The organism is Oceanicella sp. SM1341, from assembly GCF_003448965.1.
Taxonomy (GTDB): domain Bacteria; phylum Pseudomonadota; class Alphaproteobacteria; order Rhodobacterales; family Rhodobacteraceae; genus Paroceanicella.
The window spans coordinates 1-181,489 of sequence record NZ_QRGC01000009.1; the positions used below are offsets into that span (position 1 = coordinate 1).

160 protein-coding genes are annotated in these 181,489 nt (G+C 72.0%); 84 read left to right on the forward strand and 76 right to left on the reverse strand.

Going from position 1 to position 181,489, the window contains the following annotated elements; genetic code table 11:
* The first annotated feature begins 609 nt into the window (after nucleotides 1-609).
* The 3 genes from dctP (D3P35_RS10165) (at nucleotide 610) to D3P35_RS10175 (ending at nucleotide 3,485) form a co-directional block, all read left to right on the forward strand.
* Nucleotides 610-1,563: a TRAP transporter substrate-binding protein DctP gene (gene dctP / locus D3P35_RS10165; RefSeq protein ID WP_118134618.1), complete on the forward strand. Its 954-nt coding sequence runs from the start codon at nucleotides 610-612 to the stop codon at nucleotides 1,561-1,563.
* A gap of 70 nt (nucleotides 1,564-1,633) precedes the next feature.
* A complete protein-coding gene (locus tag D3P35_RS10170; RefSeq protein ID WP_118134619.1) occupies nucleotides 1,634-2,167 on the forward strand; it encodes a TRAP transporter small permease subunit in 534 nt (177 codons plus the stop codon).
* 1 nt (nucleotide 2,168) lies between these two features.
* A complete protein-coding gene (locus D3P35_RS10175; protein ID WP_118134620.1) occupies nucleotides 2,169-3,485 on the forward strand; it encodes a TRAP transporter large permease in 1,317 nt (438 codons plus the stop codon).
* A gap of 73 nt (nucleotides 3,486-3,558) precedes the next feature.
* Here D3P35_RS10175 and D3P35_RS10180 read toward each other — a convergent pair whose 3' ends face one another.
* The 12 genes from D3P35_RS10180 to D3P35_RS10235 form a co-directional block, all read right to left on the reverse strand.
* Entirely contained in the window at nucleotides 3,559-4,188 is a 630-nt protein-coding gene (locus tag D3P35_RS10180; protein WP_118134621.1) for a LysE family translocator, read from the reverse strand.
* A 190-nt stretch (nucleotides 4,189-4,378) separates the two neighbouring features.
* Nucleotides 4,379-5,362 (reverse strand): asparaginase, encoded by a 984-nt coding sequence (locus D3P35_RS10185; RefSeq protein WP_198670552.1) that lies wholly within the window; start codon nucleotides 5,360-5,362, stop codon nucleotides 4,379-4,381.
* Nucleotides 5,359-5,691: a non-heme iron oxygenase ferredoxin subunit gene (locus tag D3P35_RS10190; RefSeq protein WP_118134623.1), complete on the reverse strand. Its 333-nt coding sequence runs from the start codon at nucleotides 5,689-5,691 to the stop codon at nucleotides 5,359-5,361. Before D3P35_RS10190 ends, D3P35_RS10185 begins: the two co-directional genes overlap by 4 nt.
* On the reverse strand, nucleotides 5,688-6,641 hold the full coding sequence (locus tag D3P35_RS10195) for a dihydroorotate dehydrogenase (protein ID WP_118134624.1): 954 nt from the start codon (nucleotides 6,639-6,641) through the stop codon (nucleotides 5,688-5,690). The genes D3P35_RS10190 and D3P35_RS10195 overlap by 4 nt, the downstream gene beginning before the upstream one ends.
* Nucleotides 6,635-7,480, reverse strand: a complete 846-nt coding sequence (locus D3P35_RS10200; RefSeq protein WP_118134625.1) for a dihydroorotate dehydrogenase electron transfer subunit — start codon at nucleotides 7,478-7,480, stop codon at nucleotides 6,635-6,637. Before D3P35_RS10200 ends, D3P35_RS10195 begins: the two co-directional genes overlap by 7 nt.
* Nucleotides 7,480-7,995 carry a nuclear transport factor 2 family protein gene (locus tag D3P35_RS10205; RefSeq protein ID WP_118134626.1) on the reverse strand — a complete coding sequence of 172 codons (516 nt, stop codon included), beginning with the start codon at nucleotides 7,993-7,995 and terminating at the stop codon, nucleotides 7,480-7,482. Before D3P35_RS10205 ends, D3P35_RS10200 begins: the two co-directional genes overlap by 1 nt.
* Nucleotides 7,992-8,270, reverse strand: a complete 279-nt coding sequence (locus D3P35_RS10210; RefSeq protein ID WP_118134627.1) for a hypothetical protein — start codon at nucleotides 8,268-8,270, stop codon at nucleotides 7,992-7,994. The genes D3P35_RS10205 and D3P35_RS10210 overlap by 4 nt, the downstream gene beginning before the upstream one ends.
* Nucleotides 8,267-8,680, reverse strand: coding sequence for a cupin domain-containing protein (locus D3P35_RS10215; protein WP_118134628.1), 414 nt, complete (start codon nucleotides 8,678-8,680; stop codon nucleotides 8,267-8,269). Before D3P35_RS10215 ends, D3P35_RS10210 begins: the two co-directional genes overlap by 4 nt.
* A gap of 10 nt (nucleotides 8,681-8,690) precedes the next feature.
* Complete coding sequence (locus tag D3P35_RS10220; protein WP_118134629.1) at nucleotides 8,691-9,047, reverse strand: hypothetical protein; 357 nt, start codon at nucleotides 9,045-9,047, stop codon at nucleotides 8,691-8,693.
* Entirely contained in the window at nucleotides 9,047-10,375 is a 1,329-nt protein-coding gene (locus D3P35_RS10225) for an SRPBCC family protein (RefSeq protein ID WP_118134630.1), read from the reverse strand. Before D3P35_RS10225 ends, D3P35_RS10220 begins: the two co-directional genes overlap by 1 nt.
* Before the next feature lie 71 nt (nucleotides 10,376-10,446).
* Nucleotides 10,447-12,810 carry a xanthine dehydrogenase family protein molybdopterin-binding subunit gene (locus D3P35_RS10230; RefSeq protein ID WP_118134631.1) on the reverse strand — a complete coding sequence of 788 codons (2,364 nt, stop codon included), beginning with the start codon at nucleotides 12,808-12,810 and terminating at the stop codon, nucleotides 10,447-10,449.
* Nucleotides 12,800-13,294, reverse strand: a complete 495-nt coding sequence (locus D3P35_RS10235) for a (2Fe-2S)-binding protein (RefSeq protein ID WP_118134632.1) — start codon at nucleotides 13,292-13,294, stop codon at nucleotides 12,800-12,802. The genes D3P35_RS10230 and D3P35_RS10235 overlap by 11 nt, the downstream gene beginning before the upstream one ends.
* 125 nt (nucleotides 13,295-13,419) lie before the next feature.
* Here D3P35_RS10235 and D3P35_RS10240 point away from each other — a divergent pair, with 125 nt between their 5' ends.
* Nucleotides 13,420-14,082 carry a GntR family transcriptional regulator gene (locus D3P35_RS10240; protein ID WP_118134633.1) on the forward strand — a complete coding sequence of 221 codons (663 nt, stop codon included), beginning with the start codon at nucleotides 13,420-13,422 and terminating at the stop codon, nucleotides 14,080-14,082.
* A 78-nt stretch (nucleotides 14,083-14,160) separates the two neighbouring features.
* Here D3P35_RS10240 and dctP (D3P35_RS10245) read toward each other — a convergent pair whose 3' ends face one another.
* The gene (gene dctP, locus D3P35_RS10245; protein WP_118134634.1) at nucleotides 14,161-15,126 is read right to left on the reverse strand and encodes a TRAP transporter substrate-binding protein DctP; all 966 of its coding nucleotides are present in this window, start codon (nucleotides 15,124-15,126) and stop codon (nucleotides 14,161-14,163) included.
* Complete coding sequence (locus D3P35_RS10250; RefSeq protein ID WP_198670553.1) at nucleotides 15,123-16,010, reverse strand: xanthine dehydrogenase family protein subunit M; 888 nt, start codon at nucleotides 16,008-16,010, stop codon at nucleotides 15,123-15,125. The genes dctP (D3P35_RS10245) and D3P35_RS10250 overlap by 4 nt, the downstream gene beginning before the upstream one ends.
* 124 nt (nucleotides 16,011-16,134) lie before the next feature.
* Between D3P35_RS10250 and D3P35_RS10255 the strand changes: the two genes are divergently transcribed.
* The 3 genes from D3P35_RS10255 to D3P35_RS10265 all read left to right on the forward strand — a co-directional run bounded on the left by D3P35_RS10255 (nucleotide 16,135) and on the right by D3P35_RS10265 (nucleotide 19,074).
* Nucleotides 16,135-17,406, forward strand: coding sequence for an NAD(P)/FAD-dependent oxidoreductase (locus D3P35_RS10255; protein ID WP_118134636.1), 1,272 nt, complete (start codon nucleotides 16,135-16,137; stop codon nucleotides 17,404-17,406).
* A gap of 23 nt (nucleotides 17,407-17,429) precedes the next feature.
* Nucleotides 17,430-18,125, forward strand: a complete 696-nt coding sequence (locus D3P35_RS10260) for a hypothetical protein (RefSeq protein WP_118134637.1) — start codon at nucleotides 17,430-17,432, stop codon at nucleotides 18,123-18,125.
* A gap of 79 nt (nucleotides 18,126-18,204) precedes the next feature.
* Nucleotides 18,205-19,074: an alpha/beta hydrolase gene (locus D3P35_RS10265; RefSeq protein WP_118134638.1), complete on the forward strand. Its 870-nt coding sequence runs from the start codon at nucleotides 18,205-18,207 to the stop codon at nucleotides 19,072-19,074.
* On the opposite strand, the gene D3P35_RS10270 is transcribed toward D3P35_RS10265, so the two are convergent.
* The 6 genes from D3P35_RS10270 to D3P35_RS10295 all read right to left on the reverse strand — a co-directional run bounded on the left by D3P35_RS10270 (nucleotide 19,064) and on the right by D3P35_RS10295 (nucleotide 27,044).
* Nucleotides 19,064-19,873: an ABC transporter permease gene (locus tag D3P35_RS10270; RefSeq protein WP_118134639.1), complete on the reverse strand. Its 810-nt coding sequence runs from the start codon at nucleotides 19,871-19,873 to the stop codon at nucleotides 19,064-19,066. The genes D3P35_RS10265 and D3P35_RS10270 overlap by 11 nt on opposite strands.
* Nucleotides 19,874-19,875: 2 nt before the next feature.
* Nucleotides 19,876-20,733: an ABC transporter permease gene (locus tag D3P35_RS10275; RefSeq protein WP_118134640.1), complete on the reverse strand. Its 858-nt coding sequence runs from the start codon at nucleotides 20,731-20,733 to the stop codon at nucleotides 19,876-19,878.
* Nucleotides 20,734-20,797: 64 nt separating this feature from the next.
* Nucleotides 20,798-21,847, reverse strand: a complete 1,050-nt coding sequence (locus D3P35_RS10280; protein ID WP_118134641.1) for an extracellular solute-binding protein — start codon at nucleotides 21,845-21,847, stop codon at nucleotides 20,798-20,800.
* A gap of 50 nt (nucleotides 21,848-21,897) precedes the next feature.
* A complete protein-coding gene (locus D3P35_RS10285; protein WP_118134642.1) occupies nucleotides 21,898-23,820 on the reverse strand; it encodes a hydantoinase B/oxoprolinase family protein in 1,923 nt (640 codons plus the stop codon).
* A complete protein-coding gene (locus D3P35_RS10290) occupies nucleotides 23,817-25,874 on the reverse strand; it encodes a hydantoinase/oxoprolinase family protein (RefSeq protein ID WP_118134643.1) in 2,058 nt (685 codons plus the stop codon). The genes D3P35_RS10285 and D3P35_RS10290 overlap by 4 nt, the downstream gene beginning before the upstream one ends.
* Before the next feature lie 78 nt (nucleotides 25,875-25,952).
* Nucleotides 25,953-27,044 carry an ABC transporter ATP-binding protein gene (locus D3P35_RS10295; protein WP_118134644.1) on the reverse strand — a complete coding sequence of 364 codons (1,092 nt, stop codon included), beginning with the start codon at nucleotides 27,042-27,044 and terminating at the stop codon, nucleotides 25,953-25,955.
* Between the two features lie 195 nt (nucleotides 27,045-27,239).
* Between D3P35_RS10295 and D3P35_RS10300 the strand changes: the two genes are divergently transcribed.
* The 6 genes from D3P35_RS10300 (at nucleotide 27,240) to D3P35_RS10325 (ending at nucleotide 34,242) form a co-directional block, all read left to right on the forward strand.
* The gene (locus D3P35_RS10300) at nucleotides 27,240-28,268 is read left to right on the forward strand and encodes a LacI family DNA-binding transcriptional regulator (protein WP_118134645.1); all 1,029 of its coding nucleotides are present in this window, start codon (nucleotides 27,240-27,242) and stop codon (nucleotides 28,266-28,268) included.
* Between the two features lie 116 nt (nucleotides 28,269-28,384).
* Complete coding sequence (locus tag D3P35_RS10305) at nucleotides 28,385-29,395, forward strand: TAXI family TRAP transporter solute-binding subunit (RefSeq protein WP_118134646.1); 1,011 nt, start codon at nucleotides 28,385-28,387, stop codon at nucleotides 29,393-29,395.
* Nucleotides 29,396-29,486: 91 nt separating this feature from the next.
* The gene (locus D3P35_RS10310; protein WP_118134647.1) at nucleotides 29,487-31,583 is read left to right on the forward strand and encodes a TRAP transporter permease; all 2,097 of its coding nucleotides are present in this window, start codon (nucleotides 29,487-29,489) and stop codon (nucleotides 31,581-31,583) included.
* Between the two features lie 122 nt (nucleotides 31,584-31,705).
* The gene (locus D3P35_RS10315; RefSeq protein WP_118134648.1) at nucleotides 31,706-31,957 is read left to right on the forward strand and encodes a helix-turn-helix transcriptional regulator; all 252 of its coding nucleotides are present in this window, start codon (nucleotides 31,706-31,708) and stop codon (nucleotides 31,955-31,957) included.
* Between the two features lies 1 nt (nucleotide 31,958).
* Nucleotides 31,959-33,272: a type II toxin-antitoxin system HipA family toxin gene (locus D3P35_RS10320; RefSeq protein WP_118134649.1), complete on the forward strand. Its 1,314-nt coding sequence runs from the start codon at nucleotides 31,959-31,961 to the stop codon at nucleotides 33,270-33,272.
* 94 nt (nucleotides 33,273-33,366) lie between these two features.
* On the forward strand, nucleotides 33,367-34,242 hold the full coding sequence (locus D3P35_RS10325) for a M48 family metallopeptidase (protein WP_118134650.1): 876 nt from the start codon (nucleotides 33,367-33,369) through the stop codon (nucleotides 34,240-34,242).
* On the opposite strand, the gene D3P35_RS10330 is transcribed toward D3P35_RS10325, so the two are convergent.
* The 7 genes from D3P35_RS10330 to D3P35_RS10365 form a co-directional block, all read right to left on the reverse strand.
* Nucleotides 34,233-35,645, reverse strand: coding sequence for an AcvB/VirJ family lysyl-phosphatidylglycerol hydrolase (locus D3P35_RS10330; RefSeq protein WP_157982095.1), 1,413 nt, complete (start codon nucleotides 35,643-35,645; stop codon nucleotides 34,233-34,235). The genes D3P35_RS10325 and D3P35_RS10330 overlap by 10 nt on opposite strands.
* On the reverse strand, nucleotides 35,638-38,322 hold the full coding sequence (mprF, locus tag D3P35_RS10335; RefSeq protein WP_157982096.1) for a bifunctional lysylphosphatidylglycerol flippase/synthetase MprF: 2,685 nt from the start codon (nucleotides 38,320-38,322) through the stop codon (nucleotides 35,638-35,640). The genes D3P35_RS10330 and mprF overlap by 8 nt, the downstream gene beginning before the upstream one ends.
* A 282-nt stretch (nucleotides 38,323-38,604) precedes the next feature.
* Nucleotides 38,605-39,894: a hypothetical protein gene (locus D3P35_RS10340; protein WP_118134653.1), complete on the reverse strand. Its 1,290-nt coding sequence runs from the start codon at nucleotides 39,892-39,894 to the stop codon at nucleotides 38,605-38,607.
* Nucleotides 39,891-40,358: a VOC family protein gene (locus D3P35_RS10345; RefSeq protein ID WP_118134654.1), complete on the reverse strand. Its 468-nt coding sequence runs from the start codon at nucleotides 40,356-40,358 to the stop codon at nucleotides 39,891-39,893. The genes D3P35_RS10340 and D3P35_RS10345 overlap by 4 nt, the downstream gene beginning before the upstream one ends.
* Nucleotides 40,355-41,323, reverse strand: a complete 969-nt coding sequence (locus D3P35_RS26105; RefSeq protein ID WP_157982097.1) for a bifunctional 2-polyprenyl-6-hydroxyphenol methylase/3-demethylubiquinol 3-O-methyltransferase UbiG — start codon at nucleotides 41,321-41,323, stop codon at nucleotides 40,355-40,357. The genes D3P35_RS10345 and D3P35_RS26105 overlap by 4 nt, the downstream gene beginning before the upstream one ends.
* 61 nt (nucleotides 41,324-41,384) lie before the next feature.
* Nucleotides 41,385-43,337, reverse strand: coding sequence for an HAD family hydrolase (locus D3P35_RS10360; RefSeq protein WP_118134657.1), 1,953 nt, complete (start codon nucleotides 43,335-43,337; stop codon nucleotides 41,385-41,387).
* A complete protein-coding gene (locus D3P35_RS10365) occupies nucleotides 43,334-43,585 on the reverse strand; it encodes an acyl carrier protein (protein ID WP_198670554.1) in 252 nt (83 codons plus the stop codon). Before D3P35_RS10365 ends, D3P35_RS10360 begins: the two co-directional genes overlap by 4 nt.
* A gap of 172 nt (nucleotides 43,586-43,757) precedes the next feature.
* On the opposite strand from D3P35_RS10365, the gene D3P35_RS10370 reads away from it, so the two are divergent.
* The 9 genes from D3P35_RS10370 (at nucleotide 43,758) to D3P35_RS10410 (ending at nucleotide 53,348) form a co-directional block, all read left to right on the forward strand.
* Nucleotides 43,758-44,912: an epoxide hydrolase family protein gene (locus D3P35_RS10370; RefSeq protein WP_118134658.1), complete on the forward strand. Its 1,155-nt coding sequence runs from the start codon at nucleotides 43,758-43,760 to the stop codon at nucleotides 44,910-44,912.
* A 198-nt stretch (nucleotides 44,913-45,110) separates the two neighbouring features.
* The gene (locus tag D3P35_RS10375) at nucleotides 45,111-46,130 is read left to right on the forward strand and encodes a TRAP transporter substrate-binding protein (RefSeq protein WP_232830454.1); all 1,020 of its coding nucleotides are present in this window, start codon (nucleotides 45,111-45,113) and stop codon (nucleotides 46,128-46,130) included.
* A 78-nt stretch (nucleotides 46,131-46,208) separates the two neighbouring features.
* A complete protein-coding gene (locus tag D3P35_RS10380) occupies nucleotides 46,209-46,727 on the forward strand; it encodes a TRAP transporter small permease (RefSeq protein ID WP_118134660.1) in 519 nt (172 codons plus the stop codon).
* Nucleotides 46,724-48,007 (forward strand): TRAP transporter large permease, encoded by a 1,284-nt coding sequence (locus D3P35_RS10385; RefSeq protein ID WP_118134661.1) that lies wholly within the window; start codon nucleotides 46,724-46,726, stop codon nucleotides 48,005-48,007. Before D3P35_RS10380 ends, D3P35_RS10385 begins: the two co-directional genes overlap by 4 nt.
* Before the next feature lie 108 nt (nucleotides 48,008-48,115).
* Nucleotides 48,116-48,892 (forward strand): DeoR/GlpR family DNA-binding transcription regulator, encoded by a 777-nt coding sequence (locus D3P35_RS10390; RefSeq protein ID WP_118134662.1) that lies wholly within the window; start codon nucleotides 48,116-48,118, stop codon nucleotides 48,890-48,892.
* The gene (locus D3P35_RS10395; RefSeq protein ID WP_118134663.1) at nucleotides 48,889-49,968 is read left to right on the forward strand and encodes an ABC transporter ATP-binding protein; all 1,080 of its coding nucleotides are present in this window, start codon (nucleotides 48,889-48,891) and stop codon (nucleotides 49,966-49,968) included. The genes D3P35_RS10390 and D3P35_RS10395 overlap by 4 nt, the downstream gene beginning before the upstream one ends.
* A gap of 17 nt (nucleotides 49,969-49,985) precedes the next feature.
* Complete coding sequence (locus tag D3P35_RS10400) at nucleotides 49,986-51,251, forward strand: ABC transporter substrate-binding protein (RefSeq protein ID WP_118134664.1); 1,266 nt, start codon at nucleotides 49,986-49,988, stop codon at nucleotides 51,249-51,251.
* Nucleotides 51,252-51,615: 364 nt separating this feature from the next.
* Nucleotides 51,616-52,521 (forward strand): carbohydrate ABC transporter permease, encoded by a 906-nt coding sequence (locus tag D3P35_RS10405; protein WP_118134665.1) that lies wholly within the window; start codon nucleotides 51,616-51,618, stop codon nucleotides 52,519-52,521.
* Nucleotides 52,518-53,348, forward strand: coding sequence for a carbohydrate ABC transporter permease (locus D3P35_RS10410; RefSeq protein WP_118134666.1), 831 nt, complete (start codon nucleotides 52,518-52,520; stop codon nucleotides 53,346-53,348). Before D3P35_RS10405 ends, D3P35_RS10410 begins: the two co-directional genes overlap by 4 nt.
* Before the next feature lie 25 nt (nucleotides 53,349-53,373).
* On the opposite strand, the gene D3P35_RS10415 is transcribed toward D3P35_RS10410, so the two are convergent.
* From D3P35_RS10415 to D3P35_RS10430, 4 genes are read right to left on the reverse strand one after another with little or no spacing between them, the layout of a single operon-like run.
* Nucleotides 53,374-54,369 carry a ketopantoate reductase family protein gene (locus tag D3P35_RS10415; RefSeq protein ID WP_118134667.1) on the reverse strand — a complete coding sequence of 332 codons (996 nt, stop codon included), beginning with the start codon at nucleotides 54,367-54,369 and terminating at the stop codon, nucleotides 53,374-53,376.
* Between the two features lie 60 nt (nucleotides 54,370-54,429).
* Complete coding sequence (locus D3P35_RS10420) at nucleotides 54,430-55,398, reverse strand: 2-hydroxyacid dehydrogenase (RefSeq protein WP_118134668.1); 969 nt, start codon at nucleotides 55,396-55,398, stop codon at nucleotides 54,430-54,432.
* Between the two features lie 39 nt (nucleotides 55,399-55,437).
* On the reverse strand, nucleotides 55,438-56,205 hold the full coding sequence (locus D3P35_RS10425; RefSeq protein WP_118134669.1) for an SDR family oxidoreductase: 768 nt from the start codon (nucleotides 56,203-56,205) through the stop codon (nucleotides 55,438-55,440).
* A gap of 10 nt (nucleotides 56,206-56,215) precedes the next feature.
* Nucleotides 56,216-57,415, reverse strand: a complete 1,200-nt coding sequence (locus tag D3P35_RS10430) for a mandelate racemase/muconate lactonizing enzyme family protein (protein ID WP_118134670.1) — start codon at nucleotides 57,413-57,415, stop codon at nucleotides 56,216-56,218.
* Between the two features lie 230 nt (nucleotides 57,416-57,645).
* On the opposite strand from D3P35_RS10430, the gene D3P35_RS10435 reads away from it, so the two are divergent.
* The 5 genes from D3P35_RS10435 to D3P35_RS10460 all read left to right on the forward strand — a co-directional run bounded on the left by D3P35_RS10435 (nucleotide 57,646) and on the right by D3P35_RS10460 (nucleotide 61,623).
* Nucleotides 57,646-58,413, forward strand: a complete 768-nt coding sequence (locus D3P35_RS10435) for a GntR family transcriptional regulator (protein WP_198670555.1) — start codon at nucleotides 57,646-57,648, stop codon at nucleotides 58,411-58,413.
* A gap of 607 nt (nucleotides 58,414-59,020) precedes the next feature.
* Nucleotides 59,021-59,389, forward strand: a complete 369-nt coding sequence (locus D3P35_RS10445; protein WP_118134673.1) for a hypothetical protein — start codon at nucleotides 59,021-59,023, stop codon at nucleotides 59,387-59,389.
* Nucleotides 59,390-59,464: 75 nt separating this feature from the next.
* A complete protein-coding gene (locus tag D3P35_RS10450) occupies nucleotides 59,465-59,920 on the forward strand; it encodes a copper chaperone PCu(A)C (RefSeq protein WP_118134674.1) in 456 nt (151 codons plus the stop codon).
* The gene (locus D3P35_RS10455) at nucleotides 59,920-60,504 is read left to right on the forward strand and encodes an SCO family protein (protein WP_118134675.1); all 585 of its coding nucleotides are present in this window, start codon (nucleotides 59,920-59,922) and stop codon (nucleotides 60,502-60,504) included. The genes D3P35_RS10450 and D3P35_RS10455 overlap by 1 nt, the downstream gene beginning before the upstream one ends.
* Nucleotides 60,505-60,690: 186 nt before the next feature.
* Nucleotides 60,691-61,623 carry a glyoxylate/hydroxypyruvate reductase A gene (locus tag D3P35_RS10460; protein WP_118134676.1) on the forward strand — a complete coding sequence of 311 codons (933 nt, stop codon included), beginning with the start codon at nucleotides 60,691-60,693 and terminating at the stop codon, nucleotides 61,621-61,623.
* A 7-nt stretch (nucleotides 61,624-61,630) separates the two neighbouring features.
* Here the strand turns inward: D3P35_RS10460 and D3P35_RS10465 are convergent, their stop codons facing one another.
* From D3P35_RS10465 to D3P35_RS10485, 5 genes are all read right to left on the reverse strand, one after another.
* Entirely contained in the window at nucleotides 61,631-62,401 is a 771-nt protein-coding gene (locus D3P35_RS10465) for an ABC transporter permease (RefSeq protein ID WP_157982098.1), read from the reverse strand.
* Nucleotides 62,394-63,194 carry an ABC transporter permease gene (locus D3P35_RS10470; RefSeq protein WP_118134678.1) on the reverse strand — a complete coding sequence of 267 codons (801 nt, stop codon included), beginning with the start codon at nucleotides 63,192-63,194 and terminating at the stop codon, nucleotides 62,394-62,396. Before D3P35_RS10470 ends, D3P35_RS10465 begins: the two co-directional genes overlap by 8 nt.
* 3 nt (nucleotides 63,195-63,197) lie before the next feature.
* The gene (locus tag D3P35_RS10475; protein WP_118134679.1) at nucleotides 63,198-64,184 is read right to left on the reverse strand and encodes an ABC transporter substrate-binding protein; all 987 of its coding nucleotides are present in this window, start codon (nucleotides 64,182-64,184) and stop codon (nucleotides 63,198-63,200) included.
* Between the two features lie 18 nt (nucleotides 64,185-64,202).
* Nucleotides 64,203-64,979 (reverse strand): ABC transporter ATP-binding protein, encoded by a 777-nt coding sequence (locus tag D3P35_RS10480; RefSeq protein WP_157982099.1) that lies wholly within the window; start codon nucleotides 64,977-64,979, stop codon nucleotides 64,203-64,205.
* Nucleotides 64,980-65,172: 193 nt separating this feature from the next.
* Nucleotides 65,173-66,144 carry a LysR substrate-binding domain-containing protein gene (locus tag D3P35_RS10485; protein WP_118134681.1) on the reverse strand — a complete coding sequence of 324 codons (972 nt, stop codon included), beginning with the start codon at nucleotides 66,142-66,144 and terminating at the stop codon, nucleotides 65,173-65,175.
* 105 nt (nucleotides 66,145-66,249) lie between these two features.
* Between D3P35_RS10485 and D3P35_RS10490 the strand changes: the two genes are divergently transcribed.
* Together D3P35_RS10490 and D3P35_RS10495 are read left to right on the forward strand one after the other, a co-directional pair.
* The gene (locus tag D3P35_RS10490; RefSeq protein ID WP_118134682.1) at nucleotides 66,250-67,710 is read left to right on the forward strand and encodes a carboxylesterase/lipase family protein; all 1,461 of its coding nucleotides are present in this window, start codon (nucleotides 66,250-66,252) and stop codon (nucleotides 67,708-67,710) included.
* Nucleotides 67,711-67,721: 11 nt separating this feature from the next.
* Nucleotides 67,722-69,326, forward strand: coding sequence for an amidohydrolase (locus D3P35_RS10495; RefSeq protein ID WP_118134683.1), 1,605 nt, complete (start codon nucleotides 67,722-67,724; stop codon nucleotides 69,324-69,326).
* A gap of 414 nt (nucleotides 69,327-69,740) precedes the next feature.
* On the opposite strand, the gene D3P35_RS10500 is transcribed toward D3P35_RS10495, so the two are convergent.
* From D3P35_RS10500 to D3P35_RS10520, 5 genes are all read right to left on the reverse strand, one after another.
* Complete coding sequence (locus tag D3P35_RS10500; RefSeq protein ID WP_118134684.1) at nucleotides 69,741-70,514, reverse strand: aldolase/citrate lyase family protein; 774 nt, start codon at nucleotides 70,512-70,514, stop codon at nucleotides 69,741-69,743.
* A gap of 244 nt (nucleotides 70,515-70,758) precedes the next feature.
* Nucleotides 70,759-71,817 carry a Gfo/Idh/MocA family protein gene (locus D3P35_RS10505; protein ID WP_118134685.1) on the reverse strand — a complete coding sequence of 353 codons (1,059 nt, stop codon included), beginning with the start codon at nucleotides 71,815-71,817 and terminating at the stop codon, nucleotides 70,759-70,761.
* 618 nt (nucleotides 71,818-72,435) lie between these two features.
* Nucleotides 72,436-72,870 (reverse strand): type II 3-dehydroquinate dehydratase, encoded by a 435-nt coding sequence (gene aroQ, locus D3P35_RS10510; protein ID WP_118134686.1) that lies wholly within the window; start codon nucleotides 72,868-72,870, stop codon nucleotides 72,436-72,438.
* A gap of 709 nt (nucleotides 72,871-73,579) precedes the next feature.
* Nucleotides 73,580-74,455: an alpha/beta hydrolase gene (locus tag D3P35_RS10515; protein WP_118134687.1), complete on the reverse strand. Its 876-nt coding sequence runs from the start codon at nucleotides 74,453-74,455 to the stop codon at nucleotides 73,580-73,582.
* Nucleotides 74,455-76,596: a TonB-dependent siderophore receptor gene (locus tag D3P35_RS10520; RefSeq protein ID WP_157982100.1), complete on the reverse strand. Its 2,142-nt coding sequence runs from the start codon at nucleotides 76,594-76,596 to the stop codon at nucleotides 74,455-74,457. The genes D3P35_RS10515 and D3P35_RS10520 overlap by 1 nt, the downstream gene beginning before the upstream one ends.
* 179 nt (nucleotides 76,597-76,775) lie before the next feature.
* Here D3P35_RS10520 and D3P35_RS10525 point away from each other — a divergent pair, with 179 nt between their 5' ends.
* Entirely contained in the window at nucleotides 76,776-77,744 is a 969-nt protein-coding gene (locus tag D3P35_RS10525; RefSeq protein ID WP_118134689.1) for an AraC family transcriptional regulator, read from the forward strand.
* 485 nt (nucleotides 77,745-78,229) lie between these two features.
* Here the strand turns inward: D3P35_RS10525 and D3P35_RS10530 are convergent, their stop codons facing one another.
* The 3 genes from D3P35_RS10530 to D3P35_RS10540 are packed head-to-tail and all read right to left on the reverse strand — an operon-like array spanning nucleotide 78,230 to nucleotide 81,074.
* Nucleotides 78,230-78,742, reverse strand: a complete 513-nt coding sequence (locus D3P35_RS10530) for a MarR family winged helix-turn-helix transcriptional regulator (protein ID WP_118134690.1) — start codon at nucleotides 78,740-78,742, stop codon at nucleotides 78,230-78,232.
* 32 nt (nucleotides 78,743-78,774) lie between these two features.
* The gene (locus D3P35_RS10535; protein WP_118134691.1) at nucleotides 78,775-79,899 is read right to left on the reverse strand and encodes an alpha-hydroxy acid oxidase; all 1,125 of its coding nucleotides are present in this window, start codon (nucleotides 79,897-79,899) and stop codon (nucleotides 78,775-78,777) included.
* The gene (locus D3P35_RS10540; protein ID WP_118134692.1) at nucleotides 79,896-81,074 is read right to left on the reverse strand and encodes a mandelate racemase/muconate lactonizing enzyme family protein; all 1,179 of its coding nucleotides are present in this window, start codon (nucleotides 81,072-81,074) and stop codon (nucleotides 79,896-79,898) included. Before D3P35_RS10540 ends, D3P35_RS10535 begins: the two co-directional genes overlap by 4 nt.
* Before the next feature lie 153 nt (nucleotides 81,075-81,227).
* Here D3P35_RS10540 and D3P35_RS10545 point away from each other — a divergent pair, with 153 nt between their 5' ends.
* The 5 genes from D3P35_RS10545 to D3P35_RS10565 are packed head-to-tail and all read left to right on the forward strand — an operon-like array spanning nucleotide 81,228 to nucleotide 87,462.
* Entirely contained in the window at nucleotides 81,228-82,190 is a 963-nt protein-coding gene (locus tag D3P35_RS10545; RefSeq protein WP_118134693.1) for a tripartite tricarboxylate transporter substrate binding protein, read from the forward strand.
* Between the two features lie 4 nt (nucleotides 82,191-82,194).
* The gene (locus D3P35_RS10550) at nucleotides 82,195-82,701 is read left to right on the forward strand and encodes a tripartite tricarboxylate transporter TctB family protein (RefSeq protein WP_118134694.1); all 507 of its coding nucleotides are present in this window, start codon (nucleotides 82,195-82,197) and stop codon (nucleotides 82,699-82,701) included.
* Nucleotides 82,702-82,728: 27 nt separating this feature from the next.
* Nucleotides 82,729-84,246, forward strand: coding sequence for a tripartite tricarboxylate transporter permease (locus tag D3P35_RS10555; RefSeq protein ID WP_118134695.1), 1,518 nt, complete (start codon nucleotides 82,729-82,731; stop codon nucleotides 84,244-84,246).
* A 37-nt stretch (nucleotides 84,247-84,283) separates the two neighbouring features.
* A complete protein-coding gene (locus tag D3P35_RS10560; RefSeq protein ID WP_118134696.1) occupies nucleotides 84,284-85,729 on the forward strand; it encodes an aldehyde dehydrogenase in 1,446 nt (481 codons plus the stop codon).
* Between the two features lie 8 nt (nucleotides 85,730-85,737).
* Complete coding sequence (locus tag D3P35_RS10565; RefSeq protein WP_118134697.1) at nucleotides 85,738-87,462, forward strand: thiamine pyrophosphate-requiring protein; 1,725 nt, start codon at nucleotides 85,738-85,740, stop codon at nucleotides 87,460-87,462.
* 62 nt (nucleotides 87,463-87,524) lie between these two features.
* Here D3P35_RS10565 and D3P35_RS10570 read toward each other — a convergent pair whose 3' ends face one another.
* The 4 genes from D3P35_RS10570 to D3P35_RS26735 form a co-directional block, all read right to left on the reverse strand.
* Nucleotides 87,525-88,502, reverse strand: coding sequence for a transporter substrate-binding domain-containing protein (locus tag D3P35_RS10570; protein WP_118134698.1), 978 nt, complete (start codon nucleotides 88,500-88,502; stop codon nucleotides 87,525-87,527).
* A 4-nt stretch (nucleotides 88,503-88,506) separates the two neighbouring features.
* On the reverse strand, nucleotides 88,507-90,096 hold the full coding sequence (locus tag D3P35_RS10575; protein ID WP_118134699.1) for a hypothetical protein: 1,590 nt from the start codon (nucleotides 90,094-90,096) through the stop codon (nucleotides 88,507-88,509).
* Between the two features lie 45 nt (nucleotides 90,097-90,141).
* Nucleotides 90,142-90,288, reverse strand: coding sequence for a hypothetical protein (locus tag D3P35_RS26110; protein WP_157982101.1), 147 nt, complete (start codon nucleotides 90,286-90,288; stop codon nucleotides 90,142-90,144).
* A 149-nt stretch (nucleotides 90,289-90,437) separates the two neighbouring features.
* Entirely contained in the window at nucleotides 90,438-92,234 is a 1,797-nt protein-coding gene (locus D3P35_RS26735) for a peptidoglycan-binding protein (RefSeq protein ID WP_232830455.1), read from the reverse strand.
* A gap of 288 nt (nucleotides 92,235-92,522) precedes the next feature.
* On the opposite strand from D3P35_RS26735, the gene D3P35_RS10585 reads away from it, so the two are divergent.
* The 4 genes from D3P35_RS10585 to D3P35_RS10600 are packed head-to-tail and all read left to right on the forward strand — an operon-like array spanning nucleotide 92,523 to nucleotide 97,823.
* Nucleotides 92,523-93,686 (forward strand): patatin-like phospholipase family protein, encoded by a 1,164-nt coding sequence (locus tag D3P35_RS10585; protein WP_118134700.1) that lies wholly within the window; start codon nucleotides 92,523-92,525, stop codon nucleotides 93,684-93,686.
* Nucleotides 93,687-93,703: 17 nt separating this feature from the next.
* The gene (locus tag D3P35_RS10590; RefSeq protein ID WP_118134701.1) at nucleotides 93,704-94,510 is read left to right on the forward strand and encodes a hypothetical protein; all 807 of its coding nucleotides are present in this window, start codon (nucleotides 93,704-93,706) and stop codon (nucleotides 94,508-94,510) included.
* An 18-nt stretch (nucleotides 94,511-94,528) separates the two neighbouring features.
* Nucleotides 94,529-96,667: a S8 family peptidase gene (locus D3P35_RS10595; protein WP_118134702.1), complete on the forward strand. Its 2,139-nt coding sequence runs from the start codon at nucleotides 94,529-94,531 to the stop codon at nucleotides 96,665-96,667.
* A gap of 10 nt (nucleotides 96,668-96,677) precedes the next feature.
* The gene (locus tag D3P35_RS10600) at nucleotides 96,678-97,823 is read left to right on the forward strand and encodes a ComEC/Rec2 family competence protein (RefSeq protein ID WP_118134703.1); all 1,146 of its coding nucleotides are present in this window, start codon (nucleotides 96,678-96,680) and stop codon (nucleotides 97,821-97,823) included.
* Nucleotides 97,824-97,906: 83 nt separating this feature from the next.
* Here D3P35_RS10600 and D3P35_RS10605 read toward each other — a convergent pair whose 3' ends face one another.
* Both D3P35_RS10605 and D3P35_RS10610 read right to left on the reverse strand, forming a co-directional pair.
* Entirely contained in the window at nucleotides 97,907-99,004 is a 1,098-nt protein-coding gene (locus tag D3P35_RS10605; RefSeq protein ID WP_118134704.1) for a ParB N-terminal domain-containing protein, read from the reverse strand.
* Nucleotides 98,991-100,388 carry an AAA family ATPase gene (locus D3P35_RS10610; RefSeq protein WP_118134705.1) on the reverse strand — a complete coding sequence of 466 codons (1,398 nt, stop codon included), beginning with the start codon at nucleotides 100,386-100,388 and terminating at the stop codon, nucleotides 98,991-98,993. The genes D3P35_RS10605 and D3P35_RS10610 overlap by 14 nt, the downstream gene beginning before the upstream one ends.
* A 646-nt stretch (nucleotides 100,389-101,034) precedes the next feature.
* On the opposite strand from D3P35_RS10610, the gene D3P35_RS10615 reads away from it, so the two are divergent.
* Nucleotides 101,035-102,306, forward strand: a complete 1,272-nt coding sequence (locus D3P35_RS10615) for a replication initiation protein (protein WP_118134706.1) — start codon at nucleotides 101,035-101,037, stop codon at nucleotides 102,304-102,306.
* Between the two features lie 14 nt (nucleotides 102,307-102,320).
* Here the strand turns inward: D3P35_RS10615 and D3P35_RS10620 are convergent, their stop codons facing one another.
* Entirely contained in the window at nucleotides 102,321-103,328 is a 1,008-nt protein-coding gene (locus tag D3P35_RS10620; RefSeq protein WP_118134707.1) for a serine hydrolase, read from the reverse strand.
* 123 nt (nucleotides 103,329-103,451) lie between these two features.
* Here D3P35_RS10620 and D3P35_RS10625 point away from each other — a divergent pair, with 123 nt between their 5' ends.
* Together D3P35_RS10625 and D3P35_RS10630 are read left to right on the forward strand one after the other, a co-directional pair.
* A complete protein-coding gene (locus D3P35_RS10625) occupies nucleotides 103,452-103,814 on the forward strand; it encodes a hypothetical protein (protein WP_118134708.1) in 363 nt (120 codons plus the stop codon).
* A gap of 51 nt (nucleotides 103,815-103,865) precedes the next feature.
* The gene (locus tag D3P35_RS10630) at nucleotides 103,866-104,921 is read left to right on the forward strand and encodes a GlxA family transcriptional regulator (RefSeq protein WP_118134770.1); all 1,056 of its coding nucleotides are present in this window, start codon (nucleotides 103,866-103,868) and stop codon (nucleotides 104,919-104,921) included.
* Here the strand turns inward: D3P35_RS10630 and D3P35_RS10635 are convergent.
* From D3P35_RS10635 to D3P35_RS10645, 3 genes are all read right to left on the reverse strand, one after another.
* Nucleotides 104,905-105,510 carry a GNAT family N-acetyltransferase gene (locus tag D3P35_RS10635; RefSeq protein WP_157982102.1) on the reverse strand — a complete coding sequence of 202 codons (606 nt, stop codon included), beginning with the start codon at nucleotides 105,508-105,510 and terminating at the stop codon, nucleotides 104,905-104,907. The genes D3P35_RS10630 and D3P35_RS10635 overlap by 17 nt on opposite strands.
* Before the next feature lie 124 nt (nucleotides 105,511-105,634).
* Nucleotides 105,635-106,516: a DMT family transporter gene (locus tag D3P35_RS10640; RefSeq protein ID WP_198670556.1), complete on the reverse strand. Its 882-nt coding sequence runs from the start codon at nucleotides 106,514-106,516 to the stop codon at nucleotides 105,635-105,637.
* Between the two features lie 106 nt (nucleotides 106,517-106,622).
* Entirely contained in the window at nucleotides 106,623-107,357 is a 735-nt protein-coding gene (locus D3P35_RS10645; RefSeq protein WP_118134710.1) for an SDR family oxidoreductase, read from the reverse strand.
* 328 nt (nucleotides 107,358-107,685) lie between these two features.
* Here D3P35_RS10645 and D3P35_RS10650 point away from each other — a divergent pair, with 328 nt between their 5' ends.
* From D3P35_RS10650 to D3P35_RS10725, 16 genes are all read left to right on the forward strand, one after another.
* Nucleotides 107,686-109,281: an ABC transporter substrate-binding protein gene (locus tag D3P35_RS10650; protein ID WP_118134711.1), complete on the forward strand. Its 1,596-nt coding sequence runs from the start codon at nucleotides 107,686-107,688 to the stop codon at nucleotides 109,279-109,281.
* 56 nt (nucleotides 109,282-109,337) lie between these two features.
* Nucleotides 109,338-110,345, forward strand: a complete 1,008-nt coding sequence (locus D3P35_RS10655; protein ID WP_118134712.1) for an ABC transporter permease subunit — start codon at nucleotides 109,338-109,340, stop codon at nucleotides 110,343-110,345.
* 7 nt (nucleotides 110,346-110,352) lie between these two features.
* On the forward strand, nucleotides 110,353-111,261 hold the full coding sequence (locus D3P35_RS10660) for an ABC transporter permease subunit (RefSeq protein ID WP_118134713.1): 909 nt from the start codon (nucleotides 110,353-110,355) through the stop codon (nucleotides 111,259-111,261).
* 3 nt (nucleotides 111,262-111,264) lie between these two features.
* Nucleotides 111,265-112,110: an ABC transporter ATP-binding protein gene (locus D3P35_RS10665; RefSeq protein WP_118134714.1), complete on the forward strand. Its 846-nt coding sequence runs from the start codon at nucleotides 111,265-111,267 to the stop codon at nucleotides 112,108-112,110.
* Nucleotides 112,107-112,961, forward strand: a complete 855-nt coding sequence (locus tag D3P35_RS10670; RefSeq protein WP_118134715.1) for an ABC transporter ATP-binding protein — start codon at nucleotides 112,107-112,109, stop codon at nucleotides 112,959-112,961. Before D3P35_RS10665 ends, D3P35_RS10670 begins: the two co-directional genes overlap by 4 nt.
* A 236-nt stretch (nucleotides 112,962-113,197) precedes the next feature.
* A complete protein-coding gene (locus D3P35_RS10675; RefSeq protein WP_118134716.1) occupies nucleotides 113,198-114,364 on the forward strand; it encodes an ABC transporter substrate-binding protein in 1,167 nt (388 codons plus the stop codon).
* A gap of 131 nt (nucleotides 114,365-114,495) precedes the next feature.
* Nucleotides 114,496-116,136 (forward strand): amidohydrolase, encoded by a 1,641-nt coding sequence (locus D3P35_RS10680; protein ID WP_118134717.1) that lies wholly within the window; start codon nucleotides 114,496-114,498, stop codon nucleotides 116,134-116,136.
* Between the two features lie 58 nt (nucleotides 116,137-116,194).
* The gene (locus tag D3P35_RS10685; protein ID WP_118134718.1) at nucleotides 116,195-117,310 is read left to right on the forward strand and encodes an ABC transporter ATP-binding protein; all 1,116 of its coding nucleotides are present in this window, start codon (nucleotides 116,195-116,197) and stop codon (nucleotides 117,308-117,310) included.
* Nucleotides 117,307-118,182, forward strand: a complete 876-nt coding sequence (locus D3P35_RS10690) for an ABC transporter permease (protein WP_198670557.1) — start codon at nucleotides 117,307-117,309, stop codon at nucleotides 118,180-118,182. Before D3P35_RS10685 ends, D3P35_RS10690 begins: the two co-directional genes overlap by 4 nt.
* Nucleotides 118,179-119,000: an ABC transporter permease gene (locus D3P35_RS10695; RefSeq protein ID WP_198670558.1), complete on the forward strand. Its 822-nt coding sequence runs from the start codon at nucleotides 118,179-118,181 to the stop codon at nucleotides 118,998-119,000. Before D3P35_RS10690 ends, D3P35_RS10695 begins: the two co-directional genes overlap by 4 nt.
* Nucleotides 118,997-120,421, forward strand: coding sequence for an amidohydrolase family protein (locus D3P35_RS10700; RefSeq protein WP_118134720.1), 1,425 nt, complete (start codon nucleotides 118,997-118,999; stop codon nucleotides 120,419-120,421). Before D3P35_RS10695 ends, D3P35_RS10700 begins: the two co-directional genes overlap by 4 nt.
* Nucleotides 120,418-121,092 carry a GntR family transcriptional regulator gene (locus tag D3P35_RS10705; RefSeq protein WP_118134721.1) on the forward strand — a complete coding sequence of 225 codons (675 nt, stop codon included), beginning with the start codon at nucleotides 120,418-120,420 and terminating at the stop codon, nucleotides 121,090-121,092. The genes D3P35_RS10700 and D3P35_RS10705 overlap by 4 nt, the downstream gene beginning before the upstream one ends.
* A 30-nt stretch (nucleotides 121,093-121,122) precedes the next feature.
* Complete coding sequence (locus D3P35_RS10710; RefSeq protein ID WP_118134722.1) at nucleotides 121,123-122,613, forward strand: amidohydrolase family protein; 1,491 nt, start codon at nucleotides 121,123-121,125, stop codon at nucleotides 122,611-122,613.
* Nucleotides 122,610-124,694, forward strand: coding sequence for a hydantoinase/oxoprolinase family protein (locus D3P35_RS10715; protein ID WP_118134723.1), 2,085 nt, complete (start codon nucleotides 122,610-122,612; stop codon nucleotides 124,692-124,694). The genes D3P35_RS10710 and D3P35_RS10715 overlap by 4 nt, the downstream gene beginning before the upstream one ends.
* Nucleotides 124,695-124,697: 3 nt before the next feature.
* Nucleotides 124,698-126,449, forward strand: coding sequence for a hydantoinase B/oxoprolinase family protein (locus D3P35_RS10720; protein WP_118134724.1), 1,752 nt, complete (start codon nucleotides 124,698-124,700; stop codon nucleotides 126,447-126,449).
* A gap of 253 nt (nucleotides 126,450-126,702) precedes the next feature.
* Complete coding sequence (locus tag D3P35_RS10725; protein ID WP_198670559.1) at nucleotides 126,703-127,923, forward strand: PLP-dependent aminotransferase family protein; 1,221 nt, start codon at nucleotides 126,703-126,705, stop codon at nucleotides 127,921-127,923.
* A gap of 70 nt (nucleotides 127,924-127,993) precedes the next feature.
* On the opposite strand, the gene paoA is transcribed toward D3P35_RS10725, so the two are convergent.
* The 5 genes from paoA to D3P35_RS10750 form a co-directional block, all read right to left on the reverse strand.
* Nucleotides 127,994-128,536: an aldehyde dehydrogenase iron-sulfur subunit PaoA gene (gene paoA / locus D3P35_RS10730; protein ID WP_118134726.1), complete on the reverse strand. Its 543-nt coding sequence runs from the start codon at nucleotides 128,534-128,536 to the stop codon at nucleotides 127,994-127,996.
* Between the two features lie 393 nt (nucleotides 128,537-128,929).
* Nucleotides 128,930-129,892: an NAD(P)-dependent oxidoreductase gene (locus D3P35_RS10735; protein ID WP_118134727.1), complete on the reverse strand. Its 963-nt coding sequence runs from the start codon at nucleotides 129,890-129,892 to the stop codon at nucleotides 128,930-128,932.
* 40 nt (nucleotides 129,893-129,932) lie between these two features.
* A complete protein-coding gene (locus D3P35_RS10740; RefSeq protein WP_118134728.1) occupies nucleotides 129,933-131,225 on the reverse strand; it encodes a TRAP transporter large permease in 1,293 nt (430 codons plus the stop codon).
* Nucleotides 131,226-131,227: 2 nt separating this feature from the next.
* A complete protein-coding gene (locus D3P35_RS10745) occupies nucleotides 131,228-131,749 on the reverse strand; it encodes a TRAP transporter small permease (RefSeq protein ID WP_118134729.1) in 522 nt (173 codons plus the stop codon).
* A 288-nt stretch (nucleotides 131,750-132,037) separates the two neighbouring features.
* On the reverse strand, nucleotides 132,038-133,009 hold the full coding sequence (locus D3P35_RS10750) for a TRAP transporter substrate-binding protein (protein ID WP_118134730.1): 972 nt from the start codon (nucleotides 133,007-133,009) through the stop codon (nucleotides 132,038-132,040).
* Nucleotides 133,010-133,260: 251 nt separating this feature from the next.
* On the opposite strand from D3P35_RS10750, the gene D3P35_RS10755 reads away from it, so the two are divergent.
* From D3P35_RS10755 to D3P35_RS10770, 4 genes are all read left to right on the forward strand, one after another.
* Entirely contained in the window at nucleotides 133,261-133,980 is a 720-nt protein-coding gene (locus D3P35_RS10755; RefSeq protein ID WP_118134731.1) for an FCD domain-containing protein, read from the forward strand.
* 63 nt (nucleotides 133,981-134,043) lie between these two features.
* Nucleotides 134,044-135,288, forward strand: a complete 1,245-nt coding sequence (otnK, locus tag D3P35_RS10760; protein WP_118134732.1) for a 3-oxo-tetronate kinase — start codon at nucleotides 134,044-134,046, stop codon at nucleotides 135,286-135,288.
* A complete protein-coding gene (locus D3P35_RS10765; protein ID WP_118134733.1) occupies nucleotides 135,285-135,932 on the forward strand; it encodes an aldolase in 648 nt (215 codons plus the stop codon). Before otnK ends, D3P35_RS10765 begins: the two co-directional genes overlap by 4 nt.
* A 194-nt stretch (nucleotides 135,933-136,126) precedes the next feature.
* Nucleotides 136,127-138,229 carry a methyl-accepting chemotaxis protein gene (locus D3P35_RS10770; protein ID WP_118134734.1) on the forward strand — a complete coding sequence of 701 codons (2,103 nt, stop codon included), beginning with the start codon at nucleotides 136,127-136,129 and terminating at the stop codon, nucleotides 138,227-138,229.
* A gap of 20 nt (nucleotides 138,230-138,249) precedes the next feature.
* On the opposite strand, the gene D3P35_RS10775 is transcribed toward D3P35_RS10770, so the two are convergent.
* The 3 genes from D3P35_RS10775 to D3P35_RS10785 form a co-directional block, all read right to left on the reverse strand.
* A complete protein-coding gene (locus D3P35_RS10775; protein ID WP_118134735.1) occupies nucleotides 138,250-138,903 on the reverse strand; it encodes a GntR family transcriptional regulator in 654 nt (217 codons plus the stop codon).
* Nucleotides 138,904-139,000: 97 nt separating this feature from the next.
* Entirely contained in the window at nucleotides 139,001-139,927 is a 927-nt protein-coding gene (locus tag D3P35_RS10780; RefSeq protein ID WP_118134736.1) for an AEC family transporter, read from the reverse strand.
* A 132-nt stretch (nucleotides 139,928-140,059) separates the two neighbouring features.
* Nucleotides 140,060-140,926 carry a LysR family transcriptional regulator gene (locus D3P35_RS10785; protein ID WP_118134737.1) on the reverse strand — a complete coding sequence of 289 codons (867 nt, stop codon included), beginning with the start codon at nucleotides 140,924-140,926 and terminating at the stop codon, nucleotides 140,060-140,062.
* Between the two features lie 153 nt (nucleotides 140,927-141,079).
* Between D3P35_RS10785 and D3P35_RS10790 the strand changes: the two genes are divergently transcribed.
* The 11 genes from D3P35_RS10790 to D3P35_RS10840 all read left to right on the forward strand — a co-directional run bounded on the left by D3P35_RS10790 (nucleotide 141,080) and on the right by D3P35_RS10840 (nucleotide 152,704).
* Nucleotides 141,080-142,093 carry a tripartite tricarboxylate transporter substrate binding protein gene (locus D3P35_RS10790; RefSeq protein WP_118134738.1) on the forward strand — a complete coding sequence of 338 codons (1,014 nt, stop codon included), beginning with the start codon at nucleotides 141,080-141,082 and terminating at the stop codon, nucleotides 142,091-142,093.
* Between the two features lie 71 nt (nucleotides 142,094-142,164).
* Nucleotides 142,165-142,656 carry a tripartite tricarboxylate transporter TctB family protein gene (locus D3P35_RS10795; protein ID WP_118134739.1) on the forward strand — a complete coding sequence of 164 codons (492 nt, stop codon included), beginning with the start codon at nucleotides 142,165-142,167 and terminating at the stop codon, nucleotides 142,654-142,656.
* Nucleotides 142,656-144,197, forward strand: coding sequence for a tripartite tricarboxylate transporter permease (locus tag D3P35_RS10800; protein ID WP_118134740.1), 1,542 nt, complete (start codon nucleotides 142,656-142,658; stop codon nucleotides 144,195-144,197). Before D3P35_RS10795 ends, D3P35_RS10800 begins: the two co-directional genes overlap by 1 nt.
* Nucleotides 144,194-144,877, forward strand: a complete 684-nt coding sequence (locus tag D3P35_RS10805) for a TetR family transcriptional regulator (RefSeq protein ID WP_118134741.1) — start codon at nucleotides 144,194-144,196, stop codon at nucleotides 144,875-144,877. The genes D3P35_RS10800 and D3P35_RS10805 overlap by 4 nt, the downstream gene beginning before the upstream one ends.
* Complete coding sequence (locus D3P35_RS10810) at nucleotides 144,870-145,703, forward strand: sugar phosphate isomerase/epimerase (protein ID WP_157982103.1); 834 nt, start codon at nucleotides 144,870-144,872, stop codon at nucleotides 145,701-145,703. The genes D3P35_RS10805 and D3P35_RS10810 overlap by 8 nt, the downstream gene beginning before the upstream one ends.
* Nucleotides 145,700-147,097, forward strand: a complete 1,398-nt coding sequence (locus D3P35_RS10815) for an enolase C-terminal domain-like protein (RefSeq protein ID WP_118134743.1) — start codon at nucleotides 145,700-145,702, stop codon at nucleotides 147,095-147,097. Before D3P35_RS10810 ends, D3P35_RS10815 begins: the two co-directional genes overlap by 4 nt.
* On the forward strand, nucleotides 147,094-148,245 hold the full coding sequence (locus D3P35_RS10820) for a Gfo/Idh/MocA family protein (RefSeq protein WP_118134744.1): 1,152 nt from the start codon (nucleotides 147,094-147,096) through the stop codon (nucleotides 148,243-148,245). The genes D3P35_RS10815 and D3P35_RS10820 overlap by 4 nt, the downstream gene beginning before the upstream one ends.
* 3 nt (nucleotides 148,246-148,248) lie before the next feature.
* Nucleotides 148,249-149,427 carry a dihydrodipicolinate synthase family protein gene (locus D3P35_RS10825; protein ID WP_118134745.1) on the forward strand — a complete coding sequence of 393 codons (1,179 nt, stop codon included), beginning with the start codon at nucleotides 148,249-148,251 and terminating at the stop codon, nucleotides 149,425-149,427.
* Nucleotide 149,428: 1 nt separating this feature from the next.
* Nucleotides 149,429-150,250 carry a sugar phosphate isomerase/epimerase gene (locus D3P35_RS10830; RefSeq protein ID WP_118134746.1) on the forward strand — a complete coding sequence of 274 codons (822 nt, stop codon included), beginning with the start codon at nucleotides 149,429-149,431 and terminating at the stop codon, nucleotides 150,248-150,250.
* 237 nt (nucleotides 150,251-150,487) lie between these two features.
* On the forward strand, nucleotides 150,488-150,889 hold the full coding sequence (locus D3P35_RS10835) for a GAF domain-containing protein (RefSeq protein ID WP_118134747.1): 402 nt from the start codon (nucleotides 150,488-150,490) through the stop codon (nucleotides 150,887-150,889).
* 30 nt (nucleotides 150,890-150,919) lie between these two features.
* Nucleotides 150,920-152,704 carry a bifunctional diguanylate cyclase/phosphodiesterase gene (locus D3P35_RS10840; protein ID WP_118134748.1) on the forward strand — a complete coding sequence of 595 codons (1,785 nt, stop codon included), beginning with the start codon at nucleotides 150,920-150,922 and terminating at the stop codon, nucleotides 152,702-152,704.
* Between the two features lie 102 nt (nucleotides 152,705-152,806).
* Here the strand turns inward: D3P35_RS10840 and D3P35_RS10845 are convergent, their stop codons facing one another.
* The 3 genes from D3P35_RS10845 to D3P35_RS10855 form a co-directional block, all read right to left on the reverse strand.
* Nucleotides 152,807-152,959, reverse strand: a complete 153-nt coding sequence (locus tag D3P35_RS10845) for an entericidin A/B family lipoprotein (protein WP_118134749.1) — start codon at nucleotides 152,957-152,959, stop codon at nucleotides 152,807-152,809.
* Between the two features lie 89 nt (nucleotides 152,960-153,048).
* Nucleotides 153,049-153,207 carry a DUF3309 family protein gene (locus D3P35_RS10850; RefSeq protein WP_118134750.1) on the reverse strand — a complete coding sequence of 53 codons (159 nt, stop codon included), beginning with the start codon at nucleotides 153,205-153,207 and terminating at the stop codon, nucleotides 153,049-153,051.
* A 129-nt stretch (nucleotides 153,208-153,336) separates the two neighbouring features.
* Entirely contained in the window at nucleotides 153,337-154,359 is a 1,023-nt protein-coding gene (locus D3P35_RS10855; protein WP_198670560.1) for a LysR substrate-binding domain-containing protein, read from the reverse strand.
* A gap of 180 nt (nucleotides 154,360-154,539) precedes the next feature.
* Here D3P35_RS10855 and D3P35_RS10860 point away from each other — a divergent pair, with 180 nt between their 5' ends.
* Nucleotides 154,540-154,815 (forward strand): hypothetical protein, encoded by a 276-nt coding sequence (locus D3P35_RS10860; protein WP_118134751.1) that lies wholly within the window; start codon nucleotides 154,540-154,542, stop codon nucleotides 154,813-154,815.
* Nucleotides 154,816-154,860: 45 nt separating this feature from the next.
* Here the strand turns inward: D3P35_RS10860 and D3P35_RS10865 are convergent, their stop codons facing one another.
* Together D3P35_RS10865 and D3P35_RS10870 are read right to left on the reverse strand one after the other, a co-directional pair.
* Nucleotides 154,861-157,314: a bifunctional diguanylate cyclase/phosphodiesterase gene (locus tag D3P35_RS10865; protein ID WP_198670561.1), complete on the reverse strand. Its 2,454-nt coding sequence runs from the start codon at nucleotides 157,312-157,314 to the stop codon at nucleotides 154,861-154,863.
* 6 nt (nucleotides 157,315-157,320) lie between these two features.
* A complete protein-coding gene (locus D3P35_RS10870) occupies nucleotides 157,321-157,848 on the reverse strand; it encodes an oxidoreductase (RefSeq protein ID WP_118134752.1) in 528 nt (175 codons plus the stop codon).
* Between the two features lie 255 nt (nucleotides 157,849-158,103).
* On the opposite strand from D3P35_RS10870, the gene D3P35_RS10875 reads away from it, so the two are divergent.
* The 8 genes from D3P35_RS10875 (at nucleotide 158,104) to nhaA (ending at nucleotide 166,705) form a co-directional block, all read left to right on the forward strand.
* Entirely contained in the window at nucleotides 158,104-158,460 is a 357-nt protein-coding gene (locus D3P35_RS10875; RefSeq protein ID WP_198670562.1) for a 6-carboxytetrahydropterin synthase, read from the forward strand.
* 191 nt (nucleotides 158,461-158,651) lie between these two features.
* Nucleotides 158,652-159,419, forward strand: a complete 768-nt coding sequence (locus D3P35_RS10880; protein WP_118134776.1) for an SDR family NAD(P)-dependent oxidoreductase — start codon at nucleotides 158,652-158,654, stop codon at nucleotides 159,417-159,419.
* Between the two features lie 21 nt (nucleotides 159,420-159,440).
* Complete coding sequence (locus D3P35_RS10885) at nucleotides 159,441-160,643, forward strand: acyl-CoA dehydrogenase family protein (protein ID WP_118134753.1); 1,203 nt, start codon at nucleotides 159,441-159,443, stop codon at nucleotides 160,641-160,643.
* Complete coding sequence (locus tag D3P35_RS10890) at nucleotides 160,643-161,674, forward strand: phosphotransferase family protein (RefSeq protein ID WP_198670563.1); 1,032 nt, start codon at nucleotides 160,643-160,645, stop codon at nucleotides 161,672-161,674. The genes D3P35_RS10885 and D3P35_RS10890 overlap by 1 nt, the downstream gene beginning before the upstream one ends.
* Nucleotides 161,667-162,026, forward strand: a complete 360-nt coding sequence (locus D3P35_RS10895; RefSeq protein ID WP_118134754.1) for a DUF6285 domain-containing protein — start codon at nucleotides 161,667-161,669, stop codon at nucleotides 162,024-162,026. Before D3P35_RS10890 ends, D3P35_RS10895 begins: the two co-directional genes overlap by 8 nt.
* Nucleotides 162,027-162,269: 243 nt before the next feature.
* Nucleotides 162,270-163,217 carry a nitronate monooxygenase family protein gene (locus D3P35_RS10900; protein WP_118134755.1) on the forward strand — a complete coding sequence of 316 codons (948 nt, stop codon included), beginning with the start codon at nucleotides 162,270-162,272 and terminating at the stop codon, nucleotides 163,215-163,217.
* Between the two features lie 112 nt (nucleotides 163,218-163,329).
* Nucleotides 163,330-164,721 (forward strand): GntP family permease, encoded by a 1,392-nt coding sequence (locus D3P35_RS10905; RefSeq protein ID WP_232830456.1) that lies wholly within the window; start codon nucleotides 163,330-163,332, stop codon nucleotides 164,719-164,721.
* Nucleotides 164,722-164,896: 175 nt separating this feature from the next.
* Nucleotides 164,897-166,705 carry a Na+/H+ antiporter NhaA gene (gene nhaA, locus D3P35_RS10910; RefSeq protein WP_118134756.1) on the forward strand — a complete coding sequence of 603 codons (1,809 nt, stop codon included), beginning with the start codon at nucleotides 164,897-164,899 and terminating at the stop codon, nucleotides 166,703-166,705.
* A gap of 88 nt (nucleotides 166,706-166,793) precedes the next feature.
* Here the strand turns inward: nhaA and D3P35_RS10915 are convergent, their stop codons facing one another.
* The 3 genes from D3P35_RS10915 to D3P35_RS10925 are packed head-to-tail and all read right to left on the reverse strand — an operon-like array spanning nucleotide 166,794 to nucleotide 169,332.
* Entirely contained in the window at nucleotides 166,794-167,576 is a 783-nt protein-coding gene (locus D3P35_RS10915) for a MetQ/NlpA family ABC transporter substrate-binding protein (RefSeq protein ID WP_118134757.1), read from the reverse strand.
* A gap of 21 nt (nucleotides 167,577-167,597) precedes the next feature.
* Nucleotides 167,598-168,272 carry a methionine ABC transporter permease gene (locus tag D3P35_RS10920; RefSeq protein WP_118134758.1) on the reverse strand — a complete coding sequence of 225 codons (675 nt, stop codon included), beginning with the start codon at nucleotides 168,270-168,272 and terminating at the stop codon, nucleotides 167,598-167,600.
* Entirely contained in the window at nucleotides 168,262-169,332 is a 1,071-nt protein-coding gene (locus D3P35_RS10925) for a methionine ABC transporter ATP-binding protein (protein WP_370030957.1), read from the reverse strand. The genes D3P35_RS10920 and D3P35_RS10925 overlap by 11 nt, the downstream gene beginning before the upstream one ends.
* Before the next feature lie 816 nt (nucleotides 169,333-170,148).
* On the opposite strand from D3P35_RS10925, the gene D3P35_RS10930 reads away from it, so the two are divergent.
* Complete coding sequence (locus D3P35_RS10930) at nucleotides 170,149-171,348, forward strand: MFS transporter (protein ID WP_118134760.1); 1,200 nt, start codon at nucleotides 170,149-170,151, stop codon at nucleotides 171,346-171,348.
* 6 nt (nucleotides 171,349-171,354) lie between these two features.
* On the opposite strand, the gene D3P35_RS10935 is transcribed toward D3P35_RS10930, so the two are convergent.
* The 6 genes from D3P35_RS10935 to D3P35_RS26115 all read right to left on the reverse strand — a co-directional run bounded on the left by D3P35_RS10935 (nucleotide 171,355) and on the right by D3P35_RS26115 (nucleotide 179,456).
* Nucleotides 171,355-173,028 (reverse strand): dihydroxyacetone kinase family protein, encoded by a 1,674-nt coding sequence (locus D3P35_RS10935; RefSeq protein WP_118134761.1) that lies wholly within the window; start codon nucleotides 173,026-173,028, stop codon nucleotides 171,355-171,357.
* 378 nt (nucleotides 173,029-173,406) lie between these two features.
* On the reverse strand, nucleotides 173,407-174,465 hold the full coding sequence (locus D3P35_RS10940; protein ID WP_118134762.1) for an ABC transporter ATP-binding protein: 1,059 nt from the start codon (nucleotides 174,463-174,465) through the stop codon (nucleotides 173,407-173,409).
* A gap of 4 nt (nucleotides 174,466-174,469) precedes the next feature.
* Nucleotides 174,470-175,723 (reverse strand): carbohydrate ABC transporter permease, encoded by a 1,254-nt coding sequence (locus D3P35_RS10945; RefSeq protein ID WP_232830457.1) that lies wholly within the window; start codon nucleotides 175,721-175,723, stop codon nucleotides 174,470-174,472.
* Nucleotide 175,724: 1 nt separating this feature from the next.
* Nucleotides 175,725-177,014 carry a carbohydrate ABC transporter permease gene (locus D3P35_RS10950; protein ID WP_118134764.1) on the reverse strand — a complete coding sequence of 430 codons (1,290 nt, stop codon included), beginning with the start codon at nucleotides 177,012-177,014 and terminating at the stop codon, nucleotides 175,725-175,727.
* A gap of 11 nt (nucleotides 177,015-177,025) precedes the next feature.
* Nucleotides 177,026-178,372 carry an extracellular solute-binding protein gene (locus tag D3P35_RS10955; RefSeq protein ID WP_118134765.1) on the reverse strand — a complete coding sequence of 449 codons (1,347 nt, stop codon included), beginning with the start codon at nucleotides 178,370-178,372 and terminating at the stop codon, nucleotides 177,026-177,028.
* A gap of 34 nt (nucleotides 178,373-178,406) precedes the next feature.
* Entirely contained in the window at nucleotides 178,407-179,456 is a 1,050-nt protein-coding gene (locus D3P35_RS26115; protein WP_198670564.1) for a LacI family DNA-binding transcriptional regulator, read from the reverse strand.
* A gap of 172 nt (nucleotides 179,457-179,628) precedes the next feature.
* Here D3P35_RS26115 and D3P35_RS10970 point away from each other — a divergent pair, with 172 nt between their 5' ends.
* Nucleotides 179,629-181,386, forward strand: coding sequence for an alpha-amylase family glycosyl hydrolase (locus D3P35_RS10970; protein WP_198670565.1), 1,758 nt, complete (start codon nucleotides 179,629-179,631; stop codon nucleotides 181,384-181,386).
* The last annotated feature ends 103 nt before the right edge of the window (nucleotides 181,387-181,489 follow it).

Genomic DNA, 181,489 nt, shown 5'->3' on the forward strand with positions numbered 1-181,489 from the left:
GCGGCGAACCACCGGGCAATGCTCCTCCCGAGGGGCGCCTCCGCGCTCCGCCGGGCCTGACCCGCCTGCCGGGCCGGCGCCTTGCCGGCATGCGCCCCGCAGGGGGGGCAGCCCTGAACGCCAGTCGCCACGCAGCCCTGCCCGCAGCGCGTGCACGGGCCGGCCGCCCGCGCGCACCGCGCCCCGCAGGGGCGCGGCCCGGCCCAACGCGGAGCGGTTCTCCGCGCAAGCGGAGACCGGCGGAGAGGCGGGAGGGCTCCCGGCCGGCCCTGCGCGCCGGAGCGGTGTGCCGCGGGGCGGAGAGGGCGTGCCGTGGCGGTAGCCCTCCCGCCCGCTCTGGTCGGCAGCCTGCGGCGGCCTCCCGCGCCGTTGGGCCGGGCCGGGGGCTGTGCCCCCGGCGCGCACGCCATCCGTCACGAGCGCCGGAGGGCGTGCTGTCCGCATCGTCCCGGCTGTCCTCTCTTCGCCGCCCGGGCTGCGTGGCGGCGGCGCAAGAGCGTTGACTGGCCGCGATTTTCGAATACCGTATACGCAACCATTTAGAAGGCAGTCGCGAGTCGCTGCCTCCATTCTGAGCAGATACGCCACCTTGGAAAGGGCAGCCCGCACATGAAATTCACATTCGCCACCACCGTCTCGGCCCTTGTGCTGGGCGCCGCCGTGAGCGCCAGCGCCGAGGAGGTGACATTGCGCGCCGCGGTCTTCACCGCGACCAACACCACCTGGGGCGCGCCCTTCAAGATCTTCGCCGACCACGTGAACGAGGTGGGCGCGGGCGAGGTGAAGATCGACATCGTCGGCCCCGAGGCGCTGCCCGCCACCGAGCAGCCCAACGCCCTGCGCGACGGGCTGATCGACATCGCCGTCACCGTGCCGGGCCATTACAAGCAGATCGTGCCGGAAGCGAATGCCCAGGACCTCTCGGACATGACGCTCGAGGAGCAGCGCGCCTCCGGCGGCTACGCCCTGCTGCAGGACGTGATCCGCGACAATCTCGGCGCCGAGCTGCTCACCTCCTACGGGCCGGGGGTGAAGTTCCACCTCTACCTCACCGAGGAGATCTCCGACGCCTCCCAGCTCGACGGCATGCGCATCCGCAGCCAGCCGCTGTTCAACCCCTTCCTCGACTCGCTGGGCGTGAGCCAGATGACCCTGCCGATCCCCGACGTCTACACCGCGCTCGAGCGCGGCGTGGTGCAGGGCTACGCCTTCCCCGCCTGGGGCATCCAGGACCTCGGCTGGGACAAGATGACAAAGGTGCGGCTGGAGCCGGGCTTCTACAACGTGGTGGTGAACGTGCTGATGAACGAGGACCGCTGGCAGGGCCTCACCGAGGCGCAGCGCCAGGTGCTGAGCGACTCCGTCGCCTGGTTCGAGACCACCATGCAGGGCTACATGGCCGACCTCTCCGAGCAGAACGCCGCGGCGCAGGACGCGGCCGGCATCACGCCGGTCGACCTCGGGCCGGAGTTCGCCGAGCAGGCCAGCAACGTCTACTGGGACGAGCTGGAGCAGGTGAGCCCCGAGGCCATCCCCGCGCTGCGCGCCAAGCTGATGAAGTGAGCGTGATGGGCCCCGACCACGCCGCCGAACCGAACGCACCGGCCCCCGGCCGGTGCGCAGGACGCCTGTCATGAAGGCGCTCTCGCATGGCTATTCCCTCTTCGTCGCCGGCCTTGCCTGGGTGGCAGGAGGGCTCATCTGCTTCCTCGTGGTCGCCATCGGCGCCGAGGCCATCCTGCGCAGCCTCGGGCTGGGGGTGATCCGCGGCGTGGTCGACCTCTCGGAGCACGCGATGTTCAACATCGCCGTGCTCGCCGCGCCCTGGATCCTGCGCCACAACCTGCACATCCGGGTCGACGTGGTGGTGACCCACCTGCCGAAGCGGCCGGCGGAGGTGGCGGAGCTGCTCACCAGCCTCGCCGGCCTCGTCACCTGCGCGGTGATCACCTGGTACGGGGTGCGTGTCTTCGCCACCTCCTGGAGCCGGGGCGAGCTGATCTTCAGCGAGCTGATCATCCCCGACTGGTGGCTGCAGTGGCAGATCCCGCTCGCAGGCGCCCTGCTGGTGGTGGAATTCGCGCGGCGCGTGGCCGAGGCCGCCCGCCCCCTGCGCAGCGGCGCCCCGGCGGAGCCCTCCGCCCCGCGCATCGAGGACGGGATCTGACATGGTCGAATGGCAATTCGCGCTGCTGGTGATGTTCGGCGGGGTGGTGGGGTTCCTGCTGCTCGGCCTGCCGGTGGTGTTCTCCTTCCTCACCGTCAACATCATCGGCGCGCTGATCTTCCTCGGCGGAGACCTGGGCCTGCTGCAGATGGTGCGCAACATGCGCTCGGCGGTGGCGCAGTACTCGCTGGTGCCCATCCCGCTCTTCGTGCTGATGGGCGAGGTGATGCTGCACACCGGCATGGCCGCGCGCTCGATCAACGCGATCGACCGGGTGATCTCCCGCGTGCCGGGCCGCCTCTCCATGGTGGCGGTGATCGGGGGGACGATCTTCTCCTCGCTCTCGGGCTCGACGCTCGCCAATGCCGCGGTGCTGGGCAAGACCCTGCTGCCGGAGATGCGCTCGCGCGGCTATGCCGCGACCATCGCCATCGGCCCCATCCTCGCGGTGGGCGGCGTCGCGATGCTGATCCCGCCCTCCGGCCTCGCGGTGATGCTGGGCTCGCTCGCGCGCATCTCGATCAACGACCTGCTGCTCACCGCCATCGTGCCGGGCATCCTGATGGCGGTGGCCTTCTTCGCCTATATCGCCATCCGCTGCCGGATGAACCCCGCGCTCGCCCCCGCCTACGACGTGGAGGAGCTCTCCTTCGCCGAGCGCTTCATGCCGCTGGTGAAATACGTGCTGCCGCTGGTGGGGATCTTCATCGTCGTGGTGGGCTCGATGATGACCGGCATCGCGACCCCGACCGAATCCGCCGCGCTCGGCGTGATCGCCTCGGTGATCGCGGGGGCCTGCTACCGCTCGGTCACGCTCGCCAACATGAAGGAGGCGGTGATCGAGACGCTGAAGTTCTCGGCCATGATCCTGTTCGTGATCTGCGCCTCGGGCACCTTCAGCCAGATCCTCGCCTTCTCCGGCGCCACCCAGGCGGTGGCCGACATCGTCACCTCCTCGGGCCTCGCGCCGCTGGCGATGACGGTGGCGATGCTGGGCGTGCTGGTGCTGCTGGGCTGCTTCATGGACCAGGTGTCGATGATGATGCTCACCCTGCCGGTGTTCATGCCGATCATCGCCGCCACGGGCATCGACCCGCTGTGGTTCGGGGTGCTGATGCTGATCGCGCTGGAGATCAGCCTGTGCACGCCGCCCTTCGGCCTGCTGCTCTTCGTGATGCAGGGCGTGGCGGGGCGGCAGACGCCGATCTCGACCATCTACGCGGCGGTGATCCCGTTCCTCATCCTCGAGTTCGCGGTGATGGCGCTCCTCGTCGTCTTCCCCGGGCTCGTGCAATGGCTCCCGGACCTGCTCCGCTGAGCGGTGTCTCCCGGGGACGGGAGCTCACTTCCCCCCGCAGGCAGTCCCGGCGGGGGGTTTTTCATGTCCCGCGTCAGGGCGCGGCCCCCTGCCGCCCGATCCGGGCGAGCGCGAGCCCGATCGCCGCGCCGGCGTAGAACGCGCCGCTGAGCCGGTGGCGCAGGCCCCCGAGCCGGGCGAGGAGGGGGCGCGCGCGCTCGGCGCCGGCCGCCCAGGCCATGTCGCCGGCCAGCAGCACCGCGAGATGCAGGCCCGCCGCCAGCACGATCCCGGCCGGCCCGGCCTCCGGGCGCACGAACTGCGGCAGGAAGGCGGCGGAGAACAGCAGCGTCTTGGGGTTCACGCAGGCGAGCAGCGCGCCGCGGGCGAAGAGCCGGGCCGTGGGGCGCGGCGCCGGGGCGGACGGCAGCTCCGCGGCGCCTCCGCGCGCCCAGGCCCGCCAGCCCAGCCAGAGCAGGAAGCCGACCCCGAGCCAGCGCGCCCAGGCGAAGGCCGCCGCCGCATGGTCCATCAGTGCCGCGAGCCCGAGTGCCACGAGGCCGAGCTGCAGCGCCACCCCCAGCGTGGTGCCGAGCACGGTGGCGCAGCCGGCGCGCCAGCCGCGCTCCAGCGTGGTGGCGACGATGAGCGCCACGTTCGGCCCCGGGATGGCGACGAGCAGCGCCGTTGCCAGCACCAGGGCGAGTACGGAGTGAAGATCCATCGGCCAGCCTCCCCTCGTTGGCAGGAGCATGGCACCGAAGCGGCCCGCCCGCCAGCAGCGAAGGGTGGCGCGGCTGTTGTTCGGGGGCGGGAGCGCTGCGCCTCACCCGGAGCCCTTGCCCTCGGGGGCATCGAGCCCCGTCGGGCAAGCGCCGGCTGCGCCGGCGGGCGCGGGGGCCCGGGCGGGGGGCTCAGAAGGCGAGCAGGGCGTCCTGGACCTGCTGCGGGGAGAGGCCCTCGGCGAGGGCCAGCATCAGCAGGATGCGCAGCTTGTTGGGCGCGAGCGCCCCGCCGGAGAGGATGCCGTCGGCGGTGTTGTAGGCCTGCAGCGGCACGCGGCCGCGCGCGGCGCGGGAGCCCTGCACCACGGTGACCCCGGCGGCGACGGCGCGCTTGAGGGCCGCGCGCTCGCCCGGGGCGCAGCGGCCCGGCGGCATGCCCGCGCTGACGATGCCGCGGGCACCGGCGGCGGTGAAGGCGTCGATCGCGGTGCCGTCGGCCCCGGCATGGGAGAAGGCGATGTCGACCCGGGGCAGCGCGCCGTCGGGGAGGGCGAAGCGGCGGGGCAGGGGCGGCGACTGGCGGGCGAGGCGCAGGGTGCCGTCGGGCTCGACGAGGCCGAGGGGGCCGAACTCGGGCGCCTCGAAGGCGTCGAGGGCGAAGTTTGCGGTCTTGCTCACGTCCGTGGCGGCGAAGAGCGTGGCGTTCATGCTCAGATAGGTGCCGGGCGCGAGCCCGGGGCTCGCCGCCGCGGCGATGGCGGCGCGCAGGTTGGGGCCGGCGTCGGAGCCCTCGGTGTTGGGCGGGCGCTGCGCGCCGGTGAAGACCACGGGCAGGGGGGCCGCGCAAGTGAGGGCGGTGAAGAAGGCCGTCTCCTCCATCGAGGCGGTGCCGTGGGTGACCACGATGCCCGCAAGGCCCGGCTCGGCGGCGCGGGCGGCGATCCCGGCGCCAAGCGCGCACCAGTCGGCCACCGTGATGCCGGTGGAGGGCAGGATGCGGAAGGAGTACGGCACCGGCTCGATGCCGGGCAGGCCGGGGGCGAGATCGGCCAGCACCTCCTCCACGGGGCGGATGATGCCGGTGTCGCCGTAATCCACCCAGTCACGCGGGTGGGCGCCCATCATCGCGAAAGTGCCGCCCGCGCCGATGACCGCGACGCGCCGGGCGCTCACGCCGGCGCCCCGGCGAGGGCCACCAGCACCGCGTCGCCCTCGACGCGCACGGCATAGGTGGGGGCGTCCTTCTCGGCCGGATCGCCCGCGGGCTTGCCGTCGCGGTAGTCGAAGAGACCGCCGTGGAGCGGGCATTCGATGACGCAATCCTCGGTGTCGCAATAGCCCTCGGAGAGCCAAGCCTGGCCATGGGTGCACAGGTCGTCGAGCACGTAGAACTGCGCGCCGTCATTGATGACGCAGAGCCGCTTGCCGGCGGCGGTGAAGCTGCGGGCCTCGCCCTCCGGCACGTCGCCGGTGGCGCAGAGGCGGGTCCAGTCGTCGGTCATACGGTCTCCGTCGGGGCTGTGGCGGGGGCGTGGAGCGGGCGCAGCGCGCCGGTGATCTCGCGCGCGGCGGAAAGGCCGTGGCGGGTGCAGTAGTCGGCGATCCAGTCCACCGCCTCGGTCATCGTGTGGGGGCGGATGAAATTCGCCGTGCCCACCTGCACGGCCGTGGCCCCGGCGAGCATGTACTCGACCGCGTCCTCGCCGCCGGTGATGCCGCCGCAGCCGATGACCGGGATCTGCACCGCCTTCGCACACTGGTGGACCATGCGCAGCAGGATGGGCTTTACCGCCGGGCCGGTGAGCCCGCCCATCACGTTGCCGAGGCGCGGGCGCATGGCCTCGGCGTCGACCGCCATGCCGAGGATGGCGTTGCCGACAATGACCGCCTCGCAGCCCGCCTCCTCCGCCACCCGGGCGAAGACGGTGATGTCGCCCACGTTGGGCGTGAGCTTGGCCCAGACCGGTATGCGGGTGGCCGCCACCATGCGCTCGAGCACCTCGCGCGTCGCCTCCGGGTCCATGCCGAAGGCGCGGCCGTCGGCCTTGAGGTTGGGGCAGGAGATGTTGGCCTCGATCGCCGCGATGCGCGGGTCGGAGATATAGGCGGCGAGCTTGCCGAAATCCTCCGCCGTGTCGGCCGAGACCGAGGCGACCAGCGGCGCGTCGCAGGCCGCGTAGGCCGGCAGCGTGTGCTCTAGCAGGTAGTCGGGGCCCTTCGAGGGGATGCCGATTGAGAACAGCGTCGCGTCGCGATACTCCGCCACCCGCGGCGGCAGGGTGCCCTGGCGCAGGTCGGGCGTGATGGTCTTGAGCACGATGGCGCCGAGCCGGCCCATGTCGATCACCTGCGTCATGCCCTCGGCGATGGTGCCGGAGGCGGGCATGACCGGGTTCTTCAGCGTGAGCGAGCCGATGCGGACCGAGAGGTCCGGTGCGCTGTTGGTTACCATCCCTTGGCCTCCTCGAGGGTGAAGACCGGGCCGTCCCAGCAGACCCGGCGATATTCCTCGCCCCCACCGGGCAGCGCCACGGGGATGACGCAGGCGTAGCACATGCCCAGCCCGCAGCCCATGTGCTGCTCGAGGGCGATCTCGCCGGGAATGCCCCAGGAGCGGGCGAGCCCGCGGGCGAGGCGGAACAGCCGGTTGGAGCCGCAGGTGGCGATGTAGTCGAAGGCGCGCTCGGCATGCAGGGCCGCGAGGCGGGGCTCCATCTCCTCAGGCGCCGAGGAGCCGTCGGTGTCGACCACCTCGATGACACGGGCGCCGGCGGCCTCGAGCTCTCCGCGCGACATCACCAGCTCCGGGCTGCGGGCGCTGAGCACGGCGGTGACCGCAGCACCGCTCTCGGCCGCAAGGCGGGCGAGCGGCGCCATGGTCGCGAGGCCCACGCCCCGGCCGAGGATCATCACGTGGCGCGTGTCCGCGGGCAGGGTGAAGCCGCGGCCGAGCGGGCCGAGGGCGTTGAGCATCTCGCCCGGGCGCAGGGTGGCGAGGCCGCGGGTGCCCTTGCCGGTGACCTTGTAGAGAAAGCCGATCTCGCCGCGGGCGGGGTCGATTCGGTAGATGCTCATCGGGCGGCGCAGGAAGGGCTGGCCGGCCTCGGTGGCGGGGCAGAGCAGGTGGAAGAACTGCCCGGCCCGGGCGCGCAGCGCGGCCTCCGGGGCGCGGGCGATCATCAGCCGGTACTCGGCATTCACCGCGTCATTGGAGACGATCTCGCAGAGCGCCTCCTCGATGGGAAAGCCGGCGCACGCCTCGGGGGCGGGGCTCAGGGCGGTGTCGGGCATCAGAAGGACTCTCCGGCAGGGATGAGGCAGCGCAGCGCCTCGGGCGTGTCGGCAAGGGATACGGCGTGCAGGCTGTCGAAACGCATGGTGGCGATGCGCCAGCCCTCGGGCAGGGCGGCCCAGCTCTGCGACACCCGGCCGACGAGCAGCAGCACCCGGCCGTCGCCCTCGCGCAGGCCGAGCTCGAACATGCGCCAGCGCGCGGTGGCGGTCTCGCCGGCGATCTCGATGAGCGGCTGGCCGTAGTGATGGGCGGTGAACAGCCAGGGGCTGGTGCGGAAGAAGGCCTCGATGGCGGCGCGGCCCTGCCTGTCACCGCCGAAATCGCCGCCCTGCCAGGTGGCATCGGGGGCGAAACAGGCGGCCTGATCGGCGGCGGCAGCGTCGAACTCCGCCTGCCCGCGCTTGGCGCGCAGGGCGGTGTATTTCGCGTCCGCCGCGGCGGCGTAGCGCTCCATCACGGCCAGGATGGCCTCGCGGGCTTCCAGCCGCGCGAGCCGCTCTTCCAGCGTCATCCGGCCGCCCTCACCCGGTAGAGGAGCGCGCGGCCCTGCGGCGCGAGCGCCCGGCGGGCCCCGGCGGCGATCAGCGCGCCCTGTCCGGCGGAAAGCGCGTGGTGCTCGCCGTCGCAGGTGAGCGTCACGGCGCCTTCGAGCACGGCGAGCATCTCCTCGGGGCCGGCGGTCTCCGGCGCCTCGGCCTCGAGCCAGGCGAGATCGACCGAGAGCTCGGCACCGTTCGCGTGGTAGGGCGCGGCGCCGAGGCCGGACTGCTCGACGCGCGGGCTCATGGCTTCCCTCCCATCGGGTAGAACACCTGCGAGGCGCCCTTGGCGCCGTATTCGGCGCGCGGCGGGGTCACCACGTTGAGGCGCAGGCACATGCCCTCGGCATCGAAACTGTTCACCCCGGAATGCGGCGCATCGGCGGGCATGATCATCACCGAGCCTTCCTCCAGCGCCACGGTGCTCTCGGGCGCCGCACCGTCCGGCCCGAGGCCCACGGTGCAGCCGCCGCGCAGCTGCAGGGTGGCTTCCTCGCCATGCGCGTGCGACTTGGGCGGGATGTCCGAGCCCTTCGCGGCGCGGAAGTTCACCACGCCCACCGAGAGCGCGTCACCGACGACGGACTGCATGTAGAGCCCGTCCTCGACCACTTCGCGCAGGCCTTCGGTGAAGGAGAAGATCTGACAGCTTGCCATCCCGCCCCCCTCAGAGCGCCGGGCGCAGGCGATGCGCCTCGTCGGGCGCGAAGCGCTTGGACTCGTAGCCGTCGATCACGGTGGCCTGCGGGTCGTAGGACTCGATTGCGGGCGCCACCTCGGCCAGCGACATGAGCATGTAGAAGAGGTTCTTCGTGGGGGCGTCCATCGCCTCCGGATCGGGGAAGCCGTTCGCGTCGATATGCGCGGTCATCGCCTCGACATGCGGCAGCACCGCCTCGGCGAAGGCCTTGATATCGGGGAAGGGCGAGGTGACCCGGCGCAGGTTGCGCAGGGTCTCGGTGGCAAGGCACCAGTCGGACCAGGGCTCGAGATCGGCGAAGGCGGGGGGCAGGATGGCGGTCATCAGTTGTTACCTCCGGCAAGGGCGGTCTGGCGGGCGATGTCGGGGTCGAGCCCGTCCTTCTCGAGGCCGGCGCGGATCATCCGCTCCACCACCACGGCCTGGTGGCGGACCATGATCTCGTAGTCCTGCAGCACCATTTCCTTCTTGGCGCGGGTCTCGGCGGCGGCCTGGGTGATCTCCAGCGTCGAGAGGTCCTCCAGCAGCACGTCGCGCAGGGCGACCTTCATGTATTCCTGGTAGAATCGCCCGCCGGAGGTCTTCATCTCCGGGTAGTAGACGCGGGCCTCGAAGATGGTCTTGTTGTGCGCGATCGGCCGGAAATTGTAGGCCTGGAAGTAATTCGGCCGGCAGGAGAGGTAGAAGTCCGGGAAGATCACGTTGATGTCGAAGGCCCAGTTCGGGTGGCCGGTCCAGTTCAGCGCCTTGGGCAGCTTCAGGTCGGAGAAGTCGAGCTTCGTACCGTCTTTTGCCACTTTCAGCGCCTTGCCGGCGATGGCGCGCGCGGTGCCGGAGCCGGAGATCGAGTCTTCCGCGCCCGCGCCGCCGGTGGCGGCCTTGGGATTGCCGTAGACCGATTTGGGGTTGCCCGCGATGGAGAGGCGGCGGTGATGGGCGCCGCAGACACCGTCGATCGGGTGGAGGTTGCCCTCCTCGTCCTTGTCGAGCGCGTCGGCGATGGAGCGGGCGTGCACGTAGCCCACGTGGTAGGTTTCCTGGAAGGCGTCGAGCGCGGTCTTCCAGTTGCAGTCGAAGACGGTGTTCCACGAGTAGCAGGCGGTGAATTTCTCGAACGGATAGCCGTCGAGCTCGCCATACATCGGCTCGAGGAAGTCCTTCAGCGAGATTTCCGGCTCGGGGTCGAGGCAGATGAAGATGAACCCATGCCAGGTGTCGACGCTCACCGGGGTGAGGCCGTATTTCGACTTGTCGAGGTCGAAGAAGGACTTCTCGTCCGGCACGCCGGTGAGGCTGCCGTCGAGGTCATAGGCCCAGCCGTGGAACTTGCAGAAGAACTTCCGCGTCGTGCCGCAGGGCTCGTAGGCCACGCGGTTGAGCCGGTGCGAACACACGTTGTGGAAGGCGCGGACCTGCTTCTTGCGGTCCCGCGTCACGATGATCGAGGAATCGAGCACCGGCATGTCGCGCACGAAATAGTCGCCGGTCTTCGCGATCTCCTCCACCCGGCCGACATGCAGCCAGGTCTTCTTGAAGAGATATTTCTTCTCCAGCTCGTACCACGCCTCGTCGACGTAAGGCCCCACGGGAAGGTTGTCGCGGCCGAGCTCCGGGTAGCGGTCATGGAGGCTGGGCTTGGATTGCTGATTCATGGCATCACCTCGTGTTTGAGTATACCGTATACGTTATTCAGAGCTTTGCAAGCCCCGGAACGGCCCTGTTTTCAATCGAATTCCTCCTCCAGCCCGTGCAGGCGCGAGAGCACGTGCTCGGGCGTGAAGGGCTGGCGGCGGACGGTGGTGCCCAGCGGCGCCAGCGCGTCGTTCACCGCGCACCACATGGCGCCGAGCGCGCCCACGGTGCCGGCCTCGCCCACGCCCTTGGCGCCGAGCGCGGACTGGTGGGTGGGGGTCTCGATGTGGCGCACCACGATGTCGGGCATGTCGGCGGCCATGGGCACCCGGTAGTCGACCAGGCTGCCGTTGAGCAGCTGGCCATCGGCCGAGTAGCGGCATTCCTCGAAGAGGGCGGCGCCGATGCCCTGCACCACGCCGCCGCGGATCTGCCCGTCGACCAGCATCGGGTTCACGATGCGCCCGCAATCATCCACCGCCCAGAAGCCCAGCACCCGGGTGAGGCCGGTGTCGGGGCTCACCTCGACATGGGCGGCGAGCACGCCGTTGGTGGCGAGGTAGGGCAGGTCGGGCGGCAGGAAGCTCTCGGTCACCTCCAGCGCGGGCGCGGTGCCGCCGGGCAGCAGGTAGGGGCGGAAGGCCACGGTCTCGGCGATCTCGCGGAAGCTGAGGCGGGCGCCGCCGGGGCCCTCCACCCCCGAGTCGGAGAAGGAAAGCGCCGCCTCCTCGCATTGCAGCAGGGGCGCGGCCACGGCGCGCAGCCGGGCGGCGAGCCCGCGGGAGGCGCGCAGTGCCGCCTCGCCCCCCAGCGCCATGCCGCGCGAGGCCCAGGCCCCGCCGCCCACCGGGGTGGCGGCGGTATCGCCCGCGATCATCTCCACCGCGTGGGGCGCCACGCCGAGGGTTTCGGCCACGATCTGCGCGAGGCCGCCCAGCGTGCCCTGGCCCTGGTCGGTCACCGAGGTGCGGCAGGTGAGGGTGCCGTCGGGCTCGAGGCTGAGCCGGCAGGTTTCCTGTGCGGCCACGCGCACCTGCTGCGGGCCGTAGAGCTGCGCGCCCACCCCGGTGAGCTCGACGAAACTGGTGAGGCCGATGCCCCGGTACACGCCCTTCGCCCGCAGCGCGGCCTGCTCGGCGCGCAGCCCGGCATAGTCCATCTCCGCGAGCAGGGTGTCGAGGCAGGCGCGGGTGGTGAAGCTTTCCAGCACCACGCCGGTCTCGGTGGGGCCGGGGGTGTCCGGCGCCTCGCGGTAGTTGCGGCGGCGGATCTCGGCGGGGTCCAGCCCGCAGGCGGCGGCGGCGAGGTCGAGCATCTGCTCCATCAGCGCGAAGGCGATGGGCTGACCCACGCCGCGATAGGCCCCCACCGGCGCCTTGTTCTGGAACCAGGCGCGGGCGCGGCCGGCGTAGCTCGGCACCCGGTAGGCGGCGGGGGCGAGCTGGATGGCCTGCAGCGCATCGCCCACCGAGCCGCGCGGGTAGATCGAGTAGGCCCCCAGCCCGGCGGCGAAGTCGATCTCCATCCCGAGGATGCGGCCGTCGTCGTCCACCCCCAGCCGCGCCTCGGCCTGGGCCTCGCGGGCATGGGCGTCGGCGAGGAAGCTCTCCAGCCGGTCGGCGGTGAACTTCACCGTGCGGCCGGTGAGCACGGCGAGCGCCACGGCGGCGATCTCGTCCGGAAAGGCGTGGAGCTTGCCGCCGAAGGCGCCGCCCACGTCGGGCGCTGCCACCTGCACCCGGCCCAGCGGCAGGCCGAAGAGCTCGGCGTAGATCTGCTGCATCTGGAACGGCGCCTGGTGCGACTGCTGCACGCTCAGCCGCCCGCTGCGCCGGTCATACTCCGCGCGCACCGCCCGGCCCTCCAGGCTCACCGCGGTCTGGCGGCCGAAGGCGAAGCGGTGGCGCACCACATGGGCAGCCCCCTCCAGCGCCGCACCGGCATCGCCATGCGCGATCTGCCGGTCGAGCGCGAGCTGCGGCGCCCAGGCGGCGGCGTCAAACCCCTGCGCGGGCTCGAAGATATCGGCCGGCAGGATGGCGGGCTCGAGGTCCTCGAAATCGACGAAGGCAAGCTCCAGCGCGCTCTCGGCGGCGCGGCGGCTCGTGGCCAGCACGGCAACCACCGGCTCGCCCTGGTAGCGCACGATGTCCCCCGCCAGCGCCTGCTGCGGCGGCGAGACATGGGCGGGCAGGGCGGCGAGCCGGGTCTGCCAGGGCGCGCAGACGGCGGCGAGATCCGCCGCGGTGTAGACCCCGATCACCCCCGGCGCGGCCCGGGCCTCGTCGAGCTCCATGCCGAGCACGCGGGCATGGGCATGCGGGCTGCGCAGGAAGGCGACATGGGCCACGCCGGCGGCGTCGAGATCGTCGGTGTAGCGGCCCAGCCCCTCCACCGTGCGGCGGGCGGCGGCGCGAGGAACGGACCGGCCGATGAGCGTGCTGTCAGCGGGCATCGCGGCCTCCGATCACGTCGAGCGCTGCGTCCACGATGGCCTCGTAGCCGGTGCAGCGGCAGAAATTGCCGGAGAGGGCGGCGCGCACCGCCGCGCGCTCGGGCACCAGCCCGGCGCCGATCGCCTCGCGCAGGGTGGCGAGCATGCCCGGCGTGCAGAAGCCGCATTGCAGGGCGTTGCGGGCCACGAAGGCCTCGCGCAGGGCGCGGCCCAGCGGGTCGTCCAGCCCCTCCACGGTGGTCACCTCGGCGCCGTCGGCCTGCACGGCGAGCATCAGGCAGCCGCGCACCGCCGCGCCGTCGACCATCAGCGTGCAGGCGCCGCACACCCCGTGCTCGCAGCCCAGGTGCGTTCCGGTGAGGCCCAGCTCGCCGCGCAGGAAATCTGCAAGATTGGTGCAGGCGGGAATTTCAGCATTGACGGGACGGCCGTTCACCGCCATCTGCACGCGCACCGTTCCGGCGGCTTCGGGATCAGGGGTCATTTCGCCACATTCCATTAGTCAGTCCGACGTATTCCGTATACTGAGAACACAACGCCGGGCAGGAGCGAAGCCGGAGAACCGGCCGACCGGGCGTTGTCGGGAGGGGAGGAAGCAAGAGGAAGCTGATGAAGAAATCGATCATTCGCGTCGCCGACCTTCGGCAGCAGGTCTACGAGAACCTGAAGGACCGCATCACCCGCGGCGAGTTCCCGATGGACCACAAGTTCCAGGAGATCAGCCTGGCGGAGGAGCTCGGCGTGTCCCGCACGCCGGTGCGCGAGGCGCTGGCCCTGCTGGTGCGCGACCGCATCCTGGTGCAGGCGGTCCGCGGTTTCCGCTTCCCCGAGTTCGGGCCCGAGGAGATCGTCGAGATCACCGAGATCCGCCTCAGGCTGGAGCCTTACGCCATGCGCTGCGCCGTGGAGGCGATGAGCCCGGAGAAGCGCGCGGCGCTCGCCGGCACCATCCGCGCCGAGATCGCGAAACACGGCGACAGCGACGCCTGGGTGAGCGCGCACCGGCGGATCCGGGCGGCGCTGTTCAGCGCCTTGCGCAACAAGCGCCTGATCGAGTCGATAGCCCATTACGAGGACACCATTCACTTCATGCGCATCAACACGCTGCAGGATGCGCGCTGGCGGGTGCAGTCGGTCGACGGCTCCGCGAAACTGGCCGACGCCATCGAGGCCGGCGATGCGGAGGCCGCCGAGGCGGCGCAGGCGGCCCTGCTCGGGCTGGCGCGGGATTCCTTCCTCGCCTGGAGCGCCGAGAACGCCGAACCCGCCTGAGCCGGCAGGCACCGGGGCCACGAGAGGCCCCGGCCGGGTTGGCAGCCGGGGCCGTGCGGGCCCCGGCGCCGGCAGCGCTCAGTCTTCCGAGAGCAGGGCGCGCAGCTTCGCGATCGGCTCGGGGCTGGCCTCGGCCAGCTCCTCCCAGTAGCGGTCGGCGGCCATCTGGCGGAACTCGGGGCCGAAATCGACCGAGGTTATGCCCGCATCGGCCTGCGCCTTGAGGTTTTCCTCGGTCTTGTCCTGCGACCAGCTCTCCATGTCCTTCTCGAACCAGGCGGCGGCCTCGGTGAGCACCTGCTGCTGCTCGTCGGTCAGGCTCTCGTATTTCGCCTTGTTCATCAGCACGTTGACGATGACGGAGTAAAAGCCGGGGTCGACCCGCATCCTGGTCATCTTGTCCCAGCCGAAGTCCTGGATGCCCCAGACCGGCCAGCCGTAGCCGTCGATCACGCCGCGCTCGAGAGCGGTGAAGACCTCCGTCGGCGCGATGGTCATCGATTCGATCCCGAGGGCGCGGAACAGCGCGCCGTAGTTGGGCTGGGCGCGGATGCGCATGCCCTCGAGGTCCTCCGGCGAGGTGATCTCCTTCGTGGTGTAGATGTGGAAGGGCACGTTCACGCCGTAGGTGGTGAGGTAGGTGGCGCCGAAACGCTCGCCCGCCAGCTCGTCGAGATAGGCGTATGCACCGGAGGCGCGCTGCTCGGCCAGCGTCATGTCGGTGAGCAGCTGCGCATCGCCCTCCACCATCTGGCCCTTGTAATAGGCCGGCGGGATGGAGGCGATGTCGAGCACCCCGGAGGAGACGGCATTCGCCTGCTCGGAGGGCGGGATCGCCTCCGGCCCGCCGACGACGCGGATCTGCAGCACGCCCTTGCCGGTTTCGTTCACGTGGTCGACGAAGCGCTTGAACGGCTCGCCGTAGGTGGTGGGCAGCGGCACGAAGACGCCGGCGCGCAGGGTGACTTCCTCGGCCGCGGCGAGCGTGGCCGAGCCGATGACCGCGGCAAGGGCCGCGGCGCAGAGGCGTGCAGTGGGGGTCATGCTGGGATTCCCTGTTGGTGATTGTTGGTATTGTTTGCCGGCGGGCCGTCGGCCAGCCGGGGAAGGGCTCGGCGCAGCAGCGCCGCCGCCTGGATGCGGCGCACGGCGGCATGGGCCATCGGCTCCATCTCCGCGCACACCGCCTCGGTGATCTCTGCGATGCAGGCAGCGTCGAAGGGCCGGCCGAGGGCGATCTCGCGCGCCGCTTCCGAGGGGCGCGGGCAGGGCTCGGAGCCGAAGACCACGAGGTCGAGCGAGGTGGTGCGCCCGCCCTCCGTGCGCAGGCGGGCGGCGAGGCCCACTTCCGGGAAATCGCCGTGGCGACGGGCGATCTCGTCGAAGACGAAACGCTCGCCCGGGGCCGCCACCGGCAGCGAGACGGCGGTGAGCAACTCGTCCTCGCCAAGGTCGGTCTCGAACAGGCCCTGGTAGAAGGCGCCCGCCGGCACCCGGCGCGGGCCCTCCGGCCCCTCCAGCATGAGCTCGGCGCCGAGGGCCACGGCGCAGGCCGGCATCTCGGCGGCGGGGTCGGCATTGGCGAGGCTGCCGCAGGTGGTGCCGCGGTTGCGGATCGCGGCATGGGCCACGTGCGGCATGGCGGCGGCGATGAGCGGGCAGCACTCCGCCACCAGCGCGGAGGCGGCGGTCTGCGCATGGCGGACGAGCGCGCCGATCACCAGCCTGTCGCCCTCGCGGCGGATCTCGCCGAGGCCGGGGATGCGGTTGATGTCGATGACCAGCTCCGGCGCGTTCAGCCGCATCTGCAGCGTCGCCACCAGGCTCTGCCCCCCGGCGAGGATCTTGGCCCCCGGATGCGCCGCCAGAAGCCCGACGGCCTCGGCCACCGTCGCGGGGCGCGCGTAGGAAAAGGGGGAAGCCTTCATCCGGTCTCCTGCCGTGGAATAACTCCCGCGCGGCGGGAGGGGGGTGGGAGATTGGCCTTGCCGGCCGTGCGCTTCGAATATACCGTATACGAAATACGTTTCAACAGGAATTGCGGAGGCCGCCATGTCCGAGACCGTCACGCCAAGCGCCACGGAGGGCGAAGCCGGCACGGTGGTTATCGTGGGGGCGGGGCACGCGGGCGGGCGCGCGGCGTTGCAGCTGCGCCGCCGCGGCCATGCCGGCCGGGTGGTGATGATCGGCGCCGAGGCGGAGCTGCCCTACGAGCGCCCGCCGCTCTCCAAGGGCTACCTGAAGGGCACGGAAAGCGCCGGGGACATGGCCCTGCGCCCGGCGGAGGACTGGGCGACGGAGCGAATCGAGCACATCGCCGGCGCCACCGTGACCGCCATTGACCCCGCGGCGCGCGCGGTGGAGCTGGCCGACGGCCGGCGCATCGGCTTCGACCACGCGATCTGTGCCACGGGTGGCCGCGCCCGCGCCCTGCCGGTGCCGGGGGCGGATGCGCTGCTCGGCCTGCGCGACCTTGCCGATGCCGCCGCCCTGCGCGCCCGGCTCGCCGGGGCGCGCCGGCTCGTGGTGGTGGGCGGCGGGGTGATCGGGCTCGAGGTGGCTGCCACCGCCTGCGCCCTCGGCTGCGCCGTGACCGTGCTCGAGGCCGGCCCGCGGGTGATGGCCCGCATCCTGCCGCCCGAGGCCTCGGACTGGCTCGCCGGCCGTCATGCCGCCGCGGGGGTCGAGATCCGCACCGGGGTGCACATCTCGCAGGTGGTGCCGCTGGGCGACGGCAGCATCGTGGTGGAGACCGGCGCGGGCCCCGTGGCGGCCGACCTCGGCCTCTACGCCATCGGCATCGTGCCGGAGGCGGGGCTGGTGCGCGGGGCACGGGTCGGCGCCTCGGGGGGGCTCGCCACCGACGCCTTCTGCCGGGTGGAGGGCACGGAGGGCCGGGTGTTTGCCATCGGCGACATCGCCGAGACGCCCAACCCCGTGCTCGGCCGCCCCGCCCGGCTGGAGACCTGGCGCAACGCCGAGACCCAGGCTGCTGCCGTGGCCGCAACCCTGTGCGGCACGCCCACGCAGGCGCAGGAGACGCCCTGGATGTGGACCGACCAGCTCGGGCACAACATCCAGGTGGTGGGCGCCTGGGAGGGCCGGGGCGAGACCCTGTGGCGCGGCGCGCCCGGCGCCCCCGGCTCGGTGCTGTTCTGGCTCGAAGGCGCCCGGGTGCGCGGCGCCGTGCTCATCGACGCGGGGCGCGAGAAGCGCTTCGTCGAGGGGCTCGTGGCCGCCGGAACTCCGGTCGACCCCGCCGCCCTCGCCGACCCCGCGCAGCGGCTGAAAGCGCTTCTGCAGGCCCCGGCCGCCGCCGGCTGACCCCGATACCCCGGAGAGAATACATGCGTTTCACCCTGATCGCCCAGGTGACCACCCCCGACCCCGCCGCGCGGATCTCCGACGCGGATCTGGCGCACACCCGCGCGGTGCTGGCCGCCACGCCCGGCGCCACCCGCGTGCGGCTCTACACGCCGGCGGCGGCGCGCGACCTCTACACCGATGACGGCCCCTCGCCCGCACTCGCCTTCCAGCTCTACTTCGACGAGCTCACCGCGCTGGAGGCGGCAGCAGGCGCGGGCGGCCACCTGCAGGCCCTCGCCCCCGGCTGGCCCAGCCTGCCCGGCGCCGGGGTGGCTCATCAGGCCATGCTGGTGCGCCCCTTCCCGGTGCCCGAGCCCAAGCCCGAGGGCACGCCGGAGGCCTGTTCCTACCTCGTGCACTACCCCGGCACGGCGGAAAACCTGAACGCCTGGCTGGCCTATTACATCGCCCATCACCCGCAGATCATGGCCACCTTCCCCGGCATCCGCGAGATCGAGATCCTCTCGCGCGTCGACTGGTGCGACACGCTGCCCTGGACCCGGGTGGAATTCATGCAGCGCAACCGGCTGATGTTCGACAGCCCGGCAGCCCTCGAGGCCGCGCTGCAATCGCCGGTGCGCCACGCCATGCGGGCGGATTTCGAGAATTTCCCGCCCTTCGAGGGCAGCAACCTGCATTACCCGATGTTCGCCGAGACCCTCGCGCTCACCGCCTGACGGGGTGGTTGACCGGGAAACCCGGGCGAACTAGTCCGGCAGCCTCAGCCCCCGCGGGGGGCGCAGGAAAGGCCGAGACATGCTCCCTCCCGGACAGCCCGCGCGGCTTGCGCGCACCGAGTGTCACGACATCCGCGGCGCTGACGGGCGGCTGCGCCGGGTCTTCCTGCATGTGCCGGAGGGGCCGGCGCCGGAGGGTGGCTGGCCCTCGCTGTGGATGACCGACGGCAATGCCGTGGTCGGCACCGCGGTGGAGGCGCTGCGGGTACGCGCGCTCTGGCCCGAGGGCAGCAACGTGGGGCCCGGCGTGCTGGTGGCGCTCGGCTACCCGGTGGAGGCGCCCTACGACCACCTGCTGCGCGCCCGGGACCTCTCGCCGCCGCCGGGCCGCCTCTATCCGCCCTTCACCGAGGGCGGGCCGGAAGTGCGCACCGGCGGGGCGGACGCCTTCGCGGAGTTCATCGAGGCGCAGGTGATGCCCTTCGTCGCCGCCCGCGTGCCGCTCGACCGCGCGCGGCGCACGCTCTTCGGCCATTCCTTCGGCGGGCTGTTCGCGCTCCACACCCTGTTCACCCGGCCGCATGCCTTCCGCAATTGGGTGGCGGCGAGCCCGTCGATCTTCTGGGAGGAGGGCGCGCTGCTCACCGCCTTCGAGCGCTTTCGCGCCGCCCCTCCGCCGGGGCTCGACGCGGTGGTGCATCTCTCGGCCGGGGAATGGGAGGGGGCGGAGCTGGCCCCCTTCCGCCGGGCCGCAGCGGATGCGGAAGCCCGCCGGGCCGAGCAGGCCCGGGCCCGCACGCTCGAGGCCGCGCGCGAGATGGCCGGGGCGCTCGCCGCCACCCCCGGCCTCGCGCCCCGGTTCGAGGTGTTCGCCGGCGAGACCCACATGTCGGTGCTGCCCGTGGCGGTGGGCCGGGCTGTGGACCTCGCCTTCGCCCTCAGCCGGTGACGGTCATCTTGTCGATGCCGTAGAGCCGGTCCACCACCAGCAGCGCCACCACGGCCAGCAGCAGCTGCAGCGTGCTCAGCGCGGCGATGGAGGGGTCGAACTGGTGCTCCATGTAGCTCAGCATCACCACCGGCAGGGTGTTGGTGTCCGCCGAGCCGAAGAAGTAGCTCACCGGCAGATTGTCGAACGAGGTGAGGAAGGAGAACAGCGAGCCCGCCATGATGCCCGGCCGGATGAGCGGCAGGGTGACATGGCGGAACACCGCGAGCGGGTTGGCCCCGAGGATGGCCGCCGCCTCCTCGTAGGCGCGGGGCACCGAGCGGTACACCCCCGCCACCGTGCGCACCACGTAGGGCAGGCAGACCACGGTGTGGGTGACCAGCAGCGCGGTGAAGGAAATGCCGATCCCCACCCAGGAGAGGAAGAACAGCCCGGCGAAGCCGATCACGATCATCGGCATGGAGAGCGGCGAGAGCAGGAAGGTCATCACCGCGCTCGCCCAGCCCGCCCGCGAGCGGGCGAGGAACAGGCAGGCCGGGATGCCGATGAGGCAGGAGAGCACCGTGGCGCCCACCGCCACCTCGAAACTCACGATCAGCGAGTCGATGAAGGGCTCGTACTCGAAGATGTGCCAGAACCATTTCAGCGACCAGCCCGGCACCGGGAAGGCCACGTAGGAGGCGGAGGTGAAGGAGACCACCACCACCACGAGGATGGGTGCCAGCATGAACACGAAGAAGGCCACCACGAAGGCGAGCAGCCCGAGGGAGGCCCAGTCCGGGCGGGTGACGCGGGCCATTCTCAGCCTCCCTGCCGGCGCACGAGCCGGAGCTGCAGCCACAGGCAGACGAGGGCGATCACCAGCAGGATGGTGCTCATCGCGCTGGCCATGCCGAAGTCGCGCGTGGTGTTGAACTGCTGGTAGATCAGCAGCGGCAGCGTCTGCAGCCCGCCACCCAGCAGCACGAGGGTGACGAAACTGCCGTTCGCGATCATGAACACCAGGATCGCCCCGGTGCCCACCCCGTCGAGCGACAGCGGCAGGGTGACCTCGAAGAAGGTGCGCACCCGCCCCGCGCCCAGCATCTGGGCCGATTCCTCCAGCCGCCGGTCCACCCCCTGCAGCACCGAGGCGATGGAGAGCACCATGAAGGGCACCAGCACGTGGACGAGGGCGGCGATGGCGATCTCGGGCGTGTTGAGCAGGCGCAGAGGGCGGTCGAGCAGGCCGATCTGGTCGACCAGCAGGTTGTTCACCAGCCCGCGCCGCGCGAACAGCACCTGCCAGCCGAAGGTGCGCATGATGATGGAGGTGAGCAGCGGCGCGATGAGCAGGAAGATCACCAGCCCCGACCATTTCCCCGCCTTGCGCACCAGGAAATACGCCACCGGGTAGCCGATGAGCGCCGAGATCAGCGTGACGCCGGCCGAGAGTGCCACCGTCTCGAAGATCACCCCGAGGTAGAAGCGGTCGGACAGAAGCTGCCAGTAGCGCGCCAGCGTGAAGCCGCCCTCCTCGCCGAGGAAGGAGCGCGCGCCGTTGTCGATCAGCGGCGCCACGAAGAAGCCTGCGAGAAACAGCAGCGCCGGCAGCACCAGCATCCAGGGCCGCAGCGCCGTGCGGCCGCGGGGAGGGCTCACATCTGTCATTTCGGTCATCGCGCGCCCCGGGGCAGGGGCCGCCGCACCTCGCGTGGCGCGGCGGCGGGTTTCGGAAGCGGCCTCAGCCGCCGATCTCGCGGTTCCAGCGGTCGACCCACTCGTTGCGCACCTCGATGATCCGCGCGTAGGGCGGGAAGACGGTCTTCTGCCAGGGGGTCACGCGCGGGGCGAGCACCTCGTCGTAGGTGACGTTCCTGTTGGTGACGCCGTAGTTCATGATCTTGGCGAACTTCGCCTGGTTCTGCGCGTCGAGGATCTCGTTCACGTAGTCCCAGGCCAGCGGGTCGGCGTTCTTCGGGATCTGCACCGCGACACCGTTGAGCGAGCCGCCCTCCTCGGGGTTGATGAAGTCGATCCACTCCGCCCCGCTGTCATAGTGGTTCCAGGTGCGACCGTCGAAGTAGATGCCGAGGTCGGCCTCGCCGGAGGCGAGATGGTTGAAGAAGTCGTTCGGCCCGCCCCAGAACACGACATTGTCCTTCATCTTCGCCATGGCCTCGAAGAACGGGTCGACATTGTCCACCCCGCCGCCGAGCGCCTCGGCCATGGCCCAGATCAGCATGATCGGGGTGACGGCATAGGAGATGGAGGGCAGGGAGGCGATGAACTCGCCGTCGGCCACGCGGTCGACGAACTCGGCGAAGCTCTTCGGCGGCTCGGAGACCACCTGCTTGTTGTAGGTGATGCCGCCCACGCCGTAGTCGAAGATCGTGCCCTTGCCCTTCACCGAATCGGTGAACTGCTGCGGGATCTCGGCGAGGTTCGGCAGCTTCTCCACGGTGAAATCCTCCACCAGGTCCGCATCCGCGGCGGCGAGGGCGAGGTCCGGCGTCATGATCAGCATGTCCACCGGCGGGTCGGAGGGGTCGGCCTCGACCTGGGCCAGCCACTGCGCCGGGCCGCCGAGCGAGACATTGGCCTTCGCGCCGGTCTTCTCCTCGAAGGGGGCGACGAAGCAGGAGCGCACCGCCTCCTCCCACACCCCGCCGAAGGCGGTGACGGTGATCTCGCCGCTCTGGGCGCTGGCCATGCGGGGCAGGGCGCCCGCGGCGAGGGTGGTGCCGAGGGCTGCCCCGGTGCCGAGGAGCTGGCGGCGTGTCAGTTTCGTCATCTCGTCTCTCCGCTGTTGTGTCGGTCTTGCCGGGCCGGGGCCCGGGCGCTTCAGATGGTCTCGAGGCAGTCCGCCAGCCGGGCGCGCGCGGCCGCGGCCGCGGCCTCCGGCGCGGGCGCGCGGGGGAAACCCTCGGGCAGTTCCGCGAGCACGGCGCGCAGGATCTCGCCGCGGCGGCGCAGGCGGCTGGCGAGCGGCAGGGCGATGAGCGCGGCATTCAGCCGGTCCATCGCCGGCGCGCCGAACACCGCGTCCCAGGCGGCGCGCTCGGGGCCGAAGCCGGTGGCGGTCTCGGTGGCCTGCGGGCCATAGTCGCGCTCCGCCCCCTCGGGGGTCACGAAGCCGTTTTCCACGTCGCGCGCAATCGCCTCGGGCGCGCGCAGGGCGGGGTCGCCCCAGCCGCCGGCGCCGGGGGTGAGGAAGGTTACCGTATCCCCGGCATTCACCTCCAGCACGTCGATCTTGCCAAGGCGGCGCTCATCGGGCCGGCCGCGGTTCACGATCAGCGCGCCGGCAGCGCCCGGGCGGCCGCCCTGCGCGCCCCAGGGGCGGAACAGCAGGCGCTCCATGCCGCGGCCGAGCACGTTCGAGCCGTCGGTGAGCACGCGGAAGGTGAGCTCCATGCCGCAGCCGCCGCGCCACTGGCCCGCGCCGCCGGAATCGGGGCGCAGGGCGTAGCGCAGCACCTCGATGCCGAGCTCGGCCTCCACCGTCTCCACCGGGTTGTTGGCGAGGTTGGAGATGCCGCTGTCGCGGCCGTCCACGCCGTCGCGCCCCTCGCGCGCGCCGGTGCCGCCGATCATCGGCTCGATCACCTGCACGTGGCGGCCGCCGCTGCCATCGGGCTCGGCCATCACCACCGGGATCACGCAGCCGGAGGAGGCGGCGGGCATCACCGCGGGCAGGGCCCGGCCGAAAGCGCCGTTGAGCACGTCGTTCACCCGGATGGCGGCGGCATGGCGCACGCCCACCGCCGCGGGCTCCTGCGGGTTCACCAGCGAGCCCTCCGGCGCGGTGATGCGCACGGTGGAGAGCAGGCCGACGTTGAGCGGCACCGTGGGGTCGAGCGTATGCACGAGGGCGAGCACCCGGAGCGTGAGCCAGGCATGCGGCCGCCCGCGCGAGGGGATGTTCATCGCCGTCGCCACCTGCGGGTCGGTGCCGGTGAAGTCGAGATGCACTTCGCCGCCGCCGAAGGTGGCGGTGAGCGCGAGGCGCACGGGCAGCGGGCTCGCCGCGTCGTCGTCGAGATAGTCGGAGAAGGAGTAGCTGCCCTCCGGCACCCGGGCGAGCACGGCGCGCGCCTTCTGCCCGGCGTAATCCACCAGGTCGGTCCCGGCGGCGAGCACGGTGTCGGCGCCGTGCTGGGCGATGGTCTGCTCCAGCCGGCGGCGGCCGGCGGCGAGGGCTGCGAGCATGGCGCGGATGTCGCCCATGTTCGCCTCCGCCGTGCGGCTGTTCGCGTCGAGGAACAGCTTCACGTCGGCGTTCATCTCGCCGCGCTTCATCAGCTTCACCGGCGGAATGCGCAGGCCTTCCTGGAAGATCTCGGTGTTGGTGGGCGAGATGGAGGAGGGCACGCGGCCGCCCACGTCGGAGCAATGCACGAAGCACCAGCCGTAGGCCACGATCTCGCCCGCGTGGAAATAGGGCTCGATCATGTGCAGGTCGGGCAGGTGGGTGGCGAGGCCCTCGGAGCGGTAGGGGTCGTTGGTGAGGATCACGTCGCCCGGCTCCAGCGGCCCCACGGCGGCGATGGCGGGCGCGCATTCGAGACCCACGAAGCCCGACACGCCGATGGAGCGCGGGTAGGCGAAGAAGCGCCCGTCGAGCCCCGCGAGCGCGCAGGCGAAATCGGCCGTTTCCTTCACGTAGAGCGTGCGGCCGGTGCGCTGCAGGGTGAGGCACATCTCCTCGGTGACGGCGGCGAGCTTGTTGCCGAGGATCTCAAGGGTGACCGGGTCGAGCTTCATGCCGCAGCCCTTTCGAGATGGAGGTTGCCCATGGTGTCGACACGCCCGCTCCAGCCGGGCAGCACCACGGTGGTGGTGTCGTCCTGCTCGACGATGGCGGGGCCGGCGAGCCGCGCGCCCGCCCCCAGCGCCTCGCGCCGGTAGACCGCGGCCTCCACCCAGGCGCCGCGGCGGAAGAGCGGGCGGCGGCCCGTGGGCGCCGGCTCCGGGTCTCCCTCCGGCCAGGAGGGGGCGGAGAGATCGGGCGTGAGGCCGATGACGGCGAGCCGGGCGGTGCCCAGCTCCACCTCGGCGCCCGCGTCGCGGAAGCCGTAGATGCGCTCATGCTCGCGGTGGAAGGCCTCGGCCACCGCGGCGGCGGAGAGCTCCACGCCCTCAAGCGACACGCGCAGCTCATAGGCCTGGCCGGTGTAGCGCATGTCGGCCGAGGGCTCGGAGCGCCGGCCGGTGATATGCGCGCCCTCGGCGTCGAGCCAGGCCTCCCCCTCGGCGCCGAGCGCGGCGAGCGTGTCGGCGAGGCCCCGGGCCGTGTCCGCGTCCAGCGGCTGGCGCAGGGAGCGCACGAAGTCGCGGCGCAGGTCGGCGCCCGCGGCCCCCATGGCGCAGAAGGTGCCGGCGGCGGGCGGGATGACGACACGGGCGATGCCCGCCTCCTCCGCCAGCAGGTTGGCATGGGTGGGCCCGGCGCCGCCGAAGGGCACGAGGGCGAAGCCCGCGGGGTCGAGCCCGCGGGCGGCGAGGGTCTTGTAGAGCTCGGTCGCCATGCCGGCGGTGGTGACGGCGAGCGCGCCCTCCGCCGCCGCCTGGGCCGCGTCCGGGCCCTTCAGCCCGATGCGCGCCGCGATGCCGCCGAGCGCCACCCGCGCCGCGGCGCCATCGAGCTGCATGCGCCCGCCGAGGAAGCCGGCAGGGTCGATGTAGCCCAGGGCGAGGTAGCAGTCGGTCACCGCCGGCTCGGTGCCGCCGCGGCCGTAGGAGACCGGGCCGGGGGCGGCGCCCGCGCTGTGCGGGCCCACCTTCAGCACGTCGTGCTCGTCGACCCACACCACCGAGCCGCCGCCCGCGCCGATGGCGCTCACGTCGACCACCGGAAGGACCAGCGGCAGGCCGCCGATATCCGTACGCGTGGCAAGCTCGGGCGTGCCGGAGGAGGCGATGGCGATGTCGGACGAGGTGCCGCCCATGTCGAAGGTGATGATGCCGCCCACGCCGGCGGCGGCGGCGAGCCGCGCCGCCGCCATCACGCCCGAGGCCGGGCCGGAGAGCACCGTCTCCACCGGCCGCGCGGCGGCGGAGGCGAGCGAGAGCGAGCCTCCGTTCGAGGCGGTGACGAGGATCGGCGCGGTCACGCCATCGGCGGCGAGCCCCGCCTCGAGCCCGGCGAAATAGCGCTGCATCAGCGGCTGGATATAGGCGTTGAGGCAGGCGACGAGCGTGCGCTCGTATTCGCGGATCTCCGGCCAGATGGCCGCCGCCGAGGTGATGTCGAGCCCGCCGGCCGCGGCCGAGAGCTCGGCGGCCAGTGCCGCCTCCGCCTCCGGTGCCGCGTAGCCGTTCACGCAGACGAGGGCGGCCGCCTCCACCCCCGCCTCGCGCAGGGCGGCACCCAGCCGGGCGATCTCGCCGGGCCCGGGCGTGCGCGTGGCCTCGCCCCGGGGCGAGAAGCGCGCGCCGATCTCCAGCACCCGCAGGCGCGGCACCAGCGGCTCCTCCTTCGCGGCATGGAAATCGAAGGAGGAGGGCATGCGCGAGCGGGCGATCTCGAGGATGTCGCGGAAGCCTTCGGTGACCACGAGGGCGATCTTCGCGCCGCGGCGCTGGATGATGGCGTTGAGCCCGATGGTGGTGCCGTGCATCAGCGCCGCCACGCCCGAGGGCTCCAGCCCCGCGCGGGCGAGCAGGGCGCGCAGCCCCTCGATCAGCGCGCGGGAGGGCTCCTCCGGCGTGCTGGGCTCCTTGTAGTAGACAAGGCTGCCGTCGCGCGGGTCGGAGAGCACGAAATCGGTGAATGTCCCGCCGACATCGATGCCGATGCGCGCGCCTTCAGTGGTCATGTCCGGTCCTCATCATCATTCCGGGTCTCGTGCGGCCAGCTCGCCCCACCCGTACATCCGACCTGTTCATCGAGCGTTTCATCCGGCGCCGAGCAGCACGGCGTCCTCAGCCTTCCAGCCGAGCGCGAGGCTCTCGCCGAGGCGGAAGGAGACCGCGCCCAGCGGCCCGTCCGCCTGGCGGTAGACGAAGAGCTCGCGGCCGAGGGCGGGCACCTCGACCTGGTAGGCGGCATAGGTGCCGCGGAAGACCGCCCCGGTCACCCGGGCGTCGAGCCGGATGTCGAGCCCCTCGGCCTCTGGCCCCAGCGCCATGCGCTCCGGGCGCACCGAGAGGGCGGCGCGGCTGCCGGGCGTGGCGGGGCCGGCGAGCGGCAGCAGCGGCGCGCCGGCGATCTCCAGCCCCGCGCCGCCGGGCGCCACCGTGCCCTCGAAGATGTTGGAGGTGCCGAGGAACTCGGCCACGAAGCGGGTGGCCGGGCGGTCGTAGATCTCGCTCGGCGCCCCGGCCTGCAGGATGCGGCCGGCGCGCATCACCGCCACGATGTCGCTCATCGACAGCGCCTCCTCCTGGTCGTGGGTCACGAGCAGGGTGGTGATGCCGAGCCGGTTCACCATGCCGCGGATCTCGAACTGCATGCTCTCGCGCAGCGAGCGGTCTAGCGCGCCCAGCGGCTCGTCGAGCAGCAGCACCCGGGGGTTGACCACCAGCGAGCGGGCCAGCGCCACGCGCTGCTGCTGGCCGCCCGAGAGCTGGGCCGGGTAGGCGTCCTCCCGCCCGGGGAGCTGCACGAGGTCGAGCATGCGGCGCACCTCGGCGTCGCGCTCGGCGCGGCCGATGCGGGCCATGCGCAGGCCGAAGGCGATGTTCTCCGCCACCGTGCGGTGCGGGAACAGGCTGTAGTTCTGGAACACCATGCCGAGGTTGCGCCGGTGCGGCGGCAGGCCGGTCACGTCCTGCCCGCCGATGCGGATGGCACCGCGGTCGGGTGTCTCGAAACCGGCGACCATGCGCAGCGTGGTGGTCTTGCCGCAGCCCGAGGGCCCGAGCAGCGCCACCAGCGCGCCCGCCGGCAGGGTGAGATCCATCTCCGCCACCGCGACCGTGCCGCCATAGCTCTTGGCAATGCCGTCGAGCACCAGCTCGGCGGACCCGGCCGGCTCACGCGCCATGGCCCGGACCTCCGGTGGATTGGCTCTGCAGGGGGGCTGACACGCGGATTTCACCTTTCTCGCTGTGGTTTGTAGCGCTACAGTCACGGGGAATCGGAGAAGTGTCAACCCGGCGACCCCGCCGGAGCGGCCCGCGGGAGGGCGGAAAATGCGGCAAATCGGGCAGGACACGGTGCGCGCGGAGGGCCGGCGCACATGAGCGGTGCCGGCCGCAACGGCGCGGGCGGTGGCGGCAGCCGGGCCACGATGCAGCGCGTGGCCGCGGCGGCGGGCGTCTCGCCGATGACGGTGTCCAACACCTTCCGCTATCCCGAGCGCGTGCAGGAGGAGACGCGGGCCCGCGTGCTCGCGGTCGCGGCCGAGCTCGGCTACGTGCCAAATCTCGCCGCCGGCCACCTCGCCTCCGGCTCGAGCCGGGTGGTGGGGGCGATCATCCCCTCGATCCGCAACTCGAGCTTCTACCGCTACGTGCGCGGCCTGCAGGACGCGGCCGCCGAACAGGGCCACGAGGTGATGATATCCCTCGCCGACGACGCCGAGCAGGAGCTGGCGGCGGTGCGCACCTTCATGGGCTGGCGGGCGGCAGGCATCGTGCTGGTGGGCTCCGAGCACCACGCCGAGACCGCCGCCCTGCTGCGCGCCGCGCGCATGCCCACGGTGGAGACCTGGGTGCGCCGCGGAGCGATCGACATGTGCGTGGGCTTCTCGGTGGAGGAGGCGACGCGGCAGATGGTGCGCCACCTCGTGGCGCGCGGGCGCCGGCAGATCGGCTTCATCGGCTACTCGGGGGGCGTGGCGCGCCGCTTCGCCGACCGGCTCGCCGCCTTCCGCGACGAACTCGGCGCCGCGGGGCTGGCCGCCGGGCTCGACTACATGGCCCACGAGGCCGACGGTTTCGCCGCCGGCAAGCAGGCGCTCGAGGCGCTGCTCACCCGCGCGCCCGGGCTCGACGGGGTGATCTGCGCCACCGACGTGATCGCGGGCGGGGTGATCTTTGCCTGCCAGCGTCGCGGCATCGACGTGCCGGGGCAGCTCGCCGTCACCGGCTGGGGCGACTACGAGATCGCCTCCGAGATCGTGCCGAGCCTCACCACCGTGCGGCCGCGCACCCGCGACATGGGCCGCACCGCCATAGAGCTGCTCCTCTCGGGGCGCGAAGCCGGCGGCCCGCCGCCCCCCCCGCGCGACGTGGGCTTCGAGCTCGTGTGCCGCGAGAGCACCTGAGACGGCGGAACCAATGGGCGGATTTCCGCCAACGGCTGTTGAGCGCGCGCGCAAGGACGGTTAATCAGGGAAACCGACCGGCACTCGATGCCCAAAGCCATCAAGGGGATATCCTCATGACCTTCGCCCGTCTCAAGACCCTCGGCGCCGCGCTGGCCGCGGCCGTGCTGGTGGCCGGCGCCGCCAGCGCCCAGGCGCCGCAGTTCTTCCGCATCGGCACCGGCGGCACCGCCGGCACCTACTACCCGATCGGCGGCCTGATCGCGAACGCCATCTCCAACCCGCCGGGCTCGCGCCCCTGCTCCGAGGGCGGCTCCTGCGGCGTGGAAGGGCTGATCGCCACCGCGCTCGCCGCGAACGGCTCGGTCGCCAACGTGAACGCCATCGGCGCCGGCACGCTGGAATCGGGTTTCTCGCAGTCCGATGTCGCCACCTGGGCCCAGACCGGCACCGGCATCTGGGAAGGCCGCGAGCCGGTGGAGAAGCTGCGCGCCATCGCCAATCTCTACCCCGAGTCGATCCACCTCGTGGCCGCCGCCTCGGCCGGCATCTCCTCCGTGGCCGACCTGAAGGGCAAGCGTGTCTCGCTCGACGAGCCGGGCTCGGGCACCCTGGTCGACGCCCGCATCATCCTCGGCGCCTACGGCCTCACCGAGGATGACGTGGAAGCGGCCTTCCTGAAGCCCGACCAGGCCGCCGACCGCATGCGCGACGGCGCGATGGACGCCTTCTTCTTCGTGGGCGGCTTCCCGGCCGGCGCCATCGCCGAGCTCGCCTCCCAGGCCGAGATCACCCTGGTGCCGATCTCCGGCGACGAGGCCGCCGGCATCACCTCCGAGTACACGTTCTTCGCCAGCCACGTGGTGCCCGGCGGCACCTACGAGGGCGTGCCGGACGACACCGAGACCCTCTCGGTGGGCGCGCAGTGGATCACCAGCGCCGACCAGCCGGAAGAGCTGATCTACGAGATCACCAAGGCGCTGTGGAACGAGAACACCCGCAAGCTGCTCGACAACGGCCACTCCAAGGGCAAGTCGATCACCGCCGAGACCGCCCTCGACGGCGTGGGCATCCCGCTGCACCCGGGCGCCGAGCGCTACTACAAGGAAGCCGGCCTGCTGAAGTAAGCGCGGCCGCGCTCCCCTGACGCCGACCCCGCGGCCCGCGCTCCCTCGCGCGGGCCGTTTGCGCACCATCCTCTCGAAAAGGGTTCCAGAGATGGCAACCGACCCCTCGCGCCCCTCCGCGCAGACCGACCCCGTCGCCCGGGACGAGGCTATCACCGAGGCGCAGATGAAGGAGCTCGAGGAGCGCTTCGACCCCGAAGTGCGCTTCCGCCCCCTGGGCCCCACCCTTGGCTGGGTGGCGGCGGGGCTGCTCTTCATCCTCGCCTGCTACCATTACTACACCGCCGGCTTCGGCATTCCGCGCGCCGCCACGCATCGCGGCACGCATCTCGCCTTCACCATCGCGCTCACCTTCCTCTCCTTCGCGGCCTGGGGCCGGGGCGAGGCGCGGCGCAATTCGCTGCTCGCCCCCCTCGGCCTGCCGCTGAGCGACTGGGTGCTGGCCCTCGCCGGCGCCGCCGCGGCGCTCTACGTGCCCTGGATCTTCGACGACCTCGCCTTCCGCGTCGGAAACCCGCTGCCGATCGACATCCTCATGGGCACCATCCTGATCGTGGTGCTGCTCGAGGCCACGCGCCGCGCCATGGGCTGGCCGCTGCCGGTGATCGCGCTGTGCTTCCTCGCCTATGCCTATTTCGGCCGCTCCATGCCCGGCGTGCTCACCCACCCCGGCGCCGACTGGACCGGCATCGTCAACCATCTCTACCTCACCTCGCAGGGCATCTACGGCACCGCGCTGGGGGTGATCTCGACCTACGTGTTCCACTTCGTGCTGTTCGGCGTGCTCGCCACGCGCATCGGGCTGGGGCAGCTCTTCATCGACCTCGCCTCGGCACTCGCCGGGCGCTACGCCGGCGGGCCGGCGAAGGTGTCGGTGATCTCCTCGGCCATGCTGGGCTCGATCTCCGGCTCCTCCATCGCCAACACGGTCACCACCGGCGCGCTCACCATCCCGGCGATGATCCGCATCGGCTACCCGCGCCACTTCGCGGCCGCGGTGGAGGCCGCCTCCTCGACCGGCGGGCAGATCACGCCGCCGGTGATGGGCGCCGTCGCCTTCCTGATGATCGAATACCTCGGCGTGCCGCTCACCACCATCCTCACCGCGGCCCTGGTGCCGGCCTTCATGCATTTCTTCGGCGTGCTGGTGCAGGTGCACCTGGAGGCCCGCCGCCGCGGCCTGCGCGGCCTCACGAAGGCCGAGCTGCCCGACGCCTGGGCGGTGTTCCGGCGTGACTGGCTCACCACCGTGCCGCTGATCCTGCTGGTGGCGGTGCTGCTCTCGGGGCGCACGCCCTATTCCGCCGCCTTCTGGGGCATCACCGCCTGCATCGTGGTGCTGATCATCCAGAACCTGATGCGCCACGCCCCGAAGGACGCGGCGAAGCGCGTGGTGGAAGAGGTTTTCCAGGGCTTCGTGCTGGGGGCGAAATATTCGCTCTCCGTCACCGCCGCGGCTGCCCTCGTGGGGGTGATCATCGGCGTGGTGACGCTCACGGGCGTGGGCTTCAAGATCGCCTACATGGTGACCTCGGTGGCCGCGGAATGGGCCGGCGTGGTGTCGACCTGGCTGGCGGTGCTGCCCTTCGAGATCATGGACACCATGACCCTCACCCTGCTGTTCACCCTGATCATGACCGCCTTCGTGTGCATCCTGATGGGCTGCGGCATCCCCACCACGGCGAACTACCTGATCATGATCGCGGTGGCCGCGCCCATCCTCTCCATGCTCGGGGTGCAGCCGCTGGTGGCGCATTTCTTCGTGTTCTACTACGGGGTGCTGGCCGACATCACGCCACCCGTGGCGCTCGCGGCCTATGCTGCCGCCGGCATCGCCAACGCGAACGCCTTCAAGGCCGGCAACACCGCCTTCCGGCTGGGCATGGGCAAGGCGCTAGTGCCCTTCGTGTTCGTGTTCTCGCCCTCGCTGCTGCTGGTGACGGAGGGGTTCACCTGGAGCGAGTTCATCCTCGCCACCGGCGGGGCGATGCTGGGCATCTGGGCACTCTCCGCCGCCTTCGCGGACTGGCTCTTCGCGCCCCTCTACGCGCTGGAGCGCGCGCTGCTGGCCGTGGCCGCCATCCTGCTGGTGGCGCCCGACCTCTACGCCACGCTCATCGGCCTCGCGCTGATCGCGCCCATCGCGGCGCGCCAGCTGCTCGGCCGCGGCTCGCCCGGCGCGGCCTGACACACGGGCGGGGCCCTCGCGGCCCCGCCCATACGCCTTTCCGCATATCACCGCTTTATACGCCCTGTCGTATATTGACGAATGATCCGCCTTCGCGTATGAACCCGCGCGGAGGTGCCGCGATGGACCAGCTTCTCAGAACCCCCCAGCAGATCGGCGCCGCCATCCGGCGCCGGCGCCGCGCGCTCGGCCTCAGCCAGGCCGAGCTCGGCGCGCGCACCGGGCTGCGCCAGGCCACGATCTCCTCGGTCGAGGCGGGGGAGGCGGGCACGCGCCTCGCCACGATCTGCGAGCTGATGGCCGCCCTCGGGCTCGAGCTCAGCCTCCGCCCGCGCACGGCCGACGAGGGCCCGTCGCTCGAAAGCCTGTTCTGACATGGCGCGCCGCCCCGCGCATGCCCCGCTCGCGGTGCTGGTGAACGGCCGCCGGGCCGGCCGGCTCACCCGCGCCGCCTCCGGCGCGGTGAGCTTTGCCTATGCGCCCGAATGGCTGGGCTGGGAGGCGGCCTTCCCGGTGTCGCTCTCGCTGCCCCTGCGCGAGGAGGTGTTCTCCGGCGCCCCGGTGCTCGCCGTGTTCGACAACCTGCTGCCCGATGCCGCCCCGGTGCGCGCCCGGGTGGCCGAGCGGGTGGGGGCGGCGGGCACCGACCCGTTCAGCCTGCTTTCCGCCCTCGGCGCCGATTGCGTGGGCGCGCTGCAGTTCCTGCCCGAGACGACCGCGCCCGGGCCCGCCGGCGCCATCTCCGGCCGCCCGGTGTCGGAGGCCGAGGTGGCCCACCTGCTGCGCAACCTCGCCGCCGCCCCGCTCGGCCTCGGGCCGGAGGCGGAGTTCCGCATCTCGCTCGCCGGCGCGCAGGAGAAGACCGCGCTGCTGTTCCATGACGGCCAGTGGCAGGTGCCGCATGGCACCACCGCCACCACCCACATCCTCAAGCCGCAGATCGGCCGGCTGCCCGGCGGCATCGACCTCAGCGACAGCGTGGAGAACGAATATCTCTGCCTTCGCCTCACCGCGGCGCTCGGCCTGCCCTCGGCCCGGGCCGAGATCGCCGATTTCGAGGAGATGCGCACCCTGGTGGTGGAGCGCTTCGACCGGCTGCAGGCCGCCGACGGCCGGCTGCTGCGCCTGCCGCAGGAGGATTTCTGCCAGGCGCTCGGCGTGCCGCCGGCGCGCAAGTACCAGTCGGAGGGCGGCCCGGGGCTGGTGGAGATGCTGCGCCTGCTGCTGGGCGCCGACCGGCCGGAGGAGGACCGCCTGCGCCTGCTGCGCGCCGCCCTCGTCTTCTGGCTCCTGGGCGCGACCGACGGGCACGCGAAGAACTTCAGCCTGTTCCTGCGCCCCGGCGGGCGCTTCGGCCTCGCCCCGCTCTACGACGTGCTGAGCGCGGAGCCCGCGCTGGCGGCGGGCGACATCCGGCGGCGGCAGTTCCGCCTCGCCATGTCGGCCGGCCGGGCGCGGCACTACCTGGTGGAGGAGATCATGCCCCGCCACTTCGCCCAGACCGCCGCCGAGGCCGGGCTGGGGCCGGGCCTGCTCACCCCGGTGATCGAGGAGCTGGCCGACACCGCGCTTGCCCGCGCCGACACGGTGTTCGCCGCCCTGCCGCCGGGCTTTCCCGAGCCGCTCGCCGCCGCCCTGCGCGCCGGGCTCGCCCGCCGGGCGGAGCGGCTCACCGCCGCTGCGCATTGACCGGGCGGGCCTGCGCCCTAGTCTCCCTGCGAGCGCCTGCCCGGGCCATCGCCGCCGGGCGCGGGCCATCGAGTGACCACAGGGAGACACGTCCATGCCGCTTCGCCTCACGCTCCGCACCCCGCTGCGCAACGGCCTCTTCGCCGCTCTCGGGCTGGGCCTGCTCGGAGGATGCGCCGGCACGAACGTGAACACGCTGAACGCCGCCGTGGCCGGGGCCAGCGCCCTCGCGCAGGGCGACGCCACCGTCTCCGAGCAGCGCGACCTCGGCCAGGCGGCGGCCCGCGAAACCCTGCAGGAATACCAGCGCAGCCCGGACCGCAAGCTGGAGGCCAAGCTCACCCGCATCGTCGACAAGATCGCAAGCGCGAACGGGCTCGACACCTTCGACTGGCAGGTGGTGCTGCTCGAATCCGGCCAGGTGAACGCCTTCACCCCGGGCGGCGGCTACATCTTCGTGGAGGACGGCCTCATCGCGCAGGCCAGCACCGAGGCGATGATGGCCATGGTGCTGGCGCACGAGATGGCGCATGTGCAGCGCGCCCACCCGGCCGACGGCATGCGCGACCGCACCGCCATCGTCGCCGGGGCGAGCGCGCTGTCGGGCTACCTCGGCGGCCAGGCCGGCGGCCTCTCCTCCGCCGCGGTGGACCAGGCGATGCAGTATGTCACCCTCGCCGCGGTCAACGGCTACGGCCGCGACAAGGAGGCCGAGGCCGACGATGTCGGCTTCGCCTACTACGTGAAGGCGGGCTACAAGCCCTCCGCCGCGCCGCGCATCTTCCAGCGCTTCGCCCGGCTCAACGGCACCCAGCCCGCGCTCACGCATTTCTTCCACGGCAGCCACCCGCAGTCGGACGACCGGGCGCGGCGCATCTCGCAGCTCGTGGCGCAGCTCCCCGCCGGCCGGCGCGACCGCGGCATCGACCAGACCGACGACTGGAAGCGCCTCACCGCCTCCTATCGCTGAGCGGGCACCCCGGCCGGCGCGGCGAGGGAGGATTTCCGCCCGCCCCGGGCCTCCAGCCCGTCGAGGATCTTCAGCGCCAGCGCCGTGTAGTCGCCATCGAAATGATGGCCGCCTTCGGTGCGGATCACCTCCGCGCCGCTGCCCGCCAGCCCGGGGCAGGGGCTGTCCTCCTCCTCCTCGCCGTAGACGCATTGCAGCTTGTCCTGCGGCAGGGCGGCGAGCGGGGCGGCCACCGGCGTGGCGTCCTCGGAGGCCGAGCCCAGCCAGCCCGAGACGGTGATCTCCCAGTCCGCCTGCGCCGCGAGGCCGAGCAGCGAGACCTGCACCACCCGCTCGCGCAGGCGCCCGGGCAGGGCTGCATAGACATCCGGCAGCACGCCGGCACCGAAGGAATAGCCGATCAGCGCCACCTTGTGCGTGCCCCAGAGCGCCGAGTAGCGGCCCACGATGCGGGTGATGTCCTGCGCGGTCTCCTCCGCCGTGCGGCGGCTCCAGAAGTAGCGCAGCGCGTCGAGCCCGATCACCGGCACGCCGCGCTGCTGCAGGTCGCCCGCGATGGTCTTGTCGAGGTCGCGCCAGCCGCCGTCGCCCGAGATCACGATGGCCATCGTGTCATGCGTGGGCGTGGCGGCGAGCACGGCGAGGGGGAGCTGCGCCATGCTCTCGTCGAGCCGGGCGAGGGCGGCGTCGATCTCGCCGCCGAGCGCCGGCACGGCCGGGCCCGCGGCCTCGACCTTGCGATACTCCGGCCCCTCGGCATCGAGCGCGGCCACGCGGGCGCGGGCCTCATCCCCCGCGTCATTGCCCAGCACGACGGTGAGCGGCGCGGGCAGGGCGCCGGCCGGCAGGATGAAATGGCCCGTGCCGGGGGCCGCGGCCCGCGGCGCCTCGGTGCAGAGCTTCGTGGACAGCGGCCAGTCCGCCGCCGGGTTCGCCGCCAGCACCGCGCCGATGGTGGCATCGGGGGTCTGGGCCAGCATGTCGAGCACCAGCGCGCCACCGGCGCCGACCCCGGCCAGCACCGGGCCGGCGAAGGTGTCCGCCCCGGTCCGGCGGGCGATCTGGTGGCTGGAGCGCTCGATGTCGGCCACGAGATAGGCGCAGTCGCCCTCCGCCGCGGCGATGCTCTTCGTGTAGGCGGGCAGGTCCACCTCCACCACCGCGGCGCCGCTCGCGGTGAGCCGGGCGGCGAGCCCGGTCTCCTCCGTGCCCCAGCCGGCCGCGCCGGAGAAGAGGTAGACCGTGCCGCGCGCGGCACCTTCGGGCAGCGAGAGCGTCGCGCCGGCCAGCATGCCGAGATCGACATCCTCCGCCCGGGCGGTGCCGCCGAGCGCGAGCAGCCCGGCCAGCAGCAGCGCCCCGGGGCGCAGGCGGCGCGGAAGGAACGGGAACGAATCACTCATGGGCAGGGCCCTCCTCGAACTCATGTGCCGGCATGCCCGACGCCTGCGGGCCTGCAGCAATGAGGCGCGCGGCGTCGAACAGCACCAGTGCCGGATCGAGGCCGCCCGAAACCGCGAGATAGCGGGCGCGCCATTCCGGCTGGAACCTCGCCTTGAATCCACGCAATCCCTTGAAATTGTAAAAACGGCTGCCGTGTTCGAACACCACGCGGCCGAGGCGTTGCCATGTCGGCGCCACCACGCTGTCCGAAAGGCCCGAGAGCGGGGCCATGCCCAGCCCGAGCCAGAGCTGGCCCTCGCCGGCGAGGATCTGCGCCAGGCGCAGGAACAGGAACTCCATGCCGATGGAGGGCATCGCGGCGCCGTGGCGCATCAGGTCCACCGCCGCCTCCGAGCCCTCGCCGCTCTCGAGCAGGGTGACGAAGGCGAGGATCTCGCCCTCCCGGCGCAGCAGCGCCACGCGCTGGCCCTCGACATAGGCCGGGCTGAAGGCGCCCAGCGAGAAGCCCTTCTCCCCGCCGCCGCGCGCCGAAAGCCACTCGGCGGAGATGCGGGCCAGGTCCTCCATCACCGCCCCGGCGCCGCCCACGGGCAGCAGCTCCACGCTGAGCCCCTCGCGGGCGCCGCGGCCGAGGGCGTAGCGGCGGTCCTTGTTGGCCGGGCCCTCGGTGGTGAAGACGGCGAGGTTCAGCCGCGCCTCCTCGCCGATCTTCAGGCAGGCGAGGCCGACGTCGGCGTAGAGGGCGAGCGTGTCGCCGGTGACCTGGTAGAAGGCGGCGCGGCCGCCGGCGCGGCGCGCGGTCTCCACGAAGTCCCAGACGAGGCCGGGCCAGGCCTCGCGCGCGCCGAAGGGCCCGAAGAGTGCGATCCAGGACCGGCCCTGGCGGCCGTACATGATGAAGGCGCGCCCGTCCTCGGAGAGCATCAGCCGCTTGTCGCCCATGCGCAGCAGCGCGGCCTCGGCGGCGGGCTGCGAGGCGGCGATGGCCAGCGCCCGGGCCCGGTCCCCGGCCGCGAAGCCGGCGTCGGCGGCATGCGCGCCGGGGCGCAGCAGCATCCACAGCCCGGCGAAACCGCTCACCAGCGCGGCGCCCACCAGTGCGCGCAGGCCGCGCGGCACCTCGGCGGAGAGCTCGAAGCGCGCCCAGCTCTCCACCCCGAACTCGGAATGGTCATGCACGAAGAGCAGGATGGCGAGCGCGCTCACCAGCACGCAGGCGATGGCGGCGAACCAGCGCGGCGAGAGCGTCTGGTTCAGGATGGCCGCCGGCCGGTCGAAGCTGCGGCGCGCGGCGAGCATGAGGAGCACGAACAGCCCCAGCGCCGCCGCCTCGTAGAGCGCGTAGGCCTTCAGGAGCGAGAGCACCAGCGCGGCCCCGGCCGCCGCCAGCGCCACCGCCCGCGCCCCGTCGAGCCGGTAGGCGAGCCCGCGCGCCGTGAGCATCAGCACCGCCCCGAGGACAGAGGCGAGGAAATGCGCCCCCTCCAGCAGCGGCAGCGGCACGTGCCGGGCGAGCCATTCGAGGTCCACCGCCCGGGCGGGCGTGACGGCGGAGAACACCAGCATCGCCCCCAGCATCAGCGCGAAGGCGGCGAGAAGCTGCGGCGCCAGCCCCGCGAAGGCCCGGGCGGCGAGGCGCAGCGCCGGGCTCGCCGAGAGCCGGTTCCCCTCCGCCACCACGATGCCGGCGCAGGCGAGGATGATCGGGGCGGCGTAGTAGATGATCCGGTAGAGGGTGAGGGCCGCGAGAAGCTGGGAGACCGGCGTGCCCGAGCCCGCGAGCCCGGCCAGCAACACCGCCTCGAACACGCCCAGGCCGGCCGGCACGTGGCTGGTCACCCCCGCGGTGAGGGCCACGGCGAAGAGCGGCACGAAGGCGATGTAGGAGATGGTGCCCGGCGGCAGCAGCACCCAGACCACGCCGGACACCGCGAGGATGTCCGCCGCCGCCACCAGGAGCTGCAGGGCCAGCAGCCGGCGCGCCGGCAGGCGCAGCGCCCCGGAGAGGCGCAGCCGCCGCCTGATGCCCCCGGGCAGCGTCAGCCCGCGGCCGCCGAGCGCCACCACCAGCACCGAGCCCGCCAGCGCCGCCGCGCCCACGCCCTGCAGCAGCGGCACGGAGAGGCCGAGCGCCGGGGCCATCTCGGAGGCCGACACCAGCGCCGCGAGCCCGGTGGTGGCGAGCAGCCCGAGGCCGAAGGCGAAGGTGACCAGCGCCACCAGCCGCGCCACCTCCGCCGCACCGATGCCCAGCGGCAGGTAGAAGCGCAGCCGCACCGCGGCCCCGCTGAGCGGCCCGAACCCCACCGACTGCGCGATGGCGAAGGCCGCGAAGGCCCCCGGCGCCACCTCGCGCCAGCGCCGCGGCGCACCGAGCGAGGCGAGCGCCGTGACATCGTAGAGGGTGAGCGCGACGTAGCTCGCCGCCGTGAGCGCCACCGCGGCGGCGAGGCGCCAGCCCGGCGTGTCGATCAGGGCGGTGACCACCATGTGGTAATCCGCTTCCGCCGCCAGCCGCCGCAGCGCGAAGCCGCCGGCGCAGAGCAGCAGGATGATGATCGGAACCATCACGAGGTTGCGGTGCTCGGAAAACCAGCTCCCCCGCGAGGCGGAGCCCGGACAGTCCGCGCCGGCGGCAGCCGGTGCGGGCCTGCGGGCGGCGGTCTCGTCCTGCATCGGCGCACTCTTTCCTTCTGCGGCACGGGCCTTCATCGTCACCGGCCTTCTTCTTCGCGGGCATTCGTGTCCGGGGCCCGGTCGCCGTCTGCCGACGCGGGAGGCCCGTTCACGCCCCGGGCCGCGCCGGGGCCCCGCCCGGGGCGCCACTGCCTAGCAGAGTTGATACCGGGCGGCGAGGCCGTCTCCGCGCAATCACCAACTGTTTAACATAAGGTTCGTTATAGGCATTCCCGCGCCCGCGGCACATCTCCCCGGCGGCGGCCCCGGGCGGCGTGGCCCTCAGGCTCCGGCCGTCTCCTGCCCGCGCCGGCCGAACACGCCGAACCAGCGGTTGCGGAAGGCGATGTTCTCGGGCCGGCCCGTGAAGATCCGCTCGATCTGGGCGGCGTAGAACTGGGCCCAGCGGTCACGGTAGGCGCGGTATTTCTCACCGGGTTGCTTTTGCGGTCCCTCCACCAGCCGGGGCACGAAGACGCCCGCGTCGTAGACATAGGTGAGGAAGGCGTTGAAGCAACCGGACTCGTAGGACAGGAAGGCCGCGCCCTCGCCGATGTCGAGCGTGCGGCCGAGCACGGAGATGGAGAGCCGCGAGTCGCCCCAGTGGCCGTCGGGGGCCATCAGCATCGGCGTGCCGTCCTCGAGCATGCGCAGCGCGCTGAACAGCGCCGAGCGCGGGTTCTCCGCGATGGAGATCATCCCGCGGGCATATTGCGCCGCGTTGGAGCGCTGGATCTGGATGCCGTTCTCGAAGATGCGCTGGAAGTTCATCCGCGTCATGGTGAGGTGGCCGGCGTGGAAGGTGGTGAACAGCGCCCCCCGCCCCTGCGGCACGGCGGCCATCACCTCGCGCGCGCGCTCGAGCGGGGTCACGTCGTAGACGTCGCGGGAGAAGTATTCCGGCACCGGGTTGCGCCCGGAGATGAAGCCGGAGGTGATCGCGTCCTGGAAGATGTGGTCGGCCGCGCAGGCGAAGCTGATGCGCGACACCCAGGCCTCGCGGTGCACCCGGGCGTTGCGGCGCGCCGGGAAGAGTGCGGTGACCAGCCGGCCGTCGGGGTCGGCCCGGGCCATCACGGCGCGGGCGCGCTCGAGGAAACTCTCGCGCGGGTCGGCCTCCAGCATGTCGTATTTCAGCCCGCCGAGGGCCAGGATCGAGGTGGGCGGGATGGGGTGGAAGCGGTTGATGTAGTCGAGCACGCCGAAGCGCGCCTGCACGCCCGCGGCGCGCTGGCCCTGCAGGGCGGCCTCCACGTCGGCCGTGCGGCCGGTCTTCGCGGCGCTCACCAGCGCCACGCCGGTGGCGTGGATGGAGGCGAAGGTCTCCTCGGGCGTGCGCAGCAGCAGCTCCACCAGCACCTCAAGGCACTCCTCCTGCTCGAAGCGCCGGCGCAGCAGCGACATGAACTGCGGGTCGGACATGCGCCGCGCCGGCAGGCGGCCGAGGGCGGTGGCGAGTTTCACCGGGTCGGTGCGCCCCACCCGCCGGGCGGCGCGCAGCACGTCCTCGTAGCGCCTGAGCGCCTCGCCGAGCTGGGGGGTGACGGGAAGCGCGTCGGCGACATCGCTCATTTCGGCGGCTCCCGGGTTTCGGGCAGCACGGGCAGCAGCTCGATGAACTCCACGATCACGCCCCGGGTGTGCACGGGGTGGAGGAAGTTGCACAGGAAGGGGCCGGCGCCGCGCATGTGCCGGCTCTCCAGCAGCCCCTTGCCCTGGGCCTGCAGCGTGTCGCGCACGAGATCGAGGCTGGGCACGGTGAAGGCCACGTGGTGCAGCCCGCCCGCGCCCTTGTTGAAATTCGCCAGCGGCCCGCCGGAGGGAATGATGAACTCCACCGGCGAGCCGCCGGGGGCGGCGCGGGTGAAGATGCACTCCACCGACCAGGCCTCGACCCGGCCGCGGGAGGTCTCCTCCAGCCCGAGCAGCTCCATCATCTCCTCCGCGTCGCGGATGTCGGGAAAGACGATGCCGACATGGTGCAGCTCGCCCACCTGCACCCCCTCCGGCAGGCCCACGGCGCCGATCGGGCTCATTGCGGGCACCGCGCGACGAGGATGTAGGTGACCGGCAGCTCGAGGCGCAGCGCGCGCTCCAGGCTCTCGCCCGCGGCGGGGAAGGCCTTCGTCTCCACCAGCTCCAGCCCGGCGGCGGCGACGAGCGCCTCCACCTCCTCCTGCGCGCGCACGAGGTAGAGATGGTCGGGCGCAGGTGCGTTCGCCGGCACGTTGATCCACACGAGGCCACCGGGGGCGAGCAGCCCGCGGATCACCTCGATGGCGAGGCCCGGCTCCTCCAGGTGCTCCAGCACCTCGGAGAAGGCGATGGAGGTGAACCGGCCCGCATGGGCCGCGCGCATCTCAGCGTCGTAGAAGTTGCAGCGGGTGAGGCGCACGCGGTCCTCGTGCCCCAGCAGGCCCAGCACCTCGCGGGTGTGGGCGATGGAGGTCTCCGAGATGTCCCAGGCGTCGATGCTGTCGAACCGGCCGGCCTCGATGGCGAGGCGCAGCAGCAGCCCGTGCCCCGGCCCGATCTCGAGATGCGCGCCGCCCCGCGGCAGGCCGGCGAGATGCGTGTCGGCGAAATGGGTCATCGCGTTCACGTGGTTGAGCCAGATGCAGTCCGACACCAGCAGCCCGTCCATGTAGCGGGCCATCATCGCGCGGTTGGCGTAGACGTCGCGCTCCGCCTCGGCGAAGGAGGAGAGGCGGTAGCGCCCCTCGCGGCGGAAGAACAGCTCCTCGGGGAAGACGATCTCCTCGCAGAAGTAGCGATAATCCTGCGCGTAGCTCTCCAGGCTGCGGCCGGTGCCGGCCACCAGCCGCTCGACGAGATCGGCCACGCGCTCGGCGGTGGCGACCATCCCGGGCGTACGGGAGGCGAAGCTGCGGCGCAGGTATTTCGCATGCGAGGGGAAGGCTGCCTCCACCGCGCCGACGACGCGGCGCGTGGCGGGGCCCATCGTGGCCTCCGCCGTCGCCAGGGTTTCGATCTCGGTCATGCGTGCCTCCTCTGTGATGTCTCCGGGCCGGCCCTCTTCGGGGCGTACCGTGAATTCGTGATCACGTCTCGTCGATGATGTCCATCGGCAGATCGTCGGGCGGCGCCCAGGCGGCGAGGTCGAGCTGCCAGAGCGTCTCCTCGCCCTCCGCGCCCGCCGGGGCGAAGCCGAGCGCCGCGTAATGCCCGGCCACGAGACCGTTCTTCGCCGTGGGGATGTAGCGCCCCACCAGCCGCTGCGCCCCCGCGGCGCGCGCGGCGCGGGCGAGGCCGGCGAGCACCGCCTCCTCCACCCGGCGCTTGAGCACGCGGCAGCTCATCAGCCAGGTGTCGATCACCCAGTCGGTCCCCCGCGCCTCGGCGACCACCACGCCGATCATGCCGTTGTCGCCGAAGCGGTCGGCGAGGCGCACCTGCATCGTGTGCCAGCCGGGCGCGCCGGTAAGGGCGGCCACCTCCGGCTCGGCCCGCCTGCGGGTGGTGAGGTTGAACTGGTTGGACTTGTTGATGAGCTGGGCGATACGCGCCCGCCCCTCCGCGTCGAACGGGCGGAGGGTGCAGACCATGTCGAGCGAGCGCAGGTAGGCGCCCATGTCGGAGGCCGAGGCCTCCAGCCGCAGCCGCTCGGCCCGGCCGGCGTAGAGCGCTGCGCGCCCCGCGTCCTCCGCCCCGAAGGAGGTGGTGTCGAAATAGCCCGCCGCCATCAGCGTGGCGGGGTAGAGCGCCGGCTCTTCCGGCAGCTCGGGCACCATCACCTGCGGCAGCTCGGCGCGCACCTGGGCGCGCTCGGCGGGGTTGTCGTCAAGAAACACCAGCGCGTCGAGGCCGATGTCGAGACCCTTCGCGATGGCGCGCAGATTCTCCGCCTTGTCGGTCCAGTTCGCCTGGAAGACGGTGATGTGCTCCTCGCGCAGCAGCATCTCCGGGTGCTCGCGGAAGGCTCGGCGGGCCACGGCGTCGTCGTTCTTCGAGGCGACGGCGAGCAGCACGCCGCGGGCGCGCAGCTCAAGTGCCAGCCGCTGGACGGCGAGGAAGGCCTCGCCCCCGGCCGAGCCCTGGCCGAGCACGATCCCCTCCAGCCCGTCATCGCCGATCACTCCGCCCCAGAGCGTGTTGTCGAGGTCGAGCACCAGGCACTTGGCGGAGAGGCCGCGCGCGGCGGCCAGCGTGCGCGCCACCCATTCGGCGTGCAGCGGCAGCGCGTCGGGCGTGAAGGGCAGCTTCGCGCCGTGCCAGTGCTGCGCGTCCTCCCAGGCGGCGAGCCCGTAAGCCGCGGCAAGGCCGGCGATGTCGGCGAGGATGATCTCGCCGCTCAGGGCCCAGTCCGCCAGGGCCGCGTTGAGGGCGGCCACCATCGCGGCGGGGCTGCCGGGGTGCAGCCGGTCGAATCCGCCGAGGAAGGGCAGCGCCGGGGGCACCACGGTCTGCACCAGCACCGGGCCGGTGACGCCCTGGCGCAGCCCGCCCGCCAGCGTGCGCAGGGTGCCGAGGGCGGCCGCCACCTTCTCCGCCGCCGCCTGCCCCGAGGGCTCGAACCCGTCGAGCCCCAGCAGCCGGCGGTCAGGCGCGATGAGCGCCGCGTCGGGCCGGGCGGCATGCAGGGCACTGCCGGGGTCGAGCGCCTCGCCCATGGCGGCACCGTAGGGGGTTTCGATCACCTCCAGCCGCAGCCCGCGGCGCAGCGCGGTGCCGGTGAGCGCGGGGCCCAGCAGCGACAGCGTGCCGTCGCCCAGCAGCGCGAGGCGCAGGGCCGCCGGCACACCGGGCGCCTGCGGCAAATCGGCCGAGAGCCGCGCCAGCCGGGCAAGCTGCGGCTCGTCGAGCGCATGCATCGCGAGGGCGCGCAGCGCCTGCCATTCCGCGGCGCCGGCGCCTTCGGCGCGCAGCCGGGTGCGCAGCCCGGTGAGCCGGGCGCGGAAATCCGCCGGCGCCGGCGGCAGCCAGCCGAGGTGGAGCGGGGTGTCCGGCCCGGCCGGGCCACGCGGCGCCACCACGCTCGGTCCCTGTTCGGTCATGCGATCTTGGTCGCGACCCGATCCACCAGCTCGCCGACGTCGCGCAGGTCCGAAATCTCGTTGCTGGCGAAACGGAAGCCGAAACTGCGCTCGATGCTGGTCAGGATCCGCACGTGCTGAAGACTGTCCCAGCCTTCCACGTCATCTGCCGTTGTCTCGCGCGTAATACTTTCCGGAGAAAGGTCATCCAGGTCGAGAACATCGACGATTATTTCGGAAATCTTGCCGAGCAAGGTCGTTGTATCCACTTTGGTACCCGTTTCCAGAGGCCTGTCAGTGGCCCGATCCAATCACGGATCGGGCCCGCATGCCAGAGAATTTCAACCTGCGGATGCGCGTTCCGCCGCGTCGGGCAAGTGTGCAATTGCGAAGTCGGCGCCTGCCCGGCAGGCTTCGGGACCGACCGCGAGGAGAGTGCCCATGCCCGACATCACCCCCTTCACCATCGCCGTGCCCGACGCGGCGCTGGCGGATCTGCGCCGCCGGCTCGCGGAGGCCCGCTGGCCACCGGCCTCGCCCGCCGCCGCCTGGGAAGACGGCACCGACGCCGCCTTCCTGGCCGGGCTCGCCGCGCGCTGGCGTGACGGGTATGACTGGCGCGCCGCCGAGGCGCAGCTCAATGCCGTGCCCGGCTTCATGGCCCGGCTGCCCGGCGGCACGGTGCATTTCCAGCACGCGAAGGGCCGCGGCCCCCGGCCCTTCCCGCTCATCCTCACCCATGGCTGGCCGGGCTCCTTCGTGGAGGCGCAGCGCATCCTGCCGCTGCTCACCGACCCCGGCGCGCATGACGCCGACCCGGAGGACGCCTTCGACCTCGTGGTGCCCTCGCTGCCGGGCTACGGCTTCTCGCCGGCCCCCGCCGCGCCCGGCTGCGGCCCGGCCGCCATCGCCGGGCTGTGGCACGCGCTGATGGGCGCGCTTGGCTACACGCGCTACGGCGCCCAGGGCGGAGACTGGGGCGCGAGCGTGAGCACCTGGCTCGCGCGGCTGCACCCCGGGGCGGTGGCGGGGCTGCACCTGAACTTCATCCCGGGCAGCTTCATGCCACCGCCGGACGCAGCCCCGCCCACCCCGCAGGAGCAGGCCTTCCTCGCGCGGCGCGACACATGGGCCGGACACGAGGGCGCCTACGAGCACATCCAGGCCACCCGCCCGCAGACCCTCGCCTACGCGCTGGGGGACTCGCCGCTCGGCCTCGCGGCCTGGATCGCCGAGAAGTTCCGCGCCTGGACCGACACGGCCCCCGGCGGCCCGCCGCTCGGCGCCGTGCCGCCCGACACGCTGCTCACCAACATCTCGATCTACTGGTTCACCGGCAGCATCGGCTCCTCGATGCGGCTCTACCGCGAGGCCGCCGCCCGGCCGCTGCACTTCGCGCCCGGCGAGCGCGTGGCCCCGCCGCTGGGCGTGGCGGTGTTTCCCGCCGAGCTGCCCATGCCGCCGCGAAGCTGGGTGGAGCGGGTGTTCGACGTGGCACGCTGGAGCGAGATGCCCCGCGGCGGGCATTTCGCCGCCCTCGAGGCGCCCGAGGCACTGGCCGAGGAGATCCGCGCCTTCTTCCGCCCCCTGCGCTGAGCCGGGGGGGCGCCAGAGGCGCATCCTGCTGACGCGCCGGAGGAGCCCCTACTGTTGCTCCAAAGGCGCTCCGGGCGCCGCTTCGTGTCCTGAGGGTCACGGTGGTTTGACAGTCCCGTGACGCATTTCTACCCTTGGCCGCCGGTCCGACGGGGGCCGGGATATCGGGGACGAGAACGGGGAATTCGAATGGGGTACATGGGAAGAATGCGCGGGCTGGCGGCGCCGGTGCTGGGCGTCGTGGCGGGCGCGGCTTTCGCCGCGGGCGCGCTGGCGGCGGATTACACGGTCAAGATCGGCCACCTGGAGTCGACCGCGCAGTCGCGGCACATCCACCTGGAGATGGTGGCCGACCTGGTGGCCGAGCGCACCGAGGGCGCGGTGGAGTTCCAGATCTTCCCGCAGGGCCAGCTCGGCTCGCAGCGCGAGATGACCGAGGGCGTGCAGCTCGGCACGCTGGAGGCCACGGTCTCGCCGGCGGCCTTCCTCGGCGGGTTCAACCCGGCGGTGTCGGTGCTCGACATCCCCTTCCTGCTGCCCGATGACGATGCGCAGGCCCAGGCGCTGCGCGAGGGCCCCTTCGGCCAGGCGCTGTGCGAGAGCTTCAACAGCCGCGGCGTGACCTGCATCGGCCTGTGGCCGAACGGGCGCAAGAGCTTCACCTCGAACAAGCCCATCGCCAGCCTCGAGGATTTCGCCGGGCAGAAGTTCCGGGTGATGGATTCGAGCATCCTCATCGAGCAGTTCCGCGCCCTCGGCGCCTCGGCCGTGGCCCTGCCCTTCGGCGAGCTCTACACCGCGCTGCAGACCGGCGTGGTCGACGGCGAGGAGAACCCGCTCGACACCATCCGCAACATGAAGTTCTACGAGGTGCAGGACCACATGCTGGTGTCCGACCACGGCGCGATGGAGGACGTGATCCTGTTCAACCCGGCCTTCTGGCAGTCCCTGCCGGAGGAGTACCGCGACATCATCACCGGCGCCTTCGAGGAGGTGATCCCCGACCTCATCGCCCACAAGGCCGCCGCGGTGGCCGATGCGCGCAAGGCGATCGAGGAGGCCGGGCTCGAGGTGACCGAGCTCACCCCCGAGCAGAAGGCCGCCTTCCGCGAGGCGATGTACCCCGCCGCGCGTGACGCCTATCTCGCGCGCGCGGGCGACGAGGGTGCGGCGTTGATCTCCGCCTACGAGGCAGCCTACAAGGCGCTCGACAACTGACCGGGCGGGCCGGCGGGCGGCCCTCTCGCCCGCCGGCACCGCGCCGGAGCCCTGCCCTTTCCGGCCCGGAGACCCGATGTGAGAGCCCTCGCCGCCCTGCGCCTCGCCGAGCGCACCGCCCTGGTGATCCTCTTCCTCACCATGGTGGCGCTCTTCGCGCTCAACGTCGTGGCCCGGCAGCTGGGCGGCGACCTCGCCTCCGACCTCGCCTGGATCGACGAGGCGGTGCGGGTGATGAACCTGTTCCTCGTCTTCCTCGCCGCCGGCCTCGCGCTCGAGCGCGGCCGCCACGTGAGCGTGCACACCTGGCGTGACCGGCTGGCGGCGCGCAGCCGGCTGCCGCTGCGCAAGCTGATCGACGCGCTCGGGCTGCTGTTCTCGCTCTACGTCGCCTGGCTGGGGCTGAAGATGGCGCTCTTCGTGTTCTCCACCGGCCAGCAAAGCCCCACGCTGGGGCTCGCCATGGGCTGGATCTACATGGCCCCCGCCATCGGCTTCGTGCTGCTCGCCCTGCGCTACGGGCTCAACCTCGCCGGGGTGACGGACCGCTACGCCGCGCAGGCCGCGGCCGAGGCAAATGCGGAGGAGCCGGCATGATCCTGCTCGGTGTCGTGATCGTGGTGGCCGTCGCCCTGCTGGTGGCGGGCTTCGAGATGATCCTCGTGCTCGGCGTGCCGGCGCTGATGGTCAAGCAGTTCTTCTTCGCCTCCCTGCCCGACCCGGTGGTGGTGCAGAAGATCCTCGGCGGCATCAACCATTCCACCCTGCTCGCCATCCCCTTCTTCATCCTCGCCGCCGAATTGATGGGCGAGGGGCAGATCGCGCAGCGCCTCACCGGGCTGGTGAAGGCGCTGCTCGGCCACCTGCGCGGCGGCATGGGCTACACGGCGATCGGGGGGGCGATGGCCTTCGGCTCGGTCTCGGGCTCGGCGCCGGCCACGGTGGCGGCGATGGGGCGCATCGTCTACCCCGAGCTGCGCGCCGCCCGTTTCTCCGAGCGCTTCTCGCTCGGGCTCATCGCCTCGAGTGCCGAGACCGCCCTGCTCATTCCGCCCTCGATCACGCTGATCATCTACGGCTGGATGACCGGCACCTCGGTGGCGGCGCTCTTCGTGGGCGGGCTCGCGGTGGGGGTGGTGCTGGGCCTCGCCTTCGCGGTGATGGCGGCGGTGGCGGCCCGGCGGGCCGGAAACACCCGCGGCCCCGCGCCGCGGCTGCGCGACATCCTCGCCGCCCTGCGCCGCTCGGGCTGGGCGCTCGGCATGCCGGCGATCATCCTGGGCGGCATCTACGGCGGCATCTTCACCCCCACCGAGGCCGCGGCGGTGAGCGTGGTCTACGCCATCCTGGTGGAGGGCTTCATCTACCGCGAGCTCAGCCTCGCGAAGCTCTTCGCGGTCACCGAGCGGGCGGCGATCTCCACCGCGATCATCTTCATCCTGCTGGCGATGGGGGGGCTGCTCTCCTATTTCATCACCCTCGCGCAGGTCCCCTCCGCCATCATCGCCGGGCTGCAGGCGATGGACGCGGGCCCCCTCACCTTCCTGCTGGTGGTCAACCTCACCTTCTTCGTCGCCGGCATGTTCATCGACCCGAACTCGGCGCTGCTCATCCTCGTGCCGCCGCTGTTTCCGGTAGCGCAGGCGCTGGGGGTGGACCCGGTGCATTTCGGCCTGATCGTGACGCTGAACATCTCCATCGGCATGATCACCCCGCCCTTCGGGCTCGACCTCTTCGTGGCCTCCTCCTCGCTCGGCAAGCCGGTGATGACCATCGTCTCGGGCATCTGGCCCTTCGTCTTCGCCAATATCGTGGTGCTGCTCATCGTCACCTACGTGCCGGGCATCTCCACCTTCCTGCCGCACCTGCTGCTCTGAGGCCCCCCGGCCCGGCTTTCACCTGAATGCCACCGGGGCGTCATGCGCCTGTCATCCGGCGGGTCCATGTGTCGATGCGAAAACGCAATCCGCACACGGCCCTTTCGAATGAACACTTCCGACCGGCAGAACGACATCGTGGCGCTGATCCGCGAGCGCGGCCTCCTCGGCATCGACCTGCTGGCCGAGCATTTCGCCGTGACGCCCCAGACCATCCGCCGCGACGTGAACGCGCTGTGCGACGCCAACATCCTGCGCCGCCGCCACGGCGGGGCGGAGCTGTTGCAGGCGGCCACCAACTCGCCCTACGACAGCCGCCGCATCACCAACCTCGCGGCCAAGCGCCGGGTGGGGGCGGCGGTGGCGGGGCTGATCCCCAACCACGCCTCGGTGATGCTGGGCATCGGCACCACGCCCGAGCAGGTGGCCCTCGCCCTCACCGGGCATGACGACCTCACGGTCATCACCAACAATCTCAACGTGGCGATGGCGCTCTCGGCCAACCGCTCGAACCGGGTGGTGATCGCCGGCGGCACCCTGCGCCTGCCGGACCGCGACCTGCTGGGCCCGGAGGCGGAGGCGCTGTTCCGCGGCTACCGCGCCGATTTCGGCGTGTTCGGCGTGGGCGGCATCGACGCCGACGGCACCCTGCTCGACTTCGACCGCGCCGAGGTGGCCGCCCGCGAGGCGCTGCGCGAAAGCTGCCGCCATGCCATTCTCGTCGCCGACCGCTCGAAGTTCGGCCGCCCCGCGCCCGCGCATGGCGGCGCGCTGTCGAGCGCCGACACGCTGGTGCTCGACGCCGCCCCGCCCCCTGCCCTCGCGGCACTGGCCGAGGCGGCGGGCGTGCGGCTGGTGCTGCCGGAAGGGGAGATCGCGGCATGAGTGCCTTTCTCGAGCTTGACGGGCTGACGCGCGAATGGGGCCCCGGCACCGGGGTGCGTGACCTCTCCCTGCAGGTGGAGCGCGGCGAGTTCGTGGTGCTGCTCGGCCCCTCGGGCTGCGGCAAGTCCACCACGCTGCGCCTCGTCGCGGGGCTCGAGAGCGCGGATGCCGGCCGGCTGCGCATCGACGGGCGCGATGTCACCGGCCTGCCGCCCTCGGCGCGCGGGCTGTCGATGGTCTTCCAGTCCTACGCGCTGTTCCCGCACCTCAGCGTGGCGGAAAACATCACCTTCGGGCTGAAGGTGCGCCGCGTGCCCCGGGCCGAGCGCGACCGGCTGCTGGCCCAGGCGCTCGAGACCACCGGGCTCACCGGGCTGGAGGCGCGCCGCCCGGCCCAGCTCTCCGGCGGGCAGCGCCAGCGCGTGGCGCTCGCGCGCGCCATCGTCTCCGACCACCCGCTGTGCCTGATGGACGAGCCGCTCTCCAACCTCGACGCCAAGCTGCGCCACGCCGTGCGCCAGGACATCCGCGCCCTGCAGCGCCGGCTGGGCCTCACGGTGCTCTATGTCACCCATGACCAGACCGAGGCCATGGGCATGGCCGACCGCGTGGTGCTGCTCAACCGCGGCCGCATCGAGCAGGCCGCCGCCCCGGCCGAGCTCTACGAGCGCCCGGCCACCGGCTTTGCCGCCACCTTCCTCGGCGCGCCACCGATGACGCTGCTGCCCGTGACCGCCCTGCCCGAGGCGCTGCGCCCCGCCGCCGCCCTGCCCCCCGGGGCGGTGCTGGGCGTGCGGCCCGAGGCCATCCGCCTGCACGGCCCCGGCCCGGGCCTGATGCCCGCGGTGGTGGAGAGCTGCGAGTTCCTCGGCGCCGAGACGCTGGTCTACCTCGCCTGCGGCGCCGCCCGGCTCATCGCCCGCGCCCCCGGCCGCCGCGAGATCGCCCCCGGCACCCCTCTCGGCCTGGGCTGGGAGCCCGGCGCCGCGCATGTCTTCGAGAGCCCGGAGGGCGCGCGCATAGCCCCCGGCGCGCCCCATTCCACCCCCATGCCTGCCACCCCCATGTCCGTGTGACAGAAGGACCTGCTTTCATGACCAGAACGTTCCTCAAGGCGGCCCTCCTCGGCGCGGCCGCCGCCCTGCCGGCGCTGCCCGCCGCGGCCGACACCGAGCTCACCATGTATTACCCGATCTCCGTCGGCGGCGCGCTGACCGAGGTGATCGACGGGTTCATCTCCGGCTTCGAGGCCGAGAACCCCGACATCCGCGTGAACGCCGTCTACGCCGGCAACTACGACGACACCCGCGTGCGCACCCTCTCGGCCATCATGGCGGGCGACCCGGCGCAGCTCTCGGTGCTGTTCTCCATCGACGTCTACGAGCTGATGGAACAGGACCTGATCGTGCCCTTCGACGAGGTCGCCACCAGCGCCGAGGACAAGGCCTGGCTGAAGAGCTTCTACCCCGCACTGATGGCCAATGGCGAGGCCGAGGGCCATGTCTGGGGCGTGCCCTTCCAGCGCTCGACCATCGTGCTCTACTACAACAAGGACATGTTCCGCGAAGCCGGGCTCGACCCCGAGACACCCCCCGCCAACTGGGACGAGATGGTCGCCGACGCGAAGGCCCTGCGCAAGGACGACCGCTGGGGCCTGATGGTGCCCTCCACCGGCTACCCCTACTGGATGTTTCAGGCCTTCGCGATCCAGAACGGCCAGGAGCTGATGTCGGCCAGCGGCACCGAGACGCATTTCGACACCCCCGCCGCCGTGGAGGCCCTCACCTTCTGGCGCGACCTCTCGGCGGTGCATGACGTGATGCCCGGCGGCACCATCGAGTGGGGCACCCTGCGCCAGGCCTTCCTGCAGGGCCAGACGGCGATGATGTGGCACACCACCGGCAACCTCACCGCGGTGCGCGACGGTGCCGATTTCGACTTCGGCGTGGCGATGCTGCCGGCCCACACCCAGCCCGGCTCGCCCACCGGCGGCGGCAACTTCTACCTGTTTAAGGGCGCATCTGAGGAGGAGCAGCAGGCCTCGCTGAAGCTCATCAAGTACATGACCGCCCCGGAGCGCGCCGCCGAATGGTCGATCGCCACCGGCTACGTGGGCATCTCGCCCGCCGCCTACGACACCCCGGCGCTGAAGCAATACGCCGCCGATTTCCCCCAGGCGGTGGTTGCGCGTGACCAGCTCGAGGTCGCGGTGCCCGAGCTCTCCACCTACGAGACCGGCCGGGTGCGCGAGGCGCTGAACTCCGCGGTGCAGTCGGTGCTCACCGGCACCGCCCAGCCGCAGGATGCGCTGGAGGACGCCCAGTCCATCGCCGAGCGCCTGCTGCGCCCCTACCGCTGAGCGGCCGGGCGGAGCACCCCCGGGCGCTCCGCCTCCCGCCCGGCACGGGCTGCCCACCCCGCACCCCGCTGCCCCGGCCCCCGAGCCGGGGCCTCGCGGGCCGGAACGCCGCCACCGCCGCCCTTGCCCCGGGCCGACCGGATGCGCCCCGCGCGGCCCCCGCGCGACCGCCGCTCCGCCAGCCCCGCATCGGCCACTGGCCCGGGCTGCTGCGTCAGCCCCGGCCGCTGCATCCCGAGGCCCCGCACACTGCACCGGGGCTCTCGCACTGCGCTGCCCCGGCCACCGAGCCGGGGCCTCGCCCCGCACGACGCTCCGGCCCTCGCGCCGGGGCCTCACCCCGCCGCCGCCCAGGAGCCGCGCGATGACCCAGACACCGGAGCATGACCGGTCCCACGACCGCCGCCGCATGGCGCTCTACGGCTGGATGCTGGCCTCGCCGGCGCTGATCCTGCTCACGGTCTTCGCCTTCCTGCCCGCCGGCCACGCGCTGTGGCAGAGCCTGTTCACCCGCGCCACCTCGCGCCGCCCCGCCCGCTTCGCCGGGCTCGACAATTACACGTACCTGTTCGACGACCCCACCTTCTGGAAGGTGGTGCACAACAACCTCGTCTATGCCGCCGTCACCATCCCCGCCTCCATCGCCATCGCGCTGGTGATGGCACTCTGGGCCAACCAGGCGCTGCGCGGCCGGGCCTTCCTGCGCACCGCCTTCTTCGTGCCCACCATGCTGCCGATGATCGCGGCGGCGAACCTGTGGCTGTTCTTCTACACCCCCGACATCGGGCTGATCGACCGCATCACCGGCCTGTTCGGCGCCGCCCCGGTGAACTGGCTCGGCCAGCCCGATACCGCGCTCTGGGCGGTGATCGCCGTGTCGGTGTGGAAGGAGGCGGGCTTCTTCATGGTCTTCTACCTCGCCGCCCTGCAGACCATCCCGCCCGACCTGCGCGAAGCCGCCACCATCGAGGGCGCCTCCCGCGCCACCTACCTGCGCCGGGTGCTGCTGCCGCTGCTGATGCCCACCACGCTGTTCATCCTGGTGAACGCGCTGATCAACTCGGTGAAGCTCATCGACCATCTGTTCATCCTCACCAAGGGCGGGCCGGACAACGCCTCAAAGCTGCTGCTCTACTGGATCTGGGAAACCGCCTTCTCCTATTTCGACCGCCCCGCCGCCGCCGCCCTCACCTGCCTCGTGCTGCTGGTGCTCGGTCTCCTTGCCGTGGCGCAGTTCCGCGGGCTCGACCGGAGGATCCACTACCGATGACCGCCCGCGCCCTCACGCCGCCCGCCCTCACCCTCACGCTCGACACCCTGGGCGCCTGGGTGCTCGCCCTGGTCTGGATCGCGCCGCTGGCCTTCGCCGCCTGGGCCGCCGTCCACTCCCCCACCGACGCGGTGGGCTTCCGCCTCGCCGCCCCGCTCACGCTGTCGAACTTCGCCACCGCCTGGGAGGGCACGCCCTGGCTGCGCTACTTCCTCAACAGCTTCGCGCTGGTGAGCACGGTGCTGGCCGGGCAGTTCCTGCTCTGCACGCTGGCGGGCTTTGCCTTCGCGCGCTTCGCCTTCCCGGGGCGCGAGCTGGTGTTCTACGCGGTGCTGCTGCAGCTCTTCATCCTGCCCGAGGTGCTGATCGTGGACAATTACGCCATCGCCTCGGCGCTGGGGCTGTTCGACACCATCCTCGGGATCGGGCTGCCCTACATGGCCTCGGCCTTCGGCATCTTCCTGATGCGCCAGGCCTTCCGCCAGGTGCCGGCGGAGCTGGAGGAGGCCGCCCGCATCGAGGGCTGCGGCTGGGCGGGCGTGCTCTGGCGGGTCTACATTCCGGCGGCGAAACCCACCTACCTCGCCTATGCCCTCGTCTCGGTGGCGACGCACTGGAACAATTTCCTCTGGCCGCTGGTGATCACCAACTCCGCCGAGACGCGCCCCCTCACCGTGGGCCTGTCGCTGTTCGCAGCGCCCGAGAGCGGGGTGAACATCGCGGTGATCTCGGCCGCCACGCTGATGACCGTGGCGCCGCTGGTGCTGGCCTTCGTGATCTTCCAGCGCCAGTTCATCCAGGCCTTCCTGCGCGCCGGCATCCGCTGAGCGGCCCCCGGCGCGGCCGGGCGCCTCAGGGCGTGAACAGCCCCGCGCTCTGCCCCAGCCGGCTCACGATGGCGGCGACCACGCGCAGGGTGGGGGCGGGCACGCCGGCGGCGCGGGCGAAGGCGAGGGGTGCCAGCACGATCTCGCCCACCTCCATCGGCCGGCCGGCCTCGTAATCCTGCAGGATGGAGGCGCGGTGCACCGGCAGGTTCGCCAGCACCGCCTGCGGGTCGACCAGCCCCTCGAGCGGGAAGCCCCAGGCCCGGGCCACGGCCATCCCCTCGCCCATCATGTCGAGGAAGACGGCCGAGAGCTCGGCGTCGCCCCGGGTCTCGGCGCTCACCGAGCGGGTGGCGAGGCCGAGGGCCGAGCTGCAGATGTTGAGCATCAGCTTGCGCCACATCACCTGGCGGATGTCCTGCGGTGTCTCCGAGCCGATGCCCGCCCCCTCCAGCGCCGCGCGCAGGGCGGCGTGGCGCGCGTCGCCCGGGCCCCCGGTGGCCGGGCCGATGGTGAGCGCGTTGCGCGCGGGCGTGGTGTTGACCACCACGCCCGGGCGGCTCACCTCGTTGCCCGAGTAGATCACCCCGCCCACCACCTGCTCCGGCGTCATCTGCGCCAGCAGGGCCGGGCCGCGGCGGAAGACCGCGAGATCGGGCAGCGCCGCCGGCGCGCCCTCGGGCGCGGGGCTCAGCGGATACCACCAGGGCATGCCGTTCTGCGGGAAGACCACCAGCGTCTGCGGCCCGATCAGCGGCGCGAGCGCCTCCGCCAGCCCGTCGAGCGCGGGGGCCTTCACGCCCACCACCAGCACGTCCTGAACGCCGAGCTCCGCCCCGCTCGCCGCGGCGCGGGGCCGGGCCTCGAGCACGGACTCGCCGGCCTCCAGCCGCAGCCCGTTCGCCAGGATCGCCTCGAGATGCGGGCCGCGGGCGATGACCGACACCTCGTGCCCGGCCCGCGCCAGCCGCACGGCGAAGTTTCCGCCGGTGGCCCCGGCGCCGAAGATGCAGATGCGCATGATGTCCCCCTCCTGTTGGCGGGGCCGATACTGCACCTGTGACGCGCCGGGCGAAACCCCTCAGCGCACCCGGTTTTCCAGCGCCTCCCCGGCCGCGAGGCGCTGCACGTTCGCCGCCATGGCGGCGGCGCGCCGCGCCACGGTGCCATGGGTCCAGCCCGACATGTGCGGGGTGAGCACCACGTTGTCGAGCGCGTGGAACGGCAGGGTGCCCGGGTGGGGCGTGGGGTCGTCCGGCGAGGGGTAGACATACCAGGTGTCGAGGATGGCCCCGGCGATGCGGCCCTCCAGCAGCGCCTCGTAGAGCGGCAGCTCGGAGATCACCGCGCCGCGGCCCACGTTCACGATCACCCCCTCCGGGCGCATGGCGGCGAGCGCCTCGGCCCCGACGAGGCCACGGGTGTTCTCCGCCAGCGGCAGGGTGTTCACGATGATGTCGGCAGCCCCCATGAAGGCTGGCAGGTCGGTGAGCGGCATGTAGGCCGAGACCGGCCCCTCCGCCGCAACCGGGCTGCGGTTTGCCACCACAACCTTCATGCCGAAGGCCGCGGCGCGCGCCGCCACCGCCTTGCCGATATGCCCGTAGCCCAGGATGCCGATGCTCTGGGCGCCGAGCTCGGTGCGCAGGCCGGAGGGGCCGCCCGCCCAGTATGTCCAGTCGCCCCGGCGCAGGCGCGCGTCGGCATCGGCCAGCGGCACGTGGCGGGCGAGCAGGGCAGCCATCACGTATTCGGCGATGGCGGCCTCGTGACCGAAGCAGTTGCACACCGGGGTGTCGGCCGGCAGGCAGGCGAAGTCGATCCCGTCATAGCCCGCGCCGGGCACGTGGAACAGCTTCAGCCCCTGCCCCACCGGCAGCCCCGCGCGCAGCCGCGCCCCGATGATGACATCGGCGGCGGAATAGGCGGCGCGCTGCGCCTCCGTCTCCAGCACGTCCGGCAGGTGGGTGATGTCGTGGCCCTCGCCCAGTTGGTCGCGGAAGCCGGGCAGGAAGGTGAGGGCGTTGTTGCCGTGAAAGACGATCTTCATGGGAGCTCCCGGAAAGTTTCTGGTTGGTCTTGCGGCGGCTCAGAGCACCACGCTCATGCCGCCGTCGACATAGAGGATCTGGCCGTTGACGTAGTCGGAGGCGGCGGAGGAGAGGAAGACGGCAGCGCCCACCAGCTCCTCCGGCCGCCCCCAGCGCCGTGCGGGCGTGCGGCCCTTCACCCAGCCGTCGAAGGCGGGGTCGGCGACCAGGGCCTCGTTCATGTCGGTGAGCATGTAGCCCGGGCCGATGGCATTGGCCTGCAGGCCCTTCTCGCCCCATTCCGCCGCCATGGCGCGGGTGAGCATCTTCACCCCGCCCTTGGCCACCGTGTAGGGCGCCACCGTGGCGCGGGCGAGCTCGGAGGTGAGCGAGCCGATGTTCACCAGCTTGCCGCGCCCGCGCGTCGCCATGCGCCGGGCGGCCTCGCGGCCGAGCAGGAAGGCGGAGGTGAGGTTGGTGTCGATCACCCGCCGCCAGTCCGCCGTCTCGAGCTCGAGCATCGGCTTGCGGAACTGGATGCCGGCGTTATTGACCAGGATGTCGATCTCGAGGCCCTCGGCGTCGAACCCCGCGAAGGCGGCGAGCACCGCGGCCTCGTCGGTCACGTCGAAGGCGGCGGTGAGCACGTCGAGGCCCTCGCCGCGCAGCTCCGCCGCCGCCGCCTCCAGCCGCTCCGGGTTCACCCCGTTGAGCACGAGGCGCGCGCCGGCGCGGCCCAGCCCCTCGGCGATGGCCCGCCCCAGCCCGCGCGAGGAGCCGGTGACGAGCGCGGTGCGGCCGGCGAGCGAAAACAGTTCGGTGGACATGTGAGGCTCCTCAGGGGGCAGAGACGCGGGAGGTGAGGTCGGCGCGCTCGAAGAAGGCGGGCAGCAGCTCCACCCCCAGCCCCGGGCCTTCCATCGGGTAGACATGGCCGCCCTCGATGCGCGGCATCGCGGTGACGAGCTCGTTGTACCAGCCGCGGTAGAAGGCGCGCACGCTCTCCTGGATCAGCGTGTTGGGCTGGCTGAACGAGGCGTGGATGCCGGCGATGAACCCCACCGGGCCGATGCAGTCATGCGGGGCGAAGGGGCGGTGATAGGTGTCGGCCAGCGCCGCGATCTTGCGCCCCTCGGTGAGCCCGCCTGTCCAGCACAGGTCGGCCATCACCACATGGGCCGCGTCGCGGTCGAGCATGTCCTTGTAGGGGTAGCGGGTGCCCAGCGTCTCGCTGGCGCAGGTCCACACGGGGGTGGAGCGGGCGAATTCCGCCAGCGCCTGGGGCGAGTTCATCCGGATCGGGTCCTCGAACCAGGTCGGGTCATACGGCTCCAGCGCCTTCGCGATGCGCTTGGCCACCGGCAGGTTCCACAGCGAGTGGAACTCCACCATGATCTCCATCCGGTCGCCCACCGCGCGGCGGATCTCCTCGAAGGGGCGCAGGGCGGTCTTCAGCTCCTCGTTGGAGATGAACTGGCCCTTGTTGGCAATGGCGGCGGGGTCGAACGGCCAGATCTTCATCGCGGTGATGCCGCTGTCGAGCAGGCTCTCGGCGAGCTCGGCCGGGCGGTTCATGAAACCGTCGAGATCCTCGTAGGGCCCGTCGGCCTCGCCGAGGTTCCAGGTGGAGACCGGCTTGATGTTGTTTGTGCGCACGTAGCGGGTGCCGGCGCAGGTGTTGTAGACGCGGATGCGCTCCCAGCACTGGCCGCCCAGCATCTGGTGCACCGGCTGGCCGCAGAGCTTGCCGAAGATGTCCCAGAGCGCGATGTCGATGGCCGAGGCGGCCCGGGTCTCGGCGCCGGTGGAGGCCTGGGCCATCGGCAGGTTCAGCATCTCGCGGTGCAGCGCCTCGATGTGCAGCGGGTTCTGGCCCAGCAGCCGGCCGGCCAGGGTGTCGTGGATATGCGCCTCCACGGCGCCGGCGCCGTAGAAGGTCTCGCCCAGCCCGGTGATGCCGGCGTCGGTCTCGACATGCACCCAGAGCACGTTGGCGAATTCCTCGACGCGGAAGGTGCGGATGGCGGTGATCTTCATCCCCGCCCTCCCGCCGCCGCGCGCTGCGCCCGAGTGTCGGTCATTCTCGTTTCCTCCCCGGGGCTTCCGCGCCCCCCCTGTCCTGCCAGCCCTGCTGGCCGCGTCTTGCCGGCTGCCTCGCCGCGCTGTCGCACGGCGCGTGACATTCCGTGATATATTACGATATGTTCATGACAGGCCCGGGCGATTCCCGCAAGGGGTCCGGTGCATGGGGCGCAACGGGGGAAACGATGGCACGGGCAGAGCGCGCAGCGGAGGGAGCGGGCGTCGAGGCGGGGCAGGACAGGGCTGCCGGCCCTGGCGCGCACCTGCCGCAGGCCGAGCTCGCCTACCGGCGCATCGAGGCGGCCATCGTCACCTGCGCCCTGCCGCCGGGCAGCTTCCAGCGCATCCAGGACCTCGCGGCCCTGGCCGGCACGGGGCGCACCCCGGTACACCAGGCGGTGAACCGGCTCGCGGCCGACACGCTGCTCGAGGTGCAGCCGCGCCAGGGGCTGCTCGTCGCCCCGGTGGAGCTGGGCCGGGCACGGGTGCTGCTCGACCTGCGCCGCGAGGTGGAGCGCTTCGCCATCACCCTCGCGGCCAGCCGCGCCGACGAGGGCCAGCGCAGCCGCATGCGCCACCTCGCCGCTGCCCTGCGCGCGGCGGGCGCGGGCCTCGACCTCGCCGCCTTCAACGCCTTCGACAGCCGCATCGACGCGCTGGTGCTGGAAGCCTGCGGCGAGCCCTTCCTCGGCCACACGCTGCGGCCGCTGCACGCGATCTTCCGGCGGGTGGGCTGGATCTGGCACGGGCTCGCGGCAGGGAGCGGCGAAGCGCCGGGGGCCGGGGCCTCGGTCATCCCCCATCTCGCGGTGCTCGACGCGCTGGCCGAAGGCCGTGGCGAGGAGGCGGCCACCGCCTCCGACGCGCTGGTTTCCCTCGTGGGCGATATGCTCGACCAGCTCTCGCGAAACGCTCCGCCCCGGTTGCTCGACAGCCGTCTCGAGAGCTACTGACCCGGAGCCATGCGAGGCAGGGAGGCCTCCCGCCCCTCCGGCGGACAGCCGCGCTGCGCGCGGAAGCCGCCTCCGCGTTGGGCCGGGCCGGCCCGCTGCGCGGCCCGGTGCCGCCTCGCTCGCCCCTTCCGCCCGGGCGACCAGCCCGGGCCGCGCCCGACCCTCCCCCCGGGAGGGCGCGATGGCGATGCCACCAGCCGCTCAGCCTCCGTCCGGGGCTTCCAGATAAAGCGCTCACCACGGGCGTGGTGGCGCCCACCCAGGGTCGGGCGCGGCCCATGCCTGGCGGCGGCCGTCGGAGACGCGGTGTGAAGAGGGTGGACCTGGGGTTTGCGTGCCGGGTCGGCGTCAGGGCTCCGGGCTCCGGGCTCCGGGCTCCGGGCTCCGGGCTCCGGGCTCCGGGCTCCGGGCTCCGGGCTCCGGGCTCCGGGCTCCGGGCTCCGGGCTCCGGGCTCCGAAACGTTACCGCCCCGGCGGAGGGCCGCAAGGCCCCTTGCCAGGCCCGCCGAGCTGCGGGGCACGCCGCCCCCCTCGGCTCGGCGGGCGTTCCTCCGCAGCCTCCGAATGTCGCAGCGCCCCGGCACGGTTTCGCGGCTAGACTGCCGCCATGACACACCGCCCCGCCAGCGCCGGCTCGCTCCGGCTCGCCATCCTCGCCGTCGCGCTCTACGCGATCGCGGTGCATGCGCTGCTGGCCGGCTTCGTGCAGGGCGCCATGGCCGCCGGCCTGCCCGACACGCTCTGCCTCGTCGGGGGCGCGAACCCCGACCCCATCCCCACCGGGCGCCACGATTGCTGCGACACGCTCTGCAAGTCGCTCTGCGCCGGTGGCGCCGCCGCCCTGCCGCCGCCATCGGCCGAGGCGCGGCGGGCGGGCCCCGCCGTGGCCCTCCGCGCGCCGACACCGGCCCGCCAGGATGGCGCCGCCTTCGGGCCCGGCCTGCCCCGGCCCCGCGGCCCGCCCGCCGCGGCCTGACCCCACCGCTCAGCAAACGCCCCGCCCGGCCCGCCACGCCGCACCGGGCCCCCGCACGCATGACGGAGACCCCGCATGACCCGCCTCGCCTTCGCCCTCGCCGCGGCCCTCTGCGCCGCCTCGCCGGCCCTCGCCCAGACCGCCGTCACCGCCTCCGGCGGCTGGACGCGCGCCACCCCGCCGGGCGCCACCACCGCCGGCGGCTTCCTCACCCTCACCAACAGCGGCGAGACCGACGACCGGCTCGTGGGCGCCCGCACCCCGGACGCCACCCGTGTCGAGATCCACAGCATGGAAATGTCCGACGGCGTGATGCGCATGCGCCCGCTGGAAGACGGCCTGCCCCTGCCCGCCGGCGCCACCACCGAGCTCGCCCCCGGCGGCAACCACATCATGATGATGGACCTCGCCGCCCCGGTGATCGTCGGCGCGCCGGTGCCGCTCACCCTCATGCTGGAGAGCGGCGCCGAGATCGCGGTCGAGCTGCAGGTGGTGCCCCCCGGCGCCCCGAAACCGGCGGAGGCGCAGTAATGCCGCGCGCCCGCATCGCCATCGCGGCGCTCACCTTGGTGCTGGCGGCCATCGCCGGCACCCTGCTCTGGATCACCTTCCGCGGCGAAGACACCTCCGCCACGGTGGGCGGCCCCTTCACCCTCGTCGACGAGACCGGCCGCACGGTCACGCAGGCCGATTTCGAGGGCAGCCCCACGGTGATCTTCTTCGGCTTCACCTTCTGCCCGGATGTCTGCCCGACAACGCTCTACGAGCTCACCCTGCAGATGCAGGACCTCGGCCCGGACGCCGACAAGGCCGACTGGCTCTTCGTCACCGTCGACCCCGAGCGCGACACGCCGGAGGCCCTGCGCCAGTACACCTCGGCCTTCGACAGCCGCATCATCGGCCTCTCCGGCACCGAGGAGCAGGTCGCCGCGATGGCGAAGCAGTATTTCGCCTATTACAAGCGCGTGCCGATGGAGGGCGGGGACTACACCATGGAGCACACCGCCACCGTGTTCCTGATGGATTCCGGCAACGAGCTCTTCGGCACCATCGGCTACGGCGAGGACGCGGGCATGGCCCTCTCCAAGCTCCGCCGCCTGCTGCGCGACGGCTGAGGACAGGGCCCGTTTCGCGGCCGCGGGGGTGGGCCGCGAGACGCCCGGGCCCCCGCATTGCCCTCACCGGGGCGGGAGCGGCCGCGAAACGGGCCCGATCGCCGCTGGACGGCGGCCGCCCCGGCGCGCAAGACTGCGCCGAACCGAAAGGACCTCCCGCATGCCCCTCAGCCCTGCACCCCGCGCATGAGCGTCGTCGTCCACTCCCCCGACGCGGCCGAGACCGCGGAATGGCGCGCCCGCCTCGCCGCCCTCCTGCCCGAGTACACGGTGGAGCCGATGCTGGAGGCCCGCCGGCCGGAAGCGGTGCGCTACGCGGTGGTCTGGCAGCCGGGCAACGGGCAGCTCGCCCGCTTTCCCGGCCTGCGCGCCATCGTCTCGCTCGGCGCGGGGATCGACCACGTGCTCGCCGACACCGCCCTGCCCGCCGGCGTGCCGATCATCCGCACCGTGGGGCGCGACCTCACCCAGCGCATGCGCGAATACGTCGCCCTGCACGTGCTGCGCCACCACCGCGAGATGCCGGCGCTTGCCGCAGCCCAGGCGGCGGGCCGCTGGGAGCAGATCGTCCCGCCCCCGGCCACCGCCCGGCGCGTGGGCGTGATGGGGCTGGGAAACCTCGGGGCCGAGGCGGCGCGCAGCCTCGCCGCGCTCGGGTTCGACACCGCCGGCTGGGCGCGCAGCCCGCGCGAGATCGAGGGCGTGCGCTGCTTCGCCGGGGCGGAGGGCCTCTCCCCCTTCCTCGCGCGCACGGAGATCCTCGTCTGCCTGCTGCCGCTCACGCCCGAGACACGCGACATCCTGAACGCGGAGCTCTTCGCCCGGCTGCCGCGCGGCGCGAGCCTCGTGAACGCCGGGCGCGGCGCGCACCTCGTGGAGGACGACCTGCTCGCCGCCCTCGCCTCGGGCCAGCTCTCGCATGCCACGCTCGACGTGTTCCGCCAGGAGCCGCTGCCGCCCGGGCACCCGTTCTGGGCCCACCCGGGCGTCACCGTCACCCCGCACATCGCCTCGATGATCGACCCCGAGACCGGGGGCCGCATCGTCGCCGCCAACATCCGCGCCTTTGAGCGCGACGGCACGGTGCCCGACCTCGCGGATGCGGCGCGGGGCTACTGAGCCCGGCTCAGCCCCGCGCCTGGTTGGCCGAGAAGCGCTGCACCAGCGGGCGCAGGAACAGCCAGTCGGTCACGGCATAGATCAGCACGATCACCACGCAGCAGGCGAACACCATCGTGGCATCGGCCACGGTCTGCGCCCGCACCAGCTGGTAGCCGATGCCCGAGGAGGCGCCGAACAGCTCGGAGACCAGCGCGATCTTCCAGCAGATGCCGTAGGCCACCCGCAGCCCGGTCACCACGAAGGGGGCCACCAGCGGCAGGGTGAGCAGCCGGAACCGCCGCCACCGCCCCCGGGTGAGCGAATGGCCCAGCTCGTCCATCTCCGGGTCGATCTGGCGGAAGCCCGCGAGCGCGTTGATCAGGCAGAAAGGCAGCACGATGGCCACCTGCACGAACATCACCGTGGGCGTGGAGATCTGGAACCAGATCACCCCGAGAATGGCCCAGCCCACCGAGGGGAAGGCGTTGAGGAAGGTGAGCACCCGGCGCTCGACGATCTCCTCCGCCGCCGGGCAGGCGCGCACCAGGCTCGCGAGCCCCAGCGCCAGCACCATGCCGATCAGCACCGAGGCCGCGACGCGCAGCAGCGAGATGCCCGCATCGGCCATCAGCCCGGGGTCGTAGAGAAAGCGCGCCGTGGCGGCGAGCACGGCGCCCGGCCCCGGCAGCACGTATTCGGGCTGGCCCCGCGCCACCCACCACCAGGCCGCGAGGATCAGCGCCACGCCGCCCAGGGCCACCGCGCGCTGCACGGGTTTCGATGCGGTGTCAGCCACGGGCATACCTCCGGTCAAGCCGGCGCTGCACCGGGCGGAACACGAGCTGCTCGCACAGCACCACGAAGAGCAGGATGAAGGCGATGATGGCGAAGATCGTCTCGGTGTCGAACTCCTGCCGGGCGATGTTGAGCACGTAGCCCACCCCGGCGTTGCCGCCGAAGAGCTCGGCGGTGAGCACCACCTTCCAGGACACGCCGAAGGAGGTGCGCAGCGCCGCGAAGGCATAGGGGATCAGCAGCGGCGCCACGAGATGCGTCATCCGCCGCAGCCGCGCGCGGGTGAGGCTGAGGCCCAGCTCCATCAGCTCGCCGTCGAGCTCCTGCAGCCCGGTGCGCAGGTTGATGGCGGTGAAGGGGATCAGGATCATCGTCACGGCAAAGATCACCGTCACGTCGTTGAGCCCGAACCACAGCAGCGCGAGGAACAGCCAGCCGATGCCCGAGAAGGCGTTGAGGAACGGCGTCAGCACCCCGTCGACCAGCATGCGCGTGGCCGGCACGTAGGCCGAGGCGAGGGCGAGCCCCGCCCCCGCCACGAAGGCGATGGCGATGGAGATGCCGATGTGCATCAGCGACACCAGCAGCTGCACCGCCAGCGCGGGGTCGGCGAGGAAGCCCAGCATGCGCAGGGCCACCGCCTCCGGCCCCGGCACCTGGTAGGGCGGCACCACGAGGGAATAGCCCCACCAGGCCAGCAGCGCGGCCAGCGTGAAGAGATGCGCCGCGGCGCGGCCGGACAGGCGCCGCGCCGGGGCAGGCCCCGGCACGACCGAAGGAGCGGGAACGGCCATGCCTCAGTTGCCCCCGATGTCCTTCCAGAGGGTGTCCTCGATCGGCGGATGGCTGTCGAGCAGGCCTAGGGTCACGGCCTCGTCCCAGAGCATGGTGATGGCCTTCCTGTCGTTGTCGGACATCTCCACCGGGTATTCCATGAACCGCTCGAACCAGGTGGCGAAGAAATCGGGCTCGATGCCGTATTCCGCGCCCACGGCGGTGAACACCTCGTCCGGGTGGGCGAGCGCGTAGTCGCGCGAGGCGGCGAGCACGCGGAGGAACTCGTGGTATTTCTCCGGCTCCGCGTCGAGCTTGCCCTCGTAGCCGGCCAGCACGGCGGAGACCATCTGCAGCCCGGTGAGGTCCTGCAGCTCCTTCGAGGTCTCGACCAGCGGCACGAAATCGCCGCTCTTCATCGCCTGGTAGGCCTGGGCGTGGATGAGCGTGGCCGCGTCCACCTTGCCGGTGGCGAGGGCGGCGGGCATGGCGGGCGCCGGGGTCTCGACGAAGCTGAGGTCGCCGCCCTGCAGCGACACGTCGAGCCCGTGCACCTTGTTGAGCGCGATGCGCACCAGTGTGATGCCGGCCGAGCCGAGGGAGTAGACCGCGAGGGTCTTGCCCTTCAGCTCCTCCACCGAGGTGATGTCGCTGTCCTTCTTCACCCAGATGGCCGAGCCCTCGCCCTCCCTGTTGGTGCGCAGGCCGGCGGCGATCATCCGCAGCTCCAGCCCCTTGGAGAGCGCGCGCGGGATGGCCATGGCGGCGGTGGTCACCACGTCGTAGCTGCGCGCCGAGGTGGCCTGGATCAGCGCCGGGATCTCCAGCGGCGTGGCCTCCACGTCGATGGTCTCCGAGCTCACCTTGCCGTTCTTCAGCGCCCAGAGGATGGCCTCCTGCGAGGGGTCGGAGAGATAGGCGAAGGTCACGGTCTCCTTCGCGGCAGCAGCGGAAGCGGCGAGGCCCAGGGCGAGGCCGGTGGCCAGGCCGAGCAGGCGGAATGTCTTCATTTTCGGGATCCCTGTTGGTCAGTTGCAGGTTGCGGCCAGGGCCTTTTCGGCCTCTTCGGGCGCGTCGGGGGCGCCCTCCAGCCGCTCGAACACCTCGATGAGATGGGCGCGGAGCTGCTGGAGCGCGGGGTCGGCCTCGGTGTCGCGGGGGCGCGGCGCGCGCACCTCCACCACCTCCGAGACCGTGGTGGGCTTGCGGGAGAACACCACGATGCGGTCGGCGAGGTAGAGCGCCTCGTCGATGTCATGGGTGACGAAGAGCACCGTCTTGCCGGTTTCCTGCCACAGCTCGACGATCTGCCGGCGCAGGCGGGCGCGGGTGGTGTGGTCGAGCGCGGAGAAGGGCTCGTCCATCAGGATGATGCGCGGGTCGAGCGCGAGGGCCCGGGCGATGGACACGCGCTGCCGCTCGCCGCCCGAGAGCATCACCGGCATCTTGTGGCCGTCGGCGCCGAGCCCGACATGGGCCAGCTCGCGCTCCGCCCGCGCCAGGCGCTCGGCCTTCGGCACCGCGGGCTTGCGCATCTCGATGCCGAAGCCCGCGTTCTCCAGCGTGGTCTTCCACGGCAGCAGGCGGGGGGACTGGAAGACGAAGGCGGTCTGGTCCCAGGCATCGCGGGGCGAGGCCCCGCCCACGCTGATGGCGCCGGCCTGGATCGGCAGCAGGTCGCCGATCAGCCGCAGCGCGGTGGACTTGCCGCAGCCCGAGGGGCCGAGCAGGCAGACGAACTCGCCCTCGCCCACGTCGAAACTCACATCGCGGTAGATCTCGGAGCCGCCGAGCACCAGTCGCACGCCGGAAAAAGAAATCGCCTTGGCTGTCACCCGCACACCCCCTGCCGTCCTGTTTTATGGAACTGTCACCGAACGATGCCCAGCGAACGGGCAGGGGTCAACCGAGGCGCCGGGGGGTTTGCCCGCCCGCGCGGCACCCCCGAATTTGCTGCATTGCGCAAAGGGGCGAATCGGCAGATACTTCAAGGTTCAATCAATCTTCGCCAGAGACTCGATCTTCGCCGGTGAGACCGAAGCGCTGCTCGTAGCCGCGGCGCAGGTCGGTTATGCCGCCGGTCTCGGCGAAATGGTCGATCACCAGGGTGAGGAAGCGCCGCGCCGCCGCGGTGAGCGTGCGCCCCGACGGGTAGACCGCGAAGAGGATGGCGGGCGGCGGCTCCCACTCCGGCAGCAGCTGCACCAGCCGGCCGCGGGCCAGGTCCTCCTCCACCCGGTTGAGCGGCAGCGAGGCCACCCCCACCCCCATGCGCGCCGCCGCCTGCAGCGCGGTGAGCTGCATGGTGCTGAGCGCGGGCGTGAAGCGATGCGTGTAGCTGCGCCGCCCGGAGGTGAGCTTCCAGGCCCAGGCCGAGGCCTTCGGCCCGAAGCCCACGCAGGGCAGGCCGCGCAGGGCAGCGGGCTCGTCGGGCGCGCGGCGGCCGCGCAGCAGGTCGGGATGTGCCGCCAGAACAAAGGGGTTCTCGAACAGCCGCCGGCCCACGAAGTCGACATCCGGCAAGGGCTCGAAGGCGAAATGCAGCACCAGGTCGGCCGAGACGCTGCGCGGGTCCATCAGCCCGGTGGAGGCCTCGAGGTGGATCTGCACCTTCGGCTCGCTGCGCACGAACTCGGCGGCGAGATACTCCACCACCGTCTCGCCGAAGGAGGGCGGGTAGATCACGTGCAGGAAGCCCGAGGGGGTCTCGCGCCGGCGGTCCGCGAGGTCGAGCACCCGGTCCGCCTCCTCCACCAGCCGGCAGCAATGGGCGTGGCACTCGCGGCCGAAATTGGTGAGCAGCAGCCCCTGCGCCGCGCGGTGGAACAGCGGCGAGCCGAGCTGCGCCTCCAGCGCCGCGATGCGCCGCGCCAGCGTGCTCTTGGGGATGCGCAGGCTGCGCGAGGCCGCCGAGATGGAGCCGAAATCCACCACCTGCTTGAACAGGTACATGTCGTCCAGACCGTGCATGGGCCGTCCCGTTTATGGTACTCCGGTTTCCCGATCTCGGGCCGGGAACCGGCATCGCACATTGCTAACATCGCTTCCAGAACGAATTTCGGCGAGGGATGTGCAATGAGCGGTGCTGTTTTCGAGACGAGTCTGGGCCGGGTGGCCGGCGTGGCGGCCGGGGGCGTGGTGCATGTGCCGCGACTGCGCTACGCCCTGCCCCCCACCGGCGCGCGGCGCTTCGCCCTGCCCGAGCCTGTCACGGCCCGGGAGGACATCTCCGGCGCGCGCACGCCCGGGCCGGTGCCGCTGCAGCTCCCCTCGCGCCTTGCCAAGGTGATGGGCAGCTACCCCGCGGCGCCCGACGAGGACTGCCTGCATCTCGACATCTGGGTGCCCGAGGGGGCCTCCGGCGCGCCGGTCTTCGTGTTCCTGCACGGCGGCGCCTACATGACCGGGGGCGGCAGCCTTCCCTGCTACGAGGGCGCGGCACTCGCCGCGCGCACCGGCATGGTGGTGGTGAACGTGAGCTACCGGCTGGGGGTGATGGGCTTCCTGCCGCTGCCCGGCCTCGCCCCCGCCAACCTCGGCCTGCATGACCAGGTGGCCGCCCTGCGCTTCATCCGCCGCGAGATCGGCGCCTTCGGGGGGAATGCCGCCAACATCACCCTCGCCGGCCAGTCCGCCGGGGGGTTCTCCATCGCCGCACTGCTCTCGATGGGCGAAGCCGCGGCGCGGCCGCTCTTCGACCGGGCGGTGCTGCTCTCCGCCCCCATGGGCATGTCGCTGCAGGGCCCGGAGGCGCGCGAGGCCCCGGCCGCCGCCTTCCTCGACGCGCTCGGCCTCGCGCCCGGTGACCGCGCGGGGCTGGAGGCGGTGAGCGCCGAGGCGCTGATGGCCGCCCAGGGCGCGGTGCTGCGCGCCCGCTCCGCCGCGGCCGACGATGTCACCCCGCCCTTCATGCCGGTGATCGACGGCACGCTCATCACCCGCGACCCGGTGGCGGCACTGCTCGGGGGCGCCGCCGCCTGGTGCCCGGTGATCGCCGGCACCACGCGCGAGGAGCATGCCGCCTTCTACTACGGCGACGCAGCGGTGGCGGCCGCCGCCCCCGAGCTGCTCGCACGCCGCCTCGAGGAGGCCTGGCCGGGCGATGCGGGCGCGCTGGCGCGGCTGCGCGCCCGCCGGCCCGGGGCCGATGCGCTCGCCCTGCTCATCGACGTCACCTCCGAGCTGCGCTTCCAGCGCGGCACGCGGGCGTTTCTCGAGGCGCAGGTGGCGGCGGGCGGGGCGGCCTGGGCCTACAGTTTCGACTGGCAGTCCCCCGACCCCGGCATCGCCGCCTGCCATTGCATCGAGCTGCCGTTCCTCTTCGCCAATACCGACACCTGGGCCGAAGCGCCGATGTTGCGCGGGGCGGAGCGCGCCGGGCTCGACGGGCTCGCCACGGCCTTCGGCGATGCCCTCGCCGGCTTCGCCCGCACCGGCACCCCGCAGGACGGCACGCCGCTTGCCTGGCCCGGCTACGGCCCGGGCGGCGCGGTGATGCATTTCGACCGTTTCACCTCCTGCTCCGCTGCCGCGTGAGGGCTCCCGCCATGACCAGTCTCATCCTGATGAACGGCCGCATCTCCACACTCTGCGGGCCGGATTGCACCGCCATCGCCATCGCGGGCGACACGGTGCGCGCCCTCGGGGCGGATGCCGACATCCTCGCCCTCGCCGGGCCGGGCACCGAGGTGATCGACCTCGGAGGCCGCCGGGTGGTGCCCGGGCTGATCGACAGCCACGTGCACATGCACCGGCTGGCGCTGAACCGCGAGCTGGTGCCGCTCATCGACGCGCGCTCGGTGGCCGAGGTGCAGGCCGCCATCGCCGCGGCGGCGGCCGGGCTTCCGGCAGGCGAATGGGTGGTGGCGAGCTCGGGCTGGCACGAGTCGCTGCTCGCCGAGGGCCGGTTGCCCACTGCGGCCGAGCTTGACGCCGCGGCGCCCGACCACCCCGTCGCCATCCCCCGCGGCGGCCACGTGATGACGGCGAATTCCCGCGCCCTTGCCCTCGCCGGCATCGGCCCCAGCAGCGTGCCGCCGCCCGGCGGGGTGATCGTCACCGATGCCGCGGGCGCCCCCACCGGCGTGCTGCTCGAGGCCGCCACCCATGCCCTGCGCCGGGTGATGCCGCCGCCGCCCGACCGCGACACCCAGCTCAGGCTGCTGCGCGCCACCGCGGCCGAGCTTGCGGGCTACGGCATCGTCGCGGTGCTCGAGCCCGGGCTCGACGCCGCGCGCATCGCCCTCTACGAGGCGCTGGAGGCCGAGGGCAGCCTCGATTTGCGCGTCGACCTGATGTGGTGGACCAACAACCTCGCCGATGCCGAGGCCGGCCTGCCGGCGATGGCCAGGCCCGACGGCCCGCGCCTGCGCTACACCGGGCTGAAGTTCATGCTCGACGGCGGCATCGAGGGCGCGCGGCTCTCCGCCCCCTACCAGCTGGTGCCCGGCGAGCAGACCGACCCCGGGTACCGCGGCCTCTGGCTGCTGCCCCCGGGCGGCGAGGCGGAGTTCGCCGAGTGCCTCATCCGCGCCGCGCAGGCGGGCCAGCAGGTGCAGTGCCACGCCTGCGGCGACGAGGCGATCGACCTCGTGCTGCGCGGCTACGCGGCGGCCGACGCGGTGACGCCGATCGCGCCGCTGAACTGGGCGGTGATGCATGTGCAGCTCCCCACCCGCGCGGCGCTCGCGCGGATGAAGGCGCTCGGTGTGCATGCCACGATCCAGAACCACGCGGTGCTGCTGGGCGCCAACATGGTGCGCTGGTGGGGCGCGGAGCGGGCGGCGTATTGCTCGCCCAACCGCACCATGGCCGACCTCGGCCTGTCGCTCGCGGGGGGCACCGACGCGCCGGTGGTGCCGGTGAACCCGTTCCTCGCGCTCTGGCATTTCGTCACCCGCCGCACGCTCGACGGCCGCACCCTCGGCCCCGGCGAGGCGCTCACCCTCGCGGAAGCGCTGGAGAGCTACACGCTGGGCAACGCCCGGCTGATGGGCCAGGCGGAGAGCCGCGGCAGCCTCGCGCCGGGCAAGCGCGCCGATCTCGCGGTGCTCTCGCAGGATATCTTCCCGATCGACCCCGAGGCCCTGCCCGGCACCCGCTCCCTCCTCACCCTGCACGACGGAAGGCCGATCCACCGCGACGGCATCTGACCCCGCCCGGCGGGCCGGCGCGCCACCGCCGCGCGGCACGCGCGGCCCGGCCCAAACCGCAGGAGACGCGCCCCGCGAGGGGCGGGTCGACGCAGGGCGGGAGGGCCCCCTCTCAGCCCCGGCGAAAGCGGAGCCCTCCCGTGTGCCGCCCACCTGCCGGTGACCGGCCCTTTGGGCCGGGCCGGATGCTGCGCATCCGGCGGGTGCAGCGCGAAGGTCCGGCCCGGCAGTCCCGCGCCTCCGTGACGGCGGGCGGACGCGCTCGGCCCGGCGAGCAGGGCGCCGTGGGCCGGGAGAGCGCCGGCGCCGGGCCGGGGGTGGCGCGGCTCCGACCTGGGCCGGACAACTTCCGGCACGGGGCTCGAGGCAGGTGCGGATGCCGCCTGTCCGGCAGGCGCGGCAGTCGATCGCGCCTCAGCCGAGGCGCTCGCGCCATTCGGCCGCGCGGGCGCGGGCGCCGCGCTGCAGGAGCGCGAGGTCGAGGTCGACGGCCACGAAGCGCGCACCGGCCTCCAGCGCCTCGGCGGCAAAGCCCTGGTCGAGGGTGAGCAGGCCCGGCGGCAGGCCGGCGGCGGCGATGCGGCGGATGGCGTCGAGCACCGCGGCCTTCACCTCCGGGTGGCCGGTCTCGCCCGGGTGGCCGAGGCTGGCGGCGAGGTCGGCGGGGCCGACGAAGACGCCGTCCACCCCCTCGACCGCGGCAATGGCCTCGATCTCGGCCAGGGCGGCGGCGGTCTCGACCTGCAGCAGCAGGCAGATTTCCTCGCCCGCCCGCCGGTGATAGCCCTCGATGGTGCCGTAGCCGCTGGCCCGGGTCATGCCGGCGACGCCGCGGATGCCCGCCGGCGGGTAGCGCACCGCGTCCACCGCGGCGCGGGCTTGCGCCGCGTCCTGGATGTAGGGCACGAGCAGGGTCTGCGCGCCGCAGTCGAGCATCTTCTTGATCTCCACCGCGTCGAGCGCGCCGGGCCGCACCACGGCCGAGACCGGCGCCGGCGCCACGGCGCGCAGCAGCGGCAGGGTGCCGAGCGCGTCCATCGGCGAGTGTTCGGTGTCGAACATCATCCAGTCGTAGCCGGTGGCGCTGAGCATTTCGGCCACCATCGGGTCGGGGATGGTGCACCACAGGCCAAGCTGCGTGCGGCCGGCTTTCAGCGCGGCCTTGAAGGCATTCTTCGGCAGGTCCATCGGGGGGTCCTCGTTTCCTGACTCGGGTCTCGCGCCGGAGGCGCGGTTTCTGACAGCGCCGGAGGCGCGGTTTCTGGCAGCGCCGGAGGCGCGGTATCTGGCGGCGCCGGAGGCGCGGCTTGCTGCTGTGCCTCCGGCGCGGGCGGGGGCGTCCCGGAGACCGGCTGGCGGCTGCGCCACGAAGCGCGGAGCCCCCCGGGGGTGCCACGCGCGGCCCGGTGCGGGGGACGCGGGCGGGCGGCTTTCAGGGCACGGCCTCTGCGAGACAGGCCGCGGGCGAGACGATGCCGCCGCTCGCCGCCGCGCGCTTCACCGCCTCGACCACGGCCAGCGTGGCGAGCCCCTCGCGGCCGGAGACCAGCGGCGGCTCCTCGCCGCGGACCACCCTGGTGAACTGTTCGACCTGGCGCAGCAGCGGCTCGCCGGTCTCCGGCGCCGGGCTCATGCGGGCGGAAACGGGGGCCCACCAGTCGCGCCGGCCCTCGTCGTGCCAGAGCCGGTTGAGCGGCATCTCGAGGCTGCCTTGCGTGCCGCCGATGAAGTAGCAGGGCGCGTCGGTGCGCGGGTAGGCGGGGTTTTCGCCGGTGGTCATCTCCCAGGACCAGGGCGCGGGGATGGTGTCGGAGATGTTGATCGTTCCCAGCGCCCCGGAGGCGAAGCGCAGCAGGATGACGGCGCTCTCCTCCACCGCGTTGCCGCGGATGGCGGCGCTCTCCATCGCCTGCACCGCCTCCACCTCCCCCAGCAGGTGGCGCAGGAGGTCGATGTCGTGCGAGAGGTTGATGTAGACCGGCCCCGCCCCGGGCGCGCGGCGCCAGGCGGTGTCGAAATAATGGTCGGGCTTGCAGATCCAGTACATCACATGGGCCGAGACCGGGCGGCCGATATCGCCCGCCTCGATCCGCGCCTTCGCCGCGGCGGTGAGCGGGTTGTGCCGGCGGTGATGGCCGGTGAGGAGCGGCACGCCGGCCGCCTCCGCCGCCTCCACCAGCCGGCGCGCGCCGGCAAGGTCGCTCGCGAGCGGCTTTTCCACCAGCACCGGGATGCCGGCGGCGATGCAGGCGAGCCCGCCCTCGACATGCGCGGCATTGGGGGTGGCGAGGATGATGCCGCCGGGCCGCGGCCCCCGGGCGAGCAGCGCGTCGAGCGTCTCGAGATGCGGCACGCCGAGCGATGCGGCCAGCGCTCCGGCTTCCAGCGCGGGGTCGACGATCGCGGCGAGGCGCGCGCCTTGCGCGCTCGCAACGGCGGCGGCATGGCGCCGCCCGATGAGCCCGGCGCCAACGATGGCGATATCCGTCATTCTGTCCTCTCCTCCCCTTCCCTTCCCCTTGCGGCCGATTTCACGGCTCTCCGGGCGGCATTGCCCCGACGGCGCATGCTGCAGCAACGCCGCGTCGCGGGTGCTTGCTGCAAACGGCACCATGCCGAGGGCACACGGCAGGCAGACGCCCTGCCACGCGCGCATGGCTCCCACGGTGGCATGCCGCAGGCGCCTTGTAAAACAGGGTCTTCCCCCGGGCGCGTCTCCCGAAGCCGCACGACGCCGCCGGGTGATCGCTGCAAGGCTCCTGGACGGCGCCTGTTTCCGCGGCGCCCGCCGCGGGTGCACTTCGCGTCAACGGCCACCGCAGGTGAGCCTCCTGTCGATGCGCCTCCTGTCGATGCGCCCCCGGCTCGCGTCGCTTGCCGGGGCACATCGCCGGTGCTCCCGTGCCCGGCTGCCATCTCCGCTGCGCCGCGGCCTCGCGCGCGTCGGAGGCGCGTTCGCCGGGAGCAGGCACCGGAGCCCCACAGCCGCGGTGCGATGCGCTCCGCCCGCTGCCCCGGGCCGCGTGCCGCCGGGGGTCCGCATTGCCGGTGGCCCCCCGGGCGGCACCGCCGCCGGCAGCGTCTCGCAGCACTGCGCCATGCCCCGGCCTCACCCCAGGAGCGAGCAGACCCGCCGCACCGCCGCCTCGTAGCCCTCGATGCCGAGGCCGGCGATCACCCCGTCGGCGCGCAGGCTCACGTAGGAGTGGTGGCGGAAGGCCTCGCGCTTGTGGACGTTGGAGATGTGCACCTCGAAGACCGGCCCCTCGAAGGCGTTGAGCGCGTCGAGGATGGCGACCGAGGTGTGGGTGTAGGCGGCGGGGTTGATGACGATGGCACAGGCGGCGTGGCGGGCCTCGTGGATCCAGTCGATGATCTCGCCCTCGTGGTTGGACTGCAGCAGGCGGATGTCGAAGCCGTCCGCGCAGGCCGCCCGGCAGTTCTCCTCGACCGTGGCCAGGGTGGCATGGCCGTAGATCTCCGGCTGGCGCTGGCCCAGCAGGTTCAGGTTGGGGCCGTTGAGGACATAGATGGTCTTGGTCACGTGCGCTCTCGCTGTGCTGGGGGGAGACGGGACACGGATCGCCGGCGCGGCGCCGGGGCACCTGCCTGCCACGGCAGGGGCCGGCCCTGCGGCTTTCCTTCCTCCCCCGGGGATTGTTCCGCGGGAGGATGGCGCGGATCGCCGGCCCGGGCAAGGGCGAAGGGAGGCGACGGGCGGCGTGCCCCCGGGCGCCGCTCCGCCCGGGGCGAACCCCCCCCCGCTCGGCGCGGGCGCCGGATGCGCAGCATCCGGCCCGGCCCAAAGGGCCGGTCACCGGCAGGTGGGCGGCACACGGGAGGGCTCCGCTTCCGCCGGGGCCGGGAGGGAGCCCTCCCCCCCTGCGTCGACCCGCCCCTCGCGGGGCGCGCCTCCTGCGGTTTGGGCCGGGCCGCGCGTGCCGCGCGGCGGTGGCGACAAGCACGTGCCGCGCGCGCAGAGGCTTGGCCGGGATGGCGGGGCGCCCTGGCGGCAATTTGCGGGAGGGGATGGGAGCGCGCGCCGGAGCTGCGCCGCGCTTGCGGACAAAGACATGCGCTCAGGGCAGCCAGGGGGCCAGCCGGATGCAGCGCGCGCGCGGCGACCCGGGCTGCCCGCCGGCACCTCCGCCGCGCCGGAGGGCCCGAGCCGCCGGGCCGGCCGATATCGTGACCAGCCGGCGGCCAGCCGGGGGCGAAGCCCGGAGGCCGGGGCCGGCGGCGGCCCGCACGCCTCAGTCGCCGGGGGGGCCGGCGAGCAGGCGCAGGGCCCGGGCGATCATCGGGGCCACGACGGAACCGTGGCCGGCCGCCTCGAACAGGTGGAACGCCGCGTCGATGCCCGGACGGGCCGCGAGGGCGGCCGCCGCCTCGCGGGCCCGTGGCACCATGTGGCGGGCGCGCAGCCGGGCGAGGCGGGCCGGGTCCGGCGCCGGGCCGGAGCGGGCGAGCGCCACTCCCGCCTCCTCCTCGTCGCCCACGCTCACCAGCACGCGCACCGGCCCCGGCCCCGGGGCGGCGAGCCCCGCGATACCGGCCGAGACCGCGCCCGGGTCGACCCAGACCGAGGGGCTGCTGGCCACGACATGGCTGAAGAGCCCCGGCCGGTCCGCCAGGGCGCGCAGGGCGAAGTAGCCGCCGAAGGAATGGCCCAGCAACATGCGCCGGCGCGCGTCGAGGGGCGCGCGGGCGGCGATGCGGGGCAGCACCTCGTGCTCGAGGAAGGTGAGGGTCGCGGCCCGGCCGGCGGCGGGCGGCGCTTCCGGCCCGGTGAGATCCGTCTCGCGGCGCGCCATGTCCTGCCAGTCCGGCGTGGGATAGCCGAGGGCGGCGACGAGCACCTTCGCCACCCCGCTCTCCGCCGCCCCGCCAGATTGCAGCAGCGCCGCCTCGCGCAGCGTGCCGAAGGTGAAGGCCGCGTCGAGCGCCAGCACCAGCGCGTAGCCCTGCGGCGGCGGCGGCCCGGGCGGGCGGGCGAGGAAGAGGCGCATCGGCCCGCCGGGGCCGGCGAGCGGCAGCACCTCGCTGCCGGGCAGCTCCGCCGGCCCGCCCCCGGCCGCACCAGTCTCGGGGGGCGCCGCGGCGCCCCCGGTGTCGGGTCCCTGCCGCATCAGAACCGGGTGGTGAGGGTGAGGCTCGCGTTGCGCGGCGCCCCGTAGAAGTTGAACACCGAGGTGGAGCCGACGCGGGAATAGTACTTCTTGTCGAACACGTTGTTCACGTTGAGCTGCAGGGCGACGTTCTCCGTCAGCTCGTAGGAGGCCATCAGGTCGACCACGCCGTAGCCCGGCGCCTCGATCCCGCGGGAGGAGAAGCTCGACATCGCCGTCACGCCCGCGCCCAGCGAGAGGTCCTTGAACGTGCCTTCGGAGAAGGAATACTTCGTCCACACCCGCAGCATGTTCTCCGGCGTGTAGGTGGAGAAGTCCTGGCCCTCGCTCTCGCCGTTGAGATACTCGGTGTCGGTCCAGGTGTAGCCGCCGAACACCTGCCAGCCGGGCAGGATCTCGCCGGAGGCCTCGAGCTCGATGCCGCGGGCGCGCACCTTGCCCTGGGCCACGTAGTCCCCCGTCACCGGGTCGGCGATGGCGCGGTTCGTGTCCTCGAGGTTGAAGAAGGCGATGGAGGCGTTCAGCCCGTTGGAGAAGGCGAACTTGGCGCCCACCTCGGCCTGCCAGCCCTCGCGCGGGTCGAGCAGGGCGCCGCTCGCGTCGAGCTCGGTCTGCGGCTGGAAGATCTCGGTGTAGCTGGTGTAGAGCGTCGCCCATTCGGTGATGTCGTAGGTCGCGCCCAGGTAGGGGGTGAAATGGCCGTTGATGTCCTCGTCGTCGGAGCGCGTGCCGGTGAGATTGTCGGTCACGTGCGAATCGTACCAGGTGAGGCGGCCGCCGCCGATCAGGGTGAAATCGGTGAAGGGCGACAGGCGGAGCTGGCTGTAGATGCCGTACTGGCTCGAGGTGCTGTCGTCGTCCGAGGACCAGCTCACGTCCGGGGCAGAGACGCCGGAGACATCCCAGTCATACAGGTTGTAGGTGCCGGCGATGGTGCCGCGCGCCTGTTTGGTGGTGCTGTCGACGTTCTGGTAGTCGGCGCCGATGATGAAGTTGCCGCGCATGCCCGCCACGCTGTAGGGCAGGCTGGTGTAGACATCGAGGGCGAGCGACTGCTCCCGGTAGTCCCGCGCGAGCCAGGACAGGCCGTTCACGTTGCCGTCCGCGTCGGCGGCGGAGCCGGCATAGGCGTAGAGGAAGTCCACGTCGCGGTCCGAGAAGCGGCCCGAGGCCTTCACGAAGCCGCCGCCGTCGAACCGGTGCTCGAACTCGGCGAGGTAGTCGGTCACCGAGTTGTCGAAATCGTTCCAGTCCGCCGCGGTGGTGGTGTCGGTGTCGAGGTCGAGCAGGTTGCCGTCCGCGTCGGTGGGCAGGCCGTTGAAGGGCGAGATGTCGCGCTCCATGTGGCTCAGGCTCAGGGTGAGGGTGGTGGCCGGCGTGAAGTCGTAGGCCACGGTGCCGTAGCCCTGCGTGACCCCGTTCTCCTCCTTGTCGACGAACCCGTCGCCGTTCTCGTAGGCGAACACGCCGCGGGCGCGCAGGGTGCCGCTGTCGTTCAGCGCACCGGTGATGTCGGCCTCGCCGCGGCCCCGGCCGAAGGTGTTGCCGGTGGCGCTCACGTAGCCGCCGAAATCGGCGCTGGCCTGCTTGAGGCGCATGTTCACCGAGCCCGCCGGCTCGCCCCGCCCGGCGAACAGGCCCGAGGGGCCCTTCAGGATCTCGATATGATCGACGATCGAGAGGTCCGGCTGAGTGCCGTAGATGGAAGAGAGCGGCGCCGGCAGCCCGTTGAGGTAGAGGTAGTCGAACTCGAACCCGCGCGAGAAGATCGACGAGCGGCCGTTGTCATTGTCCAGCACCAGGATGCCCGGCGTGTCGCGCAGCGCGGTGTCGAGCGAGGTGTACTGGCCGTCCTCGATGCGCTGGCGGGTGACCACGGTGGTGGACTGCGGGATCTCGCGCGGCTCCAGCGCCTCCTTCTCGCCCACCGAGATCAGGCCGCTGGCGTAGCTGCCGGTGCCCTCGGTCTCGTAGCTGGGGCTGTTGACCACGATGCCCTCGAGCGCGATGGGCGCCTCCTCCTGCTGCGCCGGGGCCTCCGCGGTCTGGGCGGCGAGCGGGGCGGCGGCCAGGGTGGAGGAGGCCAGGAGCGCCGCGCGCAGCGGCAGGGACAGGCATCGGGCGGCGGGTCGGGAGGTCATCGGCATTCCTTGCAGGAGCAGTAGTTGATTCATTTTGTAGGTTTTCGTACCCTCTGCACCGTCTCCCCGCCAGCCGCGGACCTTTGCCGGATCGCCGAATGCCTTTGCGAAATCGCCAAACTGTTCCCCCGCACGCCAGGCACCATGCTTCCGACACCCGTTCGCGAGGAGGGTCCGCCTTGGCCAATCCGATACCGCTGGCGCGCATCGCGCGCAGCGCCCACCTTTCCGGCAGCGGCTTCCGCGCCTCCCGGCCGGGGGGCGCGCCGCTCTCCGGCCGCCACTCGATGACCGAACTGCGCCGCGGCCTCGCGGTGCACACGCTCGATGCCACCACCACCGAGGCCTTCGAGACCCGGGTCACCCGCGCGCCCGGCGTGGTGCTGCACTGCTTCACCGCGGGCGAGGCGCGCGCCTCGCTGGGCGGCCGGCCGATGGAGCTGGGCCGGGCGCCCGGCGCGCCGGTGCAGGTGGTGCTGACCGCCCTCACCGAGCCCGCCGACTTCGTGCGCCGGGCCGAGCCGGGCGACTACATGCGCAAGGTGAACATCAAGCTCAGCCCGGAGTGGATGGCCGGCAACGGCTTCGACCTCGCCGGGGCCGGGCAGGCCGGGCTGCGCGAGCGGCTGGCGGCGCCCTTCACCCGGCTGGCCTGGCAGGCCGACGCCCACACGCTCGCCACCTTCGAGCGGCTCGCGGCGCTGGGAGAGGGCGACACGCCCTGCCTGAGGCTGGAGCGCGAGGCACTGACCCTCTCGCTGGTGGCCGGCGCCCTCGGCCGCATCGGCGAGGCCCCGCCGGAGCGCGACGCCCTGCTGCGCCCGCACGAGCGCCGGCGCCTCGCCCGCATGGAGGCCTTCGTGGCCGAGAGCCACGGCCCGCTGCCCGGACTGGCGGACATCGCCGCCGAGGGCGGGGTGAGCCTGTCCTCGATGCGGCGGCTGTTCCAGGCGGCACATGGCACCTCGGTGGTGGCCTGGGCGCGGGCCGAGCGGCTGGAGCGCGCCCGCGCGGCGCTGGAGCGCGAGACGGTGACGGTCTCCGAGGCGGCAACACTGGCCGGCTACGGCAGCCCGGCGAATTTCGCCACCGCCTTCCGCCGGCAGTTCGGCTTCCCCCCCTCCGACCTGCGCCGCAACCGCGCCTGACCCCGGCCGCGACGCCCCCTGCCCGAGGGAGGAACGCGCGCCACGCCGAGGGGGCCTGTCGGCCCCCGCAGCCTGGCGCGCGTGGCGATCGGCCCTGCGGGCCGCCGCCGGTCCCGGTCCCGGTCCTCGCGATGCGCGGGATTGCGATTCACGGGGGGCACGCACTGCCGCCTGCTGCGTGCGGGAGCCGGAGGGCAGTGCGAGAGGCGCTGCCGGGTGCTCGGGCAGGAGGGGAAGGCAGTCGGTCTGGCTTCGCGCCGCTTGCCGGTCGTCCCCGATCAGCCCTCGAGCACCCGATGCCGGATGCCGGATGCCGGATGCCGGATGCCGGATGCCGGATGCCGGATGCCGGATGCCGGATGCCGGATGCCGGATGCCGGATGCCGGATGCCGGATGCCGGGAGGCATGTCTCGCAGCCGGCGCGGCCGCAAGAGGCCTGCGCGGTCATGCGCCGGGGCGCGCGGTGCCCGTGCCCCGTCAGACCTCAGCCGGTGCCGGGGGTGTCGGCGTCCATGCCCTCGGAGATGTCGCGCAGGGTTTCGATGAAGGCGGCCTTGCGCTCGGGGCCGACGATCTCGTCGAGCCGGCGGAAATGCGCCTCGGCCTTCTCGGCCATGCGCGCATAGACCACCTCGCCCGCGGGAGTCACGTAGCTGGCGTAGGAGCGGCGATCGCCCTCCTGGCGCTCGCGGCGGATGATGCCGCGGTCCTCGAGCTGGCGCAGCGCCGCCGTGACGCTGGACTTGTCGCGCCCACTCACCCGGCCCAGCTCGACCTGTGTCAGCCCCGGGTTGCCCACGATGAGCGAGAGCAGCGCGAAACTGCCGGGCTTGAGCGAATCCGCCCCCAGCGCGCGGGAGAAATCGGTGAAGGCGGCCTCGTAGGCATGGCGCAGGTAGAAGCCGATGAACTCGGACATCGGGCCAAGCTCCACTGCGCGCCCGCCCGGCCGGCCGGTGTCCTCGGGCGGCAGCTCCACGATACCGGGCTTCGACATCACATCCTCCTTCTCCATCCGGGCCGCCCCCGTCACAGCCCCGTGCGCCCGGTCTGGGCGAGGGCGCTTTCCAGCTCGGCGGCGAGCAGGGCGAAGAGCGCCTCCGCCCCGGCCGCCCCGCGCGCCGCCACCGCGAACAGGAAGGGCCGGCCGAGAAACACGAAATCCGCCCCCGCCTCCAGCGCCTTGAGCATATCCTCGCCCGAGCGCACGCCGCCGTCCAGCGCGAGGGGGAAATCCGGGCCCACCGCCGCGCGCACCGCGGGCAGGGCGGCAAGCGGGGCGGGAGCGGCATCGAGCTGCCGGCCACCGTGGTTCGACACCATCACCGCGTCGGCCCCTTCGGCTGCGGCGCGGGCGGCGTCCTCGGGGGCGAGGATGCCCTTGAGCACCAGCCGGCCCTTCCAGCGCCGGCGCAGATCCCCCACCAGGGCCCAGTCGAGCCGCCCCGAGCTCTGCCCCGCCATCAGCTCGGCCAGCGAGCGCGCCCCGGCGCCGGGGGCTGCGTAGCGCTCGAGATTGGCGAAGCGCGGCGCGCCGTGCCGGGCCATGGCCAGCGACCAGGCCGGGTGGGTGAGGAGGTCGAGCACCATGCGCGGCCCGGGGCGCAGCGGCAGGGCGAAGCCGTTGCGCACATCCCGCAGCCGCTTGCCGGGGCGCGGCACGTCGACCGTCACCACGAGATCCTCGTAGCCCGCCGCCTCGGCGCGGGTGACGAGATCGTCGGTGATCTCCTCCGAGCGGCCGACATAGAGCTGGAACATGCCCGAGCGCGGGGCGGCCGCCTTCAGCGCCTCCAGCGTGTCGGTGGCGGGGGTGGAGGCGACGTAGGGCACGCCGTGCCGCTCCGCCGCCGCGGCCAAGATGCGGTCCACCCCGGGCCAGGCGATGCCGGCGAGGCCGATGGGCGGGATGCCGAAGGGCAGCCGCCACGCGCGCCCGAGGAAGGCGCGCGCGGTGTCCGCCGGCGCATCGGTGTTCACCAGCGCGCGCGGCATGAGCAGGGCGTCGGCGAAGGCGGCACGGTTGCGCGCGAGCCCGGCCTCGGTGCCCGCCCCGCCGTCGATGAAGTCGAAGGCGAAGCGCGGCATGCGGGCCCGGGCGGCGGCGCGGTAGTCTTCCGCCGAGGCGGGCGGGCGGCGGGCGAAGAGGCTCATCCCTTCCCCACCCCGCGCGATGTGGGCCGGGAGGCGAAGTCGCGCAGTGCCGCGCCATCGGCCTCGAAGCCGAGCCCGGGGGTCTCGGGCAGGCGCAGCCGGTCGCCCTGCCGCTCGGGCAGGTCGCGGTAGAGGGCGCGGCACATCTCCACCGAGATCAGGTGCCACTCCACCAGCCCGCCATGCGCGAGGCCGGCGTGCAGGTGCATGTTGTGGAAGGGAAACGCGCCGCCGTTGGCAAGCTCGATGTTGCGCGCCTCGGCCATGGCCGCCACCTTCGCGCCGGCGGTGAGCCCGCCGCAGATGGTCACGTTGGGCTGGATCACGTCCACCGCGCCCCCGTCCATGAGATCGGCGAAGCGGAAGAGCTGGCCCTCGTTCTGCCCCGCGGCGAGGCGCAGGCCCGAGCGGGCGCGCAGGTCGGCCATCCGACCCACGTCATTGCCGCGCACCGGCTCCTCGAAGAAGGCCACGCCCAGCTCGCGCAGCGCCGGGGCCAGCCGGCCGGCGGAGGCGGGATCCAGGCTGCAATTGGCATCGACATAGATCTCGCACTCCTCGCCCACCGCCTCGCGCACGCAGCGCACCCGGGCGATATCCTCGGCGATGATGGCGCCGAGGTCACCCCCCTCGGCGCGGCGTTTCAGCCCGTGGTGGCCCACCACCATCTTGAGCCGGCGCACGCCGTCGGCCTTCAGGTGGCGGGCGGCATCGGCGAGCTGGTCGCGGTCGAAGCTGCCGAAGCCGAAGGTGACGTAGAGCGGCACCTCGGCCCGCGCGCCGCCCAGCAGCCGCCAGCAGGGCTGGCCGGTGACCTTGCCCAGGATGTCCCAGAGCGCGAGGTCGACGGCGGAGACCACATGGCTCGCGTAGCCGGTCTGGCCGCGCGGGCTCAGGAGCCAGTAGAGCCGCTCGGCGATGCGCTCGCGCGCCAGCGCGTCCTGGCCCACCAGCGCGGGCGCCGCGAGCTCGCGCACGATGGCGGCCACCACCTCCTCGTCGGTGATGGCGGTGAAACCGTGGCCGGTGACGCCCTGGTCGGTCTGCACTTCCACCACCGCGCAGGACAGCGCCGTCGACACCTCGACCGGCCCGAGCGAGAGGGTGACGGGGATATAGGCGGGAAAGGCCGTCACGGCCCGGATCTCGAGAGCTTTCAGCGGCAGGGCGGTCATGGCGTGGGGGTCCTCCGGAAGTGTTTTCTGACAGGTTGGTGATCTCTCACGCCAGAAGGTTGACAGAAAGATAGTTGGACATCAAACTGTTTATCGGAGCAAGCGGCCGGAGAGCCGCCCCGCTCCCCACAACGATCGAAAGGGAGGATCACCATGCCGACACTCAAGGCAGCCCTGTGCGCGACGGCCATCGGCCTCGGCACCGCCATCGCCGGCCCCGCGCTGGCCGAATTCCCCGAACGCCCCGTGAAGCTCATCGTGCCCTTCGGCGCCGGCGGCGGCAGCGACGGGCTGGCCCGCGCCATCCAGGCCGGCATCGAGAAGCACGACCTGCTGCCGGTGCCCTTCGTGGTGGTGAACGCGCCGGGTGCGGCCGGCACCGTGGGCACGCGCCAGGTGCTGGGGGCAGAACCCGACGGCTACACCCTGCTGCAGATCCACCAGGAGATGTTCGCCGCCGCCGCCCTCGGCCGGGTGGACTACGCGCCCGATGACTTCGAGCCGGTGATCCAGGCCAGCCGCGGCTGCATGTTCGTGGCGGTGCCGGAGGGCTCCGAGTACCGGACCCTCGACGATCTGATGGCCGCGGCGAAGGCCGCGCCCGGCGGGCTGAAACAGGCCGACGACATCGGCAGCGCCACGCATTTCCCCTCCGCCCAGCTCATGTCGCAGGCCGGCACCGAGTGGCGCATCGTGCCCACGGGCGGCACCTCGAAGCGCTTCGCGGCGCTCAAGGGCGGCTTTGCCGACCTCGCCTTCATGTCCACCCCCTGGCTCACCCGCGGCAAGGGCGAGCTGCGCCCGCTCGCGGCCCTGGGCGAGGAGCGCTTCCCCGAGATGCCCGACCTGCCCACCGCGCAGGAGCAGGGCTACGACGTGACCGCCTGCCTCGCCCGGCGCTACTGGGCGCCGAAAGGCACCCCGCCCGAGGCGGTGGAGGCGGTGGCCGATGCCATCGAGGCCGCGATGGGCACCGAGGAGGTGCAGGCCTATCTCGAGGCCAGCGGCGAGGACGCGGCGGTGCTGCGCGGCGACGCCCTGCGCGCGGCGATCGAGGCGGATTACGGCTCCTACCTCGATGTGCTGGACGTGGTGAAGGCCACGTCGGGGCAGTGAGGCAATGACGGACGCGCCCGACACGGCCCCCCCGGCCGCGCCCGGCCGGGCCGCGAAGCTCGGCTTCACCGCGCTTTTCGCGGTCCTCGGGCTCGCGGCGCTGGTGGCGGGCAGCGAAATCCCGCCGGCAGTCTACGAGCCGGTGGGCTCACGCGCCTTCCCGCTCGCCCTCGGCGCGCTGGCGCTGGGGCTCGCGGCGGCGCAGGCGGCCCTGCTGCTGCCCGGGCTGCTGCGCGGCCGCCCCGCGGAGCGCGACGAGCCCGCCGCCGAGCTCTGGCCGGCGGAAGCGCGGGCCGCCGCCGCCTTCGCCCTCACCGTGCTGTGGATCGGGCTGGTGGCGCTCACGCCCCTGCCCTTCGCCCCGGGCACGGCGCTCTACATGCTGGCGATGCTCGCGTTCCTCCTGCGCCGGTGCGACGCGCGCTTCCTCGCCCTCGCGGTGCCGGTCTCGGCCGGTTTCGCCTGGGGGCTCACCCTCCTGTTCACCCGGGTCTTCTACCTCAGCCTCTGAGGCGGCCCGAAACCCGCGGAGCATGCCATGCTCGACGCCTATGCCCATGTCTTCACCGGCGGGCTGCCCTGGATCCTGCTCGGCACCGCCACGGGGATCTTCGTGGGCTCCATTCCCGGGCTCTCCGGGGCGATGGTGATCTCCCTCGCCCTGCCGATGACCTATTTCATGAGCGGCAGCGACGCGCTGCTGCTGCTCGTCTCGATGTATGTCGGCGCCACCACCGGCGGGCTGGTGAGCGCGACGCTCATGCGCATGCCCGGCACCGAGGCCGCCATCATGACCACGCTCGACGGCTACCCGATGGCCGCGCGGGGCGAGCCGGGCCGCGCGCTGGGGATCGGCGTGCTCGCCTCCTTCATCGGCGGCATGCTGGCCTGGGTGATCCTCGCCCTGCTCTCGCCGCCGCTCTCGGTGGTGGCGGTGCGCTTCGGCCCCTACGAGATCTTCGCGATGACCGTGGTGGCGCTGAGCCTGATCGCCGCCATCTCGCGCGGGTCTCTGCTGGCGGGGCTGATGGCGGCGGGGCTCGGCGCGCTCGTCTCGCTGCCGGGGATAGACCCGATCTCGGGCACGCTGCGGCTCACCTTCGGATTCTCCGGGCTCGACACCGGCTTTGCCCTGCTGCCGGTGCTGCTGGGCACGCTGGTGGTGGCACAGGTGTTCGTGGACTGCCGCACCCCCTCCGCCCCGCCGCCGCCGCGCGGCGAGGCGGCGCGGGTGGCCATGCACATCCGCGATGTCACCCGCTACGCCTGGAGCTACGTGCGCGCCTCCGTCATCGGCGCCTGGATCGGCATCCTGCCCGGCGTGGGCGGCACCACCGCCTCCATCGCCGCCTATTCGGTGGAAAAGGCGATGGCGAAGGGGCCGGAGCGCTTCGGCCGCGGCGCCGAGGAAGGCGTCATCGCCTCCGAGGCCGCCAACAATGCCGGCACCGTGGGCGCGCTGGTGCCGCTCATCACCCTGGGCATCCCCGGCTCGGTGATCACCGCGGTGCTGCTGGGCGCGATGGTGATCCACAACCTCAACCCCGGGCCACTGCTCTTTGCCGAGAACCCCGGCATCGCCCACACGGTGATCGGCGGCGCGCTGGCGGCCAATCTCGCGATGCTGCTCATCATGTGGCTCGCCACGCCCCTGCTCGCCCGGCTGATGTACGTGCGCAAGGCCTGGCTGCTGCCGGGCATCGTGATCTTCTGCGTCATCGGCGCCTTCTCGGTGTCGAACCGCTGGCTCGACGTGGGCGTGATGCTCGCCTTCGCCGCCCTGGGCTACCTGATGCACCGCGCCCGCATCCCCACCGGGCCGTTCATCATCGCCTACATCCTCACGCCGATGGCCGAGCAGAACCTGCGCTCCGGGCTGGTGGTGTATGACGGCAGCTTCCTGCCGCTGCTCACCCGGCCGGTGCCGGCACTCTTTCTCCTCATCGCACTCGGCTCTATCATCTGGGCCCTGGCAGGAGAGCTCCGCAGCCGTCGCGCGCAACGGGCCGCCATCCAGCCACCCCCCGGCACCGCGCCGGGCCATGAAAACCGCTGAACAGCTGAACGACCGACAATAAGGGTAGGAACCGCACATGAACCTGCAACTTCTCATCGGCGGCGCCGCCGCCCCGGCCGAGGACGCGCGCACCTTCGAGCGCCGCGACCCGGTGACCGGCGAGGTCGCCACCCGCGCCGCCGCCGCGCGCAAGGCCGACGTGGACCGCGCCGTGGAGGCCGCCGCCGCCGCCTTCCCCGCCTGGTCGCAGACCGGGCCGGGCGCGCGCCGCGCCATCCTGCTCAAGGCCGCCGACCTGCTGGAGGCGAAGACCCCCCAGTTCATCGAGACCGGCATCGCCGAGACCGGCGCCACCGGCCCCTGGCTGGGCTTCAACGTGGCCTTCGCCGCCGGCATCCTGCGCGAGGCCGCGGCGATGACCACCCAGGTGAAGGGCGAGGTGGTGCCCTCCGACAAGCCCGGCACCCTCGCGATGGCCTACCGCCAGCCGGTGGGCGTGCTGGTGGGCATGGCGCCGTGGAACGCGCCGGTCATCCTCGGGATGCGCGCCGTGGCCATGCCCATCGCCTGCGGCAACACCGTGGTGCTGAAGGCCTCCGAGATGTGCCCGCGCCTGCACGTGATGATCGGCGAGACCCTCACCGAGGCCGGCCTGCCCGAGGGGGTGATCAACGTCGTCACCCACGCGGCGGAGGACGCGCCGGAGGTGGTGGCCGCCCTCGTGGAGCACCCGAAGGTTCGCCGCGTGAACTTCACCGGCTCCACCCGCGTGGGCCGCATCATCGCCGAGCTCGCCGCCCGCCACCTCAAGCCGGTGCTGCTGGAGCTGGGCGGCAAGGCGCCGATGCTGGTGCTCGACGACGCCGATCTCGACGGCGCGGTGAACGCCGCCGCCTTCGGCGCCTTCATGAACCAGGGCCAGATCTGCATGTCCACCGAGCGCATCATCGTGGACGAGAAGGTGGCCGACGCATTCGTGGAGAAATTCGCCGCCAAGGCCAAAGCCCTGCCACATGGCAACCCGCGCGAGCACGTGGTGCTCGGCTCGGTGGTCGACCGCGCCACGGTGGAGCGGGTGAACGGGCTGATCGCCGACGCGCTGGCGCAGGGGGCCACCTGTGTCGCGGGGGGCGCCACCGACAGCACCATCATGCCGGCGACCGTGATCGACGGGGTGACCCCGGCGATGAAGCTCTTCCGCGAGGAATCCTTCGGCCCCGTGGTCTGCGTGGTGCGCGCGCGCGACACCGAGCACGCGATCGAGCTGGCGAACGACACCGAGTACGGCCTCTCCTCCTCCGTCTTCGGCGCGGATGTCACCCGGGCCATGGCGGTGGCGCGGCGCATCGAGGCCGGCATCTGCCACGTGAACGGCCCCACCGTGCAGGACGAGGCGCAGATGCCCTTCGGCGGCATGAAGGCCTCCGGCTACGGGCGCTTCGGCGGCGCGGCCGCCATCGACGAATTCACCGAGCTGCGCTGGATCACCCTCGAGGATCCCGCCCAGCACTACCCGTTCTGAGGCGCGCGATGGACGGAGACGACAAGACGGGGGTGGCCGGCGCCACCCTCACCGCCGGCGGGGCGATCTTCACCCGGCTGAAGGCGCTCGGCATCGACTATGTGTTCACCAACTCGGGCACCGATTTCCCCCCCATCATCGAGGGGCTGGCGGAGGCGGCGGCGAAGGGCATCGACCTGCCGCGCGCCCTCGTCATCCCGCATGAGCACGCGGCCATGGGCATGGCGCATGGCTACTACCTCATGTCGGGCCGCGCGCAGGCGGTGATGCTGCACACCAACGTGGGCCTGTCGAACGGCGCCACCGGGGCGATCAACGCCGCCTGCGAGCACATCCCCATGCTGCTGATGTCCGGCCGCACCCCGGTGACGGAGAAGGATCGTTTCGGCGCCCGCACCGTGCCCATCGGCTGGGGGCAGGAGATGCGCGACCAGTCCGCCCTGGTGCGCGAGGCCTGCAAGTGGGAGTACGAGCTGAAGTTCCCCGACCAGATCGGCGCGCTGCTCGACCGCGCGCAGGCGGTGGCGAACTCCACGCCCAAGGGGCCGGTCTACCTCTCGCTGCCGCGCGAGGTGCTGTGCGAGCCCTGCCCGGCCGAGGGGCTGGAGGCCCCGGCCAGCATGGCGCCGGTGGGCCTCGCGCCCGAGCCGTCGGCGCTGGCCGAGGCCGCGCTGCTGCTCGCCGGCGCGCAGGCGCCGCTGGTGATCGCGCAGCGCGGGGCGGGCGACGCGCAGAGCTTCGCCGCCTTCGCCGACTGGGCGGAGGACTGGGGCATCGCCGTGTGCTCCTGGTGGGCGACGCATCTGGCGATCGACACCGACCACCCCTGCCACGTGGGCGCCGACCCCGGGCCCCGGCTGGCAGAGGCCGACGTGGTGGTGGTGCTCGACTGCCTCGCCCCCTGGTGGCCGGACATGCACCACCCCAAGCCGGGCGCGAAGGTGATCCACATCGGGCCTGACCCGCTGTTCTCCCGCTTCCCCGTGCGCAACTTCCGCTCCGACCTCGCACTCGCGGGCGAGAGTGCCGTCACCCTGCCAGCGCTCTTCGCCGCCATGGCGAAGCTCCCGCGCGACGAGGAGGCCATCGCCACCCGGCGCGACCGGCTGGCGGGCGAGACCGCCGTCGCCCGGGCGCGGATGCGCGAGGCGATCACCGCCTCCGCCGCCCGCGGCATCACCAAGGAGTTCGTGAGCCAGGTGCTGGGCGAGGCGCTGGAGGGCGCGGCCTCGAGCGTGTTCTCCGAGCTGGGCACGAAGCTCGGGCCGCTGGCGCGGCGCGGCCACCGTGCGTGGTTCCAGGAGCCGCATTCCGGCGGGCTGGGCTGGTCCTTCCCCTGTGCGCTCGGCGCAAAGCTGGCGGCACCGGAGCGTACCTGTGTCGCCACCATGGGCGACGGCTCGTACATGTTCGCCAACCCCACCGCCTGCCACCAGATCGCCGAGGCGCTGGAGCTGGGCATCCTCGTGCTGGTGCTCAACAACGAGGAATGGGGGGCGGTGCGGGGCTCGGTGGTGGGGCTCTACCCCGAGGGGCACGCGGCGAAGGCCAACGAGATGCCACTCACCGCGCTCAAGCCCTCGCCGGACTTCTGCTCCACCGCGCGCGCCAGCCGCGCCTGGGCCCGGCGGGTGACCGAACCCGAGGCCCTGCCCGGCCTGCTCGCCGAGGCGCTGGAGGTGACGCGCGGCGGCCGGCTCGCCCTGCTCGACATCCGCATCCTGCCGGACTGAGGCCGGGAGCAGGGGGGCCCCGCGCTCCCCTGCCCGCACCCCCTGCCCCTGCCCGCGGCCCCTCACTCGCGCCCGCGCAGGCTCCAGAAGAACAGGCTCAGCTTGCGGCTGGGCCGGTAGCCGGGAAAGGTGCCGGCGAAGGCCTCGTCGAGCAGCGAGGGCCGCAACAGGGTGCGCCGGCTCAGCGTGCCGAGGAACTCGAGCAGCAGCGCCGCCTTTTCCGGGGCCACGTCGCGGCCGCGCAGGAAGATGGCGTAGCGATCGTCGGTATAGGTGTCGAGCGCGTCGCGCCAGCGGCAGTCGGGCTGGGCGCCGAGCACCGCGGTCACGATCTCGATGTCGCCCACGTAGTAGATCACCTCGTCGTTGCAGAAGGCTTCGGCCAGCGCGTCATGCGTGGGGAAGGCGCGCAGCGGCTGCGCGCGCCCCTCCTGCTGCGGGCAGGCGGGCTCGGCACTGCGCCAGGCCTCGTCGTTGTTGGCGAAATGGATGAGGATGTCGCGGAAGGCCGGCCATTCGCCGGCGCGCAGCACCGCGCCGAGCCCCTCCGCCTCGGCCGTGGTGCTGGCCACGAAGCCCACCAGCGTGCGGCAGGGGTTTCGCGGCACGCTGGGCCGGCTGGCGAAGGTGATGCCGGAGAGATAGATCGGCCCCGAGGCGAGGTGCTCGTCGAGCCGCGCGCGGGTGATGGTGGCGGGGTCGCACAGGATGTCTATCTCGCCCGCGCGCAGCAGCTCGAACCGGCTGGCGGCATCGACCAGCCTGGGCACCACCTCGAAGCCCTGCGAGCGGCGCATCTCGGCGAGCACGCCGTCGCAGACCCGCACCATGTAGCCGTCGTAGCCCGCCGCGCGCAGCGGCCCGCCGGCCGCGGGATCGGCGAAGACGGGAGCGCTCGCGCGGAAGGAGAAGGGGCGCGCATCGGCCCGCACCCCCACCACCAGCTCTGCCGCCCGTGCCGGGGCCGCGCCCCCGGAGAGGCCGGGCAGCGCCAGCGACATCAGCACGGAGAGGGCGAGGCGGCGCAGACGCAGGCTCATCGGTTCAGTCCTCGCTCCATTCCATGAGGGCGGCGAAGGCGAGGAAGAAGATCAGCGCCGGCGCCCCCAGGAGCGCCGCCTCGCGCAGCTGCCAGCTCAGCCCCTGCGCCGTGCCGTAGGTGGAGGCGACGACCACCAGCGCCCAGAGCGCGTAGATGCCCGCCATCACCAGCGCGATGCCGAGCGTGGCGAGATGGGGCAGCCGCTCGTGCAGGTCGACCACCAGGAAGACGTGGAAGGCGATGATGATGCCGAAGGCGAAGCTGAGCGCGCAGAAGCCGCCGTAATCGCGCAGGAAGTCGCGCAGCTGGGCGGAGGTGAGGGTGCCGGCCGCCACCAGGTCCTCCAGCGCGCCGGCGACGACACAGGCCGCCACGGCCGCCAGCGCCGGCAGCAGCGAGGCACCGAGAAAGCGCAGGAACGGCATGCGGCTCAGCCGCCAGGGCTTCCAGCGGTTGCGCTCCTCCCGCGACTCCCGGACCATCAGCGCCAGCCCGGCACAGGCCGCGAAGCTCAGCACCGTGGCGAAGCCCAGCCACAGCCCCTCGCGCATCACCGCCGCGAACCAGCCCGCCTGGTGCGCGCCCGAGGCCCAGGCCGAGTAGATGCCCCAGGTGGAGAGCACGGTGAGCAGGCCGCTCGCCATCACCGCGCCGGCGAGGCTCTGCAGCGCGGGGTCGCGTTCGCTCTCGATGGCGCGGATCACCTCCGAGGTGGGGTTCTGCCCGCCGGCCCCGGCCACGCTCCGGTCGTTGCGGATGAAGAGCAGCGCGAAGACGGCGAGCAGGTTGTTGCGGGTGCGCAGCACGCTCTGCTGGAAGGATTGCAGGGCGTCGGGCGCGTCCGAGAGGGTGCCGAGCGCGGCGGTCACGCCGTCGACGTCCCCCCGCACCCGCTCCAGCAGGCTGTCGAGGGCGGCGACGGGCGTCTGGGCGAAGAGCTGGTCGCGGTACTCGCCCACCACCGCCGGGCCCACGAGGTCGATGGTCTTGAGGGCGGCCACCGTGTCGGCCAGCAGCGCGTCGCGGGTGCTGCCGTCGCCCGCCGCGGGGGCGATGCGTGCATAGGCCTCGGTGAGCGGCAGGTGATAGCCGGTGCCGATGCGGGCGTAGTCCACGCGGTGGAGCCGGGTGATCACCCGGTAGACGCCGTAGGGAATGTCGGCCAGCCGGTGCGCCACGGATCGGATGCAGCGCTCCACCGGGGCGAAGAACCCGGTGGAGAGCGCGGCGATGATGGCGGCCGAGACGTAGAAGGGCTTGCCGTAGGCCCCCGCGCCCAGCAGCCCGTCGCTGCCGCCGGGGATGTCGCCCGTGGGGCCCTTCACCCTGCCCTCGCCGGCCTGCACAAGGGCGTAGAGCTCGGCCGAGCCGAGCAGGGCCGCGTAGATCAGCAGGTAGATGAGCACGTAGAACATCAGCCCGCGGATCAGCTCCGCCTTGGTGCACAGCGTGTCGAGCTCGACCCCCTGCAGGATGGGGTAGCGCTCGTGCGGGTGCACGTTCACCGGCACCGAGAACTGGCGCAACGCCTCCACGATCAGGGTCAGCGCGCCGGCCCCCACCACGGCCATGTAGGCGATGTCGAACTCCACGTGCCCGTCCTCCCCGCCGTCCTCCGCGCCGGCCTGCCTTCCGCGTCAGAGGCAGGTCTTGATCTCGGGGTTGCAGGGGCCGACGCCGGCGGGGGCGCCTGGCAGGCCCGCGGGAAGCGGCCCCGCCAGGGCCGGCGCGAGCACGAGAAGCAGAAGCACGAGGCACAGGGCGGTATGTCCGGTGATGGTCATTTCCAGTCTCCCTTGCATGACGGTGGCCGGGCAGGCCGGCCGGGTGATGCCCCCTGCCCTGCCGACAGTCTGCCAGCGCGGCGGCAGGGGGCCTGTGTGCACGGACACATCTCGCGAAACATCGTCACGCAACGCACAGCCGCCGGCCCTCAGGCCAGCAGCACGAAATCCCGGCCCGGCCAGCCGCGCGAGCGGGCGCAGACCTCGAACCCCTCGCGGGAGCCCTCGTCGTTGGTATTGCCCTCGATGGTGGCGAAACTGTCCGGGGCGATCTCGGTCACGAAACCCACATGGGTCCAGTCGGCCGCCGAGGCGCGGACGCAGAACAGCGCGCCGGGGCGCAGCCGGCCGGCGCGATGGTCGGCGCTGCCGAGCTCGGCCTCGGCCACGAAGCGGCCCGAGGCCTTCGCATCCGCCACCAGCGCGTCCACCCCCACCTGCCGCGGAATGGGCGCGCCGAGCCCCAGCGCGTGCCCCGCCTGGGCGAGAACATGGCTCACGAAGCCGGCGCACCAGGGCTGGTCGTCGCCCTCGCGCCCGTGCATGTAGAGCCGCACCCAGGGGCCGCAGTTGCCCTGCCCGCGCACCACGAATTCCACCGGGTGCTCGGCGAGGTGCAGCCGCGCGACGCTCAGCGCCGCCTCGTAGATGCCGGCACCCTCCGGCAGCTCGGGCCGGGCCAGCGCGCGGTGCATCGGCGCGGTGAGTGCTGCCCAGACCCGCTCGTCCACCCGCCCGGTCTGCGGCAGGCCGGCGCGGAGCTGGAAGGCCTTTACCGCCGCCTCGGTGCCGCCGCCGAAATCGCCGTCCACATCGGTGCGCGCGCCGTGGAAGGAGCACCATTCCTGCACCCGCGCCACGGTGCGGCTGCCGCCGGCGTCCTTCTGCCCGCGGGCGATCTCGCCGGGGAAGTCGAGCTCCTGCGCCACCACGCCGGCGAGCGGCTCGGGGAGCGCGGGCGCGGGCGCGGCCGCGGCGCCGGCGAAGCGCGCCGCCATGCCCGCCACCGCCCCCGCGCCGGGGTCGAGCGGCCGGCCGGTCTCCACCGCGCCGGTGTCCTCGAGCCTGCGCAGCAGCACCGCGGCGCCGCATTGCTTCGACACCGCATCGGGGTCGAAGCGCCCGTCGGCCACGAACTTGCCGCGCGTATAGTGGTTCGAGAAGCTCCACAGGTAGGGCGAGGGCACGCCGCGGTTCCGGTAGCCCAGGCCGTTGTAGCGCTCCAGCCGGTCGAGCGCCGGGCCGAGGCTCCAGTCATCGAGCCCGGCGAGCCCTTCCATGGTGAGCGCGTCGGTGGCGCTCTCGGTCCAGGTGAAGGGCGGGCTGCCGGTGGCCGGGCGGCGCGGCGGGTGGTGCACGGTGCGCGCCGAGAGCGGGTCGCCGTTGTGCAGGTGGGTCTCGAGGCTGAAGCTCGCCTCCAGCCCGTGGATGAGCCCGATGAACCACCAGGGAATGCCGAGCCGCGCCCCCAGCCCCTCGTAGAGCGCGCGGTTGCGCAGCAGCGGGCGGAGGTAGAAATGGTCGATCTCGCCCAGCCGCGCGGGGTCCGGCCGGCAGTCGGCGTAGAGCGCGGCGAGGCGCCCGGCCTCGGGCGCGGCGCCTTCCGCCGGCGCCTGCACCGGCTCGGGGGCGAGGCGGGCGGGCCCTTCCGCCGCCTCCGACACCGCGGCGCCCAGCCGGTTCATCACTGCCTGGTAGGTGCCCAGGGCCGCATCGAACGGCCGGTTGCGCAGGGCGGCCACCGCGGCCGCGAGGCACTCCGCGAGGGTGTCGACCAGCACGAGATCGGCGAGACCGGCCTCCTCCTCCGTGTCGCGCAGCGCGCGGATGCGGCGCAGGACGGCGCCGAGGGCGCGGTGCTCGTCGGGGTCCGTGGTGGCGCGGCGCCGGCGCATCACGGGCAGTTCGGTCGTCGAGATCAGCCCCTGGCGGTCTTCGAAGGTCATCCCCATGCGGTGTCCTCCCAATTCATCGCGCCCGGCGAGGCCGCGCCCCGTTTCCCGGCACACTCCGGCCGAGACAGGAACACTGACCCTTTCTCCGGGCATAAAATCAGTACAAACACACCGAATCGACGTATTGTTCACAAATGTAACATGATCTCTAGTTGCTCGATGTGCGCATTATCACAGCGTTTCCAGCGCGTTCCCGACAGTGTTCGTCGGAATTGATTTCAAACCTGCAACGGTGCCCGCGAGGCCAGCTCCGCGCGGCCGCATCCGGAGGCCAGCATCATGCCCGACTGGAGCGTTTCCTCGCTTCCCGGCTTCTTCCGTCCCGGCGACCTGGTGAAATACCGCCCCGACGCGGTGGGCCTGTGCTTTTCCGGCGGCGGCTACCGGGCCACGCTGTTTCACGCCGGCGCGGTGATCCGGCTCAACGAGCTGGGCCTCCTGCCACGCATCGACCGGGTGTCGAGCGTCTCCGGCGGGTCGATCACCTCCGGTCTTCTCGCGAAGGCCTGGCGCAAGCTGCCCTTCGACGCGGCCACCGGCATAGCACCGCCCGACGCCCTGCACGCCGCCTTCACCGAGCCGGTGCTGGAGGCCACGGCCCGTACCCTCGACATCCGGGTGGGGCTGGCGGGCTTCCTGCCCTTCGTCTCGGCCGGCAACCGGCTGGCAGACCTCTACGACCGCCACGTGTTCGACGGCTTCGCCCTGAAGGACCTGCCCGAGCGCCCCGCCTTCGTCTTCAACGCCACCAACCTGCAGACCGGCGGGCTGGTGCGCTTCACCAAGCACTACCTGGCCGACTGGCGGGCCTTCTCCGCGACCACCACGCACCTGCGGCTGGCCGATGCGGTGGCGGCCTCCTCGGCCTTCCCGCCGGTGCTGGCGCCGCTGCGCCTCGACCTCTCCGACGAGCAGGTGGAGACCCCCGCGGGCGCGCGCTTCGACGACCCCGCCCTGCACCGCGAGCCGGTGCTGGTCGATGGCGGGGTGCATGACAACCTCGGGCTGGAGGCGGTGTGGAAGCGCTGCGGGGTGCTTATCGCCAGCTACGCCGGCCACAATGCCGCCGCCGAGGTGAGCAGCTTCGCCCTCGACCACATGGTGCCGGTGATCTACAGCTTCCTCGCCTCCAGCATCGACTGGCGCGAGCGCATGCTCATCAACCTGTTCCGCCACCGGCTGGCCGACGGGCGGCCCGAGCGCCGCGGCGCCTACTGGACCGCCGGCACGGAGCTGGAGGATTTCCCCCTCCGCGACGGCTGGAAGCCCACGCCCGACACCATCGCCCGCGCGCGGGACACGCCCACCCGGCTGGAAGCCCTCTCGCGCCCCGAGCAGAAGGTGGTGGTGGAGGCCGGCTACGCCTTCGCCGATGCCGCCCTGCGCAGCTACCTGCTGCCCGACGCGCCCCCGCCCGTCGGGCCGCCCCGGGTGTTCCCCTGAGCCGCCGGGAGACCGCCATGCAGCGCATCGCCCTCGTCCTCCTCATGCTCGCCCCCCTCGCCGCCGCGGCCCAGAGCCCCTCCACCGCCGGGATCGACACCGGGGCCGCCGCCGGGGGCGGGCTGGTCTTCTCCAACCCCCAGGCGCTGGCCGAGGCCGGCCAGGCGCTGGTGCTGCTCTTCGTGCTCGCGCTGCTGCTGGAAAGCGCCCTCACCCTGCTGTTCGACTGGCGGGTGTTCCTCGCCTATTTCGACCGCAAGGGCTGGAAGACCCCCATCGCGGTGGCGGTGGCCGGGCTGATGGTCTGGGTGTTCGGGCTCGACATCGTGGCAAGCCTGATCAGCGCCTATTCCGCCGCCCCGCTGGAAAGCGGGCCGGTGAGCGGCACGCTTACCGCCCTCGTCCTCGCCGGCGGCAGCGCGGGCGTGAACCGGCTGATGCGCGGCCTCGGCTTCCGCGCCTCCGACCGCGCCGCCGAAGTGGCGCCCGACCCCGGTACCCGCGCCTGGGTCTCGGTGCGGGTGTCGCGCCGGCAGGCGAAGGGCCCGGTGGCCGTCACCGTCACCCGCGCGCCCGCCGGCACGCCCGAGCCCGCCGCCATCGCCGGCACGCTCGGCGCCCGGCCCCCCGGCCTGCGCCAGCTCATGTTCCGCGCCCCGGACCGCTTCCCCGGCAACGGCGGCTACGCGGTGGAGGCCGGCCCGGTCTACCAGATCGGCGTGCAGGGCGAGGACGCCAGCGGCACCCCCCTGCCCGACCCGCTCTCCGGCCGGCTGTTCCGCTTCGCCCCCGGCGCCATCGTCGACCTCGAGGTGACCCTGTGACCCCCCGGAGCCCGCATCATGGCTGACGACCGCCGCCGCGCCGCCCTGCTGCACGACCTGATCTTCGAGCGCCCCGGCGGGCTGCGCTTCACCCAGGACAGCCCGGTGCTCTCCGACGTCTGGCTCGCCTACGCGCTCGGGCCCCGCAGCCGGCAGAAGCTCATCCTCACCCTCTCGCATGACCGCGGCGCCGGCCAGGCGGCCTCCGAGCTCGGCGCCATGCTCACCCGCATGCGCGGGCGCGAGGTGCTGCGCTTCCCCCGCGGCGGCGGGCCGGTGCAGCGCGGGCGCACCCGCATCTCGCACATCCCCGGGCAGATCTCGGCCGAGCTCTTCTTCGACGAGCTGATGCGCCTGGGCCTGCCCCTCACCCCCTGGTGGCAGGAAACCCGCGACGCGCTGCTGCGCCTCGCGGACTGCTTCGCCGACAAGGGCGCCGAGCCGGCGGACTGGACCGGCTTTCCCATGCACAGCCCCGGGCGCGCGCGCGACCTCACCGAGGCGCTGCGCCTGCACGAGACCGGCACCGGCGCAGGGCAGGGCCCGCGCACCACCTACCTTCAGCGCCTGCCGGCAGACCTGCTGTGGCTCGTGCGCCTCGCCGGGCTGATCGGCGCCGCCTTCCTCGACGGCCACGCCCTGCTCGACGAGGCAGACACGGCCGGCCGCGCCCTCGAGGCCCGGATGGAGCGCCGCCGCGCCGAAGCGCTGCGCGGCCCCCGCCCCGACAGCGGCGAGGACTTCCCCGCCGAGGCGCTGGTGGACGGCTTCTTCCGCATCTACGAGGCCTGGAACACCGCCGAGAACATCCAGCCCGCCCAGTTCATCTGGCGGGTCACGCGCAACCGCCCGGTGGAGCTCGCCATCTCCCGCTCCGCCCTCACGGTGAAGGCCGATGCCGCCCGCCGCCTGTTCGACGTGAGCTGCCGCGAGATCACCTGGGCCGTGATCGACAGCGGCATCGACACCCGCCACCCCGCCTTCGCCGACACCTCGGTGCCCTGCGCCCGCGGCGAGAAGCCGCCGCAGGTGACCGACCTTCCCAGCCGCGTGGTGCTCACCCTCGATTTCACCCGCATCCGCGACCTGCTCGACGCCGACCTGCTCGGCCCCGCCCCGGCCGGCGGCGAGGAAGATGCCGACGTCGCCTCCGCCCGCGCCGCCCTGCGCGCCGATCTCGCCCGCCGCCTGAAGGCCGCCGCCCCCGCCCCCCTCTCCGACATGGAGGCCGAGGCCGCCGCCGAGCGCCACATGGAGGAGCTGCGCAGCCGCATCCGCCTCAACCGCGAGGTGGACTGGGAGGCCCTGCGCCCGCTCATCGAGGAGCCGGACCCCCCTCCCCCGCCCACCGACCACGGCACCCATGTCGCCGGCATCATCGGCGCCGACTGGATCGACGACATGCCCGGCGAGGCCGAGCTGCCCCTGCCCCTGCGCAGCCGCGTGCTGCAGGGCATGTGCCCGGACATCCGGCTGATCGACGTGCGGGTGTTCCGCGAGGATGGCCAGACCGACGAGTTCGAGCTGCTCGCCGCCCTGCAATACCTGCGCTGGATGAACGCCCGCGCCGGCTACATGGCGGTGCATGGCGCCAATCTCAGCCTGTCGCTGGTCCACGAGGTGCGCCGCTACGCCTGCGGCCACACCCCGATCTGCATCGAGTGCGACCAGGCCGTGGCCCTCGGCATGGTGATCGTGGCCGCCGCCGGAAACCGCGGCTTCGACGCAGGGCCCCTGGAGGCGATCACCCTCGCCGACGGCTTCCGCGCCTCCACCATCACCGACCCCGGCAACGCCCAGAAGGTGATCACCGTGGGCGCCACCCACCGCGGCCGGCCGCATGAATACGGGGTGAGCTACTTCTCCAGCCGCGGCCCCACCGGCGACGGGCGCATGAAGCCCGACCTCGTCGCCCCCGGCGAGAAGATCCTCGGCCCCGTGCCCGGCGAGGGCCAGGACCGCAAGGACGGCACCTCCATGGCCGCCCCGCACGTGAGCGGCGCAGCCGCCCTGCTCATGGCCCGCCACGACGAGCTGCGCGGCCGGCCCGAGCGGGTGAAGGAGGTGCTCTGCGCCACCGCCACCGACCTCGGCCGCGAGCGCTACTTCCAGGGCGCGGGGCTGCTCGACGCCCTGCGCGCCCTGCAATCGCTGTGAAGGAGACCCGATGACCCTCGACATCACCGCGCTGCCCGCCCGCCACGGCGACGCGCTGCTGCTCTCCGCCGGCCCCGCCCGGGTGCTGATCGACGGCGGCCCCTCGCGGGTCTGGGACCACGCGCTCGCCCCCGCCCTCGCCACCCTCGGGCGCGGCGGCCCGGCCTCGATCGACCTGATGATGGTCTCCCATATCGACGCCGACCACATCACCGGCATCCTCGAGCTCACCGCCGCCCTCTCCGCCGCCCACCAGGGCGGAAAGCCCCCGGCAGCGAAGATCCGCGAGACCTGGTTCAACGGCTTCACCGACGCGCTGGCGCTGGCCGAACCCGCCCCCGCCGAGGCTGCCGCCCTCTCGCTCAGCAGCGCCTCCGGCCCGCTGGCGACACTCTTCGCCGGCCAGGGGGATGCGCGGCTGGTGCTGTCCTCCGTCTCGCAGGGGCGGCGGCTCACAGACGCGCTGGACACTCTCGCGATCCCGCGCAATCCGGGCTTCGCGGGCGGGCTCGCCATCGCCGGGGCCCGGCGGGACGACTGGCGCTGCGGCCCCCTCACCCTGCGCGTCATCGGCCCGGACATGGCGGCGGTGGAGAAGCTGCGCCGCAAATGGGCGCAGCAACTGCCCAGGATCCTCGCGCGCGAGGCCAGCGAGGCCGAGCTCGTCAGCCTCGACCGCTCGGTCTACAATCTCTCCAGCATCGTGGTGGTGGCCGAGGCCGGCGGCCGGCGCGCCCTGCTCACCGGCGACGCGCGCGGCGACATGATCCTGGAATGGCTCTGCGCCGCGGGGCTCAGCGGCCCGGAGCTGCATTTCGACATCCTCAAGATGCCGCATCACGGCTCGGACCGAAACATCGACCTCGCCTTCCTCTCCGCCGTCACCGCCGACCACTACCTGGTGAGCGGCGACGGCAAGCACGGCAACCCGGAGCCGCGGATGTTCGAGCTGCTGTTCCAGGCCCGGCGCGGCGCGCGCTACCGGGTGCACCTCACCTACCCGCTCGGCGCCATCTGCGCCCACCGCGAGTTTGACCGCGACGGCCGCACGGAGCGCCTGCGCTGCATCCTCGAGCGCGCACCCGCTGGCTGCATCGTCGAGCCCGCGGACGCCGCCGGGGGCGCCCGGATCAACCTTTCCGCCGGCTCCTCCTAGAGCCGCCGAAGCCAGACTCATCCGCGCCTTAACGCGCATAATCCCCCCATTATGCGCGGCACTGCCACATGTCGGCGCAAAGCCTACTCCCCTGCGGCCAGCCGGGCGAGCAACTGCTCCAGAACCTCCTCGGTCATCGCGTCCCCCCGCAAGCGGATGGCGAAGCCCTTGCCGTCGCGCACCGGCTCGGCGGTGATGCCATCGCCGAGATTGCGCACCGCACCGAGCGCCTGCGTGGCCGGCGGCCGGCCGCCCTTGCGCGGCGCCTCCGCGGCCGGGGCCTGCGTGGCGAGCGCGGCTTCCAGCACCCGCCATTCGGCCTCCGCACTGCCGATCTGCCCCGCCTCATGCGCCTCGGCGAGCGCGTTGCGCAGTTTCGCGGCGAAACCCTGGCGCAGCGCCTGGGCGAGCTGCAGCCCCGCCTTCTCCGACAGGCCGGCGGGATGCGCCAGCAGGTCTCCCAGCTCCTCGTGCACCAGCGCGAAGGAGCGGATCTTCGAGCGCTTGGCCTTGGAGGCCGCGGCAAAGATCGCGTCCACCGCCGCCTCGGGCGAGGCGAAGGCGCCCTGCCCGGCCGCCACCACGGCGATGCGCCCGCGCTCGTAGGGGCTGAGCTGGGCGCGTACCTCGTTCTCCACCACCATGGCGGTATAGGCCGCACCCGCGCTCTCGGCCGCGCAGAGGATGGCGCGCACCGTGGCGAACCGCGGCTCGCCGCCCTCCGCCCGCAGGGCCCGCAGCGCCATCAGCCGCCGCCAGCCGGACACGAGACCGTAAACGGGTACCTCACCGGGCGCCGCGGCGCCGAGCGAGACCACCTCGATGGGATGGCGCTGGCCGCTCTCGCGCAGCGAGGCCTTCAGCTCCTCCATCTCCTCATGGTCGACCATCACCCGGTCGCGGGCGATATGGTCGGCGCGCACCGCGTCGAGCGGCACATCGAGCAGCACGCGCCCCGCCTCCATCGCCCCGCGCCAGGCGCTGGCATCGGCCTCCAGCCGGGCGCGGCCCTCGCGCTCGGCCGGGCTGCCGGGCTGGATCTCGCGCGCAGCCTCCGCGGCCACCTGGGCGATCGGGGCTGCCATGCCTGGCCGGCCCGACACCGGTTTCGCGGCGAAACTCTCGTCGAACGCCGCCAGGTCCTCGGCGCTCGGCGCCTCCAGTCTCTTACGCCGCGCCATGGTCTGCCTCCTGCTGCGCCATCTGCTGGTCGCGCCACCAGGCACCCAGCAGCAATTCCTTGAACTCCGCGTAGGTGCGGTCGAACGCCTCGCGCCCGCGCAGGTAGGTCTCGCGGTTGAACTCGCGGTAATCGGCCTCGTAGATGCCGTTCACGCTCTCGCCGGCCTGGCCCACCAGGGCGGTGAATTCCTGCCGGTAGGCATTCATGAAATCGCCGATATAGGCGTGGATGACATTGGCGAGATCGGTCTGCTGGGAGGCGTCGAAGCGGGTGATGACCGCCCGCACCACGTCCCATTCGAACTGCACTTCCTCGATGCCGAGCTGGCGGCGCTGCGCGTTCTCTCCCTCCTCGATCGAGGCGAAGGTGGAGTAGAGCATGTCGAAGAAGCGGCCGGTGGAATCGAACTCGAGGAAAGAGGCCCCGAGCGGCACGAGCAGGATGTCGGCGGCTGCCAGCGCATTGATGGTGAGGTAGCCGAGAGCCGGAGGCGTGTCGAGGAAGATAACGTCGTACTGGTCCAGAACCCCTTCGTCCTGCAGGAAATTCCCCAGCGCGTCCCACAGCGGCCAGGAGCGCAACCCCATGCGCCAGACCGGGATCTGGAACTCCGCCCAGTAGAGGTTGAGCTGGGCGCCGATGAGGTCGATGTTCGGCCAGTGGGTTTTCTGGATCAGGTTTCGCGACGAAACCGTGAGCGCCTCGGTAAGTGTCTCGTCGAGGGGCAGGGCGGTGTCGCCGCGCGCGGCGCGCACCCGGTTCTCCGCCTCCACCGCCTTGGCGTAATCCTTGGCGATGAGGGGGAAGACGGTCTTCCACTCGTCCTCCACCTCGCCGCCGAAGATCGAGGTCATCGAGCCCTGGCTGTCGAGGTCGATCACCAGCACGCGGTAACCGTCAAGCGCGGCCGACATGGCGAGATGGGCCGCGGTGGAGGTCTTGCCCACACCGCCCTTGAAATTGGCCACGGCGACGATCTTCGCCGGCAGGCCCTCGGGGCGCCAGGGGCGGTATTCCTTGGTGGCGACCCCCTCCTTGGCGAAATGGTCGCGCAGGGTGAGCACTTCCTCCAGCGTGAACCACTTGCTGCCGCCTTCGCCCTCGCCCTGGGGCAGGTCGGGGTTCGAGCGCAGAACCCGGCGCAGGTGGGCGGGGGCCACAGGGATGAGGAAGCGCGTCACCTCCCAGGCGGAGAACCGGCGCAGCCGCTTCTTGCCCTCGGGGGCATGGCCGCGGCGGGCCAGATCCTCGCGCCCCTTGCTGCAGAAGGCGGCCGCCTTGGCGAATCGCGAGGTGGTGACCGGCTGTCCGATCTTCCCCGCGGCGCGCTCGGGATCTATGTTGAAATAGGGTGGCGTGGTGGACTCGGGTTTCCTGCTCATGTGTCACTGCCTCGGTGGATGTTCGCCTTTGCGGCGCTTATCATCGGTTTTATCGCACATCTGCGGTTTGATGTGAATTCCCCGGCCACGATGCCTGATCGCTCGCCGCCCGGCCAGTGGTTTCGCGGCGAAACCGGCAGATTTCGCCCATTCTCCCCAGCGATAGACCACGACAAAGGTTCAGAGTCTTTAAGAATTATAGAATCTTTCACCGCAAAAATACGTACGTTTCCAGAGCGTTGCCGCTACATGGGTGCCAGGATGCAGGAGCAGGGGCACCCGGATACGGGCATAAGGGTACCCGGATGCGGTATGGGAGGCGCCCGAATCCGGGGAGGCGGGAACCCGGGTGCGGTACGGGCGAAACCCGGGAGAAATGCCCCCGAACGCCGCGCGCAGCGGCCGGAAGCCGGGGGTGGGACTCCGCCGGGCCAGGGGCCGCGCGCGCCCGACAGGGCAGGGGAGGGGGCCCGCGGCCAGAGGTACCCGCTTACGGTACGGGGGCGCGTGCGCCCCGCGCCCCGTATCCGGGTACCCGAACGCGGCTTGTGCGCGGGTGCCTCATGACCCATACTTTCCGGCGATTCCCCGCAGCGCGGCCGACAGAGCCGGGCACGGGGGAACAGGCAGGAAGAGAGGGCAGGCGATGGCGGAGCTCGACATCCCGCGGGACAGGCTGTCCGGGCCGCTGAGGCGCGGCTCGGTGAAGAAGAACGTGGCGGCCATTCACATCTCGGGCAAGCTCACGCTGTTGCAGCGCAAGCTGTCGAACGTGCTGCTGCTCAATGCCTATGACGAGCTGGTGACCCGCGCCAGCCACAGCATAGACGCGCGCACCCTCTGCCTCATGGTGGGCTACAATTCCAACGACATGGACACGCTGCGCGAAGCGCTGCGCTCGCTGGTCGAGACCGTGGCGGAATGGGACATGCTCGATGACAGGGGCCGGCAGGAATGGGGCGTGTCCTCGATGCTCGCCCATGCCCGGCTGCGCGGCGGCGTGTGCGACTATGCCTATTCGCCGGCGCTGGCCGAGAAGCTGCACGACCCCAAGGTCTTCGCGCTCATCAACCTCAACATCCAGAAGCGCTTCACCTCCGGCCACGGGCTGGCGCTCTACGAGAACTGCTACCGTTTCACCCGCACCGGCTCCACCGGCTGGTGGCCGCTGGAGATCTTTCGCCGGCTCATGGGGGTGGACGGCTCGAGCTACTACGAGAGCTTCAAGCATCTCAACGCCAAGATCATCAAGCCCGCGGTGGCCGAGGTGAACCGGACCTCGAACATCGTGGTGACCCCGGAGTTCGAGAAGCGCGGCCGCTCCATCACCGGCATCCGCTTCCTGATCCGCGAGAACCCCCAGCTCGCGATGTTCGACATCGACGACGACGAGGGCGTGCGCTCCAGCCAGGTGTATCGACAGCTCGTGGACCGCGGGGTGGGGGACAGGCTCGCGCGGCAATGGATCGCCGAGCACGGGGCAGAATACGTGGCCGAGAAGCTCGCCTATGTCGCGGGCAGGCGGGGGGTGACGGCGCCGGTGCGCTATCTCTCCGCCGCCATCGCGGGCGATTACAAGGCGCCGGAGGCCGAGGCCCCGGCAGCACCCTCGCCCGCCGCGCAGGCCGCAGCGCGCGAGCGCGCCGAGGCGGGTGCCGCCGAGCGCCGCCGCGCGGAGGCCCGCGAGGCCGAGAAGGCCGCCCGCGCCGCCCGGTTCCGCGCGGTGGAGGCGGTGGCCGGCCGCCGCAACCCCACCCAGCGCGACGCCGACCGGCGGCTGTTCCTCGGCCGGCTCGACGGCGAGCTGGAGCGCGAGGATTTCCGCCGTTTCGGCTGGTCCTCGGCGCTCAACGCGAGGGCGATCTTCGCCTTCTGGGAAGAGCTGGTGCCCGAGATCTTCGAGGGCCTGCCCGCCTGAGCGGGGCAGGGGGCTCAGACCGAGGGCAGGATGTCTTCCGTCACCAGGTCCATCAGCGCGCCGAAATACCCGGCGGAGCGGGCGGGCTGCGTGGGGTCGGAGGTCACGACGATGCTGGTGCGCCGCTCCGGCACCACGCAGACCAGCTGGCCGCCATAGCCGCGCCCGTAGGCCATCCGCCCGGCCGCGGTATCGCGCAGGAACCAGCCGTAGCCATAGGCGTCGCCCGAGAAGGGCGACACGGTGCGCGGCTGCCAGGAGGCCTCGATCCACTCCCGCGGCAGCACGCGGCGGCCCTCGTGCAGGCCGCCGTTGCGCACCATCTCGGCGAAGCGCATCAGGCCCATGGGCGAGAGCGCCATGTTGTTGCCGCCGAGGTAGTAGCCCTGCGGGTCGCGCGTCCAGGGCGGGATGTCGATGCCCAGCGGCCGGCCCAGCCAGTCGCGCATCAGGGCGAGCAGGCTCTCGCCGCTGGCCTCGGACAGCGCGGCGCCCACGAGATGGGTGGAGCCGGTGGAATAGAGCATCCGCCCGCCCGGCTCGGCCTCGAAGGGGCAGGCGAGGGCGTTTGCCACCCAGTTGCCGCTCGCGATCCAGCCGCCGTAATTCGGCCCGGAGGTGCGCTCCAGCCCCGCGCGCATGGAGAGCAGATGCGCGAGCGTCACCTCGGAGACCCGGGGGTCGGCGCCCGCGGGGGCGGGCAGCCAGCGGGTGACCGGGGTGTCGACACTGTCGATCACGCCGCGCTCCAGCGCCGGGCCGACGAGGGAGGCGACGAGCGTCTTGGACACGGATTTCACGTTCACCGCCCGCTCCAGCGCCGGGCCGCGGAAGGCCTCGGCGAAGGTCACGGTGCCGTCGGTGGAGACCACGAGCCCGTGGAGCTGGTCGAGGCCGCGGGCCCGATCGGCGAAGCCGGGGGCGGGCGAGGCGGCGCGCAGCCGCGGGCTCAGCGCGGGCAGCGCGAGCAGACCGGTGAGCAGGGCACGGCGCGAGGGGCGGGGGGATATGCGGGATCTCATCCCCGGATGATCGGCGCGGGGCGGCGGGGGGTCAATTCCGCTTTGCCCCTTGCGGTTCAGGCTTTGGTAACGTTAACGCGATAGCGTCCGTGATCGAGACACGTCCGGGTGCGGGAGATCGTCATGCGCCGAAGCCTCTACATCGTTTCCGTCTGCCTCGCGGCCGTGTTCGCGGGCGGCATCGCCGGCGCGCTGCGCAACGGGGTGGCCGAGGCGAGCCCTGACCGTGTCGCTCCGCTCGGCTGCGCGCGCGGCGTGATCACCCCGCCCGAGGGCTATGCCGAGCTGCTGCGCCCGATGCCCTGGACCTGCGAGACCCGTGCCGCCCGCCAGCAGGAGATGACCCGCTGGCTGGAGGAGGCGGATGCCTTCTTCCTGCGCCGCGCCGCCCTGCAGCGCATCGAGGCGGCGCGCAGTGCGCGCGCCGTGCCCGTGCGCCCCTCCGCCTGCGGGGGTGAACTGCCGGTCTGCATGCTGACGCGCTGACGGGCGCGCCGTGCTATGCTCCTCTCCCGCCCCGGGGAGGAGCCGAAGATCATGACCGACACTGGCCTGCCGCTCGACATCGCCATTCTCGTGGTGCCGGAGTCAACCGCTTCCACCGCCTTCGGCATGTACGACATCTTCGCCTCGGTGGGGCGCGACTGGTCGGTGGTGACGGGCGGGCCGCCGGGCCCGGGCTACATGGCGCCGCGGCTGGTCGCCCCCTCGGCCGAGGGGTTCCGCGCCGCGAACGGCGCCTTCATCCGCCCCGACACCGGCTTTTCCGACTGCCCGTCCCCGGCGCTGGTCTGCATCCCCGATCTCTTCGTCGCCCCCGGCGCGCCGCTCGGCGGGCGCTACGACGCGGCGGTGGACTGGCTGCGCGCGGTGCATGCCCGCGGCGCCATCATCGCCGCCGCCTGCTCGGGCGGGCTGCTGCTGGCCGAGGCCGGGCTGCTCGACGGCTGCACCGCCACCACCCACTGGGCCTATTGCGAGGCCATGCGCGCCGCCTACCCGGAGGTGACGGTGGAGGGCGCGCGGGTGCTCGTCGCCTCGGGGGAGGGGCAGCGGCTGCTCACCGCGGGCGGCGGCACCTCCTGGCAGGACATGGCGCTCTACCTCGTCGCCCGCTTCTGCGGCGCGGAGGAGGCGATGCGCATGGCGCGTCTCTACCTGCTGGACTGGCATTCCGCCGGCCAGCTTCCCTTCGCGGCGCTGTCGGTCGCGCCGCGCCAGGTGGCGGATGCCGGGATCGCGGCGGCCCAGGTCTGGCTCGCCGATCATTACGCCCAGGCCGGCGCGGTCTCGGCCATGGTGGCGCGCTCGGGGCTGGCCGAGCGCAGCTTCAAGCGCCGTTTCCACCGCGCCACCGGCCTCGCCCCCATCGACTACGTGCACACGCTGCGGCTGGAGGAGGCCAAGCAGTTGCTCGAAACCGGCGACGACCCGGTGGAGGAGGTCGCCGCCGCCATCGGCTACGAGGACGCGAGCTTCTTCCGCCGGCTGTTCCGCCGCAAGGTGGGGCTCTCGCCCTCCGAGTACCGCCGGCGCTTCCGCGGCATCCGGCTCGCCATCGGGGCGGCGGGGCCGGTCAGCCAGCATCCTTGAGCAGCAGCAGCACGTCCTCGTCGTACCAGGGCTGGCAGGGGTGCAGCAGGATCGGCCGCCGCCCCGCCACCCGGTAGCCCGCCCGCTCGTAGAGCCGCAGGGCATGGGTGTTCTGCGAGAACACCTGGATGGAGATCCGCTGCGCGCCGAGGGCGCGGCCCCGCGCCTCCGCCGCCGCGAGCAGCCGGCTGCCGATGCCACGGTCGCGGAACCCGGGCCAGACGGCGAGGGCGTTCACGTAGTAGCTGCCCACCGCCTCGTGCTCCAGTTCCACCAGCGGGCGGATCGGCTCGGGCAGCGCGGGCAGGGCGGCGATCTCCTCCTCGTCCGGCTCGGTGACCAGGCTGCCCAGCATCATCGCCACGGGGCGCAGCCCGGCCATGCCCACCAGGCAGTTGCGCCAGGAGAAGGCGCCCTCGTCGCGCGCGGCGCGGATGGTGCCGTAGTGCAGCGGTGTCTCGCCCGGGCCGGCGTTGCGCTGCCACAGCCAGCTCGGGATGCCCTCGCCCGCGATGTCGATCAGCCGGGCGAGCAGGGGCGCGTCGCCGCGCACGGCCTCGCGGATGGTGACGGGATCTTCTCGGCGCATCTTCGCTCTCCTCTCTTCCCGGCCGGCGCCGTGCCGACGGTGGGAAGGGGGATACCCCGTCCCGGCCCCGCGCGGCAGCGGCATAGCGGCCGGGAACGGGCCGATCGTGCCAGCCGGGCGCGGTTCAGCCCGGCCGCCGCCGCTCGCGCCACCAGATGTAGAGGCCGCTGCCCACCAGCAGCGCGGTCCCCGCCAGCATCGGGGCCGAGAGCGGATCGCCGAACCAGGCCACGCTGAGCAGCGCCGAGCCGAAGACTTGCGCGTAGAGATAGGGCGAGAGCAGCGAGGCGCTGGCCATGGAGAAGGCGGATATGAGCAGGAAATGCCCCAGCGCCCCCGCCATGCCGATGGCGCACATCAGCGCGGCGTCGGCGAGGCCGGGGGTCTCCCACACGAAGGGCAGGGCACAGCTCAGCACCGCGGCGCCCACGGCGGTGGTGGCGAACTGGGTGAAATCCTGCTCCTCCGGATAGGCCAGCATGCGGGTGAGGATGAAGTAGAAGGACACGGCGAAGGCCACGCCGAGCGGCAGGAACAGCGCCGGGTTGGCCAGCGAGATGCCCGGCGCCACGATGATCACCACCCCCGCGAAGCCCGCCACCACGGCGAGGATGCGGTGGATGCCGATGCGCTCGCCCAGGAACAGCGCCGACCACAGTGTCACCAGCACCGGGGCGAGGAACTGGATGGCCGTGGCATCGGCCAGCGGCACGAAGGTGAGCGATGTGTACATCAGCAACGTGGCGGCGAAGAGCGTGCCGGCCCGGGCAAACTGCAGCCCCGGGCGCCGGGTGTGCAGGAAGCGCAGGCCCGAGCGGCGCAGCAGGTAGACGGTGATGACCACCGTGTGTCCGGCGTAGCGCGCCCAGACCGCCTCGACCACGTTCAGCCCCTCGGCGAGGTGCTTGCCGATCGCGTCCATCACCGACAGGCACAGCCCGGCGGCGATGGTGAGGAGAATCGCGAGGGGGAGGGCGGGCACGGCGGGGTGCTGCTGGGGCTGCAAGGCGGGCTCCGGGGGTGAGGCAGGCGCAGGGGCCACCCGTGGCGGGGAGCCTTGTCGCACTGCATCACGTTTGCCGGGGGGATGCCAGCGCCAAGCGGCCGGTGCGTCAGACCAGCCCGCCGTTGGCGCGCAGCACCTGGCCGTTCACCCAGGCGCCGTCCGGCCCGGCGAGGAAGGCCACCGTGGCGGCGATCTCCTCCGGGGTGCCGATGCGCTCCAGGGGCGCCGCCTTTGCCAGTCGGTCGATCAGCTCGTCGCTCTTGCCGGTGAGGAACAGATCGGTGGCCGTCGGGCCGGGGGCGATGGCATTGGCGGTGATCTCGCGGCCGCGCAGCTCCTTCGCCAGCGTGGCGGTCATCAGCTCCACCGCGGCCTTGGTGGCGGTGTAGATGCCGTAGGCGGGCAGTTTCGTGCCCACCACCGAGGTGGAGAGCGAGATGATGCGCCCGCCCGGGCCCATGCGCCGCGCCGCCTCGCGCAGCACGTTGAAGGCGCCCTTGAGGTTCACCGCCACCTGGCGGTCGAACTGCGCGTCGGTGGCCTCGGCGAGCGGGGCGAGCTCCATCACGCCGGCGTTGCTCACCACCACCTGCGGGGTGGAGAAGGCGGCCTCGGCGGCGTCGAAGAGGGCGATGGCGGCGGCGGGGTCGCTCACGTCGGCCTGCAGGGCCGTGGCGCTGCCGCCCGCGGCGGCGATGGCGGCGACCACCTCCTCGGCGGCCTCGCGGCGGCCGGCATAGTTCACCACCACGCGAAAGCCGTCGGCGGCGAGGCGGGTGGCGATGGCCGCGCCGATGCCGCGCGAGGCTCCGGTCACGAGGGCTGTTCTGGTGTCGGTCATGGTCTTTCTCCGGTTCGTCGGGGGCGGCGCGGGCCGCCCGCCTGCAGAGGATAGGCCTGCGGCCCGGCCGGTTGAATGGCGTAATGCCGGCTGGCCTGTCCGGTTTTCCGCACAATGCGGGCCGGCGCTTCATGGGAATCGCTGCATGATCTAGGATCCGCCCCGCCGGGCGGGCCCCGGCGCCGGTGACGGGGGGTAATTGACGTTACGTTCAAACTCCCGCAAAGGCCGCGTGAGCTGTTGTGGAAGGGTTGCGGCTCTGTCACCCGGTCGGTTACTTGCGCGCCCCATCCGGGCCAAAATGCCGAATCCAACGGAGGAGTTTCCAATGACAATCAAGACGCGGTTCCTGGCCGCCACGGCGATCACGCTGGCGCTGGCCGGCGGCGCATCCGCCAAAACCCTGGTGTACTGTTCGGAAGGCTCCCCCGAGGGCTTCGACCCGGCGCCCTACACCGCCGGCACCACCTTCGACGCCTCCTCCCAGCCGGTGTACAACCGCCTGGTCGAGTTCGAGAACGGCACCACGAAGGTGATCCCCGGCCTCGCCGAGAGCTGGGAAGTCTCCGACGACGGGCTGGAATACACCTTCCACCTGCGCGAGGGCGTGAAGTTCCAGACCATCGACGGCTTCACCCCCAGCCGCGATTTCAACGCCGATGACGTGCTGTTCTCCTTCAACCGCCAGAAGGACGCCGACAACCCGTGGCACGAGTATACCGCCGGCATCGTCTATGAATATTTCGACGCCATGGACATGGGCACGCTCATCGACAGCATCGAGAAGGTCGATGACTACACGGTGAAGTTCACCCTCACCCGCCCCGAGGCGCCCTTCATCGCCAATCTCGCGATGGACTTCGCCTCCATCCTCTCGGCCGAATACGCCGAGACGCTCGACGAGGCCGGCCGCAAGGAGGACCTGAATCAGATCCCCGTCGGCACCGGCCCGTTCCAGTTCGTCGCCTACCAGAAGGACGCGGTGATCCGCTACCAGGCGAACCCGGACTACTGGCGCGGCAAGCAGCCGATCGACGACCTGATCTTCGCCATCACCACCGACCCCGCCGTGCGCATGCAGAAGCTCATGGCCGGCGAGTGCCACGTGATGCCCTACCCGTCGCCCGCCGACGTGGAAGCGCTGCAGTCCGATGACGCGATCACCGTGATGGAGCAGCCGGGCCTCAACGTCGCCTACCTCGCCTACAACACGCTGCAGGCGCCGTTCGACAAGCCCGAGGTCCGCCGCGCCCTCAACATGGCGATGAACAAGCAGGCGATCATCGACGCGGTGTTCCAGGGCACCGGCCAGGTGGCCAAGAACCCGATCCCGCCCACGATGTGGAGCTACAACGACGCGGTCCAGGACGACGCCTACGACCCGGAAGCGGCGAAGAAGATGCTCGAGGACGCGGGCGTGACCGACCTTTCCATGAAGGTCTGGGCCATGCCGGTGCAGCGCCCCTACATGCCCAACGCGCGCCGCACGGCCGAGCTCATCCAGGCGGATTTCGCCGAGGTGGGCGTGACCGTCGAGATCGTCTCCTACGAGTGGGGCGAGTACCTGAAGAAATCCTCCGACAAGGAGCGTGACGGTGCCGTGATCCTCGGCTGGACCGGCGACAACGGCGACCCGGACAACTTCATGGGCGTGCTGCTGGGCTGTGCGGCCGTGGGCGGCTCGAACCGCGCCAACTGGTGCGACGAGGACTTCAACGCCCTGATCGAGAAGGCGCGCACCACCTCCGACGAGGCCGAGCGCACCGCTCTCTACGAAGAGGCGCAGCTGCGCTTCAAGGACCAGGCGCCCTGGGCGACCCTGGCCCATTCGACCGTCTTCATGCCGATGTCCACCAACGTGACCGGCTACAAGATGAACCCGCTCGGCAGCCACCGTTTCGACGGTGTGGACATCGCCGAGTGATCTGAAGCCCATCGCCACCCGCCGGCTGCGGCCGGCGGGCAGGCAGAGGTTCCCTCATGCTCAGATTCCTCCTGGCCAAGCTCGCGGTGCTGGTTCCCACCTTCTTCGGGATCACCATCGTGGCCTTCGGCTTCGTACGCGTGCTGCCCGGCGACCCGGTGCTGCTGATGGCCGGCGAACGCGGCCTCTCACCCGAGCGCTACCAGCAGCTCCTGCACCAGCTGGGCTTCGACCGCCCGCTGTGGGAGCAGTATCTGGGCTATCTCGCCGGGCTGTTCCAGGGTGACCTGGGCACGTCGCTCGTCACCAAGAAACCGGTGCTGACCGAGTTCATGGCGCTGTTCCCCGCCACGGTCGAGCTCGGCCTCTGCGCCATGCTGCTCGCCACCATCGTGGGCATCCCGCTCGGTGTCTTCGCCGCCATCCGGCGCGGGTCGTGGTTCGACCAGGTGTCGATGGGCACGGCGCTGGTGGGCTACTCGATGCCGATCTTCTGGTGGGGGCTGCTGCTCATCATCCTGTTCTCCGGCATCCTGCAGTGGACCCCGGTCTCGGGCCGCATCTCGCTGCTCTACTTCTTCCCGCCGGTCACCGGCTTCATGCTGATCGACAGCCTGCTCTCCGGGCAGAGCGGCGCCTTCGCCTCGGCGGTCTCGCATCTCATCCTGCCGACCATCGTGCTCGCCACCATTCCCATGGCGGTGATCGCGCGCCAGTCGCGCTCGGCGATGCTCGAGGTGCTGAGCGAGGATTACGTGCGCACCGCCCGCGCCAAGGGCATGAGCCCCTGGCGGGTGGTGAACGTGCACGCGCTGCGCAACGCGCTCATCCCCGTCATCACCACCATCGGCCTGCAGGTGGGCGTGGTGCTGGCCGGCGCCATTCTCACCGAGACCATCTTCTCATGGCCGGGCATCGGGAAATGGATGGTCGATTCCATCTTCCGGCGCGACTACCCGGTGGTGCAGGGCGGCCTGCTGCTCATCGCCGCCGTGGTCATGATCGTGAACCTGCTCGTCGATCTGCTCTACGGGCTGATCAACCCCCGCATCCGGCACAAGTGAGGCGGCCATGTCAGAAGTCACCGAAATCGAACCCCAGAACGCCGGCGCCGGGCGCGCCGCCGCCTTTGCCGAGTTCTGGTTCTACTTCCGGGAAAACCGCGGCGCGCTGATCGGGCTCGTGGTGTTCGCGGTGCTGGTGGTCCTGGCGGTCGCCGCCCCGATCATCGCCCCGCACGACCCCACCCAGCAGTACCGCGATGCGCTGCTCACCCCGCCGTTCTGGGAGGAGGGGGGCTCGACCTCCTTCCTGCTCGGCACCGACGCGGTGGGCCGCGACATCCTCTCGCGCCTGATCTACGGCGCGCAGCAATCGCTGTTCATCGGCGTGGTGGTGGTGACCATCGCGCTGGTGGGCGGCATCGTGATCGGGCTCGTCGCCGGCTTCTTCGGCGGCTGGGTCGACACGGTGATCATGCGGGTGATGGACGTGATCCTCGCCTTCCCCTCGCTGCTGCTCGCGCTGGTGCTGGTGGCCATCCTCGGCCCCGGCCTCACCAACGCGATGATCGCCATCGCCCTCGTGCTGCAGCCGCATTTCGCCCGCCTCACCCGGGCTGCGGTGATGTCGGAGCGCAACCGCGAATACGTGATGGCGGCGCGCGTGGCGGGTGCGGGCAAGCTGCGGCTGATGTTCCGCACCATCCTGCCCAACTGCCTCGCGCCGCTGATCGTGCAGGGCACGCTCTCCTTCTCCAACGCGGTGCTCGACGCGGCCGCCCTCGGCTTCCTCGGCATGGGCGCGCAGCCGCCCACGCCGGAATGGGGCACCATGCTGGCCGAGGCGCGCGAGTTCATCCTGCGCGCCTGGTGGGTGGTGACCTTCCCCGGTCTCGCCATCCTGATCACCGTGCTTGCCATCAACCTCGTGGGGGACGGGCTGCGCGACGCGCTCGACCCGCGCCTGAAGCGGAGCTGAGCCATGAGCGAACCGCTTCTCGAGATCCGCAACCTCACGGTCTCCTTCGAGACCAGCACCGGCCCCTTCCTCGCGGTCAACGGCGTCGATCTCGCCGTGAGCCCGCGCGAGGTGCTCGCCATCGTGGGCGAGAGCGGATCGGGCAAGTCGGTGTCCATGCTGGCGGTGATGGGCCTGCTGCCCAAGACCGCCACCGTGACCGCCGACGTGATGCGCTATGCCGGCACCGACCTGCTGGGCATGAGCGGCGCCGAGCGCCGGCGCATCATCGGCAAGGAGATCTCGATGATCTTCCAGGAGCCGATCGCCTCGCTCAACCCCTGCTTCACCGTGGGCTTCCAGGTGGAGGAGGTGCTCAAGGCGCATCTGGGCCTCGGCCGGGCCGAGCGGCGGGCCCGCGCGGTGGAGCTGTTCCGCGCCGTGGGCATTCCGGAGCCGGAGAGCCGGCTTTCGGCCTTCCCGCACCAGATGTCCGGCGGCCAGTGCCAGCGCGTGATGATCGCCATGGCCATCGCCTGCAACCCCCGGCTGCTCATCGCCGACGAGCCGACCACGGCGCTCGACGTCACCATCCAGAAGCAGATCCTCGACCTGCTGGTCGAGCTGCAGGAAAAGCACGGCATGGCGCTGATCATGATCACCCATGACATGGGCGTGGTGGCCGAGACCGCCGACCGGGTGATCGTGCAGTACCAGGGCCGCAAGATGGAGGAGGCCGACGTGCTGACCCTGTTCGAGACCCCGCAGAACCCCTACACCCGCGCGCTGCTCGCCGCCCTGCCGGAGCATGCCACCGGCGACCGGCTGCAGACCGTGGCCGACCTGATCGGCGAAGGGGGCATCCGATGAGCACCCCGGTTCTCGAGGGCCGCGGCATCATCCGCGATTACGTGGGTGGCGGCGGCCTGTTCTCCCGCGCCAAGACCGTGCGGGCGCTCAAGGGCGTGAGCTTCTCGGTGGAAAAGGGCAAGACCCTCGCCGTGGTGGGAGAGAGCGGCTGCGGCAAGTCCACCCTGGGCCGCATCATCACCCTGATCGACCCCGCCACCGAGGGCGAGCTCTACCTCGACGGCACCCGCATCGACATCGGCAGCCAGAAGCTCACCCGCGAGATGCGCCGCAAGGTGCAGATCGTGTTCCAGAACCCCTACGGCTCGCTCAACCCGCGCCAGAAGGTCGGCGACGTGCTGATGGAACAGCTCGTGCTCAACACCTCGCATTCGGCGGCGGAGCGGCGCGACCTCGCGATGAAGATGCTGGTGAAGGTCGGGCTGAAGCCCGAGCACTTCAACCGCTACCCGCACATGTTCTCCGGCGGCCAGCGCCAGCGCATCGCCATCGCCCGCGCGCTGATGGTGAACCCGAGGCTGCTGGTGCTCGACGAGCCGGTCTCGGCCCTCGATCTCTCGGTGCAGGCCCAGGTGCTGAACCTGCTCGCCGACCTGCAGGAGGAGTTCGAGCTGACGTACGTCTTCATCAGCCACGACCTCTCGGTGGTGCGCTACATCGCCGACGAGGTGATGGTGATGTACGCGGGCGAGGTGGTGGAGCACAACACGCGCGACGCAATCTTCGCCGACCCGCAGCACCCCTACACCCGCACCCTCTTCGCCGCGACCCCGGTGACCGACGTGGAGAAGATCCGCGCCCGGCTCGCCGCCCGGGCGGCGCGCCGCGCGGAGGCCGGCCAGCCGGCCTGACACCCGCTCACATCGCGAGAGACTGCCGCACCGCGCCCCCCGGGCGCGGTGCCTTGCATTTGGACGGTCGCCCGCCAAGCCGTTGACAGGGCTCGGCGAATTAAAAAATCTACGTATACGCAAAAAAAGTATATGAAAATATCCACAGGCACAGCACAGTGTTCGCAACTGCAGCAGCCGGAATCGGCGGCTGCGAGAGGGGCGAAGCTCCCGGGTCCGACAGTGGAGAGACATTCATGGACAAGAAGACCGCCAGCCAGCGCGAGATGATCCGCCGCCTGCGCGCCTCGGTGATGGTGCCGCCCGCCTCGCGGCGCGAGTTCCTCACCCTCATGGGCGGGGCCGCCGCCGGCCTCGCCGCTGCCTCCCTGCCGCTGCGCGGCTTCGCGCAGGAGGCCGACCTGCCGCAGTTCGACTCCGTTCCCGAAGAGTGGAAGGGCGAGGGCGAGGTGGTTGTCGTCACCTGGGGCGGCATCGGCACCGACATGCAGCGCAAGGCCTGGTTCGAGCCCTTCGAGAAGCTCTGCGGCATCAAGGTGGTGGAGGCCGTGGGCCCCGACCCCGCGAAGCTCAAGGCCATGGTCGACACCGGCACCGTGGCCTGGGACGTCTGCCAGATCGGCCGCGGCACCATGCTCGAGCTGCTGAAGCAGGGCGATTACCTCGAGCCGATCGACTACGGGCTCGTCGAGGACGGCGTGACGGAGAACTACCGCTCCTCCCACGGGCTCGACATCGTGCCCTATGCCCAGATGATCGCCTATCGCACCGATGCCTGGTCGGAGGCGCCGAAGGGCTTCGCCGATTTCTGGGACACCGAGAAATTCCCCGGCGGCCGCTCCATGCCCATCGCGACGAAGGGCAACATCCCCGAGCTGGTCGGCGCGCTGATTGCCGACGGGGTCGACCCGGCAGACGCCTACCCGATCGACATCGACCGGGCCATCGCCGCGCTCGAGCGCATCAAGCCCTCGGTGATCAAGTGGTGGGAGGCCGGCGCCCAGCCGATGCAGATGCTGCTCGACAACGAGGCGCCGATGGTCACCGCCTGGAACGGCCGCGTCTTCGCCGCCCAGCAGGAGGGCGCGCCGCTCGAGATCCTGTGGGACGGCGGCATGCTGGTGAACAACGCCTGGCTGCTGCCCAAGGGCTGCCCGAACCTCTCGAACGCGCAGAAGTTCGTCGCCTTCTCCTCCTCGGCCATCGCGCAGGCGCGCTACTCGATGCTGCTGCCCTACGGCTTCACCAACGTGGACTCGGAGCAGTACATCCCGGCCGACGTGCTGGCGAACCTGCCCACCGCCCCGGCCAACCTCTCGCGCATGGTGCCCTACCAGCACGAGTGGTGGGCGGCGAACCGGCCCGAGGTGATCGAGAAGTTCAACGCCATGATGCTCGGCTGAGCCGGGCCGCGTGATGCCGCCGTGCGCACTGCTCTCCCTGGGCGTGCGCGGCGGCCAACACCCCGGAGGCGCAGGGCTGCCTGACTGCGCCTCCGGGGGATGACCCCTTACCCCAGGCGGGAGCTTCCCGGATGCCGCTCGACACGGCCCCGGTCGACACCATCGTCACCGGCGCGAACATCATCACCATGCAGGCCCCCGGCCACCGGGCCGGGGCGCTGGCCATCCGCGAGGGGCGCATCGCCGCCCTGGGCTCGACCGCCGAGATCCGGGCGCTGGCGCCCGGCGCGCGGGAGATCGACTGCGCCGGCGCCACGGTGCTGCCCGGGCTCATCGACAGCCATTGCCACCCGGACATGCTGGGCGCGCGCATCGGCCGCTGGCTCGACCTCGGCGCCGCGGCGCCGGCGGGCCGCGAGGCCCTGCTCGAGGCGGTGCGCGCCGCCGCCGCCGGCCGCCCGGCGGGCGACTGGGTGCTGGCCTACAATTTCGACGACACGCGCATGGGCGGCTACCCCGGCCGGGCCGAGCTCGACGCCGCCGGCGGCGGCCGCCCGGTGTTCCTCTACCGCCGCGACGCGCTGATGGGGGTGGCGAGCTCCGCCGCCCTCGCCGCCCTCGGCTTCACCGCCGAGGCGGCCGACCCCCCGCATGGCCGCATCGAGCGCGACGCCTTCGGCGCCCCCACCGGCCTCCTGCGCGCCCGCGCCGCGCACCTGCTCATCGAGCACGTGCAGCGCGGCTACACCGAGGCGGATTTCCACGCCGGCCTCGGCACCGTGCTCGCCGGCTACTCGGCCTTCGGCATCACCTCGCTGCACAACAGCCTCACCACCTCGCAGGGCATCGGCGCCTACCAGCGCATGCGGGCGGAGGGCACGCTTCACATGCGCATCGGCCTCATCGCCTCGGGGCGCGAGCCGGAGTTGGTCGCCGGGCTCATCCGCTCCGGGCTGCGCTCGGGCTTCGGGGATGAGTGGATCCGCCTCATCGGCGTGGAATGGGTGGCCGACGGCTCCACCTCCGGGCGCACCGCGGCGTATCGCGCCCCCTACCAGCGCCCCTTCGGCGAGGGCGAGGGGCAGGGGCACAACGGCGAGCTCCTCTTCGCGCGTGACGAGCTCATCGCCCTCGCGCTGCCCGCCCACCGCGCCGGGCTCACCGTCTGCCTCGACGGCATGGGCGACCGCGGCGTGGAGTTCACCCTCGACATCTTCGAGGCCCTGCTGGAGGACACGCCGCGCCCCGACCACCGCATGCGCGTGGAGCATTGCTGCGCCGTGCCGCCCGACCTGGTGGCGCGGCTCGCGCGGCTCGGGGTGGTCGCCTCCTCGGCCAGCGGCTTCGCGCATGATCTGGGCGACGCGCATCTCGCCGCGCGCGGGGCGGAGGAGATGAAGCATCTCTGGCCGCTGCGCGCGCTGATCGACGCCGGCGTGCCCGCGCCCTGCCATTCCGACAACCCGGTGTGCGACGCGAACCCGTTCCGCGGCATGGCGGCGCTGGTGAACCGGCGCAGCTCCGGCGGCGCCGATCTCGACGCTTCGCAGGCCATCACGGTGGAGGAGGCGCTGGCCACCTACACCACGCTGGGCGCCTGGGCGGGCCGCGAGGAGCACCTCAAGGGCAGCCTCGCGCCCGGCAAGCTCGCCGATCTCTGCGTGCTCGACCGCGACCCCCTCGCCATCCCGGCCGAGGAGCTGGGCGAGACCCGCGTGCACGCCACCCTGCTCGGCGGCCGCGTGGTGCATGACGCAGCCGGCCTCGCGTGAGTACCGCGATGACGAAGACCAACCGGGCCGGCAGCGGCTCGCACACCGGAGGCCCCCGATGACCGAACCCACCCCCGGCCCCCTTGGTGCCCCCCTCGGAGCTGCCGTGCAGTTCGACCAGGTGAGCAAGCGCTACGGCGACGCGCTCGCGGTCGACCGCGTGGACATCGATGTCGCCGCCGGCGAGTTCCTCACCCTGCTCGGCGCCTCCGGCTCGGGCAAGACCACCACGCTGATGATGCTGGCGGGCTTCCAGATGCCCAGCTCGGGCGAGATCCGCGTCGGCGGCCGGCAGATCACCCATGTCGCCCCCGCGGCGCGCAACGTGGGCATGGTGTTCCAGAGCTACGCGCTCTTCCCGCACATGACCGTGGCGGAGAACATCGCCTTCCCGCTGCGCATGCGCAAGGCGACCGCCGCGGCCAAGGGCGAGGCGGTGGCGCGGGTGCTCTCCATCGTCGGGCTCGAGGGGCTGGGCGGGCGCTACCCGCGCCAGCTCTCGGGCGGGCAGCAGCAGCGCGTGGCGCTGGCGCGCGCCATCGTCTTCGAGCCGCCGGTGCTGCTGATGGACGAGCCGCTGGGCGCGCTCGACAAGCACCTGCGCGCGCATCTGCAGACCGAGATCAAGCGCATCCAGGCCCGCCTCGGCCTCACCGTGCTCTACGTCACGCACGACCAGGAGGAGGCGCTCACCATGTCGGACCGCATCTGCATCATGCGCGACGGCCGCATCCTGCAGACCGACAGCCCGGAGACCCTCTACGACCGCCCGGCGGACACCTACGTGGCCGGGTTCTTCGGCGAGTCCAACATCGTCGCCGCCCGGGCCGAGGGGGATGGCCGCGCGCTCTTCGGCCCCACCCCGGTGCCGCTGCCGCGCGCCGTGCGGGCCGGCGAGGCGGTGGAATGCGCCATCCGCCCCGAGCGTATCTCCCTCGCCCCCGCCGGCGCGCCGGCCTTCGGCGAGGCGCTGGCCGTGCCCGCCACCGTCACCGCCTCCACCTTCGTGGGCGACTACCGCCGCTACGAGCTGGCGCTGCCCGACGGCACCGCCCTCTCCGTGCGCCACCCGCTGCGCGAGACGCAGGCCGGCTTCGCCCCGGGCGAGGCGGTCACCGCCTCCTGGGCGCCGGGCGCGATGCGCTTCTTCGTCGACGGGCGGGCGGTGGCATGAGCGCGCTCGCCGAGCCGATGGCCGCAGCCCCGCCGCGCCGCGCGGGTGCCGCCTGGCGCAAGCCCGGCCTGCTGGTGCTGCCGCTCCTCGCCTTCCTCGCGGTGTTCTACCTCGTGCCGGTGCTGATGATGCTCTCGCGCGCCTCCGGGCCCGCGCTCGACTTCGCGCCGGTGCAGGCGGCCCTCACCAGCGGTGTGGCGGCGCAGGTGTTCTGGATCACGCTCAAGGTGGCGGTGATCACCACCCTCGCCACCCTGGTGCTGGGCTACCCGCTGGCGCTCTTCACCGCCATCGCGCCGCCATGGCTGTCGCGCCTGCTGCTGGCGGCGGTGATGATCCCGTTCTGGAGCTCGATCCTCGTGCGCTCCTATGCCTGGATGGTGCTGCTGGGCCGGCAGGGCATGGTGAACGAGGCGCTGATCGGGCTGGGGCTGATCGAGACACCGATGCGCCTGCTCAACACCTCCTTCGCGGTCTACGTGGGCATGATCCACATCCTGCTGCCCTTCATGGTGCTGCCGATCTATGCCACGATGAAGGGCATCGACGGCCGGCTGGTCTGGGCGGCGGAAAACCTCGGCGCCGGCGCGCTCTCGGTGCTGCGCTTCGTCATCCTGCCGCTGTCGCTGCCGGGGGTGTTCGCCGGGGTGCTGGTGGTGTTCATCCTCTGCCTCGGCTTCTACGTGACGCCCGCGCTGCTCGGCGGCCCGGGAGACCTGATGGCCTCCATGCTCATCGCGCAGGAGGTCGACCTCTACAACTGGGACCTCGCCTCCGCCTATGCCGCGGTGCTGCTGGTGGTCACCCTGCTGATCGTGGCCGCCTTCAGCCGCCTGCTCAGCCTCGACCGCGTGATGGGAGCCGGACGATGAGCGCAGCCCCCCCTCTGGTGATGTCGAGCGGCCGCGCCGGCCGCGCCCTGCTGGGGCTTCTCGCCCTCGCGGTGGTGGTGTTCCTCGTGTTCCCGGTGTTCGTGATCATCCCGATCTCCTTCTCCGGCTCGAGCTTCCTCACCTTCCCGCCCGAGAGCCTCAGCCTGCAATGGTACGAGAAGTTCCTCTCCCGCGCCGACTGGCTGGAGGCGACCTGGCTCAGCCTCTGGGTGGCGGCGCTGGTGACGGTGCTGGCCACCGTGCTGGGCACGGCGGCGGCCTTCGGCGTGGTGCGCGGGCGGTTCCCGGGGCAGAAGCTGGTGGTGGCCTTCCTGCTCTCGCCGCTGATCGTGCCGGGCATCATCGTGGCGATCGCGGTGTATTTCTTCTACGCCCGGCTCGGCATCGTCGGCTCGCCGGTCGCCATCGCGGTGGCGCATACGGCGCTCGCGGTGCCTTTCGTGGTGGTGAACGTCTCCGCCGTGCTGCACGGGTTCGACACGCGGCTGGAGCAGGCGGCGCAGAACCTCGGCGCCGGCACCTGGACCACCTTCCGCCTCGTCACCTTCCCGCTCATCCGGCCCGGCGTGTTCGCCGGCGGGCTCTTCGCCTTCATCACCTCCTTCGACGAGCTGATCGTGGCGCTGTTCATCACCGCGCCGGGCCATGTCACCCTCCCGGCGCGGATGTGGGAGAGCATGCGCAACGAGATCGACCCCACCATCGCCGCCGTCTCCACGCTGGAGATCGTGCTCTCGGTGGCGCTGTTCTTCGTGGCCGGCCGGCTGCAGGCCCGGGCGGCGGAGCGCGGCGCATGAGCCGCCGCGCGCTCTTCGCCGAGGAGATCATCGCCTTCCAGCATGGCGAGCACCGCCACCTGCGCGGCGGCTGCGTGATCACGGAAGGGGACCGGGTGGTCTATGTCGGCCCGCCGGTCGACCTCGGCGAGGACGTGGAGCGGCATGATTTCGGGCCCGCGTTCATCGCGCCCGGCTTCATCGACAGCCACGCCCATCTCACCTCCGCGCCGCTCGACCGCACCACGGTCGAGGACACCGGCAAGCCGCAGTTCTGGTTCACCTCGCTCGCCGAGCTGCTGCCCGCCATGACCCGTGCCATGCGCCCGGAGGACGAGCGGGCAATGGCCGATTTCTCCGTGGCCGAGCTCATCCGCTCCGGCACCACCACGGTGATGGAGATCGGCTGGCAGGGCGACCACGTGGCCGACACCGCCGAGCGCGCCGGCATCCGCGCCTATGTCGCGCAGGGCTACGGCTCGGCGAAATGGCGCACGCCGGACGGCCGGCGCATGGTGATCGACTGGAAGGAGGACGACGGGTTCGACGGCTTCCACGACGCCTGCGCCTTCATCGACAGGGTGGACGGCCGGGCGAACGGCCGCATCCGCGGCTACCTCTCGCCCATGCAGGTGGCGATGGTCTCGCCCGCGCTGCTCGCCGCCACGCGCGCCGAGGCCGAGGCGCGGGACTGCCCCGTCGCCCTGCACACCTCCGAGGCGGTGTTCGAGTTCCGCGAGATGGTTTCGCGCGAGGGGATGACCCCCATCGAGTGGCTGGAGGCGCAGGGCTTCCTCTCCGAGCGCTGCATGCTGGGCCATGTCATCTTCACCGCCGGGCATTCCTGGCTCAACTACCCGGGGCGCGACCTCGAGATCCTCGCCGCCCACGGCGCCTCCGTGGCGCACTGCCCCTGGGTGTTCGCCCGGCGCGGCTACGTGATGGAGAGCTTCGCGCGCTACCTCGACGCGGGCGTGACCATGTGCCTGGGCTCCGACACCGCGCCCCAGAGCCTGCTCAAACAGATGCAATACGGCGCCGTTCTGGCCAAGACGGTGGAGCGCGACAGCCGCCGCGCCACCGCGGGCCAGATGTTCGACGCGGCCACCCTCGCGCCCGCCCGGGCGCTGGGGCGCAGCGATCTCGGCCGCATCGCGCCGGGGGCGAAGGCCGATCTCACCGTCTGGCGGCTCGACGGGTTCTCCACCACGCCGAGCCGCGACCCGGTACGCCTTCTGGTGCATTCGGCCGAGCCGGAAGATCTGCGCCACGTGATGGTGGACGGCACATGGGTGATGCGTGAGCGCAGACTGACGCAACTGCAGGAAGCCACGGTGGTTGCAGCAGCGCGCAGGGCAGCGCAAAGGGTATGGAGCCGCATGGGTGATGGCCCGGCGGCGCTCGACATCCTGTCCGCCCCCACGCTGAGGCCATTCGCATGACCGACACCCGCATTGCCCCGCCCCCCGGCGAGAGCCTGGCCGACCAGGCCTACCGGCTGATCGAGGACATGATCGTGACCATGGAGCTCAGGCCCGGGGCCTGGGTGTCCGAGCCCTCGCTCACCGAGCGGCTGGAGATCGGCCGCACCCCGGTGCGCGAGGCGCTGCTGCGGCTCGCCTCCGACGGCATCCTCGTCACCCGGCCGCGGCGGGGCATGGTGGTCTGCGAGATCGACCTGCGCACCCAGCTGCGCGTGCTCGAGGCCCGCCGGGCGCTGGAAAGCGTCATCGTGCGCCGCGCCGCCCTGCGCCGCTCGGCCGAGGATGTCGAGGTGATCTCCGGGATGGTGGCCGAGTTCCGCCGCATGAAGGGCCAGCCCGACCACGTGCCGATCCTGCGGCTCGACCGCGCCTTCATGGACCGGCTGCTGCTGGCCTCGGCAAACCCGTTCCTCGGCGCCATCACGCCGCTCTACGCCCTGTCGCGGCGCTTCTGGCTGGCGAACTACCAGCGCCAGACCCGGTTCGACCCGCAGGAGATCACCGGCTACCACATCGAGATCGCCGACGCGGTCATCGCAGGAAACGCGGAGGAGGCGGGCCGGCTGGTCGACGCCTTCCTCGACCATGTCGAAGAGTTCACCCGTTTCGTCGGCCTCGAGCTGGGCTGAGGGCGGGGCCTGACCAACAAGGAGGTCACCATGCAGGCCGAAACCACCGTGCTGCGCGACTGCGGCTGGATCATCAGCTGGAATGCCGCCGAGGCGCGCCACGAGTACATGCAGGGCGGCGACGTGGCCTTCCGCGGCGACCGCGTGCTGCAGGTGGGCGGTCGCTACGAGGGCGCTTTCGAGCACGAGGTCGACGCCCGCGAGCGCCTGGTGATGCCCGGTTTCGTCGACCTGCACGCCCATCCCACGTTCGAGACCATGCTCAAGGGCCTGACCGACGAGGTCGGCAGCCCGAACTTCTACCAGAGCTCGCTCTACGAGTTCCTCTTCCTCTTCGAGCTCGACGAGGACGGCATGCGCGCCTCCAACGAGGTCGCCCTCTCCGAGCTGCTGCTGAGCGGCGTCACCTCGCTGTGCGACATCTCCGTGCCGCACGAGGGCTGGCTCGACACCATGGCGCGCAGCGGCATCCGCGGCTTTGCGGCACCCATGTTCCGCTCCGGCCGCTGGTTCACGCGCAACGGCCACTCGGTGGAATACGAGTTCGACGAGCCGCAGGGCCGTTCGCGGCTGGAGAAGGCGCTCGCCGTGGTCGACGAGGCGCGCGCCCACCCCTCCGGCCGGCTCGACGGCGTGGTCTCCCCCGCCCAGATCGACACCTGCTCGGAGGAGCTCTTGCGCGACGCCGCCGCCGAGGCGCGCGCCCGCAACATGCCCATCCAGATCCACGCCTCGCAGAGCGTGGTGGAGTTCAACGAGATCATGCGCCGCCACGGCCGCACGCCGGCCGGCTGGCTGGGCGATCTCGGCCTGCTCGGCCCCGACCTCACCATCGGCCACGGCATCTTCATGGACCACCACGAATGGGTGGCCTGGAGCACCCGAAACGACCTTGGCCTGCTGGCCGAGAGCGGCACCACGGTGGCGCATTGCCCCACCGTCTTCGTGCGCCGCGGCATCTCGCTGCGCCATTTCGCCGAATACCGCGCCGCGGGCGTGAACATGGGGATCGGCACCGACACCTTCCCGCACAACTTCGTGGAGGAGATGCGCAACGCCATCTACGTGGGCCGCACCGTGTCGGGCAATTCCAAGGGCCCGACGGCGCAGATGGTCTTCGAGGCCGCCACCGTGGGCGGCGCGAAGGCGCTGGGGCGCGACGACATCGGCCGGCTCGCCCCCGGGGCCAAGGCCGACATCGTGCTCGTCGACCTCATGCACCCCGCCATGCGGCCGGTGCGCGACCCGCTGCGCAGCCTGATCTTCTCCGCCGGTGACCGGCCGATCCGCGATGTCTACGTCGACGGCCGGCAGGTGGTCTCGGCCGGCAAGGTCACCGGGCTCGACCGCGAGGCCGCCCTCGCCCGGGTGGAGGAGGCGCAGGCCCGCTCCGCAGCCCAGGTGCACAAGTACGACTGGGCCGGCCGCCCGGCCGACGAGGTGATGCCCCACGCGCTGCCCTTCGCGAAGGCCCGCGCGGCCGCGCCCGCCCCCGCAGGCGAGGCGGAGGCAGAGGCATGAGGCTGATCGGAGTCGATGTCGGCGGCACCTTCACCGACCTCGTCTGCGTGGAGACCGAGAGCGGCGCGCTCACCATCCACAAGGTGCCCACCACCCCGCACGACCCCTCGGAGGCGGTGCTGAACGGCATCCTCGAGCTCTGCGAGCTTGCCGGCGTGGCGCGCGAGAGCGTGGACCGGGTGCTGCACGGCACCACCACCGCCACCAACGCCATCCTCGAGCATGACGGCGCCCTCACCGGCCTGATCACCAACGAGGGCTACCGCGACATCCTGCACATCGGCCGCCACCAGCGCCCGCAGCACTATTCCATCCGCCAGGAAGTGCCCTGGCAGGACCGCCCGCTGGTGAAACGCCGCCACCGCAAGGTGGTGGCCGGCCGCATGGCCCCGCCCGAGGGCCGGGTGCTGGTGCCGCTCGACGAGGCGGGCGTGCGCGCCGCCGCGCGCGAGCTGCGCGAGGAAGGCGTGGAGGCCATCGCCATCTGCTTCCTGTTCTCCTACCTCGACCCCGCGCATGAGCAGCGCGCCCGCGAGATCGTGCTGGAGGAATACCCGGAGGTGTTCGTGACCACCTCCGCCGAGGTCTCGCCGCAGTTCCGCGAGTTCGAGCGTTTCACCACCACGGCGATGAACGCCTTCATCGGCCCGAAGGTGCGCCGCTACGTGAGCCGGCTGGAGGAGCGGCTGGCGGAGAACGGCCTCACGGCCGACCTGCACATCATGGGCTCGAACGGCGGTGTCGCCACGGCGCGGATGGTCTGCGAGCTGCCGGTGATGACCCTGCTGTCGGGCCCCGCGGCCGGCATCATCGGCGGGGCCTGGGCCGGGGCGCTCTCCGGGCGCGACAGCCTGATCACCTTCGACGTGGGCGGCACCTCGGCCGATATCGGCATCGTGCGTGACGGCGCCTTCGCCGAGGCCTCGGCGCGCGACACCTCCATCGCCGGCTTCCCGCTCATGGTGCCGATGATCGACATCCACACCATCGGCGCCGGCGGCGGCTCCATCGCGCATCTCGACGCGGGCGGCGCCTTCCGCGTCGGCCCGCGCTCCGCGGGCGCGGTGCCCGGCCCCGCCGCCTACCGCCGCGGCGGCACGAAGCCCACGGTGACGGATGCCAACGTGGTGCTCGGCCGGCTCGACGCGGGAAATTTCCTCGGCGGCGCGATGAGCCTCGACGTGGACGCCGCCGGGCGGGTGATCGACGGGCTCGCCGCCGAGCTCGGCCTCTCCCGGCTCGAGACGGCGGAGGGCATCCTCACCCTGGTCAACGCCAACATGGCCAATCTCGTGCGCTCGCGCACCGTGCAGAAGGGGCTCGACCCGCGCAGCTTCGCCCTCGTCGCCTTCGGCGGCGGCGGGCCGCTGCAGGCGGTGGACGTGGCCGCGATGCTCGACATCCCGGAGGTGATCGTGCCGCCGGCGCCGGGCATCACCTCGGCCATGGGGCTGGTGGCGACCGACATGAAATACGACCTCGTGCGCACCGCCTTCCTCTCCAGCCTCGACGCGGAAGGGGCGGCCGCCCGCGCCACCGCCACGCTCGACGCCATGCAGGCCGAGCTCGCCGCCCGCCTCGCCGCCGACGGTTTCGCCGAGGCCGATACCGCCTTCGAGCGCTCGGGCGACGTGCGCTACGTGGGCCAGGGCTACGAGCTGCGCGTGGCGATCCCCGCCGGCCCGCTCGACGCCGCGGCGATGGAGGCCCTCTTCGAGGTCTTCACCGGCCTGCACCGGGCCGAGTACGGCCGCATCAACCCCGGCAACCCGATCGAGATCGTGAACCTGCGGGTGAGTGCTGCGGGCCGCATGCCGGTGCTCGGCCGCCCGGCGGTGGGGCAGGGCGGCAGCCTGAAGGCGGCGCTGCTCGGCCACCGGCCCTGCACCTTCCGCATGGCCACCGGGCTCGAGACGCTGGAAACCCCGGTCTACCTGCGCGGCAGCCTGCCGCTGGGCGAGCGCATCGCCGGCCCCGCGATCATCGTGCAGAAGGACACCACCTCCATCCTGCGCCCGCAGGACAGCATGGTCGCCGACCCGGGCGGCAACCTCCTCATCCAGGTCGGCGGAAAGGACTGAGCCATGCCCGAGACCCCGCGCATCGACCCCGTGAGCGCCAGCGTCATCCAGGGCGCGCTGCAGAGCATCGCCATCGAGATGGGCTACAAGCTCATGCGCATGTCCTATTCCTCGATCATCCGCGAGTCGGAGGATTTCGGCGCCGCGCTCACCGACGCCACCGGCCGGCAGATCGCCGAGTCCATGCAGTCCACCCCGCTGCAGTCCGGCCCCATCGCCGGCTACGTGGAGAACGTGCTGAAGGTGCTCGCCGAGCGCGGCGAGACCATCGCGCCCGGCGACGTGATCATGCACAACGACCCCTACGGCGGCGCCAGCCACGGGCCGGACATCGCCTTCCTCGTGCCGGTGTTCTGGGAGGGGGAGCTCGCCGGCTTCTCCGCCACCACCGCCCATCACCTCGACGTGGGCGCCCAGACGCCCGGCAGCGCCGGCATCGTCGACGCGATCGACGTCTATGCCGAGGGCCTGCAGTTCAAGGCGATCAAGGTGGTGGAGGGCGGCCGGCGCAACGCCGCCGTCTGGCAGATCCTGCGTGACAACGTGCGCGCGCCCAAGCTGGTGGTGGGCGACATGGAGGCCCAGATCGCCGCCTGCGAGATCGGCGCCGAGCGCTTCCGCGCCCTGCTCGCCGAACACGGGCCCGCCCGGGTGACCGCGGCCATCGACGCGCTGATGGACCATTCCGAGACGCTGATGCGCCGGGCCATCGCCGCGGTGCCCGACGGTGTCTACCGCGCCACCACCATGCTCGACGGGTTCGAGGGCGATCCGGAGCGCTCCGATCTCACCCTCGCCGTCACCCTCACCGTGGCGGGCGACAGCATCGACGTGGATCTCACCGGCACCTCGCCGCAGGTCTCCGACCGGCCGATCAACATGCCCTTCACCGGCACCACGGACATCGCCATCTGGCTCACCCTGCGCTCCATCCTGCTCGATTCGGCAGTGCATGGCGTGATCCCGCAGAACTCCGGCCTCACCCGGCCTGTGACCATCCGCGCGCCGAAGGGTTGCCTCGCCAACCCCAGCTTCCCCGCGCCGGTCATCGCCCGCTTCACCGGGGGCAACCAGCTCGCCGACACGGTGATGAAGGCGCTGGCGCAGGCGGTGCCGGGCCAGGTCTCGGCCGGTATCGGCAACCTCAAGGTCATCGCCTTCTCGGGCCTGCAGGGCGAGAGCCACTGGGTGCACATGGAGATCTTCGAGGGCTCCTACGGCGGCCGCGAGGGCATGGACGGCATGGACGCGGTCGACACGCTCTACGCCAACACCCGCAACAACCCGATCGAGGACATCGAGACCCACCTGCCGCTGCGCGTCACCCGCTACGAGCTGCGCGAGGGCGTGGCCGGGGCCGGGCGCTGGCGCGGCGGCTTCGGCTCGGTGCGGGCCTTCGAGTTCCTCGAGAACGGCGGCGGCTCGGTGGAGGGCGAGGGCCATCGCTACGCGCCCTGGGGCTTCCTCGGCGGCGCGGAAGGCGGCACCTCGCGCCTCGGCATCGCGGCGGCGGACGGCGGCTTCACCGACCTGCCCTCCAAGGTCTCCTACCGCGCCGCGAAGGCGGGCGAGAGCTTCGTGGCCTTCGGCCCGGCCGGCGGCGGCTACGGCAACCCGTTCGAGCGCGACCCCGCCGCGGTGCTCGACGACGTGCTCGACGGGCTGATCTCCGAGGAGACCGCGCGGGAGAGCTACGGTGTCGCCATCTCCGGCCGCAGCGTGGACGCCGAGGCCACCGCCGCCCTGCGCGCCTGATCCCGTCCGTCACGACCGGATGCGCCGCCTGCCCTCCCCGGGGCGGGCGGCAGCGCCATGCCCTGCGACCGCCCGCCGCAGCCGGCGGAGCCCTGCGCCGGGGTGCCTCTTTCCCGAAACAGCCCTGCACCGGGCGCATATCCGAATGAACGTGCGCGGGACGGCGCGTTGACGCAATTAGATTGCGCGTGTCGGGGCGCGGGCGTAATGTCCGGTCCGCAAACCGCCCCCCTCGGGGCGCAAGGAGGACATGATGAACTGGCAGGACATTCTGGCGCGGCGTGCGGGGCGGATGAAGGCATCCGAGATCCGCGAACTTCTCAAGCTGCTGGACCAGCCGGACATCATCTCCTTCGCCGGCGGCATCCCCGACCCGGCGCTGTTCCCGGCCGATGACTTCAAGACGGCCTTCCACGACATCTTCTCCGGGCCGGACGCCACCACGGCGCTGCAATACTCGGTGAGCGAGGGCTACCTGCCGCTGCGCCGCTGGCTGGCGGCGCGCATGGCGGCCCTCGGCGTGCCCTGCGGGCCGGAGAACATCCTGATCACCTCAGGCTCGCAGCAGGCGCTCGACTACCTGGGCAAGATCTTCCTCACCCCCGGCGACACGGCGCTGGTGACCTGGCCCACCTATCTCGGCGCGCTCGGCGCCTTCAACGCCTACGAGCCGCGCTACGACCGGCTGCTGCCGCGGGCCAACCGCTCGGCCGAGGACATCGCGGCGGCGGCGCGCGAGGCCGGCGGCCGGGCGAAATTCGCCTATCTCTCCGCCGATTTCGCCAACCCCACCGGCGAGACGATCGACCGCGCCGGCCGCGAGGCGGTGCTCGCGCTTGCCGACACGCTGGACCTCGCGGTGATCGAGGATGCCGCCTACCAGGACCTGCGCTACGACGGTGAGGCGATCCCGCCCATGCTGGCGCTGGAGATCGCGCGCAAGGGCAGCATCGAGGCCTGCCGCACGGTCTATTGCGGCTCGTTCTCCAAGACGCTCTCGCCGGGGCTGCGGGTGGGCTGGGTCTGCGCCGAATCCTCGCTGATCTCGCGGCTGGTGCTGCTGAAACAGGCGGCGGACCTGCATTCCGCCACGCTGAACCAGATGGCGGTGCACCGGGTGGCCGAGGCCGGGTTCGAGGCCCAGGTCACCCGCGCCCGCGCCGCCTACCGCGCCCGGCGCGACCGGATGCTGGCGGCGCTGGAGCGGCACATGCCCGCCGGCGTGAGCTGGACCGAGCCGGAGGGCGGCATGTTCGTCTGGGTCACGGTGCCCGAGCCGCTGGACGGCGCCGCGCTGCTGGCCCGCGCGGTGAGCGGCCACAAGGTGGCCTTCGTGCCTGGCCGGGCCTTCTTCCCCGACGCCACGGGCGGCAACACCCTGCGCCTGAGCTTCTCGGCCGCCGATGGCGAGACCATCGAGGAGGGCATCCGCCGCATGGGCGCCCTGCTGCACGAGGCCCTGCAACCCGCCTGAGCGGGACGCGCGCCCGGGGGGCCGCCCCGGTGCGCGTCCTGCGCCGCGGTGCCGGGCCAAAAAAGGCCTGCTAGGCCCGCTCCTCCGCGACCTCGGCGATGGCGGCGAGGATGTTGGAATAGGCGCCGCAGCGGCAGATGTTGCCGCTCATCCGCTCGCGGATCTCCTCGGCGGTGATGCGCGGCGCCGCGGCCGGGTCGTCGGCGACATGGCTGGGGATGCCGGCGCGGATCTCCTCCAGCACCGCGGTGGCGGAGCAGATCTGCCCCGGGGTGCAGTAGCCGCACTGGTAGCCGTCGTGCTTCACGAAGGCCGCCTGCATGGCGCCGGGCGCCTCTGCCGTGCCGAGCCCCTCGATGGTGGTCACCTCGTCGCCCTCGTGCATCACCGCGAGCGTGAGGCAGGCGTTGATGCGGGTGCCGTTCACCAGGACGGTGCAGGCGCCGCACTGGCCATGGTCGCAGCCCTTCTTGGAGCCGGTGAGGTGCAGGCTCTCGCGCAGCAGGTCGAGAAGGGTGGTGCGGTTGTCCACCTCGAGGGCGTGGCGGCTGCCGTTGACGGTGAGGGTGAGCGGCGAGCGCGTGGCCGCGCCGGGAGCGTCTGGTGGCGTCATGCTGTCCGGTCCTTGTCTCTGGCTGACGCGCGACGGCGAGAGGCGGCGCGTCACGATGCTGGTGGCAAAGGCTGTCGGGAGGTGAACGCAGGCCAGGGCCAAGGCGTTGCGCCCCGGCCCCTGCATATGGCGCGCGCCGGGCGGCTGACCAGCGGCGCCCGGAGTTGACAGCTGTCAACAGGCGCGCGCGGGCTGGCCCGGTGCGCCGCGCTTGCGGCTGGCAAGGCCGGCGCGCCGCGCATGGTGCGGGGCAAGGGGCAGGGCGCCGCGCTTGCGGTGGCTGGGGACAGAGTGCCGCGCGTGCGGCCAGTGTCAGGGGGCCAGGAGCAGGGCGACGCGCTTGTGGCGGGGGAAGGAAGGGGCGCCGCGCGTGGTGCGGCGCCCCGGGCCGGCTCAGGCGGCCTGGTTGGCGAAGCGGGCCAGCCAGGCGCGGTAGTCGGCGAGGCCTGCGTCGATGTCGGCGAAGCGCGGCTGGAAGCCGATGAGCCGCTGCGCCTTGGAGATGTCGAGCGGCGCGCCGCGCGGCACGAAGGAGCCGGGCCCGAGCGTCATGCCGCTGTCATGGCCGAGGAGCTTCGTCACCCGCTCCACGATCTCCGGGTGGCGGTAGGCGACGCCGCAGGAGATGTTCACGTTCTCGCCGGCCATGCCGTCGGCCTGCAGCAGCTTGACCACGCCCTGGGCGGTGTCGGCGACATGGGTCCAGTCCAGCGCCTGGTCGCCGCCGTTGGGCGAGGCCACGCCCGAGAGGCCCTCCAGCGGGCCGAACATCGCCTGGTAGAGCGCGTGCATGCGCGAGGGGCGCTTGCCGGGGCCGTAGACGAAGTAGAGCCGGGCGTTGCGCACGTCCATGCCGTAGGTTTCGCCGTATTGCAGGGCCAGCACCTCGTTGGCCACCTTGGTGGCGCCGTAGAGGTCGGTGACCTTGATCGGCGTCTCCTCGGTCTGGCCGCCCGGCTGGTCGCCGTAGACCGCGCCGGAGGAGAGGTTGACGAACTTCGGGATGTTGAACACCCGCGCCACTTCCAGCGCGTTCAGCAGGCCCGTGGTGTTGATCGAGATGTTCCTGAACGGGCGCAGCTTGAAGGTGGGGCCGGCGATGACGGCGACACCGAAGATGATCGCCTCGGCTTCGTCTGCATGGGCGCGCACGCGCTCGAACATCGTGTGGGTGTCGAGCACGTCGACCGCCTCGAGCACGAGGTTGTCGCGCACCTCCTCGAGATAGTCGAGGCCGAGCTGGTCGAAGCGGCCGGCGTCCATGTCGAAGATGACGACCTTCTTGCCCTGGCGGGCCAGGTCATGCGCGACCCAGGAGCCGACATGGCCGAGGCCGCCGAAGATGAGTACCGACATCAGAATCCTCCCATCGGGGTGTTTCGCTCGTGCATGGCCATCAGCGCAGCAGCAGGTCGGGGACGACCCGCACCACCCAGGGCACGAAGGTGATCACGAGCAGCATCAGGAAAAGCGGGACGTAGAAGGGCATGATCTCGCGGATCAGCGCGCCGAAGGGGATGTTGGCCACCTTCTGCACGGTGAAGAGCACCGTGCCCACCGGGGGCGTCACCAGCCCGATCATCAGGTTGAAGATCATCATCACGCCGAAATGCACCGGGTCGATGCCGTAGCTCTGCACCAGCGGCACCAGGATGGGGGTGAGCAGGAACAGGGCGGGCACCGAGTCGATGAAGCAGCCGACGATGAGGATGAAGATGTTGAGCAGGATGAGCAACACCCAGGGGTTGGACACCGTCTCCGCCAGGAAGGAGGTGATGTCGCTGGTCACCTGGTAGCGCGCCAGCACCCAGGAATAGAGCGCCGAGCCCGCGATGATGATCAGCAGCGCCGCGGTGTCGACCGCGGTCTCCTTCAGGATCTGCCAGAACTCGCGCAGGGAGACGGTGCGGTAGACCAGGAAGGCCACCGCCATGCAGTAGACCAGTGCGACGGCCGAGGCCTCGGTGGGGGTGAAGAGCCCCGAGAGGATGCCGGCCACGATGATCACCGGGGTGAGCATGGGCAGGATGCCGCGGGCGAAGGCCCGGGCGATCTGGGCCAGGGAGGCGCGCGCCGCCACCGGGTAGCCCCGGCGGATGGAGATGACCGCGACCAGCGCCATCAGGCCGAGGCCCATGAGCAGGCCGGGCACGATGGAGCCGAGGAACACCTCGGCGATGGAGACATTGGCCAGCGCGCCGTAGATCACCGCCGGGATGGAGGGCGGGATGATCGGGCCGATGGTGGCCGAGGCGGCGGTGACGGCGGCGGAGAAGCCGCGGTCGTAGCCGTCCTTCTCCATCGCCTTCATCTGCACCGGGCCGAGGCCGCCGGCATCGGCCACCGCCGAGCCGGACATTCCGGCAAAGAGCATGGAGGAGACCACGTTCACATGGCCCAGGCCGCCGCGCATGTGGCCCACGAGGGAGCGGGCCACGTCGAACACCCGGTCCGAGATGCCGGAGGCGTTCATCAGCCGGCCGATGAGCAGGAAGGCCGGGATGGCGAGCAGGGTGAAGCTGTTCACGCCGTAGAGGGTGCGCTGCGCGATCATGTCGAGCGGCAGGCCCTCGAGGCCGCGGGTGTAGAGCAGCACCGCGGAGGAGGCGCCGATCATCGCGAAGCCGACGGGCACGCCGACGAAGAGCAGGATGAGCAGCGAGCCGAAGAGGGTGGCGAAGAGGATCATTCTCAGAGGCTCCGGGTCTGCGGGGAAACGAGGCCGAGCTTCGCGGCGAGGTCACGCAGCACGAGCAGGCCGAGCAGCACCACGCCCAGGCCCTGCACGAAGTAGAGCCAGGCGAAGGGCATCGGCAGGGTGCTGGCGGCGACATTGGCGGTGCGCTCCATCATGCCCCAGGCGCCGATCACGAGGGCGGCGCAGACCACGAGGGTGATCACGTCGCTGATCGCCTCGAGCACGGCGGCGGCGCGGGGCGGCAGCACGTCGAGCAGCACGGTGATGCGGATCTGGGCGCCGTAGCGCTGCGCGATGGCGGCGCCGAGGAAGATCTCGGCGATGTAGAGGAAGCGCGAGGCCTCGTCCGTCCAGGGCACGCCGATGCCCAGGGCGTAGCGCGACATCACCTGGATGAACATGATCGCCAGCATGGCGAAGAAGCTCACGATGGTGACGACCTCGACGATGCCCCAGAAGCCGGAGGCGAGCCGGGTCCACGGGGCCGGTGCGTCCGGCGTGCGGGAGGCGGTCATGATGCGGGGTCCGTTCTCTTGATGGCGGGGGCGGTGCCGGGCACCGCGGCGCGACCGGCGCGCGGGAGCCCGGGCCGGCGGGCAGCTTCCGGGCAGGCACCGCGAGGGCAGGCGCATGCGGGCGGGCAAAGGCGGGCAGGCGCAGGCGGGCGGGCACAGGCGGGCGGGGCGGGAGCCTTCCCGGGGGACGGTCCCGGACCGGGCCTCCCCCCGCGGGCGGGGGGAGACCGCGGAGCCGGTCCCGGGGCAGGGGCGGCCTGCGGCCACCCCCGCCCGGCGCTGCCCCGATCAGTCGATGAAGGAGAGCACGTAGTCGCGCACGGCGGGGTCGAAGCCCTCGGCAATCTCGCGCACCGCGGGGGCGGCCTTGGCGCGGAAGGCGGCGACATCGGGCTCGATCACTTCCATGCCCTGGGCCTCCAGCTCGGCGTAGAGCTCGGACTGGGACGTCTCGGTGAGCTCGTCACCCCAGGCGATGGCCTCGTCGATGGCGCCCTGCACCATCTCGCGGTCTTCCTCCGACAGGCCCTCGTAGAAGTCGTTGTTCATCAGCCAGTGGAAGAACGAGTACACGTGCTCGGTCTTGTCGACGTAGTTCTGCACCTCGTAGAGCTTGCCGGCGTGGATGTAGCCCACCGGGTTCTCCTGCATGTCGATGACGCCGGTCTGCAGCGAGGTGTAGACCTCCGGCCAGGCGATGGGAGAGGGCAGGGCACCGATCTCGGACCAGATCTTCACCCAGGGCGCGATCTCGGGCACGCGCATGCGCACGCCCTCGACGTCGGCCGGGGTGGTGACCGGCTCCTTGGAGGTGAGGTTGCGCGGGTTGCGCTTCGACAGTCCGACGAGGCGCAGGTTGGCCGAGGCGACCAGGGCCTCGTTCACCGCGTCGCCCATCTCGCCCTCGTAGACCTTCCGCGCCTCCTCGGTGGAGGCGTAGACGAAGGGCAGGTCGGAGGCGGCGAATTTCGGCGCGTAGAGGGACATGGGCATCGAGCCGCCGAGGGCGATCTGGTACTCGCCGAAGCTCGCGCCCTCCAGGTGGTCGCGCTCGCCGCCCACCTCGGTGCCGAGCAGGGTGACGGTGAACTCGCCGTCGGAGCGCTCCTCGATCAGCTCCTTGAGCTTGCGGCCCACGTCGAACATCTCGTGCGAGGGGTCGACGTGCAGGGCGATGGCGATGTCCTCGGCCAGGGCGGCCGGGGCGAGGGCGGTGGCGAAGCCGGCGGCCGCAAGGGCGCCGAGAATGCGGGATCTCATCAGGTTTTCCTCCCCTGAAGGTTCGGGTTGCTTGCCGGCCGGAGCCGGGGTGGTCGGGTCTTGCGCGCCCCGCGCCGGGCCGCGGCGGCCGCCTGCCCGGGCCGCCCTCTCCTCCCGGGAGCGGGTTCGGCGCGGGCCCTTGGCCTGCAACTGGTCTGATAGGTTGACCATCAGACTGTTTGATGCTTTGTGGATCATCATTGGACGGCATGTCAACCGCCGTGTATTGCCGGATGTGGGAGACAGCGATCATGCAGACGAATTCGACAGGCGACCGGCGGCTGGTGAAGCGCAAGCGCATGCACGAGGAACTGGTGGAGATGCTCAGCGAGGACATCCGCTCCGGGGTCTTCGCCGTGGGCGATGCCCTGCCCTCGGAGCGCGAGCTGATGGAGGAGTTCGGGGTATCGCGCCTCACGGTGCGCGAAGCCCTTGGCGCGCTGGAGAAATCCGGCCTCATCGCCGTGCGGCCGGGCACGAGGGCGCGGGTGTGCGAGCCCAGCTCCGACCGGCTGGTGGAGCTGCTCTCGGGCACGGCCACCTTCTACATCTCCCAGCCCGAGGGGCTGCGGAACTTCCAGGACGTGCGCACCCTGGTGGAAACCGGCCTCGCCCGCATGGCCGCCGAGCGCGCCACGCCGGAGGATATCGCCGGCCTGGGCGCGATCCTCGAGGCGAATCGCGCCTCGGTGGGCGACACGGAGGCCTTCGCGCGCACCGACATGGACTTCCACCTCGCCATCGCGCGCATCGTGGGCAACCCGATGCTGGACGCCTTCTACCTGGCGGTGGACCGCTGGCTGCACGAGGTGCGCCTTGTCACCCTGGCCCACGAGGGCCAGATGGAGACGGCATTCGCCGCGCACCAGCGCATCTTCGATGCCATCCGCGCCCGCGACGCCGACCGCGCCTTCGGCGCGATGCGCGAGCACCTGCTGCAGGTCAACAGCATGCACGGGCCCGAGGGCTGAGCGCGGCAGACACACACGAGAGAACCACGCGGGGCACGCCCCCGGACTACGAAGGAGCAGGACATGTTGCTGGGCTGTATCGGTGACGATTTCACGGGATCGAGCGATCTCGCCAACACGCTGGCCAAGCAGGGCATGCGGGTGACGCAGTATTCCGGCGTGCCCGGCGCGCCGGCGGCACCCGATGTGGAGGCCGGCGTCGTGGCGCTCAAATCGCGCACCATCGCGCCGGAGGAGGCGGTGGCCCAGTCGCTCGCCGCCCTCGAATGGCTGCAGGCGCAGGGCTGCCGGCAGTTCCTGTTCAAGTACTGCTCCACCTTCGACAGCACGCCCGAGGGCAACATCGGCCCGGTGGCCGCGGCGCTGGCCGAGCGGCTCGACGCCTGGGACGTGATCGTCTGCCCGGTGTTCCCGGCCACCGGGCGCACGCTGTTCGAGGGCCATCTCTTCGTGAACGGCAAGCTGCTCTCGGAAAGCGGCATGCAGGACCACCCGCTCACCCCGATGACCGATCCCGACATCCGCCGCTGGCTCGCCCGGCAGACCGAAATGCCCGTGGGACATGTCTCCATGGCCGCGGTGCGCAAGGGCTCGGCCGCCATCTCGGAGGCCTTCGCCGCCGAGCGCGCCGCCGGCCGGCGGCTGATCGTGACCGACGCCATCGCCGACGAAGACCTCATGGAGATCGGCACCGCCGCCGCGGGCCTGCCGCTCATCACCGGCGGCTCGGGCATCGCCATGGGCCTGCCGGAGAACTTCCGCCGCGAGGGGCTGCTCGCCGGCGGCGGCTATGACTGGCAGGGCTCCGACGGGCCCTGCGTGGTGCTCTCGGGTTCCTGCTCGGTCGCGACGCGCGGCCAGGTGGCCTATCACAAGGCCCGCCACCCGGCGCTGCAGATCACCGTGGACGCGGTGATCGCCGGCACCACCACCGCGCCAGGCGTGGCCGACTGGCTGCTGGCGCAGGACGGCCTGCCGCTCGCCTATGCCACCGCCGAGCCCGCCGTGGTGCGCGCGGCACAGGAGAAATACGGCCGCGAGCGCGCCGCCTCCGCCATCGAGGACCTGTTCGCCGAGGTCACCCGCCTCGTGGTGGCACGCGGCGCCACGCGCATCATCGCCGCCGGCGGCGAGACCTCGGGCGCCGTGGTCGAGGCGCTCGACCTCGACGCGCTCGCCATCGGCCCGGAGATCGCCCCCGGCGCCCCGGCGCTGGCCGCCGGCCCGCTGCGCCTCACCCTCAAATCCGGCAATTTCGGCGACGAGGCCTTCTTCGAGACCGCCGCGAAGGTTCTGGAGGGCGCATGAGCGAGGAAGCCAGCCTGCGCGAACGCATCTGCTTCTTCGCGCGCTCCCTCTACGAGCGGGGCCTGACCAGCGGCTCCACCGGCAACATCTCGGCCCGCCTGTCGGACGGCGGGCTGCTCGTCACCCCCACGGGCTCGAGCATGGGCCGGCTCGACCCCGCCCGGCTCTCGCTGTTCGACGCCTCGGGCAAGCTGGTCTCCGGTGACAAGCCGACCAAGGAAATGCCGTTGCATTCAGCCTTCTACGAGACGCGCAAGGGGGCGGGCGCCGTGGTGCACCTGCATTCCACCCACTCGGTAGCACTCTCCATGCTGCCCGAGACCGACCCCGACAACGTGCTGCCGCCGCTCACCCCCTACGCCATCATGAAGCTCGGCAAGGTCAAGCTGCTGCCCTATTTCCGCCCCGGTGACGCAGGGATGGGCGAGGCGGTGCGCGGGCTTGCCGGCAAGCGCTCGGCGGTGCTGCTGGCCAACCACGGCCCGGTGGTGGCCTCGAAGGATCTCGAGGCGGCGGTCTATGCCATGGAGGAGCTGGAGGAGACCGCGAAACTCGCCATGCTCACCCGCGGCATGCACCCCCGCATGCTCTCCGACGACCAGGTGACCGACCTGGTGAAGACCTTCGAGGTCGACTGGGACTGACGGTCCGGCCCCCGGGGGCCGAATCGCGAACGCCGTTCATCGCCGGTTAAGCCGGCTCCTGTAGCTCTCCCGTTCTGGGGCAGGCCGCATCTGCGGGAATACCCCTCGCAGGCGCGGCCTGCGGGTGTCGTCCTTGCAGGCTCGCGCCTGCGGGGCCTGCGCATTGCGTATCCGGTCCGGAACGGGAGACCTTGATGATCGGCTTTCTGGGAAACAGCATCGCCCGGCGCCTGTATGTGCTGATCGGCATCTTCGCCATCGGCTTCGTGGGCATCGTCGGCTACCAGCTCCTCACGCTGCGGGAGAATCTCGGCAGCTTCAAGCGCAGCGAGCTGGTCAGTGTCGTCGGTGCCGCGCACAGCATCGTGCAGGACCATTACGACCGCGCGCAGGCCGGTGAATTCTCCGAGGAGGAGGCGAAGTCCCGCGCGCTCGAGGTGCTGCGCGGCGTGCGCTACCAGGACGGCGGCTATCTCTTCGTCGACAGTTTCGACATGGTGCTGCTCATGCACCCCACCAAGCCGGAGAAGCAGGGCTCCGACCGGTCGGTGGAGCAGGACGGCCGCGGCAAGCTGTTCATGAAGGAGATGATCTCGCGCACCGAGGCCGACGGCTCGGCCTTCGTGGAGTACAATTTCAAGAACCCCGCCGGCGGCTGGGACGACAAGCTCACCTATGCCGAGGCCTTCCGCCCCTGGGGCTGGACCATCGCCTCCGGCGTGCTCTTCACCAGCGTGAACGACATCTTCCTCAACGCGGCCACCGTGAGCGGTCTCGTCACCGCGGCGATCATCGTCGCGATGCTGGGGCTCGGTGTCGTGGTGGCGCGCTCGATCACCCGGCCGATGTCGCGGCTCAACTCCGACATGCTCGCCATCGCTGAGGGCAATTTCGACATCGAGCTGCAGGGGCGTGAGCGTCGTGACGAGATCGGCGGCATGACCCGCGCCGTGGAGGTGTTCCGCGAGAACGGACTGAAGGTGGCCCGGCTCACCGAGGCCGAGGCCGCCCGTGCCGTGGCCGACAAGGAGGCGCGCGCCCGGATGATGGGCGAGTTGCAGCAGGCCTTCGGCGATGTCGTCGACGGCGCCGCGAAGGGCGATTTCCACCGCCGCGTGACCGCGAAGTTCCCGGACGCCGAGCTCAATGCCCTCGCCGACGGGGTGAACAGGCTGGTGGAGACGGTGGAGCGCGGGCTGACCGAGACCGGCGGCGTGCTCTCGGCGCTCGCCAACACCGATCTCACCCAGCGGGTGGAGGGGCGCTACGAGGGCGATTTCGCCAAGCTGCGCGACAACACCAACAAGGTGGCGGACCGGATGTCCGACATCGTGGTGCAGCTGCGCCGCACCTCCGGCGCGCTGCGCTCGGCGACCAGCGACATCCTGCTCGGCTCGCATGACCTCTCGGACCGCAGCTCCCGCCAGGCTGCGACCATCGAGGAGACATCGGCGGCGATGCAGGAGCTCGCCTCCACCGTGGTCGCGAACGCCAAGAAGGCCGAGGAGGCCAGCCAGAACGCCGGCAAGGTCTCCCAGGCCGCCGAGGACGGCGGCAAGGTGATGGCCGAGGCCACCACCGCGATGCAGCGCATCCGCAGCTCCTCGGACAAGATCTCCAGCATCATCGGCATGATCGACGACATCGCCTTCCAGACCAACCTGCTGGCGTTGAACGCCTCGGTGGAGGCGGCACGCGCCGGCGAGGCCGGCAAGGGCTTCGCCGTGGTGGCCGTGGAAGTGCGGCGCCTTGCGCAGAGCGCGGCCGAGGCCTCGGCCGAGGTGAAGGCACTGGTCGAGCAGAGCGCATCCGAGGTCGGGGACGGCTCGCGGCTGGTGGCCGAGGCGGCGCAGCGGCTCGAGGCCATGCTCTCCTCGGCGCGGGAGAACCGCTCCCTGCTCGACAGCATCGCCGAGGCCAGCCGCGAACAGGCCTCCTCGATCCGCGAGGTCGACAGCGCCGTGCGCCAGATGGACGAGATGACCCAGCACAACGCTTCGCTCGTGGAAGAGACCAATGCCGCGATCCAGAAGACGGAGGTGCAGGCTCGCGAACTCGACACGCTGGTCGATGTCTTCCGGGTGAAGGACGGCTCAGTGTCGCCCGGGGCGGCGAGCTCCGTGCCACGCGCCCCGGCAAAGCCCGCGGCCCCGGCGCCGAAGCCCGCCGCACCGGCCAGGGCCAGCCAGCCCGCGAAACCGGCGGCACCCGCCGCGAAGGGCCCGAAACACGCCCCGCCGCGCAGCACCGGCAACCTTGCGCTCAAGGATGACGAGGAAAGCTGGGAAGGCTTCTGAGCCGCCGCGCCCGGGCTTGCTCAGCCGATGAGCCGCTCGATGATCGACTGGCGCACGGCGTCGAGATGACGGCAGACGGCGGCCTCGGCCGCCGTCTTGTCGGTTCCGCGCAGGGCCTCGACGATCTCGAGATGCTCCCGGCAGGTGTCCGCAAAGCGCTCGGGCAGGTTCTTGAGGTCGAAGATCTGCGTCTGCAGGCGCAGGTTGTGAACGATGGCGCTGAGCTGCCGGTTGCCGGCCACCTCGGACATGGCACCGTGCAGGTCCTCGTCCACGGCCCGGATCTCGGCGCGGGTTGCCGGGTTGCCGTCGGCATGGGCCTGCAGCATGCTGCGCAACTGCGCCTCGATACGGTCGAGCCGCTCCGCCGGCACCCTGCCGGTGGAGAGCCGGGCCGCCTCGGCCTCCAGCAGCCGGCGCAGGGCGAGGTTTTCCATGTAGCGCGTGATGTCCATGGTCATCACGCGCAGCAGGCGCGGGCCCTCGCGCACCACGATGCCGTCGCCCTCCAGCATCAGCAGCGCGTCGCGCAGGGGCGTGCGCGACATGCCCAGCTCCGCCGCCAGCCGCCGCTCCTGGATCACCGTGCCGGCGGGCAGGGAGCCGTCGAGCACCAGTTCCATGATCCGGTCATAGGCCTGTTCGGAAAGCCGTCTGTCGAGCTGCACCTGCATGAAATCTCCTCCTGGGCCACCCCCGGGCCGGGCGGCGCCGGCCGTTTCCTCCTGACTACACCGAAACCGGCCGGCATTGCGACCGGACAAAGCGCCTTCAGCCGGCCACGGGCCCGAGCAGCAGCATCGCCACCGGAACCGCGACCAGCGCGACGGCGGTCTGGAAGGAGATGATCGCGGCCATAAGCGGCGCGTTGCCGCCGAGCTGCCGGGCCATCACGTAGGAGGAGGAGGCGGTGGGCAGGGCCTGGAACATCACCGCCACCAGCGCCGCCTCGCCGTGCAGGCCCCAGAGCCGGCAGAACAGCACGGTGACCACCGGCAGCAGGGCGAATTTCGCCGCCGAGGCGAGCAGGGCCGGGCGCAGCCCGCTGCCCAGCACCCTCAGGTCCATCGCCGCGCCGACGCAGAGCAGGCCGAGCGGCAGGGCCGCGCCGCCGAGCGCCTTCAGCGCGCCGTCGAGACCGGGCGGAACGCCGATGCCGGTGAGCCGCAGCGTGAGCCCGGCGGCGCATCCGAGGATCAGCGGGTTGCGCAGGATGCTGCGCGCGAGGCCGCGCAGGCCCGGGCTGGCCGGGCCGCTCCTGGCGAACACCCCGGCGCAGAGGATGTTCACCGTGGGCACGATGGCGGCATTCGCCACCGCGGCGAGGGCGATGCCCGGCACGCCGAACAGCCCGGCGGCGATGGTGACGCCGACGTAGTTGTTGAAGCGCACGCTGCCCTGGAAGACGGAGGTGAAGCTCGCCCCGTCGAGCCCGAGAAAGCGCTCCGCCGCCAGCACGATGGCCGCCCCGAGCAGGGTGGCGGAGATCAGCGTGAGCACCATCGCCAGCACCGGCACGCCGGAAAGGTCAGCCGTTGCAAGGCCATGGGTGAAGAGTGCCGGCAGCAGCACGAAGTAGCTCAGCCGCTCCGCCGGCGCCCAGAACGGCTCGGGCAGGAAGGCGCTGCGCCGCAGCCAGAAGCCCAGCCCGATCAGCAGCACGATGGGCACCAGTGCGAGGAGCACCATCGCGGTCATCGCGGCACCGGGGCGGCAGAGGCGGGAGGGCAGGACATGCGGAGGGCCTTTCACGGAACGGTGAACCCACCAGATAGGGCGGTCTGCCGTGAAAGGAAAATGCTGAATTGTGAGGCGACGGGTGAGAAAAACTCAACGTTCGCGCAGCTCGGCGATGAGGGCGGCGGAGAAGCGCACCCGCGCGCTGTCGTCGCGCTCCAGCAGGCCCATGCTGCGGGTGAGCTGCGGGCTGCCGAAGGGCTGGCGGGCGAGTGGCGGGGCGCGCTCGAACTCGCGCTCGTCGAGCGGCACGATGGCCACGCCCAGCCCGTTCGCCGCCATGCGCAGCAGCGCCTCCTGGCTGTCGATCTCCATCAGCTCGGTGACCGGGATGGCCTGGCGCCGCAGCTCGTCGTCGATCAGCCGGCCGGCCCAGGCGCGCTTGTCGAAGCGCAGGAAGGGCTCGGTGGTGAGCAGCGCGCGGGCGTCGCGCCCGGCGAGATGGGGGGCCGCCACCACCCAGAACCCGTGGCCATAGGCCGGCGTGAAGCGCAACCCCTGCGGCCAGGGCGGCACCGGCTGGGTGGTGATGGCGGCGTCGAGCTCGCCGTCGCCGATGCGCCGGGCGAGCTCGGCCGACATGCCGGAGGAGACCGAGATCCGCAGGCGCGGATGGGCGGCGCGCAGGCGGGCGAGGGCGTCGGGCAGGGGGCCGGCGAGGGCGGTCTGCACCGCGCCGAGCCGCAGCTGGCCGACGAGATCGGGGCCGCTGGCCAGCGCCTCGCCCATGCCGTCCCAGGCGGCGAGGATCGCCTCGGCGCGCAGCAGAGCCTCGCGCCCCGCCTCGGTGAGGCGCACGGCGCGGTGGCTGCGGTCGAACAGCGCCACGGCGAACTCTGTCTCCAGCGTCTTCACGTGCAGGCTCACCGCCGAGGGTGTGAGGCCCAGCGTCTCGGCGGCGCGGGCGAAGGAGCCGTGCCGGGCGATGGCCACCAGGCTCCGGAGGGCGCGCAGGCTCATGGTTTCTCCCCTGCCGCCGGGGGTGGCGGGCCCGGCGAGAATGCCCGCGCCGGCCCCGCCACGGCAAGCCGGCTCCGACCACGAGGGCGTTGACAGAATCGAATCCCGGAAGTTACTGACTGGTTAGTAACAAAAAACACTGGGAGGAAACCGATGACCCGCAAGCATGCGTTTGTCGCGGCAGGGATGCTTGCCGCCCTGGCGGCAGCAGGCCCCGCACTGGCCGAGTGGCAGCCCGACCGTCCCATCAACATCATCGTGCCGTGGTCGGCCGGCGGCTCGACCGACCAGGTCACCCGCGTGGTGGCGCCGATCCTGGAGGAGGCGCTCGGCACGCCCGTGGTGGTGGTGAACCAGCCCGGCGCCTCGGGCTCGATCGGCACGAAGGCCGCCCTCGACGCCCCGCGCGACGGCTACACCTGGACCGCGAACGCCATCGCCAACAACGCCACCTACGCGGTGACCGGCCTGCTCGAGGACACCTCGATCGACGATTACCGGGTGTACCTGCACGTGGCGAACGTGCCGGTGGTGGGCGTGAACGCCGATGCCCCGGAGCAGGATTTCGCCGCATTGCTGGAGAAGATCCGCGGCGGCGGCATCACCGTGGGCACGGCGGGGGTGAACTCCTCGGGCGGCATGGCGCTGGCGGCGCTGCGCGAGGCGGCGGGCGAGCCCTTCAACGCCCGGATGGTCACCTATGACGGCGGCAACCCGGCGGTGATCGCGGCGGCGAGCGGCGAGGTGGAGGCCACCACCCAGCTCGCGGTGGAGCAGGCGGAGATGATCCGCGGCGGCCGCATCCGCCCGCTCGCGGTGCTCTCGGACAAGGCGCTGGAGATCGAGGGGCTGGAGCCGATCCCGCCGGTGACGGAGTGGCTGCCGGACATGCATGTGGCGGCGGATTACTTCGGCGTGTTCATCCCCGCCGGCGCCCCGCAGGAGGTGTACGACACGGTCGACAAGGTGTGGCAGGAGAAGGTGATGACCTCGCCGGAGCTGAAGAAATACGCCGCCGAGCGCGGTGCGGTCTTCGCGCCGGCCTGGGGCGAGGGCGCGCGCGACCAGGCGATGCCCGTGGTGATCTCGGAGGCCTGCGGCCGGGTGGCGCGCGGCGAGGCGGTGATCGACCCGAAGGAAATCGGCATCGACTGCCCCGCCGGCTGAACGCGCCGGCTGAACCTGACCGGGTGCCGCCCCGCCACGGGCGGCACCGCACCCCACCCCCGGAGAGCCCCATGTCCCCCAAAGCGCTTCGCGCCGACCGTATCACCGCTGCCGTTCTCTTCGCGCTCGGCCTCGCCATGCTGGCCGGCGGCTTCACGATGGACCGGCTGGAGGTCCGCCAGATCCACCCCGCCAGCATCCCCGGCCTGGTGCCGATGATCCTGGGCGCCATGCTCGCGCTCTGCGCGGTGCTGCTGTTCCTCGGCGCCCGCGGCCCCGCCACCGAGACCGATGCGGAAACCGCCCTCGACGTCTCGGGCCCGAACCTGTGGATCACCCTCGCGCTCACGCTCTTCTACGCGCTGGGGCTGGTCGGGCGCATGCCCTTCGAGCTTGCCACCGCGCTGTTCATCGCGGGGTTCGTGGCGGTGTTCACCTGGCCGGCGGAGCCGGGGCTGCGCGGCCGGGCCATCGTGCTGGGGCGCTCGGCGGTCTATGGCGTGGCGCTCGCCTTCGCGGTGTCGGTGCTGTTTCGTGACGGCTTCCTCGTGAGGCTGCCCTGATGGACCGGCTGGCAGATTTCCTCGGCGCGCTCGGCGGGCTCGCGAGCTTCACGACGCTTTTCCATGTCACCTGGTCGACGCTGCTGGGCATCTTCGTGGGCAGCCTTCCGGGCCTCACCGCCACCATGGGCGTGGCGCTGCTCACCACCCTCACCTACACGCTCGACCGCGACGCGGCCATCCTGGTGCTGATCTGCATGTATGTGGGGGCCATCTACGGCGGCTCGCGCAGCGCCATCCTGCTCAACATCCCCGGCACGCCGGCGAGTGCGGCCACCTCGCTCGACGGCTTCCCCCTCGCGCAGCGGGGCGAGGCGGGCTATGCGATGGCGCTGGCCACCGCGGGCTCGGCGCTCGGCACCATCGTGGGCATCGTGCTGCTGGTGCTGCTCGCCCCGCCGCTGGGCGAGGCGGCGCTCGGCTTCGGCTCGTTCGAGTTCTTCTGGCTCGCGGTGTTCGGCATCGTGATCTCGGGCCAGCTCACCGGCGGCGGGCGGCCGATCAAGGGCTACATCGCCGGGATCCTGGGCCTGATGGTGGCCATGGTGGGCTCCGACGGCATCCACGCCCATGTGCGCTTCAGCCTCGGGTTTTCCGAGCTCAACGGCGGCATTGGCCTCATCCCCGCCATGGTCGGCGCCTTCGGCTTCGCCGAGGTGCTCACGGTGATGTGGCAGCGCCGCGCGCAGGTGGCCTCGGTGCAGGCGCGCTCGAAGCGCATGCTGCCGCGCATCTCCGACCTGTGGCGCTTCAAGGGCACCATCGGGCGCTCCGGCGTGATCGGCACCATGGTGGGGATCATCCCCGGCGTGGGCGAGGACATCGGCGCCTGGGCCTCCTACGCGCTCGCGCGCCGGCTGAGCCCCGAGCGGGCCGAGTTCGGCAAGGGTTCGCGCGAGGGGCTGACGGCGGCGGAAACCGGCAATTCCGCCGTGGTGCCCGGCGCGCTCATCCCCGCGCTCACCCTCGCGGTGCCGGGCTCGGCGCCGGCGGCGGTGCTGATCGCGGCGCTGTTCATCCACGGCGTGCGGCCGGGGCCGATGATCATGCTCGAGCAGCCGGATTTCATCTATTCCATCGCCGCGATGCTGCTGCTCGCCACGCTGGCCATCACCGTGTTCGGCCTGTCGCTCACCCGCTTCTTCGTGATGGTGATGCGGGTGCCGCGCGAATACCTCATGCCGGTGGTCTTCACCCTGTGCCTCATCGGGCCCTACGCGCTCACCCAGCGGGTGTTCGACATCTGGGTGATGCTGGCCTTCGGCATCCTCGGCTTCGTGCTGCGCCGGATGGACTATCCCATGCCGCCGCTGGTGCTCGGCATCATCCTGGGCGACCTGCTCGACAAGAACCTGCGCCGCGGCCTCACGCTGTCGGACGGCGATCTCTCGCCCTTCTTCACCCGGCCGATCTCCGCCGCCTTCGCGGTGCTGATCGCGCTCACCATTGCCGCCAGCATCCCGGCCGTGCGCCGCGGGTTCGGCCGCCTCCTGCCCCGCCGCCGCCTGGCGGGCACCAGCCACGAAGGAAACCACCGTTGACCGACGCGCCCCGCCCCAGCCCGGCCCGCAAGCCCGCCCCCGTTCGCCTGCGTGACGCGGAGCGCTCGCGCCGCGCCATCCTCGAGGCGGCGCTGGTGGAGTTTTCCGAGGCCGGGCATGCCGGGGCGCGCATCGATGCCATCGCCCTGCGCGCGGGTGTCTCGAAGCCGCTGATCTACTCCTATTTCGGCGACAAGGACGCCCTCTACGCCGCCGCCCTGCGCGAGGCCTATGTCCAGATCCGCGAGGGCGAGCGCGACCTCGACCTCGAGCACAAGACCCCCGAGGACGCCATCCGCGCCCTCGTGGCCTTCACCCTGCAGCATTACGTGGAAAAGCCCTGGTTCATCTCCATGCTCAACACGGAAAACCTGCGCGGCGGCACCACCATCCGCGCGATAGAGGACGTGGGCGAGATCCAGTCTCCGCTCGTCACCCAGCTCGGCGCCACGCTCGAGCGCGGGGTGGCCGCCGGCGTGTTCCGCCCCGGCATCGACCCGGTCGACCTCTACATCATGATCGCCTCGCTGTGCTATTTCCCGGTGTCGAACGCCCACACGCTGCGCGTGGTGTTCCGCTGCGCCATCGACGGGCCCTGGCTTGCGCGGCGCTGCGCGGATGCGCAGGAGATGGTGCTGCGCTTCCTCCACCCGCCCGCGCCCGGTGGCGGCCATGCCTGAGCTGTCGATGTGCAACGAATTGCTCGCGGCCGAGGGGCGCGGGCTGGCGGAGCAATGCGAGATCGCGGCCGCCCTGGGCTACATGGGGCTCGAGATCGCCCCCGCCACGCTGGGCGAGGCGCCCGACCGGCTGAGCCCGCAGCGCGTGGCCGAAATCGCCCGCACCCTGGCCGACCACGGGCTGCGCGTCACCGGCCTGCACTGGCTGCTCGCGCCCTTCCCGGCGCTCTCGATCACCGAGCCCGCCGCGGCGGCTCAGACGCGCGACACCCTGCTGCGCCTCACCGATCTCTGCGCCGGGCTGGGCGGCGCGGTGATGGTGCACGGCTCGCCCGGCCAGCGCGTGCCCCCCGCGGGCGAGGCGCCGGAGCGCACGCTGGCCCGGGTGGCGGAGCTGTTCCGCCCCGTGGCCGCCCATGCCGGGGCCGCCGGCATCACCTATTGCATCGAGCCGCTCTCGCCGGCCGAGACGCCGTTCATCAACCGCGTGGCCGAGGGGGCGGCCCTGGCCGGAGCGGTGGGCGACCCCGCCTTCCGCACCATGATCGACACCTCGGCGGCCGGCGTGGCCGAGGCCGAGCCGGTCGCCGAGCTCATCGCACGCTGGCTGCCCACCGGCATGATCGGCCACGTGCAGGCGAACGACACCAACCGCGGCGCGCCCGGCACCGGGGCCGACCCGTTTCCCGCCATCGTCGCCGCCCTGCGCCGCGCCGGCTGGGCCCGTCCGGTGGCGGTGGAGCCCTTCACCACCTGCATCTCCGGGCCGGTGACCTTCGCCCTCGGCGCCGCCACGCTGCGCACCGCCTGGGAGGCCGCGGCATGAGCGCGCCGGCATTCCGCATCCGCGCGGTGGAGACCGGCGAGCGCCCGGTGACCCTGCGCCTCGGCTTCCGCTTCGGCAACACGCTGGTGGAGCGCACCTCCGAGGCCTACCTGCGCGTGACCCTCGAGGGGCCGGGGGGCACCGCGCAGGGCGTTGCCGCCCAGCTCATGGTGCCGCGCTGGTTCGACAAGCGCAGCGAGCGCTCCAACGAGCAGACCGTGGACGACCTGCGCCGCGCCGTGGCCAGTGCGGCGCGCCTCGCGCCCGGGCTGCGCGGCAGCGTCGCGGCGCTTGCCGCCGAGCTGCGCGCCGGCGCGCTCGCGGCGCTCAGCGAAGGGCCGGACCCGCTGCCGCGCCTCGCCGCCGGCTTCGGCCCGGCGCTGCTGGAAATGGCGCTGATCGACGCCGCCTGCCGCGCGCTCGGCTGCTCCTTCGCCGCCGCCGTGCAGGGCGATGCGCTCGGCCTCGCCGCCCTCGCGCCGCCCGACCTCGGCGCGGAGCCGCTGCGCGCCCATCTCGCCCGCCTGCGCCCGGCGCCGGAGATCGCCCTGCGCCACACGGTGGGCTATGACGCCCCCCTCACCGCGCGGGAGGTGCGCGCGCGCCCCGACGCGCTGCCGGTCTCGCTCGACGAGGTGATCGCCGCCACCGGGGTGCGCTGGTTCAAGATCAAGCTCAAGGGCGACCCGCAGGCCGACATCGCCCGGCTGGAGGCCATCGCCACGGTGCTCGAGCCCCTCGGGCCCGTGGGTGCCACGCTCGATGCGAACGAGCAGTACGGCCCGGAGGCTTTCGCCGAGTTCCTCGCCCGGCTCGCCGCCGCACCCCGGCTCGCGGGGCTGCGCGCGGGCCTCGCCTTCATCGAGCAGCCCTTCGCCCGCGACACCGCGCTGGAGACACGGGCCCCCGCCGGCCCGCCCCTCATCATCGACGAGAGCGACGACGCGGACGATGCCTTCCCCCGCGCGCTGGCGCTCGGCTGGGCGGGCGTCTCGGTGAAGAGCTGCAAGGGCGTGCTGCGCGCGCTGCTCAATTCCGCGCGGGTGGCGGGCTCGGGCGGGGGGGCCTTCCTCTCGGCGGAGGATCTCACCTGCCAGCCGGGCCTGTGCCTGCAGCAGGACACCGCGATGGCCGCGCTCGCAGGCGCGCGGCACATCGAGCGCAACGGCCACCATTTCGCCGGCGGCATGCAGGGCGCGGGGCAGGCCGAGCGCGAAGCCGCCCTCGCCGCCCACCCCGATCTCTACCGCCCCGGCGCGCGCGGGCCCGAGCCGGCCATCGCCGGCGGTCGGCTGCGGCTCGGCTCCCTCGACGGGCCGGGCTTCGCCTCCGCCCCGGGGCCCGATTTCACGACAATGAACAACAGGAACTTCCAGGAGGAAACCGGACAATGAGGCAATCCCGCATCGGCATCATCATGCACGGCGTCACCGGCCGCATGGGCATGAACCAGCACCTGATCCGCTCGGTGCTCGCCATTCGCGAACAGGGCGGCGTGCTGCTGTCGGACGGCTCGCGCCTGGTGCCGGACCCGATCATCGTCGGGCGCAACGCCGAGCGCGTGGAGGCGCTGGCGCAGCGCCACGGCATCTCCCGCTGGACCACCGACCTCGACGCGGCGCTGGCAAACCCCGACGACACGCTGTTCTTCGACGCCGCCTCCACCAAGCTGCGCCCGGAGCTGCTGCGCCGCGCCATCGACGCGGGCAAGCATGTCTACTGCGAGAAGCCGGTCTCCGAGAGCCTCGCCGAGGCGATGGAGATCGCGGCCTACGCGAAGGCGAAGGGCGTGAAGAACGGCATCGTGCACGACAAGCTCGACCTGCCGGGGCTGAAGAAGCTCCGCCGCCTGCGCGACAGCGGCTTCTTCGGCCGCATGCTCTCGGTGCGCGGCGAGTTCGGCTACTGGGTGTTCGAGGGCGACTGGATGGAGGCGCAGCGCCCGAGCTGGAACTACCGCAAGGCCGACGGCGGCGGCATCATCTCCGACATGCTGTGCCACTGGCGCTACGTGCTCGACAACACCATCGCCCCGGTGAAGGCGGTGAGCTGCCGCGGCGCGGTGCACATCCCCGAGCGCTGGGACGAGCAGGGCAAGCCCTATCCCGCCGACGCCGACGACGCCGCCTATGCCACCTTCGAGCTCGAGGGCGGCATCATCGCCCAGCTCAACTCGAGCTGGTGCGTGCGCGTGCGCCGCGACGACCTGGTGACCTTCCAGGTCGACGGCACCCATGGCTCGGCCGTGGCCGGGCTGCACCGCTGCTACAGCCAGCACCGGGTGAACACGCCCAAGCCGGTGTGGAACCCCGACCAGCCGCAGAAGATGAACTTCTTCGAGGACTGGGAGGAGGTGCCGGACAACACGGTCTACGACAACGGCTTCAAGGTGCAGTGGGAGGATTTCCTGCGCCATGTCGCCGAGGACGGGCCCTGGAGCTACTCGCTGCTCGAAGGGGCGAAGGGCGTCCAGCTCGCCGAGCTGGGCTATCGCAGCTGGCAGGAGCGTCGCTGGATCGACGTGCCCGCACTGGAGATCTGAGCCATGTCGACACTGACGCTGACCAACCCCGCCACCCTGCGCCTGCCGCTGCCCGGCGGCGCGCTGGCCCCGCTCACCCTCGACGCCGGCCCCGAGCCGGTGCCGCCCCCCGGCCCGTGGAGCCGCACCGCCTATGCCGCCGCCCATGTGGTGGCCGACCCGCTGGCCGAGATCGACCCCTGGCTGGGCACCGCCATCGACTGGGACCGCACCATCGCCTTCCGCGAGCATCTCTGGAGGCTCGGCTTCGGCGTGGCCGAGGCGATGGACACCGCGCAGCGCGGCATGGGGCTGGACTGGCCGACCTCGCTCGAGCTCATCCGCCGCAGCCTCGACGCGGCCGGTGGCCGCCCGGTGGGCTGCGGCGCGGGCACCGACCACGTCGCCCCCGGCCCCGGCGTGAGCCTCGATGACGTGATCGCCGCCTACGAGATGCAGTGCGAGGCGGTGGAGGCCGCCGGCGGCCAGGTGATCCTGATGGCCTCGCGCGCGCTGGTGCAGGCCGCGCGCGGGCCGGAGGACTACGCCCGCGTCTACGGCCGGGTGCTCTCGGGCCTCACCCGCCCGGCGATCCTGCACTGGCTGGGCGAGATGTTCGACCCCGCGCTGGCCGGCTACTGGGGCGCGGAGGATCATTGGGCGGCGATGGAGAGCTGCCTCGCCGTGATCGCGGAGAACGCGGCGAAGGTCGACGGCATCAAGATCTCGCTGCTCTCGGCGGAGAAGGAGATCGCCATGCGCCGCCGCCTGCCCGAGGGCGTGCGCATGTATACCGGCGACGATTTCAACTATCCCGAGCTGATCGAGGGCGACGCCGAGGGCCATTCCCACGCCCTGCTCGGCATCTTCGACCCCATCGCCGGCCCTGCCTCGCGCGCGCTCACCGCGCTCACCGGCGGGGATGCGGCCGGGGCGCGGGAGATTTTCGCCCCCACGGTGCCGCTGTCGCGCCACGTGTTCCGCGCGCCCACGCGCTTCTACAAGACCGGGGTGGTGTTCCTCGCCTATCTCTGCGGCCACCAGGACCATTTCACCATGGTGGGCGGGCAGGAGAGCGCGCGCTCCACGCTGCACCTGGCCGAGATCCTGCGCCTCGCGAACGCCGCCCGGCTGTTCCCGGACCCCGAATCGGCGGCCGCCCGGGCGCGCGCCGTCTTCGCCGCCCGCGGCGTGGAGGCCTGAGATGGCGGAGGCGAATCGCATCTCGCTCAACACCGCCACGGTGTCGCGGCAATGGTCGCTGGCGCAATGTGTGGAGGGCTGCCTGCGCCACGGGTTCGGCGGCATCTCGCCCTGGCGCGACAAGCTGCACGAGGCCGGCGTGGCCGAGGGCGCGCGGCTGATCCGGAACTCCGGCCTGGGCGTGAGCGGCCTCTGCCGGGGCGGCTGGTACACCGCCGAGGGCGCCCTCACGCCCGCCGTGCTCGACGACAACCGCCGCGCGGTGGACGAGGCGGCGGCCATCGGCGCGGCCTGCCTGGTGATGGTGGTGGGCGGCCTGCCGAAGGGCTCGCGCGACATCGACGGCGCGCGCGAGATCGTCACCGAGGGGCTGGCGCACACGCTCGAGTATGCCCGCGAAGCCGGGGTGCCCATCGCGCTCGAGCCGCTGCACCCGATGTATGCCGGCGACCGGGCCTGTGTGAACACCACCGGGCAGGCCCTTGATATCTGTGACCAGCTCGGCGAGGGGATCGGCCTCGCGCTCGATGTCTACCACGTGTGGTGGGACCCCGAGGTGAAGCGCCAGATCGCCCGGGCCGGCCGCGAGCGCCTGCTCGCCTTCCACATCTGCGACTGGCTGGTGCCCACCCGCGACCTGGTGCTCGACCGCGGCATGATGGGCGACGGGGTGATCGACATCGACGGCCTGCGCGCCGCGGTGGAGGCGGAGGGGTTCGACGGCCTGCTCGAGGTCGAGATCTTCTCGGACGCGAACTGGTGGAACCGCGACCCCGACGAGGTGCTCTCGACCATCGCGCAGCGGGTGGCGGCCCTGGCCTGAACCGTCCGCATCGCAGCCGGCGCGCCCCACGCGCGCCGGCTGGAACGCCCACCGGCAACTGTCCCGCGATTGATCAAATTTGATGTAATCCCGACCGGGATCGGCTTGCTTTATCGTTTCAGAACCTCTTAAGTGCGGGCATAGCCAATGTAGTTGATTAAGTTTGTTTCGTGTGGAGTTGGGGTCTGATGAGCACCCGATTTTTCAGCACCCGATTTTCCGGGGAGTGGCCGGGACATGGCGCGAAGTGAGCCCAGGTCCCTGCTGCGGGACCCCCGGACCTCGCCGCAGGACGAGGCCGGCCGCCTCGCCGCCCTGCACTCCTTCCGCATCACCGAAGCGCTCGCGGAGCGGGAACTCGGCCGGTTCGTCGATATCGCCGGCCGCGCCCTGCGCGCGCCGATCGCGGCGCTGAGCTTCAGCGGCGAGACCGAGCAGCATGTCTTCGCCGCCCGCGGCCCGGTGCCGAACGGCGTGGCGCGCGAGCGCTCCTTCTCCGCCCATGCCATCCGCGGCGAGGGGGTGTTCGAGGTGCCGGACGCGCTGGCCGACCCGCGCTTTCGCGACAGCCCCCTCGTCACCGGCGCGCCGGGCGTGCGCTTCTACGCCGGGGCGCCGCTGCGCACCGCGGAGGGCTGATCGCTGGGCACGATCTGCGTATCCGATACCGTGCCCCGGCCCGGCGGGCTGAGCGAGGCCGAGCGCCTCACGCTCGGCGATCTCGCCGAGCTGGTGGTGGCCCGGCTGGAGGAGCTGCGCCCGCGCCGCGCCGGGGCGGATGCCTCCCGCCTGCGCTTCGAACAGGTGTCGAGCACCTCTCCGGACAGCATCATCTGCGTGGACGAGGGCAACATCATCCGCTTCTGGAATGCCGGGGCCGAGCGCATGTTCGGCTATACCGCGGCCGAGGCGCTGGGGGAGACGCTGGAGATCATCCTGCCGAGCTCGCTGCACGGCCGCCGGCTGATCGGCCTCGCGCGGGTGGCCGCGGGCCGCGGCCAGGGCAGCCCCGGCCAGACCGTGACCCTGCCGGCGCTGCGCCGCGACGGCACGGAGTTCCCGGTGGAGCTGTCGCTCTCGCGCTGGGAGGAGGGGGGACGGCCGGTGTTCGGCGCCATCCTGCGCGACATCACCGACCGCCGCCGCGCCGAGGCCGAGCTGCGCCATGCCGCCGAGCACGACCCGCTCACCGGCCTTGCCAATCGCGCCCTGCTGCGCCGCCGGCTGGAGGCGCTCGACCGGAGCGGCCGGGGCGGCGCGGCAATGGTGCTCGACCTCGACGGGTTCAAGCACGTGAACGACGTCTTCGGACATTCCGGCGGCGACCAGCTGCTCGTCGCCGTGGCGAAGCGGCTGGTTTCGGCGGGGGAGGGGGCCCTGGTGGCGCGGCTGGGGGGCGACGAGTTCGTGCTGCTGCTCGAGGGCCGCCGCGACCCCGCCGCCCTGCGCCGCATGGCCGAGCGCGTGGTGGCGCTGCTGGGCGAGGCCGTGCCGCTGGAAAACCACCTGCTGCACGTGGGCACCAGCATCGGCGTGGCCTGCCGCGCGCCGGGCACGCCGCTGGGCGACCTGCTGGGCGATGCGGACATGGCGCTGTACCGGGCCAAGGCGCTGGGGCGGGGCCGGGTGATGTTCTTCGACCCTCAGATGCGGGCCAGCTCGCTCACCGGCGGCACGCTGATGCGCGAGCTGCACGGCGCCTGGGGGCGGGGCGAATTCGTGCTGCATTTCCAGCCCCGCGTGCGGCTGGCCGATGGCGCGCTGGCGGGGGCCGAGGCGCTGCTGCGCTGGAACCACCCGGAGCGCGGCCTGCTGACCCCCGGCGCCTTCCTGAGCGGGCTCGACAGCAGCATGCTCGCCGGGCCGGTGGGCGACTGGGTGCTGGAGACCGCCTGCCGCACCCTCGCGGCCTGGCGGCGGCGGGGCTTCTCCGGCCTGAAGATGAGCGTGAACCTGTTTTCCGCGCAGCTGCACGGGCCCGGGCTGGCCGAACGCGTGCCGGCGCTGCTCAGGTCCTGCGATCTGCCGGCCCGCGCGCTGGAACTGGAGCTGAACGAGGCCTCGATGCTGCGCAACCGCCAGACGCTGCCTGCCCTTCTGGGCCGGTTGCGCGCGGCGGGCGTGGGGGCGGTGTTCGACGGTTTCGGCACCGGGCTCGCGCCGCTGCGGCTGCTGCGCGACGTGCCCCTGCAATGCCTGAAGATCGACCGTTCGGCGGTCTCCGGCGACGGCGGGGGGCTGGCGGACCCGGCGATGGTCGAGGCCGTGGCCCGGCTCGGCAGCGGGCTGAACCTGGAGGTGGCGGCGGAAGGCATCGAGACCGCCGGCCAGGCGGGCCTGCTGCTCTCCTTCGGATGTACCACGGGGCAGGGGGCGCTGTTCGGGATGCCGGTGTCGCAGGCGGTGTTCGAGGCCCAGCATCTCGGCGACAGCAGATCGGCCGAGTCTGCCTGAGGCAGCCCAGGCGCGGCGCGGCCCCCTCGGAAGCCGCGCGGGGTCGACGGTGTCCGGCCCGGGCGGGGACCAGCCCTGACGGGCCCGGACCGGAACCGACGATCAGTTGTTCATGTCGGACTGCACTTTCTCCGAGGATTCCTCGATGGCGGACCCACCGGACTGGATGTCCTCACCCATGCCCTGCACCGTGTTGCAGGCCGCAAGGCCGAGGAAGAAACCGAGGAGGGCGATACGCTTGGCAATGCTGGTCATGGTGGATACCTCTTCTGCGAGTTGAATTGTTCTAGGGTTTCGAGGCCATGAAGCGGCCCCTGAGCGGGGGGCCGCTCGGGAACTGTGGGTCAGATCCGTCCCATCAGCAACAGGATGATTACGATCACGAGCACGAGGCCGAGCCCGCCGCTGGGATAATAGCCCCAGGCGCGGCTGTGCGGCCAGGTGGGCAGGGCGCCGATCAGAACCAGAAGCAGAATGATCACCAGAATGGTGCCGAGTGTCATCGTCCGGAACTCCCCCGTGAAATGCGTCGGCGTGCCGGGATGGCCGCGACGTCCAAGGACTTGGTTTCCGGGTGTCAACGCGGCCGGCGCGGAAAGGTTCCCGCGCATGCATGCACCGGCCGTCGGGCCTCAGGCAGGCAGGGCGTGCTGCTGGCTGCGGCGGGGCAAGTGGGCCTGGCGCCAAGGCTCGAGGCTGCGCAGGAAGAGCGAGGCCACGGCCTGCACCTGGGCATCCGCGCCCGGCCGCTCAAGCTTGCGGATCTGCACCGAGGGCAGGGGCGGCAGGCCGCAGTCGTCGCCCAGCACCACCAGCGGCGGCTCCACGAGGAAGGAGGGCACCGGCGCAATGGCGAGATCGGCCGAGACGGCGCTCATCTGCACGCTGAAATTGGCGCTGAGATAGGCGAAGCGGAAGTCGATGCCCTCGCGCTGCAATGCCTCCACGGCGCCCAGCCGCCAGGCGCAGTGCTGGTCCCACATCGCCAGCGGCAGCGGTCGGCGCTGGTAGGCCGCGCCGCCGCGGCAGCCGGCCCAGACCAGCGGCGAGGCGAGCACCACGCTGGCACCGCGCACCTGCGGTGTCTCGGGCCGGGCATAGACCAGCGCCACGTCGAGCAGCCCCGCGGCATGCCGGCGGGAAAGCTCGTCCGACGAGCCGATCACCACGTCGACGGTCACGTTGGGATGGGTGCAGGCGAACTCGCTCAGCACGTCCGGCAGCACCAGCGCGCCGAGGTCGTCCGGCGCGCCGAGCCGCACCGTGCCGGACATCTCGGCGGTGCGGAAACGGGCCATCATCTCGCCGGTGAGCGCGAGGATGCGCCGGGCGTAGGAGAGCAGCACCTCGCCCTGGGGCGTGAGGGTGACGGCGCGCGAGTCGCGCCGCAGCAGGGAGGCCGAGAGCAGGCCCTCGAGCTTCTTCACCTGCATCGAGACCGCGGAGGGCGTGCGCCCCACCCGGTCCGCCGCGCGGGAGAAACTGCCGGTCTCCACGATCGCGACATAGGTGCGCAGCAGGTCGGAATCGACCCGGCCGAGGGCGGCATGCAGTTCCGGTTCCGGCTCCGGCCCGGCCGGCCCGAGGGGCACATCGGCTTCGGGCTGCGCACCGGGCAGGGTTTCTCGCAGGGTCTCGGGCATCCGGCGGCTCATGCTGGCTCTCCCCTCTGCCCCCGGCGCGGCGGTGTTTCCCGGATCGTGGGTCGGGAATGCTGCGGGGGGACGTTCAATAATTCTGAATCAGAGTAACAGATCTATTCGTTTGATTGAACCCGCCCGCGCCCTCATCTTCAGCGTATCGAACACGGAAATCCGAGCCGAAAGGACAGGCAGATGACGTATGCACATATCGACATCCCCACGCGGTCTGCCACGGGCGGGCCATGGGGCGGCTGGCTGCGGGCGGTCTCCGCGCGCATGGCGGAGCGCCGCCGCCAGCGGCTGGACCGCGCCGCGTTCCGCAACCTGCTGCACAAGGACGAGTGGGTGCTGCGCGACCTCGGGGTGACGCGCCATGACGTGGAACAGGCGGCGGGCCTGCCGCTGTCGCGCAACGCGGCGGAAGAGCTGCGCCGCCTGGCACTTGCAAACCGCCTCGGCGGGATGTGAGGCGGGGCCGGGGCGGCGCGGGCCGCGCGCCGCTCCGGGGCGGGCTCAGCGCCCGGTGCTCTCTCCCGCCCGCTCCCCGGCCTTTCCGATGGTGTGCCAGCCGCTGAACCCGGCGAGGAAACCGTCGAGATCCTCCTTGCGCAGCGGCTTGCTCACCAGGTAGCCCTGCACCTCCGAGCAGCCGGCGGCGCGCACGATCTCGAGCTGTTCGGCGGTCTCCACCCCCTCGGCGACGGTGCGGATGCCGAGGCTGTTGGCCATGTTGATGATGGCGTAGACGATGGAGGAATGGTCGCGGTTGCGGCCGATCTCCTCGATGAAGGAGCGGTCGATCTTGATCTTGTCCACCGCGAAGCGGCGCAGGTAGCGCAGCGAGGAATAGCCGGTGCCGAAATCGTCGAGCGAGAGCCGGGCGCCGAGCGCGCGCAGGGCCCGCAGGTCCTCCACGATGCGCAGGTTGTCCTCCAGCAGCAGGGTCTCGGTGATCTCGAGGTCGAGCCTGCGCGCCGGCAGGCCGGTTTCCTTCAGCACCCGCGAGACGATGTCCACGATGTTGGAGCGGCCGAACTGCAGCGGTGAGAGGTTCACCGCCACGTTGATCTCGCCGGGCAGGGTGGTGGCCATGCTGCAGGCCTCGCGCAGCACCCAGGCGCCGAGGTCGACGATGAGCCCGGTCTCCTCGGCCACCGAGATCACCTCCTGCGGCGAGACCCGGTCCTGCGCGGCATGGCGCCAGCGCACCAGCCCCTCCACCGAGGTCACCCGGCCGGTGGCGAGGTCGGTGATGGGCTGGAAGGCGAGATGGAACTGCTCGTCGAAGCTCTCGGAGAGCAGGGTGCTCTCGATGCGGCTGCGCCGCTTGGTGCGCACCAGCATGTCGGAGGTGTAGAAGGTGTAGGTGGCCCGCCCGGCCGCCTTGGCCTCGTAGAGCGCGAGATCGGCGTTCACCAGCAGGTCGTCGACGCTCTCCTCGCTGTTCTCGCTCACCGCGATGCCGATGCTGCCGGCGCAGAACACCTCGTGGCCGCCGATGTAGTAGGGCTCGGCCAGCGCCTCGGCCAGGCGGGTGGCGATGGCATTGGCCTGATCGGGGGAGGTGAGATCGCCGTAGACCACGATGAACTCGTCCCCCCCCACCCGCGAGAGCGTGTCCTCCTCGCGGAAGATGGCGCGCAGGCGCAGGGCGGCCTGGCACAGCAGCTTGTCGCCGAAGGGATGGCCGTAGGTGTCGTTGATCTTCTTGAAGTTGTCGAGGTCGATGCACAGCACTGCGGTCATCCGGCCGGCGGCGCGGTCGCGGCCGAGCGTGGTGCGGAACTGCTCGAGCAGGAGCACGCGGTTCGGCAGGTCGGTGAGCACGTCGTGCCGGGCCATGTGGTAGACCTGCGCCTGGGCGCGGTGGCGCTCGGTGATGTCCTCGTAGGTGGCGGTCCAGCCGCCGCTCTCCATCGGCTGGCGCGAGAGCATGATGGCCCGGCCGTCCTGCAGGTGGAGCACGAAGGATTCCGGGCCGCTGGGCAGGCCGCCGGCATCGCGCGGCAGCAGGAGCTCGCGGGCGTCGCGGGTCGAGCAGGTGCCCGCCCCCACCAGCGCCTGCTCCAGCTCCTCCAGCCCGGTGCCGGGCAGCAGCCGGCGTTCCGGCAGTCGGAAGATCTCGGCCATGCGCCGGTTGCTCACGATCACCCGGCCGCCCGCATCGAACATCGCCAGCCCGTGGGACATGTTGTCGAGCGCGGTCTCGAACAGCCCGTTCTGAACCGTGAGCTCCTCGTTCGCGCGCTGCTTCTCGGTGACCGCGGCGGCCAGCTCGGCGCCCGCCTCGCGCAGCTCCTCGTTGGTGTCGGCCAGCGAGGTCTGGGCCACCACCAGCAGCCGGTTCTGCCAGGCGTTGAGCAGGAACAGCACGAAGCCGCCCACCGCCAGCGATATGGCAAGGCCGGTGAACTCCCAGTGCAGCTGGAACAGCTCGCGCTGCTCGCGCGCCACCTGCGAGCCGCCGTAGGCGTTCGCCGCCGAGACGAGGCCGGTGAAGCGCCCTTCCAGCGGGCGGGTGATGTCGAGCGCCTCGCGGCTGCGGGCCGGGTCGTCGATGATCGGATCGAGCGCGAAGAGCGTGTCGGAGATCTGCTCCACCGCCTCGGCGCGATCCGGATCCTCGGTGACGAAGCCGCGGAAGTCGCCGGCCTCGAACAGGGACATGCGGCTGAGCAGGATCTCGTAGCGCAGCCGTACCGCGTCCGCCGCGGCCTGGGAGCCGGGAGCCAGCGCCAGTTCGTAGAGCTCGCCGCGCATGCGCAGGAACTCGCTCAGCCCCTGCGCCGCGCTGAAGGCCACGTCGTAGCGCGAGACGTGGCTGAGCGCCGCCTGACGTTTCAACACCAGGACCGAGATGTAGGACGCTGCCGAGAGCAGGCAGATCATCACCACGGCAAGCACGATTCGGATCGCCCGGACCGCCGTGCCGGGCCTCGGCACGTTTCTGGTGAAGAACTTCAGCATCGATCCTTATTTCACGACGATTCGGGCGAGCTGCCAGACCGAACGGGAATAGAAGTCCTGGCTCTGCAGCTCGGTTGCGCTGTCGTAGTCGTAGACGATGAACAGGGGGCCCTTGTCGCGGATCGGCATGTAGGCGCCATCGCGCTTGAGGGCGAGGATGGTTCCGTACGTCTCGAAGTCGGCTATCGGAACCTCGGTACGGTAGTCGTTGAGCGCGACGGCTTCGATCACGGTGCCCTCCGCGCCGACCAGCTCCATCAGCTTCGCCATCGGAACGCCCTCGAACTCGGTCGCGCCGGTGAACCAGGGCGTGGTGGTGGTGAAGGATTCCATCCCGAGGGATTCGAGCATCTCGCGGTCGAATTGCGCCGTGTCCCCGACATTGGTATTCGAGATCCGGCCCTCGATGGTGAGCAGTGGCGGGCCGCTGGGCGCCTGCAATTCGGCCGCGCCGGAGGCGGTCACCCACAGCACGGAAGCAAGGAGTGACACAAGACCGACAAGGCGTCGTGCTACTGAACTCACCGCATACATGGCATTCTCTCCTTTATTCGGCCACTCGCCAGCCACCTTCCAAACCTCTCGGAAATGTGGCACTCAGCAGTATTTCAGTCTGTATCATAACAGCTTGCAAACACCTGATCTCTGCACCATAACCACAGCTTCCCGGTTGTGGATCACTAGCAATGCAACTACTCGATATCAAGCTCGATCAGGTGGCAGACATGATGCCAAGTAACTGGAATTGACCGTCTTCAACGCTCCTATACCTGCACTGGAAACATAATCGTGACCGCACTCATCGAGACCTACAAGCAATTTACCTTCGAAGCCGCACACCAGCTGCCGCCCTACTCCGGGCTGCACGGCCACTCCTTCAAGGTCAGCGTACACATTTCCGGCTCGCCCGACGCCAAGTTCGGCTGGGCCACCAATCTCTACGAGCTCGAGCGCCATGTCGAGGCTCTGCGCCTCCAGCTCGATCATTCGTATCTCAACGATATCGACGGGCTCGAAGACCCCTCGCTGGAGAATGTCGCGGCCTGGATCTGGGCCCGGCTGCGCCCGGACGTGGAGGGCATGACCCATGTCACCGTGAGCCGCGGCATCGACGGCCAGGCCGAGGGCTGCGTCTACCGCGCCTGACGCCCGCCGGACGTTACGGAACGCGGGGCTGCCCGCTCCGACCCCGCCCCCCTTCCTCGCGAAGCCTCTCGACCTGCCGGGCCTGCCCGGTCTAGGCTGGGGGCAGAAAAACGAGGAGAGGGGGGAGACATGCCAGCACTGCCGGGGCCGTGCGCCTGCGCGCGGCGCGATGCCGGGCGCCGGGGCGCGCCATGAGCTTCACCCTTTCGCTCGCGGGGCAGACCGCGCTCGTCACCGGCGCCAGCGGCGGGCTGGGCCGGCATTTCGCCGGGCTGCTCGCCGGGGCCGGCGCGCGGGTGGTGCTCGCCGCCCGGCGCCGCGAGGCGCTGGAGGAGGCCTGCGCCGAGATCCGCGCCGCCGGCGGCACGGCGGAGGCGGTGGCGATGGACGTGACCGACCCCGCCTCGGTGGAGGCCGCATTCGACGCCGCCTGCGCCGCCTTCGGCCCGCCCGACATCCTCATCAACAACGCCGGCATCTCCGGCGGCGGCCCGGCCCTCGACGTGACGCCGCAGGACTGGTCGGCAGTGATCGACACCAACCTCACCGGCTGTTTCACCGTGGCCTGCGCCGGCGCGCGCCGGCTGCGCGATGCGGGCCGGCCGGGGGTGGTGGTCAACATCGCCTCCATCCTCGGGCTCCGGGTGGCCGGCGGGCTCGCGCCCTATGCCGCGGCGAAGGCCGGGCTGGTGCAGCTCACCTCGGCGCTGGCCCTCGAATGGGCGCGGCACGGCATCCGGGTGAACGCCCTCGCGCCGGGCTATGTCGAGACCGACATCAACCGCGCGTTCTTCGCCACCGAGCCCGGGCAGGCGCTGGTCCGGCGCATCCCGCAGCGCAGGCTGGGGCAGATGTCGGACCTCGACCTGCCGCTGCTCGCCCTCTGTGCGCCCGGCTCGGGCTATGTCACCGGCTCGGTGCTCGCCGTCGACGGCGGGCACCTCGCAAGTTCGCTCTGAGCCCCCGAAAGGAGCCGCCCCTTGGATTTCGCCCTTTCCCCCGAGACAGACGCCCTGCGCAGCCGGGTGCGCGATTTCGTCGAGACCCGGATCATCCCGCTTGAGGCCGACCCCGCCGCCCGCGACGCGCATGAGAACATCGCCGAGCCCGCCCTGCAGCGCCTGCGCGCCGAGGTGAAGGCCGCCGGCCTCTGGGCGCCGCAGATGCCGGTGGCCCGCGGCGGGCTCGGCCTCGGCCCGGTGGGGATGGCCGCCCTCTACGAGGAGATGAACCGCTCGATCTTCGGCCCGGTGTGCTTCAACTGCGCCGCCCCGGACGATGGCAACATGATGCTGCTGGAGAAGGTGGGCACCGAAGCGCAGAAGGCGCGCTGGCTGCAGCCCGTCGTCGACGGCGCGGTGCGCAGCGCCTTCGTGATGACCGAGCCCGCGCCCGGCTCCGGCTCCGACCCCGCCGGGATGATGCGCACCACGGCCGAGAAGCGCGGCGACCGCTGGGTGGTGAACGGCACCAAGTGGTTCATCACCGGGGCGGGTGTGGCGGCGCATTTCCTGCTGGTCGCGCGCACCTCGGACGACCCGCGCCGCGGCCTCACCTGTTTCCTGTTCCACCGCGACGACCCGGGCTGGGAGATTGTCCGCCGCATCCCCATCATGGGGCCGGAGGAGCATGGCGGGCATTGCGAGCTCGTGTTCGAGGGGCTCGAGATCCCCGACGAGAACCGGCTGATGGGCGTGGGCGAGGGGCTGAAGGCCACGCAGATCCGGCTCGGCACCGCCCGGCTCACCCATTGCATGCGCTGGCTGGGGATGGCGCGCCGGGCGCTGGAGATCGGCGAGGCACATGTGCGCGAGCGCATCGCCTTCGGCACGCCGCTGGCCGCGCACGAGAGCGTGCAGACCCTGCTGGGCGAGGCGGCGATGCAGATCGAGATCGGCCGGCTGCTCACCATGAAGGCCGCCTGGAAGCTCGAGCAGGGCGATTTCGCCCGCAAGGAGGTGAGCATGGCCAAGATCGTGGTGGCCGACGCGCTGCAGCAGGCGGTGGACACCGCCATCCAGCTCAACGGCGCGAAGGGCTATTCCACCGACACGCCGCTGGAGTGGATGTACCGCTACGCCCGCCAGGCGCGGCTGGTCGACGGCGCCTCGGAGGTGCACAAGATGGTGCTGTCGCGCTTCCTCGCGAAGGAGGGGCGCGACTTCTGGGGCTGGGGCGTCTGATGGAGGGGCATCGGGCCGCGCTGGAAGCCTGGCTCGCCGCGCGCGCCGGCGCCGCCTCGGCCCGGGTGAGCGGCCTCGCGAAGCTCTCCGGCGGGGCGATACAGGAGAACTGGGCGCTCGATGTCGCTTTCGAGGGCGGCAGCCGGCCCGGCGGCCTCGCGCTGGTGCTGCGCACCGACGCGCCCTCGGGCGTGGCGGAAAGCCTTGGCCGGGCCGAGGAATTCGCCCTGTTCAGCGCCGCCCATGCCGCGGGTGTGACCGTGCCCGAGCCGCTGTGGCTCGACGCGGAAGGGGCGGTGACGGGCCGTCCGCTCTTCGTGATGGCTCGGGTGCGCGGCGTGGCGGCGGGCCACCTGCTGGTGCGCGCCATGGCCGAGGGCGGCGCGCAGGGGCCGGCGGCTGGGGCGGCGCTCGCCCGTACGCTCGGGGTCGAGCTTGCCCGCATCCACACGATCACCCCGCCGCGGGCCGAGCTCGGCTTTCTCGGCGCGGTGCCGGAGAACCCGGGCCTCGCGGCCGTGGCCGAGTTCCGCCGCTGGCTCGACGGTCACCGGGTGCCGCACCCGATCCTCGAGTGGGGCCTGCGCTGGCTGGAGCGCAACGCGCCGCCGCCGGGGCCCCCGGTGCTGTGCCACAATGATTTCCGCACCGGCAACTACATGGTCGAGGGCGCTCGGCTCACCGCGGTGCTGGACTGGGAGTTTGCCGCCTGGGGCGATGCGCAGGCCGATCTGGGCTGGTTCTGCGCGCCCTGCTGGCGCTTCGGCGCGCTGGCGGCGGAGGCGGGCGGCATCGCGCCGCGCGAGGCTTTCTACGCGGGCTACGAGGCCGCCGGCGGCCGGGTGGACCGCCCCCGTGCGCGCTACTGGGAGGTGATGGCCACGCTCCGCTGGGCGGTGATCGCGCTGCAGCAGGCGGAGCGGCATGTCTCGGGCGGCGAGCGCAGCCTCGAGCTCGCGCTCACCGCCCATGTGCTGCCGGCGCTCGAGCTCGACATCATGGAGATGACCGCGGAGGAGAGCCATGCGTGACGCCCCCGAGGCCGCCGACCTCATCGCCACCGCGCTGGAGGTCTACCGGGCCGAACTGATGCCCGAGCTGCCCGAGGCGGCGCGCTACCGCGGGCTGATGGTGGCCAACGCCCTCGCCATCGCCCTGCGGCAGGTGGAGGCGGGCGAAGCCCCGCTGCGCGCGGAGGTCGAACGCCTCGCCGCCCTGCGGCCGGAGGACCCCGACCAGGCCCGCTTTGCCGCCGACATCCGCGCCGGGCGCTACGACCCCGGCACGCCGGACCATGCCGCCGCCGCGGCGCATCTCGCCGCCCTCGCCCGCGAAAAGGCCGCCGAGAGCGCCCCGCGCGCGCTGGGGCGCGGCGGTACGTGACCCTGCGTCGCCCCCGCGCAGGCAGTGGCTTTCCCGCGCCGCCAGAGGGGATGCGCAGGCGTCCGGGCCCCGGGGGTGGGCGGAAAGAGGCCGCACTGGCCCGTGCGCTCGGGAGCAGACCGCGCGGGCGAGGATACGACCACCCCGCGACGCGTGGGGACAGCAGGACACCGCGCCCCGGAGCGCGGCGGTGACAGGATTTCACGCCCGCAGCGGCGCCGCGACACGAAGGAGGAGTGCAACATGGCCCTGCCGGACCAGCTCAAGGGGCGGCTGCGGCTGCCGGTGGTCGCAGCACCGATGTTCCTCGCCTCGGGGCCGGACCTGGTGGTGGAGACCTGCCGGGCCGGCGCGCTCGGCACCTTCCCGGCGCTGAACCAGCGCAGCACGGAAGGCTACGGAGACTGGCTCTCCGAAATCCGTGACCGGCTGGCGGAGGCCGAGGCGGCGGGCGGGCCGCCCCCCGCGCCCTTCGGCGTCAACCTCATCGTGCACCGCACCAACCCTCGCCTCGACGCCGACCTCGAGATGACCGTGCGCCACAAGGTGCCGGTGGTCATCACCTCGCTCGGCGCGGTGCCCGAGCTGGTGCGCGAGGTGCAGGCCTATGGCGGCGTGGTGTTCCACGACGTGATCAGCCTGCGCCACGCCCGCAAGGCGGCCGGCGCCGGGGTGGACGGCATCATCGCGGTGAGCGCGGGCGCGGGCGGCCACGCGGGGCGGATGAGCCCCTTCGCGCTTACCTCCGAGATCCGCGGCTTCTTCGACGGCACCTTGCTGCTGGCCGGGGCGATCAACACCGGCGCGCAGGTGGCAGCAGCCCGCGCGATGGGCGCCGACCTCGCCTATCTCGGCACCCGCTTCATCGCCACGCGCGAGGCGCTCTCGCCGCGCGAGCACAAGGCGATGATCCTCGGCGCCGACGCGGCCGACGTGATCTACACCGACCGCATCAGCGGGGTGAACGCGAATTTCCTGCGCCCCAGCATCGCCGCCGCCGGGCTCGACCCCGACGCCCTGCCGCCGCACGAGGGGCTCGACATGGCCGCCGACGTGAAGGCCTGGAAGACCATCTGGTCGGCCGGCGAGGGCGTGGGCGGCATCACCGACCTGCCCGGCGCCTCCGAGCTCTGCGCCCGGCTGGGCGAGGAATACCGCGCCGCGGTGCGGGCGCTTGCCGCCGGGTTCTGATTTCGTGAACGCTGTGTCGTCGGGTCAATACTATTTACCCTTGCCGCGAACGGACTAGGGTTCCCCGGACGAACCGTCGCGGCGCGGCGGAGAAACCTGGGGGGAAACCACGATGGATCTGGGGCTCGTCGGCATATTACTGTCGCTGTGTCTGCTCATGTATCTCGCGTATCGCGGGATCAACGTTCTCATTCTCGCACCGCTGCTGGCGCTGCTCGCGGCGCTGCTGAGCGGCGGCACGCCGCTGCTGGGCACCTACACGCAGGTGTTCATGGCCGCACTCGGCGGCTACGTGATCAAGTATTTCCCGCTGTTCCTGCTCGGCGCCATCTTCGGCAAGCTGATGGCCGACAGCGGCTCGGCGCGGGCGATCGCGGAATGGATCGTCTCGCGGCTCGGCGGCCAGCACGCGATGACCGCGGTGGTGCTGAGCTGCGGCGTGCTCACCTATGGCGGCGTGTCGCTCTTCGTGGTGGCCTTCGCGGTCTACCCGATCGCGAACGAGCTGTGCCGGCGCGCCGACATTCCCAAGCGGCTGATCCCGGCGGCCATCGCCCTCGGCTCCTTCACCTTCACCATGACCGCGCTGCCCGGCACCCCGGCCATCCAGAACGCCATTCCCATGCCCTATTTCGGCACCACGCCCTTCGCGGCGCCGATCCTGGGCACGCTGGCGGGGCTGATCATGTTCTTCGGCGGCACCTTCTGGCTCAACCGCCGCGCCGCGGCGGCGGCGGCGAAGGGCGAGGGCTACGGCCAGCACGAGGCCGTGGCCGCCGACGCGCCCGACCGCGACGCCACCGACCATCCGCCCGCCTTCGCCATCGCCATCGCGCCGGCGGTGAGCGTGATCGTGCTCAACGCGCTCTTCACCTACGTGATCATCCCCTGGATGGACACTTCCTACCTCGCCGAGGAGCAGTACGGCGCCACCGACATCTCCTCCGTGCGCGGCATCTGGGCGATCATCGCGGCCCTCGTTCTCTCCATCGTGCTGCTGGTGGCGCTCAACTACCGCCGCCTGCCGCGGCTGAAGGACAGCATCAACTCCGGCACCATGGGCTCGCTCCTGCCGGTGTTCAACACCGCCTCCGAGGTGGGCTACGGGGCCACCATCGCCGCCCTGCCGGCCTTCGCACTGGTGCGCGACGCGGTGCTGGGCGTGTCCTCGAACCCGCTGGTCTCGGTCGCGGTCTCGACCAACGTGCTCGCCGGCATCACCGGCTCGGCCTCGGGCGGCATGTCCATCGCGCTGGAGACGCTGGGCGCGCAGTTCATGGAACTGGCCCAGCAGCAGGGCATCGACCCCGGGCTGATGCACCGGGTGGCAGCACTCTCCTCCGGCGGGTTCGACGCGCTGCCGCACAACGGCGCAGTGATCACCCTGCTCGCCATCACCGGGCTGAACCACAAGCAGTCCTACGGCGACATCTTCGTGGTGGCGGTGATGATCCCGGTGGTCGCCACCATCGCGGTGATCCTGCTCGGCTCGCTGGCGCTCTGACCTGCGGTGAGGGCAGGGCGGGGCTGCAAACTCGGCCCTGCCCTTCCCCGGCGCGCGGGTGTAGACCGGCTCAGGCGCGGCTCGCCGCCCCGGCGGGCCGTCCTATCTGCCGGGATGACTGCCCGGACGGCCGGCCCCCGCAGCCGGCCGACGACCCTCAGAAAGCGAGCCCCACGTGTCGAGACATCTCAAAGACCCCCTGGACCCCGAGCGCGATTTCCTCGTCGGCACGCCCGGGGCCGGGGCGGAGCTGGTGTGGTACGTCGACTACACCTTCCGCCACGCCGACCGCGGACGCGCGGTGATCCTCAAGGCCATGGAACACCTGGGCGAGCATGACGCCGTGATCGCCATCCGCCAGAACCCCTCGGGCGCGCGCATGCCCGAGAGCGACCTCGCCGCCCGCGCCGCCGTGGCCGCCGGCCTGCAGGGCCGCTTCCTCGACATGCACCAGGCGCTCACCAGCCACCACGGCGCCTTCGACCGCGCGGCGATGTGCGGGATCGCGGCCGAACTGGGGCTCGACACGGCCCGGTTCGAGGCCGATCTCGACTCCGGGGAGGTGGGCGCGCGCATCGCCGAGGACCGTGCCTCCGCCACGCGGGGCGGAGCGGCCATGACGCCGCTGCTGTTCATCGACAACCGTCTCTACCTCGGCGCCTGGGACGAGGTGGAGCTCATCGAGGCGGTGAAACGCCCGCTCGGCCTGCGGGTGCGCCTCGCGGCGGATGATTTCTTCCACTGGGCGGCCTCGGCGGGGCTGGTGCTGCTGGTCGCCACGCTCGCGGCGCTGGTGGTGGCCAACATCGGCTACCACGAGCTCTACGAGCGGGTGCGCGACACGGATTTCGGCTTCACCTGGGGCGAGGCCGGCTTCGCCCTGCCGCTGGAGCAGTGGATCAACGACGGGCTGATGGCGGTGTTCTTCCTGATCGTGGGCATCGAGATCAAGCGCGAGCTGGTGGACGGCGAGCTGTCCGACCCCGCGCGCGCCGCCCTGCCGATCATCGGCGCCATCGGCGGCATGGCGGCCCCCGCGCTCATCTACACCGCCTTCAACATCGGCACCGAGACCGCGCATGGCTGGGGCATTCCCATGGCCACCGACATCGCCTTCACCCTCGGGCTGATGGCGCTGCTGGGCCGGCATGTGCCCACCTCGCTGAAGATCTTCGTCTCGGCGCTGGCCATCGCCGACGATCTCGGCGCCATCCTGGTGATCGCGGCCTTCTACGGCGACGGGCTGGAGCCCACGCCGCTGGTGGGTGCGGCACTGGTGCTGGCGGTGATGGCGCTGATGAACCGCACGCGGGTCTATGCCCGCACGCCCTACCTCATCCTCGGCGTGCTGCTCTGGGGCTTCGTGCATGCCTCGGGCCTGCACGCCACGCTCGCGGGCGTGCTCACCGCCGTGGCCATCCCCTCGCGGCGCAGCGGAAACCTGCACGGCGTCGCGGCGCAGACCGCCGCGGTGTTCGAGGCCGAGCTCGACGACCGCGAGGAGGAGCGCCCCACCGTCCGCGACGGCACGCTCTCCATCCTGCAGAACGCGCTGGAGCGGCTGCGCGAGCCGGGCGTGCACCTGCAGCGCGCGCTGGAGAGCTGGTCGAACTTCCTCATCCTGCCGCTCTTCGCCTTCTTCAACACCGGCATCGCGGTGGGCAGTGCCAGCTTCTCGGTCTCCTCGCCGGAGGTGCTGGGCGTGGTCGGCGGCCTTGCCATCGGCAAGCCGCTGGGCATCTTCACCGTGTGCTGGGTGTCGGTGAAGCTGGGCATCACCCGGCTCTCGCCCGACATCCGCTGGTCGCAGATGCTGGGGGCGGGCTGCCTCGCGGGCGTGGGCTTCACCATGTCGATCTTCATCGCCTCCGCCGCCTTCTCGGGCGAGGAGCTGGAGGGGGTGAAGCTTGCCATCCTGCTCGCCTCCACCGCCTCGGCGCTCGTCGGCATGGGCATCCTCTGGGCGGTGCGCCGGCGCGGCTGAGGCGCGACCGGGGCCCCGCCACCCGGACAGGAAAACGCCGCGCCCGGGGGCTCCGGGCGCGGCGTCTCTCGTTCCGGGGATCGGCGTCTTACCAGCTGGTGACGACGGCGCCCTCGTATTTCTCCTCGATGAACTGCTTCACCGCGTCGGAGTGGTAGGCGTTGATCAGCGTCGGCAGCCAGGGGGCGTCCTGCTCGTCGGAGCGCACGGCGATCACGTTCACGTAGGGGCTGTCCTTGGGCTCCTGCGCGATGGAATCGACACCCGGCTTAAGCCCGGCCTCCATGGCGTAGTTGGTGTTGATCACCGTCGCGTCCACGTCCTGCAGCGAGCGGGGCAGCTGGGCGGCGTCGAGCTCGAGGAAGTCGATGTTCTTCGGGTTCTCGGTCACGTCGAGCGGCGAGGCGGCGAGGCCGGCCGCGTCATCCACGCCGATGTAGCCCAGGCTCTCGAGCAGCAGCAGCGCGCGGCCGCCGTTGGTGGGGTCGTTGGGGATGGCGATGGAGCCGCCCTCGGGCAGGTCGTCGAGCGAGGTAAGCTGCTCGGAGTAGACGCCCATCGGGTAGTTCACCGTGGTGGCGACGGAGACGAGGTCGAAGCCCCGGTCGCGCACCTGGTTGTCGAGGTAGGGCTGGTGCTGGAAGGAGTTCGCGTCGAGGTCGCCGTCGGCCAGGGCCTGGTTGGGCACCACGTAGTCGGAGAACTCCATGATCTCGATCTCGAGACCTTCCTTCGCGGCCTCCTCGGCCACCTTCTCCATGATGGCGGCATGCGGCCCGGGGGTGACGCCCACCTTGATGGTCTCGGCGGAGGCGGCGCCGGCGATGAGGCCGAAACCGGCCGCCAGCGCGGCGAATTTCAGTGCGGACATGTCTGCTTCCTTCCTTGGAGGTCAGCGGCCCCGGTTCTTCGGGGCCTTCTTGTCGAAACGGCGTGCCAGCATCTCGCCCGCGGTCTGCACGAGCTGGACGAGCACGATGAGGATGAGCACCACGGCGGCCATCACCTCGGGCATGAAGCGCTGGTAGCCGTAGCGGATGCCGAGGTCGCCCAGCCCCTTGCCGCCCACCGCGCCGACCATGGCAGAATAGCCGATCAGGCTCACGATGGTGAGGGTGATGCCCAGCGTGATGCCGGGCAGCGCCTCGGGCACCAGCACCTTGCGCACGATCTGGATCGGGGTGGCGCCCATGGCGCGCGCGGCCTCGATGAGCCCGCTGTCGACCTCGCGCACCGCGTTCTCGATCAGCCGCGCCACGAAGGGGATGGTGGCGACCGTCAGCGGCACGATGGCGGCATTGGTGCCGATCGAGGTGCCGGTGACGAACCGGGTGAAGGGGATGATCGCCACCACGAGGATGATGAAGGGCGTGGAGCGCGTGGCGTTCACGATGAGCCCCAGCACGGCGTTGGCCGCGGGGGCGGCCATCAGCTCGCCCCGGCGCGACACCGCGAGGAAGATGCCCAGCGGCGCCCCGATCAGCGTGCCGATCAGCGTGGAGATCGCGACCATGTAGAGCGTCTGGAGGGTGGCCTCCATCAGCAGGTTGATCAGGTTAGCGGACATGGCCCAGAACCTCCGTCCTCAATCCGTGGTCGTGCAGGAAGGCGCGCGCGGTGGCGAGCCGCTCCGGCTCCGCGTCGAGCGAGACGATCAGGCTGCCGAAGGGCCGCTCGCCGATCTCCTCTACCGCGCCGGCGAGGATGTTCACCTCGAGCCCCATGGCGGTGCCGAGGCGCGCCAGCATCGGGTCTGTCGCGTGGCTGCCGGTGAAGGTCACCTGCAGCACGGTCTGCAGCCCCGGGGCGTAGTCCGGCACCATGCGCTCGGCGAGGAAGCGCGGCATCACCACCCCGGTCACGCCCTTGAGGAACGAGCGCGTGGTGGGGTGGGAGGGCGCGGAGAACACCGCGTAGGTCTCGCCCTGCTCGACGATGCGCCCGGCCTCGATCACCGCCACGTGGGAGCCGATGTCGCGCACCACGCCCATCTCGTGGGTGATGAGCAGGATGGTGAGGCCCAGCTCGCCGTTGATGCGCTTGAGCAGGTCGAGCACCTGGCGGGTGGTCTCGGGGTCGAGCGCGGAGGTCGCCTCGTCGGAGAGCAGCACCTTGGGCCGAGTGGCCAGCGCCCGGGCGATGCCCACGCGCTGCTTCTGCCCGCCGGAGAGCTCGGCCGGGTAGCGGTTGGCCTGCGCCTCGAGCCCGACGAGCTCGATCAGCTCGTTCACCCGGGGGCGGATCTCGGCGGCGGGCACGCCGGCGATCTCCAGCGGCAGGGCGATGTTGCCGAAGGTGGTGCGGGTGGCGAGCAGGTTGAAGTGCTGGAAGATCATCCCCACCGAGCGGCGGATCTCGCGCAGCTCGGCGGTGCCGGCGGCGCCCACGTCATGGCCGTTCACGATCACCTGGCCGGCGGTGGGGCGCTCGAGCCCGTTGACCATGCGCAGCAGGGTCGACTTGCCGGCGCCCGAGCGGCCGATGATGCCGGAGATGGCGGCGCGCGGCACGTCGAGGTCGATGCCCTCGAGCGCCGTCACCGGCCTGTCCTTGCCCTTCTGGGCGAAACTCTTGCCGACACCGCGGAACGAGATCGCCGCCTGGTCGGACATGTTCTGTGCTTGCATGGGCTGCACGGTCCTGTTCCGGTGCTCCAGGTCTCCCGAAGCGCTGTGATCACTGGGCGACGGGCGGGCCTGGCGTGCCTCTGCCGGGGCGGAGCGGGGCACCCGTCGCAATCGGCGGTGGATACGCGCCCTACACCCGCTGTGCAAGTGCGAAGGCGTGCTCCGGCGTGCCCCGGGGAGCGGGAGGCCTCGCCCCGGAGGGGCGGTTTCAGTTGCCCCGGAGGGCCGGTTTCAATTGCCCCGGGTGGGCGGTTTCTCCACCCCGGAGGGGCGATTTCAGTTGCCCCAGAGGCCGTTCCAATGGCCCCGGAGGAGCGGCTCTTGTGCCTCCGGAGGGGCGGTTCGCATGCCCCGCGGGGCGGTGGAGGCGACCGGGCGAGCCTGCGGAGCCCGCGGCGCGGAGAGGCGATGCCGCCCCGGCTCGCGGCGGATCTGCCCGCAGGGCGGCCGGTTTCGCTCCCGTCACCCGGCGCTCACCACGCGCGGTGGCGAAGCATGGTCGCAAGAATGGGGGCGGCGGGCTGCCATCCGGGCGGCGGCGCTGCGGAGCGGGCGTGCGGCCGGAGCCGCCTGCTGGCGTTGCGCTGCAACATCGCCTGTCGATCCGCCCTTGCCAAGGGTGTTTCGCGCTGGCTATGAAAAGAGTGTGCCCGCACCCGTGGCGCCGTGTCGCGGCGCCGGTGCGGGGCCCTTGCCCGACCGCCGGCCGCACGCGCTGCCTCCGGCCGGGCTTCCCGCCCTCTCCCCGCGCCGCGCCGCGCAGGACACCGACCCAGCCACCCGTGCCGCCCCCCGGCGCCGGGAAAGGACCAGCCCATGTCTCAGCAGCCCGGTCTCACCCGCAGCCTCTCGCTCACCATGGCGACGGCCTGCGGGCTCATCGCCGCCAACATCTACTATGCCCAGCCGCTGATCGGGCTGATTGCCGGCTCGCTCGGCATCTCCACCGCCCATGCCGGGCTGATCGTGACCATGTGCCAGGCGGGCTACGGGCTGGGACTGCTGTTCCTCGTGCCGCTCGCCGACCTCGCGGAGAACCGCCGGTTGATCCTGGGCGTGCTGGCGCTCGGCATCGCGAGCTCGGTGGGGGTGGCGCTGTCGCAGAGCGCGGGGCCCTTCCTGTTCTTCTGCCTCGCGCTCGGGCTGGGCTCGGTCTCGGTGCAGATGCTGGTGCCGCTCACCGCGCATCTGGCGAGCGAGGAGGCCCGCGGCCGCGAGGTGGGCAAGGTGATGAGCGGGCTGCTGCTCGGGATCATGCTGGCCCGGCCGGCCGCGAGCCTGGTCACCGAGATCGCCGGCTGGCGCATGGTCTTCGTGCTCTCGGCCCTGGCGATGACGGCGATGGGCGTGGCGCTGTGGCGCCGGCTGCCGGTGCACCGGCCGGAGCGGGTGACCGGCTATTTCGGCCTGCTGCGCTCCATGGCCGGGCTGGTGCGCGCGCATCCGGTGCTGCGCCAGCGTGCCGTCGGGCAGGCGATGATGTTCGGCTCCTTCTCGCTGTTCTGGACCACGACACCGCTGCTGCTCGCCGGCCCCGACTACGGGCTGAGCCAGGCCGGCATCGCGCTCTTCGCCTTCGCGGGGGTGGCGGGGGCGGTGGCCGCACCGCTCGCCGGCGGCTGGGCCGACCGCGGCCTCGGGCGCGGCGGCGCGCTGGCCGCGATGGCGCTGGCGGTGATCGCCTATGTGCTGAGCCATGTCGGCGCGCCGGGCAGTGCGCTGGGGCTGGGCATGCTGGTGCTCGCCGGCATCGTGCTCGACTTCGGGGTGCAGGCGAACCTCGTGTTCAGCCAGCGCGAGATCTACGGGCTCGCCCCCCGGGCGCGCGGGCGGCTGAACGGGCTGTTCATGGCCACGTTCTTCATCGGCGGCGCCGTGGGCTCGGGGCTCGGTGCCTTCGTGTTCAGCCACTGGGGCTGGGGCCCGACATCGGCCCTCGGTCTCGCCGCGCCGGCCCTCGCCTTCGTGCTGCGCCTGCGGGCGCGGGAGACGGAGGCGGTGCCGGCGGCGGGCTGAGGCCTCTCAGCCGCCGAGCCGGGCGGCCAGCGCCTCCAGCCACAGCGCCACGGCCTCGGCGCCGGGGTCCTTGTGGCCCTTCGCGCGGTCGCCGAGGTAGGAGGAACGGCCCAGCCGGGCCTGCATGTCCGCGGTGCGCTCGGCGCCCTCGCGCGCGGCGCGGGCCACGGCGGGCAGGCCCTCGCCGGCCAGCGCCGCCTCGCGGGCGGGGGCGAGGGCGTCGACCATGGTGCGGTCGCCCGGGCGCGCGCCGCCGAGCCCGGTGAGCGCGTCCACGCCTGCCGCGAAGGCCTCGGCCCAGGCGTCGGGGCGGCGCTCCAGCGTGTTGGCCGCGGCGGTGCACAGGATGGCATAGAGCGGGCCGGAGGTGCCGCCGATGGCGCGGCGCACCAGCGCGCCGCAGCGGGCGAGGGCAGCGCCCGGCGGCAGGGCGGCGAGGGCTCCGGCCTCGGCCCTTACCGCCTCCGCCGCGGCGGCCAGCGAGCGGCCGATGTCGCCGTCGCCCACCGCCTGGTCCATGCGGGTGAGCTCGGGCTCGGCCGTGAGCAGCGCCTCGCAGATGGCGGTGAGGCCGGCTTCGAAACGCGGGCCGGCGGCTTCGCCTTCGGCCTTCGCCCCGGCCTCCGGCGCTTGCGGGGCGGCGATGCGGTGCGGGGCGGAGGGGGCGGCGATCAGCGCCTGCCGGGGCCAGGCCGGGGCCTCCACCGGCAGGTCGAGTGCGGCCTCGGTGCCCGCGTCGCAGCGCAGCAGGGTGAGCGAGACGCCGGCCATCTCGATGGCGGTGAGGAAGGTGCCGCACCAGGCGCGCACCACCTCGAAGCCGCCTGCCGTGAGGATCTGCAGCGCGTCGCGGGCCACGATGGCCTGTTCCATCGGCGGAGTGGCGCCGAGGTTGTTGACCAGGAGTGCCAGACGCGTGCCGGGGGTGAAGCCGCGGTCGGCGATGATGCGGTCGATCAGGGTTTCGACCAGCGCGCGGGCCGGGCGCAGGGGCACGCGCTCCACCCCCGGCTCGCCGTGGATGCCGAGGCCGAGCTCGATCTCGTTCTCGCCGAGCTCGAAGTTCGGGCTGCCGGCGGCGGGCACGGTGCAGGGGGTGAGGGCGACGCCCATGGTCGCCATGCCCTCCACCGCGGCCTCGGCCAGCGCCTTCACCTCGGCCAGCGGCAGGCCCGCCTCGGCCGCGGCGCCGGCCACCTTGTGCACCAGCACGGTGCCGGCGATGCCGCGGCGCCCGGCGGTGTGCTCGGCCGCCCCCAGGGCCGCGTCGTCGGTCACGATCACCATCTCCACCGCGATGCCCTCGGAGCGGGCGATCTCGGCGGCGAGGCCGAAGTTCAGCCGGTCGCCGGTGTAGTTCTTCACAATGAGCAGCACGCCCGCGGGTCCGGCCACGGCGCGGATGGCGGTGAGCACCGCGTCGGTGCCCGGCGAGGCGAAGACATCGCCCGAGACCGCCGCCGTGAGCATGCCCCGCCCCACGTAGCCCGCATGCGCCGGCTCGTGCCCCGCGCCGCCGCCGGTGACCAGCGCCACCTTGCCCTCGGTTCGGAAGGCCTCCGCGTCGGCGCGCAGCACCGTGGTCTCGCCGCCCAGCAGCGCGAGGTTGGGGTTCAGCGCCACGAGGCCGGAGAGGGCTTCGGGCACGATGCGGGGGATGTCGTTGACGAGTTTCTTCATCGGGTGTCCTCTCGGGCCGGCCGGCGCGCCGGCGCGCGCTTTCGGGGGGCCAGCTAGCGCGATTGCGCGCCGCGGAAAGGATGCGGAAAGGATGGGGAAGCAGGGCGGGCGCCCCCCGGGGAGGGGAGCGCCCGGAAACACCCGGCCGTGTCGCGGCCGCGGGGGCCTGCGCACCGGGGGGGAGCACCGCCCCGGCACGCCCGCGGCGTGACACGGCCCCGGTCGCGGCACGCCGCCGCGACCAGTCTTGAGAATCGCGGCAAGCGGCCGCGACCAGTCGTGAGGATCGCGGCACGCAGCCGCGACCATCCGTAACGATCGCGGTGGCAGCCGCGATCATGCTTGCGGGCGGCGGCAGGGGCCGCGGCCGTGCCGGTGTCAGTCGGCCCAGAGGGCCTGGCCCTCGGCGTCGAAGAACATCGTGCGGGCGGCATCGAAGGCGAGGCCCACCTTGTCGCCCGGGCGCAGCTCGGTGTCGCCGACATGGCGCACGTTGAGCACGCCGAGCGCACCGCAGTCGACGAAGAGCATCACGTCGGCGCCGAGATACTCGGCCACCTCCACAGTGCCGGTGCACTGGCCCTCGCCGGGCGCGACGAGCTCGATATGCTCCGGGCGGATGCCGAGCTGCGTGGCGGCCGCGGCATGCGCGGGCGCCGCCCCGCCGCCGTGGCCCTCCAGCGTGTAGGCCGCGCCGGAGACCGCGCAGGGGAAGACATTCATCTTCGGGCTGCCGATGAACTGGGCGACGAAGAGGTTGTCGGGCCGCTCGTAGAGGGTGCGCGGGCTGCCCACCTGCTCGATCTTCCCGGCCGAGAGCACCACGATCTTGTCGGCCAGGGTCATCGCCTCGACCTGGTCATGGGTGACGTAGATCATCGTGGCGCCGAGGTCGCGGTGCAGCTTGGCGATCTCGAAGCGCATCTCCACGCGCAGCGAGGCGTCGAGGTTGGACAGCGGCTCGTCGAAGAGGAAGGCCGCCGGCTCGCGCACGATGGAGCGGCCGATGGCCACGCGCTGGCGCTGGCCGCCGGAGAGGTCCTTGGGCCGGCGGTCGAGCATGGGCTCGAGCTTGAGCACCTTCGCGGCCTCGTCCACCTTGGCGGCGATCTCGGCCTTCGGCGCGCCCGCGGTCTTCAGCCCGAAGCCCATGTTGTCGCGCACGGTCATGTGCGGGTAGAGCGCGTAGCTCTGGAACACCATGGCAAGGCCGCGGCCCGAGGGCGGCTCGGCGGTCACGTCGCGCCCGTCGATGCGGATGTGGCCGCGGCTCACCTCCTCCAGCCCCGAGATCAGGCGCAGCAGGGTGGACTTCCCGCAGCCGGAGGGGCCGACGAAGATCACGAACTCGCCGTCGGCGATCTCGAGATCGACGCCCTTGATGACCTGGGCCGCGCCGAACCACTTCTCGACGGCTTCCAGACGGATGGCTCCCATTTTCTTATCCTTTTACCGCGCCTGCCGAGAGGCCCTGCACCATGAAGCGTTCCAGCCAGACGAAGATCACCATGATCGGCACCGTGGCGATCACCGCGCCGGCCATCATCAGCTCGCGCGGCAGCTCCGAGGAGTTGAGCGAGGCCACGCCGCGGGGCAGCGTGAAGATGCCGGGGTCGTCGAGGAACATGAAGGCGAAGAGGAACTCGTTCCAGGCGATCATGAAGACGTAGAGGCTCACCGAGGCGAGCGCGGGCAGGCTGAGCGGCATGGTGATCCTGGCGATCACCCCGAGCCGCGACAGCCCGTCCATGAGGCCGGCCTCCTCCATCTCCGCGGGCAGGCCGCGGAAGTAGCCCTGCAGCATGTAGAGCGCCACGGGGATGGTGGTGGCCGGGTAGACGATGAGCAGGCCGACGAGCGTGTTGCGCAGCTCGAGCTGGCTGAACACCGTGTAGAGCGGCAGCACCAGCACGATGGCCGGCACCATGTAGATGAGCAGGATCGAGCGCGCGAAGGCCTCGCGCCCGCGAAAGCGCAGCCGCGCCACCGCGTAGGCGCCGGGCACCGAGATCAGCAGCGTGAGGAACACGGTGGAGAGCGACACGATGCCCGAGTTCAGCAGGTAGGTGCCGAAGTTGAACCTGGTGAACAGCTCGGTGTAGCTCGAGAAGATGTCGGCCCGGGTGATGTCGATGGAGAAGTCGAGCGGGTTGGCCAGCAGCGCGGCCTGCGACTTCAGGCTGGTCATCACCATCACGTAGAAGGGCAGGGCCACGAAGACGCTGAACACGATGTAGCCCGCACCCTTGGCGATGCGGATGATCAGCCGCTCGAAATCGTAGCGGCGCAGGCGGCCGGGCACGGCATCTCCGAGGCACATCCACAGCGACTGGCCGGTGAGCCCGGCGAACAGCAGCAGAGCGATCCCCTGCCACACCGCGCCCTCGGCGGGCGCGAGACCGAAGGGCGCGCCGAAGGAGGCGGCCACGAGCACGATGAGCGCGGCGGCCATGGCGCCCCAGCGCCGGGCGCGGCCGGAGAGCACCAGCAGCGCCGCGGCGCCGCCGAGCCCGGCGAGCATGCCGGCGAGCAGCGGCGGCCGCGCCGGCAGGCCGGTGACGAGCGCCAGCGTGACGCCGATCACCGCCATCCACAGGAAGCCGAAGATCACCCCGGCGAGCACCGCGGCCGTGGTGCCCGAGGCAAGGCCGAAGCCGCCGCGGGAGATCATGGAACGGGAGGAAGAAGCGGTCATCTCAGCCCTCCTTCGGCGAGAAGCGGAAGAACACCAGCGAGAAGGCCAGCAGCACGAGGAACACCACCACGGCCACCGCGGCGCCGGCGCCGATGTTGGAGAGGCCGATCGCCTGTTCGTAGACGTTCACGGTGAGGGTGCGGGTGCCCGCCGCCCCGCCGGTGAGCAGGAAGATGTCGTCGAACTTGTTGAAGGTCCAGATGAAGCGCATCAGGAACAGCGTGGCCAGGATGGCGGCGAGCTGGGGCAGCGACAGGTACCAGAACTGCTGGAAGGGGGTCGCGCCGTCGATCTCGGCGGCCTCGTACATGTCGGTGTTGATCGATTGCATGCGGGCGAGGATGAACAGGAAGGACAGCGGGAAGTAGCGCCAGGCCTCGAACACCACCACGGTGGTGAGCGCCATCGGCATCTCGATGGTGTAGCCGAGGATCGACACCGAGCCCATCGAGGTCTGGCCGAGGAAGTTGATCGGCCCGTCGGAGGCGCCGATCTGCTGCAGGATGGCGTTCATCGCGCCCGAGTTGGGGTCGAGCAGCGTCACCCAAGTGTAGGCCACCGCGATCACCGGGGCCACGTAGGGAAACAGGAACAGCCCGCGCAGGAAGGCCCGGCCCTTGAAGGGCTGGTTGAGCAGCATGGCGGCGAAGAGGCCGAGCACCAGCGCGCCCCCGGTGCCGAAGATCGTGTAGGAGATCGAGGTCCAGAGCACGGTCCAGAACTCGTCGGCGTCGAACACCTTCACGAAGTTCGCGGCGGTGAAGGTGAAGTTGGTGAGCGGGTTCTCGCCCGAGCCGGTGATGCGCGGCTCCGAGCCCTCGAGCAGGCTCTCGGGGTCGTCCACGGCGCTGTCGGGCACGAAGACGGCTTCGAGGCGCACGCGGTCGCGCGGCTCCATGTCGCCGATCTCGCAGGTGAATTCGGTGGCCTCCACCGCGCAGCGCTCATCCGCGACGGTGGCGGTGAAGCCCTCGGGGATGGTGTCGGAGAACACCACGTCCCGCAGCGGCAGGTTGGGCGAGGAGTTGCGGGCGGTGTAGACCACCTCCACCTCTTCGCCGGCGGCCACGGCGTCGCCGCGCACGCGCTCGTTGATGGTGGGCTCGGGCGGGCGGAGGTCCGCCAGCTCGACGGGCTTGGCGCTGATCCAGAAATTGGCGATCAGCGGCAGCAGCACCATCAGCGCCACGATGGCGAAGGTGGGCGCGAGGAAGGCCCAGGCCAGGCGCGCTTCGCGCCTGGCAAGCGGGCCCGCCCCCTTCGGCGGGCCTTTGTGTGCTGACTTGGTCATCCCGGTCGGTCTCAGAGGCCCGAGATGCCGTCGTTGATCTGCTCGACGGCGGTGTCCACGTCGATCTCGCCGTCGATGTAGCGGCGGGTGACCTGGTTGATGACGCCCGAGTTGATGATCTTCGAGGCGGTGGCGAGCTCACCCTCCTCGACACCCCAGCGCTTGGCGGTGTCCAGGCCGTCGACCAGCTCGTCGATCACCTCCTGGGGGTAGAGCTCGCCCAGCGGCGCGCGGCGGTCGACGCCCACGGGCAGCTTCGACCACTCCTCGACGAACTTCTCCGGCTCGTCCTCGGTGCCGCGACGCACCGGGAACTGGCCCTCCGGGCCCACGGAGAGGGTCTGGGCATAGCCCTCGGACATCGCGTATTCGATGAACTCCTGCGCCACGTCGGAATTCGCCGAGGTGGAGACGACGAAGTACTTCAGCTCCGCCCAGGTGGCGCCGTCGGGGTTGGACGGGCCGGAGAGCGTGGTCACGATGCCGGTCTTGTCGGCCAGCTCGCGGGAGGTGGGGTCGTCGTTGATGGTGGGGGGCGCGCTGTCACGCAGGCCGGCCAGCTCGTCGAGGATGTAGGGCGACCACAGGATCATCGCCGCCTTGCCGGCGAAGTAGAGCTCGCGCGACTGCATCCAGTAGAGATCGCCCGCCGGCGAGGCATCGGCGAGCACCTTGTAGAACTCGAGCCCCTCCTTGAGCTTCTCGGGGTCGAAGCCCACCGAGCCGTCTTCCCTGATCGGCGTCGCGCCATTGGCGAGCAGCACGTGCTCCAGCGCCTGGTTCATCGAGTTCTCGTCGATCTTGGTGGCGGCGACGAAACCGTACATCTCGGGCGGGTTGTTGAGCGCCTCGATCGCCGCCTCGATGTTGGCGTAGCTGTTGGGCGCCTCCAGGCCGTTCTCCTCGAACAGGTCCTTGCGGTAGACGATCATCTGCGTCCAGCCGTCAACCGGCACGGCGGCATAGTCGCCGTCCACGTCGGTGGTGGCGAGGGCGCCGGGGGCGAAGGTGTCGGCGCCCAGGTCCTCGACGATCTCGGTATCGGCGTCGATGTCCAGGATGCCGGCCTCGGCCCAGGGCTGCACGTATTGCAGGGTGGTGTAGATCACGTCCGGCAGGTCGTTGGCGGCGAAGGCGGCGGTGGCGCGCTTGCCCAGGTCGCTCTCGGTGACGGGGATGATCTCGACGGTGTTGCCGGTGGCCTCGGCGTAGGCGTCCACGAGGGCCTGCTGCTTGGCGAGGCGCTCGGGCTGCTCTTCGGTGGTCCAGAACCGGATCTGGTCAGCCAGCGCCGCGTTGCTCGTCAGCGCGCAGGCGGCGACGAACAGGGGCAGGCGAATTGGGCGGAACAAGGTCATCTCTCTTCCTCTCCTGTGGTGTTTTGGTTCGAATTCACGCGGCAGGACGCTTCAGCCGCTCGGCCAGGGCCTCGGGCGAAAGCACGGGCGCCCCGAGGGTGGCCCGCTCAACGAAAGTCGCCGGCCGCAGGCGCTGCAGCAGCGCGGCCGTGGTGCCCTGCAGGAGGGCGATCAGCATCTCGGCGGTCCAGGCGCCGGCGTTGCGGGCATCCTGCGAGAAGGTGCTGAGCGGAGGCTGGTGGAAGGCGGCGAACTGCACGTCGCCGTAGCCGATCACGCTCACCTCCTCGCCCGGGCGCAGGCCGGCATCGCGCAGCGCGTGCATCACGCCGAAGGCCAGCACGTCGAGCCCGCAGAGGATGGCGGTGGGCGGCTCGGGCAGGGCGAGCAGGCCGCGCGCGGCCTCCGCCCCGTCGGCCGAGTCGAGCCCGGCCTCGATCACCAGCGAGGTGTCGAGCCCCGCGGCCTGTGCCGCCTCCTCGAAGGCCTCGCGCTGCAGGCGGGCGAAGTTCACCTCCGTCGGCGCGCAGACGAAGCCGATGCGCCGGTGGCCGAGGGCCGTGGCGCGGCGCACCGCCTCGCGCATCGCCGGGCCGCAGTCGATGTCGAGCCAGGCGAAATCCTCCGGGCTGCGGGTGCGCCCGTAGCACACGAAGGGAAAGCGCGTGCGGTTGAGGAAGGCCACGCGGGGGTCGTCGGCCAGGGTGCGGGTGAGGATCAGCCCGTCCACCTTGCGCCCGGCGATCAGCCGCTCGTAGGTGGGCTGCCAGTCCTGCCCGGAGGGCGAGCTTGCCACCAGCAGGTCGAGCCCGCGCTGCTCCAGCACCGCCGTGGCGCCGCGCAGGAACTGCACGAGGAACGGGCTGGAGATGTCCAGCTCGTCGCCCGGCAGCACGATGCCCACCGTGTCGAGCCGGCCGCGCTTGAGGTTCCGCGCCGCACTCGAGGCGGTGTAGCCCAGCGAGAGCGCGGTGCGGGTCACCCGCTCGCGGGTGTCCTCGGAAATGTCGGGATAGCCGTTGAGGGCCCGCGAGACGGTGCTCTTCGCGAGGTTCAGTTCACGGGCGATCTGGTCGATCGTCACGTTTCTCCGATGCGTCGCGATGGGAGCCTCCTCTTGGTGGTTTTCCCCGCGATCTGTGCCGCGGCCTCTTGATGGCGGGAACAATAGTTTGACAGTATGGGGCGTCAACGAAACTTTCCGAAACCGTATCCGGGAGTTTCGGAACCTGACAGCGCAAGAGGAGAGAACGCCCGTGAATGCCCATGGCAGCGACACGCCCGACAGCACGAAAACCGGCGGGGAAACCCCGGTAAGACAGCGGCTTGAGGCCCTTCTGGCCACCATCTACCCGGCCGGCGAAACCGCCTGGCTGATGGGCGAGCTGGAGAGCCGGCTGAGCCGCGGCGACGGGCAGGCCGAGCGCCCGGTTCCGAAACCCATCGACGAGGCGGACGTGGTGCTGATCACCTACGGCGATTCGATCCTGGCCCCCGGCGCGGCCCCGCTCACCGCGCTGAAGACCTTCCTCGAGGGGCCGGCGGGCGGGCTGTTCAGCGCCGTGCACGTGCTGCCCTTCTACCCCTGGACCTCCGATGACGGCTTCTCCGTGACCGATTACCGCGCGGTGGACGAGAAGCTCGGCACCTGGGCCGAGATCGCCGAGCTCGCCGAGCATCACGACCTGATGGCCGACGCGGTGGTGAACCACATCTCGGCCGAGAGCGCCTGGTTCGAGGCCTTCCGCGAGTGCCGCGAACCTTACGTGGAGTACTTCCTCACCCGTGACCCGGCGGAGGACCTCTCCGCCGTCACCCGCCCGCGCGCGACGCCGCTGCTCACCCCGGTGGAGACCGCGCAGGGCGTGAAGCATGTCTGGACCACCTTCAGCGCCGACCAGGTGGACCTCAACTACGCCAGCCCGAAGGTGTTCCTCGAGGTGGCGGACCTGATGCTGTTCTACGTCGAGCAGGGCGCGCGGCTGATCCGGCTCGACGCCATCGGCTTCATCTGGAAGGAGCCGGGCACCACCTGCATGCACCTGCCCCAGGCGCATGGCATCATCCAGGCCATCCGGATGATCCTCGACCATGTCACCCCCGGCACGATCCTGATCACCGAGACCAACGTGCCGCATGCCGACAACATCTCCTATTTCGGCGACGGCACGAACGAGGCCCACATGGTCTACCAGTTCCCGCTGCCGCCGCTGGTGCTGCACGCCTTCCTCAACGGCGACGGCACCAAGCTGAAGAGCTGGCTCGCGGCGCTGGAGCCGGCGCCGGGCGACGCGACCTTCTTCAACTTCCTCTCCTCGCATGACGGCGTGGGCCTGCGCCCGGTGGAGGGGCTGCTGGAGAAGGCGGAGATCGACGCCATGGTGGCGCATGTGCGCGCGGTCGGCGGCCAGGTCTCGATGCGCTCGACGCCCGCGGGCGAGAGCCCCTACGAGCTCAACACCACCTATCTCGACGGGCTCTCCCGCCCGGGCGACAGCGATGCGGTGATCGCGGCGCGGATGATGGCGGCGCAGAGCATCCTCGTGGCGCTGGCCGGGGTGCCGGCGATCTACGTGCACTCGCTGCTTGGCTCGCGCAACGATCTCGAGGGGCTGGCCCGCACCGGCCGGGCGCGCTCGATCAACCGCGCCAAGATCGACATGCCGGGGCTGGAGGCCGACCTCGCCCGGCCCGACAGCCTGCGCAGCCTGGTGCTGGAGGGCCACCGCGCGCTGCTCGCCAACCGCCGCGCCCTCTCCGCCTTCCACCCCAAGGCGGCGCAGCAGGTGCTGCCCGCCGCCCCGGGCGTCTTCGCGCTGCTGCGCGGCGAGGGGGCGGAGGCGGTCTGCGCGCTGGTGAACCTCACCGACGCTCCGCAGGAGGTCGAGGTGCCGCAGGCGGGCGCCCCCTTCACCGCGATGCTCGACCCCGTCGCCCCCGGCGCGCCGGAGCCGCTCACGGAGACGGTGCTCACCCTGCCGCCCTACGCGGTGCGCTGGCTCACCGCCGGCTGAAGTCGCGCCGGCCGGTCGCCGCCTGCGGCCGGCCATGCGCCGCGGGGCCCGGGGGCTCCGGTCGATCCGCGCGGCCGCGCCCGGGCGCGGGTCGCGGCGGGGC

Excerpts from the sequence above, each read along its gene's own strand:
- dctP (WP_118134618.1), top strand. The coding sequence starts at position 610 with ATGAAATTCACATTCGCCACCACCGTCTCGGCCCTTGTGCTGGGCGCC.
- D3P35_RS10170 (WP_118134619.1), top strand. The coding sequence starts at position 1,634 with ATGAAGGCGCTCTCGCATGGCTATTCCCTCTTCGTCGCCGGCCTTGCC.
- D3P35_RS10175 (WP_118134620.1), top strand. The coding sequence starts at position 2,169 with ATGGTCGAATGGCAATTCGCGCTGCTGGTGATGTTCGGCGGGGTGGTG.
- D3P35_RS10180 (WP_118134621.1), bottom strand. The coding sequence starts at position 4,188 with ATGGATCTTCACTCCGTACTCGCCCTGGTGCTGGCAACGGCGCTGCTC.
- D3P35_RS10190 (WP_118134623.1), bottom strand. The coding sequence starts at position 5,691 with ATGACCGACGACTGGACCCGCCTCTGCGCCACCGGCGACGTGCCGGAG.
- D3P35_RS10195 (WP_118134624.1), bottom strand. The coding sequence starts at position 6,641 with ATGGTAACCAACAGCGCACCGGACCTCTCGGTCCGCATCGGCTCGCTC.
- D3P35_RS10200 (WP_118134625.1), bottom strand. The coding sequence starts at position 7,480 with ATGCCCGACACCGCCCTGAGCCCCGCCCCCGAGGCGTGCGCCGGCTTT.
- D3P35_RS10205 (WP_118134626.1), bottom strand. The coding sequence starts at position 7,995 with ATGACGCTGGAAGAGCGGCTCGCGCGGCTGGAAGCCCGCGAGGCCATC.
- D3P35_RS10210 (WP_118134627.1), bottom strand. The coding sequence starts at position 8,270 with ATGAGCCCGCGCGTCGAGCAGTCCGGCCTCGGCGCCGCGCCCTACCAC.
- D3P35_RS10215 (WP_118134628.1), bottom strand. The coding sequence starts at position 8,680 with ATGGCAAGCTGTCAGATCTTCTCCTTCACCGAAGGCCTGCGCGAAGTG.
- D3P35_RS10220 (WP_118134629.1), bottom strand. The coding sequence starts at position 9,047 with ATGACCGCCATCCTGCCCCCCGCCTTCGCCGATCTCGAGCCCTGGTCC.
- D3P35_RS10225 (WP_118134630.1), bottom strand. The coding sequence starts at position 10,375 with ATGAATCAGCAATCCAAGCCCAGCCTCCATGACCGCTACCCGGAGCTC.
- D3P35_RS10230 (WP_118134631.1), bottom strand. The coding sequence starts at position 12,810 with ATGCCCGCTGACAGCACGCTCATCGGCCGGTCCGTTCCTCGCGCCGCC.
- D3P35_RS10235 (WP_118134632.1), bottom strand. The coding sequence starts at position 13,294 with ATGACCCCTGATCCCGAAGCCGCCGGAACGGTGCGCGTGCAGATGGCG.
- D3P35_RS10240 (WP_118134633.1), top strand. The coding sequence starts at position 13,420 with ATGAAGAAATCGATCATTCGCGTCGCCGACCTTCGGCAGCAGGTCTAC.
- dctP (WP_118134634.1), bottom strand. The coding sequence starts at position 15,126 with ATGACCCCCACTGCACGCCTCTGCGCCGCGGCCCTTGCCGCGGTCATC.
- D3P35_RS10250 (WP_198670553.1), bottom strand. The coding sequence starts at position 16,010 with ATGAAGGCTTCCCCCTTTTCCTACGCGCGCCCCGCGACGGTGGCCGAG.
- D3P35_RS10255 (WP_118134636.1), top strand. The coding sequence starts at position 16,135 with ATGTCCGAGACCGTCACGCCAAGCGCCACGGAGGGCGAAGCCGGCACG.
- D3P35_RS10260 (WP_118134637.1), top strand. The coding sequence starts at position 17,430 with ATGCGTTTCACCCTGATCGCCCAGGTGACCACCCCCGACCCCGCCGCG.
- D3P35_RS10265 (WP_118134638.1), top strand. The coding sequence starts at position 18,205 with ATGCTCCCTCCCGGACAGCCCGCGCGGCTTGCGCGCACCGAGTGTCAC.
- D3P35_RS10270 (WP_118134639.1), bottom strand. The coding sequence starts at position 19,873 with ATGGCCCGCGTCACCCGCCCGGACTGGGCCTCCCTCGGGCTGCTCGCC.
- D3P35_RS10275 (WP_118134640.1), bottom strand. The coding sequence starts at position 20,733 with ATGACCGAAATGACAGATGTGAGCCCTCCCCGCGGCCGCACGGCGCTG.
- D3P35_RS10280 (WP_118134641.1), bottom strand. The coding sequence starts at position 21,847 with ATGACGAAACTGACACGCCGCCAGCTCCTCGGCACCGGGGCAGCCCTC.
- D3P35_RS10285 (WP_118134642.1), bottom strand. The coding sequence starts at position 23,820 with ATGAAGCTCGACCCGGTCACCCTTGAGATCCTCGGCAACAAGCTCGCC.
- D3P35_RS10290 (WP_118134643.1), bottom strand. The coding sequence starts at position 25,874 with ATGACCACTGAAGGCGCGCGCATCGGCATCGATGTCGGCGGGACATTC.
- D3P35_RS10295 (WP_118134644.1), bottom strand. The coding sequence starts at position 27,044 with ATGGCGCGTGAGCCGGCCGGGTCCGCCGAGCTGGTGCTCGACGGCATT.
- D3P35_RS10300 (WP_118134645.1), top strand. The coding sequence starts at position 27,240 with ATGAGCGGTGCCGGCCGCAACGGCGCGGGCGGTGGCGGCAGCCGGGCC.
- D3P35_RS10305 (WP_118134646.1), top strand. The coding sequence starts at position 28,385 with ATGACCTTCGCCCGTCTCAAGACCCTCGGCGCCGCGCTGGCCGCGGCC.
- D3P35_RS10310 (WP_118134647.1), top strand. The coding sequence starts at position 29,487 with ATGGCAACCGACCCCTCGCGCCCCTCCGCGCAGACCGACCCCGTCGCC.
- D3P35_RS10315 (WP_118134648.1), top strand. The coding sequence starts at position 31,706 with ATGGACCAGCTTCTCAGAACCCCCCAGCAGATCGGCGCCGCCATCCGG.
- D3P35_RS10320 (WP_118134649.1), top strand. The coding sequence starts at position 31,959 with ATGGCGCGCCGCCCCGCGCATGCCCCGCTCGCGGTGCTGGTGAACGGC.
- D3P35_RS10325 (WP_118134650.1), top strand. The coding sequence starts at position 33,367 with ATGCCGCTTCGCCTCACGCTCCGCACCCCGCTGCGCAACGGCCTCTTC.
- D3P35_RS10330 (WP_157982095.1), bottom strand. The coding sequence starts at position 35,645 with ATGAGTGATTCGTTCCCGTTCCTTCCGCGCCGCCTGCGCCCCGGGGCG.
- mprF (WP_157982096.1), bottom strand. The coding sequence starts at position 38,322 with ATGCAGGACGAGACCGCCGCCCGCAGGCCCGCACCGGCTGCCGCCGGC.
- D3P35_RS10340 (WP_118134653.1), bottom strand. The coding sequence starts at position 39,894 with ATGAGCGATGTCGCCGACGCGCTTCCCGTCACCCCCCAGCTCGGCGAG.
- D3P35_RS10345 (WP_118134654.1), bottom strand. The coding sequence starts at position 40,358 with ATGAGCCCGATCGGCGCCGTGGGCCTGCCGGAGGGGGTGCAGGTGGGC.
- D3P35_RS26105 (WP_157982097.1), bottom strand. The coding sequence starts at position 41,323 with ATGACCGAGATCGAAACCCTGGCGACGGCGGAGGCCACGATGGGCCCC.
- D3P35_RS10360 (WP_118134657.1), bottom strand. The coding sequence starts at position 43,337 with ATGACCGAACAGGGACCGAGCGTGGTGGCGCCGCGTGGCCCGGCCGGG.
- D3P35_RS10370 (WP_118134658.1), top strand. The coding sequence starts at position 43,758 with ATGCCCGACATCACCCCCTTCACCATCGCCGTGCCCGACGCGGCGCTG.
- D3P35_RS10375 (WP_232830454.1), top strand. The coding sequence starts at position 45,111 with ATGGGAAGAATGCGCGGGCTGGCGGCGCCGGTGCTGGGCGTCGTGGCG.
- D3P35_RS10385 (WP_118134661.1), top strand. The coding sequence starts at position 46,724 with ATGATCCTGCTCGGTGTCGTGATCGTGGTGGCCGTCGCCCTGCTGGTG.
- D3P35_RS10390 (WP_118134662.1), top strand. The coding sequence starts at position 48,116 with ATGAACACTTCCGACCGGCAGAACGACATCGTGGCGCTGATCCGCGAG.
- D3P35_RS10395 (WP_118134663.1), top strand. The coding sequence starts at position 48,889 with ATGAGTGCCTTTCTCGAGCTTGACGGGCTGACGCGCGAATGGGGCCCC.
- D3P35_RS10400 (WP_118134664.1), top strand. The coding sequence starts at position 49,986 with ATGACCAGAACGTTCCTCAAGGCGGCCCTCCTCGGCGCGGCCGCCGCC.
- D3P35_RS10405 (WP_118134665.1), top strand. The coding sequence starts at position 51,616 with ATGACCCAGACACCGGAGCATGACCGGTCCCACGACCGCCGCCGCATG.
- D3P35_RS10410 (WP_118134666.1), top strand. The coding sequence starts at position 52,518 with ATGACCGCCCGCGCCCTCACGCCGCCCGCCCTCACCCTCACGCTCGAC.
- D3P35_RS10415 (WP_118134667.1), bottom strand. The coding sequence starts at position 54,369 with ATGCGCATCTGCATCTTCGGCGCCGGGGCCACCGGCGGAAACTTCGCC.
- D3P35_RS10420 (WP_118134668.1), bottom strand. The coding sequence starts at position 55,398 with ATGAAGATCGTCTTTCACGGCAACAACGCCCTCACCTTCCTGCCCGGC.
- D3P35_RS10425 (WP_118134669.1), bottom strand. The coding sequence starts at position 56,205 with ATGTCCACCGAACTGTTTTCGCTCGCCGGCCGCACCGCGCTCGTCACC.
- D3P35_RS10430 (WP_118134670.1), bottom strand. The coding sequence starts at position 57,415 with ATGAAGATCACCGCCATCCGCACCTTCCGCGTCGAGGAATTCGCCAAC.
- D3P35_RS10435 (WP_198670555.1), top strand. The coding sequence starts at position 57,646 with ATGGCACGGGCAGAGCGCGCAGCGGAGGGAGCGGGCGTCGAGGCGGGG.
- D3P35_RS10445 (WP_118134673.1), top strand. The coding sequence starts at position 59,021 with ATGACACACCGCCCCGCCAGCGCCGGCTCGCTCCGGCTCGCCATCCTC.
- D3P35_RS10450 (WP_118134674.1), top strand. The coding sequence starts at position 59,465 with ATGACCCGCCTCGCCTTCGCCCTCGCCGCGGCCCTCTGCGCCGCCTCG.
- D3P35_RS10455 (WP_118134675.1), top strand. The coding sequence starts at position 59,920 with ATGCCGCGCGCCCGCATCGCCATCGCGGCGCTCACCTTGGTGCTGGCG.
- D3P35_RS10460 (WP_118134676.1), top strand. The coding sequence starts at position 60,691 with ATGAGCGTCGTCGTCCACTCCCCCGACGCGGCCGAGACCGCGGAATGG.
- D3P35_RS10470 (WP_118134678.1), bottom strand. The coding sequence starts at position 63,194 with ATGGCCGTTCCCGCTCCTTCGGTCGTGCCGGGGCCTGCCCCGGCGCGG.
- D3P35_RS10475 (WP_118134679.1), bottom strand. The coding sequence starts at position 64,184 with ATGAAGACATTCCGCCTGCTCGGCCTGGCCACCGGCCTCGCCCTGGGC.
- D3P35_RS10485 (WP_118134681.1), bottom strand. The coding sequence starts at position 66,144 with ATGCACGGTCTGGACGACATGTACCTGTTCAAGCAGGTGGTGGATTTC.
- D3P35_RS10490 (WP_118134682.1), top strand. The coding sequence starts at position 66,250 with ATGAGCGGTGCTGTTTTCGAGACGAGTCTGGGCCGGGTGGCCGGCGTG.
- D3P35_RS10495 (WP_118134683.1), top strand. The coding sequence starts at position 67,722 with ATGACCAGTCTCATCCTGATGAACGGCCGCATCTCCACACTCTGCGGG.
- D3P35_RS10500 (WP_118134684.1), bottom strand. The coding sequence starts at position 70,514 with ATGGACCTGCCGAAGAATGCCTTCAAGGCCGCGCTGAAAGCCGGCCGC.
- D3P35_RS10505 (WP_118134685.1), bottom strand. The coding sequence starts at position 71,817 with ATGACGGATATCGCCATCGTTGGCGCCGGGCTCATCGGGCGGCGCCAT.
- D3P35_RS10515 (WP_118134687.1), bottom strand. The coding sequence starts at position 74,455 with ATGCGGCAGGGACCCGACACCGGGGGCGCCGCGGCGCCCCCCGAGACT.
- D3P35_RS10520 (WP_157982100.1), bottom strand. The coding sequence starts at position 76,596 with ATGACCTCCCGACCCGCCGCCCGATGCCTGTCCCTGCCGCTGCGCGCG.
- D3P35_RS10530 (WP_118134690.1), bottom strand. The coding sequence starts at position 78,742 with ATGTCGAAGCCCGGTATCGTGGAGCTGCCGCCCGAGGACACCGGCCGG.
- D3P35_RS10535 (WP_118134691.1), bottom strand. The coding sequence starts at position 79,899 with ATGAGCCTCTTCGCCCGCCGCCCGCCCGCCTCGGCGGAAGACTACCGC.
- D3P35_RS10540 (WP_118134692.1), bottom strand. The coding sequence starts at position 81,074 with ATGACCGCCCTGCCGCTGAAAGCTCTCGAGATCCGGGCCGTGACGGCC.
- D3P35_RS10545 (WP_118134693.1), top strand. The coding sequence starts at position 81,228 with ATGCCGACACTCAAGGCAGCCCTGTGCGCGACGGCCATCGGCCTCGGC.
- D3P35_RS10550 (WP_118134694.1), top strand. The coding sequence starts at position 82,195 with ATGACGGACGCGCCCGACACGGCCCCCCCGGCCGCGCCCGGCCGGGCC.
- D3P35_RS10555 (WP_118134695.1), top strand. The coding sequence starts at position 82,729 with ATGCTCGACGCCTATGCCCATGTCTTCACCGGCGGGCTGCCCTGGATC.
- D3P35_RS10560 (WP_118134696.1), top strand. The coding sequence starts at position 84,284 with ATGAACCTGCAACTTCTCATCGGCGGCGCCGCCGCCCCGGCCGAGGAC.
- D3P35_RS10565 (WP_118134697.1), top strand. The coding sequence starts at position 85,738 with ATGGACGGAGACGACAAGACGGGGGTGGCCGGCGCCACCCTCACCGCC.
- D3P35_RS10570 (WP_118134698.1), bottom strand. The coding sequence starts at position 88,502 with ATGAGCCTGCGTCTGCGCCGCCTCGCCCTCTCCGTGCTGATGTCGCTG.
- D3P35_RS26110 (WP_157982101.1), bottom strand. The coding sequence starts at position 90,288 with ATGACCATCACCGGACATACCGCCCTGTGCCTCGTGCTTCTGCTTCTC.
- D3P35_RS26735 (WP_232830455.1), bottom strand. The coding sequence starts at position 92,234 with ATGACCTTCGAAGACCGCCAGGGGCTGATCTCGACGACCGAACTGCCC.
- D3P35_RS10585 (WP_118134700.1), top strand. The coding sequence starts at position 92,523 with ATGCCCGACTGGAGCGTTTCCTCGCTTCCCGGCTTCTTCCGTCCCGGC.
- D3P35_RS10590 (WP_118134701.1), top strand. The coding sequence starts at position 93,704 with ATGCAGCGCATCGCCCTCGTCCTCCTCATGCTCGCCCCCCTCGCCGCC.
- D3P35_RS10595 (WP_118134702.1), top strand. The coding sequence starts at position 94,529 with ATGGCTGACGACCGCCGCCGCGCCGCCCTGCTGCACGACCTGATCTTC.
- D3P35_RS10600 (WP_118134703.1), top strand. The coding sequence starts at position 96,678 with ATGACCCTCGACATCACCGCGCTGCCCGCCCGCCACGGCGACGCGCTG.
- D3P35_RS10605 (WP_118134704.1), bottom strand. The coding sequence starts at position 99,004 with ATGGCGCGGCGTAAGAGACTGGAGGCGCCGAGCGCCGAGGACCTGGCG.
- D3P35_RS10610 (WP_118134705.1), bottom strand. The coding sequence starts at position 100,388 with ATGAGCAGGAAACCCGAGTCCACCACGCCACCCTATTTCAACATAGAT.
- D3P35_RS10615 (WP_118134706.1), top strand. The coding sequence starts at position 101,035 with ATGGCGGAGCTCGACATCCCGCGGGACAGGCTGTCCGGGCCGCTGAGG.
- D3P35_RS10620 (WP_118134707.1), bottom strand. The coding sequence starts at position 103,328 with ATGAGATCCCGCATATCCCCCCGCCCCTCGCGCCGTGCCCTGCTCACC.
- D3P35_RS10625 (WP_118134708.1), top strand. The coding sequence starts at position 103,452 with ATGCGCCGAAGCCTCTACATCGTTTCCGTCTGCCTCGCGGCCGTGTTC.
- D3P35_RS10630 (WP_118134770.1), top strand. The coding sequence starts at position 103,866 with ATGACCGACACTGGCCTGCCGCTCGACATCGCCATTCTCGTGGTGCCG.
- D3P35_RS10635 (WP_157982102.1), bottom strand. The coding sequence starts at position 105,510 with ATGCGCCGAGAAGATCCCGTCACCATCCGCGAGGCCGTGCGCGGCGAC.
- D3P35_RS10645 (WP_118134710.1), bottom strand. The coding sequence starts at position 107,357 with ATGACCGACACCAGAACAGCCCTCGTGACCGGAGCCTCGCGCGGCATC.
- D3P35_RS10650 (WP_118134711.1), top strand. The coding sequence starts at position 107,686 with ATGACAATCAAGACGCGGTTCCTGGCCGCCACGGCGATCACGCTGGCG.
- D3P35_RS10655 (WP_118134712.1), top strand. The coding sequence starts at position 109,338 with ATGCTCAGATTCCTCCTGGCCAAGCTCGCGGTGCTGGTTCCCACCTTC.
- D3P35_RS10660 (WP_118134713.1), top strand. The coding sequence starts at position 110,353 with ATGTCAGAAGTCACCGAAATCGAACCCCAGAACGCCGGCGCCGGGCGC.
- D3P35_RS10665 (WP_118134714.1), top strand. The coding sequence starts at position 111,265 with ATGAGCGAACCGCTTCTCGAGATCCGCAACCTCACGGTCTCCTTCGAG.
- D3P35_RS10670 (WP_118134715.1), top strand. The coding sequence starts at position 112,107 with ATGAGCACCCCGGTTCTCGAGGGCCGCGGCATCATCCGCGATTACGTG.
- D3P35_RS10675 (WP_118134716.1), top strand. The coding sequence starts at position 113,198 with ATGGACAAGAAGACCGCCAGCCAGCGCGAGATGATCCGCCGCCTGCGC.
- D3P35_RS10680 (WP_118134717.1), top strand. The coding sequence starts at position 114,496 with ATGCCGCTCGACACGGCCCCGGTCGACACCATCGTCACCGGCGCGAAC.
- D3P35_RS10685 (WP_118134718.1), top strand. The coding sequence starts at position 116,195 with ATGACCGAACCCACCCCCGGCCCCCTTGGTGCCCCCCTCGGAGCTGCC.
- D3P35_RS10690 (WP_198670557.1), top strand. The coding sequence starts at position 117,307 with ATGAGCGCGCTCGCCGAGCCGATGGCCGCAGCCCCGCCGCGCCGCGCG.
- D3P35_RS10695 (WP_198670558.1), top strand. The coding sequence starts at position 118,179 with ATGAGCGCAGCCCCCCCTCTGGTGATGTCGAGCGGCCGCGCCGGCCGC.
- D3P35_RS10700 (WP_118134720.1), top strand. The coding sequence starts at position 118,997 with ATGAGCCGCCGCGCGCTCTTCGCCGAGGAGATCATCGCCTTCCAGCAT.
- D3P35_RS10705 (WP_118134721.1), top strand. The coding sequence starts at position 120,418 with ATGACCGACACCCGCATTGCCCCGCCCCCCGGCGAGAGCCTGGCCGAC.
- D3P35_RS10710 (WP_118134722.1), top strand. The coding sequence starts at position 121,123 with ATGCAGGCCGAAACCACCGTGCTGCGCGACTGCGGCTGGATCATCAGC.
- D3P35_RS10715 (WP_118134723.1), top strand. The coding sequence starts at position 122,610 with ATGAGGCTGATCGGAGTCGATGTCGGCGGCACCTTCACCGACCTCGTC.
- D3P35_RS10720 (WP_118134724.1), top strand. The coding sequence starts at position 124,698 with ATGCCCGAGACCCCGCGCATCGACCCCGTGAGCGCCAGCGTCATCCAG.
- D3P35_RS10725 (WP_198670559.1), top strand. The coding sequence starts at position 126,703 with ATGAACTGGCAGGACATTCTGGCGCGGCGTGCGGGGCGGATGAAGGCA.
- paoA (WP_118134726.1), bottom strand. The coding sequence starts at position 128,536 with ATGACGCCACCAGACGCTCCCGGCGCGGCCACGCGCTCGCCGCTCACC.
- D3P35_RS10735 (WP_118134727.1), bottom strand. The coding sequence starts at position 129,892 with ATGTCGGTACTCATCTTCGGCGGCCTCGGCCATGTCGGCTCCTGGGTC.
- D3P35_RS10740 (WP_118134728.1), bottom strand. The coding sequence starts at position 131,225 with ATGATCCTCTTCGCCACCCTCTTCGGCTCGCTGCTCATCCTGCTCTTC.
- D3P35_RS10745 (WP_118134729.1), bottom strand. The coding sequence starts at position 131,749 with ATGACCGCCTCCCGCACGCCGGACGCACCGGCCCCGTGGACCCGGCTC.
- D3P35_RS10750 (WP_118134730.1), bottom strand. The coding sequence starts at position 133,009 with ATGAGATCCCGCATTCTCGGCGCCCTTGCGGCCGCCGGCTTCGCCACC.
- D3P35_RS10755 (WP_118134731.1), top strand. The coding sequence starts at position 133,261 with ATGCAGACGAATTCGACAGGCGACCGGCGGCTGGTGAAGCGCAAGCGC.
- otnK (WP_118134732.1), top strand. The coding sequence starts at position 134,044 with ATGTTGCTGGGCTGTATCGGTGACGATTTCACGGGATCGAGCGATCTC.
- D3P35_RS10765 (WP_118134733.1), top strand. The coding sequence starts at position 135,285 with ATGAGCGAGGAAGCCAGCCTGCGCGAACGCATCTGCTTCTTCGCGCGC.
- D3P35_RS10770 (WP_118134734.1), top strand. The coding sequence starts at position 136,127 with ATGATCGGCTTTCTGGGAAACAGCATCGCCCGGCGCCTGTATGTGCTG.
- D3P35_RS10775 (WP_118134735.1), bottom strand. The coding sequence starts at position 138,903 with ATGCAGGTGCAGCTCGACAGACGGCTTTCCGAACAGGCCTATGACCGG.
- D3P35_RS10780 (WP_118134736.1), bottom strand. The coding sequence starts at position 139,927 with ATGACCGCGATGGTGCTCCTCGCACTGGTGCCCATCGTGCTGCTGATC.
- D3P35_RS10785 (WP_118134737.1), bottom strand. The coding sequence starts at position 140,926 with ATGAGCCTGCGCGCCCTCCGGAGCCTGGTGGCCATCGCCCGGCACGGC.
- D3P35_RS10790 (WP_118134738.1), top strand. The coding sequence starts at position 141,080 with ATGACCCGCAAGCATGCGTTTGTCGCGGCAGGGATGCTTGCCGCCCTG.
- D3P35_RS10795 (WP_118134739.1), top strand. The coding sequence starts at position 142,165 with ATGTCCCCCAAAGCGCTTCGCGCCGACCGTATCACCGCTGCCGTTCTC.
- D3P35_RS10800 (WP_118134740.1), top strand. The coding sequence starts at position 142,656 with ATGGACCGGCTGGCAGATTTCCTCGGCGCGCTCGGCGGGCTCGCGAGC.
- D3P35_RS10810 (WP_157982103.1), top strand. The coding sequence starts at position 144,870 with ATGCCTGAGCTGTCGATGTGCAACGAATTGCTCGCGGCCGAGGGGCGC.
- D3P35_RS10815 (WP_118134743.1), top strand. The coding sequence starts at position 145,700 with ATGAGCGCGCCGGCATTCCGCATCCGCGCGGTGGAGACCGGCGAGCGC.
- D3P35_RS10820 (WP_118134744.1), top strand. The coding sequence starts at position 147,094 with ATGAGGCAATCCCGCATCGGCATCATCATGCACGGCGTCACCGGCCGC.
- D3P35_RS10825 (WP_118134745.1), top strand. The coding sequence starts at position 148,249 with ATGTCGACACTGACGCTGACCAACCCCGCCACCCTGCGCCTGCCGCTG.
- D3P35_RS10830 (WP_118134746.1), top strand. The coding sequence starts at position 149,429 with ATGGCGGAGGCGAATCGCATCTCGCTCAACACCGCCACGGTGTCGCGG.
- D3P35_RS10835 (WP_118134747.1), top strand. The coding sequence starts at position 150,488 with ATGGCGCGAAGTGAGCCCAGGTCCCTGCTGCGGGACCCCCGGACCTCG.
- D3P35_RS10845 (WP_118134749.1), bottom strand. The coding sequence starts at position 152,959 with ATGACCAGCATTGCCAAGCGTATCGCCCTCCTCGGTTTCTTCCTCGGC.
- D3P35_RS10850 (WP_118134750.1), bottom strand. The coding sequence starts at position 153,207 with ATGACACTCGGCACCATTCTGGTGATCATTCTGCTTCTGGTTCTGATC.
- D3P35_RS10855 (WP_198670560.1), bottom strand. The coding sequence starts at position 154,359 with ATGAGCCGCCGGATGCCCGAGACCCTGCGAGAAACCCTGCCCGGTGCG.
- D3P35_RS10860 (WP_118134751.1), top strand. The coding sequence starts at position 154,540 with ATGACGTATGCACATATCGACATCCCCACGCGGTCTGCCACGGGCGGG.
- D3P35_RS10865 (WP_198670561.1), bottom strand. The coding sequence starts at position 157,314 with ATGCTGAAGTTCTTCACCAGAAACGTGCCGAGGCCCGGCACGGCGGTC.
- D3P35_RS10870 (WP_118134752.1), bottom strand. The coding sequence starts at position 157,848 with ATGTATGCGGTGAGTTCAGTAGCACGACGCCTTGTCGGTCTTGTGTCA.
- D3P35_RS10880 (WP_118134776.1), top strand. The coding sequence starts at position 158,652 with ATGAGCTTCACCCTTTCGCTCGCGGGGCAGACCGCGCTCGTCACCGGC.
- D3P35_RS10890 (WP_198670563.1), top strand. The coding sequence starts at position 160,643 with ATGGAGGGGCATCGGGCCGCGCTGGAAGCCTGGCTCGCCGCGCGCGCC.
- D3P35_RS10895 (WP_118134754.1), top strand. The coding sequence starts at position 161,667 with ATGCGTGACGCCCCCGAGGCCGCCGACCTCATCGCCACCGCGCTGGAG.
- D3P35_RS10900 (WP_118134755.1), top strand. The coding sequence starts at position 162,270 with ATGGCCCTGCCGGACCAGCTCAAGGGGCGGCTGCGGCTGCCGGTGGTC.
- D3P35_RS10905 (WP_232830456.1), top strand. The coding sequence starts at position 163,330 with ATGGATCTGGGGCTCGTCGGCATATTACTGTCGCTGTGTCTGCTCATG.
- D3P35_RS10915 (WP_118134757.1), bottom strand. The coding sequence starts at position 167,576 with ATGTCCGCACTGAAATTCGCCGCGCTGGCGGCCGGTTTCGGCCTCATC.
- D3P35_RS10920 (WP_118134758.1), bottom strand. The coding sequence starts at position 168,272 with ATGTCCGCTAACCTGATCAACCTGCTGATGGAGGCCACCCTCCAGACG.
- D3P35_RS10925 (WP_370030957.1), bottom strand. The coding sequence starts at position 169,332 with ATGCAAGCACAGAACATGTCCGACCAGGCGGCGATCTCGTTCCGCGGT.
- D3P35_RS10930 (WP_118134760.1), top strand. The coding sequence starts at position 170,149 with ATGTCTCAGCAGCCCGGTCTCACCCGCAGCCTCTCGCTCACCATGGCG.
- D3P35_RS10935 (WP_118134761.1), bottom strand. The coding sequence starts at position 173,028 with ATGAAGAAACTCGTCAACGACATCCCCCGCATCGTGCCCGAAGCCCTC.
- D3P35_RS10940 (WP_118134762.1), bottom strand. The coding sequence starts at position 174,465 with ATGGGAGCCATCCGTCTGGAAGCCGTCGAGAAGTGGTTCGGCGCGGCC.
- D3P35_RS10945 (WP_232830457.1), bottom strand. The coding sequence starts at position 175,723 with ATGACCGCTTCTTCCTCCCGTTCCATGATCTCCCGCGGCGGCTTCGGC.
- D3P35_RS10950 (WP_118134764.1), bottom strand. The coding sequence starts at position 177,014 with ATGACCAAGTCAGCACACAAAGGCCCGCCGAAGGGGGCGGGCCCGCTT.
- D3P35_RS10955 (WP_118134765.1), bottom strand. The coding sequence starts at position 178,372 with ATGACCTTGTTCCGCCCAATTCGCCTGCCCCTGTTCGTCGCCGCCTGC.